Raw genomic sequence first — 230,686 nt, 5'->3', positions numbered from 1 at the left:
GTGCCGGCGGTGTGGTTATCGGCGGCGCGAAGTCCCCGGGTGCGGCGATGCCCATCGTGTGGTTCCTGGAGATCAGCGCGCTCCGGCCGGTGAGGTAGGCACCGTCGAGCAGGGTTTCGGGGGATCCACCGGGCAGTGGGACGAAATCGGTATCGGCAACGTAGCGATCGCGATCGGCGTATGCGAGCCGTTCGGCCTCGGAGATGAGGTGCACTCCGGTTACCGACGGATGACCGCCGTTCGGGTCGACATGGGCCGGCTTGTAGTCGCTCATCGGGAAGTGCTCGAGCATGCCGAGGGTGGCCGCCACCGCGATGCCGCCCGATGACGGCGGTGCCATTCCGCAGACCTCGTGACCACGGTAGGTGGTGCACACCGGGTCACGCTGCCGGACGGTGTAGCCGGCGAGATCGTGCGCGGTCATGGCGCTCGGCGTGCGCCCGCCGCTGGTGTCGGTGGCGGCGGCCACGACAGCGCGGGCAATGTCACCGGTGTAGAACGCCTGAGCGCCCTCGGATGCGATGGCGCCCAGGGTTTTCGCGTAGGCCGGGTTGGTCATGCGGGTGCCGGCCGGTTTGGGACTTCCGTCGGGGTTGAGGAAGTAACCGGCGGCGGCGGGGTCCACCCGGAGTTGGGCGTCGGCGTCCTCGATCGCGGCAGCCAGGCGCGGACTGACGTCGAATCCCCGATCTGCCATCGACACGGCCGGGTCGAAGAGGTCGCGCCAGTCCAGCTTGCCGAACTGGCGGTGGACATCGTCGAGCAGTCGCACGATGCCGGGCACCCCGATCGAGCGACCCGATGACCGCGCATCGGGTTTGGGGACGGTGCGGTCGGTCTCCGACACCCAGCGCAGGTAGTTCTCGGTCGCCGCGGTCGGTGCCGTTTCACGCCCGTCGAATGTGCGCACCGTGTCGCCTGCGGCGTCGTAGTAGAGCAGGAACCCGCCGCCGCCGATCCCGGAGGACTGCGGTTCGACGAGCCCGAGTACCGCCTGTGCGGTCACCAGTGCGTCGGCCGCGGTGCCACCGTCGCGCAGCACCTTGCAGGCCGCTTCGGTGGCCAGCGGATTGGCGGTGGCCACCGCGTACGTGGAGGTGCGGACGGCCGTCATGTCGCTGCGGTACCCGGTGCCGATCTCGGGGTTGGTCGCCCGATTTGGCGTCGACGGGGCCTTGGGCTCCGGGGTGCCGTTGGACAGGATCTGGCACGGCCCGGCGTAGGTACTGGCCGGGCGCCGGCTGCTGTCGGCGCATCCGGCAAGGACGACAGCGACGACAGCAACGGCACTGAGCAGCGTGATCACAGAACGGGTGGACGCCGGCAACCGCACAGTTCGACGGTAGCGGAGTTGACCCGGATCGCGGCAGTAACCTGGAAACCGTGCCCGATCCAGCGACGTACCGGCCGGCGCCCGGATCGATACCAGTGGAGCCGGGCGTGTACCGGTTCCGGGACCCGCACGGTCGGGTCATCTACGTCGGTAAGGCCAAGAGCCTGCGGAGTCGGCTGGCGTCGTACTTCGCCGATATTTCGAGCCTGGCGCCGCGCACCCGGCAGATGGTGATGACGGCGGGCAGTGTCGAGTGGACCGTGGTCAGCACGGAGGTCGAGGCACTGCAGTTGGAGTACAACTGGATCAAGGAGTTCGATCCACGCTTCAACATCCGTTACCGCGATGACAAGACCTACCCGGTGCTGGCGGTGACGCTCAACGAGGAGTACCCGCGGCTGATGGTGTACCGCGGACCCCGACGCAAGGGAGTGCGGTACTTCGGCCCGTATTCGCATGCCTGGGCCATCCGGGAGACGCTCGACCTGCTGACCCGGGTGTTCCCGGCCAGGACATGTTCGGCGGGAGTGTTCAAGCGGCACAGGCAGATCGACCGTCCCTGCCTGCTCGGCTACATCGACAAGTGCTCGGCGCCGTGCGTCGGCCGGGTCAGTGCCGAGGAGCACCGGCGGATCGTTCTGGACTTCTGCGATTTTCTGTCGGGCAAGACCGACCGGCTGGCCCGCGACATGGAACAGCAGATGGCCGCGGCCGCCGAGGAATTGAACTTCGAGCGGGCCGCCCGGCTGCGCGATGACATTGCCGCGCTCAAGCGTGCGTTGGAGAAGCAGGCCGTGGTGCTCGGCGACGGCACCGATGCCGACGTGGTGGCGTTCGCCGACGACGATCTCGAGGCCGCCGTGCAGGTGTTCCACGTGCGGGGTGGCCGGGTGCGTGGCCAGCGCGGCTGGATCGTCGAGAAGTCTTCGGAGCCGGAGGCGACCCGTGATTCGGACCCCGGAGCCGCCCCGGTGGCGACGGAGGACCAGAGTCAATCTGGGCGACAACAATTGGTCGAACAGTTCCTCACCCAATTCTACGGTGAGCAGGCCGAACTGGGGGGTGCAGCCGATGAGGCGACCAACCCGGTGCCGCGGGAGGTGCTGGTGCCGGTGCTCCCGCCGAATGCCGAGGAACTGGCGGCATGGCTGTCGGGACTTCGCGGTTCGCGGGTGAGCCTGCGGGTGCCGGTACGGGGCGACAAACGCACGCTGTCGGAGACTGTTGCGCGCAATGCGCATGAGGCGCTGGCCCAGCACAAGCTCAGGCGTGCCGGCGACTTCAATGCGAGATCGGAAGCGCTGCAGAGCATTCAGGACACCCTGGGTCTGGAGGATGCGCCGCTGCGGATCGAGTGCATAGACATCAGCCACGTGCAGGGCACCGATGTGGTGGCCTCACTGGTGGTGTTCGAGGATGGGTTGCCGCGCAAGTCGGATTACCGGCATTACGCGATCCGTGAGGCTGCCGGTGACGGGCGCTCGGACGACGTCGCCTCGATCGCGGAGGTGACGCGACGTCGTTTCCTGCGGCACGTGAGCGATGCGCAGCCGGAGGCGGGTACTGATCAGCGTCCGCGCCGGTTCGCCTACCCGCCCAATCTGTTCGTGGTGGACGGCGGCGCCCCTCAGGTCAACGCGGCTGCGGCGGTACTCGACGAGCTGGGTGTCACCGATGTCGCGGTGATCGGGCTGGCCAAGCGGCTGGAGGAGGTGTGGGTGCCTTCCGAGCCGGATCCGGTGATCTTCCCGCGAAACAGTGAGGGGCTGTATTTGTTGCAGCGCGTGCGCGACGAAGCGCACCGGTTCGCGATCAGCTACCACCGCAGCAAGCGGTCGAAGCGGATGACCGCCTCGGCACTCGACTCGGTGCGGGGGTTGGGCGAACAGCGCCGCAAGGCGTTGGTGACGCATTTCGGTTCGGTGGCCCGACTCAAGGAAGCGACGGTGGAGGAGATCACGGCGGTGCCGGGGATCGGTGTGACGACGGCGAGGGCGGTCCTCGCCGCGCTCGGCGGCGAGCCGCCAATCGAGCCCGGCGGCGAGCCGCCAATCGAGCCCGGCGGCGAGCCGCGAAGTGAGCCCGGCGGCGAGCCGCGAAGTGAGCCCGGCGGCGAGCCGCGAAGTGAGCCCGGCGGCGAGCCGCGAAGTGAGAACAGCACCGGACTGGGCGATTCAGGGGTGCCCGCAACGGTTATCGAGGATGATCGACGGACGGTGTCGGGATGACGGGTAACGGGGACATGACAGGCCAGGCGGATCGCGCATGAACGAACACCTGCGCGAGGGCAGCATCATCGGTGGTGGGGACGCGGATTCGGGGATCGACGTGGTCCTGGTCACCGGACTGTCGGGTGCCGGTCGCGGTACCGCCGCCAAGGTGCTGGAGGACCTCGGCTGGTATGTCGCCGACAACCTGCCCCCGGAGCTGATCGCTCGCATGGTCGAGTTGGGGTTGGCCGCCGGATCGCGGATCACCCAGCTGGCCGTGGTGATGGATGTACGGTCGCGAGGCTTCACCGGTGATCTGGATTGGGTGCGCAACGAGTTGGCAGCGCGCAGCATCACACCGAGGGTGTTGTTCCTGGAGGCGTCTGACGACATTCTGGTGCGACGCTACGAGCAGAACCGCCGCAGTCATCCGCTGCAGGGTACGCAGACCCTGGCCGAGGGGATCGCCGCCGAGCGGGCGTTGTTGGCACCGGTGCGCGCGGCGGCCGATCTGGTGATCGACACGTCTGCGCTTCCGGTGCCGGCCTTGCGGGAGAGCATCGAGCGTGCGTTCGGCGGTGAGACCGTCGCCTACACGAATGTCACCGTGGAGTCATTCGGTTACAAGTACGGCCTGCCGATGGATGCGGACACCGTGATGGATGTCCGGTTCCTGCCGAATCCGCACTGGGTGGACGAGTTACGGCCGCACAGCGGCCAACATCCGGATGTGCGTGACTACGTCCTGGGCCAACCTGGGGCCAGAGAATTTCTCGACACCTACCATCGTCTGTTGGACGTGGTGATCGCCGGTTACCGCCGGGAGGGGAAGCGTTATATGACCGTCGCCATCGGGTGTACGGGCGGCAAACACCGCAGTGTGGCGATCGCCGAGGCGTTGGCGGAGCGGTTGCAGGGCGGTGACGGGCTCACCGTTCATGTGCTGCATCGCGATCTGGGCCGCGAATGACCCCGCGGATTGTCGCCCTCGGTGGGGGGCACGGGTTGTACGCCACCTTGTCGGCGGCGCGGCGGCTCAGCCCGCACGTGACGGCCGTGGTGACGGTTGCCGACGACGGCGGTTCATCGGGTCGGCTGCGCAGCGAACTTGATGTTGTGCCTCCCGGCGACTTGCGAATGGCATTGGCGGCCTTGGCTTCTGACAGTCCGCATGGCCGGTTGTGGGCGACTATCTTTCAGCACCGATTCGGTGGGAGCGGCGCACTGGCCGGTCATCCGATCGGTAATCTGCTGTTGGCGGGCCTCAGCGAGGTGCTGGCCGACCCGGTAGCGGCACTCGACGAACTCGGACGGATTCTCGGGGTGAAGGGCCGGGTGCTGCCGATGTGCCCGATCGCTCTGCAGATCGAGGCCGATGTTGCCGGTCTGGAGTCCGACCCCAGGATGAGCCGGGTGATTCGCGGTCAGGTGGCGATCGCCACCACGGTGGGAAAGGTCCGGCGGGTGAGGTTGCTGCCCGGGGATCCGCCGGCTACCCGGCAGGCGGTGGAGGCCATCATGAGCGCCGATCTCGTGGTGCTCGGGCCGGGGTCGTGGTTCACCAGTGTGATCCCGCACGTGTTGGTGCCGCAGTTGGCGGCGGCTTTGCGGGCGACGACGGCGCGGCGTGCGCTCGTGTTGAATCTGGCTGCAGAGCCGGGCGAAACGGCGGGGTTCTCGGCGGAACGTCATATCCACGTTCTGGCCCAGCATGCTCCGGACTTCAGCGTGCATGACATCATCGTCGATGCCAGCCGAGTGCCGAGCGACCGTGAACGAGAGCAACTCAGCCGCACGGCCAACATCCTCAATGCCCGGGTTGAGTTTGCTGACGTGTCCCGACCTGGTACACCTTTACATGACCCGGCGAAGTTGGCTGCGGTGCTGGAGGGGGTTCGGCTGCGCGCGGCGGCACCCGGCCGGGCAGTGCAGGAGTCGACCGTGCCCACGCCCGCTGCGAGGTCGGTCGACGTTGCGCACCAGGAGCCGGCACCGAAAACACCGAGAGGGGACGATCCGTGGCGATGACAGCCGAAGTGAAGGACGAGCTGAGCCGCCTGGTAGTCAACTCGGTGAGCGCTCGCCGCGCTGAGGTGGCGTCGTTGTTGCGTTTTGCCGGCGGCCTGCACATCGTGGCCGGCCGGGTGGTGGTGGAAGCCGAGGTGGATCTCGGGATCATCGCGCGGCGGCTGCGCAAGGACATTCACGACCTGTACGGGTACAACGCGGTGGTGCACGTGCTGTCGGCCACCGGCATCCGCAAGAACACCCGCTATGTGGTGCGGGTGGCCGCCGACGGCGAGGCGTTGGCGAGGCAGACCGGACTGCTCGACCTTCGTGGGCGCCCGGTGCGAGGACTTCCCGCGCAGGTGGTCGGCGGCAGCGTCGGTGACGCCGAGGCGGCGTGGCGCGGTGCGTTCCTCGCCCATGGATCGCTGACCGAGCCGGGGCGGTCCTCGGCGCTCGAGGTCAGTTGCCCCGGCCCGGAGGCTGCCCTGGCCCTGGTGGGTGCGGCGCGGCGGCTCGGGGTCAGTGCCAAGGCCCGTGAGGTGCGTGGCGCTGACCGGGTGGTGGTGCGCGACGGGGAGGCGATCGGCGCGTTGCTTACCCGGATGGGTGCCCAGGACACGCGGCTGACGTGGGAGGAACGGCGCATGCGCCGCGAGGTCCGTGCCACGGCCAATCGCCTGGCCAATTTCGACGATGCGAATCTGCGCCGATCGGCGCGGGCTGCGGTTGCTGCGGCTGCCCGGGTGGAGCGTGCGTTGGACATCCTCGGTGACGGGGTGCCCGATCATCTGGCTGCGGCGGGCAAATTGCGGGTCGAGCACCGGCAGGCATCGCTGGAGGAATTGGGTCGGCTTGCCGATCCGCCGATGACGAAAGATGCTGTGGCAGGCCGTATCCGGCGCTTGCTCTCGATGGCCGATCGCAAGGCCAAGCAGGAAGGGCTGCCCGACACCGAGTCGGCGGTGACCGCGGATCTGCTCGACGACGCCTGATCCCACGGTGGAGTGAAAACACCGAAACCGCAACGGCTGTCGAGCGTGAAGTGCAGATGCTGACGATTCAGCGCCTCGACATGCCAGGGATAGCTGGCGAGGGACCACGCGCTGTTCGTCGACGCGACGCACGGCCGATCTGGTCGGCCAGGACCGGCACGAACTCGACCAACTCGCCCTACGCGCCGCCGATATCTGGTGCACTGACCAGGACGCGCAGCGGGGCGGCATCAGCACTAGGCTGGCGGCGGGCAGTTCAGTTAACGGCAACTGTAGGGAGAGTCACGTGACCATCCGGGTAGGCGTTAACGGCTTCGGCCGCATCGGGCGCAACTTCTACCGGGCCCTGGCCTCGCAGCAGGCCGAGGGCACAAACACCGACATCGAAATCGTGGCTGTCAACGATCTCACCGACAACGCCACCCTGGCTCACCTGCTGAAGTTCGACTCGATCCTGGGTCGTCTGCCCCAGGAGGTCAGCCTCGACGGCGAGGACACCATCGTCATCGGCGACAAGGTGATCAAGGCCCTCGCAATAAAGGAAGGCCCGGCGGCGCTGCCCTGGGGCGACCTCGGCGTCGACGTGGTCGTCGAGTCGACCGGCATCTTCACCAAGCGCGACAAGGCCCAGGGGCACCTCGATGCCGGGGCCAAGAAGGTCATCATCTCGGCGCCTGCCGTTGATGAGGACATCACCATCGTGCTGGGCGTCAACGACGACAAGTACGACGGCAGCCAGAACATCATCTCCAACGCCTCGTGCACCACGAACTGCCTCGGCCCGCTGGCCAAGGTTCTCAACGATGAGTTCGGCATCGTCAGGGGCCTGATGACCACCATCCACGCCTACACCCAGGACCAGAACCTGCAGGACGGCCCGCACCGGGATCTGCGCCGCGCGCGCGCCGCCGCGCTGAACATCGTCCCGACCTCCACCGGCGCCGCAAGAGCAATTGGCCTCGTCTTACCTGAACTGAAAGGCAAGTTGGACGGTTACGCGTTGCGCGTGCCGATCCCCACGGGTTCGGCCACCGACCTGACCGCCGAGCTGGCCAAGTCGGCGTCCGCCGACGAGATCAACGCCGCGATGAAGGCCGCCGCCGAGGGGCCGATGAAGGGGATCATGAAGTACTACGACGCGCCGATCGTGTCTAGCGACATCGTCACCGACCCGCACAGTTCGATCTTCGACTCCGGCCTGACTAAGGTCATCGACAACCAGGCCAAGGTCGTCTCCTGGTATGACAACGAGTGGGGCTACTCCAACCGTCTCGTTGATCTGGTCGCACTCGTAGGGAAGTCGCTCTAATACCAATGACTGTTAAAACACTCGCTGACCTGTTGGCCGAGGGTGTGGAGGGGCGGGGCGTACTCGTTCGCTCCGACCTCAACGTCCCCCTCGATGACGAGGGCACCATCACCGATCAGGGCCGCATCATCGCCTCGGTCCCGACGCTCAAAGCGCTGGCCGAGGCCGGCGCGAAGGTCGTCGTCACCGCGCATCTGGGACGTCCCAAGGGAACTCCGGACCCGAAACTGTCGCTGGCGCCGGTCGCCGCGGCGCTGGGGGAGAAGCTCGGTCGCCACGTGCAGCTGGCGGGTGACGTGGTCGGCACCGATGCGCTGGCTCGCGCCGAGGGACTCACCGACGGCGACGTGCTGCTGTTGGAGAACATCCGCTTCGACCCGCGGGAGACCAGCAAGGACGACGCCGAGCGGCTGGCGCTGGCCCGTGAATTGGCAGCCTTGGTCGAGGGTCCCGACGGTTCACCGGGTGCCTTCGTCTCCGATGGATTCGGTGTGGTGCACCGCAAACAGGCCTCGGTCTACGACGTCGCCACCCTGCTGCCGCACTACGCGGGCACGTTGGTGGCCACCGAGGTCACGGTGCTCGAGCAGTTGACCAGCTCGACCGAGCGCCCTTACGCCGTGGTGCTCGGTGGTTCCAAGGTCTCTGACAAGCTCGCCGTCATCGAGAACCTGGCCACCAAGGCCGACAGCATCGTCATCGGTGGCGGCATGTGCTTCACATTCCTTGCTGCACAAGGGGTTTCGGTGGGCACCTCGCTGTGCCAGGTTGAGATGATAGACACCTGCAGGCGACTGTTGGACACTTACGCCGACGTGATCCACCTGCCGGTCGACATCGTGGTGGCCGACAAGTTCGCCGCCGATGCCGAACCGGAAACCGTGGCCTCCGACCGCATTCCCGAGGGCAAGATGGGTCTGGACATCGGTCCGGAGTCGGTCAGGCGTTTCACTGCGCTGCTGTCCAACGCCAAGACCGTGTTCTGGAACGGACCGATGGGCGTATTCGAGTTCCCGGCGTTCTCGGCGGGTACCAAGGGGGTGGCCGAGGCGATCATCGGTGCCACCGAAAAGGGTGCGTTCAGCGTCGTCGGCGGCGGCGATTCGGCGGCCGCGGTGCGACAACTCGGGCTGCCCGAGGACGGCTTCTCGCATATCTCGACCGGTGGCGGCGCGTCACTGGAATACCTTGAGGGCAAGACCCTGCCCGGCATCGAAGTACTGGAGTCCTAGACCATGTCGAAAGCCGCACGCAAGCCGTTGATCGCGGGCAACTGGAAGATGAACCTCAATCATTTCGAGGCCATCGCGCTGGTGCAGAAGATCGCGTTCGCCTTGCCGGACAAGTACTTCGACAAGGTGGATGTGACGGTCATCCCGCCGTTCACCGACCTGCGCAGCGTGCAGACGCTGGTCGACGGGGACAAGTTGCGGCTCACCTATGGCGCCCAGGACATGTCCCAGCACGATTCGGGCGCCTACACCGGTGAGATCAGCGGAGCGTTCCTGGCCAAGCTCGGATGCAGTTTCGTGGTGGTGGGGCACTCCGAGCGGCGGACCTACCACGGCGAAACCGATGAGCTGGTGGCCGCCAAGGCGGCCGCGGCGTTCAAGCACGGCCTCACGCCGATCATCTGCATCGGCGAACAGCTCGAAGTGCGCGAGGCGGGCAACCACGTCGAGTTCAACGTGAACTCCCTGCGCGGGTCCCTGGCCGGGCTCAGCGCAGAGCAGATCGGGCAGGCCGTCATCGCCTACGAGCCGGTGTGGGCCATCGGCACCGGCCGGGTGGCCAGTGCCGCCGATGCCCAGGAAGTCTGCAAGGCCATTCGCGCCGAGCTGGGGAATCTGGCCTCGCCTCAGCTCGCGGCCGGTGTCCGGGTGCTCTACGGCGGGTCGGTCAATGCCAAGAACGTCGGTGAGATCGTGGCGCAGGGTGACGTGGACGGCGCTCTCGTCGGCGGTGCCTCGTTGGACGGCGAGCAGTTCGCCACGCTGTCGGCCATCGCCGCGGGCGGACCGCTGCCGTAACCCGGGGGCCTGGACCGGACACCTCACCGGGTAGTCTTACAGCCATGGAATTGGCCCTGCAGATCACTCTGGTCGTGACCAGCGTGCTGGTCGTGCTCTTGGTGCTGCTGCATCGTGCCAAAGGTGGCGGCCTGTCCACCCTGTTCGGTGGCGGTGTCCAGTCCAGCCTGTCCGGCTCCACCGTGGTCGAGAAGAACCTCGACCGGCTGACGTTGTTCGTGGCCGGTATCTGGCTGGTGTCGATCCTCGGCGTCGGTCTGCTGATCAAGTACGGCTAACCCCGGCGCCCCTGGCCGAGTCGATCGTCCGTGGGGTACCCAGCCCGCGCGGCGCGCTCGGTCCCGTGCCACAGCAGTACAACGGTGTCGCCAACTTCCTGCTGCTCGGGATGGTCTTCGGTATGCCTGCGGTGTTCTGGCTGTGCGAACGCTTCGTCCTCTGACCCGCCGTGCGCGAACCGGACGGAGGTTTCGACTGCCGTTATCCGGGAGCGACGACCGTCGGCAGCGGCCGGTTCGGACCGATACCCGGTGCCAGCTCGGTCGCGGGCTCCATGGGCGTGTCGATGATCGCCCGCGGGGGCCTCGGGGCGGTGCCCCGTTCGACGCCGGCCTGCTGAGCAGGCGGTGCGTAACAGTTGGGCGACCCGTCGGACTGCGTGTCGTTGGAATCGGAGGTGGGCACGCCGCCGGAGTCGAGGCAGCACAGGTCGGCGTTCCTGACCGTCTTGCTCATGCAATCGTCGTACGTCTCGACATCCCAGGTGCCGTCGTCGGGTGCGGCAATCGCCACGGCGGGCGCGGCCAGCACGCCGAGCCCCAACGTCGCGCTCAGAACGGCGCCCTGCGCCCATCGGTCCCAACAGGTGGGGCGTAAAAGTTTGATCGTGGCCATCGTGGCCTCCTGAGTTCGCCGGAACATTCACAGCTGATTCACAACATGCTCCGCCGTATCCGGTCGGGCTGTCGAGAGATTTGACGAATCGCGCGGCCCGGTCGTTGCGTTGTCAAGTGCGGTCCCGTCGTCGCCGCCCTGCGGCACACCGTGGCTGCACGGATACTGGGGACATGGCTGACGGCACCGACACCGCGCTGGATCCGATCGGTGCGGTGCAGCGCACCCCGCTGGGCCGCGAGGCTACCGAGCCGATGCGCGACGATATCCGGCTGCTCGGTGCAATCCTCGGTGACACCGTGCGCGAACAGAACGGCGACCAGGTCTTCGAGCTGGTCGAGCGGGCCCGGGTGGAATCCTTCCGGGTCCGCCGTTCGGAGATCGACCGAGCCGAGCTGGCCGACCTGTTCTCCGATATCGATATCCACCAGGCGATCCCGGTCATCCGTGCCTTCACCCACTTCGCGCTGTTGGCAAACGTTGCCGAGGACATCCACCGTGAACGCCGCCGTGCGGTGCACGTGGCGGCCGGCGAGCCACCGCAGGACAGCAGCCTGGAAGCGACGTATCTCAAGCTGGATCAGGCCCACCTGGAAGCGACGGCCGTCGCCGACGCCCTGCACGGCGCCCTGGTCGCGCCGGTGATCACCGCTCATCCCACCGAAACCCGGCGCCGGACCGTCTTCGACACCCAGCACCGGATCACCGAGTTGATGCGGCTGCGCATGCACGGCCTGACCCGCACCGCCGACGGCCGCGACATCGAGGTCGAGTTGCGCCGCCATATCCTCACGCTGTGGCAGACCGCGCTGGTGCGCTTGGCGCGACTCAAGATCTCCGACGAGATCGAAACCGGTCTGCGGTACTACCCGGCCGCATTTTTCGAGGTCATCCCGCAGGTCAACGCCGAGGTGCGCACCGCGTTGCAGGCCCGATGGCCCGGGTCGGAACTATTGGAGCAACCGATCCTGCGGCCCGGAAGCTGGATCGGCGGTGACCGTGACGGCAACCCGAACGTGGACGCGGGGGTGGTCCGGCTGGCCACCGGACGTGCCGCGTATGTGGCCTTTGCGCACTACTTCGCCGAGATCACCGCACTGGAAGAAGAGCTGTCGATGTCGGCGCGGCTGGTCACGGTCAGCGACGGGCTCACCTCGCTGGCCGACGTCTGCCATGAGCCGGTCCGTGCCGACGAGCCCTACCGGCGGGCACTGCGGGTGATCCATGCCCGCCTGACCGCCACCGGCCGTGAGATCTTGGACGAACAACCCGAACACGAGCTCGACCTGAGCCTGGCGGCATACCGGACCCCGGAGGAGTTCCTGGCCGACCTCGACGTCGTCGATACCTCGCTGCGCGCCAACGGCAGCGCGGTACTGGCCGACGACCGGCTGACCCGGCTGCGAGAGGCCGTGCGGGTATTCGGGTTTCACCTGTGCGGCCTCGACATGCGACAGAACTCCGACGTGCACGAGCAGGTTGTCGCCGAGCTGCTCGCCTGGGCCGGAGTGCATCCCGATTACGCGTCCCTGCCCGAGGCGCAGCGGGTGGAACTGCTCGCGGCCGAGATCGCCACCCGTCGCCCGCTGATCGGTGCCGGCGCCGAGCTGTCGGAGTTGGCCCGCAAGGAACTCGGCATCGTCGGTGCGGCGGCGCGGGCAGTCACCGTCTTCGGTGCCCAGGCCGTGCCCAACTACATCATCTCCATGTGCCAATCGGTGTCGGATCTGCTCGAAGCGGCGATCCTGCTCAAAGAGGCGGGCCTGCTCGATGTTTCGGGTGCGACGCACGGCGAGGTCTATGCACCCGTCGGGATCGTGCCATTATTCGAGACCATCGAGGATCTGCAGCAGGGTTCGGCGGTCCTGCAGGCGGCGCTTGCGCTGCCGGTCTACCGCAGCATCGTCGCCGCGCGCGGGCACCATCAGGAAGTGATGCTGGGCTACTCGGACTCGAACAAGGACGGCGGCTACCTGGCCGCCAACTGGGCGCTGTATCGGGCCGAACTCGACCTCGTCGACGCCGCGGACGCGACCGGGATTCGGTTGCGGCTCTTCCACGGCCGGGGTGGCACCGTGGGTCGCGGGGGCGGCCCCAGCTACGACGCGATCCTGGCGCAGCCCCCTGGGGCGGTGAAGGGATCGTTGCGGATCACCGAGCAGGGTGAGGTGATTGCGGCCAAGTATGCCGAGCCACGGATCGCACACCGCAACTTGGAGACCCTGTTGGCTGCGACGCTGGAATCCACCCTCCTCGATGTCGAGGGGCTCGGTGACGCCGCCGGGCCCGCCTATCAGGTGCTCGACGAGTTGTCTGCCTTGGCACAGCGGGCCTATGCCGAATTAGTCCACGAGACACCGGGATTCGTCGAATACTTCAAGGCCTCGACGCCGGTCGGCGAGATCGGTGCACTCAACATCGGCAGCCGGCCGAGCTCGCGTAAACCGACCACCTCCATCGCCGACCTTCGGGCCATCCCGTGGGTGCTGGCCTGGAGCCAGTCCCGCGTGATGCTGCCAGGTTGGTACGGCACCGGCACCGCATTCGCCCAGTGGACGGCCGAGGACGAGACCCGGCTCTCGGTGTTGCGGGATCTGTACCGGCGGTGGCCGTTCTTCCGTACGGTGCTGTCGAACATGGCACAGGTGCTGGCCAAGGCGGATATGGGTTTGGCGGCACGGTATTCCGAACTGGTCGACGACGAAGCACTGCGGGCCAGGGTGTTCGACAAGATCGTCGCCGAGTACGCCCGCACCATCGACATGTACAAACTGATCACCGGCCAGGACGACCTGCTCGCCGACAACCCGGCTCTGGCCCGCTCGGTGTTCAACCGGTTCCCCTACCTCGAACCGCTGAATCACCTGCAGGTCGAGCTGCTGCGCAGGTATCGCGGCGGGGATACCGACGAACGGGTGCAGCGAGGAATCCTGCTCACCATGAGCGGTTTGGCCACAGCGCTGCGCAACAGCGGCTAGCTCCCGAGGCTCTTGCGGACCCGGTTGACCATTCCGCGCACCGCGCTTTCCGTGGCGGCCAGCGGCGACATCACCGCCTCGCCGATCCCGACGATGACCTCGACGCGGTCCACGATCGACTCAAGGCGCTCGACCACGCCGATGAGACGGGGTGCGAGTTCATCGATCCGGGTGATGGTGTCGTTGAAGCGGTCGAGCGTGGTGTCCAGGCCGCCGGTCGACCGGTTGAGGTCGACCAGGGTGCTGCTGAGATCGGTGAGCAGGGTATCGACCTGCTCGACGGTCATGTCGGCATTGAGTGCGGCCTGCGTCAACGTCCGGATTCGTTGCCGTCCGGAATTCGGGCGGGCGCGGCCGTCCCCTTTGTCTGCCATGCCAGACAGTATGGCCGGTGGGGAACCAAACGCGGACCAACCGCGTCTGAATGATTGTGCGGCAATTCTGCGAACACCGAACCCGGTCGGCTGTGGTGACCGCCCTGGTCACACCCAATCGTCAGGTGGCCGACTACCTGGCCGGCTATGCCGAGGCATTGGCCGATCGGACTGGCGAGCGCCACGGCGGCGGCGCTACCGACGACTAGGCGCGCTCAGAGCTTGCTTGCGGCAGCCTCATCGAGTAGCCACACCGTCCGGTCGCGCCCGATCGCGCCCGCGGCGGGGATGTCGACCGGATCGGCGCCACCGATCGCGGCGGCGACGGCGTCGGCCTTGGCCTCGCCGGACACCACCAGCCATACCTCGCGGGAGTTGCGAACCGCAGGGAGCGTCAACGTGATTCGGCGTGGCGGTGGCTTGGGGGAGTCGGGCACGCCCACCACCATGCGGTCGTTCTCACGCACCGCCGGAGTGTCGGGAAACAGTGAGTTGACATGTCCCTCGCCGCCCATGCCGAGCAGATGCACGTCGAATTCGGGTCCGGGGGCGTCGAAGTTAGCGGCCAGCACCTGGGCGTACCCGGCGGCGGCCGCGGTGAGATCGTCACCGAACTCGCCATCGCTGGCCGCCATCGCGTGCACGTTGACGTCCGAGATCCCGACATGATCCAGCAGTGCCTGGCGGGCCTGCTTGTCGTTGCGCTCGTCGTCGTCCTGCGGAACGAAGCGTTCGTCGCCCCAGTAGACGTGCACCTTCGCCCAGTCGATCTCGTTGCTGCGCGCACCGACGCGCTTGAGTAGGCCGATTCCCGTGCCTCCGCCGGTGAGCACGATGTTGGCATGACCCCGCGCAGAGATCGCCGACGTGATGGCATCCACCAACCGGTCTCCGGCGGCGGCCACCAGCGCGTCGGTGTCGGCGTAACGCTCGATAACAGTGCTCATACGTAGGTGACCTTGTCGATTCCGGTGAGTGCGTCGTAGTAGATTTCGTCGGCGTCGAGACGACGCAGATCCTCGGCCAGGCACTCCTTGGCTTCGCGGCGGGCCAACGGCACCAACGCATCCGGCTTGCCGGTCCGGCTCAGCACCGCGGTGACGCCGGTCTGCGGACGTGCCAGGGTCACGGTTTCGCTGGGCCTGGTCAACTCGACCTTCAATTCACCCGTCATCCGGGTCACCGGTCCGTCGATCCGGTTGGCCAGCCAGCCGGCCAGGATGTCGAGCGCGGGCTCGTCCTTGAGCCCGGACACCAGTGCCGAGGTGATGGGTTCGTGTGGCGGCTGATCGATCGCCGCGGCCAGCAACGCGCGCCAGTAGGTGACGCGACTCCAGGCCAGATCGGTGTCACCGTCGGTGTAACCGTCCAGGCGGCTCTTGATGCAGGACAGCGGATCGGTGCCGTTCGTGGCGTCGGTGATCCGGCGAATCGCCAACTTGCCCAGCGGATCCTGCGCAGGTACGGCGGGGGCGAGATCGGGCCACCAGGTCACCACGGGTGTGTCGGGCAGCAGGAACGGCGTCACGACGCTGCTGGCGTGGTTGGCCAGCGGACCGGACAGCCGCAGCACCACCACTTCGTTGGCGCCGGCATCGCGGCCCACCCGCAGTTGGGCATCCAGCCGGGACTCGGTGGTCAAACGGTCCCCGGGGACAACCACGATCACGCGGCATGGATGCTCACGGCTGGCGGCATTGGCCGCGTCGATCGACTCCTCCAGTAACGCATCACTATCGGGGGCGATGACCAGTGTCAGTACCCGACCGAGGGTGATCGCGCCGCCTTCTTCGCGCAGGGCGACGATCTTCTTGTTGATCGCCCCGGTATTGGTCTCGGGCAGATCGACGATCATAGTGTTCGGTTCCTCGCGCTAGCGCTCGTCACGGCCGCCTCCATTCCCGGCCCGACCGGCGCAACATCTCGAACGCCGATTCGGGGCCCCACGTTCCGGACTCGTACGAATCAGGCTTACCGTGTGTGGCCCAGTACTCCAGTGCGGGATCCAGGATCTTCCAGCACAATTCGACCTCGGCGTTGACCGGGAACAGCGATGGCTCGCCCAGCAGCACATCGAGGATCAGGCGCTCGTAGGCCTCCGGTGACTCCTCGGCGAAGGCCGAGCCATAGGAGAAGTCCATGCTGACGTCGCGGACTTCCATGATGTGGCCGGGAACCTTGGACCCGAACCGCAGCGTGATGCCCTCGTCCGGTTGTACCCGGATCACGAGAGCGTTCTGGCCGAGCTCATCGGTCATCGTGGCGTCGAAGGGCAGATGTGGCGCGCGCTTGAACAGGACCGCGATCTCGGTGACCCTGCGGCCCAAGCGTTTTCCGGTCCGCAGATAGAACGGCACGCCCGCCCAGCGTCGGGTGTCCACGTCCAGTGTGATGGCGGCGAAAGTCTCGGTGGTGGATGTCTTGGAGAAGCCTTCCTCGTCCAACAGCCCGACGACCTTCTCGCCGCCCTGCCAGCCCGCGGCGTACTGCCCCCGGGAGGTGGTCTCGTCCAGCGGCTCGGCCAGCCGGGTTGCCGAGAGCACCTTGATCTTCTCGGCTTGCAGTTCCGCGGGGGAGAAGCTCACCGGCTCTTCCATCGCCGTCAGCGCCAGCAGCTGCAACAGATGGTTCTGGATGACGTCTCGGGCGGCACCGACTCCGTCGTAGTAGCCGCCGCGGCCGCCGAGACCGATGTCCTCGGCCATCGTGATCTGCACACTGTCGATGTAGTGGGAGTTCAGCACCGGCTCGAACATCTCGTTGGCGAAGCGCAGTGCCAGGAGGTTCTGGACGGTCTCCTTGCCGAGATAGTGGTCGATGCGGAACACCGACGACTCCGGGAAGACGCTGTTGACCACGGCGTTGAGTTCCTCGGCGCTCTTGAGGTCGTGACCGAACGGCTTCTCGATGACCACCCGGCTCCAGCTGCCTTCCGGCTTGTCGGCCAGCCCGGATTTAGACAGCTGCTCGCAGACCTGGGGGAACGCCTTGGGCGGAATCGACAGGTAGAAAGCGTGATTGCCGCTGGTTCCCCGCTCGACGTCGAGGGTCCGCAGCGTCTCTGAAAGACGCTCGAACGACTCGTCATCATCGAACGTGCCTTGTACGAACCGGAATCCCTCGGCCAGGCGGTCCCAGACTTCCTGGTGGAACGGTGTACGCGCATGCTGTTTGACCGCGTCGAAGACGATCTTGCCGAAATCTTCATCGGCCCAGTCGCGGCGGGCGAAGCCCACCAACGCGAAGTTGGGCGGTAGCAAACCACGGTTGGCCAGGTCGTAGATGGCCGGCATCAGCTTCTTGCGGGCCAGGTCACCGGTGACGCCGAAGATCACCACCGCACAGGGCCCCGCGATGCGGGGCATGCGCTTGTCACGCTTGTCCCGCAACGGGTTACGCCAGGCGGTCTCGGGCTTGCCGCTGGCCGGGCTCATCGCGTGGCGGCGTCGAGTTGGCCTTGTGTCGCGTCGAGCAGTTCCTGCCACGACTTCTCGAACTTGTCCACACCCTCGTCCTCGAGCACCTTGAACACATCGACCAGGTCGATTCCGATGGCACTGAGGTTGTCGAAGATCTCCTGCGATGCGGCCGCGGTCCCGGTGATGGTGTCACCGGCGATCTTGCCGTGGTCGGCGACCGCTTCCAGGGTCTTCTCCGGCAGCGTGTTCACAGTGTGCGGCGCGACCAGTTCGGTGACATAGAGCGTGTCCGAGTAGTCGGGGTTCTTGACGCCGGTGGACGCCCACAGCACGCGCTGCACGCGGGCGCCGTCACCCTTGAGCGCCGCGAAACGCGCGCCGCCGAAGACTTCCTCGTAGGCCGCGTAGGCCAGGCGCGAGTTGGCCACCCCGGCCTTGCCGCGCAGCGCCAGAGCTTCATCCGAGCCGATTTTCGCCAACCGGTTGTCGATCTCGGTGTCCACGCGGGACACGAAGAACGAGGCGACCGAGTGGATCTTGGACAGATCGTGGCCGGCTTCCTTGGCGGCCTCAAGGCCGGCCAGGTAGGCGTCCATCACGGCGCGGTGCCGTTCGACCGAGAAGATCAGCGTGACGTTGACGGAGATGCCCTCGGCGATCACCGCGGTGATCGCAGGCAGCCCGGCAAGGGTCGCGGGGATCTTGATCAGCAGGTTGGGCCGATCGACGATCTTCCAGAGCTCGATCGCCTGCAGAATCGTCTTGTCGGTGTCGTGTGCCAGTCGCGGATCTACCTCGATGGACACCCGGCCGTCGACGCCGTCGGAGGCCTGGTACTGCTTGGCCAGGACGTCGCACGCGTTGCGGACGTCGTCGGTGGTGACGGTGCGGATGGTGGCGTCGACGTCGGCGCCCCGCTCGGCGAGTTCTTTCACCTGGGCGTCGTAGGCGGTGCCCTTCGACAACGCGGCCTGGAAGATCGACGGGTTGGTGGTGACGCCCACGACGCTGCGGGTATTGATGAGCTCCGTCAGATTTCCTGATTGCAGCCGCTCGCGGGACAGATCGTCGAGCCAGATGGATACGCCCGCGGCGCTCAGCGCCGCGAGATTCGGGTTCTGCGTCATGTTCGCCTTCTCCTGCCAGTCGTGAAGTTAGTTGTCCAGCGAGCGTTCTGCCGCGGCCGCCACGGCCTCGGCGGTGAAACCGAACTCACGGAACAGCGTCTTGTCGTCGGCGGAGGCACCGTAGTGCTCGATCGAGACGATCTCGCCGGTGTCTCCGACCAGCTTGTACCAACTCTGCGCCACCGCGGCCTCGACCGCCACCCGGGCCGACACCGCGGGCGGCAGCACCGAGTCGCGGTACTCCTTGGGCTGTGATTCGAACCACTCGACACACGGCATCGACACCACGCTGGCGTTGATCTCCTTGTCGGCCAACAGCTTCTGTGCTGCGACGGCGAGCTGGACCTCGGATCCGGTGGCGATGATCACCACGTCGGGGTTCTCGTCGGGGGTTCCACCGAGCACGTAGCCGCCTCGGGAAACTCCTTCGGCGCTGGTGCCCTCGAGCACCGGGACACCCTGGCGGGTGAGGATCAACCCCACCGGGCCGGTGCTGGCGGTGCGCTCCAGCACGGTCTTCCATGCATAGACGGTCTCGTTCGGGTCACCCGGACGGACCACCGACAGGTTCGGGATCGCGCGCAGCGCCGCCAGATGCTCGATCGGCTGGTGCGTCGGGCCGTCCTCGCCGAGGCCGATGGAGTCGTGCGTCCAGACGTAGATCGGGTCGATGTTCATCAACGAGGCCAACCGCACGGCGGGCCGCATGTAGTCCGAGAACTGGAGGAAAGTTCCGCCGTAGGGGCGGGTCGGGCCGTGCAGCACGATGCCGGACAGGATGGCGCCCATCGCGTGCTCACGGATACCGAAGTGCAGGGTGCGGCCGTACCAGGTCGCGTTCCAGTCCTCGGTCGAAATCGACGGCGGCCCGAACGAATTCGCGCCCTTGATCGTGGTGTTGTTGCTGCCGGCGAGATCGGCCGAACCACCCCACAGTTCGGGCAGCGTCTGCCCGACGGCGGCCAGCACGGCCCCGGAGGCGGCGCGGGTGGCCACCGGCTTGGAATCGAGCTCCCAGTGCGGCAGGTCGGCGTCCCAGCCCTCAGGAAGCTCCTTGGCCTGCAGGCGATCCAGCAGCGCCTTGCGCTCGGGCTCCCGCTTGGCCCAGGCGTCGAAGGTCACCTGCCACTCGTCGTGGACCTGCTTGCCGCGGGTCACCAGCTCACGGGTGTGGGCGATGACGTCGTCGCGCACCTCGAAGCTCTGGTCCGGGTCGAAGCCGAGGATCTTCTTGGTGGCGGCCACCTCGTCGGCGCCCAGGGCCGAACCGTGCACGCCACCGGTGTTCATCTTGGTGGGGGCCGGGTAGCCGATGATCGTGCGCAGCGCGATGAACGACGGCTTGTCGGTGACCTTGCGTGCGGCCTCGATCGCTTCCTCGATTCCAGCGACATTCTCGCCGCCCTCGACCTCCTGAACGTGCCAGCCGTAGGCGCGGTAGCGCGCGGGCACATCCTCGCTCAGGGCGATGTCGGTGTTGTGCTCGATGGAGATCTTGTTGTCATCCCAGATCACGATGAGATTGCCGAGCTGCTGGGTGCCCGCGAGCGACGACGCCTCGCTGGTGACGCCCTCTTCCATGTCGCCGTCGGAGGCCACCACATAGATGTAGTGGTCGAACGGGCTCTCGCCCGGGGCGGTGTCCGGATCGAACAGGCCGCGCTCGTAGCGGGCGGCCATCGCCATCCCGACCGCCGACGCCAGACCCTGGCCCAGCGGGCCGGTGGTGATCTCCACGCCCTTGGTGTGGTGGTACTCGGGATGGCCCGGGGTCAGCGAGCCCCAGGTGCGCAGCGCCTCGATATCGGACAGTTCCAGGCCGAACCCACCCAGGTACAGCTGGATGTACAGCGTCAGGCTCGAATGCCCGCAGGACAGCACGAAACGGTCCCGGCCGATCCACTCGGTGTCGCTGGGATCGTGGCGCAGCTGCCGCTGGAACAGCGTGTAGGCGAGGGGCGCCAGGCTCATCGCGGTCCCCGGGTGGCCGTTGCCGACCTTCTGCACCGCGTCCGCCGCGAGCACCCGGGCGGTGTCGACGGCAACGCTGTCGACTTCGGTCCAGTCGTCTGGGTGGTTGGGCTGGGTGAGAGCGGTGATCTCTTCGGCGGTGGTCACTAAGCTCACTTCCTCGTCATCTATCTGCCGGCACGTGCGCGCAATTGCCATGCTGCTACGACAAACACCCTAGTGGGGCGGACTCGTCCGATGCAGACTGGTTCTCCCACCGATACCCGGTCGTTTACCCGGAGTTGTCGCGGAACAGACCCTGCGGTGCCGAGGCATTCGGGCGGCGGTCTACCATCGTGTGTAGTAGAAGCCGCGTGACGCCACCCGAGGAGTTATTTGCGTGAGCATTCGCGAGCGCCGGCTCATCAATGGGGCGCCCAGCCGAATACGATCGACCTTCCTGTCGTATTTGGCGTTAACCAAGCCGCGTGTGATCGAGTTGTTGCTGGTCACCACCATTCCGGCGATGCTGCTGGCAGCCCGGGGCACCGTTGATCCGCTACTGATCCTCAACACCCTGATCGGCGGCATGCTCGCCGCGGCCGGTGCCAACACCCTGAACTGTGTGGCGGACGCCGACATCGACAAGGTGATGAAGCGGACGGCCCGACGGCCGCTGGCCCAGGCGTCCGTCCCGACGCGGCACGCGCTGATCTTCGGACTGGTGCTGTCGGTCACTGCGTTCTGCTGGCTGTGGTGGACGACCAATCTGTTGTCCGGGGTGCTGGCGGTGGCCACCATCGCGTTCTACGTCTTCGTCTACACGTTGCTGCTCAAACGCCGCACCTCGCAGAACGTGGTGTGGGGCGGGGCGGCCGGCTGCATGCCGGTGATGATCGGCTGGTCTGCGGTGACCGGCACCATCGAGTGGCCGGCCGTGGTGATGTTCCTCATCATCTTCTTCTGGACACCGCCGCACACCTGGGCGCTGGCGATGCGCTACAAGGACGACTACAAGGCAGCCGGTGTGCCGATGCTGCCCGCCGTGGCCACCGAGCGTGAGGTCACCCGGCAGATCCTGATCTACACCTGGGTGACGGTGCTCACCACACTGGTGCTGGCGCTGGCCACCGGATGGCTCTACGGTGCGGTGGCGCTGCTGGCAGGTGCGTGGTTCCTGGTGATGGCTCACCAGCTGTACTCCGGGGTGAAGCGCGGTGAGCCGGTGAAGCCGCTGCGACTGTTCCTGCAGTCGAACAACTACCTGGCTGTCGTGTTCTGCGCGCTGGCGGTGGATTCGGCGCTGGCGCTGCCGACGATCTTCGGAAACTGATCGCCAACCGCAGCCCGCACACCGTCGGTGTGGCAGCGTTGTGCGCATGACCGAACTGGTGAGTCCCGACAACTTTCCGCGCGCCGAATCCGACCTGTACTTTGCCAATGCCGTCAAGGACGGCGGGTTCGGAAAGTTCTTTCACAACCGCGAGCTGACCCCGATCGATCACCAGCTGGTCATCCGGCAGAACCGGGACACGCTGTATTCGGCGGCGGTGTTCGATCTCGACGGCGGGCCCGTGACCATCACGCTGCCCGACAGTGCGGGGCGGTTCATGTCGTTGCAGGTCATCAGCGAGGACCACTACACGACCAACGTCGCCTATGCGCCGGCGGAGGTGACGTTCAGCCGCGACTCCGTCGACACCCGCTACGCGATCGTGGCGGTGCGCAGCCTGGTCGATCCGGGCGATCCCGCCGATCTGGCCGCGGTGCATACCTTGCAGGATGCGATCACCGTCACACAGGCCGAGCCGGGATTCTTCGAGATCCCGCAGTGGGATCCGGTCAGCCAGAAGACGGTTCGTGATGCGCTCATCACCTTGTCCACCACCGTGGCCGACACTTCGGGAATGTTCGGCCCTAAGTACGAGGTGGAGCCGATCCGTCATCTGATCGGCTCGGCGTTCGCCTGGGGCGGCAACCCGGCGCGGGATGCGCTGTATCTCACAGTGGTGCCACCGGGGAACGACGGCACCACCGTGCACCGACTCACCGTGAAAGACGTCCCGGTGGACGGGTTCTGGTCCATCACGGTCTACAACAAGGACGGCTACTTCACCCCGAACGCACAGAATGCCTACTCGGTGAACAACGTCACCGCCCTGAAGGACCCCGACGGTTCCACGACGGTGCAGTTCGGTGGCAGCGACGACGGCAGCGGTGCCGCCAACCTGCTGCCGATCACCGAGGGCTGGAACTACCTCGTGCGGTTGTACCGGCCACGACCGGAGATCCTCGACGGTTCCTGGACGTTCCCCGACGCGCAACCGGTCTCTTAGGGCACCAGCACGATAGAACCGACGGTCTTGCGGCCCTGCAGGTCGGTATGGGCCTGGGCCGCCTCGGCCAGCGGGTAGCGGCCGCCGACGGTGATGGTGATCGACCCGCCCGCGATCGCGTTGATCAATTCACCTGCACGCCAAGAGAATTCGTCGGGTGTACGGGTGTGGTGGGCGAGCGTCGGCCGGGTCAGGAATACCGACCCTGCCGCGTTGAGTCGTTGGGGGTCTACCGGTGGCACCGGGCCGCTGGCCGCCCCGAACAGGGCCAGCGTGCCGCGCACCGCGAGGCTGGCCAGGCTGGCGTCGAACGTCGACGCCCCCACCCCGTCGTACACCGCGACCACGCCCGCCCCGCCGGTGAGATCGCGGATCTTTTCGGCGAATTCGATCGGATCCTCGGGGTACTCGAGCACCTCGATCGCGCCGGCCTGCCGGGACAACTCGGCCTTCTCCGGTGTCGAGGCCGTGGTGATCACCCGGGTGCCGATGCTGGTGGCCCACTGGGTGAGGATCAGGCCGACGCCGCCGGCCCCGGCATGCACCAGCACCGTGTCGTTCGGCTGCACCGGGTAGGTGGACTTGATCAGGTAGTGCGCGGTCATGCCCTTCAGCAGCGCCGAGGCGATCGCGTCGGGAGCCACACCGTCAGGCACGTAGGCAACGAAATCGGCTGGCGCGACACACATATCGGCGTATGCGCCGATCGCGTTGGCGGTGACGACGCGGTCGCCGACCGCCAGCGCCGCGACATCGTCACCGACGGCCGCGACCGTGCCGCAGACTTCCGACCCGACGACGAACGGCAGGTCGCGCGGATATAACCCGGACCGGAAGTAGGTGTCGATGAAATTGACGCCGATCGCCTCGGCCTTGATCAGTACCTCGCCCGGGCCGGGAGCGGGCTCGGGCCGTTCGACGTAGCTCAGGACTTCGGGTCCGCCGGTCTCGGCAACTTCGATGGCATACACGCCATCCATCATCCACACCTATCATCGCGGAGGTGAAGCTTGCCCGTCCGGATCTGTTCCATCCCCGCATCGTGTTGGGCGGCTGTGCCGCATCGCCCGAAGGTGACGGTGACGACGCGGGCCTGGTGACAGCGCTGCGCAACCGTGGCCTGCACGCCCGCTGGCTGCCCTGGGACGACCCGGCGACGCTGGACGCCGATCTGGTGATCCTGCGGGCCACCCGGGACTACACCGAGCGCCCGGGCGAGTTCCTGGCCTGGGTCCGGTCGGTGCCGCACCTGATCAACCCCGCGCGAATCGTGGAGTGGAACACCGACAGGCGGCACCTCGACGACCTGCACCGCATGGGGGTTCCAATGGTGCCGACCGGGGATTTCAAGGCCGATTCGACCGGGGCGACGGCGCTGGTGTTCTTGAGCGGTGAGGAGTCTCACGCGTTCACCCAGGGGCCGATCCTGTCACCGGCCGATCCCGACGACGAGGTCTGGGAGGTGGGCCGCCTCGCCATCGACGCGGTGCTCGGAATGTTCGAACTTGAACCGCAGGATCTGTTGTACGCGCGGGTCGATGTGATCGGCGGCCCGGAGGATGCGCGCCTGCGGGCGCTGGAGCTGGTCGAGCCGGTACTGGGATTCGGGCAGCTCGACCGGAACGACCGCAAGGACGCCGAGCGGCGGTTCGCCTTGGGTGTCGAGGGCGCGCTGGAGCGCTTCGGGCTGGGCCCGCTGTCGCGCCGCGGGTTCTAGCCGCCGGGTTCCACCCGGTCACGCATCGAGGCCCACAGCGCTGCGGTGGCCGCGGTGCAGAAGGCTGCGCCGGCGACGTGCACGGCCACCAGCACAGCGGGAATCCCGGTGTAGAACTGCACGATTCCGACCAGTCCCTGTCCGCACACCAGCAGCACCAGGACGCCGAGCCGGACCATGACCGGGCGGGTGGCACGCACCGCCGCGAGCGCGAATCCGAGCGCGACGATCAGGGACAGGTAGGCGACCAGCAGCGACGAATGCATGTGGACCAGCGTGGTGATCTCGACCTGTAGGCGCGGCACCACGCGATCGAGGCTCTTGTCCCCGGCGTGGGGACCGGCGCCGGTCACCAGGGTGCCGGTCACCAGGACTGCGGCTAGGAGGACGGCGCTCAGCACGGTCAACTGCCGCAACGGCTTCGGCACGATGGTGGTCGGTGTGCCGTTATCGGGCTGGCCGATCTTGACGAACAGCAGCACCGCGAGCCACACCATCGCCATGGACGCGAGCAGATGGATGGCGACGGTCCACCACAACAGGCCGGTGCGCACCGTGATTCCGCCGATGATGGCCTGGGCCACGGTGGAGGCCGGCATCAGCCAGGCGTAGATCAACACCTCGCGGCGTCGGCGGGCCCGGGTCACGGCCAGGACCGCCGCGATGGCGGTCAACACCACCAGGAAGGTGATCATCCGGTTGCCGAACTCGACCACCTGGTGCACGACGGCGACCTCGGCGTGGGGGACAGGGGTGAAGCTGCCGGGGAAGCACTGGGGCCAGGTCGGGCAGCCCAGGCCGGACGCGGTGACCCGGACGATCGCTCCGGTGACCGAGATACCGCCCTGGGTGAGGATGACCAGGAATGCGATCAGGCGCTGGACCCGGCGGCTCGGCATGGGCAGCAGGTCGACCAGTCGCTGAAAAGCAGTTCCGCCGGGCACGGCCTGATCGTAGTTGATCAGGAACTACAGCTCGTAGTAGGGCCGGTGTGGATCAGGTGAACCGGAACCAGCGCAGTGCGCAGATTGCGGCGATGGCACCCCAGACCACCAGTACGGCCACGCCGAACCAGTCCATCGACAGCGTCATGGCCTGGGTCAGGGATTCGGTGAGGGCTCCGGACGGGGTCAACCGGGCAACCCAACGCAAGGCCGACGGCACGGGCCCGCCTTCGAGGGTCAACGCGCCGAGGCCGGCGAACACGAACCACAGCAGGTTCGCCAGCGCCAGCACGATCTCGGCCTTGAGGGTGCCGCCGAGCAGCAGTCCCAACGCGGCGAACGTGGCGGTACCCAGCGCGATGACCACCGCGCCCAGCACCAGTCCCAACGGCGACGGCCGCCAACCCAGCGCAAAACCTATGGCGCCCAACAAAAGTCCTTGCAAGAATACGACGGTCACCACTGCCATGGACTTACCGGCGATGATTCCCCACACGGGAAGCGCCGTGGCGCCAAGGCGTTTCAGGGCGCCGTAACGGCGGTCGAAGGCCACCGCGATGGCCTGCCCGGTGAAAGCCGTGGAGATCAGGGCCAGGGCCATGATCGCCGGGGTGAAGGTTGCCGCCCGATTGTCGCCGAAGGAGCCCAACGGCAGCACCGTCATTCCGATCAACAGCGTGATCGGAATGAACATGGTCAGCAGAAGCTGTTCGCCGTTGCGCAGCAGCAACTTCAGTTCCAGCCCGTACTGGGCGGCCAGCATGGTCGGCACCTTGGCCGGGCGGGGATCGGGGGAGAAGGTGCCCGGGGCAAATCGGTTCGGAGCGCTCGTCATGACCGCAGTTCCCGTCCTGTGAGGTCGAGGAATACATCTTCGAGGCTGCGCTGTTCCACCCGCATATCGGTGGCCAGCACGTTGAGTCGGGCGCACCACGCCGTCACGGTTGCCAGCACCTGCGGGTCGATGTGCCCCTCGACCAGGTACTCGCCGGGTGCCGTCTCGGTGGCCTTGTATTTCTCCGGCAGGGCCGCGGCCAACAGGGACAGGTCGAGCTTGCGCGGCGCCCGGAAACGCAACTGGTTCTCGGCGCCGCTGTGGGTGAGTTCGGCGGGTGTGCCGGTGGCGACTGCCATGCCGTGATCGATGATCACGATCCGGTCGGCCAGTTCTTCGGCCTCGGCCAGGTGGTGGGTGGTCAGCACAACTGTCACGCCGTCACGGCGCAGCGCATCGATCAACTCCCACACCACAATTCGGGCGTGGGCATCCATTCCCGCGGTTGGCTCGTCGAGGAACACCAGCTCAGGGCGACCCACCACGGCGCAGGCCAGTGCCAGGCGTTGTTGCTGGCCGCCCGAGAGGCGTCGGTAGGTGGTGCGGGCGGATTCGGTCAGGCCCAGGGTGTCCATCAACCAGGCCGGATCGAGAGGATCGGCGGCATAGGAGGCGACGAGATGGAGCATCTCGTCGGCCCGCGCCGCGGGGTAGCCGCCGCCACCCTGCAGCATCACGCCGATCCGCGCGCGTACCTGGGCGTTGTCGGCTACGGGATCCAACCCGAGGATTTCGACACGGCCGTCGTCGGGGCGGATGAATCCCTCGCACATTTCGACGGTGGTGGTCTTGCCTGCGCCGTTCGGGCCGAGCAGGGCCAGTACCTCGGCACGCTGCACATCGAGGTCCAGGTCGGCGACCGCGGTGGTCGATCCGTAGCGCTTGCTGACGCCGCGGAGCAGCACAGGTTGATCAGAACGCGAGGTCACGGGGATTCAGCGTAGGCGTCGGTGGGCTGCGTGGGTGTCGGCGGTGGGTCGGTATCCGGCTTCCGTGACGCGCGCCACGGAAGTCGGCGCCAGGTCAGACCGATCAGGATCAGCACGACCAACGTGCTCGCGAGGGTGGCCATCACGATCTGGAACAGGGTGAACCGGTCACCGTTGGCCGTCGGGCCGAAGATCCCGACAACCAAGGTGATGGCGATCGCGGAACCACGGAATCCGGGTCGGGTGGCCCACGCGGCCAGCGGGATCACCGCCCACAGCAGGTACCACGGCTGCACCACCGGGAACAGCAGGATGGTGCCGCCGAGGGCCACGCCCAGACCGCCGACGGGGTGCAACCGGCCGCGCATCACGGCGAACAGCAGCCAGCTGACCAGGATCGCGATCAGGACGACGCCGATGGCGCGGGTCAGCGCGAGCACTGCGGTGGTGTGGTCACCGAGGCCCAGCAGGATGCCGACCTGGCCGGTGCCCAGGGCCAGGAGTGTCGGCGGTGACATCCAGCTGCGCACCACATTGGCGGTACCGAGGGTGCCCAGCCACCCGAAGCCCAACCCGCTGGCCCAGCCGATCACGGTCATCACCGCCAGCGACACCACCCCGAGCGGCACGCTCGCCACGAAGAACGCTTTGATCGTGCCGCCCAGGCGCCAGGCCAGGGCCATCGCGACGAATCCGAGTGCAAGTAGTGACGGCAACTTGACCTGGGAGGACAGCGTGATGAGGACCGTGCCGAGCAGCAACATGGCCGCGGGGTACCAGCGGTTCCAGTCCTCGCGTGAATGTGGCCAGGTCAGTGGCCGGGGGAGCAACGGCGCGGCGGCTCCGATGCCGCGCAGCGCGAACTCGGTGCCGGCGAGCATCAGGCCCAGCATCAGGGCTTCGTTGTGGATCCCGGCCACCAGGTGCATGAACAACAGCGGATTACATGCACCGAGCCACAGTGCGCTGACCTCGGCGACGCCGCAGCGGCGGGCCAGCCGGGGTGTCGCCCACACGATGAGCCCGACGCCGACCAGCACCACGGCGCGGTGACACAGCACCGCGGCGACGATGTTCTCACCGGTCAGCGCGGAGATACCCTCGCCGATCCACAGGAACAGCGGTCCGTACGGCGCCGGGGTTTCGCGCCACAGACTGGGCACCGACAACGTGAACACGTGATCGAGACCCAGGCCGGTCGCCGGACCGACCTGATACGGGTTGAGGCCGATGTAGCCGATCTCACTCTGGGCCAGGTACGAGTACACGTCCTTGCTGTACATCGGGGGCGCGACCAGCAGCGGGAGGGCCCACAGCAGCAGCGTTCGGTCCAGCTGGCTGCGTGACATCCGGCGGGGCCCGAGGACGAATCGCCCGAGCATGAGCCAGGCCAGCGTCATCATCACCGCGCCGGTGGTGGTCATCGTCAGCGATACCGTCTGGATGCGGGAGGGCAGGTTGAGCAGTCGGACCCCGAAGGTCGGATCCTGTACGACGGGGCGGGCGCCGGCGCCGAGGGCGCCGATCGCCATCAGGACGGTTCCGGTGGCCCCGAAAAGCCGGGTACGACGCTGCGCGACGACCTCGGCGGCGTTGAGTGGGGACCCGACGGCCCGTTCGTCGCCGTGCCACCGGGCGATCGATGAGCTGAAGGTCGACAGGCGGCTTGCCATCAGGGCAGCGTAACCGTCGACCGGGACGGTCTTCGCCAGGCAACGGTGGCCCAGGTCACGTAAGGGTGCCCTTGCTAGAACCGAGAGCGGAATTCCGTCACAATGGTGTTGTGAAAATGCGTCGGACAACTGCGGGCTCCGCGTCTGCAGGTGCGCCGATGCCGGTCACCGACATCGTGCCGGCATCTGACGGACACACCCGGCGTTCGATCATTCACCTGTTGCTCGAGGGTCCGATCACCGCGGGTCAGATCGGCGACAGGCTCGGCATTTCGGCTGCCGGTGTGCGCCGACACCTCGATGCCCTGATCGAAGCCGGTGATGCGCAGGCCAGTGCCGCCGCCGCGTGGCAGCACAGCGGCCGGGGCCGTCCGGCCAAGCGCTACCGGTTGACCGCGGCCGGACGCGCGAAACTCGGCCACACCTACGATGACCTCGCAGTCGCCGCGATTCGGCAACTGCGTGAGATCGGCGGCAAGGATGCCGTGCGGACTTTTGCACGCCGCCGGATGGAAACCATCCTGGCCGGTGTCACCGCCGAACCCGGCGGAGTCGCAGACACCGCCGAGCGCGTTGCGGACGCGTTGACCCGGGCCGGGTATGCCACCACCACGAATCCGGTGGACGGCCCGATTCCCGGGGTGCAGATCTGCCAGCACCACTGTCCGGTATCGCATGCCGCCGAGGAGTTCCCGGAGTTGTGCGAGACGGAGAGCGAGGCGTTCGCCGAGATCCTGGGCACGCACGTGCAGCGCCTGGCCACGATCGTCAACGGTGACTGCGCCTGCACCACCCACGTTCCAACCCAAACGACAGCGACCAACCAAGGAGCGGCGACATGACCATCACGCCCGAAACGCCATCGATGAGCCGCGTGCGCGAAGAGGATCGGACGCTGACCCAGGAAGAGACCATCGCGTCGCTGGGCAACTACGGCTACGGCTGGTCGGACTCGGACGTCGCGGGCGCCAGTGCGCAGCGCGGCCTGTCGGAAGCTGTCGTGCGCGACATCTCGGCCAAGAAGAGCGAACCGGAGTGGATGCTGGAGAGTCGGCTGCGCGCACTGCGCACGTTCGACAAGAAGCCGATGCCCAACTGGGGCTCGAACCTCGAGGGCATCCACTTCGACAACATCAAATACTTCGTGCGGTCCAGCGAGAAGCAGGCCGCCTCGTGGGACGACCTGCCCGCGGACATCAAGAACACCTACGACCGGCTCGGCATCCCCGAGGCCGAGAAGCAGCGCCTGGTCTCCGGTGTCGCGGCACAGTACGAGTCCGAGGTGGTCTACCACTCGATCCGTGAGGACCTCGAAGCCCTTGGCGTCATCTTCCTGGACACCGACAGCGCGCTCAAGGAACACCCGGAGCTGTTCAAGCAGTACTTCGGCACGGTGATCCCGGCCGGGGACAACAAGTTCTCCGCGCTCAACACCGCAGTCTGGTCGGGTGGTTCGTTCATCTACGTGCCGCCGGGCGTGCATGTCGACATCCCGCTGCAGGCCTACTTCCGGATCAACACCGAGAATATGGGCCAGTTCGAGCGGACGCTGATCATCGTCGACGAGGGCGCCTACGTGCATTACGTGGAGGGCTGCACCGCGCCGATCTACAAGAGCGATTCGCTGCACTCGGCGGTGGTGGAGATCATCGTCAAGCCCGGTGGGCGTTGCCGCTACACCACCATCCAGAACTGGTCGAACAACGTCTACAACCTGGTGACCAAGCGGGCCCGCGCCGAGGCCGGCGCCACCATGGAGTGGATCGACGGAAACATCGGCTCCAAGGTCACCATGAAGTACCCGGCGGTGTGGATGACCGGTGAGCATGCCAAGGGCGAGGTGCTCTCGGTGGCGTTCGCCGGCGAGGGCCAGCACCAGGACACCGGTGCCAAGATGCTGCACCTGGCACCCAACACGTCGAGCAACATCGTGTCCAAGTCGGTGGCTCGTGGCGGTGGCCGTTCCTCCTACCGTGGCCTGGTTCAGATCAACAAGGGTGCGCACGGCAGCCGCTCGAGCGTGAAATGCGATGCGCTGCTGGTCGATACGATCAGCCGGAGTGACACCTACCCGTACGTCGACATCCGCGAGGACGACGTCACGATGGGGCATGAGGCCACGGTGTCCAAGGTCAGCGCGGATCAGCTGTTCTACCTGATGAGCCGCGGGCTGACCGAGGACGAGGCAATGGCGATGGTGGTGCGCGGCTTCGTCGAGCCCATCGCCAAGGAACTGCCTATGGAATACGCGCTTGAGCTGAACCGGCTCATCGAGCTGCAGATGGAAGGCGCGGTCGGTTAAGTGACACAGAATCTCACTGACGCCGTCGAGGGCGTTGCCACCAACAAGGGTGAGCTGTTCGCATCGTTCGACGTCAACGCCTTCGAGGTGCCCGGCGGTCGCGACGAGTTGTGGCGGTTCACCCCGCTCAAGAGGCTTCGCGGCCTGCATGACGGGACCGCCGTAGCGAATGGCAAGGCCGGCGTCGCCGTGACCGAGCGTCCGGGCGTGACCGTCGAGACTGTCGGCCGTGACGACCCTCGACTCGGCGAGGGCGGGGTGCCCACCGACCGTGTTGCCGCCCAGGCATTCTCGTCCTTCGAGACCGCCACCGTGGTGACGGTCAAGCGTGACACCGAGGTGACCGAGCCGATCGAGATCGTCGTGGACGGGCCCGGTGTGGACACCGTGGGTTACGGCCATCTGCAGATCAGGGTCGAAGAACTGTCCCGCGCCACCGTCGTGGTCGATCTGCGCGGTAGCGGCACCTATGCCGACAACGTCGAGATCATCGTCGGTGATGCGGCCGGCCTCGGCGTCATCTGGATCGCCGACTGGGCCGACGACATGGTGCACGTCAGCGCCCACCACGCAAAGCTGGGCAAGGACGCGGTGCTCGGACACGTCAACGTCACCCTCGGTGGTGACGTGGTCCGCACCTCGGCCACCGTGCGGTTCACCGGACCGGGTGGCGACGCCAAGATGCTGGGCACCTACTTCGCCGACGACGGCCAGTTCTTCGAGTCGCGGTTGCTGGTCGACCACTCCCAGCCGCACTGTAAGTCCGACGTGCTCTACAAGGGTGCGCTGCAAGGCGATCCGGATTCCAAGAAGCCCGACGCGCACACGGTCTGGATCGGCGACGTGCTGATCCGGGCCGAGGCCACCGGTACCGACACGTTCGAAGTCAACCGCAACCTCGTGCTCACCGACGGTGCCCGCGCCGATTCGGTGCCCAACCTGGAGATCGAGACCGGCGAGATCGTGGGCGCCGGGCACGCCAGTGCCACCGGGCGTTTCGACGACGAGCAGTTGTTCTACCTGCGCGCCCGCGGCATTCCCGAGGATCAGGCCCGACGCCTCGTCGTGCGTGGATTCTTCAACGAGATCATCGCCAAGATCGCTGTCCCCGAGGTGCGTGAGCGCCTGACCGCAGCCATCGAAAAAGAACTTGCCATCACCGAATCGAAAGCCAACTAGTTATGACCACGCTGGAAATCAAGGACCTGCACGTCTCGGTCAACGCCGCCGAAGGCGCTGCAGATGCAGGAGACCCGAACATCCCCATTTTGAAGGGCGTCGACCTCACCGTGAAGTCGGGGGAGACCCACGCGGTGATGGGCCCCAACGGCTCCGGCAAGTCGACGCTGTCCTACGCGATCGCCGGGCATCCCAAGTACACCGTCACCTCCGGTTCGATCACCCTCGACGGACAGAACGTCCTCGAGATGAGCATCGACGAGCGGGCCCGCGCGGGCCTCTTCCTGGCCATGCAGTACCCGGTCGAGGTTCCCGGCGTGTCGATGTCGAACTTCCTGCGTACCGCGGCCACTGCGGTCCGAGGCGAGGCCCCCAAGCTGCGGCACTGGGTCAAGGAAGTCAAGGGTGCAATGGCCGACTTGGAGATTGACCCGGCGTTCGGTGAGCGCAGCGTCAACGAAGGATTCTCGGGCGGCGAGAAGAAGCGCCACGAGATCCTGCAGCTGTCGCTGCTCAAGCCGAAGATCGCGATCCTCGACGAGACCGACTCGGGTCTGGACGTCGACGCGTTGCGCATCGTCAGCGAGGGCGTCAACCGCTACGCAGAGGCCGCGCACGGCGGCATCCTGCTGATCACCCACTACACCCGGATCCTGCGCTACATTCAGCCGCAGTTCGTGCACGTGTTCGTGGGGGGGCGCATCGTGGAATCGGGTGGGCCCGAACTCGCCGACGAGCTCGAAGAGAACGGATACGTGCGCTTCACCCAAGCCGTCGGGGCCTGATATGACCATCGCGGCGTCGACGTTGGATCAAGCCGGGCTGGCCCGGATAAGGGCTGACTTCCCGATCCTGAGTCGGGTGATGCGTGGTGGAAAGCAGTTGGCGTACCTGGATTCCGGGGCGACGTCGCAGAAGCCGTTGCAGGTACTCGATGCCGAACGGGCGTTCCTCACCAACTCCAACGGGGCGGTGCACCGTGGTGCGCACCAGTTGATGGAGGAGGCCACCGACGCCTACGAGCAGGGGCGCGCAGACATCGCGGCGTTCGTCGGTGCCGGTCCGGATGAGTTGGTGTTCACCAAGAATGCCACCGAGTCGCTCAACCTGGTGTCATACGTGCTGGGCGACAAGCGCTTCGACGGTGCAGTCGGCCCGGGTGACGTCATCGTCACCACCGAACTGGAACACCACGCGAACCTGATTCCGTGGCAGGAGTTGGCCCAGCGTACGGGTGCGACGTTGCGCTGGTACAGCGTCACCGACGACGGGCGTATCGACCTGGACTCGCTGCAGCTCGACGAGCGGGTGAAAGTGGTGGCCTTCAGCCATCATTCGAACGTCACAGGTGCGGTCGCGCCGGTGGCCCAGCTGGTATCGCGGGCCAAGGCCGTTGGTGCGCTCACCGTGCTGGACGCGTGCCAGTCGGTGCCGCATCAGCCGGTTGATTTCCAGGCGCTCGACGTCGATTTCGCGGCGTTCTCCGGTCACAAGATGCTCGGGCCCACGGGTATCGGTGTGCTCTACGGCCGGCAGCACCTGCTGAACTCGATGCCGCCGTTCATCACGGGCGGTTCGATGATCGAGACCGTCACGATGGAGCAGACCACCTACGCGCCGGCCCCGCAGCGTTTCGAGGCAGGCACCCCGATGACCTCGCAGGTGGTCGGATTGGCCTCTGCCGCACGGTATCTGAGCGACATCGGGATGGATGCGGTCGAGGCGCACGAAGCAGAACTGGTGGCGGCCGCCCTGTCCGGTCTGGCAGGCCTGCCACAAGTCCGGATCATCGGGCCGACGACGATGGAACACCGCGGTTCCCCGGTCAGTTTCGTGGTCGATGGGATCCACGCCCATGACGTCGGGCAGGTGCTCGACGACGAGGGCATCGCGGTCCGCGTCGGGCACCACTGCGCCTACCCGCTGCACCGTCGCTTCGGGATCGCGGCGACCGCTCGCGCGTCGTTCGCGGTATACAACACGCTCGACGAGGTCGACCGTCTGGTAGCCGGTATCAAACGCGCCGTGGAGTTCTTCTCGTGAGAATGGAACAGATGTACCAGGAAGTGATCCTGGATCATTACAAGCATCCGCATCACCGCGGACTGCGCGAGCCCTTCGCCGCCGAGGTGCACCACGTCAATCCGACCTGTGGTGACGAGGTGACGCTGCGGGTCACGCTCTCCGACGACGCCGAGACGGTGGTGGACATCTCCTACGACGGGCAGGGTTGTTCGATCAGTCAGGCCGCCACCTCGGTGCTCACCGACCAGGTCATCGGCCAGAGCGTCGGTGATGCTCTCAAGACGGTCGAGGCCTTCACCGAGATGATTTCCTCACGCGGGAACGTGGAGGGGGACGAAGATGTACTCGGTGACGGCATCGCGTTCGCCGGTGTCGCGAAATATCCGGCACGGGTGAAGTGCGCGTTGTTGGGTTGGTTAGCGTTCAAGGCCTCACTGGCGGAGGCCAGGCCAGAAGATGGAGCGCTGGTACAGGCCAGCGATGACGTGAAGGAACAGCGATGAGCGAAGCGAGCGGGGATGCCACTGGGGCGTCCGACGAAATGATCGCCGACCTCGAGGAGGCCATGCGGGATGTCGTGGACCCCGAGTTGGGCATCAACGTTGTCGACCTGGGCCTGGTCTACGGCCTCAACGTCGAAGAGAGCGACGAGGGCCCCGTGGCGCTGATCGACATGACGCTCACTTCGGCGGCCTGTCCGCTGACCGACGTGATCGAGGATCAGTCGCGCACCGCGCTCGTGGGCGCCGGGCTGGTCAACGAGATCAAGATCAATTGGGTCTGGAACCCGCCGTGGGGCCCGGACAAGATCACCGACGACGGCCGCGAACAGCTGCGCGCACTCGGATTCACTGTCTGAGGAATTTGTCGGGGCCAGGTGCTACCAATATCGCCAACAGGCGAAAACGGAGGCACGTGTGGGACACAGCCCTGAGGTAAAGGTCGTCGATGACCGGTTGATGTTGGGGCCGGCGACAGTCAGCTTCGAGCGCACACTGCGCATCCCGGAGACCGGATTGCATCCGCTCCCACCGGGTCTCGGGGAGTTTCCGTTGCGCCGGGTCCAGGATTATCCCGATCGGGTGCCGGCCGAGTGGTTGGCGCGCGGCGGCATCATGCTGCCGGTCTACCAACGTGAGGCGATGTGGCTGTCGTTCCACTCATCCGAGCCGACCGCGTTGCAGGTCGGCATCGGGAAGGTGTGCGCGGTCAGCGGTGAGAGCTGGAGTGACCGCCTGGCTCACGATCCGCAGAACTATGTCGCGTTGCCCGACCAGCCGTGGCTCGACGGCATCAATGCCGGCGACGGTTTCATTCGCCAGTTCGTGGCCGTGCCCCTCGGTTCCGGGGCAACGGTCGAAGGACAGGTCACGGGACAGGAAGTCCATGGCGGTGTCCAGTTGCGCGCTGTGGGCCTGACGGTATCGGCCCTCGAACGGTGGCGGGTGCGTCCTCGGTTGGACGGCTCGATGATGATCGTCGAAGAGCGTTGCTGCGCGGCACCGTCGATGGGTCTGGGTGCCGGCGGCAGGATGCGGCAGGAGGTCTATGCCGACAACCGTCCGCTGTCCGACTACGACCAGGACCGTTCCTGGCGGGTATTCGTGCATCTGTGCAGTGCGGCGCAGTGGACCGCGATCACGGGTGAGGTGCCGCCGCGCACCCCGGTGGACCGCGACGCCTATGTCGAAGCCGGTCTGCCTTGGTTCGACTATTACGACGCGGACGCCCAGGACTTGGCCGCCACCGACACGTTGGCGAACGTCAAGAGTGTCGGTGAGTGGTTCGGGGAAGACGAAATGCCTTTTGTCCCTGTTGATCCCGCGAAAGTCGTCGCACTCAAAGATGCACCTGGTGACGTCGTTACCGGTGGAGACTGGTAACGGGGGATACCGTATGCGTTCATGGTGACCGTCCCGGCGTGGGCTGGGTGGTGGATGGGGCGCCGGATGGCCAGGTACTGACCGATGTCCGGCATCACTGGAGCCGCCGAAATCTCGGCGGCCACCGCTTCGAACGGGTCGGTGGTCCAGAAGATCGACTCGGCCCGCGCCCCAGCACCGACCGCGTCGATCAGCGCCACATCGGACCCGACTCCATATTGAACACATGTGCGATATTGCTCCGCTCCACTGACGCGCATGTCATGTCCCAGGACATCGGTGACGGTTCTGGGGGTGTTTGGTGGTGTAACTGGTGGACTTCTTTGAGCAATGCCCACCGCTAATGGACCCGTTGATCCTCGTGTCTCGCAGTGCGGCTACCACGTCGAAACGGCGTTGCCCCGGCTCTACTGAAATAGGGTGGGAACAGGCCGCTATGCCCCGACGTTAGGACAAGTGTGAGTACGCAGGACATCACCACAGAACAGTTCGACAACATCGTCAAGGACAACGAGATCGTGTTGGTCGATTTCTGGGCGTCGTGGTGCGGACCGTGCCGGTCGTTCGCGCCGACGTTCAAGGCTGCTTCCGAGAAGCACCCCGATGTGGTCTTCGCCAAGGTGGACACCGAGGCCGAACAGGCGCTCGCCGCCGCAGCCGAGATCCGCTCGATCCCCACCCTGATGGCATTCAAGAAGGGCAAGTTGGTCTTCAACCAGGCCGGCGCGCTGCCACCGGCCGCACTGGAGGACCTCGTCCAGAAGATCAAGGAGTTCGACATCGACGCGGCCATGAAAGACGAGGCCGCTGCGGGCGACGCCGAACAGGTGTGAGCACCGGCACGCGATAGCGTGCTGTCCGTGACTGCGCAGAACGATTTCGTACTGGTCGACCGCCCCCGCCCGGACGTGGCGCTGGTGACCCTCAACCGGCCCGAGCGGATGAACTCGATGGCCTTCGACGTCATGGTTCCGCTCAAGGGCGTCCTGGAAGACCTGCGCTATGACAACAGCGTGCGCGTGGTCGTACTGACCGGGGCCGGTCGGGGGTTCTCGTCCGGGGCCGATCACAAGTCGGCCGGATCGGTGCCGCACGTGGCCGGGTTGACCAGGCCGACGTACGCATTGCGGTCGATGGAGATCCTCGACGATGTGATCCTCGCCCTACGCCGACTGCATCAGCCGGTGATCGCAGCGGTCAACGGCGCGGCCATCGGCGGCGGGCTCTGCCTCGCGCTGGCCTGTGACATCCGGGTCGCTGCCGAGGGCGCCTACTTCCGCGCCGCGGGGATCAACAACGGGCTTACCGCCAGTGAGCTGGGCTTGTCCTACCTGCTGCCACGTGCCATCGGCTCGTCACGGGCCTTCGAGATCATGTTGACCGGCCGTGACGTCGACGCCGAAGAGGCGGCGCGCATCGGTCTGGTGTCCAGTGTGGTGGCCGAGGAGGCCCTGCTCGACGCCTGCTACGACATGGCGGACCGGATGGCGGCGTTCTCCCGGCCGGGTATCGAGTTGACCAAGCGCACACTTTGGAGTGGACTGGACGCCGCTAGCCTGGAAGGGCACATGCAGGCCGAGGGCCTGGGACAACTTTTCGTGCGTCTGCTCACCGCAAACTTTGAGGAAGCGGTTGCTGCGCGCGCGGAGAAACGGCCCGCGGCATTTACTGACGACAAATAGGAGGACCGCAGCGTGATCACCGCAACGGACCTGGAGGTCCGCGCCGGCGCGCGCACGCTGCTGTCCTTCGAGGGCTCGGCACTGCGGGTGCAGCCCGGTGACCGGATCGGTCTCGTCGGGCGCAACGGCGCAGGCAAGACCACCACGATGAGGATTCTGGCAGGGGAGGGTGAGCCGTACGCCGGATCTGTCACGACGACCGGTGAAATCGGTTACCTGCCACAGGATCCCAAAGAAGGCGATCTCGATGTCTTGGCCCGTGACCGGGTGTTGTCCGCCCGTGGGCTCGACAAGCTCTTGGCGGACCTGGAGAAGCAGCAGGTCTTGATGGCCGAGGTCGCCGACGATGCGGCGCGCGACAAGGCGGTCCGCAAGTACGGTCAGCTCGAAGAGCGGTTCTCGGCGCTGGGCGGCTACGCGGCCGAGAGCGAGGCCGGGCGCATCTGCGCCAGCCTGGGCCTGCCCGATCGGGTGCTGACGCAGCCGCTGCGCACGCTCTCCGGTGGTCAGCGCCGCCGGGTCGAATTGGCGCGCATCCTGTTCGCGGCGAGTGACACCGGTTCCGGGTCGGCCACAACGCTGCTTCTCGACGAACCCACCAACCACCTCGACGCGGACTCGATCGGCTGGTTGCGGGACTTCCTGCACAACCACACCGGTGGGCTCGTCGTGATCAGCCACGATGTCGATCTGCTCGACGAGGTCGTCAACCGGGTGTGGTTCCTCGACGCAGTGCGCGGTGAGGCCGACGTCTACAACATGGGCTGGAAGAAGTACCTCGACGCGCGCGCCACCGATGAGCAGCGTCGTCGCCGCGAGCGCGCCAATGCCGAGAAGAAGGCAGGCGCGTTGCGGGCGCAGGCTGCCAAGATGGGCGCCAAAGCGACCAAAGCTGTTGCCGCACAGAATATGTTGCGTCGGGCCGAGCGGATGATCTCCGAGCTCGATGCCGAGCGGGTGGCCGACAAGGTGGCCCGTATCAAGTTCCCGACGCCCGCACCGTGCGGGAAAACGCCGTTGGTGGCCAAGGGGCTGACCAAGACGTACGGGTCGCTGGAGATCTTCACCGGTGTCGACCTGGCCATCGACCGCGGATCGCGGGTGGTGGTGCTCGGCCTCAACGGTGCCGGAAAGACGACGCTGCTGCGGCTGCTCGCCGGCGCGGAGACTGCCGACGCCGGAGCCCTGGAACCCGGCCACGGGTGCAAGATCGGGTATTTCGCCCAGGAGCACGACACCCTCGACAACGGGGCGACCGTCTGGGAGAACATCCGACACGCCGCGCCCGATACCGGAGAGCAGGACCTACGCGGTCTGTTGGGCGCCTTCATGTTCACCGGTCCTCAGCTGGAGCAGCCGGCGGGCACGCTGTCCGGCGGTGAGAAGACGCGGCTGGCGCTGGCGGGTCTGGTGGCTTCCACTGCCAATGTGTTGTTGCTGGACGAGCCGACCAACAACCTCGACCCCGCGTCACGCGAACAGGTTCTCGACGCGCTGCGTAGTTACCAGGGGGCTGTGGTGCTGGTGACCCACGATCCGGGCGCAGCCGAAGCGCTCGATCCGCAGCGCGTGGTCCTGCTGCCGGACGGCACCGAGGACTTCTGGTCTACCGAATATCGGGATCTCATCGAACTCGCCTGACGGCGAATCCTGAAGAACCACCGCACTTTCGGACACGTCAAATTAAGACGTTGGACAAATCGACCCATCGATGTGTGGGTGGTTTCTAGTGTGGGTACCCGTCGGGACATCACAAGCGGGGAGATGTCGATGAGGGAAATGAACGGTAACCGTAGCGAACTGCTGGCAGAGCTTCGTAAGGCATACGAGGGGGGCGCCAGTATCCGCACGCTCGTGGCTACTACCGGACGTTCGTACGGCTCGATCCACAGTTTGTTGCGCGAGTCGGGAACGACGATGCGCAGCCGCGGTGGGCCCAATCACCGCACCCGGGCCAGGGCCTGACGGGCACAACGGCGGTGCGGTAGCCGGACTCAGCTGTCCGCCGGCGTCTGCTGCCGCACACTGTCCTCGACCAGATCGAGCACTGCGGTGAGGTTCCTCGGGTCCTCGCCGGAGGCGATCCGGGCCACCAGTCCGTCGAGCACGAGGTCCAGGTAGATGTGCAGGACCGCACTGGGCACGTCGTCGCGTAGGCGACCGGCCTGCTTCTGACGGCGCAGGCGCTCGGTGATGGCGGTATCCAACTCGGCTGACCGTTCGGCCCAGCCGCGGTGAAAAGCCGGATCGTTGCGCAACTTTCGGGCGATCTCCAGGCGGGTGGCCAGCCAGTCGAACTGCTCGGGAGCGGCGAGCATATTCCGCATCACCTGAATCAATCCTTCGCGGGCGGCCACCTCGGCCATCCGCTCGGCGTCCTCTCGGGCCAATTCGAAGAACAAGGTGTCCTTGTCCTTGAAGTGGTGAAAGATTGCGCCGCGCGACAGCCCGATGGTTTCTTCGAGCCGTCGCACGGTCGCACTCTCGTATCCGTACTGACCGAAGCAGCGCCGGGCGCCGTCGAGGATCTGACGGCGCCGGGCCGCAAGGTGGTCGTCGGTCACCCGGGGCACGTGTGCGCCTTCGCTGCTTCGTTCGGTCCGGTCAGGATTACTTCGACTTCAGCATGTTGCGCAGCACGAACTGCAGGATGCCGCCGTTGCGGTAGTAGTCGGCCTCACCGGGGGTGTCGATGCGGACGACGGCGTCGAACTCCACCTTGGAACCGTCGTCCTTGGTGGCGGTGACCTTGACCGTCTTCGGAGTCTTGCCCTCGTTGAGCGCGGTGATCCCGGTGATGTCGTAGGTCTCGGTGCCGTCGAGCTTGAGGCTCGCCGCCGATTCGCCGGCCGGGAACTGCAGCGGGATGACACCCATGCCGATCAGGTTCGACCGGTGGATGCGCTCGAAGGACTCGGTGATGACGGCCTTCACACCCAGCAGGACCGTGCCCTTGGCTGCCCAGTCACGCGAGGAGCCCGAGCCGTACTCCTTGCCGCCCAGGACCACCAGCGGGACGCCGGCTTCCTTGTAGTTGACCGAGGCGTCGTAGATGAATGCCTGCGGGCCGCCCGGCTGGGTGAAGTCACGGGTGTAGCCGCCTGAGACATCGTCGAGCAGCTGGTTCTTGAGCCGGATGTTGGCGAAGGTGCCGCGGATCATCACCTCGTGGTTGCCGCGCCGCGACCCCAGCGAGTTGTAATCCTTGCGTGCCACACCGTTGGCGTCGAGGTACTGCGCAGCCGGTGTGCCCGGCTTGATCGCGCCGGCCGGGCTGATGTGGTCGGTGGTCACCGAATCACCCAGCAGAGCAAGGACTCTGGCGCCTGCGATGTCGCCGACCGGCTCCGGCTCGGCGGGCATCCCGTCGAAGTAGGGGGCCTTGCGCACGTAGGTGGACGCGTCGTCCCACTCGAAGGTGTTGCCCTCCGGGGTGGACAGCGAACGCCAGCGGTCGTCGCCCTTGAATACATCGGCATAGGAGTCGGTGAACATCTCCCGGTTGATCGAGGACGCGATGGTTTCCTCGATCTCTTGGGCTGATGGCCAGATGTCCTTGAGGAAGACGTCATTGCCATCCCGGTCCTGGCCGAGCGGGTCGGACTCGAAATCGAAGTCCATGGTGCCCGCGATGCCGTAGGCGATGACCAGCGGCGGGGAGGCCAGGTAGTTCATCTTGACGTCGGGGGAGATGCGGCCCTCGAAGTTGCGGTTGCCCGAGAGCACCGCGGTCACCGACAGATCGTTGTCGTTGATGGCCTTGGAGATCTCGTCGGGCAGCGGCCCGGTGTTGCCGATGCAGGTGGTGCAGCCGTAGCCGCCCAGGTAGTAGCCCAGCTTCTCCAGGTAGGGCCACAGGCCGGCCTTGTTGTAGTAGTCGGTGACCACCTGTGAGCCGGGCGCCATGTTGGTCTTCACCCACGGCTTGCTCGACAGGCCCTTCTCGACGGCCTTCTTGGCCAGCAGGGCCGCACCGATCATCACCGTCGGGTTGGAGGTGTTGGTGCAGGAGGTGATGCCTGCGACGACCACCGCGCCGTGGTCGAGCACGAACTCGCCGCGCTCATCGGATTTCACGGTGATCGGCTTGGACGGCCGACCCGCGGCGCCGTTGGCGGCAGACGGACGAACATCGATCGCGCCGTCGTCGGCGAAGGACAACTTGGCCGGGTCCGAGGCCGGGAAGGACTCCTCGATCGCCTCGTCGAGCTGGCTGTGCGGCGCCGGGTGGTTTTCCTCGACGTAGTTGTGGATGTCCTTGCGGAACGCGTTCTTGGCATCCGACAGCTCGATGCGGTCCTGCGGACGCTTGGGGCCGGAGATGGAGGGCACCACGGTGGACAGGTCCAACTCGAGGTACTCGGAGAAGGCCGGCTCGTGATCGGGGTTGTGCCACATGCCCTGCGCCTTGGCGTAGGCCTCGACCAGGGCGAGCTGCTGATCGGTGCGCCCGGTCAGCCGCAGGTAATTGATGGTCTCTTCGTCGATCGGGAAAATCGCTGCGGTGGAACCGAATTCGGGGCTCATGTTGCCCAGGGTGGCGCGGTTGGCCAGCGGTACCTCGGCCACGCCCTTGCCGTAGAACTCGACGAACTTCCCGACCACACCGTGTTTGCGCAGCATGTCGGTGACGGTGAGCACCACGTCGGTGGCGGTCACGCCGGGCTTGATCTCGCCGCTGAGCTTGAAGCCGACCACGCGGGGGATGAGCATCGAGACGGGCTGGCCCAGCATCGCGGCCTCGGCCTCGATACCGCCGACGCCCCAGCCCAGCACACCGAGACCGTTCTGCATGGTGGTGTGGCTGTCGGTGCCCACGCAGGTGTCGGGGTAGGCCACCCCATCGCGCTCGAACACCACTCGGGCCAGATATTCGATGTTGACCTGGTGCACGATGCCGGTGCCCGGGGGGACGACCTTGAAGTCGTCGAACGCGCCCTGGCCCCAGCGCAGGAACTGGTAGCGCTCGGAGTTGCGCTCGTATTCGAGTTCGACGTTGCGCTCGAAGGCGCCGGCGTTACCGAACACGTCGAGGATCACCGAGTGATCGATGACCATCTCCGCCGGCGAGAGCGGGTTAACCTTCTCCGGATCGCCACCCAGTGCCGCGACCGCCTCGCGCATCGTGGCCAGGTCGACGATGCAGGGCACGCCGGTGAAGTCCTGCATCAACACCCGCGCCGGGGTGAACTGGATCTCGATGCTCGGTTCCGCCGAGGGATCCCAGTTGGCGATGGCCTCGATGTGGTCCTTGGTGATGTTGGCGCCGTCTTCGGTACGCAACAGGTTCTCGGCCAGTACTTTGAGGCTGTACGGGAGCTTTTCGGCACCGGGTACCGCGTCCAGTCGGTAGATCTCGTAGTTCTTGTCCCCGACAGTTAGTGTGTCGCGGGCACCAAATGAGTTAAGGGACGAATTTTCCGTATTCTCGCTGCTCACATCAACTCCCGGCTCGATCTTGCCGCGACGGGCTGTGTCGGCGGCGTTTCGACGTTAACAGTACGCTTGTCCTGCATTGCCTGGTGGGCCGGGGTCCAGTCTTCCCCTGTGGAGTGCTCGTTGCTACCCAGTCGGCTGGATCCTTCTGATCTGGTGGGCCCCGACTCCACCGTCATGTCGGCGTGGTGTTCGAGCCCGAGCATCACTTCCACGTGACGATCGGCGTTCGACCCGGTGACGATTCCCCTGTCCCCATCGTCGGGCCGAACGTTCGAGGCGTACCGTGCTGGCGTGACCGGACCCCATGTCATCCCGTTCCTGCCGGCCTACATTCCGGTCGAGGTGTGCGACACCGTAGGACTCGATGCAACCCAACCCGACGGGCTGGCGAAGTGCATGGCGGCCGTGCAGGCCGACGTTCGCGATGACGGTGTCAGTGCCCCCGCCGCCGATGTCGAAGCCCTGCGTCAGGTGGTCAGCGATGCCCGACAGGAGGGCATCGACCTCAAGATCGTCGTGCTGCCGAGTAACCCGGGTATCGACACCCCCCTGCGGGATATCGCGACTGAGGTCGGGCATGCCAATCCGGGCGCGACCGTCCTGGCGCTGAGCCCGTCGTTCGCCGGCACGTACAGTCCGACGATCGATCGGGTGACTTTGGAAGCGGGACAGGACGTCGCCAAGACCGGTAATCCGGTGTTATCCGCAAAGAATTTCGTCGGCGAGATTTCCGCCCCGGATTTCCCCTGGACCACACTCGCGATCGCATTGGTCCTCGGCGTCGCCGCCGCGGCCGCCTTCACCCGGGTTCTGCAGCGCCGCAGCAAACAATCGGCCGGGTCAGAGGCATCGCGCACCTCCTCGGAGTAGCTGCCCGACGTCCATCGAACATTCGTTCGGGATAACGCTCAATATCACTAATTGGTCACACTATTCGCAATTACAAACTTGTAATTTGTGACCAATGTTTCTTTGGCTCTAGATGTGACGTACGGTGCAGTCGGTAGCCATTGTTGTAGTTGTGCCTCATGTGACTTCTGTGCAATGGCCCCGAGCAAACGCCGGTACGCCGTCGTTGAGCCATAGGAGACTTGAGTCGAATGAGACGCAGCGTTGGCGTCCCGCGCACGCGAGGAGCAGATCGGGTCTGTGCGTCCCGGCTGTACGGCCGTTTCCTGGCCGTGCCGGTAGCCGCCGGGATGTTGCTTGCCACGGCGATGTCGGGAGGTGTCCCGGCGGTCGCCGAGCCCGAGGCGCCCGGTCAGGTCGCAACGCTCGTCGCAGCGGTGGCCAACGCCGATCAGAAGCTGCAGGAGCTGGGTGCCGCCATCCAGACCCAGCAGGAAGCGGTCAACAAGGCCATCGTCGACGTGCAGGACGCCCGCGATGCGGCCGCCACAGCGCAGCAGGAAGTCGATGCCAGCCAACAGGGCATTGCCGACGCCGGCACCGCCATCGATGAGGCGCAGAAGCGCTTCGACACCTTCGCTGCGGCCACCTATGTCAGCGGCCCCGCCGGTGCGTACCTGACCGCGTCCGACCCGACCGACATCGTCAGCGCCGCCGCCACCGGTCAGACCCTGGCGGTCAGCAGCGACAAGGTGATCGCCGACCTGCAGCGCGCCCGTACCGAGCAGGTCAACCGGGAGTCGGCCGCACGCCTGGCCAAGCAAAACGCCGACCAGGCCACCGTCGACGCCCAGACGAGTCAGGACACTGCGGTTGCGGCGTTGCGCACGGCGCAGCAGACGTTCAGCTCGCAGCGAGATGAACTGCAGCGGTTGACCTCCGAACGCGCCTCCGCCCAAGCCCAGCTCGCCCAGGTGCACCAGGCCTCGGCGCCGAGTGCCCCGGCCGCCCCGGCGCAGCGACCGGCACCACAGGCGGCGGCAGGCGACTGGGATCGCGCCCCGGGCGCGCCGGTACAGGCCGGCCGGAACTGGGACAGCCTGTGGGATCCGACGCTGCCGGCGATCCCCAGCGCATTCGTCAGCGGTGACCCGGTGGCCATCATCAACACCATCCTGGGCATCTCGTCGACGTCGGCGCAGGTGACACAGAACATGGGTCGCCAATTCCTGCAGAAGCTCGGGATCATTCCGACGCCCACCGGCTACACCAACGGGGCCATCCCGCGGGTCTACGGACGGCAGGCATCCGAATACGTGATCCAACGGGCAGGCTCCCAGATGGGCGTTCCCTACTCCTGGGGCGGCGGCAACGCTGCCGGACCGAGTCGCGGCATCGATTCGGGGGCCAACACGGTCGGGTTCGACTGCTCGGGTCTGATCCTCTACGCGTTCGCCGGTGTCGGTATCAAGCTGCCGCATTACTCGGGTTCGCAGTATGACGCCGGCCGCAAGATCCCGTCCTCGCAGATGCGCCGCGGTGACGTGATCTTCTACGGCCCCGGCGGCAGCCAGCACGTAACGCTCTATCTCGGCAACGGCCAGATGCTCGAAGCGCCTTACACCGGTTCGGAGGTCAAGATCTCCCCGGTCCGCACGAGCGGGATGACCCCGTACGTCGTCCGCTATATCGAATACTGATGGGAATACATTGCGCTCCTACGTGTTTCGTTGCCTGACGCTGATCGCCGCGTTCACGTTCGCGGCGATCGGTCTGGTGGCGCCGGCCAATGCCGCGCCAGACGCCGGCCAATGGGATCCCACCCTGCCGAAGGTCGTCAGCTCGGGTGCGCCGGGGGACCCGGTAGCCATCGCCAACGCCTCGTTCCAGGTCAGCCAGATCGCGCTGCAGACCACGCAGAGCCTTGGTTCGCAGTTCCTGCAGACCATCGGGTTGGCCCCCAAACAGGCCGCCTCGACATTCCCCGGTGGCCGGGTCCGTGGCCCGCAGGCCATCGAATACGCGATCCGGCGCGGCGGTTCCCAGATGGGCGTGCCGTACTCGTGGGGCGGCGGTACGCTGACCGGCCCAGGCCCCGGTGTGGACTACGACGCCGGCAAGGTCGGTTATGACTGCTCGGGCTTCACCCGGTACGCGTTCGCCGGGGTCGGAGTGCAGATCCCCAAGTACTCCGGAGACCAGTACAACACCGGTCGCAAGGTGCCGGTGGCGCAGGCAAAGCGCGGTGACCTTCTGTTCTGGGGACCGGGCGGTAGCCAGCATGTGGCGATGTACCTCGGCGGCGGCAAGATGCTGGAGGCGTCGGGCAGCGCGGAGAAAGTCACCGTGAGTCCGGTCCGCACGGCAGGTATCCAGCCCTATGCGGCCCGCATCATCGAATCCTGAGGGGAACCTGAACTCTTCCGGGCAGCGTCGACGGATTCCGAAGTGCCTGGAATAGTTGACGACGGGCACCCGATTGCCCGATCAGCAACACGCGCAATACCAGCGTTTTTAGCCGAACACCGTGGGAGGAAGTTGATGACGTCACCGAGTGGACCGCCGCAGGGCGCCGGAGGTTATCCCGGTTCGAGCCCGGCGCCGGGCTTTCCGCCCGGATCGGCCGGCTCCCACGCCGCGCCGGCTGCCCCGCAGGCCGCCACCAACGGCAGCCTGCAAGCCGAGGTGCATACCCTGGAACGCGCCATCTTCGAGGTCAAGCGGATCATCGTCGGCCAGGACCAGCTCGTCGAGCGGATGCTCGTCGGTCTGCTCGCCAAGGGCCACGTACTGCTCGAGGGCGTACCCGGTGTGGCCAAGACGCTGGCGGTCGAGACGTTCGCCAAGGTCGTCGGCGGCACTTTCGCCCGCATTCAGTTCACCCCTGACCTGGTGCCCACCGACATCATCGGTACCCGCATCTACCGGCAGGGCAAGGAAGACTTCGACATCGAGCTCGGCCCGGTGGTGGTCAACTTCCTGCTCGCCGACGAGATCAACCGTGCGCCGGCCAAGGTGCAGTCCGCACTGCTCGAGGTGATGGCCGAGCGAAAGATTTCGATCGGCGGTAAGACCTTCCCGCTGCCCAGCCCTTTCCTGGTGATGGCCACCCAGAACCCGATCGAGCAGGAAGGCGTCTACGCACTTCCGGAAGCGCAGCGCGACCGCTTCCTGTTCAAGCTCAACGTCGACTACCCGTCGCCGGAGGAAGAGCGCGAGATCATCTACCGGATGGGTGTCAAGCCCCCGGAGCCCAAGCAGATCCTGGACACCGGCGACCTGCTGCGACTCCAGGAACTCGCGGCCAACAACTTCGTGCACCACGCACTGGTGGATTACGTGGTGCGGATCGTCACCGCGACCCGCGAGCCCGAGAAGTTCGGCATGCCCGACGCCAAGGCGTGGATCGCCTACGGCGCCTCGCCGCGTGCGTCACTGGGGATCATCTCCGCAGCCCGCGCGCTGGCGTTGGTGCGGGGCCGCGACTACGTCATCCCGCAGGACGTCGTCGAGGTGATTCCCGACGTGCTCCGGCACCGTCTGGTCCTGACCTACGATGCGCTGGCCGACGAGGTGTCAGCGGAGACCGTGGTCAACCGGATCCTGCAGACAGTGGCGCTGCCGCAGGTGAATGCGCTTCCGCAGCAAGGGCATTCGGTTCCACCCGCAGTTCCCGCCGCGGCTGCCGCGGCCGGTGGTCGGTGACCAGTTCTTCCGGGGCCCGACGCTCAGTGGATCTGCCGTCTCTGAAGCGCGGGGAGATTCGGGACCCCGCGTTGACGGCGGCATTACGCAAGCTTGAGCTGACGGTGCGACGCAAGCTCGATGGCGTCCTCCACGGCGATCACCTCGGCCTGATCCCGGGTCCGGGGTCGGAGCCGGGGGACTCGCGGATCTACCAGCCCGGCGACGATGTGCGCCGGATGGACTGGTCGGTGACAGCGCGGACTCAGACGCCTCACGTGCGGCAGATGATCGCCGACCGCGAACTGGAGACCTGGCTGGTGGTCGACATGTCGGCCAGCCTGGACTTCGGCACCGTCGGGTGTGAGAAGCGCGATCTCGCGGTGGCGGCCGCCGCCGCGATCACGTTTCTCAACAGTGGTGGCGGCAACCGGATCGGTGCGATCATCGCCAACGGCGACATCGTGCGCCGGGTTCCGGCACTGAGCGGGCGGGTGCACGAGCAGGAATTGCTGCGGGCCATCGCCACCACGCCGAAGGCCCCGACCGGGGTCCGTGGCGATCTGGCGGCGGCCATCGACGCGCTGCGTCGTCCCGAGCGGCGGCGCGGTATGGCGGTGATCATCAGCGACTTCCTGGGACCGATCAACTGGATGCGTCCGCTGCGGGCGATCGCCGGCCGTCACGAGGTGCTGGGGATCGAGATCCTCGACCCGCGCGATGTCGAGCTGCCCCCAATCGGCGATGTGGTGCTGCAGGACACCGAGTCCGGCGTCACCCGCGAATTCACCATCGACGAGCAGCTGCGCAGTGACTTCGAGCGGGCCGCCGCGGCGCACCGGGAACAGGTGGCACGCACGTTGCGGCGTTGCGATGCGCCGCTGCTGAGTCTGCGCACCGACCGGGACTGGATCGCCGATGTGGTGCGGTTCGTAGCGAACCGGCGGCGTGGCGCCCTGGCCGGCCGATGAGAAATCGAAAGCGAAAAGACTTCTAGCACATGACTTTACCGATTCTTGGTCCGATGAGCCTGACGGGCTTCGCGCACGTGTGGTGGTTCCTTTTCCTCTTCGTGGTGCTGGGCCTGATGGCGTATTACGTCATCGTGCAGCGGGCGCGCAGACAGCGGGTGCTGCGGTTCGCCAACATGGAGCTGCTGGAGAGTGTGGCGCCCAAACAGCCGACCCGGTGGCGGCATCTGCCCGCGGCCCTGCTGGCGGCGTCGCTCGTCCTGTTGACGGTGGCGATGGCCGGTCCTACCCATGACGTGCGGATTCCGCGTAATCGCGCGGTGGTGATGCTGGTGATCGACGTGTCGCAGTCGATGCGGGCCACCGACGTCGCGCCCAGCCGGCTGGCCGCCGCGCAGGAGGCAGCCAAGCAGTTCGCCGATCAGCTCACCCCGGGGATCAACCTGGGCCTGATCGCCTACGCCGGGACGGCGACCGTCCTGGTGCAGCCGACCACCAACCGCGAGGCCACCAAGAACGGTCTCGACAAGCTGCAGTTGGCCGACCGGACCGCAACGGGTGAGGGCATCTTCACCGCACTGCAGGCGATTGCCACCGTCGGTGCGGTGATCGGCGGCGGCGACGAGAAGCCGCCTGCGCGCATCGTGCTGATGTCGGACGGCAAGGAGACTGTGCCGTCCAATCCGGACAACCCGAAGGGCGCCTACACCGCGGCACGCACCGCCAAGGACCAGGGGGTGCCCATCTCCACGGTGTCCTTCGGCACGCCATATGGCTATGTCGAGATCAACGACCAGCGCCAGCCGGTTCCGGTCGACGACGAGATGCTGGGCAGGATCGCCAAGCTGTCCGGTGGTGACGCCTTCACCGCGTCCAGCCTGGAACAGCTCAAGCAGGTGTTCACCTCGCTGCAGCAGCAGATCGGCTACGAGACCATCAAGGGCGATGCCAGCCTCGGCTGGCTGCGGCTGGGTGCGTTGGTGCTGGCCCTGGCCGGGGTGGCAGCCCTGCTGATCAACCGCAGACTGCCCGGTTGAGCCACGATCGCGCGCTGCCGGACGGCAGTCCGCACCGGCGATGCGATTTTCAGACCATGCTGGTGACGAGATAAGTTGGCGGGCATGAGTGACAGTCCTGCCACCGAAGCCGACACCCGATCCACCACCGGTCGACCGGCGTTCGTTCCCCGTTCCGTACTGGTCACCGGTGGAAACCGGGGGATCGGCCTGGCGATCGCGCAGCGACTGGCCGCCGACGGACACAAGGTTGCCGTGACGCACCGCGGATCCGGGGCACCCGACGGCCTGTTCGGCGTCGTGTGCGACGTGACCGACAACGAGGCCGTCGACCGCGCGTTCAAAGAGGTCGAGGAGCACCAGGGCCCGGTCGAGGTACTGGTGTCCAACGCCGGTATCTCCCAGGACGCGTTCCTTATGCGGATGACCGAGGAACGATTCGAGAACGTCATCAACGCCAACCTCACCGGAGCTTTCCGGGTGGCGCAGCGGGCCTCGCGCAGCATGCAGCGCAAGCGTTTCGGCCGGATCATCTTCATCGGTTCGGTCTCGGGCATGTGGGGCATCGGCAACCAGGCCAACTACGCGGCCGCCAAGGCCGGTCTGATCGGTATGGCCCGCTCGATCTCCCGGGAGCTGTCCAAGGCCGGCGTCACCGCCAACGTGGTGGCACCCGGTTACATCGACACCGAGATGACCCGTGCCCTGGACGAGCGGATTCAGGCGGGCGCCCTGGAATTCATCCCGGCCAAGCGGGTCGGCACGGCCGAGGAGGTCGCCGGCGCGGTGAGTTTCCTGGCTTCCGAGGACGCAAGCTACATCGCCGGCGCGGTGATCCCCGTCGACGGTGGCATGGGCATGGGGCACTGACCCATCTGGATCTGACCCAAAGATATTGGTCTACTGAAACTTTCCCAAGAAGGAGTCGCACTAATGGCAGGTTTGCTCGAAGGCAAGCGCATCCTCGTCACCGGGATCATCACGGATTCGTCGATCGCGTTCCACATCGCGAAGGTGGCCCAGGAGGCCGGGGCTGAGCTGGTGCTCACCGGATTCGACCGGATGAAGCTGATCCAGCGCATCGCCGACCGGTTGCCCAAACCCGCGCCGCTCCTGGAGCTCGATGTGCAGAACGAGGAGCACCTGGCGAGCCTGGCCGATCGGATCACCGCTGTGATCGGCGAGGGCAACAAGCTCGACGGCGTGGTCCACTCGATCGGCTTCATGCCGCAGACCGGCATGGGGGTGAACCCGTTCTTCGACGCCCCGTACGCCGACGTCGCCAAGGGCATCCACATCTCGGCGTACTCCTACGCCTCGCTGGCCAAGGCCACCCTGCCGGTCATGAACGAGGGCGGCAGCATCGTCGGCATGGATTTCGACCCGACCCGCGCGATGCCGGCGTACAACTGGATGACCGTGGCCAAGAGCGCACTCGAGTCGGTCAACCGATTCGTCGCTCGTGAGGCCGGCCCATTCGGTGTCCGCTCCAATCTTGTTGCCGCCGGCCCGATCCGGACCTTGGCCATGAGCGCCATCGTGGGTGGTGCGCTCGGCGCCGAAGCCGGTGACCAGATGCGGCTGCTCGAAGAGGGCTGGGATCAGCGTGCGCCCGTCGGTTGGAACATGAAGGACCCGGAGCCGGTCGCCAAGACCGTGTGCGCCCTGCTGTCCGACTGGCTGCCCGCCACCACCGGCACCATTGTCTACGCTGACGGCGGCGCCAGCACCCAGCTGCTCTAGTCGCTTGCGGCGCTTACGCTGAAGATTGCAGTCACGTGGTGACCGCAATCCTCAGCGTAGTGATCGGCACATCACCCGAACCCCTTTAGGAGGACGGCCCGGCATGAAGTTTGATGCGGTCCTGCTGCTGTCCTTCGGGGGACCGGAGGCGCCGGAACAGGTGATGCCGTTCCTGGAGAACGTCACCCGGGGGCGAGGAATCCCGGCCGAGCGACTGGCCGACGTCGCCGAGCACTATCTGCATTTCGGCGGGGTGTCGCCGATCAACGGGATCAACCGCGCACTGATCGAACAGCTTCGGCTGCAGTTGCCCGATCTGCCGGTGTATTTCGGTAACCGAAACTGGGATCCGTACGTCGAGGACACCGTTGCGGCGATGCGGGACAACGGCATTCGGCGCGCAGCGGTGTTCACCACATCGGCCTGGGGTGGGTATTCCAGCTGCACCCAGTACGTCGAGGACATCGCCAGGGCCCGGGCTGCGGCCGGACCCGACGCGCCGGAGCTGGTCAAACTGCGTCAGTACTTCGACCATCCGTTGTTGGTGGAGATGTTCGCCGACTCGATCGCGGCAGCGGCCGCCACCTTGCCCGCCGAGCTGCGCGCCGAGGCCCGGCTGGTGTTCACCGCCCACTCGGTGCCCATCGCCGCCGAGGAGCGCCACGGCCCGCGGCTCTACAGCCGCCAGGTTGGCTACGCGACGCGGCTGGTGGCCGCCGCGGCGGGCTACCGGGACTACGACCAGGTGTGGCAGTCGCGATCGGGTCCGCCCCGGATCCCGTGGCTGGAGCCCGACGTGGCCGATCACCTGACTGTGTTGAGCCAGAAGGGGACCCGAGCGGTCATCGTCTGTCCGATCGGATTCGTCGCCGACCACATCGAGGTGGTGTGGGACCTCGATTACGAGCTGCGACTGCAGGCCGAACAAGCCGGCATGGCCTTCGCGCGGGTGCGCACCCCGAACGCCGACGAACGTTTCGCCCAGTTGGCCGCCGGGCTTGTCGAGGAGCTCCGCACCGGTGCGGAGCCGCTGCGGGTCGCCGGTCCCGACCCCGTCGCTGGCTACGGATTCAGCGTCAACGGCGCGCCGTGCTCACCGCACTGCTGTGGATCGAAAAGCTAGTCACGCCAAGCAGATTGCAGGATGGCCTCGAGCGCGGCCAATCGAGCAGAGCGCACCACCTGAGCCAACGGCCGCATGGCGTCACCGGCGATCTGAACCTCCGAGGAACTCTGCAGGCCGATCGGCATCAGTCCCGAACTCACGGTGATGATCGCTTCCACGTGTGCGGCATTCTCCAGCACCCGCACGGCCCGGGTGGGGGCGTGGTCGGGCATGTGGTGCAGCCGGCCGGCTTCGAGGATGTCTTCGACCATGGTGCGGGGATCGTCGACGTCCAGACCGATACCGGCCCGCAACGCGACCAGCGTGTCGGCGGCCGAGCGCACGGCTGAGCGCAACTCGTACTCGGCCTCGCCGAGATCGTAGTGCTGAGGCGGCGGTAGAACGGGAAGTGAGTAGACCGTCCACGACAGTGCCCGCGGCTCCAGCTCGAACGCGGATTCGTTTTCGACGTCGTCGAACTCGAAATACTCGAACTCGGGCACCAGTCCGACGCCGTCCAACTCCTCATGGGTCACCAGCACCGCTTCACCGATCGTCAGCGCGTCGCGCTGGAACTGCGAACCTGCGGGCAGTCCCCGGACATCGCCGGGCACCGGCAGGGCGACCCGAACCGAGGGCCTGGTGCCGGACCTGCCGACGGCGGTGCGCAGCGTCTGCAACAACGACACCGAACCCGAGTCTTCCAACTCGGGCCAGGGCAGCCCGGTCCGGACCGCGGCTTGCGAGTCATACGCCGTCACAGAATGCGTTGGTGCCCACTGGGATAACGCGTCGAGGACGTCGTCGGGCGCGGCTGCACCGGCGAGCCAGGCGTTGGCCCACATCGAAAGAGTTGCACTTGGACACCACATGATCCTGGCAGTGTAATTGTCGGTCGCCGATCGGGTCGGATTCGCTAGGGTGTTCCTATGCCCCTTCCGCTGATCTGGCTCATCGTGGCACTGGGACTCGCCGGGGCAGAGGCACTGACCGGCGACATGTTCCTGCTCATGTTGGCCGGGGGCGCGCTTGCGGCGACGGGGTCCAGTTGGTTGTTCGACCTGCCGATCTGGGCCGACGGAGTGGTGTTCCTAGTGGTGTCGGTGCTCTTACTGGTATTGGTCCGGCCCGCCCTGCGGCGCCGTTTCGAGGCCGGACAAGGGCTTCTCGAGCCGGTCAAGGCGCTCGAGGGCAGGTCCGCACTGGTGCTGGACCGGGTGGCGGAGCACGAGGGCCAGGTCAAGCTCGATGGTGAAACCTGGACGGCGCGGCCACTCAACGACAACGATGTGTACGAACCGGGAGAGCACGTCACCGTGGTGCGGATCGACGGCGCCACCGCGGTGGTCTTCAGGACAACGTAGGACCTAGGGAGGGACTCATTGTGGATGGTGCGGTAGCCGGACTCGTATTGCTGATTGTGCTGGTGGTGTTTGCCATCATCGTCGTAGCCAAATCGGTTGCGCTCATTCCCCAGGCCGAGGCCGCGGTGATCGAGCGGCTCGGCCGGTACAGCCGCACGGTCAGCGGCCAGCTGACCCTGCTGGTGCCGTTCGTCGATCGGGTTCGCGCACGGGTGGACCTGCGTGAGCGGGTGGTGTCCTTTCCGCCACAAGGGGTGATCACCGAGGACAACCTGACTCTGGCCATCGACACGGTGGTGTACTTCCGGGTCATGAATCCGCAGGCGGCGGTATATGAGATCAGCAACTACATCGTCGGTGTGGAACAGCTGACCACCACCACACTGCGCAATGTGGTCGGCGGCATGACCCTGGAACAGACGTTGACGTCACGCGACTCGATCAACCAGCAACTGCGCGGGGTGCTGGACGAAGCGACGGGCCGCTGGGGCCTGCGGGTGGCGCGGGTCGAGCTGCGCAGCATCGACCCGCCGCCGTCGATCCAGGAATCGATGGAAAAGCAGATGAAGGCCGACCGCGAGAAGCGCGCGATGATCCTGACCGCAGAGGGTGTCCGCGAATCCTCGATCAAACAGGCCGAAGGTCAGAAGCAGTCGCAGATTCTGGCTGCCGAGGGTGCCAAGCAGGCCGCGATCCTGGCGGCCGAGGCCGACCGGCAGTCGCGGATGTTGCGCGCCCAGGGTGAGCGTGCCGCCCAGTACCTGAAGGCACAGGGGGAGGCCAAGGCCATCGAGAAGACCTTCGCTGCGATCAAGGCGGGGCGGCCGACTCCGGAGATGTTGGCGTACCAGTATCTGCAGACGCTGCCGGAGATGGCCAAGGGCGAGGCGAACAAAGTCTGGCTGGTCCCCAGCGATTTCGGTTCGGCATTGCAGGGATTCACCAAGATGCTTGGTGCGCCCGGTGAGGACGGGGTCTTCCGCTACACCCCACCGCCGGTGGAGCAGGGCCTGCCCAAGCCCGAGGATGACAGCGACGAGGTCGCCGAGTGGTTCTCTACCGAAACCGATCCGGTGATCGCTCAGGCCGTTGCGAAGGCCGAGGCCGAGGCCCGTGCCACCACGCCGCCGCTGGGTGCGGCGTCGCCGCCCAATGAACTGGAGGGTGGCACACACCGCGCTTGACTTCCTTGACGCGGTAGACTTGACGAAGTTGACGCATCCGGGAGGCCGCCATGACCGATCTCGCATTGTTCGAGCGTCAGATAATGCGGTCGGTGAGCCGGAAGGTCCATGAGCGGTTGCGTCGGGCCGACGAGGCCAGCCTCGGCCCGGAGGCATTCGGCGACCCGGAGGAGATCGCCGATGCCATGGTGGCGGCGTTGCCGCTGGGCCACGTGTTCGACGAGATCACGGGGCCGTTCTACGACACGGCAGGGCTGACCCGCTGGCTCGGCATCACCCGACAGGCGCTGCACCAGAAGGTGGCCAGGTACGCGGTTCTGGCCTGCCCGCTCGATGATGGCGGGGTGGTGTACCCGACGTGGCAGTTTCTCGACAGCGGCGCCACTATTCCCTCGCTGCGCGATGTGCTGACCGTGCTGACCGAGGGCACCGACGATCCGTGGATGGCCGCGCTGTGGATGCGGGCGCCCGCTGACCGCCTCGACGGGTCCTGCCCCGCTGACTGGCTGCGCCGCGGTGGAGATCCGCAGCGGGTGATCGAGATGGCGCGGGAGACCGCCGCGAGTTGGAGCGCATGAGCCGGCAACGGCTTGCGCTCGGTTCACCGCCCGATGTCTCCGGCTTCCCACGGACCCGGTTGCGCACCGACCATCTGCTGTACCGGGCACACACCGTGGGTAGGTCGCCGTGGTGGTTCTCCTCGGACCTGACCGGCCGCTTCGATCTGCTCCCGCCGAGCGGAACCTGCTATCTGGCAACCGATGTCACGACGGCGCTGCGGGAACGCTTCGGGCATGACCTGGTCCGGCAGGGCGCGGTCACGTTCGAGGCAGCGGCCCGGACCGCGTTGTCGAGGGTGCGGGTGCCGGCCGCCAGATGGTTGGCGAACGTGTGCTCGCCGCGGGCGGCCTCGTTCGTCGGGATGACCCGCGAGATCGGAACGTGCCCGGCGTACGAGCTGCCGCAGGCCTGGGCCGCGGCCTTCTCGGCTACCGGGCGTCACACCGGAATTCGCTATCAGACGCGGTTCAGCACCGGTGCCGGCGCGAACGCGGTCGCCCTGTTCGAGGATGCGGGGCACCATGATTGGGCGGTCGACCCGTCACCGACCGGCGGAGTGCAGGCCTGCGTGACCGTCGGCATCGTCGTCGCACATCGGCCCGTCCGGCGTCAGGTGCGGATCCAACCTCCCCCCGGCTAGGGCGGCGCGTATCAGCGTCGGGGCTGTAACCGCAGTTCCACCAACGGCAGCGGCGCACCCGTATCGGGGATCGGTTGGCCGAGGGTCTCTTCGAGGACGAGCCTGAACTGCTCCCACGTCTTGGGATGCTGCGTGCGGTAATCCGCCAGGACCCGGTCGACGGCCTGCTGGTCGAGCACATGGGCGACGGCGGCGGCCGGTCGGTGACTGCCGAGCCACACCCGGACCTCTGGGTTGACGGACACGTTGCGGAACCACTGGGCCTTTGTACCGAAACCTGAGGCGACGACGATGGTGTCGGCGTTCGGCCGGCCCACCACTTCGAGCACGACGTAGCGGCGCGCGCCGGAGGTGCGACCGATGTGCTCGAGCATCATCATCCTTGAGCCGAACAGCGCCCCGGCCCGGAACCGGTAGAGCCAGATCGGGGCACGCACGAGCCGGCGGGTGCGTAGGAGTCGGGCACCGAAATCGGACAGCGTGGCCATGCGTTATCTCCTCACGGTTTCATGCCCGTGCGTGACCTGCGCACGGGCACGCTCGCGGTGGTGGAGGCGCCATTCGTGGACCAGGCCCGCCACGCCGAGAGCGGCTGTACTCGCCGACACCAGGACCAGCGCCGGGCTGATGTTCCCGGTCAGCGCGTCGCCGAGGACGACGACGGCCGCCGTGCCGGGGAACAACCCCACCAGTGTCGCGAGTGCGTAGGGCACGACCCGCACGCCAGAGGCGCCGGCCGCGTAGTTCAGCACCGAGAACGGCACCGCCGGGATCAATCGCATGGACAGCACGACCGGCCAACCGCGCCGCCGCAGCCGGGCATCCAGCGTGTCGATCCGAGGATGGGGGACCAGCCGATTGAGCTGCCAACCGGCCGCGCGGATCAGGAACAACGCGAGCACGGCGCTGACCGCGCTCGCCGCCACCGCGATCGCCACGCCCAGAACCGGCCCGAACAACAGGCCGGCGGCCAGGGTGAACGCGGTCCGGGGGAACGGGAAGACGGTCATGACGGTGTGCGCACCGAGGAAGGCCAGCGGGAACCACGGGCCCACCGACGTGGCCCAGTCCCGCATCTGCATCGCCGTGGGTAACGGAACCAGTACGGCAACTGCGACAATAATCACAATGCCGGCCAGCAGGCCCACAATCCGCCTGGTAGGCAATTGGGAAGCCGTCGCGAGTACCGCGGTGCGCACCACGCGCAGGGTTCTGACGACGGGTTTCACGTCTTACAACAGTACGGCCCTCGGCTGAGAACACCGCTGAGCACGGCTGTGAGTCCACCTACCAGGGGTCAGGCCCGTGACGGCGATCATTTAGCCTGAGGGGCGAGTTGGTAGGTCACACGCTGCGATAACAGGAGATGCGGGTGTCGTTACAGGAGACCAGTGCGGTCGAGTCGGACCGCGCGCAGTGGCGGACGGCGGTCGGCGGCGTGCTGGCCAAGAGCAGTCGGCGGGACGTGGCCGATCTGCCGGTCGAGCCCGAACGCCTACTGGATTCGCAGACCTACGAGGGTTTCGCCATCCGGCCGCTGTACACCAGCCTCGACGCGCTGCCCGAGCCGTCCCTGCCGGGCCGGTGGCCGTACACGCGCGGCGGTGATGCCCTGCGTGACGTGAAGTCCGGTTGGAAGGTCGTCGAGAGCTTCCCCGCTGTCGCAGGTACCGCGGTCGGCACCGTCAACGGCGCCGTCTTGGTGGCGTTGACCGAGGGGGTCAGCGCCCTGGCAATACGGGTCGGTGGCGAGGACGGTATCGCCCTCGGCGAGCTGGACCGCCTGGTCGACGGTGTGTTCCTGGATCTGGTTCCGGTGATCCTGGAAGGCACTGGAGCAGCGGACCTGGCCGCCACCGCGGACGCGGTGCTGTCGCTACTGGCGGACCTCGATGACGACCAACGCTCGCGGCTGTCGATCGACCTGGGCGCCGACCCGCTGACCGCACCGCTGGCGGGGCAGCCCACCGTCGGAGGAGCCGACAATTCAGCCGCGGCCGATGACGCCGGCCTGTCGGCCACCGTCGCAAAGCTCACCGGCTACGCCGGCGGGGTACGGGCGATCACCGTCGACGGTCCGGCGTTCCACAACCTGGGTGCCAGCGCGGCCTGGGAGCTCGCCGGATCGGTCGCCGCGGCGGTCGCTTACCTGCGGATGCTCAGCGGTGACGGGGTGGCCACACCGGATGCGTTGCAGCAGATCAGCTTCCGGTACGCAGCGGACGACGATCAGTTCATGACGATCGCCAAGCTGCGCGCCGCCCGGCAGCTGTGGGCACGGGTCGCCGAGGTGGTCGGTGCATCCGGCGCCGGTGCCGCCCGGATCCACGCGGTCACCTCGCTGCCGATGATGACCCAGCGCGATCCCTGGGTGAACATGCTCCGCACCACACTGGCCGCCTTCGCGGCGGGTGTCGGGGGAGCCGACACCGTGCAGGTGCATCCGTTCGACGCTGCGATTCCCGACGGCCTGGACGGGACGTCGACGAGCTTCAGCCGCCGTGTCGCCCGCAACACCCAGCTGCTGTTGCTGGAGGAGTCGCACATCGGTCAGGTGCTGGACCCGGCCGGCGGCTCGTGGTTTGTCGAAGATCTGACCGCGGCGCTCGCCGAGCAGGCCTGGGCGCACTTCCAGGACATCGAGGCACGTGGCGGCTTCGTCGCGGCCCGTGACTACATCGCGGCGCAGATCGCCGAGGTCGCCGCTCGGCGCAGTGACGACATCGCCCACCGGCGCACCGCGATCACCGGTGTGAACGAATTCCCCAACCTCGACGAAAAGCCGCTCCCGCAGCCGTCTTCGGTGTCGTCGATCGCCCGGTACGCCGCCGGGTTCGAGGCACTGCGCGACCGCTCCGATGCCTACCTCGCGGCGACCGGAGCTCGCCCCAAGGTTCTGCTGCTGCCGCTGGGCCCCTTGGCCGAGCACAACATCCGCACCACCTTCGCGTCCAACCTGTTGGCGTCCGGCGGGATCGAGGCGGTCAACCCCGGGACCGTCGATGCGGACGGGGTTGCCGGCGCGGTGGCCGAGGCCGGTGCCCCGACGGTGGCGGTGCTGTGCGGCACCGACACCCGCTACGGTGCCGAGGCCTCCGGTGCGGTTGCGGCTGCACACGCGGCCGGTGTGCGCCAGGTGCTGCTGGCCGGACCGGAAAAGGCTGTCGCCGAGGCTGATTCGAAGCCCGATGGATACCTGACCGCGAAGATCAATGCGGTGGAAGCATTGTCGAACCTGCTCACCGGACTGGGGGCCTGAGATGACTGCCACAACTGGAATCGGAAGTTTCGCCGACGTACCGCTGCACGGCGAAGGCACGGGTGAGCCTGCCACGCCGGAGGCGGTCGAGGCGCAGGTCGCCGCCGCCGCGGCCGCCCACGGCTACGCGCCCGAGCAGCTCACGTGGACCACGCCCGAGGGCATCGACGTCAAACCGGTGTATGTCGCCGCCGACCGCGACACCGCGGCTGCGGCCGGATACCCGCTCGACAGCTTCCCCGGCGCACCGCCTTTCGTGCGCGGACCGTACCCGACCATGTACGTCAACCAGCCGTGGACCATCCGCCAGTACGCCGGCTTCTCCACCGCCGCCGAATCCAACGCGTTCTACCGCCGCAATCTGGCCGCCGGTCAGAAGGGTCTGTCGGTGGCCTTCGACCTGGCCACCCACCGCGGCTATGACTCCGACCATCCCCGGGTGGCCGGTGACGTCGGAATGGCCGGGGTGGCCATCGATTCGATCCTCGACATGCGCCAGTTGTTTGACGGCATCGACCTGTCGACGGTTTCGGTGTCGATGACGATGAACGGCGCGGTACTGCCGATCCTGGCGCTCTACGTCGTCGCTGCCGAGGAACAGGGCGTGCCGCCGGAGAAGCTGGCCGGGACCATCCAGAACGACATCCTCAAAGAGTTCATGGTCCGCAACACCTACATCTATCCGCCCACGTCGTCGATGCGGATCATCTCGGATATCTTCGCCTACACGAGCGCCAAGATGCCGAAGTTCAACTCTATCTCGATTTCGGGTTACCACATCCAAGAGGCTGGAGCGACAGCCGATCTGGAGCTGGCCTACACGCTGGCCGACGGTGTCGAGTACATCAAGGCCGGCCTCGAAGCCGGGCTGGACATCGACAAGTTCGCACCGCGGCTCAGCTTCTTCTGGGGCATCGGCATGAACTTCTTCATGGAGGTGGCCAAGCTCCGCGCCGGCCGCCTGCTGTGGAGCGAGCTGGTGGCCCAGTTCGACCCGAAGAACGACAAATCGCTGTCCCTGCGTACCCATTCGCAGACCTCGGGCTGGTCGCTGACCGCGCAGGACGTGTACAACAACGTGGCCCGTACCTGCGTCGAGGCGATGGCGGCCACCCAGGGGCACACCCAGTCGCTGCACACCAACGCACTCGATGAGGCGCTGGCGCTGCCCACCGATTTCTCGGCACGGATCGCCCGCAACACACAGCTGCTGCTCCAACAGGAATCGGGCACCACCCGGCCCATCGACCCGTGGGGCGGCTCGTACTACGTCGAGTGGCTCACGCACCAGCTGGCAGAGCGGGCGCGGGCGCACATCGAGGAGGTCGCCGAGCACGGCGGCATGGCGCAGGCCATCAGCGACGGCATCCCCAAGCTCCGCATCGAGGAGGCCGCCGCCCGTACGCAGGCCCGTATCGATTCGGGCGCGCAGCCGCTGATCGGCGTCAACAAGTACCAGGTCACCGAGGACCAGGAGATCGAGGTCCTCAAGGTCGAGAACAGCCGGGTCCGGGCCGAACAGCTGGCCAAGCTGGCGCAGCTGCGGACCGACCGGGACGAGTCGGCGACCCAGGCCGCGTTGGCAGAGCTGACCCGTGCCGCCGAGGCCACTGGCTCTGCCGGCGAGGACGGGCTGGGCAACAATCTGCTGGCGCTGGCCATCAATGCGGCCCGGGCCAAGGCCACCCTCGGCGAGATCTCCGACGCACTGGAGAAGGTGTACGGTCGGCATCAGGCCGAGATCCGGACCATCGCCGGTGTCTACCGCGATGAGGTAGGGAAGGCCGGAAACGTGAGTACCGCAACCGAATTGGTTGAGAAGTTCGCCGAGGCCGATGGCCGGCGGCCGCGCATCCTGGTGGCCAAGATGGGTCAGGACGGGCACGACCGTGGGCAGAAGGTGATCGCGACGGCATTCGCCGATATCGGTTTCGACGTCGACGTGGGCTCGTTGTTCTCGACCCCCGACGAGGTCGCCCGTCAGGCTGCCGACAACGACGTGCATGTGGTCGGGGTGTCCTCGCTGGCCGCAGGGCATCTCACCCTGGTGCCCGCGTTGCGTGACGCGCTGGCCGAGGTGGGCCGCTCCGACATCATGGTCGTCGTCGGCGGGGTCATCCCGCCCGGAGACTTCGACGAACTGTACGAGGCCGGGGCGACCGCCATCTTCCCGCCGGGCACCGTGATCGCCGATGCCGCCATCGGCCTGCTGCAGAAGCTGGCAGACCGACTCGGTTACCAGTTGAGCGAGTAATGGCTCCCATTCGGAGGGCAGGAGCGGAGCGACCCGGGATATGACATCGGTCCCTGAGTTGGCGGCCGCCATCCGCAACGGCGACCGCGCCGCGCTGGCGCGGGCCATCACCCTGGTCGAATCCACCCGGGCCGACCATCGCGACCGGGCCCAGCAGTTGCTGCTGGAATTGATGCCGGATGCGGGCAAAGCCCAACACATCGGCATCACCGGGGTTCCCGGCGTCGGCAAGTCGACGACGATCGAAGCACTCGGTATGCACCTCATCGAGGCCGGCCACCGGGTCGCGGTTCTGGCGGTGGATCCGTCGTCGACCAGGACCGGCGGCTCGATCCTGGGAGACAAGACCCGGATGGCCCGGCTGGCGGTCCACCCGGATGCCTATATTCGGCCGTCGCCGACCTCCGGGACGCTGGGTGGGGTGGCCAAGGCCACCCGGGAGACCATCGTTCTACTGGAGGCCGCGGGCTACGACGTCATCCTGGTCGAGACCGTGGGGGTCGGGCAGTCCGAGGTCACGGTGTCGAACATGGTCGATACGTTCGTGTTCCTCACCCTGGCCCGCACCGGTGACCAACTCCAGGGCATCAAGAAGGGTGTGCTGGAGCTGGCGGATGTCATCGTCGTCAACAAGGCCGACGGTGAGCACGCGATCGAGGCCAAGGCGGCCGCCCGTGAACTGACGGGCGCTATCCGCCTCATCTATCCGCGCGAGACACTTTGGCGGCCACCGGTTCTCACGATGAGTGCGATCGAAGGCCATGGGCTGGCCGAACTGTGGGAGACGGTGCTCAAGCATCGTCAGGTGCTCACCGAGGCCGGCGAGTTCGAGGCCAGGCGTCGGGCGCAGCAGGTGGACTGGACCTGGTCGATGGTGCGCGACACTGTGCTGGACCGCGTGATGTCCCATCCCGGCGTGCGCAGCATCCGCGACGACGTGGAGCGTCGCGTGCGCGAGGGCGAACTCACTCCGGCCTTGGCCGCGCAGGAAATCCTCGACGCGGCCGATTGAGACGATCCGGAAGCGAAAGGCTGGGCTGACCCGAGATGAGGGACGTGAACGCGAAAATGCGTGTGCTGGTGGTCGCGGCAATGGTCGGCGCGGCGGTGCTGACCGGGTGTGGCGGCGGCGAGTCGACGGCGACCCAACCCACGGTGGCCAAGACCAAGCTGCAGGCCATGGCGAAGGACAAGCTGGAAGCCGCTGCCAAGCGCAAGGCCAAGTCGGTGACCTGCGACGACGGCATTGTCGGCAAAGTGGGGACGACCCAGCGCTGTGTGCTGACAGCCAAGGACGGCAGTAAGTACGGCGTCACAGCGACGGTCAAGGCTGTGGAGTCCGGCAAGGTCATGGTCGACTTCAAGGTGGACGACAAGCCGACCACCTGACCCCGTGGCCCGACTCAGCTAACAGGTCGGTAACGGGTGTGGAATTTGCCGGGGGTACAGGTAAATTCAACTGTGTGACCGATCACATCCGGGGGCGCGACGAGGCGCTTCCACACGGCGTCCAAGGCGCGGCGGACAGGAACTTTTCCTGTACGGTCCGCGCGTTCTCGAAACTGTTCCCAGGCCGGAAGTACGGCGGCGGCGCGCTGGTGATCCTGCAGGACGGACAGCCGGTCGTCGACGTCTGGACCGGCTACTCGGACCGTGACGGCACACAGTACTGGACGGCCGACACCGGTGCGATGGTGTTCTCGGCGACCAAGGGCATGGCCTCGACTGTCATCCACCGCCTTGTCGACCGTGGTCTGATCGAGTACGACAGCCCGGTGAGCGAGTATTGGCCTGAATTCGGGGCCAACGGCAAATCCGCGATCACGGTGCGGCAGGTGATGGCGCATGAAGCCGGGCTGTCTCAGCTCAACGGAGTCAGCAAAGCCGATCTGCTCGATCACCAGGTGATGGAGAACCGGGTCGCGGCGGCTCCGGTGAACCCACTTCTGTTCGGCAAGCCGGCCTATCACGCGCTCACCTACGGCTGGCTGATGTCCGGTCTGGCTCGCGCCGTGACGGGGCACGGTATGCGCGAGCTGTTCCGCATCGAGTTGGCCGAGCCGTTGGGAACCGACGGTCTGCATCTGGGGCGTCCGCCGGCCGGCGCCCCGACCCGGGCCGCACAGATTCTGGTGCCGCAGCGGCGTTGGCCCAACCAGGTTTTCGACTTCATGGCGCCGCGGCTCGCCGCGCTGAACTCCTCAAGAGCATTCGGCTCGATGTACTTCCCCGGGGTGATGTCCCTGGTCCAGGGCGATACCCCGTTCTTGGATTCCGAGGCGCCTGCCGTCAACGGCGTCGCGACGGCCCGCGGCCTGGCCCGCATGTACGGTGCCATCGCCAACCATGGCCGCTTCGGTGGCGTGGAGTACATGTCCGAGCGCACGATTGCGGGGCTGACCGGCCCGTCCGGCATCCGCCCGGACCGCAATCTGGGGGTGCCGCTGGGTTTCCATCTGGGGTATCACTCGGTTCCATTCGGGGTCATGCCCGGATTCGGGCACGTCGGTCTCGGCGGGTCGGTCGGCTGGGCGGACCCGGCCAGCGGGCTGGCGATCGGCTTTGTGCACAACCGGCTGCTGACGCCGATGTTGTTGGACATGGCGACATTCGTCGGGCTGAACGCATTGATCCGCAAGGACGTGGCTCGCGCGCGTCAGCGCGGCTTCGAGGCCGTGCCAAATCTCGGTGCACCACCGTACGAGGTACCCAAGCCCGCTGCGGTCTAGTCCTCTTGCCGCTCGTTGCGGATCGTTGAGCGCGTAACGGGAACGGTGGAGTACCGTCTCCACCTGCAGTGATATACATCACATCCAATCCCAGACCTGGGAGTCTCATCCCTGGATTGCAGCGCATGTCCACCGTTAACCTCGGCTGATTTGCCTTGGTAGACAGAATGTAGTTTCTGTCACGTGCCCAGTTCGGGGTGGGCTGGATCTCAATTGGCCCATCTCGGACCCGGAGTTTGGTACGTCGATGTCCCAGGCGTTGCGATCTTGGACCGGCCCTGGTGATCAATGCTGGTCATGACGTTGCAGAGTCAACGATATCCATTAGCTGATGCGTCTTTTAGGTACACATTCGTACCGCAGTCAGGCGTTCTGTCTGCGGAACATGAATTCGGTTCAACTATGTTCGGTCAGTTTGCGTACCAGTTTCCGGCTAACTAATGACAGGGACCGCATAATTGTCCGTGGGTGACAAACAAATCGCGTTCATCAACCTATGGACAACCTGTGAAAATGCGTCTGCGGGTCCGAAATCGAGACCGGTATTAGTTAGCGAGATAATTTCTCTCGGTGGGGGTGAAAGCGAGGAGTTGGTAGTGAATCACATTGCAGTGCAATATTATTGACAGATCAGGACGATCTACCGGCCCTGTCGCGCATGTCTCGCTGGCCCAATTGTCCGGCACTGCCAAATCTTGAGAATTGGTCTGCATAGCGAACTCTTGAAAACTTTTGCGATCGGGTGTTTCCAACATCTATTTGGTCCACGCGCTAGGCTACGGACCCGCGTTGGCAACGACTCGAACCGAATACGGGGATTCGGTACCGTCCGTCGGTGGCGACGTAGTGCACATTCGTTTCCGCGTCCTAAGTACGTTGATCGGAGCTTTGCTCACCGATCGACCAGAAAGAGGTTGAGCCGACTTGGCCGAGACTCCAGTGACCCCGATTGCGGTCATAGGCATGGGCTGCCGGCTTCCGGGCCAGATCGAATCGCCCGAACAGTTCTGGGCTGCGCTTCTGCAAGGTGACGACCTGGTCACCGAGGTGCCGGCGCAGCGGTGGGACGCACATGAGTTCTACGACCCCGAGCCCGGCGTGCCCGGACGTTCGGTGTCCAAGTGGGGCGCCTTCCTCGATGACGTGGCAGGTTTCGACGCGGGATTCTTCGGCATCAGCGAGCGCGAGGCGACGGCCATCGACCCGCAGCACCGCCTGCTCCTGGAAACCGCCTGGGAAGCCATCGAACATGCCGGAATCGACCCGGCGACGCTGGGCGGCTCACTGACCGGGGTGTTCATGGGACTCACCCACGGCGACTACCAGTTGGTTGCCGCGGACGCGCATGCGATCGAGGGTCCGTACGGCTTCACCGGCAACAATTTCAGCCTGGCATCCGGACGGATCGCCTACCACCTGGGTGTGCACGGTCCGGCCTATTCGGTCGATTCGGCCTGCTCATCGGGACTGCTGGCCGTTCACAATGCCTGCCGCAGCCTGCACGACGGCGAGAGCGACTTTGCCCTGGCCGGCGGAGTCTGCATCGTGCTCGAACCCCGGAAGCTGGCATCGGGCTCGGCACAGGGCATGTTGTCACCGACCGGGCATTGCCACGCGTTCGATGTGGCCGCCGACGGTTTCGTGGCAGGAGAGGCCGCGGCGGTCGTGATGCTCAAGCGGTTGACCGACGCCGAGCGCGACGGTGATCGCATTCTGGCGGTCGTCCGCGGCACCGCGGTGAATCAGGACGGCCGCACGGTCAACATCGCCACCCCGTCCCGCGACGCGCAGGAAACCGTCTATCGGGCGGCGCTGGCCGCGGCCGCGGTCGACCCGGCCACCGTCGGGCTGGTCGAGGCACACGGCACCGGCACTCCGGTCGGCGACCCGATCGAGTTCGCAAGTCTGGCGGCGGTTTACGGGACGGGCGCACCGTGTGCGCTCGGCTCGTCGAAAACCAACTTCGGCCACAGTCAATCGGCATCGGGTGCGGTCGGACTGATGAAGGCCGTGTTGGCGCTGCAACACGGCATCGTGCCGCCCAACCTGCATTTCACCCGACTGCCCGACGCGATGGCACGCATCGAGACCGACCTGTTCGTCCCGACGGAAACGGTCGACTGGCCGTTGGTCGGGTCACACCCGCGCCGCGCAGCGGTGTCGTCGTACGGGCTGTCCGGGACCAATGTGCACGCCGTGCTGGAACAGGCGCCGCCCGTTGCCGACAGGGCCTCCGCCTCCCGGGGCCTGTCCGGGTCATCACTGTTCGCGCTCTCGGCGACCTCAGCCGAGGAGTTGCGCCGGACCGCGGGCCGGCTCGCCGACTGGCTGTCGGACCGGGCCGACGTCGATCTGACCGATGTGGCCTACACGCTGGCACGCCGCAGAGCACACCGACCGGTGCGCAGCGCGGTTGTCGCCGAGGACCGGGGCAGCCTCATCTCAGGGCTGCGCGAGATCGCCGGCGGCGACGTGCCTTATGAGGCGGCCGTGGCGCAGGACGACCGAGGGCCGGTCTGGGTGTTCTCGGGCCAGGGATCTCAGTGGGCCGGGATGGGAGCCGGATTGATGGCGTCCGAACCCGCGTTCGCCGCGGCGGTCGCCGAGGTCGAGCCGCTCATCGAACGTGAGTCCGGGTTCTCCGTCACCGAGGCGATGACGGCAGCCGACGTGGTGACCGGCATCGACCGGGTCCAGCCCACGGTGTTCGCCGTCCAGATCGCGTTGGCGGCGACGCTGCGCGCTCGCGGCGCCGAACCCGGTGCCGTCATAGGGCACTCGATGGGCGAGGTCGCCGCGGCGGTCGTGTCCGGGGTGCTGTCGCTCGACGACGGGGTGAAGGTGATCTGCCGACGCTCGCGGCTGATGGCCACGATCGCCGGTGCCGGCGCGATGGCGTCCGTCGAGCTGCCGGCCCAGCAGGTGCTGTCCGAGTTGGCCGCCCGCGGCATCAACGACGTCGTGCTGGCGGTGGTCGCATCACCCAAGTCGACCGTGGTCGGCGGTGCGAGGGAGTCGATCCACGCGCTCATCGCCGAGTGGGAGAGCCGCGACGTCATGGCCCGTGAGGTCGCCGTCGACGTGGCATCCCACACCCCGCAGGTCGATCCGATCCTGGACGAACTCGCCGATGAGCTCGTCGACCTCGACCCCGCCGAACCGACCATCCCGTACTACTCGGCCACCTTGTACGACCCCCGCGATCTGGCCGATTGGGATGCCGACTACTGGGTGGACAACCTGCGCCACACCGTCCGATTCGCCGCGGCGGTACAGGCCGCGTTGGAGGACGGCTTCCGGGTGTTCACCGAGCTCGCGCCCCATCCGCTGCTGACCCACGCCGTGGATCAGACGGCCCGCGCACTCGACATCCCGCACATGGCCCTGGCCACACTGCGCCGGGAACAGGAACGTGCCGGCGGCCTGCTCGGCGCGGTGGCCGACCTGCACAGCGCCGGGGCCCGGATCGACTTCGGGGCGATCCTCCCGGACGGCCGCCTCGTCGACGCGCCGTTGCCCACCTGGAACCGGCAACAGCTGATGCTCGTCCGCGATCCCAACGAGCTTGCCCCCGGCGGCGCCGTGATCGCGGTGCACCCCCTGCTCGGAGCGCACGTGCAGCTCGCGGAGGAACCCGAGCGCCATGTGTGGCAGGCCGATGTCGGTACGGGTACCCAGCAATGGCTGGGTGATCACCAGGTGCACAACGTGGCGGCGCTGCCGGGTGCGGCCTACTGCGAGATGGCATTGGCCGCCGGTCGCGCCATGTTCGGTGACGGGGCCGAAGTACGCGACATCACGTTCGACGAGATGCTGTTGCTCGAGGAGCAGAGTGTGGTGTCGGTGTCCGCCACCGTGACGGGGGACGGAACCGCTGATTTCGTGGTGGAGACCCTGAATGAGGGTGAGCGTGTTCGGCGCTCCGGCGCCGGCGTGCATTACCGGGACGACGGAGCAGTTGCGCCGATCTACGACATTGCCGCCCTGTTCGACAGCCACCCGCAGCGGGTGGAGGGGGCCGAGACCCGGGCCGCCTTCGCCGACCGTGGCATTCAGTACGGCCCCGCCTTCTCGGGTCTGGTTGCCGCGTATGTCGGCACGCCGGAGGGGGAGACCCTCGACACGGTGCTCGCCGAGGTCGCGTTGCCCGGCTCGATCCGTTCGCAGCAGGGGATGTACGCAATTCACCCGGCACTGCTGGACGCCTGCTTCCAGGCGGTCGGCGTTCATCCGCGCTTGCGAGGTGATCTCACCGGCACGCTGATGCTGCCGCTGGGGGTGCGACACTTGCGGGCCTACGGATCTACCCGCAATGCCCAGTACTGCCTCGCGCGGCTCACCGGCGTCACGCCCACGGGAGTGGACGTCGACATCGACCTGCTCGACGAGCAGGGGACCGTGCTGTTGAGTATCGGTGGATTGCGTTTGGGCACAGGTATTTCGGTCAGTGGGCAGCGTGAGCGGACCCTCAACCACCGGCTGCTGACGATCGAGTGGCGTCAGAACGAGTTGCCGGAGCCCGACTTCCTCGATCCCGGTCGCTGGCTGCTGATCAGCACCTCTGATGTGGCAGACCTGCTGGCGACCCGACTGGCCGACACGTTGAAAGCGCATCAGGTCGACGTCACGACGATGGCGTGGCCGCAGCACTCTGATCACACCGTGGGTGCCGAACGGCTGCGCGAGCACCTCGCCGCCCGGCCCTTCAGCGACGTGCTCGTGGTGACCGCACCGCGTCACGGCACCACCGACGACCAAGCCGGCATCCGCGGCGGCGACAACGTGCGGCACCTGGTGCACATCGCGCGGGAGCTGCCCGAGGTGCACGGCGAACCACCGCGGCTGCATGTGTTGACGCGCAACGCCCAGACGGTGTTGGCCGAGGATTCCGCCAACCTGGAGGAGGCGGGCCTCCGCGGTCTCATCCGGGTGATCGGGATGGAGCATCCGCGGCTGCGGGCCAGCCAGATCGATGTTGACGATTACACAGATCCGGCGCGGGTCGTGGCGCAGTTGCTGGTCGGTTCCGAAGAGGACGAAACCGCCTGGCGGGGTGGAAATTGGTATGTGGCACGGCTGATTCCGGGTCCGCTGCGACCGGAGGAGCGGCGCACCACGGTGGTCAACCCGGCGCGCGAGGGCATGCGGCTACAGATCCGGACACCCGGTGACATCCAATCGCTGGAACTGGCGGCCTTCGAACGTGTGGCCCCGGGTCCGGGGCAGATCGAGGTGTCGGTCACCGCGTCAAACCTGAACTTCGCCGACGTGCTGGTGGCGTTCGGTCGGTACCCCAGCTTCGAAGGGCGGCTCCCGAAACTGGGCGCGGACTTCGCCGGTGTGGTGACCGCGGTGGGAGCCGGTGTGGTCGCCCATCGGGTCGGTGACCACGTGGGGGGTATCTCGGCCGACGGTGCGTGGGCCACGTTCGTGACGTGCGATGCCAACATGGCCGTCACGCTCCCGGTGGGGATACCGATGAACCGGGCCGCTGCGGTGCCGAGTGCACATGCCACCGCCTGGTACGGCCTGCACAACCTGGCCCGGATCTCGGCCGGCGACAAGGTGCTGATCCATTCCGCCACCGGCGGTGTGGGGCAGGCGGCGATAGCCATCGCGCGCGCAGTGGGCGCAGAGATCTTCGCGACCGCAGGCAGTGAGACGCGGCGCAATGTCTTGCGTGACACGGGAATTGACCACGTCTACGATTCGCGGAGTGCCGATTTCGCCGAGGCGATCCGTCGGGATACCGATGGCTACGGTGTGGATATCGTGCTCAACTCGCTCACCGGTGCCGCTCAACGGGCGGGTCTGGAGTTGCTGTCCTTCGGCGGGCGGTTCGTCGAGATCGGCAAGCGTGACATCTACGGCGATACCCGGATGGGTCTGTTCCCGTTCCGCCGCAACCTGTCGTTCCACGCCGTCGACCTGGCCTTGCTGACGCTGACCGAACCCGACACCGTCCGGCAACTCCTGGAGGTCTGCTTCGGGCGTATCGCGGATGGAACGTTGCCGCTGCCGGAGACCACGCACTATCCGCTGCAGGACGGTGCCACCGCCATTCGTGTGATGGGTGCGGCCGAGCACACCGGCAAGCTGGTGCTCGACATCCCCGGAGGCGGCCAGATCTCGGCGGTGGTCCCGCCGGAAGAAGTGCAGGCGTTCCGGCCCGACGGCGCCTACGTCGTGACCGGTGGCCTGGGCGGTCTCGGGTTGTTCCTCGCCGAGACGCTCGCGACGGCAGGTTGCGGTCGCATCGTGCTCAACGGTCGATCTGCACCGTCGTCGGAGGCTCTGGCGGTCATCGACCGGATCCGGGCCACCGGCACCGAAGTTGCCGTGGAGTTGGGTGACATCGCTGCACCCGATACGGCCGTTCGGCTGGTGGAGGTGGCGTGCGCGACAGGGCTGCCGTTGCGTGGTGTGCTGCACGGAGCAGCCGTCGTCGAAGACGCGGTATTGGCGAACATCACCGACGAACTCGTCGAAAAAGACTGGGCACCCAAGGTTTACGGCGCGTGGAACATGCATCACGCTACCCGGAGCCAGTCATTGGACTGGTTCTGCTCGTTCTCCTCGGCGGCGGCTCTGGTCGGTTCCCCCGGACAGGGCGCGTATGCCGCGGCCAACAGTTGGCTGGATGCGTTCACCCATTGGCGGCGCAGCCAGGGCCTGCCCGCGCTGGCCATCGCATGGGGACCGTGGTCGGAGATCGGCCGCGGTACCGGTTTGGCAGAGGGTTCCGGCGCGGCGATCTCGCCTGCCGAAGGTGCGCACGCATTCACGACGCTGCTGCGCCACGACCGCGCGTACAGCGGTTACGCCCCCGTCCTCGGGACGCCGTGGCTCACCGCGTTTGCGCAGACGAGTCGGTTCGCCGAGGCGTTCGCATCCTCGAGCAGCGGGCGTGGTGGTTCAGGCGGCAGCGCGTTCCTGTCTGAGCTGCGTGCCCTGCCCCCGGACGAGTGGCAGAGCCGGATGCGCCGAATGATCTCCGAGCAGATCAGTACGATTCTGCGCCGCTCCGTCGACCCGGACCGTCCGCTGGCCGAATACGGTCTCGACTCACTCGGGACTCTCGAGGTCCGGACCCGGATCGGGCGGAAACAGGTATTCGAGTCGGCGCGACCGATATCAGCACCATCAGAGTGCTGGCCGAACGCCTCTGCGACGCACTGGCTCCGGATTCACCCGTTGCGGTCTCGTCGTGACGGGGTTGTCTGCGATGCCGTCCAGCGTGGTCGTCAAGACAGGAGATACGCAGTGGTAGCGATGAAACCGATCCACGACTGGTCGGGCGAATCCGGCGAAGTGGTGTCGTGGAATCCATCGCGGGTATCGGTGGCCAAGGTGGCCCAAGCTCCGGTCAGCGATGTACCGGTGAGCTATCAGCAGGAGCAGCACCTGCTGGCTTTCCGCAAGCACGAGTCGCAGGGCACCGATATGGCCCGGCTGAACATCCCTGCGTGGGATGTCCCCGGCCGCTGCGATATCCGCGCGATGTCTCACGTGATCAACGCGTACCTGCGTCGGCACGACACCTTCCACAGCTGGTTCGAGTACGTCGATGGCGGATCGATTCGGCGGCGGACCGTGAGCGACCCCCGCGATATCAAGTTCGTGCCCACCAAGCACGGCGAGATGTCGGCGAGCCAGTGGCGTGAGCACATTCTCGCCACCCCGGACCCGTGGCAGTGGGACTGCTTCCGTTTCGGGATCATCCAGCGGGACAACGATTTCACCATGTTCATCAGCGTCGATCACGTCCACACTGATGCGATGTTCATGGGGCTGGCGTTCGTCGAGATCCACATGATGTACCAGGCACTGGTCCACGGTGCGGCGCCCCTGCAGCTGCCCGAGGCCGGCAGCTACGACCGGTACTGCCTGGAACAGCGCAAGTACACCGCTGGACTCGATCTGGACTCATCGGAGGTGCGGCAGTGGATGGCGTTCCTGAAGGCCAATGACGGAACCTTGCCACGATTCCCGTTTCCGCTCGGGGATCCGTCGGTGCCCCACACCGGCGAAGTCGTCACCGTCCAACTGCTCGACAAGGAGCAGGGCGACCGCTTCGAGGAAGCCTGTATCGCCGCCGGAGCCCGGTTCAGCGGCGGTGTATTCGCTTGTGGCGCACTGGCGCAATATGCACTGACCGGTGTGGACACCTACCAGGTCATCACGCCGACCACCACGCGACGCGACGAGGCGGAGTTCATGACGACCGGTTGGTTCACCGGTCTGGTGCCGATCACCGTCCCGGTCTCCACAGCGTCGTTCGGGGCGACCGCTCGAGCTGCTCAGCAGTCGTTCGATGGTGGCATGGATCTGGCGCATGTGCCGTTCGAGCGGGTGCTCGAGCTGGCTCCTCCCGACAGCGGCATCCGTACTCCAGATCCGGGCGTGCCGATGCTGTCGTATCTGGATGCGGGTCTGTTGTCGCCCGGCATCATCGCCGAGTGGCAGCGGCTGAACGGCACTCTCTACAGCGATTCGCGGTCTGCCTTCCAGGTCGGCATGTGGGTCAACCGGGTCGAGGACCGCACGACTGTCACCGCCGCGTTCCCCGGCAATCCGGTTGCGCGGGAGTCGGTTCTTCGCTACCTCGACGTCATGAAGGCTGCTTACCGGCGCGTGGTCGACGGCCACGATGTGGTGGTTACCGCTGACGAGGTCGGCGACCAGGCCGGCCTCGGTCTGAAAACGGCGTGAGCATAGATATGTTGGAGGTTCCGGCACGATGACAGATGCCCTCACGCGATCAGCGGATCGGCTGTCGTTCACGGACCAGGCGATGTTTCTCGGCCTGCGCGCCACCGGCCAGGAAGCCATCATGCAGTGCGTGTGGATCTACGAACGGCCGATCGACTACGACGGGGTCCGGCGCTTCTACGAGGGCATCGGTCACGGTGTTTTCGGCAGGCGAATCGAACGCTCGCCGCTGCCGTTCGGTCGGCATCGGTGGGTCTCGGCTCCGGGACCTCAGGCTGAACTGGATATCGCAGAGCCCCGCACCCGTAGCGACCTGGGCGGTTGGGTGGACGAGCGGGCGGCGATGCCCCTGGATCCCGAATACGGCCCGGGCTGGCACATGGGGGTGCTGCCGATGACCGACGGTTCGACCGCGATCTGCCTGGTGGGCTCGCACTGCCTGGGAGATGGCGGCGGCGGCATCCTGACCATCCTGGATGCGGTGTACGGCAACAAGACTGACTTCGACCATCCAGCTCCGATCTCACGGACGCGGTGGCGGGCCATCGGGTCCGATCTGCGTGAAACGCTGCGTGGGGTCCCCGAGGTGGCCCGCACGGTGGTGGCGGCCGCCAAACTCGCCCGACGGCGGCGCGACGATATCTCGCGTTCAGGTGCGGCCCGCCCTCGTGAGGTGACCGGCGCCGACGACCGTGTCTATATGCCGGCCGTCACCGCCTACGTCAACGCCGAGGATTGGCTCCTTCGAGCGAAAACCCTGGGTGGAAACAGCTATTCGCTGGTGGCCGGAGTGTCGGCAAAGCTCGCGGAATCGATGGGTCGGGTTCGGGCCGAGGACGGCGCGGTCACGCTCAACATCCCGCAGAACGACCGCACCCTGGACGCCGACATGCGCGCCAACGCCGTGCGGTTGGTCAATGTCGCGCTCGATCCGGCCACGGTGACCACTGATCTGTCGCCGGCTCGTGCCGCGATCAAGGCGGGCCTGGCTGCGGCACGGGACATTCCGGATGAGACCTTGCAGTTGCTTCCGCTGACTCCGTTCATTCCGAAACGGGTGGTGCGCAAGATGGCTGACATGGTGTTCGGTTTCGCCGCTGATCTGCCGGTGTCGTGCTCGAACATGGGCGAGGTTCCGGCGGCCGTGGCGCTGGCCGACGGAACCGAGGCCGATTACCTCTATTTCCGGGGAATCGACCGGTACGCCACCCGTGGGGCACTCGAACAACGGTGTGGTCTGCTCACCGTGGTCGCCTGCCAGGTTGACAGTAAGGTTTCGCTCAGCGTCGTTGCCTACCAGCCGGGTTCGGAGAACTCCACGCCGTGGTTGCACGATCTGGTGGCCAAGACCCTGGCGGACTTCGAACTTGCCGGTGTGATCGAGTAGCGCCGATGAACCGATCGCTTTCTTCGACATTCCGCTCGTCCGCCGATCACCCGGAGAACCGGCTGGCGCTGTGGGACGAGGCTGCCGTACGGATGATGCGGGCCACGGGCCGCGTGCAGGTGATGCAGTGCTCGTGGGTCTACGACCATCCGATCGATATCGATGGGCTGCGCCGCTTCCACCAGAACTTCGGCGGAGGACTGTTCGGTCGGCGGATCGAGCGTTCCCCGCTGCCTTTCGGTCGGTATCGCTGGGTTTCGGCGCCGGGCCCCCAGGCTCCACTCGAGTTCGCCGAACCTCGTCGGAGGACCGAGATCGGCGATTGGCTCGACGAGCGTGCGCAGCTGCCGATCGATCCGGAACGCGGACCCGGGTGGCACATGGGAGTGCTGCCGGTGACCGATGGCTCGACTGCGGTCACCGTGGTGGTTTCGCACTGCCTGGGTGACGGAGTCGGGGGAGTGCTGGTGGTCGCGGACGCGATTGCCGGCCGGCGGTCTGATCTCGGCTACCCGGTCCCGAACTCGCGCAGCAGATTGCACGCGATCGTGCGGGATGTCCGGGAAACCCTGGCGGACATGCCCGAGGTGGCGCGTACGGTCGCCGATGCGGTCAGGCTCCTTCGAAAGCCGAACCCCGATGATGCCGCGGGCGCGGTCCGCAAGCCGGTTCAGGTCGTGCCTGACGGTGACAAGCCCACGATACTGCCCGCGATCTCGGTCTTTATCGACCTTGCGGACTGGAATGCGCGTGCGGAAGCTATTGGTGGCAACAGTTATTCGATGCTGGCCGGCTTCGGAGCGAAACTCGGGGAGCAGATGGGGCGGTGCGGTCCCGACGGTGACGTCACGCTGCTGATCGCAGTCAACGATCGCACGGACGGCGATACTCGGGCCAACGCGATGTCACTGGCGAACGCCCGGGTGGATCCGATGACGGTCACCACCGATCAGTCCGGTGCCCGTGGAGTTATCCGTCAGGCGTTCACCACGCTGCGTGATTCTCCGGACGAGACCCTGCAACTCCTACCGTTGACCCCGCTGGTGCCCAAGGGGCTGCTGAAACGAGTTGCCGACGGTGTCATCGGAAACGGCGACCTTCCGGTGTCCTGCTCGAATCTGGGTGACCTGATGTCCGACGTCACCCGGGTGGACGGCACGGAAGCCGAATACATCGTGTTCCGTGGTGTCGACCAGGGAACCACCCGCCAGGAGCTGGAGGACGCCGACGGCCAGCTGGTGCTGGTGTCCTGCCGGGTCGGTGGCAAGGTCTCCATAGGGATCACCGGATACCAGGCGGGCGAACAGAATTCGAAGGCCAGGTTGGCGGAGCTGGCCGCGAAAACCCTGGCCGAATTCGATCTCACCGGCGAGATTGACTGGAACGGCTCAGAAAGGCTGAATTGATGATCGACACGACGCTGGTCGGAGTGCTGCGGGAACGCGCCAGCCTGCAACCCGACGACAACGCCTACACATATGTGGATTACGACCACGATCCCCAGGGCGTGCCCGTCACCCTGACCTGGTCCCAGCTGTACCGCAAGGTGCGCGGATTGGCGCACGTGCTTCGGCAGAACGGCTCGGTGGGCGACCGCGCGGTGATCCTCGCTCCGCAGGGGCTGGAATACGTCATCTCCTTCCTCGGTGCTCTGGAGGCCGGGTTCATCGCGGTTCCGCTGTCGGTGCCGATGGGCGGGGTCCACGACGAGCGGGTGACGGCGGTGCTTGGCGACTGTCGGCCATCAGTGATCCTCACCACCTCGTCGTTCAGTACTGTGGTCGCTGAATATGCAGTCCAGCAAGGTGATTCGCCGGCCCCCGCGGTGATCTCGGTCGATTCGCTCGATCTCGACGCTCGGGTGAAGGCGATCAGTGGTCGCGAGGCTCGTCCGGAGACTGCTTACCTGCAGTACACGTCGGGATCCACCCGTACCCCGGCCGGTGTGATGGTGACCAATCGCAACCTGACGGCCAACTTCGAGCAGATGATGTGCGACTTCTTTCCGCACTTCGGCAAGGTTCCGCCACCGGGCACCAACGTGGTGTCGTGGCTGCCCTTCTACCACGACATGGGTCTCATGCTGGCGGTCGTGGCACCGATTCTGGGCGGCTGGAACACGGTATTCACCAGCCCGCTGGCCTTCCTGGCGCGGCCGGCCCGCTGGATCCAGCTGATGGGCAGCTACCCGCGCGTGGTCAGTGCCGGCCCGAACTTCGCCTTCGAGTTGGCGGTCGGACGTACTTCGGATGAGGACCTCGCCGGCATCGATCTCGGTGATGTGATCGCCGTGTGGAGTGGGGCCGAACGGGTCCATGAGGCGACCTTGAAGCGTTTTGCGCAGCGGTTCGGCAAGTTCAACTTCTCCGAGGATGTGCTGCGGCCGTCCTACGGTCTGGCCGAGGCGACGTTGTATGTCTCGACCGGTGAGCCCGGCCCGCCCAGCGTGGTGGCCTTCGAAACGGAGAAGCTGTCAGCTGGGCACGCCGAGCGGTGCGCCATCGGGGCGGGCACCGAACTGGTCGGATACGGCACTCCGGAATCGCCGGTGGTGCGGATCGTCGATACCGAAACGCGCCTGGAAGTTCAGGCCGGTGCCATCGGTGAGATCTGGTCGCACGGTGAGAACAATTGCCTCGGCTACTGGGAGAAGCCCGAGCAGAGTGAGTACACCTTCGGCGCCACTCTGGTCGACCCGTCGCCGGGCACGCCGGAAGGGCCGTGGCTGCGCACCGGGGACCTCGGATTCATTTCCGACGGTGAGCTTTTCATCATCGGGCGGATCAAGGATCTGCTGATCGTGCGAGGCCGCAACGTCTATCCCGACGACATCGAAGCCACGATCCAGGAGATCACCGGTGGCCGAGTCGCGGCGATCGGTGTCGAGGAGGACCGCACCGAGCAACTCGTCGCGATCATCGAAGTCAAGAAGCGCGGTGACACCGAGGAAGCCGTCGCGGAGAATCTGCTGACGATCAAACACGATGTAGCGGCGGCAATTTCGCAGGTTTACGGGCTCAGTGCCGCGGACCTGGTGCTGGTACCCCGGGGCGCGATCCCGATCACCACCAGCGGCAAGATCCGACGCGCTTCGTGCGTGGAGCAGTACCGGAACGGTGAATTCAACCGGCTCGACGTCAACGTACCCGTGAGCTAGTGATGCGACCGGCTTCGCAACAGGAGGTTCTGCGCCCATCGCCGGACCGGTCGCCCGAAACGACACGGGTGCCGCTCAGCCGGCGCCGGACCGTGGTCTATTCGGGTGTTGCGGCGTTGATCACAACGTGGACAGCGGCTTTCGTCTATCTCGCGGTGGCCGTCGTTCCCATCGATCATTACCTGATTTCTTACTACGCCGTCGATTACCGGTTCGGATTCGTTCGACGCGGCCTGGCCGGGGAACTCGTCGGGAACGTCTCCGACCCCGACTTCTTCCGAAACGCCTACCTCGTGCGGTGGGTCGCCGCTGTGGCATATCTGGTCAGCCTTGCCGCCTTGGTCGTTCGTTTGCTCAGGGACGGCTGGTCCGATCGCCGGTTGATGGTGGCGCTGCTTCTTCCGGTACTGCCGTTCGGCGTTCCGTTCGCCGTGTATTCCGGGCGTCCCGACCTGTTCGGCGCGGTGGCGCTGATCGCGCTGTGCCTGGTGTTGAACGGCGTGGCGAGACAGCGCTCAGCGGTGTTGTCGTGCGCCTTGTTCGGGCTGGTCGTGGCAGTACTCGCACTGATGCACGAGGGCATCGCGCTCGAGTTCGGATTAGGCGCGATCCTGGCCATCCTGATCCTCGCCCAAGGGCTGACCGCGCCGGCGCAACGCCTTTGCGCCGTCTTGGCGATCGCCCCCGGTCTGCTGGTTGCGCTGGTCGTGGCGACACTTGCCAACCACGAGGTGAGCGACAAGGTGTGCCAGACCGTCCCGCACCGGATGATCGAGACTCCGTTCGCATCGATCACGTCGGCTCCCGAACTCCTCGACTATCTGACCGGCCGGACACAGAGCCTCACCGACTATCACGACTGGGTTTGCGGTTGGTATTTGTCCACCCTCGATCACACCGTGGCGGACGGGTTCGGTGAGGTCGCCGCGGTGGGATTGCCTGCACTGATCGGGTCGTTCGTGCTGGGTGTGGTGGGGATTGCCCTGACGCTGCGGGCGTTGAGCTATTTCTCCGGGGTTTCGCTGCGCGGTTTCGTTCGTGAGCTGCACGGCCGCTTCATCTTGCCGGCGTTCGGTGTGCTGTTGCTGGTGCCCTTGTTCATCACCGGTGTGGACTGGACGCGATGGCTTCTCGTCTTCGCGTTCGACATCGTGGTGGTCTATGTCCTCTACGCGAGCAGACGCCCCGAGATCGACACCGCACCTCCAGCGCGGGCCCTGCGGCTGCTGCCGCTGGTCCTCCTCGGTTTCATGCTGATTCCGCTGGGTCTTGCTCCGGGCGGTGGCCCGACGCGGTAGTTGCTCGTACCGGCTTACCCGAACGGCCATGGCGGGGGCGGCAATCCCGGCGGTGGCGGTGGTGGCGGCAACCCCGGCGGCGGCGGGGGCGGTGGGAGATCCTGCGGCGACGGCAGTTGCGGCAACCCGACGCCGGGTAGCGCAGGCAGCGGAAGGCCCGGAGGGCCGACCCCCACCGGGACGCTTACCTCGACCGGAGCCGGCCAGTCGGCCGGGATCGGCCCTGGTTCCGGAATCGGGCCGACCTGTGCCAGCAACTGTTGGACTTCCGGCGTACAAGTCGGGCACTGCAGCAACGGTTCATCGTTCTGTGCGGAGTTCTCGTGTATCTGCGGATCGGCTGGATCCGCCTGTGCGACACCGTTGGCGGCGGCCCACATGGCGATGCCCATTGTGGCGGCCGCAGCAGTGCGCAGCAGCCCGTGCGGGAATTTCACCGAGTGCTCCCTCGATTGGAATATCGTTCCATCATAGTGGTTTCGGATGTTCAAAGTCCCGTCACGCCGAGGACGACGAGCGCCACACCGGCAAACGTCAGTACGAGCGCTACGTCGCGCCGGGTGCGTGTCTGCACCCAGGTCCGCATCGCCTCGAGCCGGGTGCGGGTCGCGTCAGGTGCCACCAGAAAACTTGCGATCGGGATGGCGACGACGGTGTTGGCGACCGTGACGAAAGTGACGAGCATGCCGACCTGGTTCAACGGGGTGGCCCCGGATGTGGCGATGAGGACCAGCAGGGCGACATAGTCGATCGAGGGCAAGGCAATTGCCAGCCCCATCGCTCCGGAGAACCAGGGTGAACTGCCCCGTACGAGCCCCTTGACCCGCGAGGTCATGAATTGGACGGTGCGCGACTGCCCGGGTGGCGGCGGCCCGCCTCCTGCGGTCACGACGCTCTCGGGGGCACGGGAGAACTGAGCGAGCGGCACTTTGCTCGCCAGCAGAACCGCCGCGAGCAGCGCGAGCACACCGAACACGATTTGCACTTTCCCCGCGCCGAACTCGGGAGTTGTCAGGATTCCGGGACGCACCACGAACAACACGATCAGGCCCGCCGTGACGCTCATCAGAAAGCTGCCGGACAGGAATGCCAGCAGTTGCAGCACGGGCCGCGGCCTACCGAGGGTCAGGGTGATCAGGCCCAGTCGGATCGGCTCGAAATTCACCGCGATGGCAAGCCCCAGCACGGTGATCCACACACGAACGGACCTTACGCGAAAGCCCTGAAAGGTTGCCGGGCTCCGTACCGTCCGGCGATCCGATCACCCGGGCCGGTGGGTGCCACCGCTCGGGGTGTGACGATCTACCATGCCGACGTGGATAACACGCTCGCGTATATGGATCAGGCGTCATTTCTGGGATTGCGGGCGCTCGGTCGTGCACCGATCATGCAATTCACCTGGATCTACTCGGGCGAGGTCGACATCGCGGGGTTGCGCAGATTCCACCGCAACCTCGGCTCCGGGCTACTGGGGCGCCGCATCGAGCGGTCCCCGCTCCCGTTCGGACGGCACCGTTGGATTTCATCGGCCGGTCCCGCCGACATCGCCGTAGCGGCGGCAGAACGCCCGCGTGCGGAGGTCAGCACGTGGGCCGACGAACGCATCGTGATCCCCATCGATCCCGAGCACGGGCCCGCCTGGCACCTCGGTGTGGTGCCGCTGGCAGAAGGCGGAGCCGCCGTCAGCCTGGTGGTGTCGCACTCGATAGCCGATGCGTTGGGCCTGACCCTCACGATCGCCGACGCCGCCGAAGGAATCCGCCGCGACCTGGGTTATCCGCCGCCGGGATCGGTCACCCGGCGGCAGGCCTTGCTGCGGGACGCGCGGCTGGCATTCTGTGGATTACCCGAGGTGGGGCGAGCGGTGCTCGCGACGGTGCGGGTCGCTCGCGAGCAGAGTGAGGACCTGGCGGCATCGTCCAAGTCGGCTGCACCGGTGATCCGGCCAGGCTCCCTGGACCCGGTGATCCCACCGACGGTCACGGCCTACATCGACCTGTTTGACTGGGATAGACGTGTAGAAAGCCTTGGCGGAACAAGTAATTCAATGTTCGCCGGATTCGCCGCCCGGCTCGGACAATTGCTCGGACGAGTGGATGCCGATGGGCGGGCCATGCTGTCGTTCCCGGTCAGCGATCGCACTGCGGGCGATACCCGTGGCAACGCACTGAACACGGTCACCGCGATCGTCGACCCGGCCAAGGCCAATACCGATCTGACCGAGATACGTGGCGAACTCAAGCGGGTGCTGACCGAGTTGGGCACCGCTGCGGACGCCAACCTGGCGCCGTTGCCGATCACCCCGTATGTGCCGAAGTTCCTGGTGCGCCGACTGGAACGGATGGTCCTGAAAGTCGGCAGCCCGATCGGCTGTTCAAACCTCGGCGAGCTACCCCCGGCGCTGAACCGGCCGGACGGCACCGACGCCGACGACGTGTCCTTCCGACTCGTCGAACCGGGCATCACACCGGGCGCGCTGGAAAGCATGGGTGGATGGCTCTACCTGGCCTCGGGCCGCGGTCAGGGGCGAATATTCCTCACCGTGTCGGGCTGGACCGCCGGCGAGCCCAATACGCGCGCAGATCTGTCCGAAGCGGTGCGGCACACACTCGCCGACTTCGACCTGCCCGGGAACGTCGACTGACGTCCGCATTGTCGTCGGGCGTCAATCCGCGGCGGTCGCCAACTCTGGCTCGGGCCCGGCGGTTCCGATCTTCCTCGGCGGTGCCTTCTTTTCCGGTTGCCACCGCGACGGCCACCAGTTGAACTTGCCCACCAGGACGGCCATCGCAGGGACTGTGGTGGTACGCACCAGGAACGTGTCGAGCAGAATGCCCACGCCGATGATGAAGCCGGCCTGCACCAGGGTGCTGATGCTGGCGAACAGCATTCCGAACATGGATGCGGCAAAGATCAGGCCCGCAGCGGTGATCACGCCGCCGGTTGCACCGACCGTACGAATGACGGCGGTTCGCAAGCCGTGTGGCGATTCCTCGCGGATCCGGGAGATCAGCAGCAGGTTGTAGTCGGCACCGACCGCGACCAGGATGATGAAGGTGAGCCCCGGCACGCTCCAGTGCAACTCCTGCCCCAGCGCGAATTGGAACAGCAACACGCCGATACCGAGCGCAGACATGTACGAAATCACAACGGAGGCAATCAGATACAGCGGTGCCACGATTGCACGCAGTAATACGACCAGGATGAGGAACACCACGGCAACGGTCACCAGGATGATGAACCTGATATCGGCGTTGTAGTACGCGCGGGTGTCGCGAAGTGAGACCGAGTAGCCCGTCATCGAGATCTTCGCATCGGCAAGGGTGGTGTTGGGCTGTGCGTCGTGAGCTACGTCGAGGATCGCGTTGATCTGATCCATCGCATCGGTACCGAACGGGTTGAGCTTGGTCTGTATCATGTAGCGCACCGTGTGGCCGTCTGATGAAAAGAACAGTGCCGCAGCCTTTTTGAAGTCATCGGTAGCCAAGAACTGTGGGGGCACATAGAACCCGGACATGGACGGTGTAGAGGCCTCGTTCTTCATCGCGAGCAGGAATGCCGACGCGTCGCCCAGACCGCCGCCCATCTTCTTGGTCTCGTTGACCAGGAGCGTCACGCCGTCGGCCAGCTGGCGGCTGGCATCGGCGAGAGAATCTGCGTGCTGCTGAAGCGTCGCCATCTGCTTCCGCATGCTGGACGGGTCGTTCAGGCCCGCCGAATTCAATGCCTTTGTGGCGGTGTCGAATGCACTCCGGAGATTATCGGTCGTCGAACTGAGGGTCTGGTTTCCCTCGGTGGCCTTCAGTTGCCTGGCCAACTGGGCAATACCTGCCAGGCTACCGTTGTCACCGGCGTCGACCAGTCGTTGCAGTTGACCGCGGGAGTCGCGACAGGAGGAGTCCCCATCGCAGATCGGGCTGGCGTTGAGTGCGATCAGTACCGGACGGGCCCGCTGGACGGAGTCGGCCGCATCGTCGAGGGTCACTCCGATCGAGTCGCCGAGTGACCGCATGGCGACCACGAGTTTGGCGGCACTGTCGAACTGGTTGAGCGCCTGTCCACCGCCGAACTGCTTCTGCATCGAGGACAGCGCGTCGATCAGTCCGCTTACGGTGACCGCTGCCTGGCCCAGCTGACCCTTTACCCCGCCGAGTACGTCGGCCATCTGGTCGGCGCCGTTGGCGAGTTTATCCATATCGCCACCGCGCTCGGAGACCAGCGATGACGCATCGTCGAGTTTCGTGCCGACCTCGCCCGCCTGGAACGACAGCCTGGCCTGCTCCAATGATTCTCCGGTCGGGCGGGTGATACCCCGCACCGCTTCGATATTGGGCAGCTGGCTGATTCGGTGGGCCATCTGTTCGAGGTCGGCGAGTTCCTCAGGGCCCCGAAGGTCACGAGGGGATTCGACCAGGAGATATTGGGGCAGGCTCGAATTCACCGGAAAATGTGCGGCTATCGCGTCATACCCCTGCAGGCTCTCGACTGTGCCGGGAAGAGCCTTGCGGTCGTCGTAGTTGTACGTCGCCAGGCCCGCGCAACCGGCGAGTATCACCAGCAGCATCAGGCTGGCGATCAGGTTGCGCTTTGGATTACGCACGATACGCACACCGGACCGCCGCCACAGGGTGTCGGTGAGACTGCGGCGTGGCGCGATCCATCCCCGACGGCCCGCCAAGGTGAGAACAGCAGGCAGGAACGTCATGGCGGCAAGACAGCCGATGGCGATGGCGACGGCGAGTGCCACTCCGACGGACGAGAAGATTGTCAGCTTGGTGAAGACCATCCCGAGGAATGTGACGGCAACAGTGGCTGCCGACGCGACGATCACCGGGCCGATCGAGTTCAACGCGCTCTTGACGGCGTCGTCGGACGTCTGCCCCAGCCGCAGAAAGTCGTGATATCTGCTGATCAGGAAGACGGCGTAGTCGGTTCCGGTGCCGGCCAACATCGCGGTGAGAAATACGATGGTCTGGGCGGAGATGCTCAGGCCGAGGCTGCCCAACGCGGCTACCACGCCCTGCGCCGTCGCCAGCGACACCCCGATGGTCAGTAGCGGGAAGATCATCGTGAGCGGATTGCGATAGATGATCAACAGGATCGCCAGAAGCATGCCCACGGTGGCGATTTCGATGTGCAATCGGTCGCGTTCGCCCACTTCGGCGAGGTCGGCAAGCGTTGCCGCCGGGCCGGTGACGTGTGCGGTGACACCGGACCCGCCCACGGTGTCCTTGACAGTCCGGACGACGTTCGACGTCGCGGTGTAGGACTGCGGCGAGCCCAGTTCGCCGGTCAGACTGACCGGCAGCAACCAGGCCTTACCGTCCTGACTGGTCATCACCTCCCGCAGGGGCGGTGTGGTGACGAAATCCTGCAGGGTCACGACGCTCGCGGTATCGGCCCGTAATTTGTCGACGAGGCCGCGGTAGACAGCTTCGTCGGCGCCATCCAGGCCGTTTTCGTCGCTGAGAACGACCAGCAGGATGTTGTCCGAACCGGATTCGTGAAACGCCTGGGACATTTGTTTCGCGGCGACCGACCCGGGGGCGTCCGCCGGCAGCATTGCCGGCGGCGTTTTCTGGGCGAGCTCGGTCAGCGACGGGAACATCGGCGGCAGTCCGGCCGCGAGGACGACCCAGAACACGATCACCAGCCAGGGCCAACGGACGGCGATGGCACCCAACCGGACAAAGGCTCGGTTCTCGGTGCCGTCTGCGGTGCTGTCTGCGCTGCCCTGGAGGCGCCGCAACAACTGGGCTGCCTTACTGATCCTGCACTTCCTTACTTCTGCGCACCTCGCACGCGTTCGCTCACCGTGTGTCGTACGACGAACCGATGGCTTCAGTGCGGCCAGTGTATGTGGTGCTCGGGTGTGGGCGGCGGCCCTGCCGCGCCCGCAGGCCGGAGGCCTGACCTCAGCGATTACTCGGGGCCAGCCACCGCGTCTTGATCCGCCAGGAATGCGCCGACGCGAGTGCGAAGATCGCGCCGCAGCCACAGGCGAAAACCCACACCAGGCGGCCATTCTCGATGGGCTGCAGCGCCGGCACCAGCGATGTGACGATTCGGGTCGCGCACGCGAGTACGCCGCTGATCGAGGCGAACAGGTAGATGTTGGCGATCCGGCGAGACCTCGGATCCTTGCGCAGGATCAGCATGGCGCGGGCCCCGTAGACCAACAGGTAGATCAAGGTGCCGCACAGCAGGATCCAGTACACGCTGAGCCAGAAGTCGGTGGGCACCTGGAAGAAGTCGGCCCGGTACACCGCGGCACCATTTCCCATTGAGAAGGTGGCCAGCAGGACCGGGATGCAGATCGTGGCCGGACGCTCGATGTACTGCTTGAACGTGCGCTGCATCGCGCTGTCGTCCTGGAGTCGGCCCAGGGAGTTGTAGACGATGGCCGATGCCGCCACGATGTAGGCGTCGTGGCCGAGGTAGTCCTCGACGTTCCACATTCCCGTCAGCTCGTGCAGCACCTGCCCGATCGTTTCCGAGGCCCAGGGCGACATCAGCAGCACGGCCAGGCCCTGTAGCGCGATGTTCAGGGTGGCGGCCACCTCCCACCGGCACGACCAGGTGACTCGCCTGATCCACAGGCTCCACAGGACGCAGGCCAGGGTGATCAGGATGAGCATGGCGACGGACATAAGACTTTGCCTCGGACGGTGTTACAGCGGGGGAGCGTCGGATCGTGGGGTCAGTTCGGAGAGCCGACTGATCCGGTGGACGTCCGGTCGAACCCGGGTGGCCGTGTCGGCGGGAGCCACCGTCACCGGCGACGATTCGATGTAGTGCCAGACCTCTTGGCGGCTCATCAGCCCGAACCGGATCTGCAGGTCGGGGTAGCTGAGATGGAAACGGTCGGCCACCTGCCGCAATTCCTCGGCATTGGGATAGTCGACTTCTTTCACCCGCCGGTAATACGTGCTGCTGGACACGCCCAGCGCGCTGTACAGGGCCTTGGCGTCGACCTCGCCATCCAGCAGATAGTCGAGCAGGGCCTTGAGTTGCCTGCCGTTCTCGTCGGTTCGCGGCATCAGAACACCATAGACCCCGGACCCGGGCCTGGTCACAGCGAACCGCAGCAAAGTCAGCAATAGCGTTATTGACAACGGTGTCAGACTTTTGGCACATCTCTCCCATTTTTGGGACAGTCTGGCTAACGTTACATTCATGTCTGTTTCCGTCCTGCCCGACGCATCTGGCACCAGGTCGTGGATTGCCGACTACGGCACCGCAGGACCTCCCGTTGCCGCCGATATGGCAACGGTGTCCAGTTCGCTGGACGAGGTCTTGTCCGCAGAACTGCACGAAGCCACGTTCGCGATGGGCTGCACCGCCGAGGAGTTGCTGCTGGCCGCACTGGGCCGGACAGTGGCCCGCGCGATCGGTGAGGGTCTGCTGATCGTGGACGTCGTGAGCGGTCCCGAGCGGGCCGGATATCGTCGGGTCGGCGTGTCCTGCGTGGCGCATCGTGGCCTGTCGGGGCCCGAATTGTTCGATGCGGCACGTCCGGAGGTGGACAGCGATGACCACCCGGCGGCGGACCTGGGCTTCGCCTACGGCGACGGGTCGCGCGCCGGCCAATGCGCGCATCCGCTTTCACTGCACATCGACCAGGACAGCGCGACCACCCTGCGTCTGGATTGGCGGTTCGACAGTCGTGGGTTCGACCATCACACGGTGCTCGAATTGGCCGAGCAGTTCCCGCTGGCCCTGATCGAGGTCACCTCCGGTTAGGTGTGATTTCCCAACGATGCGGGGCGCTCATTAGACTTGGTCGCATCGGCGCTGATCCGGCCATCACCGGGGAGCCTTCGGAAGAAAAACTGCAGGATCGGAAACTCATTGATCCGCGGTCCAGTAGAACCGGACGGGTGGGCCCGTGATCGCCTGAAAGTTGAGCGGCGCGCTGCGGTGCAGCGCGCAAGCGGGGTGGTACCGCGGCGCTTGCGCACCCGTGCGACGTCGTCCCCGTGCCCTTGAGCGTGTTGAGCTGTTGAACTCGGCACCGGCACAGGAGACGAGACGTGAGCGCCTATCCCAAGCCCGCCGCACCGAATTTTCCGGAGCGGGAACTTGAAGTGCTCGACTACTGGGCCGCCGACGACACCTTCCGGGCCAGCCTGGCACAGCGGGACGGGGCCGCGGAATACGTCTTCTACGACGGGCCGCCGTTCGCCAACGGTCTGCCGCACTACGGCCACCTGCTGACCGGCTACGTCAAGGACATCGTGCCGCGCTACCGCACCATGCGCGGCTACAAGGTGGAACGGCGGTTCGGGTGGGACACCCACGGGCTGCCCGCCGAACTCGAGGTGCAGCGCCAGCTCGGTATCGCTGACAAGGCCCAGATCGAAGAGATGGGTATCGAGAAGTTCAATGCGGCCTGCCGTGCCTCGGTGTTGAAGTACACCGACGAATGGCGTGCCTACGTCACACGGCAGGCCCGGTGGGTGGACTTCGACAACGACTACAAGACCCTTGACCCGACCTTCATGGAGTCGGTGATCTGGGCCTTCAAGCAGTTGTGGGACAAGGGTCTGGCCTACGAAGGCAATCGGGTGCTGCCGTACTGCTGGAATGACGAGACCCCGTTGTCCAACCACGAGCTGCGGATGGATGACGACGTCTATCAGAGCCGCCAGGATCCAGCGCTCACGGTGGGCTTCGCGGTGACCGAAGGCCCGCTGAAGGGCGCCCGACTCCTGATCTGGACCACCACGCCGTGGACCTTGCCGTCCAATCAGGCTGTCGCGGTCAACCCGGATGTGACCTACGTGCAAGTGGCCGGGTCCGACGGGCGGCGTTATGTGTTGGCACAGGCCCGGCTCGCGGCGTACGCGCGTGAGCTCGGCGAGGAACCCGAGGTGCTCGGCAGTTACGCCGGTCGGGATCTGCTCGGGACCCGATACCTGCCGCCGTTCGCCTACTTCATGGACGCCCCCAACTCATTCCAGGTGCTCGCGGCTGACTTCGTCAGCACCGAGGACGGCACCGGGATCGTGCACATGGCGCCCGCCTACGGCGAGGATGACAAGGCCACCGCCGACACCGCCGACATCGTCGCGGTCACGCCGGTGGACTCGAAGGGACGCTTCGACGCGTCCGTGCCCGACTACGCCGGCCAGCATGTGTTCGAGGCGAACTCGCAGATCATCCGTGATCTCAAGAACGGTGACGGGCCGGCCGCGGCCAACGGCGCGGTGCTGCTGCGGCACGAAACCTACGAGCACTCCTATCCGCACTGCTGGCGGTGCCGCAACCCGTTGATCTACCGCGCGGTGTCCTCGTGGTTCATCAAGGTCACCGACTTCCGAGACCGGATGGTCGAGCTCAACCAGCAGATCACCTGGTATCCCGAACATGTCAAGGACGGGCAGTTCGGTAAATGGCTGTCCAATGCACGCGATTGGTCGGTATCGCGAAACCGCTACTGGGGCAGCCCCATCCCGGTGTGGAAATCCGATGATCCGGCCTATCCGCGGATCGACGTCTACGGCAGCCTCGACGAGCTCGAGCGTGATTTCGGTGTGCGCCCGACCGATCTGCACCGGCCGTTCATCGACGAGCTCACCCGGCCCAACCCGGACGACCCGACCGGCAAGTCCACGATGCGCCGCATCGAGGACGTGTTCGACGTGTGGTTCGACTCGGGGTCGATGCCGTACGCGCAGGTGCACTACCCGTTCGAGAATGCGGACTGGTTCCTGGGCGGGGACGTCGACGGCAAGCAGAACGACGAAGACGCCCATTTCCCCGGCGATTTCATCGTCGAGTACATCGGTCAGACCCGCGGCTGGTTCTACACCATGCACGTGTTGGCCACCGCACTGTTCGACAAGCCGGCATTCAAAACCTGTGTGGCGCACGGGATCGTGCTGGGCAACGACGGTGCGAAGATGAGCAAGTCGCTGCGCAACTATCCCGATGTCAGCGAGGTCTTCGACCGCGACGGCTCCGACGCCATGCGCTGGTTCCTGATGGCATCCCCGATCCTGCGCGGCGGCAACCTGATCGTCACCGAGCAGGGCATCCGTGAAGGCGTGCGGCAGGTGCTGCTGCCGTTGTGGAACGCCTACAGCTTCCTCGCGCTGTACGCACCGGCGAAGGGCACCTGGCGGACCGACTCGGACCATGTCCTCGACCGCTACATCCTGGCCAAGCTGGCCCAGTTGCGGGACGACCTCACCGGCTCGTTGGACACCTGCGACATCTCCGGGGCCTGCGACGAATTGCGGCAGTTCACCGAGGCATTGACGAACTGGTATGTGCGCCGGTCACGTTCACGCTTCTGGGAAGAGGACGCCGGCGCCATCGACACCCTGCACACCGTCCTCGAGGTGACGTGCAGGCTGGCGGCACCCCTGTTGCCGTTGGCCACCGAGGTGATGTGGCGGGGCATGACCGGTGAGCGTTCGGTGCATCTGACCGACTGGCCGGAAGCCGATGTGCTGCCCAAGGACGCCGACCTGGTGGCGGCGATGGACCAGGTGCGCGAGGTGTGCTCGGTTGGATCCTCGCTGCGCAAGGCCAAGAAGTTGCGGGTGCGCCTGCCGCTGCCGAAGCTGACTGTGGCGGTGGATAATCCATCGGCACTGGCCCCGTTCGCAGATCTGATCGCCGACGAGCTCAATGTCAAGGCGGTCGAGTTGACCGACGACATCGACACCTATGGAAAGTTCGACCTGGCCGTCAACGCACGCGTCGCCGGCCCTCGGATCGGCAAGGACGTGCAGGCCGCGATCAAGGCCGTCAAGGCGGGGGAGGGCGTTGTCAACCCCGACGGCACCCTGGCCGCGGGCCCGGTGGTGCTGCAACCCGAGGAGTACACCGCCAAACTCGTCGCGGCCGAACCGGAATGGACCTCTGCCCTGCCCGACGGTGCCGGCCTGGTGGTGCTCGACGGCACGGTCACCGAGGAGCTCGAGGCCGAGGGCTGGGCCAAGGACCGCATCCGCGAACTGCAGGAACTGCGCAAGTCGACCGGCCTCGACGTGTCTGACCGCATCGTCGTACAGATGTCGGTTCCGGATCGGTACGAGCCCTGGGCGCGGACCCACCGCGATCTCATCGCCGGCGAAATCCTGGCTACCAGTTTCGAATTCGGTGATGTCACCGATGGCGCCGAGATCGGTGACGGGGTGCGGGTGGCGATCGCCAAAGCGTGAGGCGGCCCGATCAGGCGTCGGCAACCCGTGCCGTGTGGTCACCGAAGGTGACGGTGTCGCCCGGGCGTAGCCGGCGGCCACGCCGCAACTCGACCTCGCCGTTGACGCTGACCAGGCCATCGGCGATGACGGACTTGGCGTCGGCGCCGCTGTCGATCAGCGATGCCAGCTTGAGGAACTGTCCCAGGCGAATCGACTCGTCCCTGATCGCTACGTCATCCGGCGTCATGCAGGTCAGGCTAGCGCCATAGCATCAGGAGCTATGAACGGCGCCGAGGTCACGGGCCCGGGCGGACGCTGGGTTCTGCACCTCGACATGGATGCGTTCTTCGCATCCGTCGAACAACTGACGCGGCCTACCCTGCGCGGCAGGCCCGTGCTCGTCGGTGGCCTGGGCGGGCGCGGTGTGGTGGCGGGTGCCAGCTACGAGGCGCGTCGCTACGGCGCACGCTCGGCGATGCCGATGCACCAGGCCCGCCGGCTCGTCGGTGCACCCGCGGTGGTGCTGCCGCCTCGCGGTGCGGTCTACGGCCTGGCCAGCCGTCGGGCACTGGATACCGTGCGCAGCGTCGTCCCGGTGCTCGAGCAGCTGTCTTTCGACGAGGCCTTCGGCGAACCGGTCGAACTGGCCGGCGCCACCGCGGCCGATGTCGAGGAGTTCTGCCAGCAGTTGCGGGCCAAGGTGCGTGAGCAGACCGGGCTGGTGGCCTCCGTGGGTGCCGGGTCCGGAAAGCAGATCGCCAAGATCGCGTCCGGGCTGGCCAAACCCGACGGAATCCGCATCGTCCGTCGCGACGAGGAGGCGCGGCTGCTCGACGGCCTACCGGTGCGCAAGTTGTGGGGGATCGGACCGGTAGCCGAGGAGAAGTTGCACCGGCTGGGCATAGAGACGGTCGGTGCCCTGGCGGCGCTCTCGGATACCGAGGCCGCCAGCGTGCTGGGCGCCACCGTCGGCCCCGCACTGCACCGGCTGGCCCGCGGAATCGACGACCGCCCGGTGGCCGAGCGTGCCGAGGCCAAGCAGATCAGTGCCGAATCAACGTTTCCCGAGGACCTCACCACGCTGCGCCAACTGCAGGATGCGATCGGCCCGATCGGCGAGCACGCGCACCGACGCCTGGAGAAGGACGGTCGCGGCGCCCGCACCGTGACGGTCAAGCTGAAGAAGTCCGACATGAGCACGCTGACCCGCTCGGCCACCCTGGCCTACGCCACGACCGAGGCCGCCACCCTGATCGGTACCGCACGCCGCCTGCTGCTCGACCCGGTCGAGATCGGATCCATTCGACTTGTCGGCGTTGGGTTTTCGGGACTCTCCGATAACAGACAGGAATCGTTGTTCCCGGACCTGGAGCAACTCGATGACATCTCCGACTCTCACCACCCGACCACCGAGGCGGCCCAGGTCACCCGGACCGGGTGGCGCATCGGCGACGACGTGGCGCACCCCGAGCACGGTCATGGCTGGGTCCAAGGCGCCGGGCACGGGGTGATGACCGTGCGTTTCGAAACTCGCGCCAGCGGTCCCGGCCCAGCCCGCACGTTTCCTGACGACACACCCGGATTCGTCCGGGCTGATCCGATCGCCAGTCTGGACTGGGGCGACTATCTCAGCGGACTGGCGGACTACCAGAGCACACCGTAGGTCAACCCCAGGCGTCGATGACCTCTGAAACAGGCCGCCCGGAAGCCAGCGCCGCCATCAGCAGAACCCTGGCCTGCGCGGGGCGCAGCGCGGGGACCACGATGGCGCCGGCATCGACGAGTTGCTGACCCGGCCCGTACTGCGCGGCGACCGGACCGTCGGGAACCCGGGTGGATACCGCGAAGACGATGCCGTTGCGGCGGTGCCGGCGGACCCCGTCGATCAGCACGGTTCCCACATTGCCCGAACCCATCGCCTGGAGGACGACGGCGTGTGCTCCGGCGGCGACGCAGGCATCGAGCGCTGACGTGTCCGCTCCCGGATAGGTGGTGACGATGTCGACCCGGGGTGCTGACGCCGCGGTCAGGGCGCCGATATGGGCGCGCACCTTCGCACGGGTGATGTCACACCCGGCGCTGTCGACCGTTCCGAGCGCGGTTCCGGTGAAGGCGTTCAACTCGTGGGTGTGCCGTTTTCGCAGGCCCAGCGGCTGCCACACCGTGCCGGCGAAGGCCACCGCCACCCCGAGATCCCTGGCCTGCGGACTGGCCGCGACGGCGATGGCGTCGCGCAGGTTGCCCGGGCCGTCAGCGTCCGCCGCGTCCGCACTGCGTTGCGACCCGGTCAGCACCACGGGAACGGCTCCGCCGTAGGTGAGGTCCAGCCACAGCGCGGTTTCCTCCATGGTGTCGGTGCCATGGGTGATGACGACACCGTCGGCCCGGGCCGCTGCGGCGCCGACCGCCTCGCCGATCTCGTCCCAGTCCGCGGGCGTCAACAGTGCGCTGTCCTTGGCAGACACGTCCACGATGTCGACGTCGGCATCGACGGCCAACCCGGACGTCAGCTCGGCCCCGGTGCACGTCGGATGCCGTATTCCGGCGTCGTCGGTACGGGTCGAGATGGTGCCGCCGGTGGTGATCACGACGATGCGCCTGGGCGTACGCACGGGCAGCTTCACGGGCTCCGTCACGGTGCAGATTGTCCCGCATGGACTGTTTGGGATGATGGGGGAGTGACTGATGAAACGTCAGGCCCGGTAAAGCCGGTGACCGACGCCACCGGGGATGCCGCAGCATCCCCTGAAAGCGCTGCTCGGCCCCGGCGGCGGCTGCGTCTGCTGCTCGCCGTCGCCGCGGTCGTGCTGATCATCGACGTGGTGACCAAAGTGCTGGCGGTGCGCCTCCTGACGCCCGGACAGCCGGTTTCGATCATCGGTGACACCGTGACCTGGACGTTGGTGCGCAACTCCGGCGCGGCGTTCTCGATGGCGACCGGGTACACCTGGGTGTTGACGCTCGTCGCGACCGGCGTGGTGATCGGGATCGTCTGGATGGGTCGTCGACTGGTGTCTCCGTGGTGGGCGATCGGTCTCGGCATGATCCTGGGCGGTGCGACCGGAAACCTGATCGACCGCTTCTTCCGTGCGCCCGGGCCGTTGCGCGGCCACGTGGTGGACTTCTTCTCGATCGGATGGTGGCCGGTGTTCAACGTGGCCGATCCGGCTGTGGTGGGCGGCGCCATCCTGTTGGTGGCGCTGTCGTTGTTCGGGTTCGACTTCGATACCGTCGGGCGCCGGCGCCTGAACGACCCCGCGGACGGCGATTCGGCGTCCTCATCGGACGAGTCGAGCGCGGTCGGGCGCCAGGCCGAGACGTCAGAGTGACGACCCGGTCGATGCCGGTGCCCGAGGGTCTGGCGGGAATGCGGGTCGACGCCGGCCTGGCCCGGCTGCTCGGGCTGTCGCGCACCGCGGTGGCAGCGATGGCCGAAGACGGCGGTGTTGATATCGACGGCGTGCGGGCGGCCAAGTCTGACAAGCTCGTCGCAGGGGCCTGGCTGGAGGTTCGGCTGCCGGACGCGCCCGCCCCGGTCGAGAACACCCCGGTCGACATCGAGGGCATGGACATTCTCTATGCCGACGACGACATCGTGGCGGTGGACAAGCCGCCCGGGGTGGCCGCGCACGCCACGGTGGGCTGGCACGGTCCGACGGTGCTCGGCGGGCTGGCCGCCGCGGGCTTCCGGATCAGTACCTCCGGCATCCACGAACGCCAGGGCATCGTGCACCGACTCGATGTCGGCACCTCCGGCGTCATGGTGGTGGCCCTGTCCGAGCGGGCGTACACGGTGCTCAAGCGGGCGTTCAAGCAGCGCACCGTCGACAAGCGCTACCACGCGCTGGTGCAGGGACACCCGGATCCGTCGAGCGGAACGATCGATGCCCCGATCGGACGACATCGTGGTCACGACTGGAAGTTCGCAGTCGTCGACGGCGGACGGCACAGCATCACCCACTACGACACCGTCGAGGCGTTCCAGGCCGCCAGCCTGCTGGACATCGAACTGGAGACCGGCCGCACCCATCAGATTCGCGTGCATTTCGCCGCGCTGCACCACCCGTGTTGCGGCGACATGACCTACGGAGCCGACCCCACATTGGCGAAAAGGCTTGGGCTGGAACGTCAATGGTTGCATGCCCGCTCACTGGCCTTCGCCCATCCGGCTGACGGCCGCCGCATCGAGATCACCAGTCCCTATCCGGCTGACCTGCAGGCCGCCCTCGACGTTCTGCGCCGCCACTAACTGTGGGTGTGCAGACACCTGCGCAGCAGACCGGTGTCACGCGCTCCGGGGTGCTCTACGGTGCAGGTGCCTACATCTGGTGGGGGTTGTGTCCCGGCTTCTTTCTGCTGCTGCTCCCGGCGGGGGCGCCCGAGATCCTGGCTCACCGCATCGTGTGGAGCGCACTGTTCCTGCTGATGGTGCTGGCGGTGGCCCGGCGGCTCGGTGACCTGCGCCGGTTGACACTGAAGACCTGGCTCCAACTGCTGGCAGCCGCGGTCCTGATCTCCGTCAACTGGGGGACGTACATCTATGCCGTGACGACCGGCCATGTTGTGGATGCGGCGCTCGGCTATTTCATCAATCCGCTGGTGAGCGTGTTGTTGGGCGTACTGGTGTTCCGCGAGCGGATCGGCCGATGGCAGGCGGTCGCGTTGGTGCTCGCGCTCATCGCGGTGGTGGTCCTCACCGTTGAGCTCGGTGCACCGCCCTACATCGCCGTCGTGCTCGCGCTGTCCTTCGGCGTGTACGGCCTGATCAAGAAGGTGGTGCGGGCTGACCCACGGGTGAGCGTGGCCATCGAAACGTTGCTCGTCCTTCCGCTTGCCGCCGGCTATGTGATCAGCCTCGAGGTGCTGGGCCGGGGAAACTTCCTCAGCCACGGCACCTGGCATGCGGTGCTGTTGTTGCTCGCCGGTCCGGTCACCGCGGTCCCGTTGCTGCTGTTCGCCGCGGCCGCGCAGCGCCTCCCGATGGTCACGCTGGGCCTGCTGTTCTACCTCAACCCCGGGCTGCAGATGGCCTGGGGTGTGTTCATCGGTCACGAGCCGATGCCGCCCGGCCGGTGGGTCGGGTTCACCCTGATCTGGGTGGCGTTGGTGATCATGACGGTCGGCGCGTTGCGCAGAGGGCCGGCCGATCGGGTACCCGACATTGTCGATCGGATGGATCCGGAATCGTCAACACGGTGACAGGCTTGACCACAGAACCCAGGAGGACACCGTGCAGTACTGCCTACTCTTGCATCACCAGGAGGGCCCAGAGGCGGGCCTGACCGAGGCGGACATGGAACCGGCCCGGGCCGCGTTCGCCCGCTATGCCGCTGACCTGGATGCCGCCGGCGTGCTCATCGGCACGCAGGTGCTGCAGTCGGCATCGGCGACAACGACATACACCGCACGCACCGGCACTGCGGAGATCCAGGACGGACCGTTCGCCGACACCAGGGAACGGCTGGGCGGAGTATTCGTCATCGAGGTTCCCGACCTCGACGCGGCGCTGGGTTGGGCGCAGAAGTGTCCGGCCGCAGCATGGGGTTCGATCGAGATCAGACCCGTCGCCGTCACCTACGGCCGCGGGAAGGGCTGGTACAGCCCCTGAATACACAGGTCTCGGAACGGCTCGCGCAGGTGGTCGGTCAGTCCTACGGCCGACTGCTTGCCCTGCTGGCCACCCAGAGCCGCGACATCGCCGCGGCCGAGGACGCGTTGGCCGACGCGATGGAACGCGCACTGCAGCACTGGCCGCGCGACGGCGTCCCGGGCACTCCCGAGGCGTGGTTGGTGACCGTGGCGCGAAATCGGTTGCGGGACATGTGGAAATCGCCCGCCCACCGGCTGACCGGGCCGTGGGCCGATGACCACGACATCGCGTGGGAGGAGGCCGAGCCGGCGCTGGTTCCCGACCGCCGCCTTGAGCTCATGCTGGTGTGCGCACACCCGGCCATCGCTGCCGACATCCGTACCCCGTTGATGCTGCAGACGGTGCTGGGGGTGGACGCCGCCGCCATCGCCGCGGCCTTCGCAGTCGCCCCGGCCACCATGGCGCAGCGGCTGGTGCGGGCCAAGAAGCGCATTCGAGACACCGGAATCCCGTTCACCCTGCCCGACCGTGCCGATCTCGCTGCGCGGCTACCCGAGGTGCTCGGAGCGGTTTACGGCGCCTACTCGATCGACTGGCTGTCCGTCCCGCAGACAACGCTCATCGAGTCGTTGGCATCGGAAGCCCTGCACCTGGCCATGGTGCTCGTCGAGTTGGTGCCGGAGGAACCCGAGGTTCTGGGGCTGGCCGCACTGATGTGTCTGTGTGAGGCGCGGCGTCCGGCGCGTCTCGACTCGGACGGTAACTTCGTGGCGCTTGATGATCAGAGCCGGGATCGGTGGGACGCCGAACTGTATGCACGGGGGGAACGCCTGCTTGCCCGTGCGCACGGGTTCGCGCGTCCGGGCCGGTTCCAGTACGAGGCGGCGATTCAATCGGCGCACTGCGCCCCCGAACTCGACCGGGACGCGCTGCGCAGGTTGTATCGGGCGCTGATGCGGGTCGGGCCTTCGCTGGGAGCCGCTGTGGCCCTGGCCGCCTTGGACGGCGAAATAGACGGTGCCGAGGCCGGACTTCGCACCCTCGACACGATCACCGACCGTTCGGTCGGTGCGTTTCAACCGGCGTGGGTCACCCGCGGATACCTCCTCGCCGAGGCCGGCCTGGTCGACGAGGCGGCCACGGCATAGCGGCGTGCCATCGAATTGACCGTCGACGATGCGGTGCGGACCTACTTGTCCGGACGGCTGATGAGTCTCCGATCGCGACCGGCCATCCCGGACCGCGGGCGTGACCAACCAGGGCAGATTTGCGAACGTACCTTTTGACCGGATTTTGGCAATGCCATAGTGTTTGCTGAATGACGTCGCGTAGCGGGCCGCGGGCTGCCCGCAGGCCGGGCAGGCCGGTTGGCGCCGATGCCGAGCAAACCCGTGAGCGCATTATGCAGGCGGCCTACGAAGTCATCAATGAACGCGGCTTTGCGGCAGCGACATTTCAGGAGATCGCCAAGCGCAGCGGTTTGAGCCGTCCGACGCTGAACTACTACTTCGCCAGTCGCGAGGAGCTCTACCGTGCACTGCTCGCGCAGGCGCACGACGTCGTCAGTTCGTGTATTCGCGTGGCGAAACAGCATGATGGAACGTTGGATCGGCTGCACGCCTACATCGATGCCCTGGTGGCGGCGTGGCGTCGGGACCACGCGGTCGTCGGGTTCTTGGTCAACGCGCGAATGGAGGCATACCGCCATCCGGATCTGCCCGCCGCCAGCGTCGCAGCCACCAGGGGTTTCCTCGGTGAGGTGGTCGCCGAGGCGATCGTCCGGCGCGAACTGCCTGCGCACACCGAGCACGCCATGCTGGTCGAACTGTTGTACTCGATGCTGTGGGGAGTGGGTGCCTACAGTGGTTGGCAGGGCAGGCCCATCGATGTGCCAGAGATAGCCAAGCAATTGCATCTGGTACTCGGAAATGGGTTGCTACCGATCGCCGAGCGTGACTCCTGACGCGCCGACGAGACACGACCAGCGACACGCCGGGAAGTACGGGAAGTGTCGGTGGGGCGCCATAGACTGGCACCCCTATGAGCGGTTCATCTTCGGGATCCTCGGGATCTTTTGTTCACCTGCACAACCACACCGAGTACTCGATGCTGGACGGGGCCGCGAAGATCACGCCGATGCTGGCGGAGGCCGAGCGGCTGGGCATGTCCGCGATAGGTATGACCGACCACGGCAACATGTTCGGCGCCAGCGAGTTCTACAACTCGGCAACGAAGGCCGGCATCAAACCGATCATCGGTATCGAGGCGTACATCGCTCCCGCGTCTCGATTCGACACCAAGCGGATCCAGTGGGGTGACCCGAGCCAGAAGAGTGACGACGTCTCGGGTAGCGGTGCCTACACCCATATGACGATGGTCGCGGAGAATGCCACTGGTCTGCGCAACCTCTTCAAGCTGTCCTCCCTGGCGTCGTTCGAAGGCCAGCTCGGTAAGTGGTCGCGCATGGACGCCGAGATCATCGCCGAGCATGCCGAAGGCATCATCGCGACGACCGGTTGCCCGTCCGGCGAGGTGCAGACCCGGCTCCGGCTCGGTCACCGCCAGGAGGCGCTGGAGGCAGCCGCCAAATGGCGCGAGATCTTCGGCCCGGAGAACTTCTTCCTCGAGCTGATGGACCACGGCCTGGACATCGAGCGACGGGTCCGCGAGGGCCTACTGGAGATCGGGCAGAAGCTCGGCATCCCGCCGCTGGCCACCAACGACTGTCATTACGTCACCCGTGAGGCCTCGCAGAATCACGAGGCGCTGCTGTGCATTCAGACGGGCAAGACCCTCTCGGATCCGAACCGGTTCAAGTTCGACGGTGACGGTTATTTCCTCAAGTCGGCCGAAGAGATGCGGGCCCTGTGGGACTCGCAGGTGCCGGGAGCCTGCGATTCCACCGTCCTCATCGGCGAGCGGGTCCAGTCCTACGCCGACGTGTGGACGCCCACCGACCGCATGCCGGTGTTCCCCGTGCCCGACGGGCACGACCAGGGCTCGTGGCTGACCCATGAGGTGCGGGCCGGGTTGGACCACCGGTTCCGCGGCGGGCCGGTGCCCGTCGAGTACACCGACCGCACCGAGTACGAGATCAAGGTCATCTGCGAGAAGGGCTTTCCGGCCTACTTCCTGATTGTGGCCGACCTGATCAACTATGCCCGTTCGGTCGGGATCCGGGTGGGGCCGGGCCGTGGATCGGCTGCCGGGTCCCTGGTGGCCTACGCGCTGGGCATCACCAACATCGACCCCATCCCGCACGGTCTGCTGTTCGAGCGCTTCCTCAACCCGGAACGACCGTCCGCACCCGATATCGACATCGACTTCGACGACCGCCGCCGCGGCGAGATGCTGCGGTATGCGGCCAACAAGTGGGGCAGCGACCGGGTAGCCCAGGTCATCACCTTCGGAACAATCAAAACCAAAGCCGCCCTCAAGGATTCGGCCCGTGTGCATTATGGCCAGCCGGGTTTCGCGATCGCCGATCGGATCACCAAGGCGCTGCCGCCGCCGATCATGGCCAAGGACATCTCGGTGTCCGGGATCACCGATCCAACCCATGAGCGGTACAAGGAGGCCGCCGAGGTCCGGGCCCTGATCGACACCGACCCGGATGTGCGCACCATCTACGAGACGGCGCGTGGCCTGGAAGGCCTGGTTCGCAACGCGGGCGTGCACGCCTGTGCGGTGATCATGAGCTCCGAGCCGCTCATCGACGCGATCCCGCTCTGGAAGCGGCCCCAGGACGGCGCGGTCATCACCGGCTGGGACTATCCCTCGTGCGAGGCCATCGGCCTGCTGAAGATGGATTTCCTGGGCCTGCGGAACCTGACGATCATCGGTGACTGCCTGGAGAACATCAAGGCCAATCGGGGGGTCGACCTGGATCTGGACACGTTGCCATTCGACGATCCGGCCGCTTACGAGCTCCTCGGCCGCGGCGACACACTGGGTGTGTTCCAGCTCGACGGCAGCGCGATGCGTGACCTGCTGCGGCGCATGCAACCCACCGGATTCAACGACATCGTGGCGGTGCTTGCGCTGTACCGCCCCGGTCCGATGGGCATGAACGCCCACAACGACTATGCCGACCGCAAGAACGGCCGTCAGGCGATCAAGCCCATCCACCCTGAGCTTGAGGAACCGCTCAAGGAGATCCTGTCCGAGACCTACGGCCTGATCGTCTACCAAGAGCAGATCATGTTCATCGCGCAAAAGGTTGCCTCCTACACCATGGGTAAGGCCGATGCGCTCCGTAAGGCCATGGGCAAGAAGAAGCTCGAGGTGCTTGAGGCCGAGTACAAGGGCTTCAAGGAAGGCATGACGGCCAACGGGTTCTCCGAGGCCGCCGTGAAAGCCTTGTGGGACACGATCCTTCCGTTCGCCGGGTATGCGTTCAACAAGTCGCACGCGGCCGGCTACGGCCTGGTGTCCTACTGGACGGCCTATCTCAAGGCGAACTACCCGGCCGAATACATGGCCGGTCTGCTCACCTCGGTCGGTGACGACAAGGACAAGGCCGCGGTCTATCTGGCCGACTGCCGTCGGCTCGGCATCACGGTGCTGCCGCCCGACGTCAACGAGTCGGTGCAGAACTTTGCCTCGGTGGGCGACGACATCCGGTTCGGCCTGGGGGCCATCCGCAACGTCGGCGCGAATGTCGTCTCCTCCCTGATCGCCACCCGCACCGAGAAGGGCAAGTACGCCGACTTCTCCGACTACCTCAACAAGATCGATATCGCGGCCTGCAACAAGAAGGTCACCGAATCCCTGGTGAAGGCTGGTGCTTTCGACTCGCTCGGCCATCCCCGTAAAGGGTTGTTCCTGGTGCACACCGATGCTGTCGATTCCGTGCTCGGTACCAAGAAGGCCGAGGCGATGGGCCAGTTCGACCTGTTCGGCGGTGCCGATGACGGCGGCGGCACAGATGCGGTATTCAGCATCAAGGTGCCCGAGGAGGAGTGGGAGGACAAGCACAAGCTCGCGCTCGAGCGCGAGATGCTGGGGCTGTACGTTTCCGGTCACCCACTCAACGGGGTTGCCCACCTGCTGGCCAACCAGGTCGACACGCAGATCCCGGCAATTCTCGACGGCGATGTTGCCAACGATACGCAGGTGGTGGTCGGCGGTATCCTCGCCTCGGTGAACCGCCGCGTGAACAAGAACGGTTTGCCTTGGGCCTCAGCTCAATTGGAAGACCTCACCGGTGGTATCGAGGTGCTGTTCTTCCCGCAGACCTATTCGCTGTTCGGCCATGAGATCGCCGACGATGTCGTGGTGCTGGTCAAGGCGAAGGTGGCCGCGCGCGACGATCGGATCTCGCTGATTGCCCACGAACTCGTGGTGCCCGACTTTAGCAGTGCCCAGGCTGACCGCCCACTGGCCGTCAGCCTGCCGACCCGGCAGTGCACCATCGACAAGGTCACCGCGCTGAAGCAGGTGCTGGCCAACCATCCGGGCACGTCCCAGGTCCATCTGCGGCTGATCAGCGGGGAGCGCATCACCACGCTGGAGCTGGATCAGTCACTACGGGTGACACCGTCCTCGGCGTTGATGGGTGACCTCAAGGCGTTGCTCGGGCCAGGTTGCCTGGGCTAGCTGTCAGCATCGGGTCCGGGCGAGGTCCAGGTCGATCTTGACGATCGCGCTGTCTGGCCACAGCGCCCGATCCCGCGCCCGCCGTAGCTTCTCGCGTAGGGGAAGATCGCGATGAACGTTGGTGACGCCGGGGATCTTCAGCAACGGCACGATGTTCCACTGCCATCCGTAGCGCCGGTGCAGCGCACGGTTGGCTTGTTCGGCGTCCTCACCGCCCAGGACGGTGGCCCGGCCGTTCAGCCAAGTACTGCCGGTGATTCGTCCCTGGTAGTCGCAGACCACCAATTCGACCTCGGGCCGGGCCGCGAGTCTGCGGGTTTTCGGTCCGATCTTGGTGCGGAACAACGCCGTTGGGCCGTTGAGGACGAACCAGATCGGGGTGTCGACAGCGGTGCCGTCGCGGCGAAAGCTGCGCAGCAGCGCGTATTGGGAGCGGCTCAGGGTCTCCAGCGTGGTGTCGGTGTGTGGCATGTAGCCAGTCAACGACTTAGAGTTAACTCTAAGTCAAGCTCGGCGAGGAGGACAAATGGCCGCGACGCTGACCATTGGAGACGTCACGCAGCGGAGCGGGGTCGCCCAGACCGCGCTCCGGTACTACGAGCAGGTCGGGCTGTTGCCCGCGCCGCAGCGCCTGGGCGGGCAGCGTCGCTATCAGGAGTCGGTCCTGATGCGTCTGGAGGTGATCAGGTTGTGCAAGGCCGCCGGCTTCTCGCTGACCGAGATCGGGCTGCTGCTCAAGGACGACACCCCGGGCCGGCCGGTGGCTCGTGAGCTGGCGCAGAGCAAGCTTGCCGAGATCGATGCACAAATGGAGGCGCTGACCCATGCGCGGGCCATCATCGAGTGGGGTATGCGGTGTACATGTCCGTCAATCGAGTTGTGCACATGCGGAATTCATCACGAACTCCCGGCCTGACGAGGGTAACGGCGCGGTGGTGTCAGAACCGGTACCGCAGGATGCGCGCCTTGCGGGCTGTGGCCTTGGTGAGGCCGCTGACTCGTGTGGCGATCCGCAGTGCACCGGGGAACAGGTCGACCTCCGGTTGGTGGGTGAGGCTGGCCTCTTCGACGAGTCGCAATTGCGGATTCCAGGTTTCAGGATGGTGCGCATCCTTGAAACCCGGGTAACCCCACTGGCTTCCGACGTCTTTGAACATCTTGGCGGGGAAGAACTTCAGCGCGGCCTTACTCATCCAGCCGATACGGCCGTAGTCGTTGAATGCCAATTCGCCGGATTCGAAGTGTTGGGTGATTCTCCGGAAGATACCGATGATCACCGGTTCGGTGAGGAACGCGAACAATCCATCGGCCACCAGCATCGTGGGGCGGTCGGACGGGATCGGATCCGTCCAGTCCTGATCCGCCAACGATGCGGAGACAGTGTGCGCCTGGGGGAGTGAGGTCAACACGTGATCGCGCAGTTCGCTGATCCCCGGCAGATCCACGCTGTACCAGTCCACCGTGGCCGGCGGCGCAACACGGTGGACACCGCTGTCGAGACCTCCGCCGAGATCGACCACGACCGCGTCGGGATGATCGGCGACAAACGCGCGGACCCGGTCGTCGAGCATCTTGGCGCGCAACGCCGACTGGCACACCACGCTGGTCTGCACACCGAGACCGGCGAAGTCGTAGTCGAGTCTGCCGACCGTCTCGTCGGCCATCGTGTCACCGAGGATGGGGCGCGCCCACCGACTGTCGAGTGCCCTGGCGTACAAGGTCAGGAACGCGGTTTCCTCCACCGGCGTCAGGCCCGTCGTCGCAATACCCACAAGCCCGACGGTACACCCGGTCCGGCGCTGAACAATTGGGCGAAAACGTTTACCGCCCTTGAGATCACGGGCCGACCGCAGCCTACAGTGGGAGGCATGCGCAGTACGCATGTGAGCGTCTGGATCGACGTTGCCCCCGATGCGGTGTATACCTACGCATCGGATCCACGGCAGATGGCCGATTGGGCGGCGGGGCTGGCTGAGGGCGGGTTGCGACTCACTCCGCGAGGATGGGTCGCCGATTCCCCGATGGGGGAGGTCACCGTGGAGTTTGCCGCGCCGAACACGCTGGGAGTACTCGATCACGTGGTGCAGTTGCCCTCGGGCGAGGCTGTCTACAACCCGATGCGGGTGGTGCCGGCCGGGGTCGACGCCGCCTCATGCGAGGTTGTGTTCACGGTTCGGCAGCGGTCCGGCGTCACGGACGCAGAGTTCGAAGCTGATGTAGCGGCCGTGGCGGCCGACCTGGAGACCTTGCGGCGACGGCTGGAAAGTCACTGATCAGAGGGCGAAACGTGGCCCAGACCCAGCCACATCACCAAGGTGGCCGCGGCAGCCGAGAGTACCGCCGGGGCGGCGCTCATCGTTGCCACGCCGACGACCGCCAAGACCAGGGCGCCGATCGCCAGGGCGATCAGCTTGTAGGTCGGCCAGGGCACCCCGGCGATGTTGACCTGATGATCGGCCCGGGAGGTGCCGCTACGAAAGTTCCCGGCGGTGGTCATGTACTGACGATAGCTCGTAACAATGATTTCGACCAGCCGAAACCTAAGATGCGGCGTGTCGCTTTATCGGTCCGGGGGTGCTCAACAGCGGGCTTCCATTCGGTACTGGACCTCGGTCGGTCTGGTGGGGCGGTCGGAGAACCAGCCACGCGCCGTGCCGCTGATGCGGAATGTGGTGCCCTCGATGCCGGCATCGGCGGGCGATGTCACATTAGCTGAGCTGCCGGTGAACCCATCTATGCCGGTCAGGCGCATCAGCTTCGGTTCGACGGGGCCGCCGCCGGTCTGGATGATGGCCGTGAACCCGGGCGCCTCCGGCTGCGTTTCGATGGTCCACATCCAGGACCGTTGCGTACACAGCACTGGGAACGTGGTCGGTATCTCCTCGCCGTTGATGAAGATCCGCGCCGTATTGGCATCCGCCGGGATGCCGGTGGCCGCTGCGCAGGCAGATAACGCCAGTGCGCCTACCGAAACAGTGTGCGTCGCGACCCGCCGCACCCGCTGCTGGATGTGCTGCATGAGGTTATTTTCCCAGTTCGGGGCGCTTTCAACCAGGTGTGACGGATCTTTTCGATGCGATCGTAAGGAGGAACAGATCCCGGCGTGTGTCCCCACCCAACTGCAGAGAAACGCCTGGCCAGTGGCACCATTGAACGGTGACTGCCGATCTGAGCAAGGGCTCCCGAGTCTCCCCGCTGGCTGCGCCGCTTTCCGCAGCCGACATCGACGAGGCCGCCAAGCGAATTTCGGGCGTGGTCACCCGCAGCCCGCTGCAGTTCAACGAGCGCCTGTCGGAAGCGACCGGAGCCAACGTCTACCTCAAACGTGAGGACCTGCAGGCAGTGCGTTCCTACAAGGTGCGCGGCGCATTCAATCTGATGGCGCAGCTCTCGCCCGAAGAGCTGGCCGCCGGTGTGGTGTGTTCCTCGGCCGGCAACCACGCTCAAGGCTTCGCCATGGCCTGCCGGTCGATGCGGACCCATGGCCGCGTGTACGTGCCGGCCAAGACGCCCAAGCAGAAGCGGGACCGGATCCGGTATCACGGCCGCGAGTTCATCGAGCTCATCGCGGTCGGGTCGACCTATGATCTGGCCGCCGGTGCGGCGCTCGACGATGTCGGACGCACCGGCGCGACCCTCGTCCCCCCGTACGACGACGTGCGGACGATGGCCGGACAGGGCACCATCGCTGCAGAGCTGCTCGACCAACTCGACGACGAGCCGGACCTGGTGATCGTCCCCGTCGGCGGCGGCGGCTGCATCTCCGGTATCACCACATATCTCGCCGAGCGGGCCGCGGGCACCTCGGTGCTCGGTGTCGAGCCTGCCGGCGCGGCCTCGATGATCGCCGCGCTGGCCGCAGGCGGACCCGTCACCCTGGACCACGTCGACCAGTTCGTCGACGGTGCGGCCGTGGCGCGGGCCGGGGCGTTGCCCTATGCGGCGTTGGCCGCCGCCGGCGACATGGTCTCCTTCACCACGGTCGACGAGGGCGCGGTGTGCACTGCGATGCTCGATATGTATCAGAACGACGGAATCATCGCCGAGCCCGCCGGTGCACTGTCGGTGGCGGCGCTGCTGGAGGCGGACATCGAGCAGGGTTCCACCGTGGTGTGCCTGATCTCCGGCGGAAACAACGATGTGTCCCGGTACAACGAGGTGGTCGAGCGCTCACTGGTGCATCTTGGGCTCAAGCACTACTTCCTGGTCGACTTCCCGCAGGAACCCGGGGCGCTGCGCCGATTCCTCGACGAGGTTCTCGGACCTGGCGACGACATCACGCTTTTCGAGTACGTCAAACGCAACAACCGCGAAACCGGTGAGGCACTGTGCGGTGTCGAGTTGAGCGCAGCGACCGACCTGGAGGGCCTGCTGGCCCGCATGGAGAGCTCCGACATCCATGTCCAGCTACTCGAGCCAGGGTCACCGACCTACCGGTACCTGACCTGAGCTTCGGCCCGACCGGCTGTCCAGACGCGCGCGTAGTGGGCTACTTGACTATCGCAAGGACTACTGATCGCGGCCGCGGCGCAGAACGGCGAAAGAATGTCCCGCCAGTACCGTGCTGTCGGGACCGACGTCGGGGTTCTCCCACGCCAGGAGCAGCTCGCCGGAGACCGGCACCGTCACTGGCTTGGTGCCCAGATTGCAGGCAACGGCCACGGACCCTCGATGCAGAATGATCCAGCGCTGTTCTTCGTCGAAGTCGATCGACATGTGGTCGAGCCACGGGTCGGCGAGGTCAGGTTCGCCGCGCCGTAAGGCGATCAGCTCGCGATAGGTCCGGTGGAGTCGATCATGGTCATCCTCGGTGACCTCGGTCCAATTCAGCTTGGACCGCAGGAACGTCGCCGGGTCCTGTGGATCGGGGATCTCGTCGGCATCCCAGCCGTGCTCGGCGAACTCGGCTTTGCGCCCCTCGGCCGTGGCGCGGGCCAGATCCGACTCGGGGTGCGAACTGAAGAACTGAAACGGTGAGGAGGACCCCCACTCTTCACCCATGAAAAGCATTGCCGTATAGGGTGATCCGAGTGCCAATGCGGCTTTGACGGCCAGTTGGCCGAAAGTCAGGAGTTGCGACGGTCGATCGCCCACGGCGCGGTTGCCGACCTGGTCGTGGGTGAGCGTGTACGCCAGCAGTCGGGTGGCCGGAATGGTCGCGGTGTCCAACGGCCGACCATGCCTGCGGTGCCGGAACGACGAGTAGGTGCCGGAGTGGAAGTAGCCGTGTTTCAACGTCTGCGCCAACGTCGACAACGATCCGAAATCGGCGTAGTAGCCCTGCCGTTCACCCGATACCGCGGTGTGGATCGCGTGGTGGACGTCGTCGTCCCACTGTGCGGTCAAACCATAGCCACCCCGATCCCGCGGGGTGATCAGCCGCGGATCATTGAGGTCGCTTTCGGCGATCAGCGACAGCGGCCGGCCGAGTTCTTCGGCCAGTGCGTCAGTTTCGGCCGCGAGTTCCTCCAACAGATGCATCGCGGTGTGGTCTACCAGCGCGTGTACCGCATCCAGACGCAGGCCGTCGACGTGGAAGTCGCGCATCCAGCGCAGCGCGCACTCGATGATGTAGGTCCGTACCTCGTCGGCGTCGGCATCGGACAGGTTGATCGAACTGCCCCAGGGATTTCGGCCCGCCGACAGGTAGGGGCCGAACCGTGGGAGGTAGTTGCCGGACGGTCCGAGGTGGTTGAACACCGCGTCGACGAGAACGCCGAGGCCACGGGCGTGGCAGGCATCGACGAGGCGGATGAGGCCGTCGGGGCCACCGTAGGGCTCGTGTACCGCGTACCAGAGCACCCCGTCATATCCCCAGCCGTGGGGCCCGTTGAATGCATTGACCGGCATCAGCTCCACGAAATCGACACCGAGTTCCACTAGATGATCGAGCTTGTCGATCACGGCATCGAAGGTGCCCTCGGGCGTGAATGTTCCGGTGTGCAACTCGTAGATCACCCCACCGCAGATGGACCGGCCGGCCCATGGGGTGTCGGTCCACGCATCGGGAGCCGGAACCCATAGTTGCGAGCGGGCATGCACGCCGTCGGGCTGGCGCGGTGAACGAGGATCCGGCAGGACCTCGGGATCCTCGTCGAGGACGAACCCGTACCGGGCTCCGGAGTCGCAGGCGACGTCGGCGCGCCACCATCCGTCTGCGGAACGCACCATGTCATGCAACGTTCCGTCCACGTCGACCCGAACCCGGTCCGGTATTGGCGCCCACACGGTGAACTCAGCCATCGGAGCGTTCCAACAAGGCTACAGGTGAATCCGAGAGCAGCTCGGACACCTGGACCCGACCAGTCCAATCCCGGCCAGTGAGCCGATCGGTCCACTGTCCCTCGGGCAGCGGCAAAGCCGTATCGCCCCAGCCGGTTTCGGCCAATCCTATGGTCCAGCGGCTGACTGCCACCACGACATCCTCACCTCGCGTGAAGCCCACCAGGTGCCGCGCAGCGTCGCCGATGGCCGGCCGCGGGCGGTAGGCACCGGCGAGGAATGTCTGCGGACGCGCACGACGCAGGGTCAGCGCGGCGCTGGTCACCCGGATCTTGGCATCGTCCCCATGCTTCAACGCGTCACGTAACGCCGGGTAGTCGACCGGGCGCCGGTTGTCCGGATCGACAAGACTGTCCTCGGTGGATTCGGTGCCCTGGTAGACGTCGGGGACACCGGGCACGGTCAGCTGGATGAGTTTCTGCCCCAGGCTGTCGTTACGGGCATGCGCGTCGAGTCGACCCACCAGTGCCGTCAATTCGGCAGCGACCGGTCCGTCGAACACTCGATCCAGCCAGCCGTGTGCGTCATCCTCGAACTCGCGGGACGGGTCATGCCAGGAGGTGTGGGTAGCGGCTTCCCGGATCGCCTTCTCGATGTAGCTGTGCAGCCGGGTGCGGAGATCGTCGGTGACGTTCCCATCGACCGGCCAGACTCCGAAGATGTTCTGCCACAGGAATAGTGCGGTGCCGCGATCTGGGGGAGTGGACGCCGTAGTCCACCGCTCGACCGAATCCGCCCAGGTTTCCGGCACCTGGGACAGCAACCCGATGCGGGCGCGGACATCCTCGCCGCGCTTGGTGTCGTGGGTCGACAGGGTGGTCATCGTCGACGGCCAGGCATGCTGCCGCGCCGTCGCCCGCTGGTGGAACTCGGCCGTCGTGACTCCGAACAGCTCGGGCGCACCGCCGACCTCGTTGAGTGAGACCAGCCGCGCGTCGCGGTAGAACAGACAGTCCTCGACGGCCTTCGCCGTTGCGGCTCCGCACAGTTGGTTGAACCGGGAGACCACCTCGGCACTGCGAGACATGGCCACCGATATCAAGTCCAGCGCCTCGGTGAGTTCCGGTGTGGTGCAAGCAGTCTCCTGCAACGCCACCGGCAGGATCGTGCTGAGTGCGGGATAGTCGCTGCGATAGACACCGATCCGGCTGATCAACGCGGTGATGGCGGTGGGCAGCTGCTCGTCGTTCTGTCCGGTCACCCTCGCGACGGCGCGGCACAGCCGGCCCAGTTCACTGGCCAGGGTGTCGGTGACCGCCGCGGTCTTGAGCCTGAGCTCGGCGTCGGGATCCGGGCGGCCGCTGAGCGTGGTGAGTACGGCCGCACCGGCCGGATCGACGAACAGTCCGCCGACTTCGCGTAGCGCGTCATACCCGGTGGTGCCGTTGACCGGCAGCGACGCGTCCAGGCTTTCGTCGGCGGCGAGAATCTTCTCCACCACGATCCAGGCGTCGGGTCCGGTGAGCTCGCGCAGCCATCGCAGATAGCCTGCGGGATCGGACAATCCGTCGGGATGGTCGATGCGCAGGCCATCCACCAATCCCTCGTCGAACCAGCGTTTCACCTCCACGTGGCTGGCGTCGAAAACGGCCCGGTCCTCTTGGCGAAGCGCCGCCAGGGAGGTGATCGAGAAGAAGCGCCGATAACCGCAGATGCCGGTACGCCATCCGGTCAGCCGGTAGTGCTGGCGGTCATACACCTCGCCGGCGGTGCCGGTGCCGGTGCCCGGTGCGACAGGGAAGACGAGGTCACCCAGCCGCAGCACCTCGCCGTCGACCACCAGATCGGCGACGTCGTCGTCGGAACCCAAGACCGGGAGCACGATCCGGCCGTTGTCGAGATCCCAGTCGACGTCGAAGTAGTCGGCATAGGCCGAGGTCCGGCCGTTCCGAAGCAGATCCCACCACCAGACGTTCTGCTCGGGGTGGGCGACGCCGACATGGTTGGGCACGATATCGACAATGAGGCCGATGTTCCTCTTACGGGCTGCTGTGGACAGCCGCCGCAGACCCTCGGGTCCGCCGAGTGCCGCCGACACCGTGGTGGGGTCGGTGACGTCGTATCCGTGGGTGGATCCGGATACGGCAGTCAGGATCGGGGACAGGTAGAGGTGGGACACCCCGAGGCGGTCCAGATAGTCCAGCAGGTTCACCGCATCATCGAATGTGCAGCAGTCCCCGCGCATCTGGAGTCGATACGTGGACAGCACCGGAAGCGGCATGTCAGGCCGTCTTGCGCAGGACGAGCAGAGACCGGGCCTGGAGCAAGATCTTCTCGCCTGCGGCGACGACCAGATCGGAGTTGCCGATTGGGCTTGCCGTATCCAGGTCGCCCACCCACTCTTTGGCGTAGTCGCCGTTCGGTGTGACGAAATCCTGCTCGTGGTCATTGGCGTTGAAGCACAACAAGAACGTGTCGTCGACGACACGTTCGCCGCGACCGTTGGGGGCGAGGATCGAATCACCGTTGAGGAACACGGCCACACACGTGCCCAGCCCGGTTTCCCAGTCCTCGGGAGTCATCTCCGTGCCTGCCGGGGTGAGCCAGGCGATGTCGCGGACCTGATCGCCACTGCGGATCGGTTTGCCCTCGAAGAATCGCCTGCGCCGAAATGCCGGATGGCGCTTACGGAATGCCAGGGCCCGGCGGGTGAATTCCAGATGGTCGGCGTTCGTTTCGAGCAGTGACCAGTCCATCCAGGATAATTCGGAATCTTGGCAGTACACATTGTTGTTGCCCAGTTGGGTCCGGCCGATCTCGTCACCATGGGCGATCATCGGTGTGCCCTGGGACAGCATCAACGTCCCGGTGATGTTGCGCATCTGCTTTGCGCGCAGCGCCAGAATCTCCGGGTCGTCGGTCGCTCCCTCGACCCCGCAGTTCCACGAGCGGTTGTGGCTCTCGCCGTCGCGGTTGTCCTCACCGTTGGCCTCGTTGTGCTTCTCGTTGTAGGAGACCAGGTCGTTGAGAGTGAACCCGTCGTGACACGTGACGAAGTTGATGCTTGCGCTCGGGCGCCGCCCCGTCGCCTCGTACAGGTCCGAGGAACCGGTCAGCCGGGAGGCGAACTCACCCAGGGTTGAGGGCTCGCCCCGCCAGTAATCGCGCACGGTATCGCGATACTTCCCGTTCCATTCGGTCCACAAACCCGGAAAATTTCCGACCTGATAGCCACCCTCGCCGATGTCCCACGGCTCGGCGATCAGCTTCACCTGGCTGACCACCGGATCCTGTTGGACCAGATCGAAGAACGCCGAAAGCCGGTCCACGTCATAGAACTCGCGGGCCAGGGTCGAGGCCAGATCGAACCGGAAACCGTCGACGTGCATCTCGAGCACCCAGTACCGCAGGGAGTCCATGATCAGCTGCAACGTGTGCGGATGTCGCGCGTTGAGGCTGTTGCCGGTTCCGGTGAAATCCTTGTAGTACTCGGGTTGGCCGTCGAGCAGACGGTAGTACGCGGCGTTGTCGATGCCGCGGAAATTGATGGTCGGACCGAGGTGGTTTCCCTCGGCTGTGTGGTTGTAGACGACGTCGAGTATGACCTCGATACCCGCATCGTGGAACGCCTTGACCATGGTTTTGAACTCGGCCACCGCACCGCCGGCGTGCCGGGTGGCCGCGTACTGGAAGTGCGGGGCGAAGAAGCCGACCGTGTTGTAACCCCAGTAGTTTCGCAACCCGAGGTCGAGCAGTCGGTGGTCGTGCATGAACTGGTGCACCGGCATCAGTTCGATCGCGGTGATATTCAGCGACTGCAGGTGTTCGATGACCACCGGGTGACTCAGCCCGGCGTACGTGCCCCGGAGTTCTTCGGGGATTCCCGGGTGGGTCTGGGTCATGCCCTTGACGTGTGCCTCGTAGATCACCGTGTCGTGGTACGGGGTCTTCGGTGCCCGGTCGGATCCCCATTGGAAGAACGGGGTGATCACCACGCTGGTCATGGTGTGCCCCAGGGAGTCGACCTGGGGTGGCGTGCCGGTGCCGAGGGGCTCGGCCGTCATGTCGTAGGAGAACAACGCCTGGCTGAAGTCGAAGTCGCCGTGAAACGATTTGCCGTACGGGTCCAACAGCAGCTTGCTGGGATCACACCGGTGCCCGGCGCCGGGATCCCACGGTCCGTACACCCGATAGCCGTAGCGCTGTCCGGGGGTGACCGTGGGCAGGTAGGCGTGCCAGACGTAGCCGTCGACCTCCTCCAGGTTGATCCGGTGTTCGGAACCGTCTTTGGCGATCAGGCACAGCTCGACGCGCTCGGCGACTTCGGAGAACAACGAGAAGTTGGTCCCCGCCCCGTCGTAGGTCGCACCGAGCGGGTAGGGCTCACCGGGCCAGACCATCGACATCGGCGTCGGTGGTGGTGACGGCGGTATGTCGGACGACGGTGGCATGGTCTCACCACCAACCGGTGGCCGCCGCCATCTGACGGCCCAGTTCACCCGTCATGGTGCGCATGTAGGTGGTCGAGAGGTGGTGGGAATCGTGATAGAGCAACACATTTCCCTCGACCACACGACAATAGTCCTTCCGGCACACCGCATCGCTCATGTCGAGTGGCTTGAGCAGGGGAAACCTTCCGACGAAATCCAACGTGGGGTTGTGATCGGAGAGTACCTTGGACCGCTCGATGCCGCAGGATACGGAATCGCCACCCTTGGCCAGGCAGTCGTAGGGGAAGAACGGCTTGCCGTTCCGGGTCAGCCACGGGGTGTCGCGCATGGCCAAGACGGGAATGTTGTTCTTGGAGAAGGATTCCCAGATTCCGATGTAGGTGCCTGGCATCACGTCGCCGGGCTTGATGTTCCACGGGCGGGTCGAGGTGGTGAAGACGAAGTCGGGACGATCAGCGATGAGCTTGGCCATCACTTTTTCGTTCCATTCATGGCATTTCGGATACGGCCGGTTGTCGCCCATCACCAGCGGAGTTTCCTCTGTGGTCAACGGACACCCCATCTTGAGGTAGGTGACCACCTTGAAGTCGTGCAGGCGGCCCAGCAGGTCCAGTGCGGTGATCCAGTGTTCAGCGTGCGAACCGCCGGCCACTGCGATGGTACGCGTCGCGTTCTTGTCGCCGTAGGTGCAGTTGATCACGTCGACGCTGGCGAAATCGCTGATACATCCGTCGGTCGTGGACTGCGGCAGGTCGTTCTTGGCCTCGAGCACAGTGGGGCGCATCGGTAGCTTGGGCACCCGCGCATGATTGACCAGGGCGCGCGCCCCCGGATAGTCGCGGGCCGACAGCCCCGACAGTTCCTTGCCACTGGCACGCTGCACGGTGACGTGCTCACGCCAGGTGAACGAGGTGGCCGTCAACGCCACCCCGAGCAGGGCGACGGTGGAGCCGAGGACGATCGTCGGCCTGCGCAGCCGCACCCGTAGCGGGACGGCCGGTGCAGGGCCGGCGGTCTTCGACTTCTGTGCGCGCAGCGGCTCCTCGATGTAGCGCGTGGTGAGCCAGGCCAGAACTCCCGAGATCACCAGCACGATCGTGCCCTCGAGAAAGTTGGCGTGGGCATGACCCGAGTACGAGAGCCAGAAGATCAACAGCGGCCAGTGCCACAGATACAGCGAGTAGGCCATTGCGCCGAGTGCCACGAACGGTCTGGTGGCCAACATCCGATTGGGTGTGGGCAGCCGCCGTTGGGCGCTGCTCGGATCGTCGGTCCGGTTGGCTGCGGTCAGGATGAACAGAACGGTCGCTCCGACCGGAACCAGCGTCCACGGCCCCGGAAACTCCTTGACGCCGTCGATGAACCAGCCGCACGTCAGGATCGCGGCCAGCGAGACAGTCGCCAGGATCGTGCGCAGCCACATCGGCCACCGCACCGCCGGGACCAAGGCCCCCGCGAGTGCGCCGATCAGCAGCTCCCAGCCGCGGGCGAAGCTGTTGTAATAGGCGGTCGCCTGGTCGGTGTTGTGGGCGATGATCGCGTACACGAAGGACGCGATGGTCAGGGCGCCCAGTAGAACGATGAACGCGGTGCGTAGGTGCCGCCCGAAGATCCGGCGGCCGAGGAAAGCGAACCCGAAGACCAGCACCAGGAAGGCCACATAGAACTGCCCCTGGACCGACATCGACCAGATGTGTTGAAGCGGACTGACCGCCTCACCGGCGCGAAGGTAGTCCGCGGCCGTGTTGGACAGTTCCCAGTTCTGGTAGTAGCCCAGGCTTGCCAGGCTTTGGTCAGCAAACGCCTCCCAGCGGGTCTCGGGCTGGACCAGGATGGTCAGCACCGCGGCTGCGGCAAGCACCACGACCAACGCGGGAAGCAATCGCCGGATCAGTCGAACCACTTCGGGAAGCAGCCACAGCGGCGCTTCCGGGTTGAGCGCGATACGCAGGATCTTGCCGCCGAAAAAGAACCCGGACAGCGCCAGGAAAACGTCGACACCACCGGAAACCCGGCCGAACCAGATGTGGAACATCGCGACCAGGGCGATGGCGATACCGCGCAGTCCGTCGAGATCGTGCCGGTAGAACCCCGATGATCGGCTGCCCATGACAGCGCGCGAATCGGAACCCGATTCGGTGCCGGGCTCCGTCCGGGGGGCGTCAAGGGTTCTCATGATCGAGGCCAATTTACCTAACATCGGCCGACAGCTCACATTTCGGATGCGTGCGTCACAGTAGGTGAGCAAAGGGCTAGGCTGCCCGACTGTGGCTGAGCTGACCCCAGCGCAGATCAATGCCATCGATGCGGCCCACATCTGGCACCCCTACAGCGCCATGGGCGCGCAGGCGTTGCCGCCGGTGGTGGCGGTCGGGGCCAAGGGCGCATGGATGACTGTGATCGACCCGACCGACGGTGCACCGATCGAGGTGATCGATGCGATGGCGTCCTGGTGGACGGCCGTGCACGGGCACGGGCATCCGGTGCTCGACCGTGCGATCAACGACCAACTCGCGACCATGAACCACGTCATGTTCGGCGGCCTGACGCACGCGCCGGCGGCACGGCTGGCCCAGCTGCTGGTCGAACTCACCCCCGAGGGGCTGGAGACGGTGTTCTTCAGCGATTCCGGGTCGGTTTCGGTCGAGGTGGCGGTCAAGATGGCGCTGCAGTACTGGCGCAGCCTGGGCCGCGGCACCAAGCACCGCCTGATGACGTGGCGCGGCGGGTATCACGGTGACACCTTCACCCCGATGAGCGTGTGTGACCCCGACGGCGGCATGCATTCCCTGTGGGCGGATGTCCTGGTGCCCCAGATTTTCGCCCCGCCCGTACCCGCCGATTACCGGCCGTCCTATATCGAGGCGTTCGAACAACAGTTGGCCGAACACGCCGACGAACTCGCCGCGGTGATCGTCGAACCCGTGGTGCAAGGTGCCGGCGGGATGCGCTTTCACGACCCCCGCTACCTGTCGGACCTGCGCGCCATCTGCGATCGTCACGATGTTCTGCTGATCTTCGACGAGATCGCCACCGGATTCGGCCGCACCGGAAAGTTGTTCGCCGCCGAGCACGCCGGGGTGAGTCCGGACATCATGTGCGTCGGCAAGGCACTGACCGGCGGCTACATCACGCTGGCCGCCACGCTGTGCACCCGTGAGGTCGCGCGGACGATCAGCGCGGGGGAGCCCGGTGCGCTCATGCACGGTCCGACGTTCATGGCCAACGCACTGGCCTGCGCGGTGGGTGTGGCCGCGGTGGAACTACTGGTCGGCGGTGATTGGCCGGCCCGGGTGGCCGAGATCGAGGCGGGCCTGCGGGAGGGACTCGAGCCGGCGCGCGCATTGCCAGGCGTTGCCGACGTCCGGGTGCTGGGCGCCATCGGCGTGATCGAGATGTGCCAGCCGGTGGATATGCGGGTGGCGACGCTGGCCGCATTGCGCCACGGGGTCTGGCTGCGCCCGTTCGGCAAACTGATCTACGCCATGCCGCCCTTCATCTGCACGCCGGCGGAGGTGGAACAGATCACCACAGGCATGGTCGGCGTGGCCCGTGCACTAACCTGAACGGTGTTCAATCCTAGCGAGGAGCAACCGTGACACGCACCGATCTATCACCGTTGGCCTGGCTGGCTGACGTCGAAACGCGGCGCAGGCAGGCCGGCCTTCGCCGTGAGTTGCGTACCCGCCCCGCGGTGGCCACCGAACTGGATCTGGCCTCCAACGACTATCTCGGGTTGTCTCAACACCCAGACGTGCTGGATGGCGGCATCGAGGCGCTGCGCACCTGGGGAGCCGGTGCCGGTGGTTCGCGGCTGGTCACCGGAAACACCGAGTTGCACGAAGAATTCGAGAACGCTCTGGCGACCTTCATCGGCGCCGAGTCGGCCCTGGTCTTCTCCTCCGGATACACCGCCAACCTGGGCGCCGTCGTCGCGTTGTCCGGTCCAGGCTCGCTGCTGGTGTCCGACGCGCTGACCCACGCTTCTCTGGTCGATGCGTGTCGGCTGTCCCGTGCGCGGGTGGCCGTCACGCCGCACCTGGACGTCGGCGCCGTCGATGCCGCGCTGTCATCACGCACAGAGGAACGTGCGGTGGTCCTGACCGAATCGGTGTTCAGCACGGACGGGGCCCTGGCGCCGCTGCGCGAGTTGCACGGGGTCTGCCGCCGGCACGGTGCGCTGCTGCTCGTCGACGAGGCACATGGGTTGGGGGTTCGCGGTCCGGGCGGGCAGGGCCTGTTGTACGAGTCTGGCCTGGCCGGGGCGCCAGAGGTGGTGATGACGACGACGTTGTCGAAGTCGTTGGGCAGCCAGGGCGGCGTGGTGCTCGGCCCTGAGCCCGTCCGCGCTCATTTGATCGACGCCGCCCGCCCGTTCATCTTCGATACCGGCCTGGCGCCGGCGGCCGTCGGCGCGGCGTGGGCGGCGCTGCGGGTGTTGATCGCCGAACCTCAGCGGGCGCAAGCCGTGTTGGATCGTGCGGCCGAGTTGGCCCGGATTTGCGGCGATGCCGCGGTGCCCGATTCCGCCGTCGTCTCGGTGATCCTCGGTGACCCCGAAGTCTCGGTGGCTGCTGCCGCAGCCTGCCTGGACCGCGGTGTACGGGTGGGCTGTTTCCGCCCGCCGACGGTGCCCGAGGGCACGTCGCGACTGCGCTTGACGGCCCGGGCCTCGCTGACCGCCAACGAGATGGAGCTGGCCCGCCAGGTGTTGACCGAGGTCCTTTCCGAGGCCCGATTGTGAGCACGCTGGTCGTCACCGGGACCGACACCGGTGTCGGCAAGACGGTGACGACCGCGGCATTGGCCTGTGCCGCACGGCTTGCCGGCCTTGCGGTCGCGGTGTGCAAGCCCGTGCAGACCGGAACTGTCGACGGCGACAACGACCTCGCTGAGGTGCACCGGCTGTCCGGGGTTGACAACCTGCATGGGGGCTGGCGCTACCCGGAACCGCTCGCTCCGGTGGCGGCCGCGCACCGGGCCGCACTGGCGCTGCCGACTCGTGCGGAGTTGGCGGCCGCGGTGCGCGGTGTCGAGATCCCCGGCGGGCTGACCCTCGTCGAAGGTGCCGGTGGTCTCCTCGTCGAACTGGGCGCCGAAGGCGTCACGCTGCGTGATCTGGCAGCTGATCTGTCCGCGGCCGTTCTGGTGGTGGTGTCACCGGGGTTGGGGACACTCAACCACACCGCATTGACGTTGGAATCACTTGCTGGTCAAGGGATTCCATGTGCCGGCCTGGTGGTCGGAGCCTGGCCGGAGAGCCCGGGCGTCGCCGAGCTGGGCAACCGCGACGCGCTGGCGCAGTTGGCACCGGTCCGCGCTGTACTCCCGTCAGGACTCGGCAGCGCAAGCGCCGACGAGTTCGCGAAAATATGCGTCGATGCCTTCGACCCGAACTGGCTGACCGGCCTGCCCTGACATGGTCCATTCCGTCGAGCTGGTCTTCGACCCGGACACCGAAGCCGCGGTCCGGCGGATCTGGGATGCACTGCGCGACGCCGACATTCCCAGCCAGGCGCCTGCCGGCCGACCGCATTCGACGCTGACCGTTGCCCAACACATCGACCGTGGGTCCGAGGCGGTGCTGCAGGGCATCGTCCACCGGTTCCCACTACCGTGCAGGCTCGGCGCGACGCTCATCTTCGGGCGCTCGGCCGGAGTGCTGGCCCGGCTCTTGGTCCCGACCGACGAGCTGCTCGAAATCCAGGCCGAGGTGTATCGACTGTGCCTGCCGTTCATGGAGCCGGCCCCGATGCCGCACGCCGAACCGGCAAACTGGACTCCGCATGTGACGCTGGCCCGGCGGATCGCGCCGGCCAGGTTGGCCACCGCCGTGCGGATCGCCGGACGTCCCGCAGAGATCGTCGGTCAGGTGACCGGGCTACGGCATTGGGACGGCGACAAGCGCGTCGAGTACCCGATCGGCTGACAGGTCGGTCAGTCCTGCCTGTGTTGCAGCACGTCGCGTCCGGCGCTGAGCGTGCTCGCGCCGCGCACCGCCAACCCGTCGACCAGCAATTGCAGGCCGAACGCGAACTGGCGTGACGTGTCGCGGTGAAGCACCGACTGGTCATCGGCCAACGCTCCTGCAGCGTCCCATTGCAGGCGGGACTGCTCATCGGCGGTGAAGCCGAGTACGTAATAGAGCACTGTCCGGGCGGCCAACTCGTCATCGGGTGACACCACGCCGGCCCGCTGGGCGGCGCCGGCGAGCTGGGTGACGATGTCGCCGGCGATCTGAGATTGCCCGGCAGCGAAGCTGGACGACACAAGCTCGGCTCCGTCGGTGTGGGACAGCAGCGCGTCACGCAGCGCCGCGCCGATCTGGTGGATCCGGCCCGGCCAAGCGGAGGCAGTGTGATCGCGGCGGACGGGTTCCAGAATGCGGTCGGCTACGGCGCCGAGCAGTTCCTGCTTGTTGGCGAAATGCCAGTACAACGCACCCGGGCTGACGTTGAGCTCACGGGCCAGGCGCCGCATCGTCAGGTCGGCGATGCCGTAGTTGTCGAGGATGGCCGTCGCCGCATCCACCACGTCGGGTTTGTGGAGTTGCACACCGTTACCCTAGCCTGAACGGTGTTCAATTGTCGGCTCAGCCGACGTGTTCAATTGTCGGCCCGGCCGACGTGTTCAATTGTCGGCTCAGCCGGCCACACGATCCACAGGAGGACGTTTCGGTGACGCAGGCAGCCGTAGATGTATTGGGCGTAGCTCGCGAGCAGGTTCTGGAGCGTGGCGTCGGCCTCGACAAGGACCAGACGTTGCAGGTGCTGCAGCTTCCCGACGACCAGCTCGAAGAGCTGCTGGCCCTGGCGCACGAGGTCCGGATGAAGTGGTGTGGCCCCGAGGTCGAGGTCGAGGGCATCATCAGCCTCAAGACCGGCGGCTGCCCGGAGGACTGCCACTTCTGTTCGCAGTCGGGTCTGTTCGCCTCCCCGGTGCGCAGCGCCTGGCTCGACATCCCGAGCCTGGTCGAGGCCGCCAAGCAGACCGCCAAGACCGGTGCCACCGAGTTCTGCATCGTTGCCGCAGTGCGCGGGCCCGACGAGCGACTGCTGGCCCAGGTGGCCGCAGGCATCGAGGCGATCCGCAACGAGGTCGACATCCAGATCGCGTGCTCGCTGGGCATGCTGACCCAGGAGCAGGTGGACCGCCTCAAGGAGATGGGCGTACACCGCTACAACCACAACCTGGAGACCGCGCAGTCGTACTTCCCGAACGTCGTCACCACGCACTCCTGGGAGGAGCGCTGGGGCACCCTGGAAATGGTGCGCGAGGCCGGTATGGAGGTCTGCTGCGGCGGCATCCTCGGCATGGGGGAAACGCTGGAGCAGCGTGCCGAGTTCGCCGCCAACCTGGCCGAACTCAACCCGCACGAGGTGCCGCTGAACTTCCTCAACCCCCGCCCGGGCACGCCGTTCGGCGATCTCGAGGTGCTGCCGGCCGCGGACGCGCTGCGTGCCGTCGCCGCTTTCCGGTTGGCGCTGCCGCGCACCATGCTGCGCTTCGCCGGCGGGCGCGAGATCACCCTGGGTGATCTGGGCGCCAAGCAGGGCATCCTGGGCGGCATCAACGCCGTCATCGTCGGCAACTACCTGACCACGCTGGGTCGCCCGGCCGAGTCGGACCTGGAATTGCTCGATGATCTGCAGATGCCGATCAAGGCGCTGAACGCCACCCTGTAGAACTGGTGGTGATGGTTCACGATTTGCCCGCGCCCGTCGGCGCCGGCCTATACAACGTCTACACCGGGGTCCAGGTGGACGCGGCGGACGGAAGTGTCGTTCCCACCGCCGCTCAGCTCGGCCTGGAACCGCCCCGGTTCTGCGCCGAGTGCGGCCGCCGGATGATCGTCCAGGTGCGGCCCACCGGGTGGTGGGCCAAGTGTTCGCGGCATGGGCAGGTGGATTCTCTGGACCTGGATACGCGGCGATGAGCCTCTCGGGCGAAGAGCAGAAGGCCCCGATGAGCCTCTCGGGCGAAGAGCAGAAGGCCCCGATGAGCCTCTCGGGCGAAGAGCAGAAGGCCCCGATGAGCCTCTCGGGCGAAGAGCAGAAGGCCCCGATGAGCCTCTCGGGCGAAGAGCAGGGTGTCGTCGTCACGGCGGCTCCTGCCGATATCCTTGGCGCGCCGCGTGTTTCACGGCAGCGGGCGGTATTGATCGTGATCGCCGGCCTTGCGGCGGCGGGTGCGGTGATCGGCGCGTTGTGGGCCTGGCTCGCCCCGGAGATTCACGGCGTGGTGGCGCTGACCCGCAGTGGTGAGCGGGTGCACGCCTATCTGGGCGGTGAATCCGACCACTTCTTCACGTCGGCATTCTTGCTCGTCGGCATGCTTGTCGTCCTGGCGGTCGTGGCCGCGGTGGCACTGTGGCAGTGGACTGCGCATCGCGGGCCGGTTCTGGTCGCCGCGTTGTCTGTCGGGTGCGGGGTGGCCGCGGCGGTGGCTGCCGGCGTCGGTGCGGCGTTGGCCCATCTGCGGTTCGGTTCCGTCGACATTGCCGGGGCTCCGGTCACCCCGGAACACCGCGTCCACTACGCGGTGGAAGCCGCATCCGTATTTTTCGGCCATACGGCGCTACAGGTCGCCGGCACCATCCTGTTCCCAGCGGCCATGGCCGCGATGGTCTACGCGTTGATCGCGGTGTCCACGGTCCGTGATGATCTCGGTGCGTGGCCGCCTGTGGAGATGCCGCCCTATCCGGTGATCCCACCGGTGGTCAGCCCTCCGGGCGTTTGATCCAGCCCCCGGACTGGATTGCGGCCCTCAGAGCGGGCGTCGCCGGACCGTGCGGCCCATCGCGACTTTGGTGGCGATGCTGGCCAGTCGCGCCATGCCCATGTAGGTGATCGGGTTCAGCAGCGCCGGCCACTTGGACCGCACCAGGTTGGCGGTCAGCGGGCGGTCGGCGAACCGGTCGGTCAACCAGCGCAGCGCCATCGGCGCCGAGAACGGGTGCAGCAGCAGGTGTTCGCTGAACATGTCGCGGTGGTAGGTCACGTCGGCGCCGCCGGCCAGGTAGGTATCGGCGAGTTCGTCGATGTCGTCGACCGAGATGATCTCGTCGTGCACGGCCTGCACGATCAGAACCGGCGGAACCGGCACGGCCACACCGAGTTTGGTGTCGTTGAACACTTCGCTGACCTCTGGACCGTCCAGGATCTCATCGAGCGGCAGGTCCACCAGGTCGGCCATGTCGGTGCGGAACATCCGCACGACGGCCTCCACAGTGGTCATTCGGTGCAACCGGTCCAGGACCTTGCGTCCCTCGGTGGTGGCGTGCTCGGCGATCACCCGGTTGAGGTTGGGGTAGATATCGGCGAGCGCGGCCACTACGAGAGCCGGCAGCCCGGAGAACATCGTGCCGTTGAGCCGGCGGAACGTGTTTCCGAGGTTGCCGACGGGAGAGCCGAGGACCGCGCCGACGATATTGAGCTCAGGGGCGTAGCTGCCGGCCATCTCGGCTGCCCAGGCACTGGCCAGGCCGCCGCCGGAGTATCCCCACAGACCGATGCGTGCGATCGGTGACAACGAGAGGTGCTCGGTGTTGATCGCCGCACGCAAGCCGTCGAGCACCCGGTAACCGGGCTCGTAGGGTGCGCCCCACATGCCGTTGACGCCCTCGTGGTCGGGAACCGAGACGGCCCAGCCCTCGGCCAGCGCGGCGGAGATCAAAAGGAGCTCCAGCTGGGCCAGGGAGCCGGTGGCCTTCGCGTGGTGGCGCAGCGCGTAGGACGGGAAGCACCGGGCCGAGATGGCGTCGATCGCGCACTGGTAAGACACCACCGGGCAGTCGGCTGCGGCGTCGGCGGGGACGATGACGGTCGTGGCCGCAGCTTCGGGGTTGCCGTTGCGGTCGGTGGAGCGGTACAGCAGCTGGGTGGCCTGCAGGCGCTGCGGGATCAAGCCGAGAAAGGCCAGCTCGACGTCACGGCTGCGCAGGACGGTTCCGGGCTCGGAATGCTCGAACCCCGCAGGTGGGGCGTAGAACGGATCGTCGTGAGGAAGCGTGGGGCGCGACGCTCGGTCGAGCTCCTCGTGAGGTGCTCGACCGATCCATTCGGCTTTGGAGGCTCTTGCCGCACTACCCAAGTCCATCCCGGCATTCTTGCTTAAGAAGGGTCTAAGAATCCAGTCGACTCACACGGGTGGGCGCAACGCGGCGAATTCATCGGTCACGCGGTACCGGGAATCGGTGAAGCGATACAGCGCCGCGGGTCGTCCGCCACTGCGACCGGATCGTGCCGTCGTGCCGGTGCGGGTGATCACTTTTCGACGTTCCAGAACTCGCTGCAGGTTTGTGGCGTCGACTTGATAGTCGAGGGCGGCGTTGTAGATGTCACGCAGCGTGGACAGGGCGAATTCTTTTGGCGCCAAGGCGAATCCGATGTTGGTGTATGACATCTTGGCTACCAGCCGGTTGCGCGCGTGTTCGACCATCGGCGCGTGGTCGAAGGCCATCGGGGGCAGGTCGCTGACCGGATGCCACCGGGTGTCCGGCGGTAGGGCAGGGGTCGAAGGGGACGGCATGAGGCCCAGGAACGTGGATGCGATGGTCCGCACGTCCGGGACCCGATAGGGGTCGGAGAACACGGCCAATTGTTCGAGGTGGGCAAGTTCACGCAGGTCAACCTTCTCGGCCAGCTGTCGCCGAACCGAGCTGATCAGGTCCTCGTCGTCACCCAGCCGGCCGCCCGGCAGGGACCATTTGTCCCGCTCGGGATCCAGTGCGCGTTGCCATAACAGCACGTTGAGTTCGGGTTGCCGGGTGTCGAGGCCGCGAACCTGGAACACGGCGGCAAGCACTTCGTGCGCGGTGTTACCATATTGCATGTTTTCGATTGTAAGTCGAAAACCTGATTCAGTGGAGGAGGTCGACGTGACCGCTCTCGATGACACCCTCGCGGGGGGTTTGGCGGAACAGATCGTCGATGGCCCCGGCGGCTATTCCGGCGTAGACGGCGACGAGAAATGGGCCGCTGAGATCCGCCGTCTGGCCGACCTGCGCGGTGCGACGCTGCTGGCGCACAATTACCAGCTGCCGGCCATCCAGGACGTCGCCGACCACGTGGGTGATTCACTGGCGCTGTCGCGCGTCGCCGCCGAGGCTCCCGAAGACACGATCGTGTTCTGCGGTGTGCACTTCATGGCCGAGACGGCCAAGATGCTCAGCCCCGACAAGACGGTCCTGATCCCCGACCAGCGGGCCGGTTGCTCGCTGGCCGATTCGATCACCGCCGACGAGTTGCAGGCCTGGAAAGACGAGCACCCCGGTGCGGTCGTCGTGTCCTACGTCAACACCACCGCCGCGGTGAAGGCGCTGACCGATATCTGCTGCACATCCTCGAATGCCGTCGAGGTGGTGGCCTCGATACCCGAGGACCGCGAGGTGCTGTTCTGCCCGGATCAGTTCCTGGGCGCGCACGTGCGCCGCGTCACCGGTCGCAAGAACTTGCATGTCTGGGCCGGTGAATGCCACGTGCACGCCGGCATCAACGGCGACGAGCTGGCCGCCCAGGCCCGGTCGCACCCCGACGCCGAACTGTTCGTGCACCCCGAATGTGGTTGCGCCACCTCGGCGCTCTACCTCGCAGGTGAGGGCGCGGTTCCCGAGGAGCGGGTGAAGATCCTGTCCACCGGCGGCATGCTCGATGCGGCCCGCGAGACCAGTGCCCGGCAGGTACTCGTCGCCACCGAGGTCGGCATGCTGCACCAGCTGCGAAGGGCCGCACCCGAAGTCGACTTCCTGGCCGTCAACGACCGCGCGTCGTGCACCTACATGAAGATGATCACTCCGGCCGCGCTGCTGCGCTGCCTGATCGAAGGCGCCGACGAGGTGCACGTCGATCCCGAGACCGCTCGGCTGGGTCGTGCCAGCGTGCAGCGAATGATTGCGATTGGTCAGCCCGGCGGCGGCGAATGACGCCGACGGGCAGTGCCCGGGGATCGAGCCGCTTCGCCTGCGGCAGTTCGACGCTGTGGCAGCAGCGCGCTGATGTCGTCGTGGTCGGCACCGGGGTCGCGGGCCTGGTGGCGGCCTTGGCCGCGCATCGCCGTGGCCGCCGGGTGGTGGTGCTGAGCAAGGCCCGCGAGACGGCGACTTTCCATGCCCAGGGTGGGATCGCCGTGGTTCTGCCGGACACCGATGACTCGGTCGAGACGCATGTCGCCGACACCGTCGCCGCCGGCGGCGGTCTGTGCGACCCGGATGCGGTGCGCTCCATCGTCGCGGCCGGCTACGACGCGGTGGCCGAACTGGTCGCCGACGGTGCGCAGTTCGACGAAACCACCCCCGGGCGTTGGGCACTGACCCGCGAGGGCGGACACACCCAACGTCGGATCATTCATGCGGGCGGCGACGCGACCGGGGCCGAGGTGCAGCGGGCCCTCGATTCCGCGGCGTCCAGGCTCGACATCCGCCGCGATCATGTGGCGCTGCAGGTCCTACGCGACGAGGCCACCGTCACCGGTGTGCTGGTCCGCAACGAGGACGGCCTGGGCATCGTGCACGCGCCCTCGGTCATCCTGGCCACCGGAGGGCTCGGTCACGTTTACACGGCCACCACCAACCCCAGTGGCTCGACCGGTGACGGCATTGCGCTGGCACTGTGGGCCGGTGTCCCGGTCCGCGACATCGAGTTCGTCCAGTTCCACCCCACGATGCTCTATGTCGAAAATGGTGGTGGCCGGCGCCCGCTCATCACCGAAGCGCTGCGTGGTGAAGGCGCCATACTCATTGATTCTCAAGGTGATTCGGTGACCCAAGGGGTACACCCGATGGGGGACCTGGCCCCACGTGATGTGGTGGCCGCGGCCGTCAACGCGCGGATGAGTACATCCGGTGACCCATGCGTGTACCTCGACGCCCGGGGCGTCGCCGAGTTCGGAGACCGGTTTCCCACCGTCGCCGCAGCCTGCGCGGAAGCCGGTGTCGACCCGACCCGCCAACCCATCCCGGTGGTGCCCGGCGCCCACTACAGCTGCGGCGGTGTCGTCACCGACGTGCACGGACGCACCGAACTGCCCGGCCTGTTCGCCGCGGGGGAGGTGGCCCGGACGGGCATGCACGGGGCCAACCGATTGGCCTCCAACAGCCTGCTGGAAGGGCTGGTCGTCGGCGGCCGCGCCGGTCGGCTGGCCGCCGAGCATGCCGGTGCGGCAGGCACGGTGCGCGCACAAGCGCCGCAGGATCGCCGTCAACACTCGGTCGACCGAGATGTCTTGCAGCGGAACATGTCCGAATTCGCCTCAGTGGTCCGCGACGCCGACGGTCTGCGTCGGCTCGACGCCGTTCTGGCCGGCGCGCGCTCGGTGCAGCCTGCGAGCCGCCAGAGCTTTGAGGATGCCGCCCTCACCGCAACCGCACGGGCGATCGCCGTCGCGGCCCTGGCCCGTACCGAAAGCCGCGGCTGCCACCATCGCGGCGATTACCCCGAAACCGACCCCGCTCAGGAGCATTCCGTGACGATTCGTGCCGTAGCCGGCCGTCCCGCCCTCGACACCGCAACGGCGGTGTGCTGATGACACTTTCGGATACCGAGGTGGCCGAGGCGCGGGCCACGATTGCGCGGGCACTCGAAGAAGACCTGCGCTACGGCCCGGATGTCACCACCACGGCCACTGTCGGAGCCGACGCGATGACCACGGCGTCGGTGGTGAACCGGGAGCCGGGCGTGGCCGCGGGTGTCGACATCGCGCTGCTGGTGCTCGACGAGGTACTCGGCGTCGACGGCTACCGCGTGATCGACCGTGTCGAGGACGGTGCCCGACTGGACGCCCGGTCGGCGATCCTGACCGTCGAGGCGCCGACCCGGGGCCTGCTCACCGCCGAGCGCACCATGCTGAACCTGATGTGCCACCTGTCGGGAATCGCCACCGCGACCGCGGCCTGGGTCGACGCAGTTGCCGGCACCCACGCCAAGATCCGCGACACCCGCAAGACGCTGCCCGGCCTGCGGGCGCTGCAGAAGTACGCGGTCCGGGTCGGCGGTGGCGTCAACCACCGGATGGGACTCGGCGACGCCGCACTGATCAAGGACAACCACGTCGCCGCGGCCGGGTCGGTGCTGGCCGCGCTCAAGGCGGTCCGGGCCGAGGCGCCGGACCTGCCGTGCGAGGTCGAGGTGGATTCCCTCGAGCAGCTCGACGACGTGCTGTCCGCCGATGTGGAGCTGGTACTGCTGGACAACTTTCCGGTCTGGCAGACCCAGATCGCAGTTCAGCGCCGGGACACGCGCTCGCCAAAGACACTGCTGGAATCCTCGGGAGGCCTGTCCCTGGACAGCGCCGCGGAATACGCCGGCACCGGGGTCGACTACCTCGCGATCGGCGCCCTCACCCATTCGGTGCGGGTGCTCGATATCGGCCTGGACACCTAATCTGCAGCGGCTCGGCGTAATTCGCGTCGGGTCGCGGTGGGCGTCCACCCGGTGTGCGCGCGCACTGTGCGGCAGAAGTGAGCCTGGTCGGCGAAGCCCAGCCTAGCTGCGACGTCGGCCATCGTGGATTCGCCGCGGTGCAGGTGGTCGAGCGCCCGTTCGACCCGGACCCGGTTGCGGTACCGCGTGACCGACACCCCGAGTTCATTGCTGAACGAGCGGCTCAGCCGGTACGGGGAAACGCCGAGAGTAGCTGCCAGGGGGAACAGGCCCACCGCAGCGTCATCGGCCTGCCTGATCGCCTCGCGGGCCTGTGCCACCAACCGCCGCTCAGAGAGCCGAGCCGACGATCCGGCCGGTATCGGCCGTTGCGCCGCCGAACGCAGCGCCGCACCGACCAGCTGCACCAGCCCCTCGGCGAGCTGATAGTCGGGATCAGCGCGACCGACGGCCAGCAGCCGCCGGTGTGCCAGTTCTAGCCGCGCGTCGACGTACACGGCGGCAGGGCCGGTCCGTTCCGGATCCCCGGCGAGTTGCCACCAGTTTTCGGCGTTGAGTTGCAACGACGTACAGGCATCCCCGCCGTGCGGATGGGCGAAATGTTCGGGCTCCCCGGGTGTACCGAGGTAGCCGAGCGTCGCATCGTGTTCCACCGCGCCGCCCGATCCACGACGGTGAAAGCGCCCCGAGCGCACCAGAACGAACCGCCCGTCGACCGGGCGTTCGGGCTCGGACCAGTCAGCGTGCTCGCCGGTGCAGCTCCAGGTGGAGATGCTGAAATCCGGCCGCGCGATCAGGGTCTGGGCGGTCAACACCTATTGCACGTTAGCGCTCGGGGCCGACAGTCGAGGCTTGCAAGAATGTTCAAGACACCGGGTCAGCGTCCGACCAGACTGGTGTCATGGCATCAATCCACATTGAGTTCGACGTTGAAGCTGACAGTTCGCGGGTCTGGCAGGTGATCGGCGACTGGGCGGAGGGCCCGGTACGCATGGCACCGGGCTTCGTGACGTCGTCTGAGGCTGACGGCGATGTTCGCGTCGTGACGTTCGCGGACGGATTCGTTGCCCGCGAGCGCCTGGTCAGCCGCGACGAGCCGATCCACCGAATCGCCTACTCGCTGATCGGAGACGCCGCGCGCCCCGAACACGACAATGCGGTGATGCAGGTGGTCGCCGACGGCCCGCACCGTTGCCGGTTCCTGTGGTCGCGTGATGTCCTGCCAGACGACGCCGCCGGTTCCTTGCGGGCTGCGATGGAGCAGGCCGCGCCGATCATCAAACGCGCATTGGAAAACTCGGTCAGCCAGGGCGTGTCTGGCTTATCGGGCGGCGAGTAGGTGATGGCCCGAGTAGGTGATGGCCGGAGCCGACACTGTGACGAACGTGTCGCGTTTTGCGGTACTTTCAGCCAGTCACGACGAGAGGCTGCACACTCGGTACAGCGAGTCGAAGGGAACTCTCTGGTCCGGACGCAGATGTTTGGGCATCGAGGTGCTTACGCCGCGGATTACGGTCAGCATCAAGCAGTGATGCGCGGTCTAGAGCGTGTCTAATCAAATGTGAATAGTGTTGTACCCGAGTCTATTTGAGTGATGGGACTGATGTGACTTCTGGTGCATTGTGGTCGCTGATCGAGTTGCCGGGCGGCTAGGCCGCCGCGCCGCGGCGCACCAGCGAGAGCACCACGGCGGCGGTGGCGAACAGCCCGGAGAACACCCGGCCGAGGATGGTCTGCTGCCGCGGTGTCTGCAGCCAGGTGAGCAGCCGGGCTGCCAGACCGGTGTAGAGGCTCATCACGACCACATCGACGGCGACCATCGTCGCCCCGATCGCCAGGTACTGCGGCAACAACGGCGCCGTCGGCACCACGAATTGCGGCAACACCGCCACCAGGAACACCAGGCCCTTCGGATTGGTGGTGTTCACCAGGAAACCGCGCATCGCCATGGCCAGCCGGCCCCGCTCGCTCGCCCCGCCCATCCGGTCGCGCAGATCCCGCGAGGCGCTACGCCATTGCTGGATCGCCAGGTGGATCAGGTACGCCACACCGATCCACTTCACGATGTGGAATGCCAGCATCGACTTGGCGACGACGGCTCCCAGGCCGACGGCGACCAACGCCAGTTGCGCAAGCAGCCCGATTTGCAGTCCGAGCACGCTCCAGGTCCCACGGCGCACGCCATGGGTCAGGCCGGTCGCCATCGACTGGATCGCCCCGGCTCCCGGGGACACGCTGATGGCGATCGACGCACCGAGAAACGCGAGCCAGATCTGCCAGGTCATGTCTGCAGTCTGGCGCCCGCGTCAAACGATATCTGCGACGAAGACGCCCATCCGGCGGGCCGCATTCCGGGGGATCCGGGGGAGCGTCGGATCGTCAGTGCCCGCCGGCAGGACACGAGGATTCGTGATCTTGATGTCGCCACGGAACAGGTGCACGTCGGCCCCGCCCGCCGCGATGACGTTCTTCACCCAGTTGGTCTTGCCGTGCAGCAGCGTCACCGCGAAGACGTTGCCCTTGCGGTAGCTGGTGACGATCGTCTCGTACGGCGTACCGGAGGTGCGACCCCGATGTTTGATCACGGTGAACCCCGGCAAGCGCTTGGAAAATGGTTTCACCAGCGGGTTCATGTACTTGATCTGCAGGCGTTCCAGCCAGGGCGGCACCAGCATGGGTGCACCGGGGGCGTTGTTGGGGTGGTCTTTCGCGGACATCTGGGGCTCCGTTCGGCAGTCTGAGGCCACCCTACGGCCGGCTGTGCCGTAGACAACGGGCGACGGATTTTTATCAGCTGGACTGATCAGGGACAATTGAACCGATGGCCGAGTTTCAGATGTCCCGTATCGACCTGCGCAACCGTGTGCTGAACGCCGCGCAGTTGCGCTCCGCGCTGCCGCGTGGCGGGGTCGATGTGGACGCAGTGGTGCCCAAAGTCCGCCCGATCGTGGAGGCCGTCGCCGAGCGCGGCGCTGAGGCCGCCCTGGACTACGGCCATTCCTTCGACGGCATCCGTCCCGACGCCGTGCGGGTGCCCGCGGACCGGCTGGCCACCGCCCTTGCCGATCTCGACCCCGACGTGCGCGCCGCTCTGCAGGTCGCGATCGACCGGGCTCGCGCGGTGCACGCCGATCAGCGCCGCACCGACACCACCACCACGCTGGCCCCCGGTGCCACCGTCACCGAACGCTGGGTGCCGGTCGAGCGCGTCGGGCTGTACGTGCCCGGCGGCAACGCGGTCTACCCGTCGAGCGTCGTGATGAACGTGGTGCCCGCGCAGACCGCCGGCGTCGATTCGCTGGTGATCGCCAGCCCGCCGCAGGCGGAATTTGACGGCCTACCGCACCCGACGATCCTGGCCGCCGCAGCGCTGCTCGGCGTCGGTGAGGTGTGGGCCGTCGGTGGCGCGCAGGCGGTGGCGCTGCTGGCTTACGGCGGCACCGACACCGACGGTGCCGAGCTCGCCCCGGTCGACATGATCACCGGCCCCGGCAACATCTACGTGACGGCCGCCAAGCGGATCTGCCGCTCGCAGGTCGGCATCGACGCCGAGGCAGGCCCGACGGAGATCGCGATCCTGGCCGACCACACGGCCGACCCGGTACACGTTGCCGCCGACCTGATCAGCCAGGCCGAACACGACGAGATGGCGGCCAGCGTGCTGGTCACCGACAGTGAGGCGCTGGCCGAGGCCACCGACCGTGAGCTCACCCGCCAGCTGGCCACCACCAAGCATGTCGAGCGCGTGACGGTAGCCCTGTCGGGCAAGCAGTCCGCGATCGTGCTCGTCGACGACGTGGAGTCGGGCGTGCGGGTAGTGAATGCCTATGCCGCCGAGCACCTGGAGATCCAGACCGAGGATGCATCCGATGTGGCCGGCCGGATTCGTTCTGCCGGAGCCATCTTCGTCGGCGCCTGGTCGCCGGTCAGCCTGGGTGACTACTGCGCCGGCTCCAACCACGTGCTGCCGACCGCGGGCTGCGCGCGGCACTCCAGCGGTCTGTCCGTGCAGACGTTCCTGCGCGGCATCCACGTCGTCGAATACGACGAGGCCGCCCTCAAGGACGTTTCCGGACATGTGATCACGTTGTCCAAGGCCGAGAACCTGCCCGCGCACGGCGAGGCGGTAAGGCGGAGGTTCGAACGGTGATGAGCGCTTGCGCGAAGAACAGGCGATCATGAGCGCACGGGATGTGACGCTGGCCGATCTGCCGCTGCGTGAGAACCTACGCGGTAAATCACCCTACGGCGCACCGCAATTGGTGGTGCCGGTGCGGCTCAACACCAATGAGAACCCGCACCCGCCGACCCAGGCCCTGATCGACGACGTCGCCGCATCGGTCCGCGAGGCAGCCGCCGAGCTGCACCGCTATCCCGATCGTGACGCGGTGGCGTTGCGGACCGATCTGGCCGCCTACTTCACCGCGGCCACCGGGGTGCCGCTCACCGTCGACAATCTCTGGGCGGCAAACGGTTCCAACGAGATCCTGCAGCAGCTGTTGCAGACCTTCGGCGGGCCGGGGCGCACTGCGATCGGATTCGTGCCGTCGTATTCGATGCACCCGATCATTGCCGACGGCACCCAGACCGAGTGGCTGCAGGCCGCCCGTGCCGAGGATTTCAGCCTCGACCTTGATGTGGCGGTTGCCGCGATCGCCGAACGCAATCCCGACGTCGTATTCGTCACCAGCCCGAACAACCCTTCGGGGCAGAGCATTCCGCTCGATGACCTGCGTCGTCTACTCGGTGTCATGACCGGCGGCATCCTGATCGTCGACGAGGCCTACGGCGAATTCTCGTCGCAACCCAGCGCCGTGGCGCTGCTGGACGAGTTCCCGACCAAACTCATCGTCAGCCGAACGATGAGCAAGGCGTTCGCGTTCGCCGGCGGCCGACTCGGCTACCTGGCGGCCGCCCCGGCCGTCATCGACGCGCTGCTGCTGGTACGACTGCCGTATCACCTGTCGATGCTCACCCAGGCGGCCGCGCGGGCCGCGCTGCGGCACGCCGACGACACGCTGGGCAGTGTCGCGAAACTGGCCGCCGAACGTGATCGGGTGAGTGCCGAATTGGCTCGCCTCGGCTACCGGGTGATCCCGAGCGACGCGAATTTCGTGTTGTTCGGCGAGTTCGCCGACGCCCCGGCCACCTGGCAGCGTTATCTGGACAAAGGCGTGCTGATCCGTGACGTCGGCATCCCCGGATTCCTGCGCACCACCATCGGTCTGGCCGAGGAGAACGACGCATTCCTGGCCGCCAGTGCCGATCTGTCCGCCACCGAACTTCAGCCCGCCAACAGCCCGGTAGGAGCATCGTGACCCGTCGCGCGAAAGTCGAACGCAAGACCAGGGAATCCGACATCGTCGTCGAGATCGACCTCGACGGCACCGGTGTCGTCGATATCGACACCGGTGTCCCGTTCTTCGACCACATGTTGACCGCGCTGGGTACCCACGCCAGCTTCGATCTCACCGTGCACGCCAAGGGCGACATCGAGATCGAGGGGCACCACACGATCGAGGACACCGCGATCGTGCTGGGCCAGGCGCTCGGCGAGGCTCTCGGCGACAAGAAGGGCATCCGGCGGTTCGGTGATGCGTTCATCCCGATGGACGAGACCCTCGCGCACGCCGCGGTCGACGTGTCAGGCCGCCCCTACTTCGTGCACACCGGGGAGCCCGAGTTCATGGTGGAATTCACCATCGCCGGGTCCAGCGCGCCCTACCACACGGTGATCAACCGGCACGTGTTCGAATCGCTGGCGTTCAACGCCCGCATCGCGTTGCATGTGCGCACGCTGTACGGTCGCGACCCGCACCACATCACCGAGGCGCAGTACAAGGCGGTGGCCCGCGCACTGCGACAGGCCGTCGAGTACGACGCCCGGGTCACTGGTGTTCCGTCGACCAAGGGCACTCTGTGACAAAGAAAGTCGTCGTCCTCGACTACGGATCGGGCAACCTGCGCTCGGCTCAGCGGGCGTTGGAGCGCGTGGGGGCCGATGTCGAGGTCACCGCTGATCCCGGTGCCGCCGCGGCAGCCGACGGACTCGTGGTGCCGGGGGTCGGCGCGTTCGAGGCGTGTATGACCGGGCTCCGGGCGATTGGCGGCGAGAAGATCATCGACGACCGACTGCAGCACGGTCGCCCGGTGTTGGGGGTCTGTGTCGGTATGCAGATCCTGTTCGCCCGCGGCGTGGAGTTCGGTGTGGAGTCCACCGGGTGCGGGCAGTGGCCCGGTTCGGTGACCCGACTGGACGCCCCGGTGATTCCGCACATGGGGTGGAATGTCGTCGACGCCGCGGCCGGTAGCACCCTGTTCAAGGGACTCGACGCCGCCACTCGCTTCTATTTCGTGCATTCGTACGCCGCACAGGAGTGGTCCGGGAATCCGGACGCACTGGTTACCTGGGCGACGCATCAGGTGCCCTTCATCGCTGCCGTCGAGGACGGCGCGTTGTCGGCCACGCAATTTCATCCGGAGAAGAGTGGCGACGCCGGTGCGACGCTGCTCGCGAATTGGGTTGAGGGACTGTGAGTTTGATTCTGTTGCCGGCTGTCGATGTGGTGGACGGCAAGGCGGTGCGCCTGGTCCAGGGCAAGGCGGGCAGTGAGACCGATTACGGTTCGGCGCTGGAGGCCGCCCAGGCCTGGCAGCGTGACGGTGCCGAGTGGATCCACCTGGTGGACCTGGACGCCGCCTTCGGCCGCGGCAGCAACCGCGAACTCCTGGCCGATCTGGTCGGCAAGCTCGACGTGAAAGTCGAACTGTCCGGCGGCATCCGCGATGACGACTCGCTGAAGGCCGCCATGGACACCGGCTGCGCGCGGGTGAACATCGGCACCGCGGCGCTGGAAAGCCCCGAATGGTGCCGCCGAGCCATCGCCGAATACGGCGACCGGGTGGCAGTCGGCCTGGACGTGCAGTTCGAGAACGACAGCTGGCGCCTGCGCGGTCGTGGCTGGGAGACCGACGGCGGCGATCTCTGGGAGGTCCTGGACCGTCTTGACCGCGAAGGGTGTTCGCGTTACGTCGTCACTGACGTCACCAAGGACGGCACCCTGACCGGTCCCAACCTTGAACTGCTGGCTGCGGTCGCCGACCGCACCGACGCCCCGGTGATCGCCTCGGGCGGAGTGTCCAGCCTTGATGATCTCCGGGCGATCGCCACCCTGACCGGCCACGGTGTGGAGGGTGCGATCGTCGGGAAGGCGCTCTACGCCGAACGATTCACTCTGCCGCAGGCACTGGCCGCGGTCAGCGGATAAGCGAGGTGGGTGACCTGGATCCGTCGAAGTTGGCCGCATTGGTAGCTGCGGCGACCGAGATCCTCGACGCGGCGTCGGTGCCGTTCATCGCCGGGCACCGCGCGGATTCCGCGGTCACCAAGCAGGGCAACGACTTCGCCACCGAGGTCGATCTCGCGATCGAGCGGCAAGTGGTGCGGGCACTGACCGAGGCCACCGGTATCGGGGTCCACGGCGAGGAATTCGGCGGTGAGCCCATCGACTCGCCGCTGGTGTGGGTGCTCGACCCGATCGACGGCACATTCAACTACGCGGCCGGATCGCCGATGGCGGCCATCCTGCTCGGTCTGCTGGCCGATGGCGAGCCGGTGGCCGGCCTCACCTGGCTGCCGTTCACCGGGCAGCGGTATTCGGCACTGGCCGGAGGGCCGGTATGCGACAACGGCACTGCGCTCCCGCCGTTGGGTTCGCCCACACTGGCCGATTCGATCGTCGGCATCCAGACCTTCAACATCGCCTCCCGCGGCCGGTTCCCCGGCCGCTACCGGGTCGAGGTGCTGTCCAACCTCAGTCGGGTCTGCTCGCGGGTGCGGATGCACGGTGCCACCGGGGTGGACCTGGCCTATGTGGCGGCCGGAATCCTCGGTGGGGCCATCAGTTTCGGCCACCACATCTGGGACCATGCCGCCGGCGTCGCGCTGGTTCGCGCGGCCGGGGGCATCGTGACGGACCTGACCGGCGATCCCTGGGCGGCCGAATCGAAGTCGGCGCTGGCCGCCGCTCCCGGCGTGCACGAACGCATGCTGGAAATCGTAAAATCCGCTGGCAATCCGGAGGACTACCTGTGAGCACCACCAGTGACGTGGCAACGAGGGTCATCCCGTGCCTGGACGTCGACGCCGGCCGGGTGGTCAAGGGCGTCAACTTCGAGAACCTGCGTGATGCAGGCGATCCCGTCGAACTCGCCGCCGCCTACGACGCCGAAGGCGCCGACGAGTTGACCTTCCTAGACGTGACCGCCTCCTCGTCGGGCCGGGCCACCATGCTCGAGGTGGTCAAGCGTACCGCCGAGCAGGTGTTCATCCCGCTGACCGTCGGTGGTGGCGTGCGTGCTGTGGACGATGTCGACGTGCTGCTGCGGGCCGGCGCCGACAAGGTGTCGGTCAACACCGCCGCCATTGCCCGGCCCGAACTGCTAGCCGAGATGGCCCGCCAGTTCGGATCGCAGTGCATCGTGCTCAGCGTCGATGCCCGCACCGTGCCGGCCGGCGAGCAGCCCACCCCGTCGGGGTGGGAGGTGACCACCCACGGTGGTCGCCGGGGCACCGGGATCGACGCGATCGAATGGGCCGCGCGGGGCGCGGAACTCGGGGTCGGCGAGATCCTGCTCAACTCGATGGACCGCGACGGTACCAAGGCCGGCTTCGACCTGCCGATGCTGCGCGCGGTCCGCGCCGCGGTGGGTGTCCCGGTGATCGCCAGCGGTGGTGCCGGTGCCGTGGCCGATTTCGCGCCGGCCGTGCAGGCCGGCGCCGATGCGGTGCTGGCCGCCAGTGTGTTCCACTTCCGGGAACTGACCATCGCCCAGGTGAAGGCTGCCATGGCGGCGGAAGGGATCACGGTCAGATGAGTCTCGATCCCGACATCGCCAAGCGCCTGAAGCGCAACGCCGACGGACTGTTCAGCGCGGTGGCCCAGGAGCGGGGGACCGGCCAGGTACTGATGGTCGCCTGGATGGACGACGACGCGCTGGCCCGCACCCTGGAAACCCGTGAGGCCACGTATTTTTCGCGGTCCCGTGGCGAGCAGTGGGTCAAAGGTCTGACGTCTGGGCACACGCAGTATGTGCACTCGGTCCGCCTGGACTGCGACGGCGACACCGTGTTGCTGGAGGTTGATCAGACCGGCGCCGCCTGCCACACCGGTGCGCACACCTGCTTCGACGCGGACGTGCTGCTGGCACCGGAAGACTAGCCCCGGCGTTGCGGTGCCCGGGGTTGTCGGTGCCGTGGACAACAATGACGGGGTGACTGAGAGCGCTGTGCCGGCCGACGGCGATTCCGCCGCTGCCCGCAAAGCGCGCGGTGCGTTCTTCACCCCGGCGCAGATCACGGATTACCTCACCCAGTGGGCCGTGCGCTCGGCCGATGAACAGATCCTGGAGCCCTCGGCCGGCGACGCGGCCTTTCTGGTCGCTGCGACCCGCCGACTGAAGCAGTTGGGTGCCGAACACCCGGAACTGCACGGCATCGAGATTCACCGGTCCAGCGCGGTTACCGCACGCCGCCGGGTCACCGAGGCCGGAGGACAGGCGCACATCCGCACCGCCGATTTCTTCGCCATCGAACCGCGGACCAAGTACACCGCGGTGATCGGTAACCCGCCCTATATCCGCTACCAGGAGTTCCGCGGCGCCACCCGGGCGCAGTCGCGCCGCGCGGCGCTCAAGGCCGGGGTCACGCTGTCCGGGCTGGCGTCGAGTTGGGCCGCGTTCACCGTGCATGCCGCACTGTTTCTCAAACCGGGTGGCCGTCTGGCGCTCGTTCTGCCCGCCGAGTTGCTCAGCGTCAACTATGCGGCGGCGGTGCGGAAGTTCCTGTTCGACCGGTTCGCCACCGTCGAGCTGGTGATGTTCGACGAGCAGGTGTTCCCCGAGGCCGAGGCCGACGTGGTGCTGTTACTGGCCGACGGCTACGGGGGAGGGCCGAGCGGCCACGCCGTCATCCATCGGGCACGCAATGCGAGCTCACTGACATCTGAACTCGCACAACGACGTTGGTCTCCTCGCGATCCCTCAGGCAAATGGGTCAGCGGCCTGATCGGTAACGCGCCGGTGGATGCGATCCACGGTCTGCTCGACGATGGGCACTTCTCCGTGCTGGAGACCTGGGGTGAGACCACGCTGGGCATGGTGACGGGTAACAACAGTTTCTTCGCACTGTCCCCGGAGCGGGTGCATGAACTTGGCCTGCGGCGCACCGATCTGCTGCCGTTGTCGCCGCCCGGGAGCGCGCACCTGCGTGGGCTGACACTGTCGGCCGAACAGTTGGCCAAGCTGGGGGAGGACGGACGGTCGACGCACCTGTTCCGTCCCGCCGAATCACCCTCGGTCGCCGCGCAGCGCTACATCGACGCCGGTCACGCCGCCGGGGTGCATCTGGCCTACAAGTGCCGGGTGCGCCGGCCCTGGTATCGGGTACCCCTGGTGAATCCGGCTGACCTGCTGCTGACCTGTATGAACGCCGACACTCCACGGTTGATCACCAACCGGGCCAAGGCACACCACCTCAACTCGGTGCACGGCGTGTATCTGCGCGACGAGGTGCGGATGCTCGGCCGTGACCTGCTCGGGTTGGCCGCGCTGAACTCGGTGACGGTGCTGCACGCCGAGATCGTCGGCCGTTCTTACGGCGGTGGCATCCTCAAGATCGAACCGCGCGAGGCAGACCGGTGGCTGGTCCCGTCGCCCGAACTGGTGGCCGCCCACGCCGTCGAGTTGCGGGCGGTCCGCCGGCGCGTCGGATCGCTACTGGAACGCGGTCAGTTACTCGAGGCGAGCTATATCGTCGACGACGCATTGGGGCTGGCGAGCCGAGTTGCCCTGGAACCCGTTCGGACCGCGCGCGATTCATTGGCCACCCGCCGGACGGTAAGGGCTCGACGTGCCCGCTGAACCGTCGACCAAGGCCACCGCGTGGGCCATCTTCGACCGGATCGTGGCCGATGCCGCACCGGAGGGTGTGCACACCAATCCGTGGGTGCGGGCGGCGGGAGAGTTGACCTACCAACCCGATTTCCGGGTGCTGCGCAAGCTCCTCGGGGTGCCGTTGTTCCTGGATGCGCCGTCCACCACCGGCGTTCCGGCACTGGCGCTGGATGTCTGGCTGGCCTACGAGTTGCGGCGGGCCGGGTTCGATCCGGATGCGGTGTGGCCCAGGGCGACAGATCCGCGGATCATGCCCAGCGCCATCTCCAGTCTGCTGGAGGCGCTGCCGCAGAAGGAACGGCACCTGATCGAGCAACGGCTGAAGCGGTCGATGAAAGGTGTGGCTGCGTCGAGCGCCAGCGTGCTGGGCAAGCACTACATGAAGCAGGTCGACGTGGTGATGTCGGACTGGGACACCGGTCCGGAATTACTGATCAGCACCAAACGGATGGATTCCAGCTTCGGCAAGAACGCCGCGAACCGCGTTGAGGAAAGTTACGGCGACGCCAAGAACCTGCGGCTGCGCCACCCGTTGTCGGCGCTCGGATTCGTCTACGGCCTGCGTTCGACAATCCTGAGCACCGAGCCGGACAAGGCCGAGTGGCTGATCGACCTGCTGGGCAAGCTCGGCACCGAGGACGACGCCTATCACGCGGTGGCCCTCGTCATGATCGATTACGACGCCGAGGTCAGCGAAACCGCCGGCGAGGAAGTCGACAGTATCGAAAAGGCCGAGCCGGACACGCTGTTCGAGATCATCGACGTGGCGACCGCCGCGGTCGACGAAGCCATGGCGGCCCTGCCCGACATCGCCATCCGCCATGACACCGTGCCGCCCGAACTGCAGCCCTCGCGTTTTCTGGCGACCATGGTCAACCGCGTCATCGACACCACCCCGGTGACCCGGCACCGTGAGGCACGCCGGCGTCGCAACACCGCTGCCGAAGGCTGAGCAGCCGCTACAGCACCCGCGAGCTGGCCTTGGCCCGTGCGCTCCACCGGCCGTCCTGGAACCCGACCACCACGGGGTGAGCGAAGGCCTCGCTGACGTGCTCGGTGTTGACGACGTCGCGGGCCGGCCCGCTGGCCACCGTGCGCCCCTGCGAGATCAGCAGGGCGTGCGTGGTGCTGGTTGGCAGTTCCTCGAGGTGGTGGGTGACCAGGATCGAGGCCATATCGGGATGCGAATCGTCGAGCGTGTCAAGGGTTTCCAGCAGCTGCTCGCGGGCCGCCACATCCAGGCCGGTGGTGGGTTCGTCCAACAGCAACAGCTTCGGATCAGCGATCAGTGCCCGCGCGATCAGGGTGCGGCCGCGTTCGCCCTGCGACAGCGTCGGCCAGATCGCGTCGGCCCGGGCGCCCAGCCCCACGGTGTCGATCAGTTCCTCGGCCCGACGCAGCTGCTCGGCGGTGGGCGTCCAATGCGCGGCGATGTCGATGGTGGCGGTGATGCCGGTCAGCACCACCTCACGCACCGTCAGCGGGTACTGCAGGCGATGCCGGGGATTCACGTGACCGATGGAGCGGCGCAGCACCGCCAGGTCGGTGCGGCCCATCTGGCCGCCGAGCACCTGCACGGTGCCGGAGGTCGGAAACGTCACCGCGGCACAGAAACCCAGCAGCGTGCTCTTGCCGGCACCGTTGGGCCCCAGCAGCGCCCAGTGTTCGCCGGACTGCACGGTCAGCGAGATGCCGTCGATGATCTGCTTGCCGTCGCGGCGGAAGGTCACATCGGAGATGTCGAGGACCGGGGTCATGCGAAAGACTCCTTCATCTCATCGATGGCAGCGGTGCTGCGGGCGGTCAACGCGACTTGAGCACTTCCAGTGCCTTGTCGGCGTGGGTGTCCATGTTGATCTCGCTGGAGATCACTGCGAGCACAGTGCGTTCCGTGTCGATGACGAATGTGGTGCGCTTGACCGGCATGAGCTTGCCGAGCAGGCCACGCTTCACCCCGAACTGGGCCGCGACCTTGCCGTCGGCGTCCGAGAGCAGCGGGTAGTCGAAACTCTGGATGTCGGCGAACTTGGCCTGCTTGGTGACCGGGTCGGTGCTGATCCCGACCCGGTTCGCCCCGACGGCAGTGAACTCGCCGGCCAGATCGCGGAAGTGACAGGCCTCCTTGGTGCATCCCGGAGTCATCGCCGCCGGATAGAAGAACAGCACGACCGGGCCGTCGGCGAGCAGGCTCGTCAGGGTGCGAATCGTGCCGGCCTGGTCTGGGAGTTGGAAGTCGGGAGCGGTGTCACCGGTCCTGATCTGTGTCATGGTCGCTCACGCTACGCCGTCTGCATGCCAGTCCTGCTCTGTCGATCTGGGAGGATTGGTCTGTGCAAACCACCCCCGACAGCCTCAACCGCACGACATCGCGCGAGGATTTCCGGGCGCTGGCCGCTGAGCACCGCGTGGTACCGGTGACGCGCAAGGTACTGGCCGACAGCGAGACGCCGTTGTCCGCGTACCGCAAGCTCGCAGCCAACCGTCCCGGTACGTTCCTGCTGGAATCGGCCGAGAACGGTCGTTCGTGGTCTCGATGGTCGTTCATCGGCGCCGGTGCCCCCTCGGCCCTGACGGTGCGCGACGACCAGGCGGTCTGGCTGGGTACGGCCCCCAAGGATGCGCCCAGCGGCGGTGAGCCGTTGGCCGCACTGCGGGCCACGCTGGATCTGCTGCAGACCGAGGCGGTGCCGGACCTGCCGCCGCTGTCGTCGGGGTTGGTGGGCTACTTCGCCTACGACATGGTGCGACGGCTGGAACGGCTGCCGGAGCTCACCGTCGACGATCTGGGCCTGCCGGACATGGTGCTGCTACTGGCCACCGATATCGCCGCCGTCGACCACCACGAGGGCACCATCACCCTGATCGCCAACGCAGTGAACTGGAACGGCACCGATGAGCGCGTCGACGAGGCCTATGACGATGCCGTGGCCCGGCTGGATGTGATGACCGCCGCGCTCGGCCAGCCGCTGCCGTCCACGGTGGCGACGTTCAGCCGGCCGCAGCCCGATCACCGCGCGCAGCGCACGGTGGAGGAGTACTCGGCGATCGTCGAGAAACTGGTCGGTGACATCGAGGCCGGCGAAGCCTTCCAGGTGGTGCCGTCGCAGCGGTTCGAGATGGATACCGCCGCCGATCCGATTGATGTCTACCGGATGCTGCGGGTCACCAATCCGAGCCCCTACATGTACCTGCTCAACGTCCCCGATGCCGATGGCGGACTGGACTTCTCGGTCGTCGGCTCCAGCCCCGAGGCGCTGGTCACGGTGAAAGAGGGCCGAGCCACCACCCACCCGATCGCCGGCACTCGGTGGCGCGGCACCACCGAGGAAGAAGACGTCCTGCTGGAAAAGGAACTGCTGGCCGACGAGAAGGAACGCGCCGAACACCTGATGCTGGTTGACCTCGGCCGCAACGATCTGGGGCGGGTGTGCCGTCCGGGCACTGTTCGGGTCGAGGATTACAGCCACATCGAGCGCTACAGCCATGTGATGCACCTGGTGTCCACGGTGACCGGGGAGCTGGCGGAAGGCAAGACCGCACTGGATGCGGTGACGGCATGTTTCCCGGCCGGCACCTTGTCAGGCGCACCCAAGGTGCGGGCCATGGAGTTGATCGAGGAGGTCGAAATGACCCGGCGCGGCCTCTACGGCGGAGTGTTGGGCTACCTGGACTTCGCGGGCAATGCCGATTTCGCGATCGCCATCCGGACCGCACTGATGCGTGACGGCACGGCCTATGTGCAGGCCGGCGGGGGTGTCGTGGCCGATTCCAACGGCCCCTACGAGTACAACGAATCGGCGAACAAGGCGAAAGCCGTGCTCAATGCCATTGCCGCCGCCGACACCTTGGCCGAGCCGTGATCCGGGTGGCGCAGGCGCTGTTCGTCGTCGCGGCGGTGGCGCTGTGGGTCGCGTCGCGGATGACCTGGGTCTCGGTGACGTCGTTCGACGGGCTGGGCCAGCCGAAGGCCACGGCGTTGACGGGGGCATCCTGGTCGACGGCTTTGATCCCGCTGGCGTTGCTGGTGCTGGCGGCCGCGGTCGCGGTGCTGGCCTTGCATGGCTGGGCGCTACGGTTGCTGGCTCTGCTGATCGCCGCGGCCAGCGCCGGGATGGGGTACCTGGGGATCGGCCTGTGGGTGATCAAGGATGTGGCACAGCGGGCTGCTGACCTGGCAGTAATTCCGGTCTCCCAGCTGACCGCAGCCGGGGGCGGGACCAGTCGCTCCTACGGGGGCGCCGTGCTGACCCTGGTGGCGGCGGTGTGTGCGCTGGTCGGTGCGGTGCTGCTGATGCGGTCGGCCAACAGTGCCAAGCGCGGGATTGCCGGCCGCTACGCCGCACCTGCGGCGCGGCGTGAGGCGGCGAGGGCGGACGGAGGCGATGAGCCGATGTCGGAGCGAATGCTGTGGGATGCGTTGGACGAAGGTCAGGATCCGACCGGCGACGGTGGCGATCCGGACAGTCAGGGCCGGTGAATGGTGAAGGTGTGGCGGCGGCTACCCTTCCTGGGAGGGCAACCGGGACCGGCCCGGAGGCACCAGAGAGGAACCGACGGGCGATGAGTGCGGCGACAGTGCTCGACTCCATCATCGAGGGAGTCCGCGCCGACGTAGCCGCTCGCGAGGCCATCGTCAGCCTGGCTGAAATCAAGGCGCGAGCCCAGGATGCACCTGCACCGCTCAACGTGATGGCTGCGTTGCGCGAACCGGGAATTGCCGTGATCGCCGAGGTGAAGCGAGCGAGTCCGTCGCGGGGCGAGCTGGCCCATATCGCCGACCCGGCCCACCTGGCGCAGGCCTACGAAGCCGGTGGTGCGCGGGCGATCAGTGTGCTCACCGAGCAGCGCAGGTTCAACGGCTCGCTGGACGACTTGGACGCGGTGCGGGCTGCGGTGTCAATTCCGTTGTTGCGCAAGGACTTTATCGTCAAGCCATACCAGATTCATGAAGCCCGGGCGCACGGCGCAGACCTGCTGCTGCTCATTGTGGCGGCGCTGGAGCAACCGGTGTTGGAATCGCTGCTGGAGCGCACGGAATCCCTTGGGATGACGGCTCTGGTGGAGGTGCATACCGAAGAAGAGGCCGACCGGGCGTTGCAAGCCGGTGCCAAGGTCATCGGTGTCAATGCCCGCGACCTCAAGACGCTGACCGTCGACCGGGATTGCTTCGCCCGGATCGCTCCAGGGCTGCCCAGCAATGTCATCCGCGTCGCGGAGTCCGGAATACGTGGAACCGCTGACCTGCTGGCGTACGCCGGTGCGGGTGCCGATGCCGTACTGGTCGGTGAGGGACTGGTGACCAGCGGGGATCCCCGGACCGCGGTCGCCGATCTGGTTACCGCCGGTACGCACCCGTCCTGCCCGAAACCGGCTCGCTGAACCAGGCGATGAGCCGCTCGCACGAAAAGGCACATTGATGGCGGATCTCGCGGGGCCGGAGTTGCCCCGTTCCAGCGCAGGCATTGCCGAACCCACCGTTCATGATCCCGACGCTCGGGGTCACTTCGGTCCCTACGGTGGACGGTTGGTACCCGAGGCGCTGATGGCGGTGATCGAAGAGGTCACCGCGGCCTACGAGAAGTCCCGCGGCGATCAATCCTTCCTCGACGAGCTCGACCGTCTGCAGCGCCACTACAGCGGCCGGCCCTCGCCGCTGTACGAAGCCGCCCGACTATCCGAGTACGCCGGTGGTGCCCGCATCTTCCTCAAGCGAGAAGACCTGAACCACACCGGTTCTCACAAGATCAACAACGTTCTTGGGCAGGCGCTGCTGGCGCGGCAAATGGGCAAGACCCGAGTCATCGCCGAGACCGGCGCCGGGCAGCACGGCGTGGCCACCGCGACGGCGTGTGCGCTGCTCGGTCTGGAATGCATCATCTACATGGGCGCGGTGGACACCGCCCGGCAGGCCCTCAACGTCGCGCGCATGCGACTGCTCGGCGCGACCGTGGTCTCGGTCGAGGCCGGATCCAAAACCCTCAAGGACGCGATCAACGAAGCCTTCCGGGACTGGGTGACGAACGCCGAGGACACCTACTACTGCTTCGGAACGGCGGCCGGTCCGCATCCGTTCCCGGTGATGGTGCGTGATTTTCAGCGGATCATCGGCATGGAGGCCAGGGCGCAGATCCTCGATCAGGCCGGCCGGTTGCCCGACGCGGTCGCCGCGTGCGTCGGCGGCGGCTCGAACGCCATCGGCGCGTTCCACGCGTTCATCGACGACCCGGCGGTGCGGTTGATCGGTTTCGAGGCCGCGGGCGACGGCGTGGAGACGGGGCGCCACGCTGCGACCTTCACCGGCGGTTCGCCGGGCGCGTTCCAGGGATCGTTCTCCTACCTGTTGCAAGACGACGACGGCCAGACGATCGAGTCGCATTCCATCTCGGCCGGTTTGGACTACCCGGGCGTCGGACCCGAGCATGCATTCCTCAAAGACGCCGGCCGTGCCGAGTACCGACCGGTCACCGATACCGAGGCGATGGACGCGTTCTCGCTACTGTGCCGTCGCGAGGGCATCATCCCGGCGATCGAATCGGCGCACGCGGTGGCCGGCGCGCTCAAGCTGGGGCCGGAACTGGGCAGTGGATCGATCATCGTGGTGAACTTGTCCGGGCGTGGTGACAAGGACGTCGAGACGGCGGCCAAGTGGTTCGGACTGCTCGATGAGGGGAGCGTGGGATGAGCCGCCTGGCGGAGTTGTTCGACGGCTGCCGCGCCGAGAACCGCGCCGCGCTGATCGGTTACCTACCGACCGGGTTCCCGGACGTGCAGACCTCGATTGCGGCGATGACGGCGCTCGTCGAATCCGGTTGCGACCTCGTCGAGGTCGGTGTGCCGTACTCGGACCCAGGGATGGACGGACCGACGATCGCCGCCGCCACCGAAGCCGCGCTGGCCGGCGGGGTGCGGGTGCGGGACACCTTGGCCGCGGTCGAGGCAATCAGCAACGCTGGTGGCCGCGCCGTGGTGATGACCTACTGGAACCCGGTGCTGCGCAAGGGTGTTGACACGTTTGCCCGCGACCTTGCATCGGCTGGTGGATACGGACTGATCACCCCGGATCTGATCCCCGAGGAAGCCGACGACTGGTTCGACGCATCCGAGGCGCACGATCTCGACCGGATCTTCGTGGTCGCCCCCTCCTCGACGCCGGAACGGCTCGCGGCGACAGCGAACGCTTCGCGCGGATTTGTCTACGCCGCATCGACAATGGGCGTCACCGGAGCACGTGACGTGGTCTCGAACGCGGCCCCGCAACTGGTACGGCGCGTCAGGGAAGTATCCGATATCCCGGTCGGGGTTGGGTTGGGTGTGCGATCGGGGGCGCAGGCCGCCGAGATCGGCGCCTATGCCGACGGCGTCATCGTCGGATCAGCACTCGTCTCGGCACTGGGCGAGGGGTTGGACGCCCTTCGTCGACTCACCGAAGAACTGGCCAACGGCGTTAGGCAGAGGATTTCAGCTTGACCACTACCGTGCTCGCGTATTTGCCCAGCCCGTCGCAGGGAGTCTGGCATCTGGGGCCGGTACCGGTCCGCGCGTATGCGCTGTGCATCATCGTCGGCATCATCGCAGCGCTCATCATCGGCGACCGGCGTTGGCAAGCGCGGGGCGGGCAAGCCGGCGTCATCTACGACATCGCCTTGTGGGCAGTGCCTTTCGGGCTCATCGGTGGCCGGCTCTACCACGTGATGACGGACTGGTCCACGTATTTCGGGCCCACCGGTAGGGGCCTTGGTGCGGCATTCCAGGTCTGGCAGGGCGGTCTGGGAATCTGGGGCGCCGTCGCCCTCGGCGGTGTCGGAGCCTGGATCGGTTGCCGTTCGCGTGGGATTCCGCTGCCGGCCTTCGGCGACGCAATCGCTCCGGGAATCATCTTGGCTCAGGCCATCGGCCGGCTCGGAAATTACTTCAACCAAGAGTTGTACGGGGGCGACACCACACTGCCGTGGGGCCTGGAGATCTACAAACGGGTGAACTCCCTCGGTGTCGTCGACGATCTCAACGGGGTGTCGACCGGTGAGGTCCTGCGGGTCGTACATCCGACCTTCCTGTACGAGTTGCTGTGGAACCTACTGATTTTCGCGCTGCTCATTTGGGCAGACCGGAAGTTCAAACTCGGCCACGGCCGGCTGTTCGCGCTGTACGTGGCCGGCTACTGCGCAGGCCGATTCCTCGTCGAATTGATGCGCAGCGATCCGGCAACCGAATTCGCCGGTATCCGCGTCAACACCTTCACCTCGACGTTCGTATTCATCGGCGCTGTCGTCTACATCATGCTGGCGACCAGGGGGCGGGAAGACCCGGCGACCTTGGTGGGCAAGCCCGATGACGAAGAGGATGAATCGGCATTCGACGAGTTTGGTGAGGAACTCGTTGCGGCGGCCGCCACGACCGGCGTTGTCGCGGCTGCATCGGCGGCGGGACAAGACGATGACGAGGACGCCGAGGATGCCGACCACATGCATCCGGACGAGGTCGGTGCCAGCGAGGACGACGGCGCCGAAGCGGCCGCGGCAATTGATCTGAAGGCGATCGACAAGGATTCCGACGAGTCCGAAGGTGCGGACGGCGAATCGGAAGAGGTCGAAGACGAGGCGGAACCCGAATCCGAGGAAACCGCCGAATCTGAGGCCGCTGACGCTGAAGCCGAGGCCGAGGAAGTCGCCGCCGAGACCGAAGACGAGAGCGAAGACGGCGAGGAGGCTGAGTCCCTCGAGTCGGTGGATGCCGAAGCAGACGTGGCCGAGGAACCCGAGGCGGCTGAAGCCGAAGCCGAGGTTGACGACGAATCGGTCGATGCTGAAGCACTGGTAGCTGACGACGCCGACGGCGACGCGGCGGAAGATTCTGAGGAAGCGGCTGACGAGACCGCCGAACCTGACGCTGACGTCGACGAGGAGTCCGTCGAAGAGGTCGGTGATTCCGACACCGCTGAAGGCGAGCCGGGAGCCGAATCCGAGGAAGTCACCGACGACGAGAACGCCGACCAAGAAGCAGCGGTCGATGCCGATACCGCTGAATCGGAGGCAGAGGCCGATGCCGGTGCGGATGCTGAGCCCGACGAACCGGTTGATGCCGACGAGGTTGTCGATGAGGTTGAGGCCCCGGTAGACGCAACCGTCGAGGCGGACGACACAGAAGCAGGGGAAGCCGGAGCCGAGCAGTCCACCGAGGAGCCAGAACCGGCCACCGACGAGGAGTCCACGGCTACCGAAGACGAGCCTGAGACTGAATCGGCCGACGCCGTCGAAGAGGTTGCCGCGGAAGAGGTTGTGGCCCCGACTGACGATGCCGACGCCGAGGCGATGACCGATGAGGTCGATGAGGCCGACGCCGCAGCACCAGACGACGACGAGGACGAATCGGAGCCCGCCGGAGAGGCCGTCGAGGTCGACTCCGATGATGCGCAGACGGAAGCCGAGTCCGAGGACGACGACGAGGCGGCCGAGCCTGTCGAATCGCCGGATGCTGACGAAGACGCTGAGCCCACCGAGCCCGAGGCTGAGCCCGATGAAGCGGCCGACGAGGTCTCAGGTGATGAGGCGGACTCCGAAGTGGCAGACGACGTCGAGGACGAATCCGAGGCCGAGGCGGCTGGCGATGCGGCTGAGGAAGTCGAGGCCACGGCTGACGACGCACCTGCGGATGGGGGGGACCAGACCGACGGTGACGTGGAGTCTGGGGCTGCCGAGCAGGCTGATGCGGACGACGAATCCGACGAACAATCGGACGATGAGCCCGGGGACGCGGTTGCGGATGAGCCCGAACCTGCGGAGCAGGGCGGTCGGGTGCGTCGCTGGTTCCGCCGTAACCGGTAACGATCCACACTCTGGCATCCTGGCTGTATGACCGATCCGTCGCAGTCCGGAGGCCCGTCGGATTTCCCGCCGCCGGCCGGCTTCCCTCCACCCGCGGGATATCCGCCGCCACCGGCGTATCCGCCGTATCCGCCGACCTACGTGGATCCGAGCGCGCCGTTTGGTCGTCATCCGGTCACCGGTGAACCCCTCTCCGACAAATCCAAGGTGGTTGCCGGGCTGCTGCAGTTGGTCGGCCTGTTCGGGTTCGTGGGCATCGGGCGGATCTACCTGGGCCAGACCGGTTTGGGCGTCGCTCAGTTGATCGTGGGTCTGGCCACCTGCGGTATCGGCGCCGTCATCTGGGGGCTCATCGACGCGATCCTGATCCTCACCGGCAGTGTCCGCGACCCGTACGGACGTCCGCTGCGCGATGGAGCCTAACGGCCTGACCTCCACGCCGGCGGGACGGTTGTCACTGCTGGCCGCGGGAGTGCTCGGTGCTGGCGCGTTGACCTATACCGGTGTGGCCGATCCGCACGGTCCCGGTTTCCTTTTCCCAGGTTGCCCGTTCAAGGCCCTGACCGGGTGGAACTGCCCGGCCTGCGGTGGCCTGCGGATGACCCACGATCTGCTGCACGGTGACGTGGGCGCAGCGGTCGTCGACAACGTATTCGCCCTTGTCGGTCTCCCGGTCCTCATCGTGTGGATGCTGGTCCGGTGGCGGCTGGGCAAGGCGCTGTTCCCGGTGCCTGCGGTGGTCACGATTGTGCTCACCCTGGCGCTCTGGACGGTGGTGCGGAACCTGCCGGGCTTCCCGCTGGTCCCGACCTTGATCGCTCAGGAGTAGCCGACCTGCGCTGATACACTGAGAATTCGGGCCGGTGCAGTCCCGGGACCAGGACGTTCCGGACTTGCGGAGGTGCGATCAAATGCTGTTCTCGGCATTGCCAGATGCGCAGGGGCTCTATGACCCCGCCAATGAGGCAGATTCCTGCGGCGTGGCCATGATCACCGATATCCAGGGCCGCCGCTCCCACGGCATCGTCTCCGACGGTCTGACCGCGCTGGAACATCTCGAACATCGAGGTGCCGCCGGCGCCGAGCCCAACAGCGGCGATGGTGCCGGCATCCTGCTGCAACTGCCGATCGAGCTGCTGCGCGATGTGGTCGATTTCGACCTGCCGGGGCCTGCCGCCGATGGCAGTCACACCTTCGCCGCGGGCATCTGTTTCCTGCCACAGGACCTGGATGCGCGGAGTGCCGCCTGTGCCCGCATCGAGGCGTTGGCCTGCGAGGAAGGCCTCGAGGTCCTCGGCTGGCGGGCGGTACCGGTCGACCCGGACGGCGCCGGTATCGGTTTGACGGCGCTGGGCTGTATGCCGCACATGGCGCAACTGTTCGTCGCGGCCCCGGCGCGCGACGGCGTCCGGGCGGCCGGTATCGAGCTCGACCGCAGGGTCTACCCGCTGCGCAAGCGGGCCGAACAGGGCGCGGGGGTCGACGCGGTCTATTTCGCGTCGCTGTCCAGCCGGACCATCGTCTACAAGGGCATGTTGACGACAATGCAGCTGCCGCAATATTTTCCGGACCTGCGCGACGAGCGTTGCATGAGCGCGATCGCGATCGTGCACAGCCGGTTCTCCACGAACACTTTCCCGTCCTGGCCACTGGCCCATCCGTTCCGGTTCGTGGCGCACAACGGGGAGATCAACACCGTGCGCGGAAACCGCAACCGCATGCACGCCCGGGAGGCGCTACTTGCCAGCACCCGGATTCCCGGTGACCTGAGCCGGTTATCGCCGATCTGCACCCCGGACGCCTCCGATTCGGCATCCTTCGACGAGGTGCTCGAGCTGCTGCACCTGGGCGGGCGCAGCCTGCCGCATGCCGTGCTCATGATGATCCCGGAGGCGTGGCAGAACGCCACCACGATGGATACCGCCGAGCGGGCGTTCTGGAAGTTCCACGCCTCGCTGATGGAGCCGTGGGACGGGCCGGCCTGCGTCACGTTCACCGACGGCACCGTGGTGGGGGCCGTATTGGACCGCAACGGTTTACGGCCGGGACGCTGGTGGCGCACAGTCGACGACCGGATCATCCTGGCCAGTGAAAGTGGTGTGCTGGACGTGCCGTCGGGCCAGATCGTCGCCAAGGGCCGCTTGCAGCCCGGGAAGATGTTCCTGGTCGACACCGCCGCCGGACGCATCATCGGAGACGATGAGATCAAGGAGCAGCTGGCCGCGGCCGAACCCTACGGTGAGTGGCTTCATGCCGGACTGCTGGATCTCGGCACGTTACCCGCGCGGCCCCGGTTCCAACCGAATCACGAGTCGGTGGTCCGGCGACAGATCGCCTTCGGGTACACCGAAGAGGAACTGCGCATCCTGCTGACGCCCATGGCGGCGTCGGGAGGTGAGCCGCTCGGTTCGATGGGGACAGATACTCCCGTCGCGGTGCTGTCGAAGCGTTCACGTCTGTTGTATGACTACTTCGTCGAGCTGTTCGCCCAGGTGACCAACCCTCCACTGGACGCCATCCGCGAGGAGGTGGTGACCTCGATGGCCCGGGTGATGGGGCCCGAGCAGAACCTGCTGGAGCCCACGGCAGCCTCGTGCCGCCAGATCGTGCTGCGCTGGCCGGTTCTCGACAACGATGAGCTGGGCAAGATCGTCCGCATCAACGACGATGGCGAGCATCCGGGCCTGCGCACTACCGTGCTGCGCTCCCTCTACGACGTCGAACGCGGTGGGGAAGCATTGGCCGAGGCACTCGACGACCTTCAGCTGAGGGCAACCGAGGCGATTGCCAAAGGTGCTCGAACACTGGTGATCTCCGATCGCGATTCCGACCACACCCGGGCCCCGGTCCCGTCGCTGCTGGCGGTTTCAGCGGTACATCACCACCTGGTGCGCACCAAAGAACGCACCAAGGTGGCACTTGTCGTGGAAAGCGGCGACGCCCGCGAGGTCCATCACATCGCCATGCTCATCGGGTACGGAGCCGCCGCCGTCAACCCGTATCTCGCATTCGAGTCGATCGAGGACCTGATCCGCGAGGGCGAGCTCACCGGGATCGAAACTGCCACTGCCGTGCGCAATTACGTCAAGGCGCTGGGCAAGGGCGTGGTCAAGGTGATGAGCAAGATGGGCATATCCACGGTCGCGTCCTATACCGCCGCGCAGGTTTTCGAGGCAATCGGGCTGAGCCGCGATGTCGTCGACGAATACTTCACCGGTACCACCAGCCAGCTCGGCGGCGTCGGACTGGACGTACTGGCCGAGGAGGTCAAGCTCCGCCACCGGCGGGCGTATCCGGAGAATCCCACCGAGCGGGTGCATCGTCGGCTCGAGGTTGGCGGCGAGTACGCGTTCCGTCGCGAAGGTGAACTGCACCTGTTCACCCCGGAAGTGGTTTTTCTACTTCAGCATTCGACCCGTGCCGGGCGCCGTGATGTCTTCGCCAAGTATTCCGAGGAGGTCGACCGGTTGTCCCGGGAAGGCGGGACTCTGCGTGGCCTGTTCGAGTTCAAGCAGGGGCTGCGCCCGCCGGTGCCGCTGGACGAGGTTGAACCGGTCGAATCGATCGTGAGTCGATTCAACACCGGGGCGATGAGCTACGGCTCCATCTCGGCGGAGGCCCACGAGACCATGGCGATCGCCATGAACAACCTCGGTGGGCGGTCCAACAGCGGCGAAGGCGGGGAGGATGTCGACCGACTCTACGATCCGCAGCGGCGAAGCGCGGTCAAGCAGGTGGCGTCGGGTCGCTTCGGCGTTACCAGCGACTATCTGGTGAACGCCACCGACATCCAGATCAAGATGGCTCAGGGCGCCAAACCCGGTGAGGGCGGACAGCTTCCGGGGTACAAGGTGTATCCGAACATCGCCAAGACCCGGCACTCCACGCCGGGAGTGGGGTTGATCTCGCCGCCCCCGCACCACGACATCTATTCGATCGAGGATCTCGCCCAGCTCATCCACGACCTGAAGAACGCGAACGCCGACGCCCGGATCCACGTGAAGCTGGTGAGCAGCGTCGGGGTCGGTACGGTTGCGGCCGGGGTATCGAAGGCGCACGCCGACGTGGTGCTGATCTCCGGGCACGACGGCGGCACCGGCGCCGCACCGTTGACCTCGCTCAAGCATGCCGGTGCACCGTGGGAGATCGGCTTGGCCGACACCCAGCAGACGTTGGTGCTCAACGGTTTGCGTGACCGGATCACTGTGCAGTGCGACGGCGGTATGCGTAGTGCACGCGACGTGATCGTGGCTACGCTCTTGGGTGCCGAGGAATTCGGTTTCGCCACAGCACCGCTGGTGGTTGCGGGTTGCATCATGATGCGGGTCTGTCACCTGGATACCTGCCCGGTCGGCGTGGCCACGCAGAACCCCGAACTGCGGGCGCGGTTCAACGGCAAACCCGAGTTCGTGGAGAACTTCTTCACGTTCATCGCCGAGGACATTCGTCGCTATCTCGCCGAGCTGGGATTCCGTAGCATCGACGAGGCGGTCGGCCATGCCGAGGTGCTCGACACCGATCCCGGTGTGGCGCACTGGAAGAGCCGTGGACTCGACCTCAGCCCCGTGTTCGAGGTGCCCACCGATGCCCACGGCAACATCACCCAGCGGCGTCGGGTGCGCGGTCAGGAGCACGGGCTCGAGCAGGCCCTGGACCGTACCCTGATCCAACTCGCCGAGGGGGCGCTCGAGGACGCTCACCCGGTTCGGCTGGAGCTACCCGTCCGCAACGTCAACCGAACGGTGGGCACCCTGCTCGGATCGGAGGTCACCCGCCGCTACGGTGCCGCCGGATTGCCCGACAACACCATCCACGTCACCCTGACCGGGTCTGCCGGCCAGTCGATCGGAGCGTTCCTGCCGCCCGGAGTCACGCTGGATCTGATCGGTGATGCCAATGACTATGTGGGCAAGGGACTTTCCGGCGGCCGGGTGATCGTGCGGCCACCAGACGATGTGCTGTTCCTGCCGGAGGACAATGTCATCGCCGGCAACACCCTGCTCTATGGCGCCACCTCGGGTGAGGCTTTCCTGCGGGGACGGGTCGGTGAGCGCTTCTGCGCCCGTAATTCCGGGGCCCTGTCCGTCGTCGAGGGAGTCGGAGACCACGCGTGTGAGTACATGACCGGCGGTCGGGTGGTGATCCTGGGTAAGACCGGGCGCAACCTGGCTGCCGGCATGTCCGGTGGTATCGCCTTTGTGCTCGGCCTGGACCCGGCCCGGGTCAACACCGAAATGGTGGAACTGCAGCAGTTGGAGGCCGAGGACCTGGTCTGGCTGCACGATGTGGTGGCCGACCATGCACGCCATACCGGCAGCACTCTGGCGTCGTCGATTCTGGCTGACTGGCCCAGACGCAGTGCGCAATTCACCAAAGTAATGCCCACCGACTACCAGCGTGTTCTGCAGGCGACCCGGATGGCCAAGGCCGAGGGGCGCGATGTGGACAGCGCGATCATGGAGGCAAGCCGTGGCTGATCCGACCGGATTTCTTCGTGTCCCCAAAATCGAGGCGGCCAAACGACCGGTCGAGGAGCGGGTGGGGGACTGGCGCGAGGTGTACGAGCGCGAGGATCCCAATGCGCGCACCGGTGAGGTGTCACAGCAGGCGCGGCGTTGTATGGACTGCGGGATCCCGTTCTGTCATTCCGGCAAGGCGGGGTGCCCGTTGGGCAACCTGATCCCGGAGTGGAACGACCTGGTCCGGCGGGGACGCTGGGATGCGGCCAGTGATCGCCTGCACGCCACCAACAATTTTCCGGAGTTCACCGGACGGTTGTGCCCGGCGCCGTGTGAGGCGGCCTGCGTGCTCGCGATTTCCGAGGAGCAGACCGGCGGCAGCGTGACGATCAAGCGGATCGAGCAGACCATCGCCGACCACGCCTGGATGAACGGCACCGTCCAACCTCAGCCTGCCGCGATCTCCACCGGCCGGAGCGTCGCCGTCGTCGGCTCGGGCCCGGCGGGTTTGGCTGCCGCACAACAACTCACACGCGCCGGTCACGAGGTGACGGTGTACGAGCGTGACGACCGGGTCGGCGGGCTGCTGCGCTACGGGATTCCCGAGTACAAGCTCGAGAAGTCGGTATTGAATCAGCGTTTGGCTCAGATGCGGGCCGAGGGCACGAGATTCGTCACCGAGTGTGAGGTTGGTGTCGATCTGACCGTGGAGCAACTGCGTCAGCGTCATCAGGCGGTGGTGCTGGCGGTCGGTGCGCTGCGCGGCCGCGACAACGCGGTGCCCGGCCGCGAACTCGACGGTGTGCACTTGGCGATGGAACACCTGGTGCCCGCCAACCACGAATGTGAGGGCGATACATCCTCACCGATCTCGGCGGCAGGCAAGCACGTGGTGATCATCGGTGGCGGCGACACCGGCGCCGACTGCCTGGGGACCGCGCACCGCCAGGGCGCGGCGTCGGTCACTCAACTCGACTACAACACCGAGCCTCCCGAGACCCGCGACGACGAGCTCTCGCCGTGGCCGACGTGGCCGCTGGTGCTGCGGACTTCACCGGCCCACGCCGAGGGTGGCGCGCGACGGTATGAGGTTGCGGTACAACGTTTTCTCGGGGACGACAGCGGTCATGTGCGGGCCGTCGAGATCGCCGAAGTTCGGGTGACCCGCGATGCGGAGGGGCGGCGCGAGATCAGCCCGGTGGGCGAGTCGTTGCAGATTCCGTGCGACCTGGCACTGTTGGCGATCGGGTTCGAGGGGGTCGAACACATGGCTCTGCTCGACGGACTGCAGTTGAAACTGACCCGGCGCGGCACCGTGTCGTGCGGTTCGGACTGGCAGACCGACGCGCCCGGCGTGTTCGTCTGCGGTGACGCGCACCGCGGTGCCTCGCTCGTGGTGTGGGCCATTGCCGAGGGCCGCAGCGCGGCGCACGCAGTGGACGCATATCTGATGGGGGACTCGGATCTTCCGGCACCGGTACATCCCGGGACTCTCCCACTGAGCGTCGTCTGAATCGATCAACTAGACTGATACGACGTGAGCAGACGCGGAAAGATCGTTTGTACGCTTGGCCCGGCTACCAGCAGCGATGAGACGGTACGGGCTCTGGTCGAGGCTGGCATGGACGTCGCCCGGCTGAATTTCAGCCATGGTGACTACACCGACCACGAGGCCTCCTACAAGCGGGTGCGGGCGGCATCGGACGTCACTGGCCACGCGGTGGGAATTCTGGCCGACCTTCAGGGTCCCAAGATCCGGCTGGGTCGCTTCGCTGATGGCCCCACCCGTTGGGCGACCGGCGAATCGGTACGGATCACCGTCGACGACTGCTCGGGCACCCACGATCGGGTGTCGACCACCTACAAGCGGTTGGCCGAAGACGCTCGGCCGGGGGATCGGGTCCTGGTCGACGACGGCAACGTCGGCCTGGTGGTCGACCAGATCGACGGTAACGACGTGATCTGCACGGTCACCGAGGGCGGCCCCGTCAGCAACAACAAGGGTATGTCGCTGCCCGGCATGAACGTAACGGCGCCGGCGCTGTCGGAGAAGGACATCGAGGATCTCGAGTTCGCGCTGCGACTGGGGGTTGATCTCGTCGCATTGTCGTTCGTCCGTTCGCCCGCGGATGTCGAGCTCGTGCACGAGGTGATGGACCGGGTCGGCCGGCGCGTTCCGGTGATCGCGAAGCTGGAGAAGCCCGAGGCGGTCGAGAACCTCGAAGCTATCGTGCTGGCGTTCGACGCGATCATGGTGGCCCGCGGTGATCTGGGTGTCGAACTGCCGCTGGAGGAAGTGCCGCTGGTCCAGAAGCGTGCCATCCAGATGGCAAGGGAGAACGCCAAGCCCGTCATCGTCGCCACCCAGATGCTGGAGTCGATGATCGACAGCTCCCGGCCCACCCGGGCCGAGGCCTCCGACGTCGCGAACGCGGTGCTCGACGGAGCTGACGCGGTGATGCTCTCCGGGGAGACCTCCGTCGGCAAGTACCCGCTCGAGGCGGTCAAGACGATGGCTCGCATCATTGCGGCCGTCGAGGACAACTCGGTGTCGGTGCCGCCGTTGACCCACACGCCCCGCACCAAGCGCGGGGTCATCTCTTATGCGGCCCGCGATATCGGGGAGCGCCTCGATGCCAAGGCGCTGGTCGCGTTCACCCAGTCCGGGGACACGGTGCGCCGGCTGGCCCGGCTGCATACCCCGCTGCCGGTCCTGGCGTTCACGGCGCTGCCCGAGGTGCGCAGTCAGCTGGCCCTGACCTGGGGTACCGAGACGTTCATCGTGGAACAGATGAACAGCACCGACGACATGATCCGCCAGGTCGACCAGTCGTTGCTGGATCTGGGCCGCTACAAGCGCGGCGACCTGGTGGTCATCGTCGCGGGCGCCCCTCCGGGCACAGTAGGCTCCACGAATCTGATCCATGTGCACCGCATCGGGGAGGACGACGTCTAGCGGTCGTCCGGCAGACAGCGCCAACGATCTGGAAAGGCATTCCTTGACACACCCGGATTTCGAGGAGCTGCTGGCTGTTCTCGATCTGAATCGCGTCGACGACAACCTGTTCACCGGTTCGCATCCGAGCAAGAACCCGGTGCGTACCTTCGGTGGGCAGATGACCGCGCAGGCGTTCGTCGCCGCCGGGCGCACGCTGGAGCACAAGTTGGCACCGAGTGCGTTGAATGCCCATTTCATCGCCGGTGGTGATCCCCAGAAGGATCTGGAATTCCACGTGGTGCGACTGCGCGACGAGCGACGGTTCGCCAACCGCCGGGTGGATGTCGTGCAGGACGGCAACCTGCTGACCACGGTGATGTTGTCCTACATGAATGCCGGCCGGGGGCTGGAGCACAGCCTGCCGGCCCCGGAGGTTCCGCATCCGGACACGCTGCCCAAGATCGATGAACTTCTCCGCGGATACGAGAAAACGGTGCCGTTGTTCGTCGAGGCGTTGCGCCCGATCGAATGGCGGTACACCAACGATCCGTCCTGGGTGATGCGCAACAAGGGCGGCAAGCTCGATCACAACCGGGTGTGGCTCAAGACCCAAGGCACGATGCCGTCGGATCCGGTGTTGCACGGCGCGGCCCTGGTGTACTCCTCGGATACCACCGTGCTCGATTCGATCATCACCACGCACGGGTTGTCCTGGGGTTTCGATCGCATCTTCGCGGTGACGATGAATCACTCGGTGTGGTTTCACCGGCCGATCAAGTTCGACGAGTGGGTGCTGTACTCGACCACGTCGCCGGTGGCCGCGGAATCCCGCGGGCTGGGTACCGGCCACTTTTTCGACGCGGCGGGCCACCTGGTGGCGACGGTGGTGCAGGAGGGAATCGTCAAGTATTTCCCCGGTGCGGCTACGACGTGAGTCGGCTCAGCGGGTAGGGGTCGGCGTCACGCCGAACGAATCCTCCACGCGCCGCTCGAACTGTCTCTCGCACTGCTGCTGGGCCGCGGTATCGTCGCCGGCCTCCTGTAGGCAGTGCACATAGTCGCGGCCACCGACCTCGTCGAACCAGTGCAGCCCGAAAACCACCCAGATGGCGACGAAGGCCAGCGATAACACGCAGGCGATCGCGCCGAGCACGATTCCGGAGACGGCGACGCCGCCGTTGGTGGCTTCGCCGCGCTGGCAGCGACCGCGGGCCAGAAATCCGAGGATCACCGCCGTGACGCCGAAGATCAGCCCGCCGATCACCGACCACACCAGCACCAGACCGAGCACGGCAAGAGCGAGCGCCGCGATACCGAGTCCGTTGGCCGGGGGGCGCGATCCCGGTTGCATCGGGTATCCGCCGTAGGGCGGCGGCGCCGGGGGATATGCCCCGGGATACGCGCCCGGGGGAGGTGCATACGGATACGGCGGGGGCGGGCCGGTCGGCTGGGCGTCGTCAGACCCGGGCGGGTTCGCTCGCTCGTCGGTCATGCCTGTGAGGTTACCCGCCGACGGCCGTGCCGGGTTGCAGACAGTGGATGACGGGACAGTCGAGGGTGTCCGGCAGATGGTGGGTGGCGACGACGACGGTTCGGTCCGAGTCGAACCAGTCACCCGGAGTGAGGATTTCGGTCAGGATGCGGTGACTGTCGGCCGCGTCGAGGTTTTCGGTCGGCTCGTCGAGCAGGACGATCGAGAAATCTGACAGCAACACCCTCGCCAGCAGCAGTCGACGACGCTGACCGGCCGACATTGCGGTGTGGCCGCCTTCGAGCACGGTCGCCAATCCGTCAGGCAGTGCCGCCAGCCATTCGGTGAGCCCGACGCGCTCGATCACCGACAACAGTTCGGGGTCGGTGGCATCCCCGCGGACCACCAGCAGATTGTCCCGCACGGTGGTCTCGAAGATATGCGCATCCTCGGCGAAAAAGGCTGCACGTCCGGGGGTTTCATCGAGCCGCTCGGCCAGTGCCATCAGCAGGGTGGTCTTTCCCGAGCCGCTGGGGCCGACGACGGCGTGCCGGCCTCCGTCGGGGAGATCGACCGAGGGAGCCGCCGGCCGTCGGCGGGCCAGGAGGTCGCCCTCGGTGAGTTCGAGCAGACGCCGCGCGGCGATCCGGGACTTGGTGAGTCCGACTGCGGCGTCGGGAAGGGCAGTGGTCGCCTCGAAGGCCGACAACGGCAACAGCATCAGGATGGCGAGGGTGGTCGGCGCGGCGGTGGGGGCCAGCGCGATACCCGCCATGACGGCGCCCAGGACACTGGCGCCGATGGCGATGCTGGGCAACGCGGCGGCCAGTGCGGCCGGGGCCGCCGCGCGGTCGGCGGTGTGCCCCCAGTCGCGGTGATGGCGCTCCGCGGTGGCGATGACGTCGTCGAGTCGTCCACTCACCCGCAGCTCCGGGGCGAACTCCAAGGCCAGCATCGTGGCGGAGTCGCGGTCACCACGGTGTTGGACTGCAATGGATTCCGCGGCCGCTACGGCGCGGGCGGTGAGTGCCGGGGCAACCACGCCGGCGATCAGCAGGCACAGGGTGAACACCACCGCGGCGCCGGGCGAGATGAGAGCGATGACACCGACGGCCACCGTGCTCAGCACTGTGGCCACCACGATCGGCAGCACCGAGCGCACCACCACGTCGGCCAGTTCATCGACGGAACTACCGACCCTGGACACCAATTCGCCACTGGACAGTCGCAGCGCATCGTCGTCTGGTCCCATCGCGAGCCTGCGGTACAGCCCGGTGCGGGCATTGGCTGCCGCGCGTAACGCCGTGTCGTGGGCAGCCAACCGCTGGCAGTAACCGAGTACGCCGCGTGAAATCCCCAGCCCGCGGACGGCGACCACGGCCACTGACAGGTCCAGGATCGGGGGCATCTGCCACGCTCGGGTGATCAGCCACGCCGAGACGCCCGCCAGTGCCAGCGCACTGCCCAGCGAGAGCACCCCCAGGACGCTGGCCAGGATCAACCGGCCCACGCGGGGCCGCAACAGGTCCAGGGTCAGCCGCAGCAGCGGATCACGACGAAACATGTGTGGCACCAATCGTGATCACCTCGTCGCCGATGGCCACCACCGGATCCCGGTGCCCGACCACCACGACCGTGGCGCCGGCTCGTGCCCGGGCGACGATGGCCTGCAACACCCTCTGTTCCAGAGCGGAATCAAGGTGGGCGGTGGGCTCGTCCAGCAGCAGCACGTGTGCCGACGACCCGAGTGCCCGGGTGAGCCCCAACCGTTGTCGCTGCCCGAGGGACAGTCCGACTCCCGTGCGGCCGATCGTGGTGTCCAGTCCGTCGGGAAGGTCATCGAGAACATCGTCGAATCCGGAATCGCGGCAGGCCCGGTCCGGGTCGGCCAGGGGACCGAGTAGTTCGAGGTTGTCACGGACGGTCCCCGGGATCAGCACCGGTCGGTGGGGCAGCCAGGCGAGGCTGTGCCACCAGGCCGTCAGGTCCAGGTCGGCGACCTCGACTCCGTCGACGCGTACGGGCCCCGATGGCAGGGTGGCCAATCCGAGGATGGCTTGCAGCGCTGTCGACTTTCCCGCCCCGTTGGGTCCCGTCAGCACGGTGACCCGACCGGGTTCGGCCGCCGGTCCCAGGCCGGTCAACTCGATCGTCGGTGCGGAATTCTTCGGGCGCAGCCCACCTTCGGTCGGTGGGTGCGTCTCGCACAACCGAAAAGCCTGTTCGGCTGCTGTTTTGCCATCCTGCGCCGCGTGAAAAGCCGCACCCACCCGGCGCAACGGCCAAAACACCTCGGGGGCCAGCAGCAGCGCCGTCAGACCCGCGGTCAGGGTCATCTCGCCGTAGACGAGTCGCAGGCCGACGCTGACGGCCACCAGTGCGACACCCAGAGTCGCCAGCAGTTCGAGCACCAACGAGGAGAGGAATGCGATCCGCAGCGTTGCCATCGCGGAACGTCGATGCGCGGCAGTCAATTCGGTGATCCGTTGGACCGAACCAGCAGCGCGGCCGAGGGCACGCAGCGTCGGAATGCCGGCCACCAGATCGAGTAGCCGGGCCTGCAACGTCGTCATGGCGGCCAACGAGGCCGCCGACCGCTCGGCGGTGACCAGTCCGATCAACACCATGAACACCGGGACCAGGGGGAGTGCGATCACGACGATCGCCGCGGCCTGAAGGTCGTAGCAGGCTATCACCACCACTGCCAACGGGGTGAGGACCGCCGCCTGCACCACCGCGGGCAGATAGCCGGTGAAGTAGGGCCGCAGTCCGTCGAGACCACGGGTGACCACTGCGGCGGCGGAATCACGGTCTGCCGCCAATTGTCTTGGCGGTAGCGCGGTTACCGCGCGAAGGACCTGACTGGACAACTCTCCGATTACCGCGGTGGCACCGCGCTGGGAGAGACGGCCCTGCAGCCAGTGCGCGGCGGCTCGCAGTATCCAGAGCGCCGACAACGCGACGAGGGCACCGCCGTGGCGGGCTGCCGAACCCGGGTCGACAATGATCGCGGCAACGATGTGTCCCAGCACAATCGCCGCGGCGATGGTGCAGACGCTGATGGTCACGCCGCAGGCGACGGTCGCCAACAGGTGACGCCGCAGCGCCGTGGTGGACCCGGTGGCTCCCCGGATGCCCAGCGCCCGCCAGAGATTCAGGCTGACCGCCGTGACAGTCCGATCGGCGCGGGTATCCGATCGGCGGAGATCCGCTTGCTGAAAACCCAGTACGTCCAGGCCTGATAGATCACCACCAGTGGTGCGAACACCAGTGCCGCCCACGTCATGATCTTGAGGGTGTACGGCGAGGACGAGGCATTGTGGATGGTCAGGCTCCAGTCCGGGTTCAGGGTCGAAGGCACCAGATTCGGGAACAACGATCCGAACAGCAGAAGCACCACGGCGGTAACCACAATCGTGGTGTAGATGAAGGCCCAGCCTTCGCCGCTGCGGCGGTAGATCTGGGCGACCGCCGCGAGTTGTGCCAGCACGGCAGCGGCGAGCAGGAACCACGTCCAGCTCTTGCCGTGGGCCAATTGTGTCCAGATGCCGAACCCGGCCACCAGGACCGTGGTCGGAATCGCCAGCCGCGTCGCGAATTGGAAAGCGTCCGTGCGGATCTGGCCGCTGGTCTTCAGTGCGACGAACACCGCGCCGTGCAGTGCGAACAGAGCGCCGGTCGCCAGTCCGCCGAGCAGCGTGTAGGAGTTGAGAACATCGCCGAACGACAGGTGCATCTGTCGGTCGCCGTCGACCGGCAGGCCGCGCACCAACCCGGCGAACGCGACACCCCACAGGATCGCCGGCGTCCAGGAACCGATCGCGATGGCGATATCGGCCCATCGCCGCCACCCGGGATCATTGATTTTCCCCCGCCATTCGATCGCCACGACGCGCACGATCATCGATAACAGGATCGCCAGGAGCGGTAGATAGAGGCCGGAGAACACCGTGGCGTACATCTCCGGGAAGGCAGCGAACATCGCTCCGCCCGCGGTGATCAGCCACACCTCGTTGCCGTCCCATACCGGGCCGATGGTGTTGAGTGCGGCACGGCGATACGGTTCGGGGTCTTCGTTCCGGCCTGCGGCAGTCCGGCCGAAGAATGCCATCAGCATCCCGACGCCGAAGTCGAATCCCTCGAGGATGAAGAATCCCAGGAACAAGACTGTCAGCAGGATGAACCAGAGTTCTTGTAGTCCCATCGGTCCGCTCCTCAGTAGGCAAACGACAACGGCGCGACTTCGTCATCGTCGGGTGGCGTCGGCGGGGCAGGTTCGGCGTCGTGTTCCAGCGGTCCCTCGACGATGTAGCGACGCAGCAGGAAGAACCACACGACCGCCAGTACGGCATACAGGAGGGTGAAAGTGATCAGGGAGAGCCACACCAACCCTGCAGAATGCCCGGAGACACCCTGGGCGACGGTCAACCGGATGTCTTGATCGCCTGTCGGATTCGGCACCACGACCCACGGCTGGCGACCCATCTCGGTGAACACCCAGCCGGCGCTGTTGGCCAGGAACGGGGTGGGGATCGTCAGCAGGGCGAACCAGCTGAACCAGCGGTGCCGGGGAATTCTCCCGCCGCGGGTCAGCCAGAGTGCGGCCAGCGCGAACAACCCCGGCACTGCCAGCAGTCCGATCATCGCCCGGAATGACCAGTAGGTGACAAAGAGATTCGGACGGTAGTCACCGGGCCCGAACTTCTCCTCGAACTGCGCCTGCAGGTCGTTGACACCTTCGAGGTGAACACCGGTGAACGTGCCCTCGGCCAGGAACGGCAGCACATACGGCACCTCGATGAGGTGTATGACACTGTCGCAGTTGTTGTGGGTCCCGACGGTGAGCACCGAGAAATTGGGGTCGGTCTCGCTGTCACACAACGATTCTGCCGAGGCCATCTTCATGGGCTGTTGCTGGAACATCAGCTTGCCCTGCGCGTCTCCGGTGAAGAACAACGCGACCGCGGAGATCAGTGCGACCCAGCAGCCCAGGATGGTGGCGGGGCGGTACATCCGGACGGCGTCGTCGCGCTTCGTGTCCTCCGCACCCTCAGCATGACTGCGCGAGCGCACCATCCACCACGCGCACACACATGCCACGAACGTGCCCGCGGTCAGAAATGCGCCCGCGACAGCGTGACTGAACGCGGCGATCGCGGTGTTGTTGGTGAAGAGCGCGACGATGCTGGTCAATTCGGCGCGGCCGGTTTCCGGATTGAACCGTGCCCCGACCGGATGCTGCATGAACGAGTTCGCGGCGATGATGAAGAACGCCGACATGTTCACCGCCAGGGCGACGATCCAGATACAGGCCAGGTGAACCAGTCGGGGCAGCCGCGACCAGCCGAAGATCCACAATCCGATGAACGTGGATTCGAAGAAGAATGCGACGAGGCCTTCCATGGCCAGTGGGGCGCCGAAGATGTCTCCGACGAATCGCGAGTACTCGCTCCAGTTCATCCCGAACTGGAACTCCTGGACCAGACCGGTCGCGACGCCGATCGCGAAGTTGATCAGGAAGAGCTTGCCGAAGAACCGGGTCAACCGGTACCAGCTGTCGTTTCCGGTGACCACCCACACCGTCTGCATGATGGCGATCAGCGGCGCCAACCCGATCGTCAGCGGAACGAAAATGAAGTGGTACACGGTGGTGATTCCGAATTGCCACCGCGATACGTCCAAAGCGTCCATCTGGCCCTACTTTCGAGGTCTCAGATCAATCTACGACGAAGTGTAGTAGACATTCCGGGGCCGACCGCCGACCTGACCGGTGTGTTACGTCACGGTGGGGGGTTCCGGTGAGATCAAGGCGTGGAGTTTCTTGCCCTCGCTGCGGATCGCGAAGGCCGAGATCACCTCGAACACCCCGACGACGATCAGGATGACGCCGGTGACCTGAGCCAGGGCGACCAAGCCTTCCGCGGGCGCGACGAACATGATGACGCCGGCGATGACACTGACGATGCCGATGATGATTTCCCAGACCCGCCCGGGCAGCGAGGGATCCCCGATGGCCGACATCGCGGTTGCGACACCGCGGAAGATGAACCCGACACCGATCCAGATCGCCAGCAACTCGAACGAATTCTGCAGGCTGACGAAACAGAGCACAGCCAAAACGAGGGCCGCCGCGCCACCGATGAACAGCAACACCCGCCCACCGACCGACGATCGGATGCTGAACGCCAGGACGAGCTGTGAGATACCGGTGATCAACAGGTAGGCGGCGAAGAAGATCGCGGCGACCAGAATGGTGATACCGGGCCATGCCAACGCCAGGATGCCGAGGATGACGGCGAGAATTCCCGAAACCAGCGTCGATTTCCACAGATGTGGCAACAAGCTTGGGGTAGCAGTGCTTTCCATGCAGGCAGTTTGACACAAACACAGATGTAGATCGCGGTTTTGGCGTTACGGCTGTGGTGTCGCGGCCTGGTAGTTAAGGTTCCGTTACCGGCGCTGCAACCCCGGCCGGCGGCCGTTAACGTCTTCGATCTGGAACAGCCTGACCGCAGCCGCAGACAGAGAAACGAGGCAACCGTGACAGTTGGATGTCGTCCACGACGAAGCAAGATGTGGCGTATCGCGGTCGTGATTGCCGCCAGCGGCGCACTGGCAATGTCGGGCTGCGCGAACAACACCGAATCGGGTGGATCAGAAACCAAGACGACCGCGGCAAAGGTGGACAAGGTCGACGCGATCGCCAATTCGGTGCCGGAGCCGATCAAGTCGAGTGGCAAGCTGATCATCGGGACCGACCCGTCCTATCCGCCCAACGAATTCAAGGATCCCGGCGGCCAGATCATCGGCTTCGACGTCGATCTGATGAACGCGATCGCCGCCACGCTGGGTCTCACCCCGGAGTACCGGGCGTCGTTGTTCGACAAGATCATCCCGTCGGTCCAGGGCGGGAACTACAACGTCGGCATGTCGTCGTTCACCGACTCGAAGAAGCGCGAAGAGCAGGTTGACTTCGTGAACTACTTCAGTGCCGGTTCGGCGTGGGCGCAGAAGGTCGGTGCGGGAATCAACCCGGACGACGCATGCGGCAAGAAGGTTGCGGTGCAGACGGCAACGGTGCAGGACACCGAGGAAATGCCCGCGCGCAACCAGAAGTGCGCCGAAACGGGTAAGCCCGCCATCAACGTCATCAAGTTCGACGACCAGACCGCCGCCACCAGTGCGGTGATGCTGGGGCAGGCCGACGCCATGTCGGCCGATTCACCGGTGACGGCATACGCAATCAAACAGAGCAACGGAAAGCTCGAAGCGGCTGGGGAGATCTTCGACTCCGCTCCCTACGGCTGGGCAGTTCAGAAGGGATCGGCACTGGCCGCGTCGCTGCAGCAGGCGCTTCAGCACCTGATGGACAACGGTGTGTACCGGCAGGTGGCTGCGAACTGGGGTGCACAGAACGGGATGATCGACAAGCCGGTCATCAACGGTGCGACCAGCTGAGCCGTCCATGAGTGCTGAATCGTCGCCGGCCGCTATCGATGCCGTCCCACTGAGACATCCGTGGCGTTGGGTGGCGGCGATCGTCATCGTCGTCCTGATCGGACTGTTCGTGTGGGGCGCGGCGACCAACGAGGCGTACGGGTGGCAGACGTACGGCAAGTACCTCTTCGATCAGCGCATCTCGCAAGCCGCCTGGAACACCTTGCAACTGACCATCTATTCGATGATCCTGGCGCTCGTCCTGGGTGTGCTCCTCGCGGTGATGCGGTTGTCACCGAACCCGGTGCTCAAAGCCGTGTCCTGGACGTACCTGTGGGTCTTCCGTGGAACGCCGATCTATGTCCAGTTGGTGCTGTGGGGCCTGGTCCCGGTGATCTACAAGAACATTCAGATCGGCGTACCTTTCGGACCGAAGCTTTTCGAGTTCACCCTGTCCGATCCGAATGTGTTCTGGCTTGCGGTACTCGGCCTGGGCCTCAACGAGGCCGCCTATATGGCGGAGATCATCCGAGCAGGCATCAACTCGGTGCCCGAAGGGCAGACGGAAGCCTCGGTCGCACTGGGCATGTCATGGACCATGACCATGCGACGGATTGTGCTTCCTCAGGCCATGCGGGTCATCATCCCGCCGACCGGCAACGAGTTCATCAGCATGCTGAAGACGACGTCGCTGGTCACGGCCATTCCCTACAGCTTCGAGTTGTATGGCCGCTCAAAGGATATCGGTGTAGATCTGTTTCAACCGGTCCCGCTGCTACTGGTGGCGTCCACCTGGTACCTGGCGATCACCAGCATCCTGATGGTCGGCCAGTACTACCTCGAGCGGCATTACGCGCGCGGTGCATCGCGCAAGCTGACGTCCAAACAACTCGAGGCCCTCGCCAAAGCGCAGATGGGAGAGCCACATCCATGATCGCCGCCGAGCCGATGGTGCGGGCCGAGAGTGTCTGTAAGAACTTCGGCGCCCTGCACGTCCTGAAAGGCGTCACGTTGGACGTCGGCAGGGGTGAGGTGCTGTGCATGGTCGGTCCGTCGGGGTCGGGCAAGTCGACGTTCCTGCGGTGTATCAATCATCTCGAGCAGGTCAACGCCGGTCGTCTCTACGTCGACGGCGAGCTGATCGGTTATCGCGAACGTAACGGCAAGTTGCACGAGATGGCTCCGCGGGATGCCGCTCGGCAGCGTCGCGACATCGGCATGGTGTTCCAGCATTTCAACCTGTTCCCGCACCGCACCGCGTTGGAGAACATCGTCGAGGCGCCCATGCGCGTCAAACGGGTGAAGAAGGATGCCGCGTTGGCCCGAGCCAAGGATCTGCTCGCGCAGGTGGGTTTGGCCGCCAAGGCCGACGCGTACCCCGCACAGCTGTCGGGCGGTCAGCAGCAGCGGGTCGCCATCGCCCGCGCGCTGGCGATGAATCCGAAGTTGATGCTGTTCGACGAACCGACGTCGGCGCTCGATCCCGAGCTGGTCGGTGAGGTGCTGGCGGTCATCAAGAAACTCGCGGGCGAGGGTATGACAATGGTCGTCGTGACCCACGAGATGGGTTTCGCCCGTGAGGTCGCCGACAAGTTGGTGTTCATGGATGGTGGCGTCATCGTGGAGAGCGGGAATCCCCGTGAAGTGATGGCCAACCCCAAACATGCACGCACAAAGGAGTTTCTGTCGAAAGTGATGTAGCTTCGACCGCGTGGGTCGCACACGGCAGAACGTCTTTGTCACGGCCGGCGAACTCCGCCGACTCATCGATTCCGGGAACCCGGTCACGGTGCTGGACGTGCGGTGGTCGTTGGCCGAACCCGACGGTGAACAGGCCTATCTGAACGGTCATCTATCCGGCGCGGTCTATGTCTCGCTGGACGCGGATCTGACCGACCATCGCGTCGACGGCCGGGGGCGTCATCCGCTGCCGTCGGGATCTGATCTGCAGGCGGCGGCGCGCCGTTGGGGCGTCCGCACCGGTGTGCCCACCGTGGTCTACGACGATTGGAACCGTGCCGGTTCGGCCCGGGCCTGGTGGGTTTTGACCGCGGCCGGGATCGACGACGTCCGCATTCTCGACGGGGGTCTGGCGGCGTGGTCGGCGGCGGGGGAGGTTCTGGACACCGGGCCGGTCACACCCCCGAGTGGTGATGTCGAGGTGCGCCATGACGACCTGTACCGCGGGGCCCTGCGCACCCTGACCGCCGAACAGGCGACGACCGAGGTTGAGGTGTTGCTGGACGCCAGGGCGCCGGAACGGTTCCGCGGCGACGTCGAACCCGTGGACCCGGTGGCCGGCCACATCCCCGGGGCCGTCAATCTGCCCAGCACGCAGTTGCTTGCCGCGGACGGCACGCTGCTCCCGGACACCCGGTTACACGCGCTGCTCTCCGATCGGGGCGTGGCCGACAGCGCCGATATCGGCGCCTACTGCGGGTCGGGGGTCACCGCGGCGCTCGCGGTGGCCGGCCTGGCTGCCGCCGGGGTGGATGCCGCGCTCTATCCCGGGTCATGGTCGGAGTGGGCGTCAGATCCGGGGCGGCCGGTGGCGCGAGGGGAGTCGTAGCCCGCACGTTCACGATCGGTGCACCTGCGTGGCTGTGAGCGACTTTATGCTGGGCCGATGCAGCGCCGCCCGGATCCGGTTATTCCGTTGTGGCGTGCTGCGCAGATCTTCCGGTTGCTGAGCTGCCTGTATGCGCTGGGGTTTCAGATCGCGATCAACGACGACCTGACGCGTCCGGTGCTGGCCGGCGTGCTGTGCGCGGTGCTGATCGTGTGGAGCATCGCCTGTGCGATCGCCTACCTGCAGGGTTTCGGCCGTCGTCCCTCGTGGGTGATCGCGGAGATCGTGGTGGTCCTGGCGCTCATGCTCTCCACCGAATTGGTGGCATCCGCGCACTGGATCGCAGACAACCAGTCTTGGCCGACCACGTTGTGGGCAACGAACGCCACCATTTCGGCGGCACTGCAATTCGGTCCGGTCGGGGGGATGGGAGCCGGGTTGGCGGTGATGGCCGCCGCAGCCGCATTGAAGGGCTACGTCAGCATCAATCTCGGCCGCAACGCCACCATCGTCATCGAGCTGGCGGTGGGTCTGGCGGTGGGGATGGCCGCTCAAACGGCGCGTCGGGCACATGCCGAGTTGGAGCGTGCGGTCCGGTTGGCGGCTGCGTTGGAGGAACGCGAGCGGTTGTCACGACGGGTCCACGACGGCGCCATTCAGGTGCTTGCCCTGGTTTCGCGGCGGGGCCGTGAAATCGGTGGTGAGACAGCTCAGTTGGCTGAACTCGCCGGCGAGCAGGAGCGAGCGTTGCGCAGGTTGGTCAGCGCACCCGATCCGGAGGCGCACACCGGGGGCGTCACCGATATCGGTGCCCTGCTGCGGTCTCGGGCCTCCGATCGGGTTTCGGTCAGCCTGCCTGCCGAACCCGTGCTGCTGGACCACGATGCCGCCCATGAGTTGTTCGCCGCGGCCGGCAATGCCCTCGACAATGCCGCCGCGCACGCCGGACCTGATGCCCGGGTATTCGTCCTGCTGGAAGATCTCGGTGATTCGGTGACGGTGAGCATTCGCGACGACGGTATCGGCATCGATTCCGGACGGCTGGACGAGGCGGTCCGCGAAGGTCATGTGGGAATCGCGAAATCGATTGTGGGACGAATGAATTGGCTGGGTGGCCAGGCGCAGTTGAATACCGCGCCAGGATGTGGCACCGAATGGGAACTCACGCTGCCCCGCCCGTCGGCAGGCCGTGACACCGGCGAGAGGGGGCAGTGATGACGGAGACCGCACTGAGGGTGATGGTCGTCGACGATCATCCGATCTGGCGCGACGCGGTGGCACGCGATCTCGCCGATGAGGGGTTCGATGTCGTGGCCACGGCCGACGGGGTGGCTTCGGCGCGTAGACGAGCCGAGGTGGTGCTGCCAGACGTGGTGGTGATGGACATGAGCCTGTCCGACGGCAGTGGTGCCACGGCCACCGCGGAGGTGCTCACGGTGTCGCCGTCGTCGCGGGTACTGGTGCTTTCGGCCTCCGATGAGCGTGACGACGTTCTGGAAGCGGTGAAAGCCGGGGCCACCGGATATCTGGTGAAGAGTGCGTCGAAAGCCGAATTGACGGCTGCGGTGCGGGCCACTGCGGAGAGGCGTGCGGTGTTCACCCCGGGGTTGGCCGGGTTGGTGCTGGGCGAGTACCGGCGTATCTCTCAACGTCCGGATGACGGTCCGGCCACCCCCAGCTTGACCGAACGGGAGACCGAGGTGCTGCGTTTTGTGGCAAAAGGGTTGACGGCCAAGCAGATTGCCACGCGTCTGTCGCTGAGTCACCGCACGGTGGAAAATCACGTCCAGGCGACGTTCCGCAAGTTGCAGGTCGCCAACCGCGTCGAACTGGCCCGCTACGCGATCGAACACGGGCTCGACGAGTAGTCCTACTCATCCCGGCAACCGCTCCAGTTGCCACTATGAACGCATGAGCGAATCTCATCGCGCCGTGATCGCCCGGATGTCCTCGGATCTGGCGGCGATCTCGGCGTATACGCACCGGGTGTCCATGGATCTGGGGGAGTTGGGGCGGATGCTCGATCAGGCTCCGGCGGCGGTACTGCCCCCGATGCCTGCCGCACCTGCCACCTGGCCCGTCACCCCTGTTCCGGTGCCCGCCGCAGCGCCCGCGCCGGTGCCGCCCGGGACGGTGCCCGCATTGCGGTCGGATCGCTCCGAGGGCTGGATCGGCAAGGCGCTCGCGGTCGCCGGGGTGGCCGTGACGCTCACCGGTGTGGTGCTGCTGCTGGTGCTGGCCGCCCAGGCGGGGATCCTGCGACCGGAGTTCCGGGTCGCGGCAGGTGCGGCGTTGGCCGCCGGCCTGGTCGGCGCCGGGTGGTGGCTGTCTCGCCGGCCGGGTGGCCGGGTCGGGGCGATCGCGCTGGCCGCGACCGGTGTTGCCGCCGCATACATGGACGTGATCGCCGTGACCACGATCTATGACTGGGTGTCAACGCCGGTCGGTCTGATGTTGGCCGCCGGAATCGGTGGTGGTGGTCTGATGCTGGCGCGGCGGTGGAACTCTGAACAACTCGGCTTGTTGGTCCTGGTACCGCTGATCGCCCTGGCGCCCGTCGTCACCGATGGGGTGACCCTGCTGCTGATCGGATTCATGCTGGCGTTGTCGGCCGCCGCACTTCCGGTCCAGCTCGGTCGGGACTGGACCTGGTTGTATGCCGCGCGTATCGCCGCGGCCACGCTGCCGTTGTTGCTCGCGCTGGCGGCGGCCGCAATCGATGGTCGGCACGATCTCCTGCTCGCGCTGGCCTGCGGGCTCGCTGCAGCGCTGGCCCTGGTGGGTGGGTTGCTCGTGTTGCGTTGGACCACCAGGCCGTCGGCGACGGCGGCCCTGACGGCCTGCGGCGTTCTTCCGGTGTTGTGTGTCGCGGCCGGCGTTGATCGCACGATCGCAGCCCTCATGGCGGTGGCGCTGACGGCAGCCTTGTCGATGATCGTGGCGTTCGGCGAGCGAATTCCCGGGGTGAGCGTCGTGGTCCGCCAGATCTGGTCGGTACTGGCGGCCGTGGCCGCTCTCATCGCGGTGCTGGTGGCCTTCGACGGACCGGTAGCGGGTCCGGTGCTGTTGGCGATGGCCACAGTGGTCGGCGTCGCCGGGCGTCGCCACGGTGTGACGCGGTGGATTGCCATCGGGCTGGCCGTGGTCGGGGGTCTGATCTACCTCGATGCCGCGGGACCCGACATTTTGGTTCACGCTACGAAACTATCTGCAGAGCTTACGGTTTCGGTGTTGATCGGCAGTCTGCTGGCGATCGCCGCGGCTGCTGCGATCTCGTGGGCCTGGTCGGTTGAGGGTGCCGCGGATCAGGAGGTACTCCGGCTGGTGTGGGCGGTGGCCGCCCTGGTGGCCGGATATGCGCTGACCGTGTTTGCCGTAACGGCCGGCGTCGCCGTCGCCGGCACCCGCGCCGGCTTTTTCGGTGGTCACATGGTGGCGACCATCTGCTGGATCGGGGTGGCGGCCGGCCTGCTGGCCTATGCGGCGCGACGTCCTAAGGCGCAGCGGTCGCTGCCGATCGGCGGCGGTATGGCGCTGGTGGCGGCGGCAATGGCCAAACTGTTCCTGTTCGACCTCGGGACGCTCGACGGAATCTTCCGCGTCGTGGTGTTCATCGTGGTCGGGTTGGCACTGCTGGGGATGGGGGCGGGATATGCGCGACTGCTCAATCAACAGGACCGGGTGGCCGTCGAGCGGTCCGTGTGAACCGCGGCGACGCGTCCGACCCGGCGGTACGCCCGGGTCAGGCAGTCTCCAGTCGGGCCGGAACCGCCTCGTCGTCGCGCCGCCCGACCAGATACCAGGTGTGCATCACGCCCTTGCCCTTGATCTCGACATCGCCGCGCTCCTCGAGCACGAACGCGTGATTGATGCGGTCATAGACGTTCTGCGGCACCTGAATTCGGCCGGCAACGTCGGTGGTCTCCATCCGTGCGGCGATATTGACCGCATCGCCCCAGACGTCATAGAAGAACTTGCGGGCGCCGACCACCCCGGCCACCACGGGTCCGGCTGCCAGGCCGATCCGCAACGGCACCTCGCGCCCACGCGGGTCCTTGAGGTCGGCGACCGCGTCCGCCAGATCGAGCGCCAGGCAGGCGAGTGCCTCGATGTGGTCGGCACGCGGTTTGGGCACCCCGGCCACCACCATGTAGGAGTCACCGCTGGTCTTCACCTTCTCCAGTCCGTGACGGTCCACCAACGCGTCGAGGTCGGTGAACAGCCGGTCGAGGAAGCGCACCAGATCGGTCGGGGTGAGATCGCTGGCCCGTTCGGTGTAGCCGGCAATGTCGGCGAACAGAATCGAGGCGTCGTCGTAGTTGTCGGCGATGATGGTCCGTGAGGGCTCCTTGAGCCGCTGCGCGATCGTGGCGGGCAGGATGTTGCTCAGCAACTGCTCGGACCGCTGGTATTCGGCGTCCATGGCCTGTTCGGCCCGGGCCATTTCGCGCAGCGACGTCCAGACTGTGGCAAATACCATCACGGCCGCGGAAACCGCCGACACCACGAAGCCTGCGGTCAGCGCCCACGGCGGCCCGACGCCTCGATCCTGTGGAACCAGGACCTGCAACGCGATGGTGGCAGCCACGGCCAAGGCCGCCAACGACGCGGCGAGCACGATGCGCTCGATGCCCAGCACCAGGACCACCAGCGATACCGCGACCACGAAGTAGAACTGCAAACCCGAACCGGTCCCGATCGCGAAACACATCACGGACACCGACAGGTAGGCGATCAGGAAGAACGTCAGCGGCGCGATCAGCTCGCCGAACCGGTACAACAGTGGCACCACAACGAACAGACCTGCGGAAACGAGGTTGAAGAACCCGAGTCGCCACATTGGTCCGTCCAAGGCCAACTGGAAGATCCCGAAACCGGTGGTCACAGCGGCGGCGATCCACGTCGCGATGGTCAACACGCGTAGTCGGCTCGACACGCTCTCCGCGTAGTGCCGAGTGCGCGCCGACATGCGGTTGTTCAGGGCCATCTCGGGCATACACACCGAGCGGCGGAACTCGCTGACCACCACGTATCAAGCGTATCGCCGTCGACCACCCAGCCGGCCGACATTGGTCTCGCTGCCGTCCCGGCGATGGTCCAGCAAACCCGACAATTATCGGTATGCCACAATGGGAACTTGTTCCAGTGAGCGCGCCAATACGGCCGCCGATCTCGTCTGGGGGGATCTTTCGTGGACCGGTCATGGGTGCGGAACACCGCAGCCGGCTGTGCGATCGCTTGTGGTGCCATGGTGGTTGGACCTGGCATGGCCGGCACCGCGGTGGCCTCGGCTCATTTGTTCGGTGTGGATATCCACGATCTCTTCGATCACAAGAAGAAGAACAAGAAGTCCAATCCCGTGGCCAGGCTGGGCTCGCACCGCGCCGGCGGAGTCAAGAATTCCGGTGGAGCCCTCGGTCCGGGGGCCGCCACAGGCTCGAAACCCGAATCGAAGATCGCGACCAGCAAGATCGGGACCAATCAGGTAGGTGTCGGTGAGGCCCCGGTGACTGCGACCCGCGGATCATTCGCCGAATCACCTCAGTCAGCCCGCGTCGGAACGGTCGGGCGGGTTCCATCGACAGTCCTGTCGGGCGGGACCGTGCAGGCACCGGCGGCCGCTGTGACCAGCGGTGTCCGAGGAGGTGGAGCGGCCGGGGCTCCGATCAACGGAAACATCGGCCGAGCCCCCAACCTCGCGCCGGTGCCAACGGCCCCGAGCGGTCGGGCGATCGTCATCCGGTCGGCCCCCTCCACGATTCCCGCCGCACCCACTCCGATGATCGGTGCGGCACCGGCTGCTCCCGTCGTCGCGGTGCCTGTGGTGGTTCCTCCCACGATCCCGGCACCGACGGCGTCGCCTGCGGGGGCGCCGCCAGTGGTCGCGAACCCGCCGATCTCTCCCACACCACGGTCAGAACCACCAGAGGCACAGATACTTTCGACGCCTGCGGCGCCGGAGCCCATCCGGCTGGGATACGCCGACTATCTACGTACGGCCAGCCCAAGCGAGTTGTTGCTCGCCGTGCTGCCCGGACTGGGCGGAATGCTGGTGATGACGGCCGCAGGGGGAGCGGTGGGCTTCCGGCAGGCGCGTGCCGCACAGACACTGCCGTCGCCGCAGATCGCCCGATTCCTGCCGTAGCGGCACAGCAAACAACGTACGACGAGCGCGACCGTCGCAACGGGCGAACATCCACGTGACGCGTTTGGATGGATTCATCGCAACGAGATAGCATCCGCGGGCCAGCCGGTAGCAATGGCTCATTCCATGGTCCTTTCATGGGTGTTTCATAGCTGGTCGCTGTATCCGGCGCGGTTAGGGTCTCGCCTGACGGTGCCTGAACAGCGGTGATCAACGGTGGCAATCGGTTGACGAACCAGCAGTAGGTCTTTTGAGTACTTGTCAAGGCGTTGAACCGATTCCGATGATCTGACCCGTTTGCGCCATATTGACGCATCGGCATGGTTTACTCTTCGGGATCGGGTGCGCTCATCGGGGCGCACCGCACGTTTGCGGTAGCTTCGTGCAGGGTCAGGCCTCGGATGCCACCGCATTCGGGGCTCGATCGTTCGCATCCGATCCGCAAATGCATGTATGAGCACCTGACAGGGTGCCGGCACGGAGACAGGCGGAGGAACTCGCGATTTTCAGGATCCTGAAGCGGCTGTGGATTCCACTGGTGCTCGTGGTGGTAGGGGTTGCAGGCGGATTTACCGTGTCACGGCTGCACGGCGTCTTCGGCAGCGAGAGCCGCCCCGCATACACCAGCGCCGAACGTGAAGAGAAGCGGCCCCACGATCCCAAGCACCTGGTGTACGAGGTGTTCGGCCCGCCCGGGACCGTTGCGACCATCAGCTATTTCGATGCTGATGCCGAGCCGCAACTCATCAGGGAAGCAACCCTGCCGTGGTCAGTGGAGTTCCCCATCTCCGATGCGACGGCGATGGGAAATCTCAGCGCACAGGGCAACTCTGATTCCATCGGTTGCCGCATCCTCGTCGGCGATGAGGTGAAAGACGAGAAGGTTCGAACCGGCGTGAGCGCATTCACCTTCTGTCAGTTGAAGGCAGCATGAGCACCGACGACGAACCTCTGACAGAGCCCTTGCCGGTAGCCCAGCGCCCGCCGTTCATCGCGCGCATGGTCCGCCTGCTGGCGGTGCCCATCATCCTGGGCTGGTTGGCGATCACGGTTATCTTGACTATCGTAGGCACTTCGTAGAGTGAATGCCACGCCGCGATCTTCCACGCTGACGGCTGTCATTTCTCACTCTCCAATTCTTTTCCGTTGGTCTTATAAGTCTTGTGGCAAGGGGCGGCAAGGGGTAGTTGGGAGGTTTGTACGAGAGCTATATCGCGAGGCACCTCACTAGAGCCCCTTGCCACCCCTCACCACTTTCCATTTGTGCTGGTCAGGCTCGTCCTGACCCCTGTCGTCGGCACGACGAAACCGAATCCCTGCCCACGCGGTGTAGCGGGCCGGAACAGGCTCCGTCGAAGCGAAGGCGTAGCCGTTTCTAGAGAGATTTTGGTTTTTTCTGATCTGTTTCTTTTCAACACCACGTAGCGAAATCTCACTATGTTGACTCAGCCGCGCACTGAAATTTTGGTCACCCCAAGGAACGTGACCGTGTGACTTCAACCAGTCTGCAAAAACCGCGTATAGTTCGGTACTTATCACGTGCGCTTCGGGATCGAAAACTATCTTGTCGTCGAAGAATCGCAATAACAGATCAGCGCTGGCACGCCATTTACGCGTAGCTGTAATCACCGATTGTGGTTCGTCAGGCATAGTCTGTTCTCCTCTGTACCACTGAACCGCCCCCGCGACTAGCCAAGAAAGTACGGCTTCATGCTGACCGTTACGACCGTTCCGTAGGCGAGTACGCAAGTCAGGATCGCCAGTTCTTTCCATGTTCTCGTTTGTAATCGGCTTGTTTGGCTTTACATATTTGTAGGGAAACGGCACTAGTGCTAAACGTCGCCACGTTCCGTGGTCGGATTCGTCAACTCTCGGCAGATAGTTCGTTGTCACAAAGATTGTGTGACTTGGTTCCCAGAACACCGTATCTTTTCCACAGTATCGCGCCGAAATCTGCCCAACTCCGTGCAAGTCTTTCAAACGCTTAACGTTCAAATGTCCCAACTCTGGAAATTCCTCCATGAACGCCAAGCGTGCACCACGCAGAACCATCATTTCTGTTGGGTGGTCTCCGTTGCGTGCTAACAAAACACGATCCGGCAGCGTCACGGCGTAGTCACTTCCAAGTGCGAACCGCACGCCGTCAACAACAGTTGTCTTTCCGTTCTCGCCAGAGCCTTTCAGAATCACCAATTTATCATCGGGAACCGGATGGCCAGTTATGCCCTGACCGAATCTCATTTGCAGCCAGTGCGTCACGTCTTCGGGTAATGCAGTAAGGGCAGCATTCCAGTCTTCGTGTATGGCATCTTTGACGTAATCAACCATCGTGACTTTTGTGAGTTTCAGGTTTGGATCGTGCGGCCTCAAGTTTCCATTACGAAGATCCACCACGCCGTTTTTTACATTTAGTAAATGTGGGTGCGCGTCGAAATCTTCGGCGTCAGTTGCAAGGTATCCCTTGATGATTCGCAAAATTGCGGCAATGCGGCTAGCTGACAGAAGCGCGGCGAGTGGTTTCAACACATGGACGCCGAGATTTTTGTTCGATGCTTTTTCGAGCATGTCGATAACCGCACGACGAACAACGTCCTCAACGACCGGTTGGCTTATCGGCGTCCATCGTCTGCTGTCGAATTTCATCCATCCGAACGAACCGGTGTAGATGTATTCGCGTTTTAGGTAGGTATCTGCGATTTCCTGCCCTATGTAAGCGTCTTTGAATCTGTGTTCATCGGCAACATGTTTTCCCCCGTCAGCGACCGGCGGATGGTTCTTTACCAATTTCAATAGGTCGCTAAGCGAGTGTTCGGCGAGGTAGTCATCCAACCCAACTTTGGAATCACCGTTGTCAGGCAAGTGCAAATACTCGACGCGGGCATCTTTTGTTTTGAGCCAATCCGCAAGACTGCACATTGCTTGAAACACGTCAGGGTTTCTCGCTGCGTCACCGTCGAACGCCAGGACCACACGTCGGCCGTTTAGGGCAATGTCATGGAAGTCAGCCAGCACGGTTTTTCCGCCAAAGTCGTTGGTACCGCACCAGTTCCAGACGCCGGACAACGCCACGATGCACAAACCGTGGATTGCCCCGCAATCGGCTTTTTTCGTTCCCTCGGTAATCCACAAATCAAAACTGGGATCGTCCAGCCAACCGCCTACGCCGGGAGGTACGTCCAGAACGTTGCGCTGACGCGATGGCGTTTCGTACTTTCTGTCTTTGCCGTTCTGATGTTGACGCGGGGTGTCGGGTCGAAATTGGTAACCCGACACGGTGCCATCGGCACGCAGAAGCGGTATTAGGAGACCTTGCCCTAGTTTTTGTTGGGCTTGGTTGAATCCCAACGGTTTTAGAAGTTGGCTGTTAACGATGGTTTCGTAGCCGCGTTGATTGGCGAACTCTGACGAAATGCCAGAGTGCGCGAGCATCTTTAGATGCTCGGGATACAGAGCCACGTTTACGCCCCGTTGCTGACGCGACGGTTTTTCTTGACGTACTCGATCAAGTCGTCTTTGAGATAACGCACACGTCCCCCTATTTTTACGTGAGGGATACTGTGCTCGTTTCGCAGATAGCGATTTTGCGAAAGCGAATCGACGGACATTCCGAGCCAGTCGGCGGTTTCTTCCGGCGTCAAAAGTTCTGGCAGTACAGACATAGTTCTTTCCCGAAGTGTGAAAGTTTTCAGTCCATATTTGCCGTACGCCGCCGAGCGCGTCCCGGTTCTCCGTTGTTCTAGCAATCCTGCCGGGATTTCTGTGATTGGTCAAGCGGCGTCACACCGAACGTGTAGACTAGAGCTAAGTCGCAGGTCAGCGGCTCACCGACAACGAAAAGTTTCAGCTCAACTAAAAAGAATCGGGAAAAATATGGCTACCGTCAGCAAAGACGAGAAAACCGGAACCTACATGGTTCGGTATCGCACGCCAGAAAACAAACAAACCAAGAAGCGAGGTTTTACAACCAAGCGAGACGCGAACGCTTTTGCGGCGTCGGTAGAAGTGAAAAAGATGACGGGGGAGTACATCGCACCGTCGCTGGGAAAAGTCACGATTGGCTCACTTGGACCGGGGTGGCTGGAACGCCAAAAAGGACACATGAAACCGTCCGGTTTTCGTTCGTATGAAAGCTGTTGGCGTAACCACGTCGAACCGCGTTGGGCAGACGTGAAGATTTCCGACGTGAAATATTCCGAAGTACAAGCGTGGATTACGTCGCTGTCTACGAAACTTTCGGCTTCTATGATTGCGAACGTTTACTCAGTGCTCGCACGCATTTTGGACGACGCCGTAAGGGATCGTTCGATTCCAAGCAATCCGGCGCGTGGCGTGAGATTGCCCAAACGCACGAAAAAGCCAAATGTGTATCTGACTCGCGAGCAGCTTTTTGCATTGGCAGACGAGAGCGGTAGGTATCGCTCGCTGGTGTTGCTACTGGGTACGGTCGGCCTGCGGTGGGGCGAAGCCGCAGCGTTGCGCGTGTCTGACGTGGATTTCTTACGGCGTCGAATCACGTTGCACGAGAACGCGGTTCGTATCGGTGCCACGACGCACGTCGGTTCACTCAAGACCGGCCACAACCGCGTGGTTCCGCTGTCGCTGTTTGCTGCCGAAGCGATTGCAAAAACGTGTGAGGGTAAAGAACGCGAGAATCTGATTTGGCCGTCTGCCAGCGGTGACTACTTAGGCCCGCCAGCGGGAAACAAATCGTGGCTGTCTGGCGCGGTTGCGCGTTGTCAGGCCGCAGATTCCACTTTTCCGCGCATCACAGCGCACGATCTGCGCCACACAGCGGCGTCATTGGCCATCAGCGCCGGGGCGAACGTTTTGGTGGTTCAGCGGATGCTTGGACACGCGAGCGCGGCAATGACGCTGGACACCTATGCCGACCTGTTTGACGACGACCTGAACGCGGTTGCGGATCGGTTGGATGCACTTGTGCCCAAAATGTGCCCAGACGGTGCCCAGAAACCGAAATCGACTGCTCTGAAATCTGTCTGACCTGCGTTGATAAGCGCAGCGAAAAAGTGCCCTCGGTGAGATTCGAACTCACACTGTACGGGTTTTGAATCCGTTTCCTCTGCCAGTTGGGATACGAGGGCGTCCCGATCGGTACTGCGGCCTATCACCTTAGAGGATGGCCCCGCGGTCGCCGAACGGCGGCCTCCACGACACAATGTTCCCCATGACCGGGTCACCGAACGACGCTGACAGCCCCCGCCGTGTGCTCATCGCCGAGGATGAGGCGCTCATCCGCCTCGACCTCGCCGAGATGCTCCGTGAAGAGGGCTACGAGGTCGTCGGCGAGGCCGGTGATGGGCAGGAGGCCGTTGAACTCGCCGAGGCCCTGCGTCCGGACCTGGTGATCATGGACGTGAAGATGCCCCGGCGCGACGGTATCGACGCGGCCTCGGAGATCGCCAGTAAGCGCATTGCCCCGATCGTGATCTTGACCGCCTTCAGCCAGCGTGAGTTGGTCGAGCGTGCCCGCGATGCCGGGGCGATGGCCTACCTCGTCAAGCCCTTCAGCATCACCGACCTGGTTCCCGCCATCGAGGTGGCGGTCAGCCGGTTCGGTGAGGTCGCCGCGTTGGAGAACGAAGTGGCGACGTTGGGGGACCGACTGGAGACCCGCAAGCTTGTTGAGCGGGCCAAGGGTTTGCTGCAGAGCAAACATCAGATGACCGAGCCCGAGGCATTCAAGTGGATTCAGCGGGCCGCGATGGACCGCCGGACCACGATGAAACGGGTGGCCGAGGTGGTGCTGGAAACGTTGGAAGAAACCGAGGAAGCGCCCACTCCAGAGAACTGACCGACCGGCCCGGTTGTTAATTGTGGGTTTCTGCCGGGCCGAAATTCCGCGTTCAGCCAGCACACGCCCAAGGAGCCTCGCTCAACATCCCGCACTCGGGCCGGTGGTTGGCTATGTTCTACCCGAAGCTCCGGCGCCTGGCCCCTTGTCAGGTCAGTGCGCCGGTGCCGCTGACAACTCTGACCCGGAGGTGAAGCGTGCGCGGTCGCGTGGCACGGAAAGCATTTGCTCTCGGAAGTGCGGGTGTGGTTGCCCTGGCGATTGCCGGCTGCAACCAGTCCTCGCCGGAAGACGGGGCATCGCAGACCGATTTGATGATCGTCGAGAAGGTCCAGATCGACGAGAACGGTGCCGAGGTCAAGGCCGCCGAAGGCGTCACCCCGGCCGATCCCGCCGGCGACGGGAAGGCCACCTGCCCGCCGGTGATGATCGGCATGATGGGTGCCCTCAACGGTCCGGATGCCGCCCTGGGCATCAACATCAAGAACGGTGTGCAGCTGGCGATCGACAAGCACAACGCCGCCAACGCCGGCTGCCAGGTGCAACTCAAGAGCTTCGACACCGAGGGTGATCCGCAGAAGGCCACCGGCGTGGCGCCGCAGATCGTCGACGAGGCGTTCATCATCGGCCTGATCGGGCCCGCGTTCTCCGGCGAGACCAAGGCCACCGGTGACGTGTTCAACCAGGCCGGACTGGTCGCCGCCACCGCGTCGGCCACCAACGTCACGTTGAGCGAGAACGGGTGGCGGACGTTCTTCCGCGGCCTGGCCAATGACGGCGTGCAGGGCCCCTCGGTGGCCAACTACCTCAAGAACACCCTCGGCAACAAGAAGGTGTGCGTTGTCGACGACAGCACCGACTACGGTCTCGGCCTGGCCCAAGCTGTGCGTGAAACCCTTGGCCCGGTTGCTGATTCGTCGTGCAACATCTCGGTGAAGAAGGGTGACAAAGAGTTCTCGGCCGCTGTCACCCAGATCAAGAATGCTGCCCCGGATTCGGTGTTCTACAGCGGCTATTACTCCGAGGCCGCACCGTTCGTCCAGCAACTCAAGGACGGTGGTGTGGCGGCAACCTTCGTCAGCGCCGACGGCACCAAGGACCAGCAGTTCGTCGATCAGGCCGGCGAATCCTCGAAGGGCGCGCTGCTGTCCTGCCCGTGTGGCCCGGCCACCGGGGCGTTCGCCGATGAGTACACGCAGAAGTTCGGGCAGGCGCCCGGCACCTACAGCACCGAGGGCTATGACCTGGGCACCATCCTGCTCAAGGGCATCGACTCCGGCGCCATCACCCGACCGGCGCTGCTGGACTACGTCCGCACCTACGAGGGCCAAGGTGTGGCACGCAAGTACCAGTGGAGCGACAAGGGTGAGCTGACCACCAATTTGATCTGGATGTACGAAGTCAAGTAACCGCCAGACGAAACGCGTCCGAGACCGTAACCGGAACTCGGACGCGTTTCGCTTCATATCACTTCAGTTAGGAGCCGCCACCGGATGATTCACCAGTGCGTCGAGCAGTCCGCCTGCCTGGCAGCCAACATCAGTTTCAACCTGGATGGCCTGCGAGACGGGTTCTGGCAGTTGACGATCGACGGTCTGTCCTGGGGTGCGATCTATGCGTTGGTGGCGGTGGGCTACACGCTGGTCTTCGGCGTGCTGCGCCTGATCAACTTCGCCCACTCCGAGATCTTCATGCTGGGGATGTTCGGCGCGTACTTCTGCCTGGATGTCATTCTCGGTTTCACCGCGAGCGGTAACGCCTATAACAAGGGCGTCGGGTTGACCGTGCTGTATCTCGGCATCGCCTTGTTGTTCGCCGTGCTGGTCTCGGGGTCCGCGGCGGTAGGTCTGGAACTCGTCGCCTATCGACCGCTGCGAAAACGCAATGCCCGCGCGCTCACCTTCCTCATCACGGCCATCGGCATGTCTTTCGTACTGCAGGAGTTCGTGCACTTCGTGTTGCCGAAGCTGATGAAGGGCTACGGCGGAAGCAACGCGCAACAACCCATCGTCCTGGTCCAGCCGAAAGTGCAGTTCACGATTTTCGGCGCGACGGTGTCGAACGTGACGTTGGTGGTCGTGGGTGCGGCGTTGGTCCTGGCGCTCCTGACCGACATCGCGATCAACCGCACGAAGTTCGGCCGCGGGATCCGTGCCGTGGCGCAGGATCCGACCACCGCCACGCTGATGGGCGTGTCCCGCGAACGCATCATCATGCGGACCTTCCTCATCGGTGGTCTGCTGGCCGGGGCGGCGGCACTGCTCTACACGCTGAAGGTGCCTCAGGGCATCATCTACTCGGGCGGATTCCTCCTGGGCATCAAGGCGTTCTCGGCGGCGGTGCTCGGCGGGATCGGTAATCTCCGTGGAGCCCTGCTGGGCGGTCTGCTGCTGGGCGTCATGGAGAACTACGGGCAGGCGGTGTTCGGAACGCAATGGCGTGACGTCGTGGCGTTCGTCCTGCTGGTGCTGGTCCTGTTGTTCCGGCCGACCGGAATACTCGGTGAAAGCCTCGGGAAGGCACGGGTATGAGCGAGTCGCACGGTCCACAATCCGCCGGTTCGGTGACCAAGACACTGCTGGCCCCCGGCGATGCCCTGCGCGAATCATGGTCCACCTTGCCGCGGGCAGCCAAATGGGTTGTCGGCGTGGCGGGTTTCGGGTTGCTGGCGCTGCTGCCGTTGTTCACCCCGAGCTTCCTCGACACCCCGGGCATCAGTTTCGGCGGCACCATGGCCCAGTTCGCGATGGTCGGCATCATCGCGATCGGGCTCAACGTCGTCGTCGGTCAGGCCGGCCTCCTCGACCTCGGCTATGTCGGCTTCTACGCCGTCGGCGCCTATACCGTCGCCCTGTTGACCAGCCCTGACAGCCCGTGGAATCAGGTGGGCCCGAACGGTTTCTTCAGCAAGGACTGGGCCTGGCTGTCCTGTGTGCCGTTGGCCATGGCCGTTACCGCGCTCGCCGGGTTGATCCTGGGAACCCCGACGCTGCGATTGCGCGGCGACTATCTGGCCATCGTCACCCTCGGTTTCGGTGAGATCATCCGACTGCTGGCCGACAATCTTTCCGACGTCACCAACGGCTCGCGTGGGCTCAATCAGGTCGCGTATCCGCGGGTCGGGGAGAGCGAGAAGCTGCCCAACGGCGTGTTCTCCAGCGGCAACTCGGTCGGTGACGCCAACTATGGCACGTGGTGGTTCTGGCTCGGCCTGATTCTGATGGTCGGAATCCTGCTGTTGGTCGGGAACCTGGAGCGCAGCCGGGTCGGGCGTGCCTGGGTTGCTGTCCGCGAGGACGAGGACGCCGCGGAGGTGATGGGCGTCAACACCTTCCGGTTCAAGCTGTGGGCCTTCGTGATCGGCGCCGCGATCGGTGGGCTTTCCGGCGCGCTCTACGCCGGCCAGGTGCAGTACGTCGCGCCGCCGACGTTCAACATCATCAACTCGATGCTGTTCCTTTGCGCGGTGGTGCTCGGCGGGCAGGGCAACAAGCTCGGCGTGATCTTCGGCGCCTTCATCGTGGTGTATCTGCCCAACCGGCTGCTGGGGGTCGAGTTCCTCGGGATCAACCTCGGTGACCTGAAGTACCTGTTCTTCGGTCTGGCGCTGGTGGTGTTGATGATCTTCCGGCCGCAGGGGCTCTTCCCGGTGCGCCAGCACCTGTTGACCTACGCCAAATCGGCCCGAGCGTTGTTGCGCGGCGCGATCGACAAGGAGCCGGTGCGATGAGCGAGCCCATGCCCGGTGTCACCGAGAGCGTCGAGGAGCTGGCCGGGGTACACCGTGACATCCAGGCGGCCGAGGGTGAGATCCTGTTGGAAACAAAGGAACTCACGGTGAAGTTCGGCGGCCTGGTGGCGCTGGACTCGGTCAGTTTCGACATCCGCCGCGGGGAGATCCTCGGTCTGATCGGCCCCAACGGTGCGGGCAAGACCACCTGCTTCAACGCGATCACCGGGGTGTACCGACCCAGCTCGGGGTCGGTGGTCTTCGACGGCGCCCCGCTGGGCCGGACCAAACGTCACCAGATCACCCGACGCGGCATTGCCCGCACCTTCCAGAACATCCGGCTCTTCGGTGAGATGACCGCGCTGGAGAACGTGATGGTGGGAACCGATGCCCGGCACAAGACCTCGGTGCCGGGGGCCCTGGTGCGCTCGCCACGGCACCGGCGCGAGGAACGGTCGGCGATCGAAAGAGCGGCTGCACTCCTGCATTTCGTCGGAATCGCCCACCGCGGCGAGGAGAAGGCCAAGAACCTTCCCTACGGGGACCAGCGGCGCCTGGAGATCGCCCGCGCACTGGCCACCGAGCCCAAGTTGCTGTGTCTGGATGAACCGGCCGCCGGGTTCAACCCGGCCGAGAAGTCCGCGCTGATCGAGTTGATCCGAAAGATCCGCGACGACGGCTACACCGTGCTGTTGATCGAACACGACATGCGCCTGGTCATGGGCGTGACCGACCGCATCGTGGTGCTGGAATTCGGCCGCAAGATCGCCGACGGATTGCCACACGAAATCCGCGAGGACCCGAAGGTCATCGCCGCGTATCTGGGGGTGCCCGATGACGAACTCGGCTGAGACCAGTCGCCCGGTGCTGCTGGAGGTGCGCGACGCGGTGGTGCACTACGGCCGCATCAAGGCGTTGCACGGGGTCTCGCTCGTGGTGCACGAGGGGGAGTTGGTCACACTGCTGGGCTCCAACGGGGCCGGCAAGACCACGATGATGCGGGCGATCTCGGGCCTGCGTCCGCTGACCTCGGGCTCGGTGTGGTTCGAGGGTCGCGACCTCTCGCGCGTGAAAGCCCACCAGCGCGTCATCGACGGGCTCATCCAGGCCCCCGAGGGGCGCGGGGTCTTTCCCGGCATGACGGTGGTGGAGAACCTGGAGATGGGCTGCTACGGACGCAAATTCCCGTCCCGCGGTGAGCATGACGAGCGGCTGGACTGGGTGTTCACGACGTTCCCAAGGCTGGCCGAGCGACGCTCCCAGTTGGGCGGCACCCTCTCCGGCGGGGAGCAGCAGATGTTGGCCATCGGCCGCGCGCTGATGTCGCGACCCCGGGTGTTGCTGCTCGACGAACCGTCCATGGGGTTGGCGCCGATGGTGATCTCGCAGATCTTCAAGATCATCTCCGAGATCAACTCCCAGGGCACCACCGTGTTGCTGGTGGAGCAGAACGCCCAACAGGCGCTGAGCCGCTCGGACCGGGCCTACATCCTGGAGACCGGGAATGTCACCCGAAGCGGTGATGCGCGGGAGTTGTTGGCGGACGACAGCATTCGTGCCGCCTACCTCGGAGTCGCCTGACCACCTGCCCCTGGCCCCCTTTGGCACCGCGAGAGTGAACGTGTCTGCCGACGACACGCCGCGCTAAAGCCGACATTTGTGCACGTTCACGGCACGCTGGGGTGGTGATGGTAGGTAAATCGATCGCGCTGTTCATCCTCGCCGCGGTGCTGGAGATCGGCGGAGCCTGGCTGGTGTGGCAGGGCGTGCGCGAGCACCGCGGCTGGATGTGGATGGGTGCCGGGGTGATCGCGCTCGGCGCCTACGGATTCGTCGCGGCGTTTCAGCCCGACGCCCACTTCGGCCGGGTCCTGGCCGCCTACGGCGGGGTGTTCATCGCCGGGTCGTTGTTGTGGGGGATGGCCGCCGACGGTTTCCGGCCCGACCGGTGGGACGTCACCGGCGCCCTCGTCGCGCTCGCCGGCGTCGGGCTGATCATGTACGCGCCGCGCTGAGCTCCTCAGCCCAAGCGGGCACTGTCGTCGTCGAGATCGTCGCGGCGCAGGCCCATCGGAGTGGCGGCCGGGATATCACCGGCGGCCACGACCTGCCGGGTGATCGGGGTCAGCACCGCGAACAGGGTGGTGATCTCGTCGTCGGTCAACGCGTCCAACGCCGCCAGGGACAATTCGTCGGTGCGGTCCTCGATGGTCTGCTTGATGTCGCGCCCGGTGTCGGTGAGCTCGCCCCGGGCATCCAGCCAGCCCCGGGAACGCAGTCGTTCGACGTAATGCTCCCACTGCTCGTCGTCGTAGTCGCGGCTACGCATGATCATCTCGCGCGGCACGCGACCGGCCGCGGCGTGCAGCACGTTGCTCTCTCGGCCGCCGATGCCCTCGGCCATCAACACGGCGATGTGGGAGTCGCCGCGTTGCTCTCGCAACAAAGTGACCGCGTGCCAGAGTTTCGCGATCGGTTCCTCGGGCCACGGCAGGGCTCGGTTGGCGGCGTAGAGCGGCCGCCCGTCCAGCGGTGCGGTGCGAGCCGCTTTCGCGGTCAGCTCTGCGGCCAGGCGAGTGGACTCGGAGTCGGCCACCCCGGACCGGCGCAGCGCCGCGACGGCCGTTTCCGATCGCATCTGCAGAAGCGTTGCCGGACTTGCTATGTCCCAGGCGGCCGGCAGCGCCTTGGCGACCTGCTCGGCGGTGAAGTTGTAGAACGCGGCCGTCACGACCTCTGGCGGCACGATGCCCAGCGGAGCCGAGCGGGCGGCGAAGTAGCTCATCCAGAAGCCGGGATAGCCCAGGGAGTCGAGCGCCGCGCGTGGTTCCGCGGCGAAGTAGGTGACGGCGTGCACGGGCTCCAGTCGATCGAAGAAACGCCGTGCCACCGCGGGAATGCGAGCCATGCGGCAAGTTAAGCATCGGGGCCGCCACCGACGATCACCGCGGTCGCGGCCTCGTCGATGATGGCCCGCATCGCCCGTTCGGCGGCGTCCTCGTCGCGCAACCGGATCGCCCGGGCCACCTGGTCGTGTAACTCGATGGCCGCCGGGTTCGGTGAGTCCGGCATCAAGCCGTGCTCGGTACGCCCGGCGAGGACCTCGGCCACCACGTCGTTGAGCGCGCGGAACATCTCGTTGCCGCTGGCCTCCAGCAGTGTTTGATGGAAAACCTTGTCCGCCAGCAGGTATGCGTCGAGGTTGCCGGATCGTCCGTGCACCACCATGTCGGAGACGGCGGCGGCCAGGATCCGGCATTGATCGGGGTCGGCTCGCCGTGCGGCGAGTGCCGCGGCAGCCGGTTCGAAACCTCGGCGCAGCTCCGACAGTGAGGCAAGGAGCGCCGCGCGGTCCCCGGCATGCAGGCGCCAGCGAATCAGTCTGGGGTCGAACACATTCCACTTGTGTGACGGCTGCACCGTGATCCCGACCCGGCGTCGCGACTCCACCATGCCCATCGACTCCAACACCCGGATCACCTCACGTGCCACGCTGCGGGACACCTCGTGCTCGGCGCTGAGCCGGTCCAGGGTCAGCACCTGACCGGCCGCCAGTTCACCGGAGGCGATGCCGGTACCGAGCGCGGTCAACACGTTGTCATGCAACGCGCCGACGTTTGATGGTGAGGACACGGTTACATCGTGTCATATTGCGGACAATGCAATATAAGAACCGATCTAAACGCGCAACTCTTGCAAACGTATGATCTTTAAGTCATGATTTGTGACGGCAGACACATATCGTGAGGCGGAGTATGGGTTCACCAGTCGTGGTCATGGGCGTATCGGGATCGGGAAAGTCGACGATCGGCGCCGCGCTGGCACAGCGGATACGGGTGCCGTTCGCCGACGCCGACGATTTTCACCCCGCCGCCAACATCGCCAAGATGTCTGCGGGACACGCCCTCGACGACGAGGACCGGTATCCGTGGCTGGAGTCGATCGGAGAGTGGCTCGCCAAGCACCACGACGGCGGCGTGATGAGTTGCTCGGCACTGAAACACAAATACCGCGACCAATTGCGGCGACACTGCCCCGACGTCGCGTTTCTGTATCTGAGCGGTTCACCCGAGGTGATCCGCCGGCGCCAGGCCAGCCGACCGGGGCATTTCATGCCGGCTGCGCTGCTGGACTCCCAATTCGCGACGCTGGAACCGCTCGGACCCGATGAAGCCGGTGTCGCCATCGATGTGGATCAGAGCATCGACGCCATAGTCGACGAATACATGGCCCAATGCGACACGGAGACAACGGAACAGGAGAACCGATGACCTCGGCCCTCACTCATCTCGCGGCCGGGACGGACCTGGTCGAGCCCGTGGCGGGCGGCGCGCAGTTGGTCCTGGCCGCACTGGCCGGCATTGCCCTGATCGTCGTACTGATCACGATCGTCAAGCTGCATCCGTTCCTGGCCCTGATCTTCGGTGCACTGACCGTGGGCATGGCTGCGGGCGAGAACATCAGCGACGTGCTCGCCTCATTCTCCAGCGGCTTCGGGTCCACCGCTGCCAGCGTCGGGATACTGATCGCGCTCGGCGCGATGTTCGCCAAGCTGTTGGCAGACTCCGGGGGAGCCGACGAGATCGTGGACACCATCGTCGGGCATGCGTCACCGAGGGCGCTGCCGTGGGCAATGGCGTTGGTGGGCGCGATCATCGGCCTGCCGATGTTCTTCGAGATCGGCCTGGTGCTGTTGATGCCGGTGATCTACCTGGTGGCCCGACGTTCGCAACTGTCGCTGATCACCGTCGGCATCCCGGCTCTGGCAGGCCTGTCGGCCATGCACGGATTCGTACCGCCCCACCCGGGACCGGTCGCGGCGATCTCCCTGCTCAACGCCGATCTCGGCGTCACGCTGGCGTTGGGCGTGCTGGTGGCAATCCCGACGATCGTGGTGGCAGGTCCGTTGTTCGGCAAACTGGCCGGTCGCTGGGTGGTCCTGGAGGTTCCGGACCGGTTCGACGCGGCGGACGCCACGGTCGGAGCGGCAGGAGCGGCCGGTGCGGCTACGACGACCGTGACGAAGGCGCGACCGACCTTCACCGTCACCATGTTCAGCGTTCTGTTGCCGGTGGCGCTGATGATGGGCAAGGCGCTCGTCGACATCTTCGTCGACGACAAGTCCCACCTGCTGCGGCAGACGTTCGACATCCTCGGTCAGCCTCTGATGGCGTTGCTGATCGCGGTGGTGGTCGGAATGTTCACTCTCGGTGGCGGTGCCAAGATGACCCGCGACCAGATCGTCACATGCATCGAGTCATCGCTTCCGCCGGTGGCAGGCATCATCCTGATCGTCGCGGCCGGTGGCGGATTCAAACAGGTTCTGGTCGACACCGGGATCGGCACCCTGCTCGCCGAATGGGCCAAGGGCGCCAACCTGTCGGTGGTACTGCTGGCCTGGGTGCTGGCCGTGTTGATCCGGTTAGCCACCGGGTCGGCGACCGTGGCCACGATTACCGCCTCGTCGCTGATGCTCGGCCTGGTCGAGGGAATGAGTACCGGGGAAGTGTCCCTGGTGGTGCTCGCCGTCGGTGCCGGCTCGTTGTTCTTCTCACACGTGAATGACGCCGGATTCTGGCTCGTGAAGGAATACTTCGGAATGACGGTGGGGCAGACCATCAAATCCTGGTCGTTGATGGAGACCGTGCTGTCGGTGACCGGCCTGGTTTTCGTTCTCCTGCTGGGACTGGTGATCTGAGCCGGTGAACCGAGCCCGACGTGAGGTGCCTGGGCGAACAGGCACCTCACGCAACGGTTTTCAGCCCCGGGTTACCTGTGTTCCACCGGCGAGTTCGTCATGCTTGCCCTGCTTGGTGGGGCTGCCGCTGATGGTCACCGCAATGATGATCATCGCGACAACGGCAAGGAACCCGCCCACGAACGGGATGATCGTAAGCAGCGTGAAGGCATTGCGAATCGCCGACTGAGCGGCCGTCGGCTTCGGCGCGTTGCCCGGACCATGCACGGCGAGCCCGAGCATCTTCTTGCCGGGCGTCGCGCCCATCCCCACCTCGAAGGCCACGTAGTAGACGAACATCAGCAGCCCAGTGAACAGGCCGGTCACCCAGTAGTTCGACAGCGAGTCTGTGAAGAAGCCCAGGAAGAACGCCACGATCCCGACGAGGATGCCGTCGATCACCCTGGCGAACCAACGCCGACCCAGACCGCCCGGTGCCTGCGTGCCGTAGGGCGGGGGATACCCACCCGGTACCTGCCCGCCATAGGGCGGTGGGTAGCCGCCGGGTTGTCCGTGCTGACCGAATTCCGATTGATAGTCACCGGTGCTCATGCCGTCAACGCTACCGATCGCGGAGCTGGTCAAGTTGGGATCGGGCGATGTCGGCGAGCGCGGCAGAGCGTTCACGGGCCGCCTCGGCAACCTCAGGTCCGTGTTCACGCGCAAGGTGCGCCAACTCTGCAGCCAGTTCACTCGTCCGCTCCATCGCCGCATCGGCCAGTTCGCGGCCCCGTTCGGCACCGACCACCAGGCCGTGTCCGACCTTCTCGGCGAGCGCACTGTCGGTGAGGGCATTGATGTTGAGGGCATTGTTGTTGAGGCCGCCGGCCGTCACACCGGGAACCGCAGCGGCGAGGCCGGCCGAGACCTGCCGAGCGGCACGGCGTCCGCGCCAGGCCAGCGACGGTTTGCCGGCGGTGTCGGCCGCAGCGATGATCAGGCCGCCCAACAGACTCACGTCGGTGACAAACTCCCGGCGCTGAGTCGCGGCGTGTTGCGGGTCGGAATCCTTCGTCAAGGCTTGGGAACCCACAGCCCTCGGAATCATCGTGACAGCCAGGGTCGCCGCGGTCAGCCGCGGTGCCCGGCCGAGCGCGAACAGGAGCCCACCTGCCACCTGTACCGCCGCGTTGACCCGCGTGAGCGTGTCGGCGTTGCTCGGGACCGCGGCCCCCACCGGGCCGGGCAGTGCACTCAACGCACCCAGCGTTCTGCGGGTCGTCTCGGTGGAGGTACTCGGGTCGCGCAGGGTGTCGACGCCCCGAGCGATGAAGGTCGCAGACAGCATGGGCCGGGCGATTCGTCTGATCAACATGGGCTAGGAGTTCCCACAGCTCGCCAGGGCAAACCTCTCCGGCCAGGTCACTGCGGCCAAGCGACACCCAGGAGTAACTTCGCAGGGGTGGATCGGCTGGCCGGCGACGGGCTGTGAACTACGACTGGGAACAGCTGGGTACGGGTGTGTGGCGCACCCGCCTTCCGTTTCTCGATGTCACGGTCGGTCTGGTCAGCGGCAACACTCACGCTCTTTTGGTCGATGCCGGTACGACATTGGCCGAGGCCCGCGGTATCGAGGCCGATGTCAGGGCACTGACGGGGCAGCATGTCACACGTATCATCCTGACGCACAACCATTTCGACCATGTCCTGGGTTGCCCCTGGTTCAAGGAGGCCGAAATCTACTGTGCACCAGAGGTTGCGGCGGCCATGTCTGTCGGCCGAGCGCACTTGAGGGCGGATGCGATCCACCACGGCGCCGACGCCGACGACGTCGACCGGGCGATCGCGGCACTGCCGGTTCCCACACACGAGGTGGCCCGTGGTGATATCGATCTCGGCGGCCGAATCGTAAGTATCTGCCGTCCCGGTGCCGGCCACACCACCCACGACCTGATCGTGACGGTGCCGAACGAGCACCCGGTGGTGTTCTGCGGTGATCTTGTCGAACAGTCCGGTGATCCGGTCATCGACGCCGATTCCGATCTGGAGGCTTGGCCGACGACGCTTGAGACCGTACTGGCCGCGGGCGGTGAGCACGGGGTGTTCGTTCCCGGGCACGGTGCCGTCGTCGACGCCCATTTCGTCCGGTTCCAACAACGCTGGCTCAGCGCCCAGGCGCGATAGCTGATCCCCGCTCACAGATTTAGTTAGCCCATATGCGACGATTCGCCGATGACCGAGGTTGACGCCCATTTCGTGCAGTCCGAGCAGGACAGATTCCAGCCGACCCGCTTTGCACAGAGCCACTGGGGTGAGGACCACCTCAACGGGCCGGCACTGGTCGGGCTGGCGGCGCGGGCGCTGGAGTCGTCCTTCGGGCTTCCCGAGTTTCTGCCGGCCCGGTTGACGGTCGACCTGTTCAAGGCCGCGCGCGGATTACCCACCACGACAAAGGTGGCGTTGATCCGTGACGGCAGGCGGGTCCGCAACTCCGAATGCGAACTGGTGCAGGACGGCGTCACCGTGGCACGCGCGACGTTGGTCCAATACCGGCTGAGCGCGCCCCCGCGCGGTGAGGAATGGACCACCGCAACGGGTTTCGAACCGCCTGCCGCCCTCGACGGGGACAGCAAGACGTACATGGGCAGTGACGAGGGAGGTTGGAGTAGGGCCATCGCCGAGCATCAGAACGCCTCGAGGAAGCGGTTCATGAACCGCACCATCACTGTGGTGCAGGGCCATCCGAATTCGCCGTTCGTCCGGGCGGCCATGGCTGCCGAGGGCACCAGCCTGGTCACCAACCTCGGCACCGCCGGCGTCGGCTACATCAACGGTGACCTCACGGTCGCGCTGTCGCGGTTACCCGGTGACGAGTGGATCGGCGTCCAGGCCGATTCGCACTGGGCAGCCGATGGCGTCGCCGTCGGCGCTTCGACGCTGTACGACAGTGCCGGGGCATTCGGCACCGGCCTCGTCACGGCGATCAGCAATCCAGCGGTGCAGATCGATTTCAACAACGACCCGTTTCCGGACCGCTCCGGACCGAGGTAGAGGTTTGGCGGCCGTCAGACCGGTCGAACTGACGGGACGCTGCGACTCACTCCGCGATCGCCACTCCCTCATGACTGGTCGGTATGTCCATGCCGGGCAGCTCCATCTGAAGATAGACGTCGATATGGCGGACCTTCTCGTCGGCGGTGAATTCGTATACCGACACCGAGTTGACCACGGATTCGAAATCACCCATCCGCGAACGCTCTTCGAGTTCGAGGAAGACCACTCCGTCGACCTCGCTGACGCGTTTGAACAGCCCGTCCCACTCCGCCGAGACCGCCCAGTTGGTTAGGAACTCGACATACTGCGGCCAGTCCATCACCTCCTTGAAATTGCCGATCCGCTCGAACTCGTCGAGGGCCAGCAATTCGGCCAACGGAGCCCAGCTTTCCCTGCCGAAACCGGACTGCTTGGCACTGTCGACAATGCGCTTGGTGCGCACCGCGTACTCCAGCGCCACCCGGGGTCGGCCGGTGTACTCACCGACCACGTCACTGACAGCTTTCATCGGTAGAAGTCCTCTTTCCTCAAGCAATTCAGGCGTTCGTGGTCTGCAGGTACCTGTCGACAACCGAGTGGAAGTGCGCAATGACGACCTCTTCCTTCACCAGTGCCATGTGCGTCAACGCGGTGTTGCGTAATCCGAGCTGCTGGCGTGGCATCTGCTCGTAATCCTGTTGCAGCGCCTCGAAATACTTGTAGCTACCGGCCTCGTCGACCACGATCGGCTCGGCGGTGAACGCGGCTTTCATCTCGTCGGGCAACCACATGTAGCTGGCGACATGCCAGATGCACCGGTTGGGATCGCCGTCCGGGTCGGGCAGCGACATGATGATGTGAGCTTCGCCGGCACGGATCGTCATGAAGAAATTCGGGAACCACACCCAGCCGTGGTTGTCGCTCATCTGGGCGTCGGTCAACCCGCTGACATCGAGGCCCATGCCGGTCAACGTGTCTCGCGTTGCCCGCTGCAGCAAGGTGCGGGCCGTCACGCCGTCGGGGAAGTTCAACGCACCGTCCTCGCCGCGGTATTCGGCCACCAGCTCCTGGAAACGGGGCAGTACCGCGACCGTCGACGGGAACGTTTCGGGCAGGTCCATGATCCCGTCGACCTGGGCCTCAGGACTTGCTCCGACCACGTCGAACGGCGCCATCGCCACACTGTGTCGCTCGAAGAACCGGTAGCGGCTGGTGGCCGGGTCGATGTTGATCACCCGCAGCAACTGCGGGTGAATGCCGTCAATGTGGTAGCCCTCCTGGAAGGCATCGAGGACCACCTTCCAGTTGCAGTCGACGGCCTCGGTCACGTCCATCACGGTGACCATCTCGTCGAGGCGGTACGGCTCGAGCAGGGTCGCGACCTCCTCGCCGATGAAGTCGGCCAGAGGTTCCGCGTCCGGATCCGGGTTGAGGAAAATGAACCCGGCGAAGGTGTCCACCGACACCTCGATCAGACCGTGGGTGTCCTTGTCGATCGGACCGGCCAGCGCCTCCCGCAGCATCCCCCTGAGTCGCCCGTCCAGGTCGTATGACCACAGGTGGTACTGACACAGGAAGCCCCGTTTGGCGTTGCCGCGGGGTTCCCGGCAGAGCACGTTGCCCCGGTGCCGGCAGGCGTTCACGAAGCCGCGGATCTTGTCGTCCTTACCGCGCACGATGAGGTAGGACTGATCGAAGATCTGGTACTGCTTCCAGTCGCCGGCCTTGGTCAAATCGTCGCACCGGCCGACCACCTGCCAGACTTTCATCCAAATCGAATCACGTTCCTGGCCAACAAATTCCGATGCTATGTAGCGACTGGTCGGGATCTCCATCCGATATGCATCGGGGGCGATATCGTCCAGGCCGGTGGCGTTCTCGACCCAATTTCCGGGGCGTGCTGTCTGCACGTGCGGACCTCCTCGTTTCTCTACTGGCTGTGAGGTGTTGACACTCTCCGCGGCCGTTCACGCCGCCTGCCGGCTGTTTGACTGGCATCACTGTTATACATGCCCGTATATGTAATACAGTGATGAATATATATGGTTTGGCTCACATGTCAACGGCTGTGGAGGTGCGCTGATGCGGTCCCAATTGGAGGTCGTCGCGGGTAGCCCGGCGGAGGCGGTGCTCAGTACCGCTGCGAGGGCATTCAAGACCCACGCGTTACGCGCCAGCGGAAGCGACGCGGCGGTGGAGGAATCCGAAACCTTCCGGCCCACCGATCAGCGGTGGGGGATCGACACGTTCGACCAGGCGTCCGCAGTACAAGTTCGCTGACGTTTGACAGGATGGGACCATGGCCGAACGCTGGACGAAGCAACGCCGCTTGGAGCACACCCGAAACGTCCTGCTGGACGCTGCCGAGGAGGTGTTCGCGCGCAAGGGATTCGACGGCGCCGCCCTCGAGGACATCGCCGAGATCGGCGGGTACACCCGCGGCGCCATCTACTCCCATTTCGGCAGCAAGGCAGAGCTGTTTCTCGCGGTGGTGGAACGCCGGCGCCAGCTGTTTCTCGACGGCTTCGCCGATGTGATCGCCACCTTCCACCGGCTCGACGATCTGGATGCCGATGAGCTCGGCGACCGGTGGCGCGATCTGGTCGGCGGCGAGGGCTCGGATCGCGCGGCGCTGGGATCCGAATACACGCTGTACCTGCTCCGCAATCCCGAGGCGCGAGATCGGGTGGCAGCCCAACGGGAGGAGACGGCGCACGCACTGGCCGATTACATCGCCAAGGGCGCTGCACGCCTGGGTGGGCAGCTGAGCGTTTCGGCACTGGATCTGGCCCGGGTGATCTTGGCCGCCAACGACGGGGTGACGCTCAACAGCCTGATCGACGGGCAGCCGGTGTACCGCCCGTTCCTTCGTATGGTGCTGTCCAACATCGTTGTGCCCAAAGCGCAATAGCTCATGACCGGGCCGCCACAGCCAGCGCGTACCGGCGCATTGATGGCGGTGGCCTCGATGGTGTGCGTGCAGATCGGGCTGGCGGTCTCCGTCGGCCTGATCGACGACATCGGCGCCGAGGGCGCCGCGTGGCTCCGCTTGGCCTGGGCCGGGGTTCTGATGCTGGCGATCGTGCGGCCACGGCCGTCAGCGTTCACCAGGTCGGCCTTCTGGACCTGCGTCGTGCTCGGGGTGGTTACGGCCGGGGTGACGATGCTGTTCATGGCCGCCCTGTCGCGGATCCCACTCGGCACGGCAAGCGCGCTTGAGTTCCTCGGCCCGCTCGGAGTCGCCGTGGCTCACGGCCGGGGCCGTGGTCGTGTTCTCTACCCCGGGCTGGCCGCGGTCGGGGTGGTGCTGCTGACCGAGCCGTGGTCGGGTGACGTGGATGTCCTCGGCGTGGCCTTCGCGCTGGGCGCCGCACTCTGCTGGGCCGGCTACATCCTGCTGACCCAACGGGTGGGGGACGAAGTTGCCGGGGTCAAGGGCCTGGCCGTGTCCATGCCGGTCGCCGGGCTGGTCAGCACCGCGGCCGTGGGCCCCTCGGTGTTCGACCAGATGACGCCTCAGCTCCTGATGATCGGCGCCGGCCTGGCGCTCCTGCTGCCGGTTGTCCCGTTCGCCCTGGAGATGACTGCACTGCGTTACCTGAGCACCGCCGCCTTCGGCACATTGATGGCCCTCGAACCGGCATTCGCGATGCTGATCGGTCTCCTCATGCTGCAGCAGGTTCCGTCCGTCGCCGCGGTGATCGGCATCTGTCTGGTGGTGGTCGCCGGCATCGGTGCCGCACGCACGGGAGCGCGGGCGGCACCGGTTCCGGCCGAGATCGGTTGACCGACCCGGGCCGTGCTCAGATGTCGATGCGCTTGCGCCGGTAGAGCGTTCCGACCATGAGTAGCAGCAGGCTGACCACCAGGATCACCGTGGCCAGGACGTTGATCTGCGGTGGCACCGCGGCCTTGACCGCGGCATTGACGTACAGCGGATAGGTGACGGTGGAACCACTGACGAAGTAGGTGATGATGAAGTCGTCCAACGACAAGGCGAACGACAATATCGCCGCGGCCACGATGCCCGGAACAATCAGCGGCAGCGTCACTTTGAAGAACGTCCGGGTGGGTCCGGCACCCAGGTCCATCGAGGCGTCTTCGAGCGTCCAGTCGAAACCGCGCACCCGCGCCCGCACCGTCAGCGCGATGAAGCTGACCTGGAACGCGATGTGCGCCAGCACGATCGTGGTGTATCCGGTGGCCCAGCCCAGATCGAGGAAAAGGGTCAACAATGAGGCGCCCATGACGACCTCCGGGGCGGTCAACGGCAGCACCAGGAACGTGTCGACTGCTTTCTGGCCACGGAATCGTTGACGCACCAGGGCAATTGCCACCATTGTGCCCAGTACCAGTGCGATCACGGTGGAGACCGCGGCCACGTTGAGGCTCATCTTCAAGGCCTCGGTCAGCGCCGGGTACTTGAACGGGTCGGCCCAGTTGTCCAGGGTGAATCCCTGCCAGGTGTAGTTGAACTTGCCCGCCGGCTTGTTGAACGAGAAGAGCACGATGACAAAGATGGGCAGGAACAGGTAGAGCAGGACCAGCCCGGCGACCAGTCGCAGCACCAGGTCGCCCCACTTGGGTGATCCCTTGACCGATTTCGGTTCCGCCGGGTTGACGGCGGCTTCGATGGCGGCGGCTGTCATACCAGGTCCTCGGTTCCCAGGGCTCGGGTGTAGAGCAGTACTCCGACCAGGATGATGCCCATGAGCACCATGCTGAGCGCCGCGGCGGCGGGATAGTCCTTGACCACCAGGAACTGCTTCTGGATCACATTGCCGATCATGCTGGTCTGGGTGCTGCCCAGATAGTCGGCATTGATGAAGTCGCCGGCCGCGGGAATGAACACCAGCATGCTGCCGGCCAACACACCCGGCATCGACAGCGGCAGAATGACTTTGGTGAAGCTGCGACGGTTGGACGAATAGAGGTCCTTGGACGCTTCGATCAGGCGTGGATCGATCTTCTCCAGACTCACGTACAGCGGCAGGATCATGAAGATGATCCAGTTGTAGGTCAGGCCACCGACCACCGCCCAGCTGGTCGAGAGCAGCCGTCCCTCGCTGGGCAGCAGCCCGATCGAGCCGAGCGCGCTGACCACCAGGCCGTCGTCGGCCAGGATCGTCTTCCAGGCCAGGGTCCGGATCAGGAAGGTGACGAAGAACGGCAGGATGACCAAGCCGAGGATGAGGTTCTTGTAACGGCCTGCCTTGAACGCGATCACATAGGCCAGCGGGAACGCCAGCATTGCGCACACGACCGTTGCGATCAGCGCGTATCCGAAGGACCGCAGGATCTGGTCCTGGTACTCGCGGAACGCGTGGGCGTAGTTGCCGAAGTTCCAGTCGAAGGTCAGCGTCGGAAGGTAGATCGACCCGCCGGAGGTGGACAGCGAGGTCCGAGCCAGCGAGACGAACGGCACGACGAAGAAGATCCCGAGGTACACGAGCGCGGGCAGGATCATCAGATACGGGGCGATCCTGCTCCGCTGCCGGTTACTGGTGGCTGCGCCTGCCACGCGATCAGCCTCCGGTCACTGCGGCGTAGAGCTCGTTGTACTCCTGGGTCTGCTCGTCGGTCATGGCGGCCCAGGACTTGAGGTTGTCCAGCATCGCGGCCGGCGGGTTGATCAGCTGATTGCCCGCGAGCGACGGGTCGATCTTGCTCAGCTCGTCGGTCATACCGGACAGCACCGGGACGAACTGGGTTGTGGCGATCAGCTTGGCGTAGTTGCCCCGGTCGTAGATGTAGTCGATCCAGGCTTCGGCGGCCTTCTGGTTCTGGGTGGTGTACGGAATGACCATGGTGTCGATGAACCAGGTGCCACCGGCCTCCGGAACGATGAACTCGATGTCGGGATTGTCGGCCTTGAGCTGCACCACATCACCCGAATATGCCTGGGCGACAACGACATTGCCCGATGCAAGTTCCTCGGCGTAATCGTTGCCGGTGAACTTGCGGATCTGTCCCTTGTCCTTGTTCTCCCGAATCGTGTCGACGGCCTTCTTGACGCTGTCAGTGGTGGGGTTCTCGGGGGAATTGCCCTGCGAGAGCATCACCATGCCCAACCCGTCCTGCAGGTCCGACAGCAGGCTGACCCGTCCTTTGAAGGCCGGGTCCCACAGGTCCTCGACCTTGGTTACGGGGCGCCCGGTCGCGGCCTTGTTGTAGGCCAGGCCCACCATGCCGGACATGTACGGCGCGAGGTACTTGCGTCCCGGATCGATCTTGGAGTTCAGCAGATCCGGGCGCAGGTTCTTCTTGTTGGGCACCCGCGAATCCCGAATTTCGCTGAGCCAGTGCAGTTCGTGGATCCGGGCGGCCATGAACTCGGTGGGGACCACGAGATCGGAGCCGATGTCCTGCTGACGCGACAGCGGTTCCTTGACTTTGGCGAACCACTGCTCGTTGTCGTTGAAGTCCTCCTTGTAATCCACCTGCAGGCCCGAGGATTTCTGGAATGCCTCGATGAATCCGGGAGCCATATACAGCGGCCAGTTCGACACCCGCAGCAGGCCACTCGCGGGTGAGCTGTCGTCCGGCGCCGCCGAGGTGGTCGGGCTGCCGGATTCCCCTCCCGAACTGCACGCGGCCAGGACCGAGGGGCCCAGCGCCAGGGCAGCGGCGGCCGCGGCGCCGCCGCCCAGGAAGCGACGACGTGAGGTGCGGTTGGAGGCAAACCGGGCAAGCACTCGGGGATCGGTGGAGTCGGACATGGGCTGCCTTTCGGTCAGTTCGGGCGCTCGGTCGATGGAGGTGGCGGTGCGGCGGTGGGGATCAGGCGTCGTCGAGCATCTCTTCGAGGTCTTCGGTGGTGGGAATGTCCGCGGCCGGGAGCACCCGCGACGCGTCGGGCGACCAACCCACGTGGACCTGATCGCCGGGCCGCAGCAACGGCAGGTCCTGCTCGGGCCCGACGTGGGCGATGATTGTCGAATCATCGGGTGCGGCAAGGGATACCCGCAGGACCGGACCCTGGAATGTCAGGTCCTTGACGGTGGCGGGCACGGTGGCCACATCCCCGGCGGGAACGTCCATCGAGACGCGGACCCGCTCCGGGCGGATCATCAGTGTCGCGTGGCCGCCGGGTTCGATCGTGGTGTCGCCGGGCTTGGCCTTGAGTGTGGAGCCGAGGACCTCCACCTCGACGAAGTCGCGGTTGGCCCGCCCGGTCTGCCGGCCCGCCCACAGGTTGGCCTGCCCGATGAAGCTGGCGACGAAAACCGTTGACGGGCGGTCGTAGATCTCGGTGGGGCTGCCGATCTGCTCGACATTGCCGTTGTTCATCACCGCGATCCGGTCGCTCATGGTGAGCGCCTCTTCCTGATCGTGGGTGACATAGATGAACGTGATGCCGACCTCGCGCTGGATCCGCTTGAGCTCGAATTGCATCGCGTGCCGCAGCTTGAGATCCAGGGCGCCCAGCGGCTCATCGAGCAGGAGTGCGCTCGGATAGTTGACGAGGGCACGGGCCAGTGCCACCCGCTGCTGCTGACCGCCCGAGAGCTGGCCGGGCTTGCGCTTGGCGAAGTCGGTGAGCCGAACGATCTCCAGCAGCTCGTCGACGCTGCGCTTGATTTCGGCGGCATTCTTCTTGGCGGATTTCTTTCTACTGCGCGGCCCGTAGGCGACGTTGTCCCACACCGTCATGTGCGGGAACAGCGCATAGTGCTGAAAGACCGTGTTGACGTTGCGCTTGTGCGGTGGCACGCGGGAGACGTCGACACCCTCGAGTCGGATGGCGCCCTCGGTCGGGCTTTCGAATCCGGCGATCATGCGCAGTGTGGTGGTCTTCCCGCACCCCGAGGGGCCGAGCATCGAGAAGAACTCACCCGACGCGATGGAGAAGTCCGCCTCAGACACGGCGATGTAGTCACCGAATCGCTTCGTGACGTGGTCGATCTCGATGACAGGCGCGCCGATGCGTGGCGAGCCGTCGTGTCGCGTCGATGTGTCGACGGTGGTGATGTCTGGGCCGGTCAGCGGAATCCTCCTCCAGTGCAGCCGCATGAGCTGTCGGTAAACGATTGCGGATAGCTCCGACCTTCGCAAGCGATTCCGCAACGATTTAACATTTCTACAATGGAATCCTTCGTCTAGCGGGGCCATGACAGCGCAATCCCATTGCGTGGTGGTTGCAGCGACGGGCTGATGTCAAGTTTCGCAGCTCAGCGGGTGTCACGGCAGGAAACCGGCCACTGCGCGAGTCAGCCCCACTCGTGGTTCATCGCACGGGATTCGGACAGGGTCTGCACGGAGTCACCGTGGCGGTCCGGTGCCCGGGATACCGCGATCAGCGCCATCGCCAGTGCCGCGGTGACCGCACCCGCGACGAAGATCGTCACGAAGCTGACTTCCGAAGGCACCATCTGATGCCCGAGCAGCACCGCCACGACCGCCGCCGCCACCGAACTGCCGATGGTTCGTGCAATGGCGTTCATGCTCGTGGCGATGCCCGTCTCACCGGTGTCCACCTCACTGACCACGAGCGCGGGCAACGCGCCGTATCCGAGGCTGATGTAGGCGTTGGCCAGTACTCCGGCCAGGACGACCTGCCAGGGACGGTCGTGCGCGACGGCCAGCATGACGAATCCCGCGATGCCGGCCAGGGCGGCCACCACCAGCACTCGCCGCGCGCCGTAGCGGTCGATGTAGCGGCCACTGACCAACGCCACCAGGAAACCGGTGAGCGCTCCGGGAAGGAGGAAGTAGACGCTTGCCTCCAGCACGGTGGCGCCGAATCCGTAGCCGGCCATCTCACGCGACATCTGCACGAACTGGGTGAGACCGAGAAAGGCGAAGTACAGGCCCATTCCGACCAGGATCGTGGCCAAGTTGGTGAGCAGAATGGGTCTGCGGGCCAGCATCGTGGTCGACACCAGGGGATCGGCCGCCCGTCGCTCCCACCACCACCAGCCGATCAGCACACCGACCCCGCCGACGAGGAAGCCGACCGTGCCCGGATGACTCCATCCCCACGAGTTGCCCTGGGTGATCGCCAGCAGCATCGACGACAGGCCGATCGCCAGGCCGACGGCACCCAGCCAGTCGATCGCCCCAGCCGCGTCCGGTCGGCGGTTGGGCACGATCACGATGGCGACCACGATGACGACGGCGGTGAAGGCGGTGGTCAGCCAGAACACCCGGTGGTACCCGGCGTCGCCCGACATCAGTAGGCCGGTGACGACGAGGCCGACGCCGCCGCCGAATCCCAGCGTTCCGGACAGCACAGACATCGCACTGACCAATCGCTCTTCGGGGAGTTCCTCACGCAGGATCGCAATGCTGATCGGATAGAGCGCATAGGACGCGCCCTGCAGAATGCGTGCCGCGATCAGCAGCGGCACCGAGGCGGTGACCGCAGCCAGCACGGAACCCGCCAGCACGACCACCAGTACGCCCAGCAGGACACGCTTCTTGCTGTGGAGGTCGGCAAGGCGCCCGATCAGTGGGGTCGTGGCCGCTGCGGCCAGCAGGTTCGCGGTGACGGCCCAGCTGACCGACACCGAAGTGGTGTTCAGCTGCTGGGCGATGATCCCGAGGATCGGGACCACCGCGGTCTGCAGGATGGCGACGGTGAGAGCCACCAGGCTCAGGCCGGCAATGAGGACACCGGCGCGGCGCGGTGCCGGAAGCGCGGGGGAGACGGACCGGTCAGCTTCGGTCCTGGCCACTTCCCCTCCGATCCTTAGCTCACCTTGGTGTTTGTCGATTATGTCGTTGGTCCGGCACGTGCCCGCACACCGGGTGCGTGGTCGAATAGACGAATGGTTTTCGGAGTCAGTGCGCTCAACGCTTCCGCGTTCAGTGGGCGCCGCCCGACCGGTTCGGGCGATCTGACCGTGGAGACCCACGGAATCGCGCCTCTGGCCGCCGACCAACGCTACGGACATCCGTCTCGGCTGTTCACGGTGTGGTTCGCGCCGCAGGTCAACATGACCGGAGTTTTCACCGGCACCTTGGCGATCACGCTCGGGTTGGGATTCTGGCTGGGCCTGCTGGCCATGGTGATCGGCACCGTCCTGGGTTCAGCCGTGGTCGCTTACCTCTCGACGTGGGGACCGCGCACTGGCGCTGGTCAACTTCCCAACGCACGCATGGCATTCGGCGGTCTGGTCGTGGTACCCGGTGTCCTGCAGTGGGGATCATCGATCGCCTGGGACGCCCTTGTCGGCTTGTTCGGCGGAGAGGCACTCGCGGCGCTGCTCGGCATCCCGTTCTGGAGTGCGGTGTTGATCGTGCTGGCAGTTCAGGGCGTCGTAGGGGTTTTCGGCTACGAGTTGATCCACCGCCTGCAGGCGGTGTTGACCGTCATCCTGTTCCTCACGTTCGCGGTGTTCACCGTCAAACTGGTCAGCGGTCATGACATCGTGGTGCCGCCATCGGTTGCCGGTGCGGATCTGGCTGGGGCCTTCGTTTTCGAGGTCACGATCGCCCTGAGTCTGACGATCTCGTGGGCCAGTTATGCCGCCGATTTCAGTCGCTATCTCCCGACAGATTCGTCGCGGTGGCAGGTGTTCGGATACTCGTTCGGCGGAATCGTGTTGGGTTACATCTTCGTTCAGGGCATCGGGATCGCAGCGGCAACTGTTATCGGTGAGCACACCGCCGACGGCGTTCACGCCGTCATGGGCGGTGGTCTGCTCGGCGGTCTCGCCTTGTTGGTGATCGCCCTCGCGGCGATCGGGTCGGGGGTGATGAACGACTACAGCGGCTCGTTGGCGTTGCAGACCATCGGTGTGCGCGTGCGCCGGCCGGTGTCGGCGATCATCGTGACAGTGCTGGCGTTCGGGTTGATCCTGTGGCTGCACGCTGCCGATACGGCCACCCGGTTCACCGATGTCCTGCTGTTGGTCAGCTACTGGATTCCGGCGTTTGTCGCGGTGGTCGTGGTGGATTGGATCCATCGAACCCGGGGCCGCCCGAGCATCGATCCGAGTAACGAATCCACGGTTCGCCGTGATGCGGTGGCGGCCCTGATCGCGTTCGTTGTGGCGTACGTGGTGGCGGTGCCGTTCATGAACACCACCCTGATCCAGGGTGCCGTGGCGACCGCATGGCACGGCGCCGACATTGCCTACTTTGTCAATTTCCTTGCAGCGCTGATGCTTTACGGTGGCTACCGGCTGCTGACGCAGCCGTCTCGCCGACCCTGACGGTCACTTCAGTGCGGCGAGTACGTGCTCGGTGAAGGACGACGTCGACGCGCTACCGCCGACGTCAGGCGTCCCGACACCCGCATCAAGGACGCGTCCGACGGCAACTTCGATACGGTCGGCGGCGTCGCCGAGTGCGCGAATACCGCCGTCGCGGCCGGCCAGCCAACGCAACAACATCGCGCTGGACAGGATCATCGCCACCGGATTGGCGATGTCTCGTCCGGCGATATCGGGCGCCGATCCGTGTGCGGCCTGCGCCATCGCGTGGATCTGCGAGGTGTTGATCGACGGGGCCATCCCGAGCGAGCCGCTCAGCTGGCCGGCCAGATCGGACAAGATGTCGCCGAACATGTTCTCCGCCACGATCACATCGAAATCGCGGGGATGACTCACCAGTCGAGCCGCGAGTGCGTCGATGTGCTCGCCTCGCACTTCGACATCGGGATAGTGCTCGGCGACCGCCAGGCACGCGTCGCGGAACAAACCGGTGGTCTTGGCCAGGACATTCGCCTTGTGGGCGACGATGACCGACTTCCGTCGGACAGTGGCCACCTGGAATGCCTGATGGGCGATCCGTTCACAGGCAGTGCGGGTGAAGACCGCGACCGCCAGCGCGATATCGGGCGTGGGCATGAATTCGCCTGCGCCGTCGTACATATTGCGGTCAGCGTAAAACCCTTCGGTGTTCTCCCGGACGATGACGACGTCGAGATCGGGGCATACCGCAGGGACGGCTGTACTGAGCGACCGCGCAGGCCGGATGTTGGCGAACAGGTTGAAGTGCTTGCGGATTGTCCCGCCGGGCGACAGCGTGCCCCGGAATCGATCCGGGTATCCGGCGTTGTCGTGCGGACCGAGGATCCATCCGGGCAGCCCGGCCAGTTCGGCCAGAGTCGTTTCTGGCAGGGGAGTTCCGAACTCACCGATCGCCTCGAGTCCGAAGGGCAGTTCGCACCAGCGCACGTCGACCGACCCGCCTGCCACGGCCCGTTCGACGATCCTGGTGGCCGAGTCCACGATCTCCGGCCCGATCCCGTCGCCGCGAAGCACTCCCAGAGTCAGCACAGTGTCATCTTCCGCTCACACCGGATGGGCCGCGAACCACTGCAGCAACAGCTCCGCGACCTCGGCGGGCTTCTCCTCCGGAAGCCAATGCGACGCGCCGGCGAGCGTTTCGAAGCGGTAGGGGCCGCTCACATAGTTGGCGGTGTCGCGCGCGGGTTTGGCGGTCAGAGCTATATCGCGGTCGCTCCAGACATAGAGCGTCGGCACGGTGATCTTCTGGGCCTTCGAGCGCACTCCCAGACCGGAGAAGTCCATCGGCGTGGCCCGGTACCAGTTCAGCGCGGCCGTGAGCGCCCCGGGTTCGGCCATGGACCGGGCATCCCGGGCCGCCGCCTCCGGCGGCAACCCGCTACGGGTCAGCACCTTGGCCATGGTCTTTCCCTTGCCGTCGCGCCCGAGCATGAAACGCTCGGCCACCCAGGGCAGTTGATTGACGTACATGTACCAGGAGGCCAGTCCCTGTCGGCTGGTCAGCATGGACCGCATGAAGGCCATCGGGTGGGGCACCGACAGGGCTGACATCGAGGCCAATCTCTCGGGCGCGGTGCCGGCCACGCCCCAGGCCACTGCCGCGCCCCAGTCGTGACCGACCAGGTGAACCCGGTCCGCACCGCTGGCGTCGATCAGCGCGAGGATGTCCTTCACCAATTCTGTCGCGCGGTAGTCGCGGCGCCGCGTTGGCCGGGCGCCGGGCGAGTACCCGCGCTGATTGGGTGCCAGACACCGGAAGCCTTTGGCGGTGAGCAGCGGGATGATCTGCTCCCAGCTGCTGTTCTGCTGAGGAAACCCGTGCAGCAGCACCACCACCGGCCCGTCAGCAGGTCCGCTGTCGGTGACGTCGAATATGAATTCCCCGCGGCGGTATTGATCCATATTCAGCATCATGCCAACCGAGCGCGTCGATCACGCCCGTCAATCACGCATTGTCCTTGGATGAGATGTTGTTGAGCACGCTTTGCGCCTGGCGGTCCACCATCCCGGTGATGCCCTGCTGCGACGCTCCGAACAGTAACGAGTAGCCGACTACGTGGGCGTTGGTGGTGACGCTGACCCCGTCACCGGCGATCCCGGCCTTGACCATCAGCAATCCAGCGACAGCGGTCAATGCGCCTGCAGGGAGCTTCAGCAATAGCGAGGCCATCGGCACCGCGTAAGCCGTGGATGTTCCCGTCATCCGGCGAATGGCCACCGCGCCCACCAGGCTGGCGCTCACCAGGCCCAGGAGCTCGGCGATGGCGATGTCCGCACGGGACATCGACGCACCGGTTGTGACCAGACCGAAGGTGTCGGGACGACAAGCGCCGACCACCCCGAAACATATCGCCAACAGCGCCAACACGGCGGTGCCGCCAAGCAGGATGTTACGGAAACTGCGCAGCCGCATACTCTCGCCGTCGGAGGCGGCATGTACCGCCTTGACACTGTGTGCCAAGGCTTCCCGGTCGTGTTCCGTCCATTTGGAGTGCCCCAGAATTTCGCGGAGCGCCATGACCGACTCATGGTTGTCACCGAGCAATTCCTTTCCGGTGGAGATGATTTCGGGTATTCGTGCCCGAACCACTCCGGGTGTCGCCAGCCGGATGACCGTGACTTCCACGGCGTGTATTCGAAGCCAGGCGGCTTCCACGGCGGCCCCGTTGAGCAGGCTGCGGAAGCTGCACGACGCGTCGAGGATCTCGTTCGCCTCCTTGAGCCTGTGCTGTGCATCGAGGTAGCGCGGGTCGTCGCGGCAGTCGACCGGGAGTCCGTCGAGATCGACATGGAGATCGGCGAGCCGCCCCCGCGCAACTTCGCGCCACACCGATAACGGTCGGCGGCGCAACGCGCCCCGAGGCGAGGCACCGGCGTGCCTCTCGCCGGGCGAGGGCGCGTCGGCACCGGCAAGTGCGAGCGTCGGACGATCAACTGCCGCGGAGTGCTGCGAGGCCAGCGCGGTCATGTCCGCATCCCATACGTCATCGTCATCACCGTCCAGGCATGTGAACTGACAGGTCGAGCACTTCACAGCATGGCCAGGTCGGTGGGTAGGGACACGCGTAGTGCGCTACCTCATCTCTGTCGGTGGATCCGACCCTGATCTGATCGATGCCGCACGCGGTCAGCAGTTGCTGCAGCGGCCAACTACCTCAGCCGCCCGCATACGTGGTTCACGAATCAGGCGCTGCACTTCCCGGCGTGAACACCCCGTCGTGGTCGAGAGTGGTTGTTTGCCAAGTAATCCCAATTTGCAATTGCCTTGAGACACCGTGATCTTTCGGTAGCCAACTTGTGACTGCAATGTGGTGAGGTAGCAGTGCTTCCCGGTTGCCGAACGTGCACAGGATCCGGTACCAATCATCAGGTGCGGGTGCGAGGGGCGAAGCGATGACCGGGTTTGGGGTAGAAGACGTTCCGGGGCACTGGCTGACCGCAGCCGAAGTCGCACGGGCATCGGAGCTGCGCGAGGACCTGGTAGAGCGGTTCCTGCCGGCCATACCACCGCAGGAGAATCTGTACGCCCGGGACCTGGTCTCGATCGCCCGATTCGTCAAGGCGCTCACCGATCTCGGGACGCCGACCGCCGCGGTCGAAGTGGCTGTCGCCGAGTTGCGGGCCCGCCCGGACGCAGCGTTCAACGTGGCACTCGGCGCGGGTGGTACCGGTCACCGGCCGCTGCGTGTCAGGTTGACCGGTACACGGGTCTGGAAAACGGTCGGCGTGACCACCGCGGCCGCACTGCTCGTCGGCGGTGTGGTTGCGGTCACGACGACAGGCCGCCACGATCAGCACCCCCCCACTCAGGCGGCATCGTCGAGTGCGAAACCCGTTCCTGTCGAGGCGGTTACGTCAGCGGTGACGGATGAGCCCGGCAGCAAATCCGCTCAGGCATTTGCCGCACAGAAGCCGGATGCGGTCTGCGCTCAATGGCAACGGGCCAGCGCCGGGTACGACGGCAAGCAGCAGGCGTGGGCGAAGACCGATCATCGCGTCGCGGCTGCGCGCTGGTCTCGCAAACAACGGTCGGTGACGATGTCGGTCATCCCGGTCATGCGGCAGGAGGCCGATGAACTGCGCCGCTTGGCAGACAAGGCCACCGATCCACTGCTGACCGGCCTGCTGCGCGCACAGTCCCGGTACGTGGACAACTACGCCAACAAGCTGCCGAAGTTCGAGCCCGCAGATCACGCGAACTGGACTGCGGCCATCGCGATGGACGGTGCGGTGAAGGCGGCCTGCTCCACGCCGCGTTGACCGCACCCATTCCGGATTCCGTTGGGGCACTAGGGGATGAGTGCCCCACCGGAATCGGATCGGCTACATCGGAACCCAACGGTCGAGGAACCAGAAGCCCCAACCGCGGCCGTCACCGGAAGGCATCGGGGTCACCCGCTGGCCGTTCCACTCGAACGGTCGATGATCGCGTCGCCCCGCGTCGATGCCCCGACCGTGCCAGTCGCCGGGCCGGGCGCCACGGTCATCATGACGGTCGCACTGCGGTGCACCCGGACGGTCGCAGCCAGGTCCCGGTTCGGCGTTGGCGGTGCCGATGCCAAGACCGAGTAACCCGGCCATACCGATGCCTGCCGCCATCGCCGATATGCCCACGGATTTTCTGAAACGCATTGCTTTACTCCGTTTCTGACCAGTGCGACGACGGTGCCGCACGGAGAGCAAAGCTACTTCGGTGGGTTGTGTTTGCCCTGCGCTGACTGTGGGGAGGGGCTGTGTGGTCGGTAACGAGATGAAAACCGCTCACCAGGTCAGGTTGTGCTTTTCGAAGTGGCGGGCCAGCGCCTCCATGTACTCGTCGCCGTGGAACGGCCCGCGAGCGCCGATCGCCTTCTCCAGGAAAGGCCCGTACTCCTCGTCGTTGACGTAGGTCGACCAGTGGGTGATCTGGCCGTCCTCGTTGGTGTCGATGAAGCTGATCGAGTAGAAGCCCATCGTCTCGCCGTCGGCAGTGGTGCCTTCCCAGCGGTAGCGCATGACAAGGCCGTTCTCGGCCGGCCAGAACTTGTGGTCGACGGGTTTCCAGTCCGGGAAGACCACCGAGTAGGCCTTCGCTTCGACGGTGGCCGCGACGTCGAAGGACGTCGCCACGTCCTTGAGGACAAGTTCCTGCCCGGCTACGAAGTAGGGGGAGGTGTACACGGCGTCGTCGGTGAACTCCCACTCGTCATAGGACTCGCCTGCCTGGACCTTCCGCAGTACGTATTTGTCCCGGTAGCTCTCGGCCATACGGCGGTGCTTGGCGATTCGATCGACCAGATCCATTGCGATCCTTTTCCATTGGGGGAGCGATAGGAGCGGCCAGCAGCTCATCTGGCGTGGCACACACGCTTAATATACATAGCTGTATCGCAGATTCAACGATGGATTTATACCGGCGCCAGGCACGCTAGCTGCGGGTCAAGAATCCCAGCACGGTCTGCTCGAAGGCTCCTTTCGCCTCGATCATGGCCCAGTGCCCACAGTTGGGGAATACGTGCAGTTCGGCGTTCGGGATCGTTCGCATGGGGACCAGGGCCATGTCGAGGGGGCTGACCCGGTCATCTCGGCCCCAGGTCAGCAGCGTCGGGGCGGCTACCTTGTGCATCTGCGCCCAGGCCATCGGGGCATCGGACGACCGCATGGCGGCCATCATTCCCGCAAAGGCCGCCTTGCCGTACATACGTTTGGCAGCAGCAAGCGTCGTGGGGTCGGTCGCCAACTCCCAGCGCTGTTCGATCAACTCGTCGGTTACCAGCGCCGGGTCGTAGACCATTGAGTTCAGCCAGTCGATCAGGCGTTGGCGGGTCGGGTCTTCGGTGAACTCCTGCAGCAACCGGATGCCCTCGCTGGGGCCCGGGCTGAACAGGTTGGTGCCGATTCCCCCGATGGTGACGAGCTTGCCGATACGGTCGGGGTGACGGATGGCGAAGTTGATCCCGACGCCGCCGCCCATGGAGTTGCCGACGATGTGGACGCGGTCGATACCGAGGGCATCCACGAAGGGTCCGACCACGCCCTGGGCGGTGATCATGGGGTGGCCGCCAATGTCATCGGTGACCCCGAATCCAGGGAATTCCAGGATGAGACAACGGAACTGCTGGGAAAAGGTGGGCAGAATTCCCTGGAAGTTGCGCCAACCGGTGACTCCGGGGCCAGAGCCGTGCAGGAACAGCAGTGCCGGTCCGTCGCCAGTGTCGAAATACCGCAGCACTCCGGCGGAGGTGTCGATCTGCTTCAGTTCCAGCTCGGTCATGGCGACCAACCTACGGGTTGCCTGAGGGCAGGATCCTCGGCGGTCCCACCTCATGGAACATCGCGCCCGGTAGAAGCCCAGGACGGTGACGCGGCGCGGAGCCGTACCGCTGAAACCTGCTCTCGCGTAACGACTCCTACGAATCATCCGGCTGCAAACGGAACGTCTGCGGGATTCGGTTCCGGTTCGTATATTGGTGACAGAGGGAAAGATCCATTCCTTTGGGCAGCACGGGGAGACATAGATGTGACTCCGTCACCGGCACCGGCCTCACGCCCACCTACCGGCGTGACGGCGAATGCTGCCGGTGTCGACGCGCACCGCAGGCTACGGCTGCACTTTCTGCGCGGCGTGGTGATGCTGACCTTCGCGGGCAGCGTGGCAGCACTGGTCGTCGACCACGGCACGGGACGGATCGGTCACGAGTCGGCGCTGATGAGTCTGATCGCGGTGTCATTGGCCGCGACGGTTCTGCTGCACGGTCTGCTTCTAGGGCGCCCGATGACCGTGGCCCACGGCGCCACCGCGGCGGCGGCCGTGTTGCTCGGGGCGGTCGCCGTGGTGATCGGTCACCCGGCGGACGGGTGGATCTGCCTGGTACTCGCCGCGGCGATGTTGGTCAGGCCGAGGGCGTCGATAGCGCAACCAGACGCGCTACCCGCGGTGTCATCGCTGGTCAACGAAACAAAAGGTGATCCGCTGGCGCCGTTCGCGATGGCTGCGGGCAAGAGCTACGTGTTCTCCGCGGATGGCACGGCCGCATTGGCCTACCGCTCCCTGGCCGGGTTGGCGGTGGTCAGCGGCGATCCGATCGGTAACCGGACCCGCCACCCGGAGGTGGTCGCTGCCTTTACCACCCTGTGCCGGACTCGGGGATGGCGAATCGTCGTGCTGGGCGCCTCGGAGAGTCTGTTGACGTTGTGGAGTAGCCGGGCTGTGACCGGCGACAGGTTGCGGGCCATTCCGATCGGGCGTGACGTCGTGGTGGAAGTCAGCGGTTTCGATCTCGTCGGCCGGCGCATGCGCAATCTCAGGCAGGCGGTCCAGCGGACCCGTAACGCCGGGATCACCACGGAGGTGGTCGCCGAATCCGATGTCGATAGTGCGCTGCGGGCCGAACTCCTCGACGTGATGCGGCAGTCGGGCAAGGCGGTCAGTTCTGAACGAGGGTTCTCGATGATGCTCGGTGGTGCCCTGACCGGCCGCTACCCGGGTGTGTGGCTGATCTACGCACGTGATCGTGATGGACGGATACAGGCATTCCAGCGTTACGCCAGCGCAGGTGGCGGCACCGAGCTGAGCCTTGACCTGCCGTGGCGCCGCTCGGGCGCACCCAACGGGATCGACGAGCGGCTGACCGTCGACATGATCACCTGGGCCCAACTGCACGGGGGAGAGCGCATCTCGCTGGCCTTCGCGCCGTTCCCCGATCTCTTCGGGGGAGACCACCGCGATGAGGTCGGCGTGCGGGCAGTGCGGACCCTGGCACACGTCGGCGACCGGCTCATCAAGCTGGAATCGCTGTATCGCTACGTCCGGAAGTTCGACGCGTTGGGCGAGCGGCGCTACGTGTTGCTGCCACTGGTCGATATCCTTCCCGCGGCGGCCGCATTGCTGACTTTGGAACTCGCTCCACACCGTCCGACGCAATTGACCAGCGCGTTTCGGTAGTCGCACCGACGGTATGCTGGACCGAGATGTTGTCGCGATTTTTCTCCAGTCTGGTCCGGGTCCGAGTCACCCTGACGTACGCGACGGCACTGTTCGTGATCGCGTCGCTGCTGCTGCTCCTCGGGCCCCAGGCGCAGGACCGTGTGGTCGGCCAGCTGAGCACCAACCTGGAGAACCTTGGGCGGGGCAATCTGGGAACACTCCTCGGCAGCGCCTTCGTCACTGCCGAGGGATATACATATCTGCTGCTGCCCGGCCTGGTGTGCCTGCTCGCGTTGGCAGAGCTGCACTGGCGCAGCACGCGGTTGATCCAGGCATTCGCGCTCGGCCACATCGGGGCCACCCTGGTCGTGGCGGCCGGACTGGCCACCGCGATCAAACTCGGCTGGCTGCCCATCTCTGTGGCACACGCCAACGATGTGGGGTTGAGCTACGGCGCTCTCGCCGTCCTCGGCACCCTGACCGCGGCGATACCGGCCCGGTGGCGCCCGGGTTGGATCGGCGGTTGGACCACCATTGCCCTGGTGGTCACGGTTGCGGGGTCAGATTTCGCCGCCGCCGGCCACGCTGTCGCCTTGATACTGGGGATTCTGTTGTCGATCCGGTTCAGCTCTGATTCGCATTGGACGCCGCCCCGGCTGTCCTTGCTGGCGATCGGTATCGCGTTTGGACTGCTGCTACTCGTCGGAGTTTCGCCGCAGGTGGCGCCGATTGCGCTGCCCGCGGGTGTGGCCGTCGCACTGATTGCCACGTGGGCTCGGGGGCGCTGGTTCGCCAGGCCGGCGAGCGTCAGCGCCGACCTGGCTACAGTGGCCGCATGACGCTGCCCGCCGACGCCGCCCATCCCGATCTGGTCACGGTCGAGGTGCCGACGCACTGGTACAACCTGCCGGCCGAACTCGATCAGCCGATCCCGCCGCATCTGCACCCAGGGACCAAGGAGCCGGTCGGCCCGGACGACCTTGCTGCGCTGTTCCCGAGCGGGTTGATCGCGCAGGAAGTGTCCACCGAGCCCTACTTTGCGATCCCGGATGCGGTGCGGGAGATCTACTCGATGTGGCGACCGTCCCCGTTGATCCGGGCCCGGCGCTTCGAGCAGGCACTCAACACCGGTGCCCATATCTACATCAAATACGAGGGTGTCAGCCCGGTCGGCAGCCACAAGACCAATTCGGCTGTGGCGCAAGCCTATTACAACAGCATCGACGGGGTTCGAAAGCTGACGACGGAGACCGGCGCCGGGCAGTGGGGTAGCGCGCTGGCGTTCGCCGGGGCCCAGTTCGGTCTCGAGATCGAGGTTTGGCAGGTGCGTGCGTCCTACGAGTCGAAGCCGTACCGCGGTCACCTGATTCGGACGTACGGCGGCACCGTGCACTCAAGTCCCTCGAATCTCACCGCCGCGGGGCGCGCGATCCTCGCAGCGACCCCGAACACCACCGGCAGTCTCGGGATGGCCGTCAGTGAGGCGGTCGAGGTCGCGGCCGGCGATCCCGACACCCGCTACGCGCTGGGCAGCGTGCTGAACCACGTGGTGCTGCACCAGAGCGTGATCGGCCAGGAGGCCGTGGCGCAGCTCGCCGCCGTCGAGCCGAACGGTGCCGACGTTGTGTTCGGCTGTGCCGGTGGTGGTTCCAACCTCGCCGGGCTGGCGTTCCCGTTCCTGCGCGAGAAGATTCACGGACGGTCCAATCCGAAGGTGGTGGCTGCAGAGCCGACCGCGTGCCCGTCGATCACGCAGGGGGAGTACCGCTACGACCACGGTGATGTGGCGGGCCTGACCCCGCTGCTCAAGATGCACACGCTCGGAATGGATTTCGTGCCGGACCCGATCCATGCGGGTGGACTGCGCTACCACGGCATGGCGCCGGCACTCAGCCATACCGTCGAACTGGGACTGGTCGAGGGAATCGCCGTCGGTCAGCATGACGCGTTCTCCGCGGGTGTGCTGTTCGCGCGGACTCAGGGCATCGTCCCGGCGCCGGAATCCACCCACGCGATTGCGGCCGCTGCCCAGCACGTCGCCGACGATCCGGCCGAGCAGGTGGTCGTCATCGGGCTGTCAGGTCACGGCCAACTCGATCTGCCGGCGTACGCGGAGTTCCTGGACGGGAATTTCTGATGGTTGGTTGCTCATTTCCACACCGCAGCCTCAGGGTTGGTAGCCGTCGATGAATCCCGTGAGCCCTGACGGTGTATGTGGTCCGATCGCGATCTGCTCGACCACACCGATTCCGGTGCGATCACCCATGGTGGCTTTGACGACGTTCTGCAGGTGAATCGAAGAGAAGTCGATGGGATCGAAGTCGTCGAGATCGATGGACTCCCGGCCGATCTCGAACTGTCCATGATTGGAACCGTGTCCCCACTGCGGATGCCAGTAGCCGAGCCCGCGCATCCGGAAGGTGAACAGCTTCTCGACCTCGATATGGGTTTCGCCTTCGATGGGATCGGTGAACCACAGGTGAGCCCGCCGGATCTCGCGTCTTCCCGGTTCCCACTCGAGTTCATAGCCGATGTCGTAGCACTCGCGTACACCGACCCGGCTGCACGGAGAGGCGCCCGCCGGTATCGGGTCGAGAATCTGGGCCGTCTCCAACCACCGGCGGCCGTCTTCGTGCTCATGAAAGGCGTAGTGCGTGAATCGATCACCGAAATGTAAAGGTGCCCAGAGCCAGAACACCTGGAACGGCATCGGCTCGCGGAGCACAGGCACCTGCTCACCGATGGGCCGGACTCCCCAGGACCGGTCGCGGGTTCCGGGAACCGCGCCGGCTTCGACGGTCAGATCCTCACCGTCGACACAGATCGTTCCTTCCCAGGATCCCCACTGGGTGAGCCGGGTGTGATCGGTCAGCACGATGCCTTCGGCGGTACGCCGCTGTTGGCGCGGTTCCTCGATGGCGACGGTGGTGGCGCGGAAGGTCAGATCGCAGGAGATGCCGTGCTCGTTGGAATCGACGATGTAGCGGATGGTGCGCAGCGATTCGACAACCTCGATGCGGAACGGGCCGATGGTCGCCGAACGGTCCAGCGGCATGGCCCCTGAGGCGAACACCGAATGTTCCACGCCGTCCTTGACCAGGCTGAAGGCGGCATCGATGATCCCGCGAACCGGGTAGTGGCCCATCGCCGCACCGAAGTAGAACTCGCCGTCGCGCTGATGACCGTTGAACCAGTAGCGGTCGTAGTGGTTGGGGTCAGCACTCACCGGTGTGGCGACCGGATCAGCCGAGGCGTGAATCGGATAGTCGTCGAACGGCGTCAGCACGGGTCAGCTTCCCGACTCGTTGATCTTCACCAGCATCTTGCCGATGTTGGCGCCGGTGAACAGTCCGTTGAGGGCGTCGATACTGGATTCGAGTCCCTCGTAGACGGTTTCACGATGGACGAGCAGACCTTGTTGCTCCCATTCGCTCAGGGCGGCGAAGGCCTCATCGAAGTGTGCCCACTCCTCGAGTGCGATGAAGCCCTGCATCGTCGAGGATGTGGCGAGCAGGTTGACGTAGTTGGACGGGCCCGGGTGATCGCCGTTGAGATAGCTGGAGATGATGCCGCACATCACCACGCGGGCCTTGTGGGCCAGGTTGGCCAGCACGGCGTTGAGGACGTCCCCACCGACGTTGTCGAAGTAGACGTCGATGCCGCCCGGGCACGTATCTCTGAGCGCGGCGGTCAGGTCGCCGGCCTTGTAGTCGACGCACGCGTCGAAGCCGAAATCCTCGACCACGACCCGGCATTTCTCGGAGCCACCCGCGATACCGACCACCCGGGCACCGGCGATCTTGGCGATCTGGCCGGCGACCGACCCGGTGGCACCGGCGGCCGCCGACACCACGACGGTCTCACCGGCTTGTGGTTTGCCGACACCCTTCATGCCGAAGTACGCGGTGGCGCCCGTCGGACCGTAGATCGACATCACCGCGAGCGGATCGGTGTAACCGACCACCGGCGTACTGAACAGGTCGTCGCGGATGATCGCGTAGTCCTGCAATCCGGTCAAGGTGGTGACCATATCGCCGACTTTGTAGGCGTCACAATGTGATTCGACAACTTCACCGATACCGGCCGCCCGGACGACCTCGCCCAATTCGAGGGCCGGTAGGTAGCCGGGTTCGCCGTCCAGCCAGGTGCGCGCGGCGGCATCGATACCCACATACGTCGTCCGCAGCAGTGCCTCACCGTCGGCGGGGACCGGAGCGGATGTGGTCACCATCTCCGTGTCATCGGGGGAGACCAGCCCATCCGGGCGGCGGCGCAACAGGATCTGGCGGTTCTGGCGATGTGCGGCGTCAGTCATTCACGTCTCCCGTAGTCATCCGAATTTCCATATTGATTATCAGAACTCACATCGAATAGCGTCAACCCTCAGCCCGAGAATGTCCCGCCTGGTAGGAGGATTTCGTGACCTCCAACGACGTAGCGCCGCGCCGCGGTCGGCCGCCCCGCATCGACAAGCGCGCCATCGTCGCGGCCGTGGTGGAGATCGGGAGTGAGAATGTCACCATGCGCCTGGTCGCCGAGCATCTCGGCGTCAGCGTGCCCGGCCTCTATCACCACGTGAAGAACCAGGACGAATTATTGCTCCTGGCCGCCGAGAGCGCGTTGGTCACGTCGCCGCCACCTCGGTACGCCGGCGAACACTGGGCGACGTGGATGCGTAGCTACGCCTTATACATCCGGACCGTACTGGCATCGCAGCCGGCGTTGGTGGAGAAGTTCGTCTCGGGCGGGGTGCGCGATGAAATGGAGATGGAGTGCAACGGCGCTGCGGTCGAGGCACTGACTGAGCACGGTCTCGCACCCGACGACGCGATGGCGGTCTGGGCCGCGGTGAGCGCGATGGCGATCGGCAGTGTCACCGAGGCGCACCGTGAACACCTCCACGCCGAAAGCGGACAGCCGTGGCTGGCCCGGATCTTCAAACTCACGGCGAAACGTTCCGCGTCCGACTATCCGGCGTTGCGCGCCGTCGCCCAGTCCGGGTTCGATCCGTTCAGCGAAGACAGCTTCCAACAGCGAATGACCATGTTGCTCACCGGTATCGCGGTGCAGTACGGGCTTCCGCCGGAACCTGCGGACTAGCTACCCGGCAACCTGCGAACCAGCCCGTCGTCGAGCATCTGCTGGAAGTGCTCTGTGATGGTCTGCTCCGTGGGCCGGTAGGCCAGTCCGAGATCGTTGCGGCTGCGGCTGTTGTCGAATCGCAACGGGTATCCGACGTTGCGGTCGACGAACTTTCGGGTCAACCCGGCGAGCGGAGCGATGGCCTTTATGACCGCCTTGGGTGCGGTCATCCTCGGGAACGGATACCAGGGGCCGAACCGGCGGCGCAGCACCTTGCCCATGTCCAGGAGGGTCAGCGATTCGGCGTTGACGATGTAGCGGCCGTGCGCCTCGGGGGTGAAGCCGGCCCGTAGGTGAGCATCGGCGACGTCACGCACGTCCACCACGCCCATGGTCAGTGCGGGTGCCCCCGCCAGCAGGGTGCCGTCGGTGAACTGCTTCATCGTGCTCAGGCTGGCCGAGTCGCTGGCAGTGGTCAGGGCAGGGCCGAGCACCAGTCCCGGGTGGATAGTCACCAGGTCCCAGCGGTCCTGCGCCTGTTGATACCGCCAGGCCTCCTGCTCGGCCACGGTCTTGGAGTAGGGGTACGGCTGATGCTCGACACTGCTGGTGCTGTTCCAGTGTTCGTCGGTGAAAACGCCACCGGGGATGTCCCGTGACTCACGGGCATCTCCGTAGATCGCGACCACGCTGCTGGTCAACACCACGCGTTTGACGCTCTCCGTGCGGTTGACCGAGTCCAAGACGTTGCGGGTGCCCTCCAGCGCCGGGCGGATCAGCGCCTCTTGCGCATCCTGGTAGCCGGAGAGCAGGAAGGGCGACGCGGTGTGCATGACGAGCTGGCATCCGGCCATGGCCTCGTCGAAGCTGCCGGGCTCGAGCAGGTCCGCCTTGAACAGTGTCAGCCGGCCGGGATGGTCAGCCGAGAGCTTGTGCAGATGCTCGAGACCGGACGACTTCTGCGGGTTGCGCACTGTGCCGCGGACGGTCTGGCCGGCTTCGAGGAGACACCGGACGATCCAGCTCCCGATGTAGCCGCTGGCACCAGTCACCAGGACCGGCGCGTCCGGGTCGATCTGGGTGCTGGGTGTGCTCATGGCGGGTTCCTCTCCTGCGGGTCAGCTCGATCATATTGGTGACGACGTGCCCGATGTGGGGGACAGTTAGCGCTATGAGTAGCCAGAAGGTACCGAAGCCCAGCGACCTCAAATCGGCCGCTCAGGCGGCCGTGGAGACGGCCCAGTCCGCCGTGGGGGCTGCGCAGGCGGTGGCGAGCGGTGCGATGCGCATTCCGCCGGCGTCGGCCCAACTCGCCGCCCAACTACCCGATTTGCTGGAGAACCTCGCGATCGCGACCGAACGGCTCAACACCACGATCGATCGGACCGAACGGTATCTGGCCATGGCCGACCCGATGTTCCGCACGCTCGACCGACTCCTGCCGCAACTCGAATCGTTGATCAATACGGGCAACGACGTCTTCCGGACGTTGACCAGCCTTCCGGGCATCTCCACCCTGAATCGGATTGCCGGCCGCGGGCAGGACAACCGAAGCTGACCCCGGTTCACCTGTAGGCCTGGCCGATACCGAGAACGGCAGCGGTATAGCGCCAAAGTGTTTGTGTGGCTTGATCGGAACTCGGTGTCGGGACGGCTCGGAGTTGTTGTGCGATGCCGTGGCGCAGGCCGCCGATGACGTATGCGGCTGCGCTGTCGGGGTCCAGATCCGTTGGGAGCTCGTCGAGTTGCTGCCCGTGGCGGATGTTGGCGGCAGCGTTGTCGATGAGGTTGTGCACATAGGCGGCCTCGAGCTCGGTGAGCTGCGGATCGCTTGCGGTGCGGTTGAGCAGGATCGGCGCCAGCGGGTCGGCCAGGTGATAGGCGACGAAGCGGTGGGTGCGGTCGCGCTCGCGGGTGGCCCAGTCGCCTGCAGGCAAGTGGGCATCGGCGATGGCGTGGCGCAACCCGTCGTAGAAGCCGTCATAGATCGCGGTCAGCAGACCGCTCTTCGATCCGAAGTGGTGATAGAGGGCGCCGGTACTCAGTCCGGCGCGACGGGTCAGCCCACTGAGTTCGAAGGCACCGTTTCCGTGTACGAGCTCGTCGCGGGCCGCCTCGAGTAGTTGTTGACGTCCGACCGGCGCGCGTGCCATAGTCCGAACCATAACAGAAGTCAGTTATGTTTCGGTGAGGGCGATATGAGCACTGAAGTGAACTCGTTGACGGAGCTGGCCGGTGACCTGGCCGGCACCTATCGGCGGACCGCCAGCAGTGGTGAGCAGGTGGACCCTGCCGTAGCCGAGGCAGACCTGGCCGCGGTGCTGCGCGACGGATACGTGATCCTGCCTGATCTGCTCACTGCGGCTGAGTTCGACGAGATTCGGGAATCCGTGGGACCACTGTTGGACCTGCTGGGCCGCAACGGGTTTGAAGGACACGCCACGCAGCGGGTGTACAGCGTGCTGAACAAGACCCGCAGCTGCGACCGGATCGCCGACCATCCGCGGGTGCTGGCGCTGCTGGATCGGATGTTCATGCCGAACTACCTGTTGTCGATGTTGCAGGTGATCAACATCCTGCCGGGGGAGCAGGCCCAGATGCTGCACACCGACGACGGCTTCTACCCGTTACCCAGACCACGGAAAGCGCTGGGCGCAGCCACGATCTGGGCGATCGATGACTTCACTGCCGATAACGGTGCCACCGACATCGTCGCGGGCAGCCATGAGTGGGGCGATCGACTGCCCGAGCCCGCCGAACGTGAACCGGTGGTGATGAGCGCCGGGTCGTGCGTGTTCTTTCCCGGGACCTTGTGGCACGGGGGAGGCGCCAACCGATCCCCGAGCGCTCGCCTGGCGCTGACCGCGCAGTACTGCGAGCCGTGGCTGCGCCCGCAGGAAGCGTTCACCTTGTCGATGACCCGCGACACCGTGCGGGCCGTCTCCGAGGACATCCGCCGCATGCTCGGCTACAGCATCCACCCGCCGTTCATCGGTCAGGTCGACGGCATGCACCCCAAGCGTCTGCTCGAGCCGGGTGCGCAGTCAATCTGACGCATTGCCGTGCACGATTGCCCTCCATGCAACACGATTCGTGATGATCGACTTCAATAATGCTCGCTCCGTTGAGGATTGATACTCCCTTCGCTTTTCGCTGCCGGCCCGACAGACGCTTGTGAAGTCTCGGCTGTCGCTTTTTCATGTGACTGCGAGTACCGTTAAACGTGTTGGTGCTCCGTCATCCCGATTGCCTGTTCGGACTTGAGGGCATCAATTCAATAAGGCCGATTCGATCGGCCATAGATGGGAGCGTCCGCATGACGCTACAAGTGGTTGAGAATGGGGAACGGCCGCAAGGCTTGTCACGTATTTCGAGGTTGCGGTTGAAACCGACGGCGCCACGCAGTGGGTTCGTCGACGGAGCATGGTGGCCTCGCGGTGATGATCTCTGTGCCGAACTTCCCGACCTTCTAGCGGGGCTGTCCGTCAGGCTGGGGCATGTTGAACGAGTGCTCTACCGATTGTCTGACTGGCGGCCCGCGCCGCGAAAGATCTACGTTGACGGCTGTCTAGTAAAGCTGGACGGGTATGAGCGTCAACCGATCTCAACCATCAGTCTGCTCGGACCTGGATTTCATCGACTCGATTTGCTGGTCTTGGCTGTGCATACGGAAGCCTCCGATGCGCACGCGACGATGATGAGAGCCGCACATCCCTGCGACGACACCCGGGTGGATCGCCTTCTTGGAATCGACCCGCGCGTCCGGATCAGCTTGGACCGAGCCAGCATTGCCCAGCAGCGCTGGGGATCAGAAATCTCCAAACCACGCAGTGCGTCCCCGAATGCCCATCCGGTGACCGCCTTCTGAGGACCAAAACGCTGGCGAAATCGTCAGGGATCGGATTTGACCATGACTGTACAAGTAACACGCACCGACGGCGTCACTGATGAATTTGCACGCTTCGGCGATCGCTATGTCAAACACTCTGACGGATCACTAGAGGTTGTCCGAGCCGGAACAATGCAGCCCGCGACCTATCCGGCGGACGGCTGGACTGATGTGGCCGGAGACGAGAAGCGCAAGCCTCACAGGCTATTTCATCACCGCACATAGTGTGGCTAGTGCAGCCTGAGCATCGAGTCACGTTCGACATACACTCGCCCCGTCATTCCGCCTTCTGATTCCCAGCGCTCTTGAGCATTGGATGCCTGCGTGCGCCTGTCACGGTCTCGCTGGCTGATCATGAGCAATCCGTCGACGGTCGCGGCGTTGTGGGGTTGCGCTGCGGTCATCATGGTGCGGTGAGCGTCGTCGGCGTCGGTATGGGGCGGAATCACCAGTAGGGTGAGCCGGTCACCGTCGAGCCCGAGAACTTCAATGGTGTTAATCGACTGAAGCCGATAGCCATCCAGGCGCACCGCTCGCCCACCGGTGGTGACCTTTCGTGGTGCGGTGGCCCATGCCTTAAGGTGATACATCACCCGGTCGATGCGGCCCAGACGTACCGAGAGCACGGCCAACAGGTCCGGCAGCTCGGCGCTGAGGTCATCGCTGTGCGGCCACCAAGCCCCGTCAACATAGCCGCTTTGGGGCGCCTTGGCTTTCAACCGCAGGCGTGGTGTACGCGCCGGCACGGTCGAGTTCTGATCATTTTTGCGTGTCTGCTGTGGCGTCATGACGACGCTCCCGTCTGGACTGCGTGAAGCGGTCCTATCCTTCAAATCAGCGATGACACACTCGAAATTGGTTGCGTGTACGAAGTACCGCCGATAGTTGTGATCCTACGCCGATCCGGCTTGACTGCAGTGCGCATCGGACCCGACCCCCGCGGTCTCTGCGACGAGGTGGTCCACGACGTCGAGCAGACTGTTGCGCATGCGCATGGCGCGACGCTGCCGGGCCGCTGAGCTGCCGTCTGCCAGCGCCTGTTGAGCCAACTCCTCAACGACCCGCCAATCTCCGGAAGCCTGCAGCTGTGGGCGGAGCATCTGCACCAAGTCGGTGACCACATCGCCCGCAGGGCGACTCGCCGGACCTATCAAGTCCACGAGGTCGCCTTCCAATCCTGATCGAGCAGCACGCCACAACGCGGCGCGGCCGAGCGGGGGCACCACTATTGCGGAAGGCACCCCGGCGCGTAGGCCCTCGACTTCGCGTTCGACGAGCGCGCGGAACAGGGCCGCGATCAGGACGATGGTGTCGGCCCGCGGACAGCTGTCACACACGCGCAGTTCCAACGTGGGCGTTCGCAGGGCCGGGCGAACGTCAAAGTACGACATCCCTGCGTCGCTAATCACCCCGGTCGCAACCAGATTGGAGATCAACGTGTCGTACTCCGCGGCTGACTTGGCCGGGGGAGCCAAACCGGTGGTGGGCCATCGTTGCCATACCAGTGTGCGGACACTGCTGTAGCCGGTGTCAGATCCGTCGGACCAGAATGGTGAACTCGCACTCAATGCGAGCAGAGTCGGAACATATGCCGCCACCCGGCCGGCCACCAGGACCGACTCGTCGCGGTCGTCGATTCCTACGTGAATCTGGGTACCGCAGATCAGTTGCTCGCGCGCCAACAGCTGATAGTCGGCAAGCATCTGCTGATAGCGGGAAGTCTGGGTCACGCGCATCTCACTGGGCACCGACAATGGAACAGCGCCTGCGGCAACCACGCCCAACCCGAGAGTAGACGCCGTATCGACTAGGACTCGGCGTCTCGCTGTCAGATCAGCCCGCAGTTCCGTAAGGGTACTGACCACGCTGCCGTTCGTCTCCACGACGCAGCCCTGCAATTCGGCCACATAACTGTCAGACAGAAGTTGCAGCAGCTCTGGTGCACGCGCTGCCAACCGCCTGGTCGTGAGGTCGACAAGGTGGAACTCTTCCTCAATGCCGACCGTCCGTGGCATCTATCCTCCAGTCAGTGAAAATGCTGCTGATGACCAGCTGGATAGCGTGGTCCCACTGGGTCGTTGAACTGCTCAGGGGAGGTCGGCGCCGCGTTGCGGTGGATGTCGTCCCGCTGGGGCAGACCCCAGTCTGGGGCCGCACAGATGTCGGCTTCTGACAGCGTTTGTTGCCCGCCACCCACGCGAAGACCGCGATGAGCATTGCCACCGCGAACACCACGAAGACGATGAAAACGTTACTGCTGGTCTCCATCTTGGCTCCTTCGGACTTGCCGGAACGCGAGGTCGACTGTGAAATCGGTTGCGCCCCAGTGCGTTGTCGTACCATCTGCGGCTCAGCGCGGGACAGGCACAGACCTGATTGCAGCCGTCGGCTCCGTGTCGTCGGCTATGACCGCGGGTCGGTCAGTAGTAGTGGCGTCGACCGCCGACGGCGTGACCCGTCCGCCCCATCAGCATCATGAGCAGGCCGACGACCAGCAGGATGACCCCGATGACAAGTACGACATGGGCGAAGGCGAACGTGGGGACGAGACTGGGGAGGAGTAGCCCCAGAACGATCATGATGATTCCGACGATGATCATGGCATTTACCTAGTTTCGGTGTAGATGTTTGTTTGTGGGCAGGTATGCCCGGGTCAGTTACTCCGATCGCTAAGCGGCGGCGAGCCGGTACGACGAACTCAGGGGGTTGCCGCGGGGCGGGAGCGCAAACCCTGGGGGGCGTTGCCACTGCACACAACGTGAAGGCAGGATGACGTCGGTCCCGGCAGCTGCGTTCTGAACCACCGGAACCTCAGCGTTCTGGGCCGCCGGCAGCACACAACTCCGTGGTTGAGTAATACCCGTTTCAGGCCTCCGCCAACCGATTGAGGCACCATCACTTCGCCACATACGGCGGATTGCCCGGCCGGATCATCCGCCGCCGCGGGCTTAACGCTATTCAGCCGATTACATTCGGCCACATGCGGTCGCTTCGGTATCGCCCGAGGTGACTATCAGCAAAGCCGTATCGTGCGGGGAGGACTCAGTGCTGTCGCTGACCCGGCTCGTGGCGCGGCCGCCTGCACCACCCACTAATGTCCCATTCTGTCGAGTACCTCCGTGCGCGCAGCGGCCGGCGTCATGTCGCTGGGAAACGGATTCGGTGGCGGCGTGCATTGTGATCTGGGCGGCGTCGGCCAACGGAGCCACGCAGCCGCCGATCAATCGCCTGTGGCCCGCAGCATGATCTCTGAAATGCTCGTGCGGCTCTGCCCGTCGAGGGTGCCCAACTTCGAAATCCACACCACCACATTCGAGGTTTCCGTCTCATTGTCGACGGTGATGGTGTTTTCCCCCGGCTGCAACACCATGTTCGGCGTCAGCTCGGTGGTGTCGGAAAGGCTGTTCGGGTGGGCACTGTCGGCCGCACGAACCTGGACCTCTGTTCCGGTGCTCGGCACGTCGATCGTCACCTCGCTCAAGGCGGCCGGCGACGGGAGGTGAAGTAGCAGGCCGACGCCTTCTTTGAAGGCCGGAAACGGTGCGGCATCTTGGTAGATGTCGGTGGGCCATGACGTATCGGGGTTGCCGTCGATGGCCAGACCCGCCTGGTCCGGATGGTCTGGTGCACCGCCGGGGGAGAACACCGTCGCACTCGTGGGCGTCACGATTGGTCCCGGACTGCTGTGCGACGAGGAGCCCGAACCGCGAATGAGAAGAACGGACGCGGCAACGGTCGTCGCGATCACGGCCAGTATCAAGGTGATGCGCACGGGACGGGACGCCAGGGCGCGGCGGCGCCCGCGCGTCCCGGCCGAGTGATTGACCACCGAGTCGGCGAACAGCGTTCGGTCATCCCAGGGGCCGCTGACCTCCACCACATCCCCGTCGGAGAGTTCGCCCGTAATGGAATTGCCGCGTAGCTCGACCGGCACGACGGTGTGCGCTTCACCGGTCGACTCGTATCGCTCCACACGGAACGTCCAGACCTCCTCGTCGCCGTCAGGTCCGGACGGTTGCTTCTGCACCCCCTGGGCAGTGCCCAGGATTGTCAGCATGGCCAACCGCTTGGTCTCCGATGAGCTGCTCCGCGCGCGGTGGTCGGGGGTCTCCAACGGGGCGGTGTGCCCACCTGCATCACGCGGCGTTGGCTCCGGATTCTGCACCGGCACCGGTTCGGGCGCGGTCGACAGGTCAGTACTTCCGCCCAGCGCGCGGGCGAAGTCCAGGCACCGCGCGTAGCGCTTATCGGGTTGCTTCGCGAGCGCCTTCGCCATGACGGCGTCGAGATGCGCGAGGTCGGCACGCCGCTCGGACAGCTGGGGAGGAGGTGTGTAGAGGTGGTTGCCGGCCAGGACGATGCGATTGGCGTCGTCGAAGAGAGGCGTACCGGTCAGCAAATGGAAAGCGGTCGCAGCCAGGGCGTACTGGTCTGCTCGGCCGTCGAGAGTCTTCCCGGTGAGCTGTTCTGGCGCTACATACGCGACGGTACCGATGGCCACGTCGGTCTCGGTGAGGCCACTCGTGTCGTCGGCTTCCCGGGCGATGCCGAAATCGGTGAGCAGTATGCGTCGCCGGGCACTTCCCGACGGCGGGGTGACCAGGATGTTGGCCGGTTTGACATCGCGGTGCAGCAGGTTCCGTTCATGCGCGACGTCGAGGGCTTCGGCGACGGCCGTCACGATCTCCACCACATCCTGGATGGGCATCCCCGTCGGGTGCTGCTCGATCAAGTGCTTGGCGTCGGTGCCCTCGACATAGTCCATCGAGATCCACAACCGGCCGTCGAACTCTCCACGATCGTGCACCCCGATGATGTGCGGATGCCACAACGTTGCGGCCAACTCCGCCTCTCGGGTGAACCGGGCGCGGAACTCATCATCGCGCGTGGTGTTCACCGAAAGGATCTTGAGCGCATCCAGACGGGGAAGGCGCGGATGCTGGGCCAGGTAGACCTCGCCCATGCCACCGGCGCCGAGGAGCCGCTGAATGGTGTACCCGGCAAAGACGTCACCGGCATTGAACGGCATGTTCGAAGCCTACAAACCAGGGCAAATCGAGCGATGCCCGGAACACCATCAGTCAGGTGAAGAGCACGACCGGCTTCAGGGTGCTTCCGTTGGCGGAGTCCTCGAAGGCTTCGTTGATGCGGTCGAATGAGTAGGTCTTGATCAGTCGATCAAACGGGAACCGGCCGGACCGGTGCAGTTCGATGAGCTGAGGGATGAACACCGACGGGACGGAATCGCCCTCAGTGATCATTTTGATGGTGATCCCATCGGCAGCAGCGACCCGATGTCCAGCGAGGCGCTGGTACCCAGTGCTGCCGCACCCAATACGCCTGCCACGCCACGGGGAGCGAGCGACTCCGTCATTGTGGTGAATACGGACGGAACGCCGGTGGTCTCCACCGCATACTGAACGCCCCTCCCGGTGATCCTGCGTACTTCCTCCGCTGGATTGCCGGTCTCGGCGAGGACGGTGTGCGTGGCGCCGAGTTCCTTGGCCAGCTCCAGGCGCTGCGCGTTCCGGTCCACCGCGATGATCACCGAGCAATCGGCCACAACAACGCGCTGCACGGGACGCTGTCGTTGACAGCATGATTGAAGGCGCGATATCTAACGGCGACTTCGTGCAATGGCTCTCAAGGCGACTGATTCCGACTTCGTCGCCGGTTCGGCCAGTTGCCCAGACGTCGGCATACCAGACAACTTCGACGGCTGGCTTCCGAACCCGGAAACCCCTACACAGGAGGATGATTCGGCCGCACAGACGCCGACAGCTGCATCCAGCGACACCGCACAGATACGTCACTGTGACGATTATGTAGAGCATCCCGAGGGCTTCGATCCCGTCGCGAGAGTGCATGTCCGGCGCTCCCGGGTGGTCACGGACAGGCCGAGGTGCTGAGTCCGAGATGCTGTCAGATCATCGCGGATGCACCTAGCGAGCACGCCAACCAAGCGGCCACCGCGGATCAAAACCGCTCCGGAAAGCAGAGCGGAATCGGATTGTTCTCAACTAGTTCCGGATCGGATGTCCGATCCGCGACTGGTTGAGAGTGCGGCAGTGCTGTGAGCTGGCCACTGTCAATTAGTTCCGGATCGATCTGAATGGATTCGTCCGCGAAGAAATGAGAGTGCAGGACAGAATCCAGAAAGACTTGAGAGTGCCGGAAGTGTCACGACGTCGATACGAAGCTCGGCGGAATCGTTGGCGACGTGGATGCTGGTCTTCGGGCCATGCCGCAGCAGCCACGACCGTCATTCCGGCGCACACGCGGATAAGCAACAATTCCGCGTGGCCCCGCCTTCTCAGGGAACGCTATTTCCGCGACGTTGGCAGATCCAGGTATTCAAGAAAGGGGGAGGGGATTGACCGCCGGCTGCCGTAACGGGTTGACCTTGATTTGGAACGTGTGATGAGCAATGCACGACGCGCACGCGTCACAGCGACATAGAAGGTGCGTAGTTCGGCAAGCTGTTCGTCGGGAGTCTGGGCCCGAAAGTCAGGGAGTTGTCCATCATTTAGTCCGACGATCGCGACTGCCCTGAATTCGCGACCTTGAGATTTGTGGATTGTCAGCAGCCGTACGCCCGGGGCAAGGTCGTCGCCGCGTTGCTGCCGCGAGCAGAATAACTTGAATGCTGCCCAAGTGAGTCCGGCGCGATCGACGGTTTGATCGAATTCGGCCCATGAGTCGCGCAGCTGCTCAAGATCCGTTTGCCACGCCGCTAACTGACTCGTGCTCGACGCGGTGGGCACGGCGAGATCGTCCAAGGCAGCCACGAAGTCGCCAACATCCTCGATGTCACACAGGGGAGCGAGTGCCTGTAGTGCCGGGTCAGCGGTACAGAGAAGTTGGTTTCGAAGGTCGACGATGGTCGTGACCAGTGCGGAATCGATGTCGAGGAGCCGTGCCAATTGCCAATGCACCGACTGGTGGTCACTAGCGCTGCGCAGTCCGATGATCTCGAGCACAATTTTGGCTGACGTACTGTCCAGCCAGTCAGACGCTCCACTGGCGGAGACGAAGGGAATACCTTGCGCGGTAAGAGATTTTCCGGTGTTTCTCAGCGCGGCTGCAGACCTTCCCAAAACGGCGATGTCCTCGGCCCGCACCGTCGGGACGTCTGACAAAGCGAGCGCCTCCGATGGGATGCCTTTACTGAGCAGATCACCGATCCACGTCGCGACAAGGTTGCCTTCAGCTTCTTCGTCCGGCGCCTCATGGTAAGTGATCAGGCCGGGGGCGCTGTTTTCCTCGGCGGGCTCGACAAGTGTGTGCCCCAGCGCGAGGGCAATCCTACTCGATACCAACGACATCGCGGTGGCCGAGCGAAAGTTAGTACTGAGCCCGAATGTCGTTGCCTTGTAGTCATTGATAAACCTGGCAATAAGCCGCGGGTCCGCGCCGGCGAAGCTAACGATTGATTGTTTGTCGTCCCCGACCAGCATCGTCGGCATGATATTGCCACCCCCGGGTGCGTCAATGAGCGCGGAGAGAAGCTCGTACTGTGCCGGAGTCAGATTCTGTGCTTCGTCAACAATGAGGTGAGCGTAAACGCGGGAGAGCTGGCGCCGTGTCGACTTCGACTCGAAGAGTTCCCGTGCCGCCGATAAGAGGGACGGATAGTCAAGTGAGGCAGCATTTCTCAATGCTGCCTCCCACTCATCGAGAAGGGGGCTGCGGCGATTCCGGGCGCGAAGTAAGTCTAGTTCGTGCAACGCTGTACCGAGGTCGCCGGACTCGGTACTGCCTTGCTCCTGCAGCCATCGAGAAAGAAGTTCTACGCGGTCCTCATCGCGCACCAACAGCTCGGGTTCGACGGGAAGCCCAATTTTCGTTCCGTGTTCACGAATCAATGTATGGGCGAATCCATGCACCGTGTCTGTCTCGACTTTCGCTGCCAGCGCTCCCAGACGCTCGTCGAGCCGGGCTCGCAGCTCGTCTGCCGCCTTCTTTGTGTACGACAGCGCCAGCACTTTTTGGCCATCGTCGCAGGAGTTCTGTAGCAGGCGTTGTGTGCGGCGAGCAACAACCTCGGTCTTTCCGCTGCCAGCGCTCGCTATTACGGCGATGGCCCGATCATCAGACATCACCACCGCCCGCTGCTCATCGCTTAACGGTGGGTCGATGTTGTCGGAACTTGTGGGCCGTGGCATCACAACTCCTGTCGCAGGCGCTCAAGGAGCACCTTCAGCGAATCGGGCCAGAGCGCGCTGTCAGGGTATTTCTGGATCAGCCTGTGCGCCAGCGCCACACCGACGCTGCCCTTAACTTTTTTCAGAGCTTTCAGCAGAGGAAGTCCATGATTGATATCAGGACGGACATCATCGCAGGCCGCCCAACATAATTCAGGGTCAAACGTTGCCATCATAGTCTCAAACGCGCCTGGTATCGGATGGCCTTCGTCGTTAACTCCGTATATCCAGACGAGACGAGTTGCGTCACCATCGCCGTGATCGTTGCTCAGCGCCATCGCGGCAGCCTTTCCGGCAGGATCGCTGTCTGCGAAGAGCACCCAAGGCGTGGCGGTCAGCATCGCGAACTTGACGGCTGAAGTTGCGAGTGGGCTGGTCAAGCTTTCAGGGTCGATCACGCAGATGCCGTGCGCTCGATGACCGAGTGCATGACGGACTGCTACCGGTAGGAACGCGCGTTCAGTCGCACCGTCCCCGATGATGACCGCGCTGGCGAAGACAAGTTCCCCGAACGGCCGTTCGACCAGCCGCTTAAGGGTCTCCATCTCTGCGGTGTGCAGGTCAGGGCGGAGCGCCCGGTGCGGCGCGTCAGCTGCGGTGGCCGCAGGTCCGAGATCAACTATGCGCAAAGTCTGGGTATCGTTGCGTAACAGTCGGATACAGCGGGGAGACACCGCTGTGACGAGCTGTGCGGAGTGAGTAGACACAATTTTCTGGCCCCGCAGAGCTGTGAGTAGGCTGCTCAGTTCCAGCGACGCCTGTGGGTGCAGATGTGCTTCTGGTTCCTCGACCAGCGTCACCGGGTGCGGTTGGAGGGATGATCCGTCCTTGCCGAGTCGACGATCATAGAGAACGCCCTGGACCTGCAGCGATGCTAAACTACGTGATCCCGCGCCGTGCATTCGGATCGGAAGTGCGCCCGATCCTGTATCCAGGTCAACGGAGACCGAACGGGCGAGTTCTTCGAGAGTGACGGGCAACGGATTAAGGTGCGGCACGCCCATGCTCCCGATCAGCTGATGTAATCCCTCGAGGGCTTGGCGCACTGATGTAAGCGTTGCGCTGCCAGCAACGATCGTGGCCCCCAGTGCGTTCAGTTCACCTTCGAGTGTTTGGCGACTCGCCTCATCCACTTCCAGGTCGCTGAGAATCTTGCGTATCGTTGACCCACGACGCCCCAGCTCCTCCACCAGGTCACGCCGCGTGTCTATGAGGTCCACCGCGAACAATCCACGCTGATCGGCCCGTAGGCCTGGCGCATCGGTCCGTTCCGTCCACCGTCGATTAGTCACATCGAACGTCAGCAGGCGGGTCTCAGTAAAGGCGCCGGAACCCTCCGCTGAGTGGCGCACGTAGGTTCGCCAGGCGAACCGTTCACGTAGCGGCTCCTCTTGCAGGGTCTGCACACCGGTGCCCAGGCGCCGCCCGACGCTGTCGCTGAAGGCGTCATCGGGCTGCTTACCAACCGGAGGCGGTGGGGCCAGCACGATGTCGATGTACGGTTCTGCCGACTCGCCGACGGTGAAATCGTCGGCCTCTGCTGCACGGCCTCCCAGAGCGAGGTTCAGGGCGGCCAGGATTCGTGACTTACCTGAATTGTTTCGACCCGCGAGAATTGTCACGTCGGGTTCGAACTCGATGTCGCACTGGTCGATCCCACGAAACAAATGCACATGCAGTCGCTCGACATACAGCGGTGCAAATCCTGTCGCAGGGTTGAACGGAGCAGTGGTGTGATCGATGGGATCGACAGATTGATCAGAGGGCGCGACCCCAATGTCAGACATTGGGTTAACTTATCGGTCTGATGGTGCAACACTTTGCAGCCACCGCCGAACCGGGCTAACCGCCACCGACTTGAGTCTCGTTCTTGGAGGCTTCAATCGTGTTTTTGGACGGCACGACGAACTGCGGAGGATCCTTGACACCGGGTAGCTGACCGAGTTTTCCCGGCAGAGCCCCGTAGGCTTTTTGGGCACCCGCAAGCCTCCGTTGGAGCCTCTGATCGTCAAACTCCAGCGCTCGAGTACGTAGATTCCTCAGATCCAAACGCAGCCCTAGCCGCGTCCACCATGGACGCCAAGCTAGCCGGGTGAGGACATCGGCTGAATCTCGGACCAGTGTGTCGAAGTAGCCATCGATAGGACCCCAGAAATCGTTCTCGTCCCGAAAATAGTCCACCCCGTCGTCACTGAGTTGGCGGGCCGCATGGGCAAGCACGACGTAATGGCGCACGGCTAACCTCGGGATTCGAGCGACAAGGGCGGCCGTCTCCAAGTCGCGGACCGCCGTGATGAAATCTCCAAAGTCGGTTGAATCAGGATCGGTCGCCCATCGCTTTGTCTCCGTCGTGGCGATGGCTCTGAGAATCCCGCTACGCACCTCCCGACGTGAGCGGCCCCCGCCGAACCAGTTGCCGATCACGGACCCGGCACCGAGCGCACCGAGGAGCGGGACCAATTCCAGTGGATCCATTCCCTCACA

Annotated in this window: 209 protein-coding genes, 1 tRNA gene and 2 pseudogenes (1 of these 212 running past the window's edge); 131 read left to right on the top strand and 81 right to left on the bottom strand. The window is 65.6% G+C overall.

The genetic code is table 11. The features are described 5' to 3' along the window. A protein-coding gene (locus tag G6N44_RS05105; RefSeq protein ID WP_276039749.1) for a gamma-glutamyltransferase family protein crosses the window boundary here: on the bottom strand, nucleotides 1-1,327 show its 5' portion. 608 nt of this gene lie to the left of the window's left edge; only the first 1,327 of its 1,935 coding nucleotides appear in the window; the start codon lies at nucleotides 1,325-1,327; its stop codon lies beyond the left edge, outside the window. Between the two features lie 56 nt (nucleotides 1,328-1,383). On the opposite strand from G6N44_RS05105, the gene uvrC reads away from it, so the two are divergent. The 8 genes from uvrC (at nucleotide 1,384) to secG (ending at nucleotide 10,162) form a co-directional block, all read left to right on the top strand. Continuing rightward, nucleotides 1,384-3,561 carry an excinuclease ABC subunit UvrC gene (gene uvrC / locus G6N44_RS05100; RefSeq protein ID WP_163661704.1) on the top strand — a complete coding sequence of 726 codons (2,178 nt, stop codon included), beginning with the start codon at nucleotides 1,384-1,386 and terminating at the stop codon, nucleotides 3,559-3,561. 37 nt (nucleotides 3,562-3,598) lie between these two features. After that, complete coding sequence (rapZ, locus tag G6N44_RS05095) at nucleotides 3,599-4,513, top strand: RNase adapter RapZ (RefSeq protein ID WP_163661702.1); 915 nt, start codon at nucleotides 3,599-3,601, stop codon at nucleotides 4,511-4,513. Continuing rightward, nucleotides 4,510-5,571 carry a uridine diphosphate-N-acetylglucosamine-binding protein YvcK gene (yvcK, locus tag G6N44_RS05090; RefSeq protein ID WP_163661700.1) on the top strand — a complete coding sequence of 354 codons (1,062 nt, stop codon included), beginning with the start codon at nucleotides 4,510-4,512 and terminating at the stop codon, nucleotides 5,569-5,571. Before rapZ ends, yvcK begins: the two co-directional genes overlap by 4 nt. Continuing rightward, complete coding sequence (whiA, locus tag G6N44_RS05085) at nucleotides 5,568-6,545, top strand: DNA-binding protein WhiA (RefSeq protein WP_163661698.1); 978 nt, start codon at nucleotides 5,568-5,570, stop codon at nucleotides 6,543-6,545. Before yvcK ends, whiA begins: the two co-directional genes overlap by 4 nt. A gap of 286 nt (nucleotides 6,546-6,831) precedes the next feature. Further along, complete coding sequence (gap, locus tag G6N44_RS05080) at nucleotides 6,832-7,854, top strand: type I glyceraldehyde-3-phosphate dehydrogenase (RefSeq protein ID WP_163661695.1); 1,023 nt, start codon at nucleotides 6,832-6,834, stop codon at nucleotides 7,852-7,854. 5 nt (nucleotides 7,855-7,859) lie between these two features. Then, entirely contained in the window at nucleotides 7,860-9,086 is a 1,227-nt protein-coding gene (locus G6N44_RS05075; protein ID WP_163661693.1) for a phosphoglycerate kinase, read from the top strand. A 3-nt stretch (nucleotides 9,087-9,089) separates the two neighbouring features. Further along, nucleotides 9,090-9,884 carry a triose-phosphate isomerase gene (gene tpiA / locus G6N44_RS05070; protein ID WP_163661691.1) on the top strand — a complete coding sequence of 265 codons (795 nt, stop codon included), beginning with the start codon at nucleotides 9,090-9,092 and terminating at the stop codon, nucleotides 9,882-9,884. A 44-nt stretch (nucleotides 9,885-9,928) separates the two neighbouring features. Continuing rightward, the gene (gene secG, locus G6N44_RS05065; protein ID WP_163661689.1) at nucleotides 9,929-10,162 is read left to right on the top strand and encodes a preprotein translocase subunit SecG; all 234 of its coding nucleotides are present in this window, start codon (nucleotides 9,929-9,931) and stop codon (nucleotides 10,160-10,162) included. Nucleotides 10,163-10,364: 202 nt separating this feature from the next. Here the strand turns inward: secG and G6N44_RS05060 are convergent, their stop codons facing one another. Then, the gene (locus G6N44_RS05060) at nucleotides 10,365-10,778 is read right to left on the bottom strand and encodes a hypothetical protein (protein ID WP_163661687.1); all 414 of its coding nucleotides are present in this window, start codon (nucleotides 10,776-10,778) and stop codon (nucleotides 10,365-10,367) included. Nucleotides 10,779-10,951: 173 nt separating this feature from the next. Between G6N44_RS05060 and ppc the strand changes: the two genes are divergently transcribed. Then, nucleotides 10,952-13,756 (top strand): phosphoenolpyruvate carboxylase, encoded by a 2,805-nt coding sequence (gene ppc / locus G6N44_RS05055; RefSeq protein ID WP_163661685.1) that lies wholly within the window; start codon nucleotides 10,952-10,954, stop codon nucleotides 13,754-13,756. On the opposite strand, the gene G6N44_RS05050 is transcribed toward ppc, so the two are convergent. The 6 genes from G6N44_RS05050 to tkt form a co-directional block, all read right to left on the bottom strand. Beyond that, entirely contained in the window at nucleotides 13,753-14,130 is a 378-nt protein-coding gene (locus G6N44_RS05050) for an ATPase (RefSeq protein ID WP_163661683.1), read from the bottom strand. The two genes, ppc and G6N44_RS05050, sit on opposite strands and share 4 nt — an antisense overlap. Nucleotides 14,131-14,345: 215 nt before the next feature. Continuing rightward, the gene (gene pgl / locus G6N44_RS05045; protein ID WP_163661681.1) at nucleotides 14,346-15,077 is read right to left on the bottom strand and encodes a 6-phosphogluconolactonase; all 732 of its coding nucleotides are present in this window, start codon (nucleotides 15,075-15,077) and stop codon (nucleotides 14,346-14,348) included. Continuing rightward, a complete protein-coding gene (gene opcA / locus G6N44_RS05040) occupies nucleotides 15,074-15,985 on the bottom strand; it encodes a glucose-6-phosphate dehydrogenase assembly protein OpcA (protein WP_163661679.1) in 912 nt (303 codons plus the stop codon). Before opcA ends, pgl begins: the two co-directional genes overlap by 4 nt. A 28-nt stretch (nucleotides 15,986-16,013) precedes the next feature. Then, the gene (zwf, locus tag G6N44_RS05035) at nucleotides 16,014-17,564 is read right to left on the bottom strand and encodes a glucose-6-phosphate dehydrogenase (protein ID WP_163661677.1); all 1,551 of its coding nucleotides are present in this window, start codon (nucleotides 17,562-17,564) and stop codon (nucleotides 16,014-16,016) included. Continuing rightward, a complete protein-coding gene (gene tal / locus G6N44_RS05030; RefSeq protein ID WP_163661674.1) occupies nucleotides 17,561-18,676 on the bottom strand; it encodes a transaldolase in 1,116 nt (371 codons plus the stop codon). Before tal ends, zwf begins: the two co-directional genes overlap by 4 nt. A 27-nt stretch (nucleotides 18,677-18,703) precedes the next feature. After that, the gene (tkt, locus tag G6N44_RS05025) at nucleotides 18,704-20,794 is read right to left on the bottom strand and encodes a transketolase (RefSeq protein ID WP_163669618.1); all 2,091 of its coding nucleotides are present in this window, start codon (nucleotides 20,792-20,794) and stop codon (nucleotides 18,704-18,706) included. A gap of 232 nt (nucleotides 20,795-21,026) precedes the next feature. Between tkt and G6N44_RS05020 the strand changes: the two genes are divergently transcribed. Together G6N44_RS05020 and G6N44_RS05015 are read left to right on the top strand one after the other, a co-directional pair. Further along, nucleotides 21,027-21,959, top strand: a complete 933-nt coding sequence (locus G6N44_RS05020) for a heme o synthase (RefSeq protein ID WP_163661672.1) — start codon at nucleotides 21,027-21,029, stop codon at nucleotides 21,957-21,959. Nucleotides 21,960-22,017: 58 nt separating this feature from the next. Next, nucleotides 22,018-22,962, top strand: a complete 945-nt coding sequence (locus tag G6N44_RS05015; protein WP_179964548.1) for a DUF1214 domain-containing protein — start codon at nucleotides 22,018-22,020, stop codon at nucleotides 22,960-22,962. Here G6N44_RS05015 and G6N44_RS05010 read toward each other — a convergent pair. Then, the gene (locus G6N44_RS05010) at nucleotides 22,959-23,933 is read right to left on the bottom strand and encodes a quinone oxidoreductase family protein (RefSeq protein WP_163669616.1); all 975 of its coding nucleotides are present in this window, start codon (nucleotides 23,931-23,933) and stop codon (nucleotides 22,959-22,961) included. The genes G6N44_RS05015 and G6N44_RS05010 overlap by 4 nt on opposite strands. A 32-nt stretch (nucleotides 23,934-23,965) precedes the next feature. On the opposite strand from G6N44_RS05010, the gene G6N44_RS05005 reads away from it, so the two are divergent. Further along, entirely contained in the window at nucleotides 23,966-24,679 is a 714-nt protein-coding gene (locus tag G6N44_RS05005; RefSeq protein ID WP_163661668.1) for a DcsG N-terminal domain-containing protein, read from the top strand. On the opposite strand, the gene G6N44_RS05000 is transcribed toward G6N44_RS05005, so the two are convergent. The 4 genes from G6N44_RS05000 to mptB are packed head-to-tail and all read right to left on the bottom strand — an operon-like array spanning nucleotide 24,676 to nucleotide 29,060. Then, a complete protein-coding gene (locus G6N44_RS05000) occupies nucleotides 24,676-25,623 on the bottom strand; it encodes a COX15/CtaA family protein (protein ID WP_163661666.1) in 948 nt (315 codons plus the stop codon). The genes G6N44_RS05005 and G6N44_RS05000 overlap by 4 nt on opposite strands. 52 nt (nucleotides 25,624-25,675) lie before the next feature. Continuing rightward, a complete protein-coding gene (locus G6N44_RS04995; protein ID WP_163661664.1) occupies nucleotides 25,676-26,458 on the bottom strand; it encodes an ABC transporter permease in 783 nt (260 codons plus the stop codon). After that, nucleotides 26,455-27,387 carry an ABC transporter ATP-binding protein gene (locus tag G6N44_RS04990; protein ID WP_163661662.1) on the bottom strand — a complete coding sequence of 311 codons (933 nt, stop codon included), beginning with the start codon at nucleotides 27,385-27,387 and terminating at the stop codon, nucleotides 26,455-26,457. Before G6N44_RS04990 ends, G6N44_RS04995 begins: the two co-directional genes overlap by 4 nt. Next, nucleotides 27,384-29,060 carry a polyprenol phosphomannose-dependent alpha 1,6 mannosyltransferase MptB gene (gene mptB, locus G6N44_RS04985; protein WP_163661660.1) on the bottom strand — a complete coding sequence of 559 codons (1,677 nt, stop codon included), beginning with the start codon at nucleotides 29,058-29,060 and terminating at the stop codon, nucleotides 27,384-27,386. The genes G6N44_RS04990 and mptB overlap by 4 nt, the downstream gene beginning before the upstream one ends. 158 nt (nucleotides 29,061-29,218) lie before the next feature. Here mptB and G6N44_RS04980 point away from each other — a divergent pair, with 158 nt between their 5' ends. From G6N44_RS04980 to G6N44_RS04920, 13 genes are all read left to right on the top strand, one after another. Further along, complete coding sequence (locus G6N44_RS04980; RefSeq protein ID WP_163661658.1) at nucleotides 29,219-29,902, top strand: helix-turn-helix transcriptional regulator; 684 nt, start codon at nucleotides 29,219-29,221, stop codon at nucleotides 29,900-29,902. After that, on the top strand, nucleotides 29,899-31,362 hold the full coding sequence (gene sufB, locus G6N44_RS04975; RefSeq protein WP_163661656.1) for a Fe-S cluster assembly protein SufB: 1,464 nt from the start codon (nucleotides 29,899-29,901) through the stop codon (nucleotides 31,360-31,362). Before G6N44_RS04980 ends, sufB begins: the two co-directional genes overlap by 4 nt. Further along, entirely contained in the window at nucleotides 31,363-32,541 is a 1,179-nt protein-coding gene (gene sufD, locus G6N44_RS04970) for a Fe-S cluster assembly protein SufD (protein WP_163661654.1), read from the top strand. A 2-nt stretch (nucleotides 32,542-32,543) separates the two neighbouring features. Beyond that, a complete protein-coding gene (sufC, locus tag G6N44_RS04965) occupies nucleotides 32,544-33,326 on the top strand; it encodes a Fe-S cluster assembly ATPase SufC (RefSeq protein ID WP_163661652.1) in 783 nt (260 codons plus the stop codon). A 1-nt stretch (nucleotide 33,327) separates the two neighbouring features. Further along, a complete protein-coding gene (locus G6N44_RS04960) occupies nucleotides 33,328-34,584 on the top strand; it encodes a cysteine desulfurase (protein ID WP_163661650.1) in 1,257 nt (418 codons plus the stop codon). Then, a complete protein-coding gene (gene sufU / locus G6N44_RS04955) occupies nucleotides 34,581-35,069 on the top strand; it encodes a Fe-S cluster assembly sulfur transfer protein SufU (protein WP_163661648.1) in 489 nt (162 codons plus the stop codon). The genes G6N44_RS04960 and sufU overlap by 4 nt, the downstream gene beginning before the upstream one ends. Then, complete coding sequence (locus tag G6N44_RS04950) at nucleotides 35,066-35,425, top strand: metal-sulfur cluster assembly factor (RefSeq protein ID WP_163661646.1); 360 nt, start codon at nucleotides 35,066-35,068, stop codon at nucleotides 35,423-35,425. The genes sufU and G6N44_RS04950 overlap by 4 nt, the downstream gene beginning before the upstream one ends. Nucleotides 35,426-35,483: 58 nt before the next feature. Next, entirely contained in the window at nucleotides 35,484-36,449 is a 966-nt protein-coding gene (locus tag G6N44_RS04945) for a hypothetical protein (RefSeq protein ID WP_372508147.1), read from the top strand. Nucleotides 36,450-36,533: 84 nt separating this feature from the next. Further along, the gene (locus G6N44_RS04940; RefSeq protein WP_163661644.1) at nucleotides 36,534-36,671 is read left to right on the top strand and encodes a hypothetical protein; all 138 of its coding nucleotides are present in this window, start codon (nucleotides 36,534-36,536) and stop codon (nucleotides 36,669-36,671) included. A 236-nt stretch (nucleotides 36,672-36,907) separates the two neighbouring features. Further along, nucleotides 36,908-37,282 carry a thioredoxin gene (gene trxA / locus G6N44_RS04935; RefSeq protein ID WP_163661642.1) on the top strand — a complete coding sequence of 125 codons (375 nt, stop codon included), beginning with the start codon at nucleotides 36,908-36,910 and terminating at the stop codon, nucleotides 37,280-37,282. Nucleotides 37,283-37,300: 18 nt separating this feature from the next. Further along, nucleotides 37,301-38,131, top strand: a complete 831-nt coding sequence (locus G6N44_RS04930) for an enoyl-CoA hydratase (protein ID WP_163661640.1) — start codon at nucleotides 37,301-37,303, stop codon at nucleotides 38,129-38,131. A 12-nt stretch (nucleotides 38,132-38,143) separates the two neighbouring features. Further along, nucleotides 38,144-39,772: an ABC-F family ATP-binding cassette domain-containing protein gene (locus G6N44_RS04925; RefSeq protein WP_163661638.1), complete on the top strand. Its 1,629-nt coding sequence runs from the start codon at nucleotides 38,144-38,146 to the stop codon at nucleotides 39,770-39,772. Nucleotides 39,773-39,901: 129 nt separating this feature from the next. Beyond that, nucleotides 39,902-40,096 carry a helix-turn-helix domain-containing protein gene (locus G6N44_RS04920; RefSeq protein ID WP_163661636.1) on the top strand — a complete coding sequence of 65 codons (195 nt, stop codon included), beginning with the start codon at nucleotides 39,902-39,904 and terminating at the stop codon, nucleotides 40,094-40,096. Nucleotides 40,097-40,125: 29 nt separating this feature from the next. Here G6N44_RS04920 and G6N44_RS04915 read toward each other — a convergent pair whose 3' ends face one another. Together G6N44_RS04915 and G6N44_RS04910 are read right to left on the bottom strand one after the other, a co-directional pair. Next, nucleotides 40,126-40,704, bottom strand: coding sequence for a TetR/AcrR family transcriptional regulator (locus G6N44_RS04915; protein ID WP_163661634.1), 579 nt, complete (start codon nucleotides 40,702-40,704; stop codon nucleotides 40,126-40,128). A gap of 37 nt (nucleotides 40,705-40,741) precedes the next feature. Beyond that, entirely contained in the window at nucleotides 40,742-43,570 is a 2,829-nt protein-coding gene (locus G6N44_RS04910) for an aconitate hydratase (protein WP_163661632.1), read from the bottom strand. A gap of 291 nt (nucleotides 43,571-43,861) precedes the next feature. Between G6N44_RS04910 and G6N44_RS04905 the strand changes: the two genes are divergently transcribed. The 9 genes from G6N44_RS04905 to G6N44_RS04865 all read left to right on the top strand — a co-directional run bounded on the left by G6N44_RS04905 (nucleotide 43,862) and on the right by G6N44_RS04865 (nucleotide 52,956). Then, nucleotides 43,862-44,440 carry an Rv1476 family membrane protein gene (locus tag G6N44_RS04905; protein WP_163661630.1) on the top strand — a complete coding sequence of 193 codons (579 nt, stop codon included), beginning with the start codon at nucleotides 43,862-43,864 and terminating at the stop codon, nucleotides 44,438-44,440. 230 nt (nucleotides 44,441-44,670) lie between these two features. Then, nucleotides 44,671-46,119, top strand: coding sequence for an NlpC/P60 family peptidoglycan endopeptidase RipA (ripA, locus tag G6N44_RS04900; protein ID WP_163661628.1), 1,449 nt, complete (start codon nucleotides 44,671-44,673; stop codon nucleotides 46,117-46,119). Nucleotides 46,120-46,141: 22 nt separating this feature from the next. Continuing rightward, nucleotides 46,142-46,825, top strand: a complete 684-nt coding sequence (gene ripB / locus G6N44_RS04895) for an NlpC/P60 family peptidoglycan endopeptidase RipB (protein WP_372508146.1) — start codon at nucleotides 46,142-46,144, stop codon at nucleotides 46,823-46,825. A 135-nt stretch (nucleotides 46,826-46,960) separates the two neighbouring features. Then, a complete protein-coding gene (gene moxR1, locus G6N44_RS04890; RefSeq protein ID WP_163661624.1) occupies nucleotides 46,961-48,124 on the top strand; it encodes a chaperone MoxR1 in 1,164 nt (387 codons plus the stop codon). Continuing rightward, a complete protein-coding gene (locus G6N44_RS04885; RefSeq protein ID WP_163661622.1) occupies nucleotides 48,121-49,074 on the top strand; it encodes a DUF58 domain-containing protein in 954 nt (317 codons plus the stop codon). The genes moxR1 and G6N44_RS04885 overlap by 4 nt, the downstream gene beginning before the upstream one ends. A gap of 29 nt (nucleotides 49,075-49,103) precedes the next feature. Next, nucleotides 49,104-50,111, top strand: a complete 1,008-nt coding sequence (locus G6N44_RS04880; protein ID WP_163661620.1) for a VWA domain-containing protein — start codon at nucleotides 49,104-49,106, stop codon at nucleotides 50,109-50,111. Nucleotides 50,112-50,195: 84 nt separating this feature from the next. Next, nucleotides 50,196-50,960: a 3-oxoacyl-ACP reductase FabG1 gene (fabG1, locus tag G6N44_RS04875; RefSeq protein WP_163661618.1), complete on the top strand. Its 765-nt coding sequence runs from the start codon at nucleotides 50,196-50,198 to the stop codon at nucleotides 50,958-50,960. A 63-nt stretch (nucleotides 50,961-51,023) separates the two neighbouring features. Next, on the top strand, nucleotides 51,024-51,833 hold the full coding sequence (gene inhA / locus G6N44_RS04870) for an NADH-dependent enoyl-ACP reductase InhA (RefSeq protein WP_163661616.1): 810 nt from the start codon (nucleotides 51,024-51,026) through the stop codon (nucleotides 51,831-51,833). 103 nt (nucleotides 51,834-51,936) lie between these two features. After that, nucleotides 51,937-52,956 (top strand): ferrochelatase, encoded by a 1,020-nt coding sequence (locus tag G6N44_RS04865; protein WP_163661614.1) that lies wholly within the window; start codon nucleotides 51,937-51,939, stop codon nucleotides 52,954-52,956. Here the strand turns inward: G6N44_RS04865 and G6N44_RS04860 are convergent. Beyond that, nucleotides 52,953-53,810, bottom strand: a complete 858-nt coding sequence (locus tag G6N44_RS04860; RefSeq protein WP_163661613.1) for an Rv1486c family protein — start codon at nucleotides 53,808-53,810, stop codon at nucleotides 52,953-52,955. The genes G6N44_RS04865 and G6N44_RS04860 overlap by 4 nt on opposite strands. A gap of 57 nt (nucleotides 53,811-53,867) precedes the next feature. On the opposite strand from G6N44_RS04860, the gene G6N44_RS04855 reads away from it, so the two are divergent. From G6N44_RS04855 to G6N44_RS04840, 4 genes are read left to right on the top strand one after another with little or no spacing between them, the layout of a single operon-like run. After that, a complete protein-coding gene (locus tag G6N44_RS04855; protein WP_163661611.1) occupies nucleotides 53,868-54,302 on the top strand; it encodes an NfeD family protein in 435 nt (144 codons plus the stop codon). 20 nt (nucleotides 54,303-54,322) lie between these two features. Then, on the top strand, nucleotides 54,323-55,486 hold the full coding sequence (locus G6N44_RS04850; protein ID WP_163661609.1) for an SPFH domain-containing protein: 1,164 nt from the start codon (nucleotides 54,323-54,325) through the stop codon (nucleotides 55,484-55,486). A gap of 50 nt (nucleotides 55,487-55,536) precedes the next feature. After that, nucleotides 55,537-56,064, top strand: a complete 528-nt coding sequence (locus G6N44_RS04845) for a hypothetical protein (protein WP_163661607.1) — start codon at nucleotides 55,537-55,539, stop codon at nucleotides 56,062-56,064. Further along, a complete protein-coding gene (locus G6N44_RS04840) occupies nucleotides 56,061-56,687 on the top strand; it encodes an RES domain-containing protein (protein WP_163661604.1) in 627 nt (208 codons plus the stop codon). Before G6N44_RS04845 ends, G6N44_RS04840 begins: the two co-directional genes overlap by 4 nt. An 11-nt stretch (nucleotides 56,688-56,698) precedes the next feature. Here the strand turns inward: G6N44_RS04840 and G6N44_RS04835 are convergent, their stop codons facing one another. Both G6N44_RS04835 and G6N44_RS04830 read right to left on the bottom strand, forming a co-directional pair. Further along, nucleotides 56,699-57,175: a nitroreductase family deazaflavin-dependent oxidoreductase gene (locus tag G6N44_RS04835; protein WP_163661602.1), complete on the bottom strand. Its 477-nt coding sequence runs from the start codon at nucleotides 57,173-57,175 to the stop codon at nucleotides 56,699-56,701. A 3-nt stretch (nucleotides 57,176-57,178) separates the two neighbouring features. After that, on the bottom strand, nucleotides 57,179-57,916 hold the full coding sequence (locus G6N44_RS04830; RefSeq protein WP_163661600.1) for a TVP38/TMEM64 family protein: 738 nt from the start codon (nucleotides 57,914-57,916) through the stop codon (nucleotides 57,179-57,181). A 137-nt stretch (nucleotides 57,917-58,053) separates the two neighbouring features. Between G6N44_RS04830 and mutA the strand changes: the two genes are divergently transcribed. The 11 genes and pseudogenes from mutA to G6N44_RS04775 all read left to right on the top strand — a co-directional run bounded on the left by mutA (nucleotide 58,054) and on the right by G6N44_RS04775 (nucleotide 79,483). Next, nucleotides 58,054-59,946 (top strand): methylmalonyl-CoA mutase small subunit, encoded by a 1,893-nt coding sequence (gene mutA, locus G6N44_RS04825; RefSeq protein ID WP_276039270.1) that lies wholly within the window; start codon nucleotides 58,054-58,056, stop codon nucleotides 59,944-59,946. Between the two features lies 1 nt (nucleotide 59,947). Beyond that, on the top strand, nucleotides 59,948-62,200 hold the full coding sequence (scpA, locus tag G6N44_RS04820) for a methylmalonyl-CoA mutase (RefSeq protein WP_163661596.1): 2,253 nt from the start codon (nucleotides 59,948-59,950) through the stop codon (nucleotides 62,198-62,200). A 40-nt stretch (nucleotides 62,201-62,240) separates the two neighbouring features. Continuing rightward, nucleotides 62,241-63,212 carry a methylmalonyl Co-A mutase-associated GTPase MeaB gene (meaB, locus tag G6N44_RS04815; protein WP_163661594.1) on the top strand — a complete coding sequence of 324 codons (972 nt, stop codon included), beginning with the start codon at nucleotides 62,241-62,243 and terminating at the stop codon, nucleotides 63,210-63,212. 35 nt (nucleotides 63,213-63,247) lie between these two features. Then, nucleotides 63,248-63,589 carry a DUF4333 domain-containing protein gene (locus G6N44_RS04810; RefSeq protein ID WP_163661592.1) on the top strand — a complete coding sequence of 114 codons (342 nt, stop codon included), beginning with the start codon at nucleotides 63,248-63,250 and terminating at the stop codon, nucleotides 63,587-63,589. A 74-nt stretch (nucleotides 63,590-63,663) separates the two neighbouring features. Continuing rightward, nucleotides 63,664-64,929 carry an esterase/beta-lactamase LipL gene (gene lipL / locus G6N44_RS04805; protein WP_163661590.1) on the top strand — a complete coding sequence of 422 codons (1,266 nt, stop codon included), beginning with the start codon at nucleotides 63,664-63,666 and terminating at the stop codon, nucleotides 64,927-64,929. Nucleotides 64,930-65,892: 963 nt separating this feature from the next. Then, nucleotides 65,893-72,140 (top strand): annotated as a pseudogene (pks2, locus tag G6N44_RS04800) (sulfolipid-1 biosynthesis phthioceranic/hydroxyphthioceranic acid synthase). 61 nt (nucleotides 72,141-72,201) lie between these two features. Further along, on the top strand, nucleotides 72,202-73,641 hold the full coding sequence (locus G6N44_RS04795; protein ID WP_308213787.1) for a condensation domain-containing protein: 1,440 nt from the start codon (nucleotides 72,202-72,204) through the stop codon (nucleotides 73,639-73,641). A gap of 28 nt (nucleotides 73,642-73,669) precedes the next feature. Continuing rightward, nucleotides 73,670-75,028, top strand: coding sequence for a hypothetical protein (locus tag G6N44_RS04790; protein WP_163661586.1), 1,359 nt, complete (start codon nucleotides 73,670-73,672; stop codon nucleotides 75,026-75,028). Nucleotides 75,029-75,033: 5 nt separating this feature from the next. Beyond that, nucleotides 75,034-76,434, top strand: a complete 1,401-nt coding sequence (locus G6N44_RS04785; protein ID WP_163661584.1) for a WS/DGAT/MGAT family O-acyltransferase — start codon at nucleotides 75,034-75,036, stop codon at nucleotides 76,432-76,434. Further along, a complete protein-coding gene (locus tag G6N44_RS04780; RefSeq protein ID WP_163661582.1) occupies nucleotides 76,434-78,185 on the top strand; it encodes an AMP-binding protein in 1,752 nt (583 codons plus the stop codon). The genes G6N44_RS04785 and G6N44_RS04780 overlap by 1 nt, the downstream gene beginning before the upstream one ends. A gap of 68 nt (nucleotides 78,186-78,253) precedes the next feature. After that, complete coding sequence (locus tag G6N44_RS04775) at nucleotides 78,254-79,483, top strand: Rv1490 family membrane protein (protein ID WP_163661580.1); 1,230 nt, start codon at nucleotides 78,254-78,256, stop codon at nucleotides 79,481-79,483. A 14-nt stretch (nucleotides 79,484-79,497) separates the two neighbouring features. On the opposite strand, the gene G6N44_RS04770 is transcribed toward G6N44_RS04775, so the two are convergent. Both G6N44_RS04770 and G6N44_RS04765 read right to left on the bottom strand, forming a co-directional pair. Next, nucleotides 79,498-79,920 (bottom strand): hypothetical protein, encoded by a 423-nt coding sequence (locus G6N44_RS04770; RefSeq protein ID WP_163661578.1) that lies wholly within the window; start codon nucleotides 79,918-79,920, stop codon nucleotides 79,498-79,500. A gap of 50 nt (nucleotides 79,921-79,970) precedes the next feature. After that, nucleotides 79,971-80,681 (bottom strand): GAP family protein, encoded by a 711-nt coding sequence (locus G6N44_RS04765; protein ID WP_163661576.1) that lies wholly within the window; start codon nucleotides 80,679-80,681, stop codon nucleotides 79,971-79,973. Nucleotides 80,682-80,798: 117 nt separating this feature from the next. On the opposite strand from G6N44_RS04765, the gene G6N44_RS04760 reads away from it, so the two are divergent. Next, on the top strand, nucleotides 80,799-82,127 hold the full coding sequence (locus G6N44_RS04760) for a hypothetical protein (protein WP_235682948.1): 1,329 nt from the start codon (nucleotides 80,799-80,801) through the stop codon (nucleotides 82,125-82,127). On the opposite strand, the pseudogene G6N44_RS04755 reads toward G6N44_RS04760, so the two are convergent. The 3 genes and pseudogenes from G6N44_RS04755 to G6N44_RS04745 all read right to left on the bottom strand — a co-directional run bounded on the left by G6N44_RS04755 (nucleotide 82,021) and on the right by G6N44_RS04745 (nucleotide 86,523). Beyond that, a pseudogene (locus tag G6N44_RS04755) lies at nucleotides 82,021-85,232 on the bottom strand (MMPL/RND family transporter). The gene G6N44_RS04760 and the pseudogene G6N44_RS04755 overlap by 107 nt on opposite strands. Nucleotides 85,233-85,398: 166 nt before the next feature. Then, complete coding sequence (locus tag G6N44_RS04750; RefSeq protein ID WP_163661572.1) at nucleotides 85,399-86,133, bottom strand: hypothetical protein; 735 nt, start codon at nucleotides 86,131-86,133, stop codon at nucleotides 85,399-85,401. A 21-nt stretch (nucleotides 86,134-86,154) separates the two neighbouring features. Then, nucleotides 86,155-86,523 carry an XRE family transcriptional regulator gene (locus tag G6N44_RS04745; protein WP_163661570.1) on the bottom strand — a complete coding sequence of 123 codons (369 nt, stop codon included), beginning with the start codon at nucleotides 86,521-86,523 and terminating at the stop codon, nucleotides 86,155-86,157. Between the two features lie 136 nt (nucleotides 86,524-86,659). Between G6N44_RS04745 and G6N44_RS04740 the strand changes: the two genes are divergently transcribed. Both G6N44_RS04740 and ileS read left to right on the top strand, forming a co-directional pair. Further along, the gene (locus tag G6N44_RS04740) at nucleotides 86,660-87,226 is read left to right on the top strand and encodes a hypothetical protein (RefSeq protein ID WP_163661568.1); all 567 of its coding nucleotides are present in this window, start codon (nucleotides 86,660-86,662) and stop codon (nucleotides 87,224-87,226) included. 290 nt (nucleotides 87,227-87,516) lie between these two features. Beyond that, a complete protein-coding gene (gene ileS, locus G6N44_RS04735; RefSeq protein WP_163661566.1) occupies nucleotides 87,517-90,657 on the top strand; it encodes an isoleucine--tRNA ligase in 3,141 nt (1,046 codons plus the stop codon). Between the two features lie 10 nt (nucleotides 90,658-90,667). Here ileS and G6N44_RS04730 read toward each other — a convergent pair whose 3' ends face one another. Continuing rightward, nucleotides 90,668-90,886 carry an RNA-binding S4 domain-containing protein gene (locus tag G6N44_RS04730; protein WP_163661564.1) on the bottom strand — a complete coding sequence of 73 codons (219 nt, stop codon included), beginning with the start codon at nucleotides 90,884-90,886 and terminating at the stop codon, nucleotides 90,668-90,670. Nucleotides 90,887-90,919: 33 nt separating this feature from the next. On the opposite strand from G6N44_RS04730, the gene G6N44_RS04725 reads away from it, so the two are divergent. Further along, nucleotides 90,920-92,302: a DNA polymerase IV gene (locus G6N44_RS04725; RefSeq protein WP_163661562.1), complete on the top strand. Its 1,383-nt coding sequence runs from the start codon at nucleotides 90,920-90,922 to the stop codon at nucleotides 92,300-92,302. 1 nt (nucleotide 92,303) lies between these two features. Here G6N44_RS04725 and G6N44_RS04720 read toward each other — a convergent pair whose 3' ends face one another. Continuing rightward, a complete protein-coding gene (locus G6N44_RS04720) occupies nucleotides 92,304-93,275 on the bottom strand; it encodes an asparaginase (RefSeq protein ID WP_235682946.1) in 972 nt (323 codons plus the stop codon). 42 nt (nucleotides 93,276-93,317) lie between these two features. Between G6N44_RS04720 and lspA the strand changes: the two genes are divergently transcribed. The 7 genes from lspA to dnaE all read left to right on the top strand — a co-directional run bounded on the left by lspA (nucleotide 93,318) and on the right by dnaE (nucleotide 101,827). Continuing rightward, on the top strand, nucleotides 93,318-93,968 hold the full coding sequence (lspA, locus tag G6N44_RS04715; protein ID WP_163661560.1) for a signal peptidase II: 651 nt from the start codon (nucleotides 93,318-93,320) through the stop codon (nucleotides 93,966-93,968). Further along, a complete protein-coding gene (locus G6N44_RS04710) occupies nucleotides 93,965-94,888 on the top strand; it encodes an RluA family pseudouridine synthase (RefSeq protein ID WP_163661558.1) in 924 nt (307 codons plus the stop codon). Before lspA ends, G6N44_RS04710 begins: the two co-directional genes overlap by 4 nt. A gap of 50 nt (nucleotides 94,889-94,938) precedes the next feature. After that, complete coding sequence (gene rarD / locus G6N44_RS04705) at nucleotides 94,939-95,838, top strand: EamA family transporter RarD (protein ID WP_163669608.1); 900 nt, start codon at nucleotides 94,939-94,941, stop codon at nucleotides 95,836-95,838. A 31-nt stretch (nucleotides 95,839-95,869) separates the two neighbouring features. Then, nucleotides 95,870-96,247 carry a YciI family protein gene (locus tag G6N44_RS04700; RefSeq protein ID WP_163661556.1) on the top strand — a complete coding sequence of 126 codons (378 nt, stop codon included), beginning with the start codon at nucleotides 95,870-95,872 and terminating at the stop codon, nucleotides 96,245-96,247. Between the two features lie 29 nt (nucleotides 96,248-96,276). Then, the gene (locus tag G6N44_RS04695) at nucleotides 96,277-97,377 is read left to right on the top strand and encodes an RNA polymerase sigma factor (protein ID WP_308213786.1); all 1,101 of its coding nucleotides are present in this window, start codon (nucleotides 96,277-96,279) and stop codon (nucleotides 97,375-97,377) included. A 170-nt stretch (nucleotides 97,378-97,547) separates the two neighbouring features. Continuing rightward, complete coding sequence (locus tag G6N44_RS04690; protein ID WP_163661554.1) at nucleotides 97,548-98,192, top strand: TetR/AcrR family transcriptional regulator; 645 nt, start codon at nucleotides 97,548-97,550, stop codon at nucleotides 98,190-98,192. Between the two features lie 77 nt (nucleotides 98,193-98,269). Continuing rightward, on the top strand, nucleotides 98,270-101,827 hold the full coding sequence (gene dnaE / locus G6N44_RS04685) for a DNA polymerase III subunit alpha (protein ID WP_163661552.1): 3,558 nt from the start codon (nucleotides 98,270-98,272) through the stop codon (nucleotides 101,825-101,827). Nucleotides 101,828-101,830: 3 nt separating this feature from the next. Here the strand turns inward: dnaE and G6N44_RS04680 are convergent, their stop codons facing one another. Further along, complete coding sequence (locus tag G6N44_RS04680) at nucleotides 101,831-102,298, bottom strand: PPOX class F420-dependent oxidoreductase (protein WP_163661550.1); 468 nt, start codon at nucleotides 102,296-102,298, stop codon at nucleotides 101,831-101,833. Nucleotides 102,299-102,353: 55 nt separating this feature from the next. Between G6N44_RS04680 and G6N44_RS04675 the strand changes: the two genes are divergently transcribed. Next, nucleotides 102,354-102,743, top strand: coding sequence for a MerR family transcriptional regulator (locus G6N44_RS04675; protein ID WP_163661548.1), 390 nt, complete (start codon nucleotides 102,354-102,356; stop codon nucleotides 102,741-102,743). Nucleotides 102,744-102,765: 22 nt separating this feature from the next. Here G6N44_RS04675 and G6N44_RS04670 read toward each other — a convergent pair whose 3' ends face one another. Beyond that, nucleotides 102,766-103,599, bottom strand: coding sequence for a class I SAM-dependent methyltransferase (locus tag G6N44_RS04670; protein ID WP_179964479.1), 834 nt, complete (start codon nucleotides 103,597-103,599; stop codon nucleotides 102,766-102,768). Between the two features lie 96 nt (nucleotides 103,600-103,695). Here G6N44_RS04670 and G6N44_RS04665 point away from each other — a divergent pair, with 96 nt between their 5' ends. Continuing rightward, nucleotides 103,696-104,100: an SRPBCC family protein gene (locus G6N44_RS04665; protein WP_163661544.1), complete on the top strand. Its 405-nt coding sequence runs from the start codon at nucleotides 103,696-103,698 to the stop codon at nucleotides 104,098-104,100. Here G6N44_RS04665 and G6N44_RS04660 read toward each other — a convergent pair. Together G6N44_RS04660 and G6N44_RS04655 are read right to left on the bottom strand one after the other, a co-directional pair. After that, nucleotides 104,094-104,324 (bottom strand): hypothetical protein, encoded by a 231-nt coding sequence (locus G6N44_RS04660; protein WP_163661542.1) that lies wholly within the window; start codon nucleotides 104,322-104,324, stop codon nucleotides 104,094-104,096. The two genes, G6N44_RS04665 and G6N44_RS04660, sit on opposite strands and share 7 nt — an antisense overlap. An 81-nt stretch (nucleotides 104,325-104,405) precedes the next feature. Continuing rightward, the gene (locus G6N44_RS04655) at nucleotides 104,406-104,846 is read right to left on the bottom strand and encodes a lipoprotein LpqH (RefSeq protein ID WP_163661540.1); all 441 of its coding nucleotides are present in this window, start codon (nucleotides 104,844-104,846) and stop codon (nucleotides 104,406-104,408) included. 137 nt (nucleotides 104,847-104,983) lie between these two features. On the opposite strand from G6N44_RS04655, the gene ilvA reads away from it, so the two are divergent. Next, nucleotides 104,984-106,276 carry a threonine ammonia-lyase IlvA gene (ilvA, locus tag G6N44_RS04650; RefSeq protein ID WP_163661538.1) on the top strand — a complete coding sequence of 431 codons (1,293 nt, stop codon included), beginning with the start codon at nucleotides 104,984-104,986 and terminating at the stop codon, nucleotides 106,274-106,276. A gap of 60 nt (nucleotides 106,277-106,336) precedes the next feature. On the opposite strand, the gene treZ is transcribed toward ilvA, so the two are convergent. From treZ to G6N44_RS04630, 4 genes are read right to left on the bottom strand one after another with little or no spacing between them, the layout of a single operon-like run. Then, nucleotides 106,337-108,070, bottom strand: coding sequence for a malto-oligosyltrehalose trehalohydrolase (gene treZ, locus G6N44_RS04645; RefSeq protein ID WP_163661536.1), 1,734 nt, complete (start codon nucleotides 108,068-108,070; stop codon nucleotides 106,337-106,339). Beyond that, nucleotides 108,063-110,330, bottom strand: coding sequence for a malto-oligosyltrehalose synthase (gene treY, locus G6N44_RS04640; RefSeq protein WP_163661534.1), 2,268 nt, complete (start codon nucleotides 110,328-110,330; stop codon nucleotides 108,063-108,065). The genes treZ and treY overlap by 8 nt, the downstream gene beginning before the upstream one ends. Nucleotide 110,331: 1 nt before the next feature. After that, nucleotides 110,332-112,500: a glycogen debranching protein GlgX gene (gene glgX, locus G6N44_RS04635; RefSeq protein WP_170309381.1), complete on the bottom strand. Its 2,169-nt coding sequence runs from the start codon at nucleotides 112,498-112,500 to the stop codon at nucleotides 110,332-110,334. Between the two features lie 4 nt (nucleotides 112,501-112,504). Further along, nucleotides 112,505-114,676 carry an acetyltransferase SucT gene (locus tag G6N44_RS04630; RefSeq protein ID WP_163661532.1) on the bottom strand — a complete coding sequence of 724 codons (2,172 nt, stop codon included), beginning with the start codon at nucleotides 114,674-114,676 and terminating at the stop codon, nucleotides 112,505-112,507. Nucleotides 114,677-114,767: 91 nt separating this feature from the next. Here G6N44_RS04630 and G6N44_RS04625 point away from each other — a divergent pair, with 91 nt between their 5' ends. The 4 genes from G6N44_RS04625 to G6N44_RS04610 are packed head-to-tail and all read left to right on the top strand — an operon-like array spanning nucleotide 114,768 to nucleotide 118,429. Beyond that, entirely contained in the window at nucleotides 114,768-116,066 is a 1,299-nt protein-coding gene (locus G6N44_RS04625; protein ID WP_163661530.1) for an adenosylmethionine--8-amino-7-oxononanoate transaminase, read from the top strand. 29 nt (nucleotides 116,067-116,095) lie between these two features. Continuing rightward, nucleotides 116,096-117,244 carry an 8-amino-7-oxononanoate synthase gene (locus G6N44_RS04620; RefSeq protein WP_163661528.1) on the top strand — a complete coding sequence of 383 codons (1,149 nt, stop codon included), beginning with the start codon at nucleotides 116,096-116,098 and terminating at the stop codon, nucleotides 117,242-117,244. Further along, nucleotides 117,241-117,918 (top strand): dethiobiotin synthase, encoded by a 678-nt coding sequence (gene bioD / locus G6N44_RS04615; protein ID WP_163661526.1) that lies wholly within the window; start codon nucleotides 117,241-117,243, stop codon nucleotides 117,916-117,918. Before G6N44_RS04620 ends, bioD begins: the two co-directional genes overlap by 4 nt. Before the next feature lies 1 nt (nucleotide 117,919). Then, nucleotides 117,920-118,429, top strand: coding sequence for a 2'-5' RNA ligase family protein (locus G6N44_RS04610; protein WP_163661523.1), 510 nt, complete (start codon nucleotides 117,920-117,922; stop codon nucleotides 118,427-118,429). Between the two features lie 8 nt (nucleotides 118,430-118,437). On the opposite strand, the gene G6N44_RS04605 is transcribed toward G6N44_RS04610, so the two are convergent. Further along, a complete protein-coding gene (locus G6N44_RS04605; RefSeq protein WP_163661521.1) occupies nucleotides 118,438-119,055 on the bottom strand; it encodes a TetR family transcriptional regulator in 618 nt (205 codons plus the stop codon). 122 nt (nucleotides 119,056-119,177) lie between these two features. On the opposite strand from G6N44_RS04605, the gene bioB reads away from it, so the two are divergent. Genes bioB through G6N44_RS04590 form a run of 3 tightly spaced genes read left to right on the top strand, consistent with a single transcriptional unit; the run spans nucleotide 119,178 to nucleotide 121,239 of the window. Beyond that, on the top strand, nucleotides 119,178-120,185 hold the full coding sequence (bioB, locus tag G6N44_RS04600; RefSeq protein ID WP_163661519.1) for a biotin synthase BioB: 1,008 nt from the start codon (nucleotides 119,178-119,180) through the stop codon (nucleotides 120,183-120,185). A gap of 11 nt (nucleotides 120,186-120,196) precedes the next feature. Further along, nucleotides 120,197-120,436: a biotin synthase auxiliary protein BsaP gene (gene bsaP / locus G6N44_RS04595; protein ID WP_163661517.1), complete on the top strand. Its 240-nt coding sequence runs from the start codon at nucleotides 120,197-120,199 to the stop codon at nucleotides 120,434-120,436. Then, entirely contained in the window at nucleotides 120,433-121,239 is an 807-nt protein-coding gene (locus G6N44_RS04590) for a DUF2567 domain-containing protein (protein WP_407666125.1), read from the top strand. Before bsaP ends, G6N44_RS04590 begins: the two co-directional genes overlap by 4 nt. A 27-nt stretch (nucleotides 121,240-121,266) precedes the next feature. Here G6N44_RS04590 and G6N44_RS04585 read toward each other — a convergent pair whose 3' ends face one another. Beyond that, on the bottom strand, nucleotides 121,267-122,598 hold the full coding sequence (locus tag G6N44_RS04585; protein ID WP_163661515.1) for a lipase family protein: 1,332 nt from the start codon (nucleotides 122,596-122,598) through the stop codon (nucleotides 121,267-121,269). Nucleotides 122,599-122,640: 42 nt separating this feature from the next. Next, the gene (locus G6N44_RS04580; protein ID WP_179964545.1) at nucleotides 122,641-123,306 is read right to left on the bottom strand and encodes an NUDIX hydrolase; all 666 of its coding nucleotides are present in this window, start codon (nucleotides 123,304-123,306) and stop codon (nucleotides 122,641-122,643) included. Nucleotides 123,307-123,331: 25 nt separating this feature from the next. On the opposite strand from G6N44_RS04580, the gene nadA reads away from it, so the two are divergent. The 3 genes from nadA to nadC are packed head-to-tail and all read left to right on the top strand — an operon-like array spanning nucleotide 123,332 to nucleotide 126,878. After that, complete coding sequence (gene nadA, locus G6N44_RS04575; RefSeq protein ID WP_276039267.1) at nucleotides 123,332-124,423, top strand: quinolinate synthase NadA; 1,092 nt, start codon at nucleotides 123,332-123,334, stop codon at nucleotides 124,421-124,423. After that, nucleotides 124,420-126,021 carry an L-aspartate oxidase gene (locus tag G6N44_RS04570; protein WP_163661509.1) on the top strand — a complete coding sequence of 534 codons (1,602 nt, stop codon included), beginning with the start codon at nucleotides 124,420-124,422 and terminating at the stop codon, nucleotides 126,019-126,021. The genes nadA and G6N44_RS04570 overlap by 4 nt, the downstream gene beginning before the upstream one ends. Next, on the top strand, nucleotides 126,021-126,878 hold the full coding sequence (nadC, locus tag G6N44_RS04565) for a carboxylating nicotinate-nucleotide diphosphorylase (protein ID WP_163661507.1): 858 nt from the start codon (nucleotides 126,021-126,023) through the stop codon (nucleotides 126,876-126,878). The genes G6N44_RS04570 and nadC overlap by 1 nt, the downstream gene beginning before the upstream one ends. Here nadC and G6N44_RS04560 read toward each other — a convergent pair. Next, nucleotides 126,875-127,693, bottom strand: a complete 819-nt coding sequence (locus G6N44_RS04560; protein WP_163661505.1) for a helix-turn-helix domain-containing protein — start codon at nucleotides 127,691-127,693, stop codon at nucleotides 126,875-126,877. The genes nadC and G6N44_RS04560 overlap by 4 nt on opposite strands. A gap of 86 nt (nucleotides 127,694-127,779) precedes the next feature. On the opposite strand from G6N44_RS04560, the gene G6N44_RS04555 reads away from it, so the two are divergent. After that, nucleotides 127,780-128,217: an SRPBCC family protein gene (locus G6N44_RS04555; protein WP_163661503.1), complete on the top strand. Its 438-nt coding sequence runs from the start codon at nucleotides 127,780-127,782 to the stop codon at nucleotides 128,215-128,217. A gap of 310 nt (nucleotides 128,218-128,527) precedes the next feature. Here the strand turns inward: G6N44_RS04555 and G6N44_RS04550 are convergent, their stop codons facing one another. Both G6N44_RS04550 and G6N44_RS04545 read right to left on the bottom strand, forming a co-directional pair. Further along, nucleotides 128,528-129,163, bottom strand: a complete 636-nt coding sequence (locus tag G6N44_RS04550) for a LysE family transporter (protein ID WP_163661500.1) — start codon at nucleotides 129,161-129,163, stop codon at nucleotides 128,528-128,530. A 21-nt stretch (nucleotides 129,164-129,184) separates the two neighbouring features. Further along, the gene (locus G6N44_RS04545) at nucleotides 129,185-129,595 is read right to left on the bottom strand and encodes a nitroreductase family deazaflavin-dependent oxidoreductase (RefSeq protein WP_163661498.1); all 411 of its coding nucleotides are present in this window, start codon (nucleotides 129,593-129,595) and stop codon (nucleotides 129,185-129,187) included. A 104-nt stretch (nucleotides 129,596-129,699) separates the two neighbouring features. Here G6N44_RS04545 and hisD point away from each other — a divergent pair, with 104 nt between their 5' ends. Genes hisD through G6N44_RS04495 form a run of 10 tightly spaced genes read left to right on the top strand, consistent with a single transcriptional unit; the run spans nucleotide 129,700 to nucleotide 138,783 of the window. After that, complete coding sequence (gene hisD, locus G6N44_RS04540; protein ID WP_163661496.1) at nucleotides 129,700-131,028, top strand: histidinol dehydrogenase; 1,329 nt, start codon at nucleotides 129,700-129,702, stop codon at nucleotides 131,026-131,028. A gap of 28 nt (nucleotides 131,029-131,056) precedes the next feature. After that, a complete protein-coding gene (locus G6N44_RS04535) occupies nucleotides 131,057-132,196 on the top strand; it encodes a histidinol-phosphate transaminase (RefSeq protein WP_163661494.1) in 1,140 nt (379 codons plus the stop codon). Beyond that, a complete protein-coding gene (gene hisB / locus G6N44_RS04530) occupies nucleotides 132,193-132,801 on the top strand; it encodes an imidazoleglycerol-phosphate dehydratase HisB (protein WP_163661492.1) in 609 nt (202 codons plus the stop codon). Before G6N44_RS04535 ends, hisB begins: the two co-directional genes overlap by 4 nt. Beyond that, entirely contained in the window at nucleotides 132,798-133,415 is a 618-nt protein-coding gene (gene hisH / locus G6N44_RS04525; RefSeq protein ID WP_163661490.1) for an imidazole glycerol phosphate synthase subunit HisH, read from the top strand. Before hisB ends, hisH begins: the two co-directional genes overlap by 4 nt. Continuing rightward, complete coding sequence (gene priA / locus G6N44_RS04520) at nucleotides 133,412-134,146, top strand: bifunctional 1-(5-phosphoribosyl)-5-((5-phosphoribosylamino)methylideneamino)imidazole-4-carboxamide isomerase/phosphoribosylanthranilate isomerase PriA (RefSeq protein ID WP_044518436.1); 735 nt, start codon at nucleotides 133,412-133,414, stop codon at nucleotides 134,144-134,146. Before hisH ends, priA begins: the two co-directional genes overlap by 4 nt. After that, nucleotides 134,143-134,973: an inositol monophosphatase family protein gene (locus G6N44_RS04515; RefSeq protein ID WP_163669601.1), complete on the top strand. Its 831-nt coding sequence runs from the start codon at nucleotides 134,143-134,145 to the stop codon at nucleotides 134,971-134,973. Before priA ends, G6N44_RS04515 begins: the two co-directional genes overlap by 4 nt. Next, nucleotides 134,970-135,755 (top strand): imidazole glycerol phosphate synthase subunit HisF, encoded by a 786-nt coding sequence (hisF, locus tag G6N44_RS04510; RefSeq protein ID WP_163661488.1) that lies wholly within the window; start codon nucleotides 134,970-134,972, stop codon nucleotides 135,753-135,755. The genes G6N44_RS04515 and hisF overlap by 4 nt, the downstream gene beginning before the upstream one ends. Continuing rightward, the gene (gene hisI / locus G6N44_RS04505) at nucleotides 135,752-136,099 is read left to right on the top strand and encodes a phosphoribosyl-AMP cyclohydrolase (RefSeq protein ID WP_163661486.1); all 348 of its coding nucleotides are present in this window, start codon (nucleotides 135,752-135,754) and stop codon (nucleotides 136,097-136,099) included. Before hisF ends, hisI begins: the two co-directional genes overlap by 4 nt. A 52-nt stretch (nucleotides 136,100-136,151) precedes the next feature. Further along, nucleotides 136,152-137,798: an HsdM family class I SAM-dependent methyltransferase gene (locus G6N44_RS04500; protein ID WP_235682945.1), complete on the top strand. Its 1,647-nt coding sequence runs from the start codon at nucleotides 136,152-136,154 to the stop codon at nucleotides 137,796-137,798. Next, on the top strand, nucleotides 137,788-138,783 hold the full coding sequence (locus G6N44_RS04495; protein ID WP_163661482.1) for a hypothetical protein: 996 nt from the start codon (nucleotides 137,788-137,790) through the stop codon (nucleotides 138,781-138,783). Before G6N44_RS04500 ends, G6N44_RS04495 begins: the two co-directional genes overlap by 11 nt. A 7-nt stretch (nucleotides 138,784-138,790) precedes the next feature. Here G6N44_RS04495 and G6N44_RS04490 read toward each other — a convergent pair whose 3' ends face one another. Then, on the bottom strand, nucleotides 138,791-139,588 hold the full coding sequence (locus G6N44_RS04490) for an ABC transporter ATP-binding protein (protein ID WP_163661480.1): 798 nt from the start codon (nucleotides 139,586-139,588) through the stop codon (nucleotides 138,791-138,793). 46 nt (nucleotides 139,589-139,634) lie between these two features. Beyond that, a complete protein-coding gene (locus G6N44_RS04485; RefSeq protein WP_179964544.1) occupies nucleotides 139,635-140,090 on the bottom strand; it encodes a peroxiredoxin in 456 nt (151 codons plus the stop codon). A gap of 71 nt (nucleotides 140,091-140,161) precedes the next feature. Here G6N44_RS04485 and G6N44_RS04480 point away from each other — a divergent pair, with 71 nt between their 5' ends. The 12 genes from G6N44_RS04480 to G6N44_RS04425 all read left to right on the top strand — a co-directional run bounded on the left by G6N44_RS04480 (nucleotide 140,162) and on the right by G6N44_RS04425 (nucleotide 156,983). Next, nucleotides 140,162-141,691, top strand: coding sequence for an anthranilate synthase component I (locus G6N44_RS04480; protein WP_163661476.1), 1,530 nt, complete (start codon nucleotides 140,162-140,164; stop codon nucleotides 141,689-141,691). Further along, complete coding sequence (locus G6N44_RS04475) at nucleotides 141,688-142,308, top strand: TIGR02234 family membrane protein (protein WP_163661474.1); 621 nt, start codon at nucleotides 141,688-141,690, stop codon at nucleotides 142,306-142,308. Before G6N44_RS04480 ends, G6N44_RS04475 begins: the two co-directional genes overlap by 4 nt. A gap of 83 nt (nucleotides 142,309-142,391) precedes the next feature. Next, the gene (gene trpC, locus G6N44_RS04470; RefSeq protein WP_163661471.1) at nucleotides 142,392-143,210 is read left to right on the top strand and encodes an indole-3-glycerol phosphate synthase TrpC; all 819 of its coding nucleotides are present in this window, start codon (nucleotides 142,392-142,394) and stop codon (nucleotides 143,208-143,210) included. Nucleotides 143,211-143,247: 37 nt separating this feature from the next. Beyond that, nucleotides 143,248-144,513 (top strand): tryptophan synthase subunit beta, encoded by a 1,266-nt coding sequence (trpB, locus tag G6N44_RS04465; protein WP_163661469.1) that lies wholly within the window; start codon nucleotides 143,248-143,250, stop codon nucleotides 144,511-144,513. After that, entirely contained in the window at nucleotides 144,510-145,298 is a 789-nt protein-coding gene (trpA, locus tag G6N44_RS04460; RefSeq protein WP_163661467.1) for a tryptophan synthase subunit alpha, read from the top strand. Before trpB ends, trpA begins: the two co-directional genes overlap by 4 nt. Beyond that, on the top strand, nucleotides 145,295-147,652 hold the full coding sequence (gene lgt / locus G6N44_RS04455; protein WP_163661465.1) for a prolipoprotein diacylglyceryl transferase: 2,358 nt from the start codon (nucleotides 145,295-145,297) through the stop codon (nucleotides 147,650-147,652). The genes trpA and lgt overlap by 4 nt, the downstream gene beginning before the upstream one ends. A gap of 27 nt (nucleotides 147,653-147,679) precedes the next feature. Continuing rightward, nucleotides 147,680-148,075, top strand: a complete 396-nt coding sequence (locus G6N44_RS04450) for a TM2 domain-containing protein (protein WP_163661463.1) — start codon at nucleotides 147,680-147,682, stop codon at nucleotides 148,073-148,075. Beyond that, complete coding sequence (locus G6N44_RS04445; protein ID WP_163661461.1) at nucleotides 148,065-148,481, top strand: DUF2752 domain-containing protein; 417 nt, start codon at nucleotides 148,065-148,067, stop codon at nucleotides 148,479-148,481. Before G6N44_RS04450 ends, G6N44_RS04445 begins: the two co-directional genes overlap by 11 nt. A gap of 82 nt (nucleotides 148,482-148,563) precedes the next feature. Then, nucleotides 148,564-153,129, top strand: coding sequence for a glutamate synthase large subunit (gene gltB / locus G6N44_RS04440; protein ID WP_163661458.1), 4,566 nt, complete (start codon nucleotides 148,564-148,566; stop codon nucleotides 153,127-153,129). Further along, the gene (locus G6N44_RS04435) at nucleotides 153,122-154,624 is read left to right on the top strand and encodes a glutamate synthase subunit beta (RefSeq protein WP_163661456.1); all 1,503 of its coding nucleotides are present in this window, start codon (nucleotides 153,122-153,124) and stop codon (nucleotides 154,622-154,624) included. Before gltB ends, G6N44_RS04435 begins: the two co-directional genes overlap by 8 nt. A 24-nt stretch (nucleotides 154,625-154,648) precedes the next feature. After that, entirely contained in the window at nucleotides 154,649-156,067 is a 1,419-nt protein-coding gene (pyk, locus tag G6N44_RS04430) for a pyruvate kinase (protein ID WP_163661454.1), read from the top strand. A 43-nt stretch (nucleotides 156,068-156,110) separates the two neighbouring features. Continuing rightward, nucleotides 156,111-156,983 (top strand): acyl-CoA thioesterase II, encoded by an 873-nt coding sequence (locus tag G6N44_RS04425; RefSeq protein WP_163661451.1) that lies wholly within the window; start codon nucleotides 156,111-156,113, stop codon nucleotides 156,981-156,983. A gap of 6 nt (nucleotides 156,984-156,989) precedes the next feature. On the opposite strand, the gene G6N44_RS04420 is transcribed toward G6N44_RS04425, so the two are convergent. The 6 genes from G6N44_RS04420 to G6N44_RS04395 all read right to left on the bottom strand — a co-directional run bounded on the left by G6N44_RS04420 (nucleotide 156,990) and on the right by G6N44_RS04395 (nucleotide 163,886). Next, nucleotides 156,990-157,541, bottom strand: a complete 552-nt coding sequence (locus G6N44_RS04420; protein ID WP_163661449.1) for a DUF4190 domain-containing protein — start codon at nucleotides 157,539-157,541, stop codon at nucleotides 156,990-156,992. A 10-nt stretch (nucleotides 157,542-157,551) separates the two neighbouring features. Further along, nucleotides 157,552-159,084, bottom strand: a complete 1,533-nt coding sequence (locus tag G6N44_RS04415; RefSeq protein WP_163661447.1) for an ATP-binding cassette domain-containing protein — start codon at nucleotides 159,082-159,084, stop codon at nucleotides 157,552-157,554. Further along, the gene (gene cydD, locus G6N44_RS04410; RefSeq protein ID WP_179964543.1) at nucleotides 159,071-160,624 is read right to left on the bottom strand and encodes a thiol reductant ABC exporter subunit CydD; all 1,554 of its coding nucleotides are present in this window, start codon (nucleotides 160,622-160,624) and stop codon (nucleotides 159,071-159,073) included. Before cydD ends, G6N44_RS04415 begins: the two co-directional genes overlap by 14 nt. A gap of 50 nt (nucleotides 160,625-160,674) precedes the next feature. Continuing rightward, on the bottom strand, nucleotides 160,675-161,724 hold the full coding sequence (gene cydB / locus G6N44_RS04405) for a cytochrome d ubiquinol oxidase subunit II (protein ID WP_163661445.1): 1,050 nt from the start codon (nucleotides 161,722-161,724) through the stop codon (nucleotides 160,675-160,677). Nucleotides 161,725-161,735: 11 nt separating this feature from the next. Continuing rightward, a complete protein-coding gene (locus tag G6N44_RS04400) occupies nucleotides 161,736-163,211 on the bottom strand; it encodes a cytochrome ubiquinol oxidase subunit I (protein ID WP_163661443.1) in 1,476 nt (491 codons plus the stop codon). Nucleotides 163,212-163,295: 84 nt separating this feature from the next. Continuing rightward, nucleotides 163,296-163,886, bottom strand: coding sequence for an HdeD family acid-resistance protein (locus tag G6N44_RS04395; RefSeq protein WP_163661440.1), 591 nt, complete (start codon nucleotides 163,884-163,886; stop codon nucleotides 163,296-163,298). A gap of 207 nt (nucleotides 163,887-164,093) precedes the next feature. Between G6N44_RS04395 and G6N44_RS04390 the strand changes: the two genes are divergently transcribed. Genes G6N44_RS04390 through G6N44_RS04360 form a run of 7 tightly spaced genes read left to right on the top strand, consistent with a single transcriptional unit; the run spans nucleotide 164,094 to nucleotide 171,231 of the window. Further along, nucleotides 164,094-164,978, top strand: a complete 885-nt coding sequence (locus G6N44_RS04390; RefSeq protein ID WP_163661438.1) for an ABC transporter substrate-binding protein — start codon at nucleotides 164,094-164,096, stop codon at nucleotides 164,976-164,978. A gap of 7 nt (nucleotides 164,979-164,985) precedes the next feature. Next, on the top strand, nucleotides 164,986-165,891 hold the full coding sequence (locus G6N44_RS04385; RefSeq protein WP_163661436.1) for an amino acid ABC transporter permease: 906 nt from the start codon (nucleotides 164,986-164,988) through the stop codon (nucleotides 165,889-165,891). Between the two features lie 14 nt (nucleotides 165,892-165,905). Further along, entirely contained in the window at nucleotides 165,906-166,658 is a 753-nt protein-coding gene (locus tag G6N44_RS04380) for an amino acid ABC transporter ATP-binding protein (protein ID WP_163669597.1), read from the top strand. A gap of 10 nt (nucleotides 166,659-166,668) precedes the next feature. Then, on the top strand, nucleotides 166,669-167,526 hold the full coding sequence (locus tag G6N44_RS04375) for a sulfurtransferase (RefSeq protein ID WP_163661433.1): 858 nt from the start codon (nucleotides 166,669-166,671) through the stop codon (nucleotides 167,524-167,526). Nucleotides 167,527-167,583: 57 nt separating this feature from the next. Next, on the top strand, nucleotides 167,584-168,741 hold the full coding sequence (gene macS / locus G6N44_RS04370; protein WP_163661431.1) for a MacS family sensor histidine kinase: 1,158 nt from the start codon (nucleotides 167,584-167,586) through the stop codon (nucleotides 168,739-168,741). Then, nucleotides 168,741-169,394 carry a response regulator gene (locus tag G6N44_RS04365; RefSeq protein ID WP_163661429.1) on the top strand — a complete coding sequence of 218 codons (654 nt, stop codon included), beginning with the start codon at nucleotides 168,741-168,743 and terminating at the stop codon, nucleotides 169,392-169,394. The genes macS and G6N44_RS04365 overlap by 1 nt, the downstream gene beginning before the upstream one ends. A 43-nt stretch (nucleotides 169,395-169,437) precedes the next feature. After that, on the top strand, nucleotides 169,438-171,231 hold the full coding sequence (locus G6N44_RS04360) for a DUF2339 domain-containing protein (RefSeq protein WP_163661427.1): 1,794 nt from the start codon (nucleotides 169,438-169,440) through the stop codon (nucleotides 171,229-171,231). 37 nt (nucleotides 171,232-171,268) lie between these two features. Here G6N44_RS04360 and G6N44_RS04355 read toward each other — a convergent pair whose 3' ends face one another. Then, nucleotides 171,269-172,522: an adenylate/guanylate cyclase domain-containing protein gene (locus G6N44_RS04355; RefSeq protein ID WP_163669595.1), complete on the bottom strand. Its 1,254-nt coding sequence runs from the start codon at nucleotides 172,520-172,522 to the stop codon at nucleotides 171,269-171,271. A 270-nt stretch (nucleotides 172,523-172,792) separates the two neighbouring features. On the opposite strand from G6N44_RS04355, the gene G6N44_RS04350 reads away from it, so the two are divergent. The 3 genes from G6N44_RS04350 (at nucleotide 172,793) to G6N44_RS04340 (ending at nucleotide 174,751) form a co-directional block, all read left to right on the top strand. Further along, complete coding sequence (locus tag G6N44_RS04350) at nucleotides 172,793-173,671, top strand: hypothetical protein (protein WP_163661425.1); 879 nt, start codon at nucleotides 172,793-172,795, stop codon at nucleotides 173,669-173,671. 523 nt (nucleotides 173,672-174,194) lie between these two features. Beyond that, the gene (locus G6N44_RS04345; protein WP_163669593.1) at nucleotides 174,195-174,605 is read left to right on the top strand and encodes an MmpS family transport accessory protein; all 411 of its coding nucleotides are present in this window, start codon (nucleotides 174,195-174,197) and stop codon (nucleotides 174,603-174,605) included. After that, a complete protein-coding gene (locus G6N44_RS04340; protein ID WP_163661423.1) occupies nucleotides 174,602-174,751 on the top strand; it encodes a hypothetical protein in 150 nt (49 codons plus the stop codon). The genes G6N44_RS04345 and G6N44_RS04340 overlap by 4 nt, the downstream gene beginning before the upstream one ends. 147 nt (nucleotides 174,752-174,898) lie before the next feature. Here G6N44_RS04340 and G6N44_RS04335 read toward each other — a convergent pair whose 3' ends face one another. After that, a complete protein-coding gene (locus G6N44_RS04335; protein WP_163661421.1) occupies nucleotides 174,899-177,127 on the bottom strand; it encodes a phage/plasmid primase, P4 family in 2,229 nt (742 codons plus the stop codon). Nucleotides 177,128-177,129: 2 nt separating this feature from the next. Further along, a complete protein-coding gene (locus G6N44_RS29815) occupies nucleotides 177,130-177,276 on the bottom strand; it encodes a helix-turn-helix domain-containing protein (protein WP_407666174.1) in 147 nt (48 codons plus the stop codon). A gap of 265 nt (nucleotides 177,277-177,541) precedes the next feature. On the opposite strand from G6N44_RS29815, the gene G6N44_RS04325 reads away from it, so the two are divergent. After that, the gene (locus tag G6N44_RS04325) at nucleotides 177,542-178,672 is read left to right on the top strand and encodes a site-specific integrase (RefSeq protein ID WP_163661417.1); all 1,131 of its coding nucleotides are present in this window, start codon (nucleotides 177,542-177,544) and stop codon (nucleotides 178,670-178,672) included. Between the two features lie 27 nt (nucleotides 178,673-178,699). On the opposite strand, the gene G6N44_RS04320 is transcribed toward G6N44_RS04325, so the two are convergent. Next, a tRNA-Leu gene (locus G6N44_RS04320) sits at nucleotides 178,700-178,773 on the bottom strand. An 83-nt stretch (nucleotides 178,774-178,856) separates the two neighbouring features. Here G6N44_RS04320 and G6N44_RS04315 point away from each other — a divergent pair. From G6N44_RS04315 to G6N44_RS04285, 7 genes are all read left to right on the top strand, one after another. Further along, nucleotides 178,857-179,483, top strand: coding sequence for a two-component system response regulator PdtaR (locus G6N44_RS04315; RefSeq protein ID WP_163661415.1), 627 nt, complete (start codon nucleotides 178,857-178,859; stop codon nucleotides 179,481-179,483). Nucleotides 179,484-179,680: 197 nt separating this feature from the next. Next, nucleotides 179,681-180,892, top strand: a complete 1,212-nt coding sequence (locus G6N44_RS04310; RefSeq protein WP_163661413.1) for a branched-chain amino acid ABC transporter substrate-binding protein — start codon at nucleotides 179,681-179,683, stop codon at nucleotides 180,890-180,892. A gap of 84 nt (nucleotides 180,893-180,976) precedes the next feature. Further along, a complete protein-coding gene (locus G6N44_RS04305) occupies nucleotides 180,977-182,014 on the top strand; it encodes a branched-chain amino acid ABC transporter permease (protein WP_163661410.1) in 1,038 nt (345 codons plus the stop codon). Beyond that, a complete protein-coding gene (locus G6N44_RS04300; protein ID WP_163661408.1) occupies nucleotides 182,011-183,213 on the top strand; it encodes a branched-chain amino acid ABC transporter permease in 1,203 nt (400 codons plus the stop codon). The genes G6N44_RS04305 and G6N44_RS04300 overlap by 4 nt, the downstream gene beginning before the upstream one ends. Next, on the top strand, nucleotides 183,210-184,064 hold the full coding sequence (locus tag G6N44_RS04295) for an ABC transporter ATP-binding protein (protein ID WP_163661406.1): 855 nt from the start codon (nucleotides 183,210-183,212) through the stop codon (nucleotides 184,062-184,064). The genes G6N44_RS04300 and G6N44_RS04295 overlap by 4 nt, the downstream gene beginning before the upstream one ends. Next, a complete protein-coding gene (locus G6N44_RS04290; protein WP_163661404.1) occupies nucleotides 184,048-184,794 on the top strand; it encodes an ABC transporter ATP-binding protein in 747 nt (248 codons plus the stop codon). The genes G6N44_RS04295 and G6N44_RS04290 overlap by 17 nt, the downstream gene beginning before the upstream one ends. A gap of 107 nt (nucleotides 184,795-184,901) precedes the next feature. After that, entirely contained in the window at nucleotides 184,902-185,228 is a 327-nt protein-coding gene (locus G6N44_RS04285; protein ID WP_163669591.1) for a YnfA family protein, read from the top strand. 5 nt (nucleotides 185,229-185,233) lie between these two features. On the opposite strand, the gene G6N44_RS04280 is transcribed toward G6N44_RS04285, so the two are convergent. Both G6N44_RS04280 and G6N44_RS04275 read right to left on the bottom strand, forming a co-directional pair. Continuing rightward, nucleotides 185,234-186,121 (bottom strand): SCO6745 family protein, encoded by an 888-nt coding sequence (locus tag G6N44_RS04280; RefSeq protein ID WP_163661402.1) that lies wholly within the window; start codon nucleotides 186,119-186,121, stop codon nucleotides 185,234-185,236. Between the two features lie 8 nt (nucleotides 186,122-186,129). Further along, the gene (locus G6N44_RS04275; protein ID WP_235682944.1) at nucleotides 186,130-186,846 is read right to left on the bottom strand and encodes a FadR/GntR family transcriptional regulator; all 717 of its coding nucleotides are present in this window, start codon (nucleotides 186,844-186,846) and stop codon (nucleotides 186,130-186,132) included. Between the two features lie 122 nt (nucleotides 186,847-186,968). On the opposite strand from G6N44_RS04275, the gene G6N44_RS04270 reads away from it, so the two are divergent. Continuing rightward, nucleotides 186,969-187,484, top strand: a complete 516-nt coding sequence (locus G6N44_RS04270; RefSeq protein ID WP_163661399.1) for a gluconokinase — start codon at nucleotides 186,969-186,971, stop codon at nucleotides 187,482-187,484. Continuing rightward, nucleotides 187,481-188,911 carry a GntP family permease gene (locus G6N44_RS04265; protein WP_163661397.1) on the top strand — a complete coding sequence of 477 codons (1,431 nt, stop codon included), beginning with the start codon at nucleotides 187,481-187,483 and terminating at the stop codon, nucleotides 188,909-188,911. The genes G6N44_RS04270 and G6N44_RS04265 overlap by 4 nt, the downstream gene beginning before the upstream one ends. Nucleotides 188,912-188,971: 60 nt before the next feature. On the opposite strand, the gene G6N44_RS04260 is transcribed toward G6N44_RS04265, so the two are convergent. Then, a complete protein-coding gene (locus G6N44_RS04260) occupies nucleotides 188,972-189,502 on the bottom strand; it encodes an RDD family protein (RefSeq protein WP_163661395.1) in 531 nt (176 codons plus the stop codon). Between the two features lie 10 nt (nucleotides 189,503-189,512). Beyond that, nucleotides 189,513-190,265, bottom strand: a complete 753-nt coding sequence (locus tag G6N44_RS04255; RefSeq protein ID WP_308213785.1) for a DoxX family protein — start codon at nucleotides 190,263-190,265, stop codon at nucleotides 189,513-189,515. Between the two features lie 113 nt (nucleotides 190,266-190,378). Between G6N44_RS04255 and G6N44_RS04250 the strand changes: the two genes are divergently transcribed. After that, nucleotides 190,379-191,074: an MBL fold metallo-hydrolase gene (locus G6N44_RS04250; RefSeq protein WP_163661393.1), complete on the top strand. Its 696-nt coding sequence runs from the start codon at nucleotides 190,379-190,381 to the stop codon at nucleotides 191,072-191,074. A gap of 48 nt (nucleotides 191,075-191,122) precedes the next feature. Then, complete coding sequence (locus G6N44_RS04245; RefSeq protein ID WP_163661391.1) at nucleotides 191,123-191,941, top strand: acyl-CoA thioesterase domain-containing protein; 819 nt, start codon at nucleotides 191,123-191,125, stop codon at nucleotides 191,939-191,941. Nucleotides 191,942-191,987: 46 nt separating this feature from the next. Here G6N44_RS04245 and G6N44_RS04240 read toward each other — a convergent pair whose 3' ends face one another. Continuing rightward, entirely contained in the window at nucleotides 191,988-192,452 is a 465-nt protein-coding gene (locus tag G6N44_RS04240; protein ID WP_163661389.1) for a hypothetical protein, read from the bottom strand. Between the two features lie 28 nt (nucleotides 192,453-192,480). Then, nucleotides 192,481-193,833 carry an aromatic ring-hydroxylating oxygenase subunit alpha gene (locus tag G6N44_RS04235; protein WP_163661387.1) on the bottom strand — a complete coding sequence of 451 codons (1,353 nt, stop codon included), beginning with the start codon at nucleotides 193,831-193,833 and terminating at the stop codon, nucleotides 192,481-192,483. 172 nt (nucleotides 193,834-194,005) lie between these two features. On the opposite strand from G6N44_RS04235, the gene G6N44_RS04230 reads away from it, so the two are divergent. From G6N44_RS04230 to G6N44_RS04220, 3 genes are read left to right on the top strand one after another with little or no spacing between them, the layout of a single operon-like run. Next, on the top strand, nucleotides 194,006-194,203 hold the full coding sequence (locus tag G6N44_RS04230; protein ID WP_163661385.1) for a hypothetical protein: 198 nt from the start codon (nucleotides 194,006-194,008) through the stop codon (nucleotides 194,201-194,203). Between the two features lie 19 nt (nucleotides 194,204-194,222). Then, nucleotides 194,223-194,834 carry a TetR/AcrR family transcriptional regulator gene (locus G6N44_RS04225; protein ID WP_163661383.1) on the top strand — a complete coding sequence of 204 codons (612 nt, stop codon included), beginning with the start codon at nucleotides 194,223-194,225 and terminating at the stop codon, nucleotides 194,832-194,834. Between the two features lie 3 nt (nucleotides 194,835-194,837). After that, nucleotides 194,838-195,710 (top strand): EamA family transporter, encoded by an 873-nt coding sequence (locus tag G6N44_RS04220; RefSeq protein ID WP_163661381.1) that lies wholly within the window; start codon nucleotides 194,838-194,840, stop codon nucleotides 195,708-195,710. A gap of 16 nt (nucleotides 195,711-195,726) precedes the next feature. On the opposite strand, the gene G6N44_RS04215 is transcribed toward G6N44_RS04220, so the two are convergent. The 5 genes from G6N44_RS04215 to G6N44_RS04195 form a co-directional block, all read right to left on the bottom strand. Beyond that, complete coding sequence (locus G6N44_RS04215; RefSeq protein ID WP_163661379.1) at nucleotides 195,727-196,572, bottom strand: ABC transporter permease; 846 nt, start codon at nucleotides 196,570-196,572, stop codon at nucleotides 195,727-195,729. After that, the gene (locus G6N44_RS04210) at nucleotides 196,569-197,444 is read right to left on the bottom strand and encodes an ABC transporter permease (RefSeq protein WP_163661376.1); all 876 of its coding nucleotides are present in this window, start codon (nucleotides 197,442-197,444) and stop codon (nucleotides 196,569-196,571) included. Before G6N44_RS04210 ends, G6N44_RS04215 begins: the two co-directional genes overlap by 4 nt. A gap of 4 nt (nucleotides 197,445-197,448) precedes the next feature. After that, entirely contained in the window at nucleotides 197,449-198,642 is a 1,194-nt protein-coding gene (locus G6N44_RS04205; RefSeq protein ID WP_163661374.1) for a polyamine ABC transporter substrate-binding protein, read from the bottom strand. A gap of 61 nt (nucleotides 198,643-198,703) precedes the next feature. Continuing rightward, nucleotides 198,704-199,936, bottom strand: a complete 1,233-nt coding sequence (locus G6N44_RS04200) for an ABC transporter ATP-binding protein (protein WP_235682943.1) — start codon at nucleotides 199,934-199,936, stop codon at nucleotides 198,704-198,706. Between the two features lie 197 nt (nucleotides 199,937-200,133). Continuing rightward, entirely contained in the window at nucleotides 200,134-201,600 is a 1,467-nt protein-coding gene (locus G6N44_RS04195) for an MFS transporter (RefSeq protein WP_179964478.1), read from the bottom strand. A gap of 93 nt (nucleotides 201,601-201,693) precedes the next feature. On the opposite strand from G6N44_RS04195, the gene G6N44_RS04190 reads away from it, so the two are divergent. Continuing rightward, nucleotides 201,694-203,082, top strand: a complete 1,389-nt coding sequence (locus G6N44_RS04190) for a purine-cytosine permease family protein (RefSeq protein WP_163661373.1) — start codon at nucleotides 201,694-201,696, stop codon at nucleotides 203,080-203,082. 3 nt (nucleotides 203,083-203,085) lie between these two features. On the opposite strand, the gene G6N44_RS04185 is transcribed toward G6N44_RS04190, so the two are convergent. Genes G6N44_RS04185 through G6N44_RS04175 form a run of 3 tightly spaced genes read right to left on the bottom strand, consistent with a single transcriptional unit; the run spans nucleotide 203,086 to nucleotide 206,089 of the window. After that, nucleotides 203,086-204,150 (bottom strand): isocitrate/isopropylmalate dehydrogenase family protein, encoded by a 1,065-nt coding sequence (locus tag G6N44_RS04185; protein WP_163661370.1) that lies wholly within the window; start codon nucleotides 204,148-204,150, stop codon nucleotides 203,086-203,088. A 15-nt stretch (nucleotides 204,151-204,165) separates the two neighbouring features. Continuing rightward, nucleotides 204,166-205,023: an alpha/beta fold hydrolase gene (locus G6N44_RS04180; protein ID WP_163661368.1), complete on the bottom strand. Its 858-nt coding sequence runs from the start codon at nucleotides 205,021-205,023 to the stop codon at nucleotides 204,166-204,168. 43 nt (nucleotides 205,024-205,066) lie between these two features. Next, nucleotides 205,067-206,089 carry a hypothetical protein gene (locus G6N44_RS04175; RefSeq protein ID WP_163661366.1) on the bottom strand — a complete coding sequence of 341 codons (1,023 nt, stop codon included), beginning with the start codon at nucleotides 206,087-206,089 and terminating at the stop codon, nucleotides 205,067-205,069. A 425-nt stretch (nucleotides 206,090-206,514) separates the two neighbouring features. On the opposite strand from G6N44_RS04175, the gene G6N44_RS04170 reads away from it, so the two are divergent. Next, nucleotides 206,515-207,381, top strand: coding sequence for an ESX-1 system-associated protein (locus G6N44_RS04170; protein WP_163661364.1), 867 nt, complete (start codon nucleotides 206,515-206,517; stop codon nucleotides 207,379-207,381). 63 nt (nucleotides 207,382-207,444) lie between these two features. Here the strand turns inward: G6N44_RS04170 and G6N44_RS04165 are convergent, their stop codons facing one another. The 3 genes from G6N44_RS04165 to G6N44_RS04155 form a co-directional block, all read right to left on the bottom strand. After that, nucleotides 207,445-207,753, bottom strand: a complete 309-nt coding sequence (locus G6N44_RS04165; protein ID WP_163661362.1) for a hypothetical protein — start codon at nucleotides 207,751-207,753, stop codon at nucleotides 207,445-207,447. 129 nt (nucleotides 207,754-207,882) lie between these two features. Then, nucleotides 207,883-208,404: a nuclear transport factor 2-like protein gene (locus tag G6N44_RS04160; RefSeq protein ID WP_163661360.1), complete on the bottom strand. Its 522-nt coding sequence runs from the start codon at nucleotides 208,402-208,404 to the stop codon at nucleotides 207,883-207,885. Nucleotides 208,405-208,528: 124 nt separating this feature from the next. Next, nucleotides 208,529-209,374 carry an alpha/beta fold hydrolase gene (locus tag G6N44_RS04155; RefSeq protein WP_163661358.1) on the bottom strand — a complete coding sequence of 282 codons (846 nt, stop codon included), beginning with the start codon at nucleotides 209,372-209,374 and terminating at the stop codon, nucleotides 208,529-208,531. A gap of 288 nt (nucleotides 209,375-209,662) precedes the next feature. On the opposite strand from G6N44_RS04155, the gene G6N44_RS04150 reads away from it, so the two are divergent. The 3 genes from G6N44_RS04150 to G6N44_RS04140 are packed head-to-tail and all read left to right on the top strand — an operon-like array spanning nucleotide 209,663 to nucleotide 213,164. Then, the gene (locus G6N44_RS04150; RefSeq protein WP_235682942.1) at nucleotides 209,663-211,045 is read left to right on the top strand and encodes an MprF family protein; all 1,383 of its coding nucleotides are present in this window, start codon (nucleotides 209,663-209,665) and stop codon (nucleotides 211,043-211,045) included. 29 nt (nucleotides 211,046-211,074) lie between these two features. Then, nucleotides 211,075-211,866, top strand: a complete 792-nt coding sequence (locus tag G6N44_RS04145; RefSeq protein WP_372508148.1) for a rhomboid-like protein — start codon at nucleotides 211,075-211,077, stop codon at nucleotides 211,864-211,866. Continuing rightward, nucleotides 211,863-213,164 carry a TrpB-like pyridoxal phosphate-dependent enzyme gene (locus tag G6N44_RS04140; RefSeq protein WP_163661356.1) on the top strand — a complete coding sequence of 434 codons (1,302 nt, stop codon included), beginning with the start codon at nucleotides 211,863-211,865 and terminating at the stop codon, nucleotides 213,162-213,164. Before G6N44_RS04145 ends, G6N44_RS04140 begins: the two co-directional genes overlap by 4 nt. A 30-nt stretch (nucleotides 213,165-213,194) precedes the next feature. Here G6N44_RS04140 and G6N44_RS04135 read toward each other — a convergent pair whose 3' ends face one another. After that, nucleotides 213,195-214,313 (bottom strand): Rv3169 family protein, encoded by a 1,119-nt coding sequence (locus tag G6N44_RS04135; RefSeq protein ID WP_163661354.1) that lies wholly within the window; start codon nucleotides 214,311-214,313, stop codon nucleotides 213,195-213,197. A gap of 3 nt (nucleotides 214,314-214,316) precedes the next feature. Then, complete coding sequence (locus tag G6N44_RS04130; protein WP_163661352.1) at nucleotides 214,317-215,342, bottom strand: NADP-dependent oxidoreductase; 1,026 nt, start codon at nucleotides 215,340-215,342, stop codon at nucleotides 214,317-214,319. Nucleotides 215,343-215,446: 104 nt separating this feature from the next. Between G6N44_RS04130 and G6N44_RS04125 the strand changes: the two genes are divergently transcribed. Beyond that, nucleotides 215,447-216,127 carry a TetR family transcriptional regulator gene (locus tag G6N44_RS04125; protein WP_163661350.1) on the top strand — a complete coding sequence of 227 codons (681 nt, stop codon included), beginning with the start codon at nucleotides 215,447-215,449 and terminating at the stop codon, nucleotides 216,125-216,127. Here G6N44_RS04125 and G6N44_RS04120 read toward each other — a convergent pair. Beyond that, entirely contained in the window at nucleotides 216,124-217,206 is a 1,083-nt protein-coding gene (locus tag G6N44_RS04120) for an SDR family oxidoreductase (RefSeq protein WP_163661348.1), read from the bottom strand. The two genes, G6N44_RS04125 and G6N44_RS04120, sit on opposite strands and share 4 nt — an antisense overlap. Before the next feature lie 74 nt (nucleotides 217,207-217,280). Here G6N44_RS04120 and G6N44_RS04115 point away from each other — a divergent pair, with 74 nt between their 5' ends. Continuing rightward, complete coding sequence (locus G6N44_RS04115; protein ID WP_163661346.1) at nucleotides 217,281-217,667, top strand: hypothetical protein; 387 nt, start codon at nucleotides 217,281-217,283, stop codon at nucleotides 217,665-217,667. A 7-nt stretch (nucleotides 217,668-217,674) separates the two neighbouring features. Here the strand turns inward: G6N44_RS04115 and G6N44_RS04110 are convergent, their stop codons facing one another. Next, nucleotides 217,675-218,262 carry a TetR/AcrR family transcriptional regulator gene (locus G6N44_RS04110; protein WP_163661344.1) on the bottom strand — a complete coding sequence of 196 codons (588 nt, stop codon included), beginning with the start codon at nucleotides 218,260-218,262 and terminating at the stop codon, nucleotides 217,675-217,677. 45 nt (nucleotides 218,263-218,307) lie between these two features. On the opposite strand from G6N44_RS04110, the gene G6N44_RS04105 reads away from it, so the two are divergent. From G6N44_RS04105 to G6N44_RS29390, 3 genes are all read left to right on the top strand, one after another. Further along, nucleotides 218,308-219,162 (top strand): phytanoyl-CoA dioxygenase family protein, encoded by an 855-nt coding sequence (locus G6N44_RS04105; RefSeq protein ID WP_163661342.1) that lies wholly within the window; start codon nucleotides 218,308-218,310, stop codon nucleotides 219,160-219,162. Between the two features lie 263 nt (nucleotides 219,163-219,425). After that, on the top strand, nucleotides 219,426-219,977 hold the full coding sequence (locus G6N44_RS29285) for a DUF5994 family protein (RefSeq protein ID WP_170309380.1): 552 nt from the start codon (nucleotides 219,426-219,428) through the stop codon (nucleotides 219,975-219,977). 42 nt (nucleotides 219,978-220,019) lie between these two features. Next, nucleotides 220,020-220,223 carry a hypothetical protein gene (locus G6N44_RS29390; RefSeq protein WP_163661340.1) on the top strand — a complete coding sequence of 68 codons (204 nt, stop codon included), beginning with the start codon at nucleotides 220,020-220,022 and terminating at the stop codon, nucleotides 220,221-220,223. Nucleotides 220,224-220,228: 5 nt separating this feature from the next. Here the strand turns inward: G6N44_RS29390 and G6N44_RS04095 are convergent, their stop codons facing one another. The 9 genes from G6N44_RS04095 to G6N44_RS04055 all read right to left on the bottom strand — a co-directional run bounded on the left by G6N44_RS04095 (nucleotide 220,229) and on the right by G6N44_RS04055 (nucleotide 230,677). Beyond that, nucleotides 220,229-220,786, bottom strand: a complete 558-nt coding sequence (locus G6N44_RS04095; RefSeq protein ID WP_163661338.1) for a DUF5994 family protein — start codon at nucleotides 220,784-220,786, stop codon at nucleotides 220,229-220,231. Between the two features lie 105 nt (nucleotides 220,787-220,891). Beyond that, nucleotides 220,892-222,013, bottom strand: coding sequence for a carboxylate-amine ligase (locus G6N44_RS04090; RefSeq protein WP_163661336.1), 1,122 nt, complete (start codon nucleotides 222,011-222,013; stop codon nucleotides 220,892-220,894). A gap of 405 nt (nucleotides 222,014-222,418) precedes the next feature. Beyond that, nucleotides 222,419-222,598, bottom strand: coding sequence for a DUF6131 family protein (locus tag G6N44_RS04085; protein ID WP_163661334.1), 180 nt, complete (start codon nucleotides 222,596-222,598; stop codon nucleotides 222,419-222,421). Between the two features lie 620 nt (nucleotides 222,599-223,218). Beyond that, nucleotides 223,219-225,027, bottom strand: coding sequence for a serine/threonine-protein kinase (locus tag G6N44_RS04080; protein WP_163661332.1), 1,809 nt, complete (start codon nucleotides 225,025-225,027; stop codon nucleotides 223,219-223,221). 52 nt (nucleotides 225,028-225,079) lie between these two features. After that, nucleotides 225,080-225,259: an aryl-alcohol dehydrogenase gene (locus tag G6N44_RS04075; RefSeq protein ID WP_163661330.1), complete on the bottom strand. Its 180-nt coding sequence runs from the start codon at nucleotides 225,257-225,259 to the stop codon at nucleotides 225,080-225,082. Continuing rightward, entirely contained in the window at nucleotides 225,256-225,576 is a 321-nt protein-coding gene (locus G6N44_RS04070) for a zinc-binding dehydrogenase (RefSeq protein ID WP_163661328.1), read from the bottom strand. The genes G6N44_RS04075 and G6N44_RS04070 overlap by 4 nt, the downstream gene beginning before the upstream one ends. 745 nt (nucleotides 225,577-226,321) lie before the next feature. Further along, complete coding sequence (locus tag G6N44_RS04065) at nucleotides 226,322-228,163, bottom strand: ATP-dependent helicase (RefSeq protein ID WP_163661326.1); 1,842 nt, start codon at nucleotides 228,161-228,163, stop codon at nucleotides 226,322-226,324. Next, the gene (locus tag G6N44_RS04060) at nucleotides 228,163-229,989 is read right to left on the bottom strand and encodes an ATP-dependent nuclease (protein WP_163661324.1); all 1,827 of its coding nucleotides are present in this window, start codon (nucleotides 229,987-229,989) and stop codon (nucleotides 228,163-228,165) included. The genes G6N44_RS04065 and G6N44_RS04060 overlap by 1 nt, the downstream gene beginning before the upstream one ends. 55 nt (nucleotides 229,990-230,044) lie before the next feature. After that, a complete protein-coding gene (locus G6N44_RS04055; protein ID WP_163661322.1) occupies nucleotides 230,045-230,677 on the bottom strand; it encodes a hypothetical protein in 633 nt (210 codons plus the stop codon). Between the last annotated feature and the right edge of the window lie 9 nt (nucleotides 230,678-230,686).

Origin of the sequence: Mycolicibacterium alvei (genome assembly GCF_010727325.1) — a bacterium.
Lineage (GTDB): Bacteria > Actinomycetota > Actinomycetes > Mycobacteriales > Mycobacteriaceae > Mycobacterium > Mycobacterium alvei.
Note: the sequence above shows the minus strand (reverse complement) of the source record. Positions and strands in the feature narration are given on the sequence as shown.

Coding starts and splice junctions, on each gene's coding strand:
- G6N44_RS04680 (WP_163661550.1), bottom strand. CDS start 102,298: ATGCCACACACCGACACCACGCTGGAGACCCTGAGCCGCTCCCAATAC.
- pgl (WP_163661681.1), bottom strand. CDS start 15,077: ATGAGCACTGTTATCGAGCGTTACGCCGACACCGACGCGCTGGTGGCC.
- G6N44_RS04490 (WP_163661480.1), bottom strand. CDS start 139,588: ATGACCCCGGTCCTCGACATCTCCGATGTGACCTTCCGCCGCGACGGC.
- G6N44_RS04995 (WP_163661664.1), bottom strand. CDS start 26,458: ATGACGAGCGCTCCGAACCGATTTGCCCCGGGCACCTTCTCCCCCGAT.
- nadC (WP_163661507.1), top strand. CDS start 126,021: ATGACACTTTCGGATACCGAGGTGGCCGAGGCGCGGGCCACGATTGCG.
- G6N44_RS04315 (WP_163661415.1), top strand. CDS start 178,857: ATGACCGGGTCACCGAACGACGCTGACAGCCCCCGCCGTGTGCTCATC.
- fabG1 (WP_163661618.1), top strand. CDS start 50,196: ATGAGTGACAGTCCTGCCACCGAAGCCGACACCCGATCCACCACCGGT.
- G6N44_RS04630 (WP_163661532.1), bottom strand. CDS start 114,676: ATGAGAACCCTTGACGCCCCCCGGACGGAGCCCGGCACCGAATCGGGT.
- G6N44_RS04095 (WP_163661338.1), bottom strand. CDS start 220,786: ATGACGCCACAGCAGACACGCAAAAATGATCAGAACTCGACCGTGCCG.
- G6N44_RS04340 (WP_163661423.1), top strand. CDS start 174,602: ATGAGCACCGACGACGAACCTCTGACAGAGCCCTTGCCGGTAGCCCAG.
- G6N44_RS04180 (WP_163661368.1), bottom strand. CDS start 205,023: ATGGATCAATACCGCCGCGGGGAATTCATATTCGACGTCACCGACAGC.
- G6N44_RS04665 (WP_163661544.1), top strand. CDS start 103,696: ATGCGCAGTACGCATGTGAGCGTCTGGATCGACGTTGCCCCCGATGCG.
- G6N44_RS04300 (WP_163661408.1), top strand. CDS start 182,011: ATGAGCGAGTCGCACGGTCCACAATCCGCCGGTTCGGTGACCAAGACA.
- opcA (WP_163661679.1), bottom strand. CDS start 15,985: ATGATCGTCGATCTGCCCGAGACCAATACCGGGGCGATCAACAAGAAG.
- G6N44_RS05050 (WP_163661683.1), bottom strand. CDS start 14,130: ATGGCAGACAAAGGGGACGGCCGCGCCCGCCCGAATTCCGGACGGCAA.
- G6N44_RS04085 (WP_163661334.1), bottom strand. CDS start 222,598: ATGATCATCGTCGGAATCATCATGATCGTTCTGGGGCTACTCCTCCCC.
- G6N44_RS04060 (WP_163661324.1), bottom strand. CDS start 229,989: ATGTCTGACATTGGGGTCGCGCCCTCTGATCAATCTGTCGATCCCATC.
- scpA (WP_163661596.1), top strand. CDS start 59,948: ATGACTGCCACAACTGGAATCGGAAGTTTCGCCGACGTACCGCTGCAC.
- G6N44_RS04155 (WP_163661358.1), bottom strand. CDS start 209,374: ATGACCGAGCTGGAACTGAAGCAGATCGACACCTCCGCCGGAGTGCTG.
- yvcK (WP_163661700.1), top strand. CDS start 4,510: ATGACCCCGCGGATTGTCGCCCTCGGTGGGGGGCACGGGTTGTACGCC.
- G6N44_RS04385 (WP_163661436.1), top strand. CDS start 164,986: ATGAGTGCTGAATCGTCGCCGGCCGCTATCGATGCCGTCCCACTGAGA.
- G6N44_RS04835 (WP_163661602.1), bottom strand. CDS start 57,175: ATGGCCACGCTGTCCGATTTCGGTGCCCGACTCCTACGCACCCGCCGG.
- zwf (WP_163661677.1), bottom strand. CDS start 17,564: ATGAGCCCGGCCAGCGGCAAGCCCGAGACCGCCTGGCGTAACCCGTTG.
- G6N44_RS04090 (WP_163661336.1), bottom strand. CDS start 222,013: ATGCCACGGACGGTCGGCATTGAGGAAGAGTTCCACCTTGTCGACCTC.
- G6N44_RS04160 (WP_163661360.1), bottom strand. CDS start 208,404: ATGGATCTGGTCGATCGAATCGCCAAGCACCGCCGTATGGCCGAGAGC.
- G6N44_RS04265 (WP_163661397.1), top strand. CDS start 187,481: ATGACCTCGGCCCTCACTCATCTCGCGGCCGGGACGGACCTGGTCGAG.
- G6N44_RS04810 (WP_163661592.1), top strand. CDS start 63,248: ATGAGGGACGTGAACGCGAAAATGCGTGTGCTGGTGGTCGCGGCAATG.
- G6N44_RS04065 (WP_163661326.1), bottom strand. CDS start 228,163: ATGCCACGGCCCACAAGTTCCGACAACATCGACCCACCGTTAAGCGAT.
- G6N44_RS04380 (WP_163669597.1), top strand. CDS start 165,906: ATGGTGCGGGCCGAGAGTGTCTGTAAGAACTTCGGCGCCCTGCACGTC.
- G6N44_RS04750 (WP_163661572.1), bottom strand. CDS start 86,133: ATGTCCGTCGCCATGCTCATCCTGATCACCCTGGCCTGCGTCCTGTGG.
- G6N44_RS04170 (WP_163661364.1), top strand. CDS start 206,515: ATGACCGGGTTTGGGGTAGAAGACGTTCCGGGGCACTGGCTGACCGCA.
- moxR1 (WP_163661624.1), top strand. CDS start 46,961: ATGACGTCACCGAGTGGACCGCCGCAGGGCGCCGGAGGTTATCCCGGT.
- G6N44_RS04175 (WP_163661366.1), bottom strand. CDS start 206,089: ATGACCGCGCTGGCCTCGCAGCACTCCGCGGCAGTTGATCGTCCGACG.
- trpB (WP_163661469.1), top strand. CDS start 143,248: ATGGCGGATCTCGCGGGGCCGGAGTTGCCCCGTTCCAGCGCAGGCATT.
- G6N44_RS04740 (WP_163661568.1), top strand. CDS start 86,660: ATGTCTGTTTCCGTCCTGCCCGACGCATCTGGCACCAGGTCGTGGATT.
- gltB (WP_163661458.1), top strand. CDS start 148,564: ATGCTGTTCTCGGCATTGCCAGATGCGCAGGGGCTCTATGACCCCGCC.
- tal (WP_163661674.1), bottom strand. CDS start 18,676: ATGACGCAGAACCCGAATCTCGCGGCGCTGAGCGCCGCGGGCGTATCC.
- G6N44_RS04220 (WP_163661381.1), top strand. CDS start 194,838: ATGACCGGGCCGCCACAGCCAGCGCGTACCGGCGCATTGATGGCGGTG.
- G6N44_RS04950 (WP_163661646.1), top strand. CDS start 35,066: ATGAGCGAAGCGAGCGGGGATGCCACTGGGGCGTCCGACGAAATGATC.
- G6N44_RS04655 (WP_163661540.1), bottom strand. CDS start 104,846: ATGCAGCACATCCAGCAGCGGGTGCGGCGGGTCGCGACGCACACTGTT.
- G6N44_RS04105 (WP_163661342.1), top strand. CDS start 218,308: ATGAGCACTGAAGTGAACTCGTTGACGGAGCTGGCCGGTGACCTGGCC.
- dnaE (WP_163661552.1), top strand. CDS start 98,270: ATGAGCGGTTCATCTTCGGGATCCTCGGGATCTTTTGTTCACCTGCAC.
- G6N44_RS04295 (WP_163661406.1), top strand. CDS start 183,210: ATGAGCGAGCCCATGCCCGGTGTCACCGAGAGCGTCGAGGAGCTGGCC.
- G6N44_RS04610 (WP_163661523.1), top strand. CDS start 117,920: ATGGTCCATTCCGTCGAGCTGGTCTTCGACCCGGACACCGAAGCCGCG.
- G6N44_RS04845 (WP_163661607.1), top strand. CDS start 55,537: ATGACCGATCTCGCATTGTTCGAGCGTCAGATAATGCGGTCGGTGAGC.
- G6N44_RS04190 (WP_163661373.1), top strand. CDS start 201,694: ATGGTTTTCGGAGTCAGTGCGCTCAACGCTTCCGCGTTCAGTGGGCGC.
- G6N44_RS04325 (WP_163661417.1), top strand. CDS start 177,542: ATGGCTACCGTCAGCAAAGACGAGAAAACCGGAACCTACATGGTTCGG.
- treY (WP_163661534.1), bottom strand. CDS start 110,330: ATGCCGCTTCCGGTGCTGTCCACGTATCGACTCCAGATGCGCGGGGAC.
- G6N44_RS04745 (WP_163661570.1), bottom strand. CDS start 86,523: ATGCCGCGAACCGACGAGAACGGCAGGCAACTCAAGGCCCTGCTCGAC.
- ppc (WP_163661685.1), top strand. CDS start 10,952: ATGGCTGACGGCACCGACACCGCGCTGGATCCGATCGGTGCGGTGCAG.
- G6N44_RS04535 (WP_163661494.1), top strand. CDS start 131,057: ATGAGCGCACGGGATGTGACGCTGGCCGATCTGCCGCTGCGTGAGAAC.
- bsaP (WP_163661517.1), top strand. CDS start 120,197: ATGGTTCACGATTTGCCCGCGCCCGTCGGCGCCGGCCTATACAACGTC.
- G6N44_RS04110 (WP_163661344.1), bottom strand. CDS start 218,262: ATGGCACGCGCGCCGGTCGGACGTCAACAACTACTCGAGGCGGCCCGC.
- mptB (WP_163661660.1), bottom strand. CDS start 29,060: ATGGCAAGCCGCCTGTCGACCTTCAGCTCATCGATCGCCCGGTGGCAC.
- G6N44_RS04880 (WP_163661620.1), top strand. CDS start 49,104: ATGACTTTACCGATTCTTGGTCCGATGAGCCTGACGGGCTTCGCGCAC.
- G6N44_RS04255 (WP_308213785.1), bottom strand. CDS start 190,265: ATGTTGATCAGACGAATCGCCCGGCCCATGCTGTCTGCGACCTTCATC.
- G6N44_RS29285 (WP_170309380.1), top strand. CDS start 219,426: ATGACGCTACAAGTGGTTGAGAATGGGGAACGGCCGCAAGGCTTGTCA.
- G6N44_RS04725 (WP_163661562.1), top strand. CDS start 90,920: ATGAACGGCGCCGAGGTCACGGGCCCGGGCGGACGCTGGGTTCTGCAC.
- rapZ (WP_163661702.1), top strand. CDS start 3,599: ATGAACGAACACCTGCGCGAGGGCAGCATCATCGGTGGTGGGGACGCG.
- sufB (WP_163661656.1), top strand. CDS start 29,899: ATGACCATCACGCCCGAAACGCCATCGATGAGCCGCGTGCGCGAAGAG.
- G6N44_RS04215 (WP_163661379.1), bottom strand. CDS start 196,572: ATGACAGCCGCCGCCATCGAAGCCGCCGTCAACCCGGCGGAACCGAAA.
- G6N44_RS04940 (WP_163661644.1), top strand. CDS start 36,534: ATGTCCGGCATCACTGGAGCCGCCGAAATCTCGGCGGCCACCGCTTCG.
- meaB (WP_163661594.1), top strand. CDS start 62,241: ATGACATCGGTCCCTGAGTTGGCGGCCGCCATCCGCAACGGCGACCGC.
- G6N44_RS04585 (WP_163661515.1), bottom strand. CDS start 122,598: ATGGACTTGGGTAGTGCGGCAAGAGCCTCCAAAGCCGAATGGATCGGT.
- ripA (WP_163661628.1), top strand. CDS start 44,671: ATGAGACGCAGCGTTGGCGTCCCGCGCACGCGAGGAGCAGATCGGGTC.
- G6N44_RS04400 (WP_163661443.1), bottom strand. CDS start 163,211: ATGGACGCTTTGGACGTATCGCGGTGGCAATTCGGAATCACCACCGTG.
- G6N44_RS04120 (WP_163661348.1), bottom strand. CDS start 217,206: ATGAGCACACCCAGCACCCAGATCGACCCGGACGCGCCGGTCCTGGTG.
- hisI (WP_163661486.1), top strand. CDS start 135,752: ATGAGTCTCGATCCCGACATCGCCAAGCGCCTGAAGCGCAACGCCGAC.
- G6N44_RS04420 (WP_163661449.1), bottom strand. CDS start 157,541: ATGACCGACGAGCGAGCGAACCCGCCCGGGTCTGACGACGCCCAGCCG.
- G6N44_RS04270 (WP_163661399.1), top strand. CDS start 186,969: ATGGGTTCACCAGTCGTGGTCATGGGCGTATCGGGATCGGGAAAGTCG.
- secG (WP_163661689.1), top strand. CDS start 9,929: ATGGAATTGGCCCTGCAGATCACTCTGGTCGTGACCAGCGTGCTGGTC.
- G6N44_RS04350 (WP_163661425.1), top strand. CDS start 172,793: ATGGCCGGCACCGCGGTGGCCTCGGCTCATTTGTTCGGTGTGGATATC.
- G6N44_RS04860 (WP_163661613.1), bottom strand. CDS start 53,810: ATGTGGTGTCCAAGTGCAACTCTTTCGATGTGGGCCAACGCCTGGCTC.
- trpA (WP_163661467.1), top strand. CDS start 144,510: ATGAGCCGCCTGGCGGAGTTGTTCGACGGCTGCCGCGCCGAGAACCGC.
- G6N44_RS04570 (WP_163661509.1), top strand. CDS start 124,420: ATGACGCCGACGGGCAGTGCCCGGGGATCGAGCCGCTTCGCCTGCGGC.
- G6N44_RS04205 (WP_163661374.1), bottom strand. CDS start 198,642: ATGTCCGACTCCACCGATCCCCGAGTGCTTGCCCGGTTTGCCTCCAAC.
- hisD (WP_163661496.1), top strand. CDS start 129,700: ATGGCCGAGTTTCAGATGTCCCGTATCGACCTGCGCAACCGTGTGCTG.
- G6N44_RS04080 (WP_163661332.1), bottom strand. CDS start 225,027: ATGCCGTTCAATGCCGGTGACGTCTTTGCCGGGTACACCATTCAGCGG.
- macS (WP_163661431.1), top strand. CDS start 167,584: ATGCAGCGCCGCCCGGATCCGGTTATTCCGTTGTGGCGTGCTGCGCAG.
- G6N44_RS04395 (WP_163661440.1), bottom strand. CDS start 163,886: ATGGAAAGCACTGCTACCCCAAGCTTGTTGCCACATCTGTGGAAATCG.
- treZ (WP_163661536.1), bottom strand. CDS start 108,070: ATGGCTGAGTTCACCGTGTGGGCGCCAATACCGGACCGGGTTCGGGTC.
- G6N44_RS04165 (WP_163661362.1), bottom strand. CDS start 207,753: ATGCGTTTCAGAAAATCCGTGGGCATATCGGCGATGGCGGCAGGCATC.
- G6N44_RS04855 (WP_163661611.1), top strand. CDS start 53,868: ATGCCCCTTCCGCTGATCTGGCTCATCGTGGCACTGGGACTCGCCGGG.
- G6N44_RS04590 (WP_407666125.1), top strand. CDS start 120,433: ATGAGCCTCTCGGGCGAAGAGCAGAAGGCCCCGATGAGCCTCTCGGGC.
- trpC (WP_163661471.1), top strand. CDS start 142,392: ATGAGTGCGGCGACAGTGCTCGACTCCATCATCGAGGGAGTCCGCGCC.
- G6N44_RS04980 (WP_163661658.1), top strand. CDS start 29,219: ATGCCGGTCACCGACATCGTGCCGGCATCTGACGGACACACCCGGCGT.
- G6N44_RS04355 (WP_163669595.1), bottom strand. CDS start 172,522: ATGCCCGAGATGGCCCTGAACAACCGCATGTCGGCGCGCACTCGGCAC.
- cydB (WP_163661445.1), bottom strand. CDS start 161,724: ATGGGACTACAAGAACTCTGGTTCATCCTGCTGACAGTCTTGTTCCTG.
- G6N44_RS29390 (WP_163661340.1), top strand. CDS start 220,020: ATGACTGTACAAGTAACACGCACCGACGGCGTCACTGATGAATTTGCA.
- G6N44_RS04390 (WP_163661438.1), top strand. CDS start 164,094: ATGTGGCGTATCGCGGTCGTGATTGCCGCCAGCGGCGCACTGGCAATG.
- G6N44_RS04415 (WP_163661447.1), bottom strand. CDS start 159,084: ATGTTTCGTCGTGATCCGCTGCTGCGGCTGACCCTGGACCTGTTGCGG.
- G6N44_RS04285 (WP_163669591.1), top strand. CDS start 184,902: ATGGTAGGTAAATCGATCGCGCTGTTCATCCTCGCCGCGGTGCTGGAG.
- G6N44_RS04960 (WP_163661650.1), top strand. CDS start 33,328: ATGACCATCGCGGCGTCGACGTTGGATCAAGCCGGGCTGGCCCGGATA.
- G6N44_RS04240 (WP_163661389.1), bottom strand. CDS start 192,452: ATGAAAGCTGTCAGTGACGTGGTCGGTGAGTACACCGGCCGACCCCGG.
- G6N44_RS29815 (WP_407666174.1), bottom strand. CDS start 177,276: ATGTCCGTCGATTCGCTTTCGCAAAATCGCTATCTGCGAAACGAGCAC.
- G6N44_RS04920 (WP_163661636.1), top strand. CDS start 39,902: ATGAGGGAAATGAACGGTAACCGTAGCGAACTGCTGGCAGAGCTTCGT.
- G6N44_RS04840 (WP_163661604.1), top strand. CDS start 56,061: ATGAGCCGGCAACGGCTTGCGCTCGGTTCACCGCCCGATGTCTCCGGC.
- G6N44_RS04545 (WP_163661498.1), bottom strand. CDS start 129,595: ATGTCCGCGAAAGACCACCCCAACAACGCCCCCGGTGCACCCATGCTG.
- G6N44_RS04230 (WP_163661385.1), top strand. CDS start 194,006: ATGCGGTCCCAATTGGAGGTCGTCGCGGGTAGCCCGGCGGAGGCGGTG.
- G6N44_RS05075 (WP_163661693.1), top strand. CDS start 7,860: ATGACTGTTAAAACACTCGCTGACCTGTTGGCCGAGGGTGTGGAGGGG.
- G6N44_RS04055 (WP_163661322.1), bottom strand. CDS start 230,677: ATGGATCCACTGGAATTGGTCCCGCTCCTCGGTGCGCTCGGTGCCGGG.
- G6N44_RS04660 (WP_163661542.1), bottom strand. CDS start 104,324: ATGACCACCGCCGGGAACTTTCGTAGCGGCACCTCCCGGGCCGATCAT.
- whiA (WP_163661698.1), top strand. CDS start 5,568: ATGACAGCCGAAGTGAAGGACGAGCTGAGCCGCCTGGTAGTCAACTCG.
- G6N44_RS04280 (WP_163661402.1), bottom strand. CDS start 186,121: ATGGCTCGCATTCCCGCGGTGGCACGGCGTTTCTTCGATCGACTGGAG.
- G6N44_RS04730 (WP_163661564.1), bottom strand. CDS start 90,886: ATGACGCCGGATGACGTAGCGATCAGGGACGAGTCGATTCGCCTGGGA.
- G6N44_RS04305 (WP_163661410.1), top strand. CDS start 180,977: ATGATTCACCAGTGCGTCGAGCAGTCCGCCTGCCTGGCAGCCAACATC.
- G6N44_RS04785 (WP_163661584.1), top strand. CDS start 75,034: ATGAACCGATCGCTTTCTTCGACATTCCGCTCGTCCGCCGATCACCCG.
- G6N44_RS04130 (WP_163661352.1), bottom strand. CDS start 215,342: ATGACTGACGCCGCACATCGCCAGAACCGCCAGATCCTGTTGCGCCGC.
- G6N44_RS04365 (WP_163661429.1), top strand. CDS start 168,741: ATGACGGAGACCGCACTGAGGGTGATGGTCGTCGACGATCATCCGATC.
- G6N44_RS04290 (WP_163661404.1), top strand. CDS start 184,048: ATGACGAACTCGGCTGAGACCAGTCGCCCGGTGCTGCTGGAGGTGCGC.
- G6N44_RS04865 (WP_163661614.1), top strand. CDS start 51,937: ATGAAGTTTGATGCGGTCCTGCTGCTGTCCTTCGGGGGACCGGAGGCG.
- G6N44_RS04795 (WP_308213787.1), top strand. CDS start 72,202: ATGAAACCGATCCACGACTGGTCGGGCGAATCCGGCGAAGTGGTGTCG.
- glgX (WP_170309381.1), bottom strand. CDS start 112,500: ATGCCACCGTCGTCCGACATACCGCCGTCACCACCACCGACGCCGATG.
- mutA (WP_276039270.1), top strand. CDS start 58,054: ATGCGGGTGTCGTTACAGGAGACCAGTGCGGTCGAGTCGGACCGCGCG.
- G6N44_RS04790 (WP_163661586.1), top strand. CDS start 73,670: ATGACAGATGCCCTCACGCGATCAGCGGATCGGCTGTCGTTCACGGAC.
- G6N44_RS04450 (WP_163661463.1), top strand. CDS start 147,680: ATGACCGATCCGTCGCAGTCCGGAGGCCCGTCGGATTTCCCGCCGCCG.
- G6N44_RS04690 (WP_163661554.1), top strand. CDS start 97,548: ATGACGTCGCGTAGCGGGCCGCGGGCTGCCCGCAGGCCGGGCAGGCCG.
- G6N44_RS05060 (WP_163661687.1), bottom strand. CDS start 10,778: ATGGCCACGATCAAACTTTTACGCCCCACCTGTTGGGACCGATGGGCG.
- G6N44_RS04550 (WP_163661500.1), bottom strand. CDS start 129,163: ATGACCTGGCAGATCTGGCTCGCGTTTCTCGGTGCGTCGATCGCCATC.
- nadA (WP_276039267.1), top strand. CDS start 123,332: ATGTTTTCGATTGTAAGTCGAAAACCTGATTCAGTGGAGGAGGTCGAC.
- G6N44_RS04260 (WP_163661395.1), bottom strand. CDS start 189,502: ATGAGCACCGGTGACTATCAATCGGAATTCGGTCAGCACGGACAACCC.
- G6N44_RS04225 (WP_163661383.1), top strand. CDS start 194,223: ATGGCCGAACGCTGGACGAAGCAACGCCGCTTGGAGCACACCCGAAAC.
- G6N44_RS04140 (WP_163661356.1), top strand. CDS start 211,863: ATGACGCTGCCCGCCGACGCCGCCCATCCCGATCTGGTCACGGTCGAG.
- inhA (WP_163661616.1), top strand. CDS start 51,024: ATGGCAGGTTTGCTCGAAGGCAAGCGCATCCTCGTCACCGGGATCATC.
- G6N44_RS04075 (WP_163661330.1), bottom strand. CDS start 225,259: ATGATCACTGAGGGCGATTCCGTCCCGTCGGTGTTCATCCCTCAGCTC.
- G6N44_RS04675 (WP_163661548.1), top strand. CDS start 102,354: ATGGCCGCGACGCTGACCATTGGAGACGTCACGCAGCGGAGCGGGGTC.
- G6N44_RS04555 (WP_163661503.1), top strand. CDS start 127,780: ATGGCATCAATCCACATTGAGTTCGACGTTGAAGCTGACAGTTCGCGG.
- tpiA (WP_163661691.1), top strand. CDS start 9,090: ATGTCGAAAGCCGCACGCAAGCCGTTGATCGCGGGCAACTGGAAGATG.
- G6N44_RS04115 (WP_163661346.1), top strand. CDS start 217,281: ATGAGTAGCCAGAAGGTACCGAAGCCCAGCGACCTCAAATCGGCCGCT.
- G6N44_RS04245 (WP_163661391.1), top strand. CDS start 191,123: ATGACCGAGGTTGACGCCCATTTCGTGCAGTCCGAGCAGGACAGATTC.
- G6N44_RS04200 (WP_235682943.1), bottom strand. CDS start 199,936: ATGCGGCTGCACTGGAGGAGGATTCCGCTGACCGGCCCAGACATCACC.
- G6N44_RS04445 (WP_163661461.1), top strand. CDS start 148,065: ATGGAGCCTAACGGCCTGACCTCCACGCCGGCGGGACGGTTGTCACTG.
- sufC (WP_163661652.1), top strand. CDS start 32,544: ATGACCACGCTGGAAATCAAGGACCTGCACGTCTCGGTCAACGCCGCC.
- G6N44_RS04780 (WP_163661582.1), top strand. CDS start 76,434: ATGATCGACACGACGCTGGTCGGAGTGCTGCGGGAACGCGCCAGCCTG.
- G6N44_RS04360 (WP_163661427.1), top strand. CDS start 169,438: ATGAGCGAATCTCATCGCGCCGTGATCGCCCGGATGTCCTCGGATCTG.